This is a genomic window from Streptosporangium sp. NBC_01469 (assembly GCF_036227305.1).
GTDB lineage: Bacteria > Actinomycetota > Actinomycetes > Streptosporangiales > Streptosporangiaceae > Streptosporangium.
The window spans coordinates 9,709,128-9,938,401 of record NZ_CP109465.1; the positions used below are offsets into that span (position 1 = coordinate 9,709,128).

The window sequence follows — 229,274 nt, forward strand, 5'->3', positions numbered from 1 at the left end:
ACCTGCACAGGGTCGGCACCTCCACCGCGGAGGACGTCCTGATCTTCGGTGAGGGCCTGGAGAAGACCAACTACTACGGCGTGGCGGTCTCCCTCGACGGCCGCTGGCTGCAGATCTCCGCCTCCAGGGGTACGGCCCCGCGCAACGACCTGTGGGTGGCCGACCTCCAGGCGTCCTCGCCCTCCTCGCCCGACCTGGTCGTCGTCCAGGAGGGCGTCGACGCCCAGAGCGCCCTGCACTTCGGCCGCGACGGCCGCCTGTACGTCTTCACCGACCGGGAGGCCCCGCGCGCCCGCGTCTGCGTGACCGACCCGTCCGACCCGTGGTTCGAGAAGTGGCGCGACCTGATCCCGCAGGACCCCGAGGCCGTGCTGACCGACTTCGCGATCCTCGACGATCTCGACCGGCCGGTCATGCTCGTCGCCTGGACCCGTCACGCGATCAGCGAGATCTCGGTCCACGACCTGGTCACCGGCGAGCGTGTCGGCGAGGTGCCGACCCCGGGGCTGGGCACCATCGGCGGCATCAGCGAGCGCCCCGAGGGCGGCCACGAGGCCTGGTTCGGCTACACCGACAACACCATGCCGCCGAGCATCCAGCGCTACGACGCCCGCACCGGCGAGACCACGCTCTGGGCGGCCTCCCCCGGCGCCGTCGAGGTGCCCGCCGTCAACACCGAGCAGGTGACCTACCGCTCGGCCGACGGCAGCGAGGTCCACATGCTGGTGATCTCCCCTCCCGGCGTCGAGGGCCCGCGCCCCACCGTCCTGTACGGCTACGGCGGCTTCGGCATCTCGATGACCCCCGGCTACTCGGCGTCCATCCTGAGCTGGGTCGAGGCGGGCGGCACGTACGCCATCGCCCAGCTGCGCGGCGGCGGTGAGCAGGGCGAGGAGTGGCACAGGGCCGGGATGCTCTCCCACAAGCAGAACGTGTTCGACGACCTGCACGCGGCCGCCGAGCACCTGATCGCCACCGGTGTGACCACGTCCTCACAGTTGGCCATCTCCGGCGGTTCCAACGGCGGCCTGCTGGTCGGCGCGGGCCTGACCCAGCGCCCCGAGCTGTACGCCGCGGTGGTCTGCTCGGCCCCGCTGCTCGACATGATCCGCTACGAGTTGTTCGGCCTGGGCGCGACGTGGAACGTCGAGTACGGCTCCGCCGAGAAGCCCGACGAGTTCGCCTGGCTGCACTCCTACTCCCCGTACCACCGCGTGCGGGAGGGGGTGTCCTACCCGGCGACGCTGTTCACCGTCTTCCAGTCCGACACCCGGGTCCACCCGCTGCACGCATGGAAGATGTGCGCCGCCCTGCAGCACGCCCAGGCCTCGGAGCGGCCGATCCTGCTCCGCAACGAGGCGGAGGCCGGTCACGGGGCCCGCGCGGTGAGCAAGACCGTCGAGCTCGCCGCCGACCAGCTCACCTTCCTCGCCTACCACACCGGGCTGACCTCCTGAGGGTGCACGCTTAGGAGCCTTCGGTCGAAAGGGGCGCATCCGGGAGTCCGGGTGCGCCCTTGAGGGGTTCCGGCGCGGCGGCGTGCCGGTCCAGGGTCGCTCCAGGGCCGGTCAGGGGAAGGCCGAGGGTGTCGCGGGCCGCGGCCACGGCGGCCTGGCCGAAGCTGATGCCGCCGTCGTTCGGGGGGACGGCGCGGTGGGTCAGGACCCGCAGGCCGCGGAGCCGGAGGGCGATGGTGAGGCCGTCCAGCAGCAGCCGGTTCTGGAAGACCCCGCCTGACAGGGCGACCGTGCCGAGGCCGGTGTCCTCGCGCAGCCGCGCGCACACCCGGGCGGTGGCGACGGCGAGCCCGTTGTGGAAGCGGGCCGAGACGAGCGCCGGAACCGCCCCGGCGCGCGTGTCCTCGACGACCGCGCGGACCAGGTCCGCGGCCCGGATCGTCACGAGCGGCCCCTCCTCGACGATCCGGGCCTGGTAGGCGCCCTGCTCCGCCGGGTCGGCGCACTGCTCCAGGGCGATCGCGGCCTGCCCCTCGTATCCGGCGGTGTCGCGGAGCCCGAGAATCGCCGCCACCGCGTCGAACAGGCGTCCGACGCTGGAGGTGAGGGGGGAGTTCGTCCCGGCCCTGGCCACCGCGACCACCTCGTCCCAGCGGGGACCGTGGCGGACTCTGACCGGCAGATTCTCGGGGAGCGTGTCACCGTACGCCGCGTGCAGGTGCGCGGCCGCCATCCGCCAGGGCTGCCTGATCGCCGCGGTGCCACCGGGCATCGGCACCGGCGCCAGGCGCCCGGCACGGGTGAAGCCCACCAGGTCGGCCACCAGGAACTCGCCGCCCCAGATGGTGCCGTCGGTGCCGTAGCCGAGGCCGTCGAAGGCCACCCCGATGACAGGGCCGCTCTCCCGGTTGTCGGCCAGGCAGGAGGCGATGTGCGCGTGGTGGTGCTGGACCCCGGTCAGGTCCACCGATCCCGGCGCCTCCAGGCCTAGGGCGTACTTGGTGGACAGGTATTCGGGGTGGAGGTCGTGGGCGACGAGCCCCGGGGTGATGCCGAGCAGGCGCCGGAGATGCTCGATCCCCTCGGTGAAGGAGCGCAGCGTCTCGTAGTTCTCCAGGTCGCCGATGTGGGGGGAGACGAAGGCGTGCCCCTGCCTCGCGAGGCAGAACGTGCTCTTCAGCTCGGCGCCGCAGGCGAGCACGGCCCGCCTGGCGGGCGGTGAGAGCCGCAGGGGCTCCGGGGCGTACCCGCGTGATCTGCGCAGCGGCAACGCCCTCCCTCGTGCGGCGAGAAGCACGGAGTCGTCGGCGCGGACGTGGATCGGCCGGTCGTGGGTGAGGAAGGCGTCCGCGACCCCGGCGAGCCGGGCGAGCGCGTCGCCGTCGCGGTAGGCGATGGGCTCGTCGGAGAGGTTCCCGCTGGTGAGCACGTACGGGCGGGCGAGGTCGGCGGCGAGCAGGTGGTGGACCGGCGTGTACGGCAACATGAGGCCGAGTCGGCGGTCGCCCGGCGCGACGGCTCCGGCCACCTCGGCGCCGGGGCGGCGGGTCAGCAGCACGATCGGGCGCTGGGGACCGGTGAGCAGCCGCTCGGCCTCGGCGTCCAGCTCGCACAGCGCCCGCGCGGCACGCAGGTCGGGGACCATGACCGCGAACGGCCGCTCCTCGCGGCGCTTGCGGGAGCGCAGGGCGCGGGTGGCCTCCTCGTCGGTGGCGTCGACCGCCAGGTGATACCCGCCGAGCCCTTTGACGGCCAGGACGCCGCCCGCTCGCAGCACCTCCACCGCCGCCACGATCGGATCGGCGCCGCCGTCCGGACCGTCACCGGGACGGTCGGCACCCGGACCGTGGACATGCGAGCCCTCACCACGAAGACCACCGCCCGGACCGTCACCAGGGCGACCCGCACCCGGACCGCATGCGTACGAGCCATCGCCACGAAGACCGCCGCCGTCCGGACCGTCACCGGGACGACCGGCGCCCGGGTCCCGAGGATGCGAATCCTCGCCGTGAAGGCCGCCGTCCAGCAGGCGGAGGACCGGGCCGCACGCCGGGCAGCAGATCGGCTGGGCGTGGAACCTGCGGTCCAATGGGTCGAGGTACTCCCTCTCGCACTCCCCGCACATGGCGAACCCGGCCATCGTGGTGGCGGGCCGGTCGTAGGGGACGTCCCGGATGATGGTGAACCTCGGCCCGCAGTTGGTGCAGTTGACGAAGGGATGGCGGTGACGCCGGTCGGCGGGGTCGAACAGTTCGGCCAGGCAGTCATCACATGTCGCGACATCGGGTGAGACAAGGGTGACGCGGTGCTCTCCCCCTCGGCTGGCCGCGATGCGGAACCCCCGGTCCCCGCGTACCGGTATCGCGGTGGCCGTCACGCGGTGGATCGCCGCCAGTGGCGGGGCCTGGTCCCGCAGGCCCTCCCGGAAGCACGCGACGTCGCCGGGCTCCCCTTCGGCCTCGATGAACACGCCCCGGTCGTCGTTGCCCACCCACCCGGACAGCCTCAGGCGCCGGGCCAGGGAGTGGACGTGGGGGCGGAATCCCACCCCCTGCACGATCCCCTCGACCCTGATCCTGACCCGGATCCGTGCCGGCCCCCGTCTCGTGCCCATCCCGCCATCCTTCCCGCGCCCGGCGGGAATGCCTCGGGGGCCCGCATGATCTGGACGGGAAGGTTACGTCAATGATCAGAGCTTTGCCGTTGGTTGTCGAGCCGGGGGTGTCGGGCCTGAAACGGCCAATCGTAATGTGGCGCCTACCGTGAAAAATACGGAGCGTCGACATGCCAGGCACACCGAGTACGCAAACAGCGCCTCTCTCACCACCGGCCGTCATACCGGTCACGGAGGCGGCGGTCATCGCGGCCTTCGCGCGACGGGACCACGCCGGGCGTGCCCTGGCGGGTGACGTGGAACGTATCGCGGCTGCCGCTCGGGCCATGGCCGCCAGGTTTCACCTCGGCGGCAAGCTGATCGTGTTCGGCGACGCGGGCGCGGACGCCGCGCACGTCGCGGTCGAGTTCATGCACCCGGTCATCGTGGGCAAGCGGGCGCTCCCGGCGGTGGCGCTGAGCAACGACGCCACGACGGCCGGCGGGGTGAACGACGAGGACGGCGGCGGGGACGGCGGAGGTGGCGACGAGGTCTTCGCCCACCGGGTGCGCCACTGGGCGGACGCCGCCGACACGGCCCTGGGGATCTCCCGGGACGTCCGGTGCCCGAGCGTCCTGCGGGGGTTGGAGACCGCCGGGGAGCTGGGGTTGCTGACCATCGCCCTGACCGGCGCCGGGGGCCACGGGGCCGGGAGCGGTGAGGTGGTCGGCCCTCTCCCTGCCGGGCACACCACGACCGAGCACACCTTGCCCAAGCGCGCCACCGCCGGGCACACCTTGACCGGCCGCCTTCCGGCCGATCACGTCCTGGTCGCCGCGTCCGACGACCCCGCCGTGGTCAAGGAGGTCCACGTCACGGCCTACCACCTGCTGTGGGAACTGGTCCACGTGTTCCTCGACCGGCTCGGCCCGCCCGCGTGGGGGGCGGGGCGATGAACGGGCCCGAGGACTGCACCGACGGCGTCTGCGTCACCTGCTCCGACCAGGCGCTGCCGATGAGCGTGGTCAGGCTGCTGGAAGGAGAGCTGGCGATCGTCGACGCGGGCGGGGTCCTCGAAGAGGTGAGCGTGGCACTGGTCGACCCGGCGGTGGGCGACATCGTCCTCGTGCACGCCAGGGAGGCCATCGCCGTGGTCGGGCACGGGAACCGCAGGGGGAAGGACGGCGATGAGCGCGCTTGACGAAACGCCCGCGGAGGGCATACGCGGCCTGTACCCCTTCCTGTACGACCGCACCGAGCACGACGAGCACACCGGCCGGGACCGGCCCGGCTTCGGAACAGCGGAGCTGGAGGCGGAGGCCGTGCGGTCGTCCGTGGAGAAGACCGACGAGATCGTACGGCTGCGCGGGCGGATGGGTGAGGAGTCGGCGGCGGAGCTGGCGGCGTGCGCCGAGGAGATGGCCGCGCGGTTCGTCGCGGGCGGGCGGCTGTTCAGCTTCGGCAACGGCGGGAGCAGCACCGACGCCCAGGAGGTCGCCACCGCCTTCCTGCACCCCTGCCGCGGCCCGGCCCTGCCCGCCCTCTGCCTGACCGGCGATGTCGCCGTGGTCACCGCGCTCTCCAACGACGTCGGCTTCGAGGTGGTCTTCGCCAGGCAGCTCGCGGCGCTGGGCCGTCCGGGGGACATCGCCGTCGGCCTGTCCACGAGCGGCGGGTCGGCCAACGTCGTCCGGGCGTTCGAGGAGGCGGCCCACCGGGGCATGCTCACCGTCGGGCTGGCCGGGGGCGGGGGTGGCAGGCTGGCCGAACTGTCCGAACGGGGCGTCCTGGACCACCTGTTCGTCGTCCCCTCCTCCTCGGTGCACCGGATCCAGGAGGCGCAGACCACCCTCTACCACGTGCTCAGGGAACTCACCTGGCACGCACTCGGATCGGCACCGACACCGCGGGCGCACAGCCCTGGGTGAGGAGAACCCGCCACCCGCGCACTTCCTCCCCCTTCACGTTCCACAGACATCCACGAGGAGTGGGAGGCGTCATGGCAGCGCCGACGGACGCAGTGAGCAGCAGACCTCAGGAACGGGAAGAACCTGTCGTCCACATACTGTGGATCAACGCCGGGCTGAGCTGCGACGGCGACTCCGTCGCGCTCACCGCGGCGACCCAGCCGAGCATCGAGGACATCGTGCTCGGCGGGCTTCCCGGGCTTCCCAAGGTGGCCGTGCACTGGCCACTGATCGACTTCGAGTCCGGGCCGATGCAGGGCGCCGACGTCTTCATCGAGTGGTTCTTCAAGGCCAAGCGTGGCGAGCTGGACCCGTTCGTGCTGGTCGTCGAGGGCTCGATCCCGAACGAGACGATCAAGCAGGAGGGCTACTGGTGCGGGTTCGGCAACAACCCCGAGACCGGCCAGCCCATGACGACCAGCGAGTGGCTGGACCTGCTCGCGCCCAAGGCGACCGCGATCGTGTGCGCGGGCACCTGCTCGGCGTACGGCGGCATCCACGCCATGGCGGGAAACCCGACCGGGGCCATGGGCGTCGCCGACTATCTGGGCTGGGACTGGACGTCCAAGGCGGGGCTGCCGATCGTCAACGTGCCGGGCTGCCCGGTGCAGCCGGACAACCTCTCCGAGACACTCCTCTACCTGCTCTACCAGGTCGCCGGACAGGCGCCGATGATCCCGCTGGACGAGGCGCTGCGCCCGACGTGGCTGTTCACCCAGACCGTCCACGAGGGGTGCGACCGGGCGGGCTACTACGAGCAGGGCCAGTTCGCCACCGAGTACGGCTCCCCGAAGTGCCTGGTCAAGATCGGCTGCTGGGGGCCGGTCGTCCGGTGCAACGTCCCCAAGCGCGGCTGGATGAACGGGATCGGCGGCTGCCCGAACGTCGGGGGTATCTGCATCGCCTGCACGATGCCGGGTTTCCCCGACAAGTTCATGCCCTTCATGGACGAGCCACCCGGCGCCCGCGTCTCCTCGACGGTGAGCGGCACGTACGGGACCGTCATCCGCGCGCTGCGCGGCATCACCCTGCGGACCGTCGACAAGGAACCGAAGTGGCGCCACAAGGGGCGCGAGCTGCTGACCGGCTACAAGGCGCCCTGGAGCTGACATGACGACATCGGAGCAGAACCCCGACCTCGTGGAGATGGCCTGGGACCCCATCACCAGGATCGTCGGGAGTCTCGGCGTCTACTGCAAGATCGATTTCAAGAACCGGCGGGTCGCCGAGTGTCACAGCACCTCGTCGATCTTCCGCGGCTACAGCATCTTCATGAAGGGCAAGGACCCGCGCGACGCCCACTTCATCACCAGCCGCATCTGCGGGATCTGCGGCGACAACCACGCGACCTGCTCGGTCTACGCGCAGAACATGGCGTACGGGGTGCGGCCTCCGGCCCTGGGCGAGTGGATCCTCAACCTCGGCGAGGCCGCCGAGTACATGTTCGACCACAACCTCTACCAGGAGAACCTGGTGGGGGTCGACTACTGCGAGAAGATGGTCCGCGAGACCAATCCCGGGGTGCTGGCGATGGCCGAGCGCACCGAGGCGCCGCACGCGGGCGACCACGGCTACCGGACCATCGCCGACATCATGCGCTCGCTGAACCCGCTGGAGGGCGAGTTCTACCGCGAGGCGCTGGCGGTGAGCCGCCTCACCCGCGAGATGTTCTGCCTCATGGAGGGCAGGCACGTACACCCCTCGACGCTCTACCCGGGCGGGGTGGGCACGGTCGCGACGGTGCAGTTGTTCACCGACTACCTGACCCGGCTGATGCGCTACGTCGAGTTCATGAAGCGGGTCGTGCCCATGCACGACGACCTGTTCGACTTCTTCTACCAGGCACTGCCCGGCTACGAGGAGGTCGGCCGCAGGCGGGTGCTGCTCGGCTGCTGGGGAAGCTTCCAGAACCCCGAGCACTGCGACTTCACCTACCAGAACATGAGCCACTGGGGTCGCGAGATGTACGTCACGCCGGGGGTGATCGTCGACGGCAAACTGGTCACCAACGACCTGGTCGACATCAACCTCGGCATCCGGATCCTGCTGGGCAGCTCCTACTACGACGACTGGCAGGACCAGGAGCCGTTCGTCACCCGCGACCCGCTGGGCAACCCGGTCGACATCCGGCATCCGTGGAACCAGCACACCATCCCGCACCCGCAGAAACGCGACTTCAGCGACAAGTACAGCTGGGTCATGTCGCCCCGCTGGTTCGACGGGGAGGACGCGCTCGCGCTCGACACCGGCGGCGGGCCCATCGCCAGGCTCTGGTCGACGGCGCTGTCCGGCAGGGTCGACATCGGCTACGTCAGATCGACCGGCCACAGCGTGCAGATCAACCTGCCGCGGACGGCGCTGAGGCCGGAGAAGACGTTCGAGTGGAAGATCCCCGAGTTCAAGGGGCAGCCGCTGTCCAACGCCCTGGAGCGCAACCGGGCCCGCACCTACTTCCAGGCCTACGCGGCGGCGTGCGCGCTCTACTTCGTGGAGCGGGGCCTGGCCGAGGTGCGGGCGGGCCGGACCCAGACCTGGGAGCCGTTCACGGTTCCCGACGAGGCGATCAGCTGCGGATTCACCGAGGCCGTGCGGGGTGTGCTCTCCCACCACATGGTGATCAGGAACGGGAAGATCGCCAACTACCACCCGTACCCGCCGACGCCCTGGAACGCCAGCGTCCGCGACGTACACGGCACGCCTGGGCCTTACGAGGACGCGGTGCAGAACACGCCGATCTTCGAGGAGAACCCGCCCGCGGACTTCAAGGGCATCGACATCATGCGCACCGTGCGGAGCTTCGATCCGTGCCTGCCGTGCGGGGTGCACATGTACCTCGGCGGCGGCGAGGAGCTTCGCAGGGTGCACACCCCCCACGCCTTCGACACCCCGTGAGCCGACCGTTTCCCGGCACCGGAAAGGGGGGCCGGGCAGATGCCGCAAGTCCATGACGTCCGGGCGACCGGCGATCGCGTCGAGGCGCTCATCGCCGACCTCGGCGCGCTGAGCGACGCCGTGACGCGCGCCAAGGCCGAGGACCTCGTACGGGCCCTCGTCGAGCTGTACGGCGCCGGCCTGGAACGCGTCGTCGAGATCGTCACCGAGGCCGGGGCCGCCGAGGTGCTGGGCCGCATGGTCGGCGACCCGCTCGTGTCCGGGCTGCTGGTGCTGCACGACCTGCATCCGCTGAGCACGGCCGAACGCGTCCGCGACGCGCTGGACACCGTGCGCCCCCACCTGGGGTCGCACGAGGGCGGCGTGGAGCTGCTCGGCGTGGGCGAGGACGGGATCGTGCGGCTCCGCCTGGAGGGCACCTGCCACGGCTGCCCGTCCTCGCGGATCACCGTGACCGACGCCATCGAGCGGGCCATCGCCCAGGCGGCGCCCGAGGTGGCGGGGGTGGAGGTCGAGGGGGTGACCGGCGGGCGTTCGGAGCTGCTGCAGATCCAGCGCCTCGCACCCGGTCCATGCCCGGTGCCGGAACAGACGCCGGTGGCGAAGCCGGAACCGGAACCGGTTTCGGCGTCGGCGTCGGCGTCGAGACCGGGACCGGGACCTGGGCCGGGACCTGGGCCGGTCTCCAAGTCGGAACCGGCCCCGGGATCGGTACCGGAGCCGGAGCCGGAGCCGGTTTCGGAGGCGGCGCCGTGACGGCCACCGGGCTGCGCAGGTTCCGCGAGCCGCCCCGGGCGGACCGGCCCGCCGGGTCGCCAATGACGCCAATGACGCCGGTGACACCGACGACGCTGTGCGAGCTGTGCGCGGCACCCGCGGGCGAGGAGCACGGCCACGTCGTGAACGTCGAGAGCCGGGGCCTGCTGTGCGCCTGCCGGGCCTGCTACCTGCTGTTCACCCGCGACACGGGCGGCCGGGCACGTTACCGGGCCGTCCCGAGACGCTACCTTCACGCCCCGCGCTTCCTGCTGGACGCGACCGACTGGGACGAGATGCAGATCCCGGTCCGCACGGCCTTCTTCTTCCGCAACTCCGCGATGGACCGGACCGTGGCGTTCTACCCGAGCCCCGCGGGGGCCACCGAGTCGCTGCTGCCGCTGGAGACGTGGCGGCGCGTCCTAGCGGCCAACCCGGCGATGGCCGACGTCCAGCCCGACGTGGAGGCGCTCCTGGTGGACCGCCGTCCCGACGGCGGCTTCGCCTGCCACCTGGTGCCGATCGACGCCTGCTACGAGCTGGTCGGCCTGGTGCGGCTGCACTGGAAGGGCTTCGACGGCGGCCAGGAGGCGCGGGAGGCGATAGAGGGTTTCTTCGCCGACCTGCGCGAGCGCGGACACACCGTGCCGCCCGTCCGAGGCGGTGAGAACCGTGGATGAGCTCGCGTTCGACTGCGCGGGGGTGCGGGCGGAGGCGTACGCGGCCTTCCCGACGCTGGTCTTCCGGCTGCGCGTCACCGACCCCTCCCCCGACGGGGTGCACACCATCGCGCTGCGCTGCCAGATCCGGGTGGAGCCCCATCTGCGGCGCTACGGCGACGGTGAGGCGGAGCTGCTCGGCGACCTGTTCGGGGACCCGGCGCGATGGGGCGACACGCTGAAACCCCTGCAGTTCGCGAACGTCTCCGTCATGGTCCCGGCGTTCACCGGGAGCACCGAGATCGACGTACCGGTGCCGTGCGGCTACGACCTGGAGGTGTCGGCGGGCCGGTATTTCGCCGCCCTGGACGACGGCGAGATTCCAATGATCATGCTCTTCGGCGGCACGGTGTTCGCCAGGGCGCGGGACGGCTTCTCGGTGAGTCAGGTGCCGTGGCACCGCGAGGCCCGCTGCCGGCTGCCGGTGGCGGTGTGGCGGGAACTGATGGACCGCTACTTCCCCGACTCGGGGTGGCTGCGGCTGCGCCGCGACACGCTGCGGGAACTCAGCAGGTTCAAGTCCGGGCGCGCCCTGGCGACCTGGGACGAGACCCTGGAACTACTGCTCAAGGAGACGCGGCCATGAGCGTTCCGATGGACATCGCGCGGCGGGTGGCGGACGCGGTGCTGTACGAGGGCTACCTTCTCTACCCCTACCGCGCCTCGGCGGCCAAGAACAAGGTGCGCTGGCAGTTCGGGGTGCTCGTCCCGCCGGGGTTCACCGCGACCGCCGAGCATCCGGCCAGCGTGACCGAATGCCTCCTCGAAGGGGCCGTGTACGCCGTGGCGCACCTGAACCTGCGTTTCCTGCACGTCAGGACGCGCGGCGTCGAGCGCGCCGAGGACGACGGCTACTGGCCGGTCCAGCAGCTGCGGAACGGCCACCGGACCTACCTCGCCTTCGACGAGGCGACCGAGCGGGAGGCGGAGGTGACACTCCCCATCGCCGGCCTGCTCGACGCCCCCGAGCGGGTGATCGAGGTACGGATTCCCGGAGACCGGGTGGTCGAGCCGATCGTGGCGCCGTCCGGAGAGGTGATAGGGCGCCTCGTCTCCGAGCACCTGCCGCTGCACGCCGCGCTCAGGGTCTCCGCCGAGCGGGTGCCCGGACCGTACGAGCTGGTCAAGCTGCGCGCCCGGGTGGAGAACACCGACCGCTGGAAGCCGCTGGGCGCGCCGCGCGAGCAGGCGCTGCGGCACTCGCTGGTCTCGGCGCACCTGCTCATCGCGGTGAACGCCGGGGCCTTCGTCTCCCTGCTCGACCCGCCGGAATGGGCACGGCCCGCCGTGGAGACCTGCCGCAACGAGCACACCTGGCCGGTACTCGTGGGCGAGCCCGGCCATCGGGACGTGGTGCTGTCCTCGCCGATCATCCTCTACGACCACCCGGACATCGCGCCGGAGAGTCCCGGGGCCCTGTTCGACTCCACGGAGATCGACGAGATGCTCCATCTGCGCACGCTCACCCTCACCGACGAGGAGACGCGCGAGGCGCGGGAGACCGATCCCCGGGTGGCCGAGCTCATCGACATGGTCGGCAGCATGCCGCCCGAGCTGCTGGAACGGCTCCACGGCGCGATCCGCTCGGTGGAGGCGGCCACCGACCGCACCGACCGCACCGACCGCACCGACCGGCAGCCTCCCGCGTCCTCGAAGACGGGAGATCCCCCGAGCCGGGAGGAAACGCCCACCCCCTGGTGGGATCCGGCCGGCGACGCCGCGCTCTCCCCGGAGACCGACAGCGTGACGATCTCCGGGGTGGCCGTCTCCAGGGGCAGCAGGGTCAGGCTGGTTCCCGGCCGGCGGCGCGCCGACGCCCACGACATGTTCCTGGCCGGCAGGACCGCCCACGTCGAGGCCGTGCTCCTCGACCTCGACGGCGCCCACCACCTGGCCGTCACCCTCGACGAGGACCCGGGCGCCGACCTGCACCGATCGCACGGCCGCTTTCTCTACTTCGCCCCCGACGAGGTCGAGCCACTCACGGACGGCTCACCGGCGGGCGGTCCCGCCGCCGACGGGGAGGTGGGCGCGTGAGGATCCTGGTGGCCGGCGTGGGAAACGTCTTCCTCGGCGACGACGGCTTCGGGGTCGCGGTGGCCAGGCACCTGGCCCGCGCCGACCTGCCCGGCGAGGTCGAGGTCAGGGACTTCGGCATCCGGGGCATCCACCTGGCGTACGAGCTGACCGGCGGCGGGTACGACACCGCGATCCTGGTCGACGCGGTCTCCCGCGACGGTCCGCCCGGCACCCTGTACGTCCTCGAACCGTCGGCGGGCGACGTACCGGGATCCTTCGCCGACGCGCACTCGATGACGCCGGAGACCGTGCTCTCGCTGGTGGGCGTGCTCGGCGGCGAGGCCGGTCACGTCCTGCTCGTCGGCTGCCAGCCCACCGACACCTCGCCGGGCATGGAGCTCAGCGCGCCGGTCGCGGACGCCGTCGGCAGGGCGGCCGACCTGGTCGTCGAGCTCGCGGGGCAACAGATCGCGATGGCACTCGCCACCGCGGGCCACGAGGAGGAACGGACATGCTGAAACGCCTTCTGGCCGGGGCGGTGCTGGCGGGGGTGGCCGTGCTGGTCTACCGGTCGCTCCCCGACATCAAGCGCTACATGAGGATGCGGAACATGTAGCGGGCCCGCGCGCAGGGCGGACCACGGGACGAGCCGGGACGGGACACGACCCGGTGGCTCCGTACGACCCCCGGACCGCTCGGGCGGATCACGTCCGGTCACGGCACACCGAAACGACAAAACTCCTGAATGCGATGAGAAGGATCAACCAATGCATGAATTCGGGATCGCCGAGGCGATCCTCACCGCGGTGGAGAAACGGGCGGACGGCAGGCGGGTGCGGCGGGCGCGAGTCCACGCGGGCGCCCTGCTCCGCGTCACGGAGCCGGCGATCAACCAGGCGTTCTCCTCGATCGCCGGCGGGTCCGTGGCCGAGGGCGCCCACGTGGACCTGGTCATCGTCCCGGTGCGGATGACCTGCCGGTCCTGCGGAAACACGTCCACCACGGCCGACCCCTTCGCCGTCTGCGCGGGGTGCGACGGCACCGATCTCGACACCGAGGGCGGCGACGACCTCGTCCTCGAATCCATCCAGCTGGCGGAGGCCTCTCATGTGCCTGGGAATTCCCGGCGAGATCGTGGAAATCCTGTCGGACCGTCCTGATCTGGCCATGGTCGACGTCTGCGGCGTCAAACGCGCGATCAACATCGGCCTGCTCGAGGACGAGCGCGTCGTGCCCGGCGACTGGATCCTCATCCACGTCGGGTTCGCGCTGTCGAAGATCGACGAGGTGGAGGCCAGGGCCGCGCTCGACTTCCTCGAAAGCATCGGCCAGGCGTACGAGGACGAGATCGCGGCCCTCCGAGAATCCATGATCGAAGAGGGGTGAGGGCTGATGCGTTTCGTCGACGAGTACCGCGACGCCGAGAAGGCCCGGATGCTCGCCGCGCGGATCGCCGCGCTGTGCGAGCCCGGCCGCGACTACAAGTTCATGGAGGTGTGCGGCGGGCACACCCACACGATCTACAAGCACGGCCTGGAGGACTACCTGCCCGAGGCCGTCACCCTGGTGCACGGCCCCGGTTGCCCGGTCTGCGTCATCCCCATGGGACGAGTGGACGACGCCATCCACATCGCCGAGCAGCCGGACGTGATCATGACGTCGTTCGGCGACATGATGCGGGTGCCCGGCGGGAACGGCTCGTTCCTGGACGCCAAGGCGCGGGGGGCCGACATCCGGATGGTCTACTCCCCGCTGGACGCCCTGAAGATCGCCCGGCAGAACCCCGGCAGGCGCGTGGTCTTCATGGCCATCGGGTTCGAGACCACCGCGCCCTCGACGGCGATGACGGTCCTGCGCGCCGAGGCCGAGGGGATCGAGAACTTCTCGATCTTCTGCAACCACGTGACGATCATCCCCGCCATCAAGGCGATCCTGGACTCTCCCGACCTGCGCCTGGACGGGTTCATCGGGCCGGGCCACGTCTCCACCGTGATCGGCTGCCGGCCGTACGGATTCGTCGCGCGCGGCTACGGCAAGCCCATGGTGGTGGCCGGTTTCGAGCCGCTGGACGTGCTGCACACGGTCTACCGCATCCTCCTGCAGCTGTCCGAGGGCCGCTCGGAGGTGGAGAACCAGTACTCCCGGGTCGTCCCGTGGGACGGCAACCTCAAGGCCCTGCGCGTCATCGGCCAGGTGATGGAGCTGCGGCCGTACTTCGAATGGCGCGGGCTCGGCTTCATCTCGCAGTCGGCGCTCAGGGTCACGGAGCGGTACGCCGCCTTCGACGCCGAGCGGATCTTCCGGATTCCGGGCGGGCGGGTGGCCGATCCGAAGGCGTGCCAGTGCGGCGAGGTGCTCAAGGGAGTGCTCAAGCCCTGGGAGTGCAAGGTGTTCGGCACCGCGTGCACCCCGGAGACGCCGATCGGCACGTGCATGGTGTCGTCCGAGGGCGCCTGCGCGGCGTACTACAACTTCGGCCGCTTCTCGCGCGAGCGCGTCAAGGAGGCGACCCGGAGGTGAACGGCGGAACGGGCGGCACCGGACGGGCCGAGGAGCACGGCGTGCGGGAGATGGATCCGCCACGATCGCGCGGCGGGGAACGACAGGTGCCCGGCCTGAGGGAGGCGGCACACGGCCTCGAACACGTACCGGACCTGGAAGAAGAGGCACGCGGCTCCGGACACGTACCGGACCTGGGCGAGGCGGCACACGGCCATGAACACGTACCGGACCTGGAAGAAGAGACGCGCGGCCGGGAGCGGCAGGTGCTGGACCGGATCGAGCGGGTGCGGCGGCGCGGGGCGCGCGTGCGGGAGGACCGCATCACCCTGGCGCACGGCGCGGGCGGCAAGGCCACGCACACCCTGATCGAGGCGGTGTTCCTGGAGTCGTTCCGCAACCCGATGCTGGAGCCCCTGGAGGACGGCGCGGTCGCCGGCGGGCTCGCCTTCACCACCGACGCGTTCGTGGTCACGCCGCTGTTCTTCCCGGGCGGCGACATCGGCGATCTGGCGGTCAACGGCACCGTCAACGACCTGGCCATGTGCGGGGCCCGCCCCCGCTACCTGTCGGCCGGGTTCATCCTGGAAGAGGGCTTCCCCGTCGCCGACCTGCGGCGCGTCACCGCCTCGATGGCGGAGGCGGCACGGCTGGCGGGCGTGTGGATCGTCACCGGCGACACCAAGGTCGTGGAGAGGGGCAAGGCGGACGGCTGCTACGTCACCACCTCCGGCATCGGGACGCTCGACCGGCCCGTCCGGCTGAGCGCCGCCTCCGCGCGGCCGGGAGACGCGGTCATCGTGTCCGGGCCGATCGGCGAGCACGGGATCACCATCATGCTCGCCAGGGGAGAGCTCGACATCGAGGCCGACCTGTGCTCCGACACCGCTCCGCTCAACACCCTCGTCGACCTGCTGCTGGACGCCTGCGGCGGCGCTGAGGGCGGCGACGGCGGCTGCGCGGTGCGCTGCCTGCGCGACGCGACCCGGGGCGGGGTGGCGACGATCGTCAACGAGATAGCGGAGGCCTCGCGGGTCGCCGTCGTCCTCGACGAGGACGCGGTGCCGGTCCGTCCGGCCGTACGGGGGGCGTGCGAGCTGCTGGGGATCGACCCGCTCTACGTCGCCTGTGAGGGCCGGATGGTCGCGGTGGTGGCCGGGGACTCCGCCGAGGCGGCCCTGGCCGCCCTCCGTTCCCACCCGCTCGGCTCCGACGCGGCGATCATCGGGCGGATCAACGACGACCCGCCGGGACTGGTCCTGCTCAGGACCTCCTTCGGCGGCACCCGCATCGTCGACCTGCTGGTCGGCGACCCACTACCGAGAATCTGCTGACCACCGAGCGAATCAGAGGTGCTGGACATGAACGAAAAACACAAAACCGGAGAAAAGGGCCGGAGCGGCAAGGGCAAGCAGGGGGAGCACGGCCACTCCCGCGACGTTGGCCACGCCAGCGAGGAGGTCGTACGGTCGGGAAACCTGGCCTTCGGCCCCCCTCCGGACGACAAGGGGCCGCCTCGCGTGGTGTCCGGTGTGGAGCGCGGGGGCGTCCCCTCCACCGACACCGAGGCCCGGTCCCCCCTCGGCGTCGGCACCAGCGAGCACCGCGGCGCCGAGAAGACCGCCTCCCGGAAGAAGGAGGCGGGTCGCGAGAAGGTCGGCACCGACGAGAGGGGACGCCCCTACGGCGTCTCCCACCCCGAGGACGTCACCGGCATCAGCCCCCGGAAACCCGGCCGCGGACCGCGGTGACCAGGCGCGAGCCGCGATGACCGGCTACGGGCCGCAGTGACCGATCGCAGGCCACAGTTACCGGCTGCAGGCCACAGTGGCGGGCCGCGGGCCGCAGTGGTCGACCGATCGCGGGGCACACTTCACCGGGCGCGGACCGCGATGACCGGCCACAGGCCGCAGTGGCGGGCCGCGGTGACCCGATCGCGCGGGCCGCGGTGACCGGTCGCCGCGTCAGCGGGGGAAAACGATCGTCTTGTGACCGTCGAGCAGGACGCGCTGCTCGGTGTGCCAGCGGACGGCACGTGCCAGGGCCTGGCACTCGACGTCGCGGCCGATGGCGGCGAGGTCGTCCGCGGAGTGGGTGTGGTTGACCCGGGCGACCTCCTGCTCGATGATCGGGCCCTCGTCGAGGTCGGCGGTCACGTAGTGCGCGGTCGCGCCGATCAGCTTCACGCCGCGGGAGTGCGCCTGGTGGTAGGGCTTGGCACCCTTGAACGACGGCAGGAACGAGTGGTGGATGTTGATCACGTTACCCGCGAGCTTGACGCAGAGGTCCTCCGACAGCACCTGCATGTAGCGGGCGAGCACCACCAGGTCGGCCCGGTAGTGGTCGACCAGGGTCAGGATCTCCGCCTCCTGCCTGGGCTTGGTCTCGGGGGTGATCGGCAGGTGGTGATAGTCGATGCCGTACGACTGGGTCAGCGGCCGCAGGTCCGGGTGGTTGGAGACGACCGCGACGATCTCGATGTCGAGCAGGCCGGAGCGCATCCGGTAGAGGAGATCGTTCAGGCAGTGGCCGAACCTGCTGACCATCACCAGCACGCGCGGCTTGACGGAGATCTCGCGCAGCTTGAAATCCATGCCGAGCTCGGGAGCGAGCGCGGCGAAGGCCTCGCGCAGCTCCCCGTCGGGCAGCGGAGAGGCGAACTGCACCCGCATGAAGAACCGCCCGGCCACGGCGTCACCGAACTGCTGGCTCTCGATGATGTTGCATCCCCGCCCGGCCAGGAGACCGGAGACCGCGGCCACCACTCCCGGACGGTCCGGGCAGGACAGCGTCAACACAAACTCGGCCCTGGAACTCATGCCTTCACCCTTGAGCTTGAGAGGTCGGATCGCCTGGTGCTTCCACCTGACCTGGGCAGAGTACAGCGAATCCCACCGCCGTACCCGGCCGTCCGGCACGTGGCGGACCAGAAGCCACGAAGGCCCCGACGCCACCGGAACCGCCGGAGGCGCCCGGGGCACGGACCCGGCGGGTGGACGGCGCTGCTACTCTCCCTGCCCTATGGACGCCCCTCAGCCGAACGACCGGCCCGCGGCCCGGGTGATCTGTGTGGACGGATCGGGCCGGGTGCTTCTCATGCACTGGCGCGACCCCGTCGGCGGCCAGACCCTGTGGGAACCGCCGGGCGGCGGGATCGACCCGGGTGAGACCCCCCTCGACACCGCGCGGCGCGAACTCACGGAGGAGACGGGCCTGCCGGGCGAGGCGGTGCTGGACCGGTGGGTGCCGGTACGCCGGGAGTTCCACTGGCTCGGCGTCCACTACGCCAAGACCGAGCGGTTCTATCTGGCCAGGTTCGAGGGCACCCCCGAGGTGAGCGCCGGGGCGTTCACCACCGAGGAGGACATCACCCACCTCGGCTCCGGCTGGTTCTCACCGGCGGAGATGGCCGGCCTCCCCGGCTTCCTGGAGCCCCCGGACCTGCCGGAGGTCGTCTCCCGCGTCACCCGGCTGGGATGACCCGGCCGCCCGGCACGGACGACTGCGAACAGGGATGAATAGGCGGAGACGAAAAGTCCGCGCGGCCCTCGATCTCGCGGATCGAGGGCCGCGACCGTCAGAGGAGGATTCTTCCAGCGGCGAAGAATCTCATCCCTTGTGGATGGCGCTGGCAACGCCGCCGAGTCTCGACACGCCGACCTTGTGGACAATGATCTTTTTCATCGCACTCACCAGGGAATAGCGGTAGGTACGAAGAACAATTATTCGGATATCTCCGAAATAGGCAATACCAAGCAGTAAAATAACGCGAAGTAGAGATCACTTACTTAAGGAGGACATAGCGGCTATTAGGTCTTTTTCTCCGTAAATCACCACACACCCCCCTCGTTCTTCCCGGCGGATCTCGCGCCAGCCGAACTTGCGATAGAGCTCCATCGCCGCGAGCTGATTCAGGGTCGTGTCACCGCGAAGGCGTACATAACCGAGTTCTATCGCCCGCGCCTCCAGTGCGAGCACCATCTGGGCTCCGAATCCGCGACGCTGGAACTCCGGATGGACCCGCATGCGGCACATCTCGGCGGTCCGGTCGTCGACACGGCGGAGACCGCCCATCGTGACGACACGCCCGGCGGGCATCTCCCCCACGAGGAACTCACCGCGGTCGGCGAGGTAGATCTCGTGGATCTTCGGGAAGTCATCCTCGTAGTAGACGCCGTCCCCTGGCGCGAGACCGACCTGGGCGAGGCATATCTGGTGGAGCGCCCAGACGGACTCGAGGTCGGACCAGCGATAACGCCGAAGCCTCGGCTTCAACTGCCACTCCTGTCGGCCACTGGATCCTCCGTCGACGCGCCGCGGTTGCGCAGCGACTCCATGTAGGTCTTGAGCTTGGGATGGCCGGGAGCCTTCACCTCTACCTGCTTGCCCACCTCGTGGGCGCGCTGCATGAGGATGTCGGGCCGGCAGCCCTCGTCAAGGCCCGAGACCGTACGCTGGGCGATCTCCAGCGCCTCGTCCACGTCACCCTCAAGGATCTTGCACTGGGCCCGGTCGAACTTGATGAAGGTCGGGTCGAGCCAGTCGGTCGGGCCGTACTTGGTGAGCGCCTGTTCCAGGATGAGGTCGGCCTCCATCGCCTGCCCGAGCTTGACCAGCGCGTCTCCCTGGTGGAAGTAGAGCTGGCGCTCGGTGTAGCCGAAGGTCGAGTCGTCCTGGTCCGCGGCGGCCATCTGGGAGAAAGCGGCCCTGGCCCTCGACAGCGCCCGCTTCGCCTGGTCGACCACGTCCTTCTTGCCCGAGCCCGACATCATCGCCAGCGCGCGGGCCTCGACCACCGGGGCCATGGCCTGGGCCGCGCAGGGCGTCTGCCCGGCCAGGTCACGGCTCTTCTTGGCGAGGTTGAGAGCCTCGCGCGGATCGCCGTAGTAAAGGGGGACCAGGGCCTCCCTGGCGATGACCCACGCCCTCAGCGCCCGGTCGCCGGTCTCGTCCGCCGCGGTCCTGCCGGTCCTGAAGAAGGAGCGCGCAAGCCTGTGGTCACCGAGATTGACCATGATCATGCCGGTCAGACCGGCGAGCTGCGCCGCCATGCGGCACAACCGTTCTTGCAGGTCGACCGGCTGGCGCCGCTCCATGGCCTTGCGCACCGCGCCGAATTCGAGCATCACGTCGCACAGCAGCCTGAGCGGGGCGGTGTTCGCGTACTGGCGGCCGAGGCCGACCGTGGATTCCTCCCACTGATCGAGCATCGCGGGCGAGACGGTGGCCGAGACCAGCGTGTCGTCCATCCTCCTGCGCATGCTCTCCACCGATCCGAGCACCTGCCCGTCCAGCGCGATGCCGCCGCTGCCGGCCAGGAGCTGTAAGAGTGTCCTCCGTAGCACGTTCTCGTCCTCCTCACCCCCGTCCGCGGCAGAGTCGACGCCGATCGACTGGATCAGCAGCTCACGCGGACCAGGGGAAGTGTCGGGTTTTCCATCCTGGAGATCGCCTCGGACGACACCGGGCATCCTGTGGCCGTGGCCGCAGATGCACGGGCCGTCGTACCCGAGGGAGGGGGGTTCGACCCGGTAGGCGGAGCACAGGTAGTGCAGGTATTCGGGACCGGGCCGCTTCAGCCCGCTCTCGTACGCGGACAGGAGCGTCTCACCGATGCCGGGGGCCGACTTGCCATCGCGTTCGAACAGCGCCCGTATCTGCTCGATGACGTCCGCGAGAGCGACGCCATGCGCGAGGCGGTGACCTTTAATCCGAGTGGTCCCGAATTGCGAACTACACTTTTCATAGATTTCCCCGGCTATCTGCGCCGAGGACTTCCCGGCTGCCAGGCCACGGGCCCGGACCTGCCGTGCTAACTCTGTCTCCCTGTGCTGCCTGCCGGACATACCGGCCCCTCTCTCGTGGCCAGCTGGGCTGGCTGGCACACTGGTCCCGACCGGTCCTCTCTCCCTTGACTCAGCGTGATCTTTCAGTCGCGCTGCGCCTACCGAGAATGATGGACCACGTTTGACTCATCCGGAACACACTAATAAAGCCGCTGGCTAAGAATCGTCCTCCGAAGGACTGTTTCTTTCAACCTACTTGGCACATCGCCCACCCTGAACTGGGTTTTCCCCGAATTGACCCGCAGGGCCACCGTGAGTCATCTTTGGCGAGCAGCACCGGAAGCGTGATCGGACGAACACGATTCGGTGCCGGCAAGCCGAGACCACGAGGAGGGACGAGGTGGGTGAGGACGATTTCCGGCACCTTGAGCGGCTGGTGACGGAGCTTGACTGCCGCGGGCTGCACGCCCGTGTGGTGCGGACCCACTCGGGCCGTGCGTTCGTGCGCGTGATCAATCCGAAGGCGACCAGCCTGGCGGAGAACGTCACCTGCCGGGCACAGGCCGCCCCCAGCCATCGGGATTGGTACTACTGGTGGTCCTGGGGTGAACGGATGCACACGGTGGAGGATCCCGCCGGTGCCGCGACCAAGGTCGCACGCGTACTCGCCGCGGTAGGAGAGTGAGGTGAGCGGCACAACGGGCCTTCACCCGCCCGGTGTGCCGCGCCTGCCGCGGCTCGGCGGAGCCGGCGGAGTGCCCGGTGCGGAGCGTCCTCGGACGCTGGGCACCCCGCCGGCTCCGAATCGCCGGGCCCGCGCCCGCGGGCTCCCATCGGCGGAAACGACGGAAACGCGGAGGCTCTCGCGAGCCGAAGCCCACGAACTGCTGTGAAGCACAGGCTGCCGCCCGGTCTCTCGTCCGGGCGGTGATCGGATGGATCCCTCTCGGGAACGGAACGGGACACGCTTCCGGGTGCGTGCCCCGTTCCGGGCCGCCCCGTCACCGGGGCATCCGGGTCCGCCCCCGCGGCCCTAGACCAGGATGTCCCCGTCTTCCCCGGCGTAATGTGACGGGGGCCGGTTCGATCGGCAATATGGGTAGGTCGCATGACTCGCCCAGCCGGCCTGTCGATCCGTTCCGAGAGGGATCCACTCCGTGTTCTTGCTTTCCCCCACGCCCGCCCCCACCCCCAGCGCCACGACGACCTCCGGTCCGGGAGTCGTCGTCGAGAACCTTCTCGACATGAGCACGGGCCTGACACGGGGGTGCGGGAACGGTGGTGGGGTAATCTGCGACTTCGTGAAGATGCTCGTGCCCGCGGCCGTCGACTGGGTGGCCCCCGCGATCGCGGGCCTGATCGCCATCACGCTGGTCGTGGTCATCGCGCTGCTCCTGCGCAACGTGGCGCACCGGCTGATCGGCCGGGTGGTGCGCCGGGCGTCCACCGAGCGCGCGTCCCTGGCGGGACGGTTGCGCGGCAGGGAGACGGTCACCCCCGAGGGCCTCGACGCGATCGTGGCCGAACGGCGCAGGCAGCGGGCCGAGACCATCGGCTCGGTGCTCAGGCACATCGCCTCGATCATCATCCTGGGCACCGCGGTGCTGACCGTCCTCGAACGCCTCTCCGTCCCCATCGCCCCCCTGCTGACCAGCGTCGGCATCCTGGGCGTGGCGATCGGCTTCGGCGCCCAGGAGCTCGTCAAGGACTTCATCGCCGGCATGTTCATGCTCCTGGAGGACCAGTACGGCGTGGGTGACGTGATCGACGCGGGCGCCGCGATCGGCACCGTGGAGGCGGTCACCCTGCGCATCACCCGCCTGCGCGACGCCGACGGCCGGGTCTGGTACGTCCGCAACGGCACGATCACCCGGGTCGGCAACGAGTCGCAGGGCTGGTCGCGCGCCACGGTCGACGTGCCGGTGGCCTACGCCTCGGAGATCCCCGTGGTCCGCGACCTCCTCAAGGAGGTCGCCGACGAGATGTGGAACGAGCCCGCCTTCCGCGACTCCATCATCGTCGAGGAGCCGCAGGTCTGGGGCATCGAGCAGATCTCCGACACCGCCGTCATCTTCCGGGTCAGCGCCAAGACCATCCCCTCCCGGCAGGCGGAGGTCGCCCGCGAGCTCCGCCTGCGGATCAAGTTCGCCCTCGACCAGGCCGGCATCACGATCGCCGCCTGACGTCAATTAGGCTGGAGCACGTGTCCGCTACCCCCGAGGAATCCCAGTCCTTCTACGACGCCGTTGGCGGCGAGGAGGCCTTCAGGCGTCTGGTGCACCACTTCTACCAGGGGGTGGTGACCGACCCGATCCTCCTGCCGCTGTACCCCGAGGACGACCTCGAGGGCGCCGAGGAACGGCTCCGCCTGTTCCTCATCCAATACTGGGGCGGCCCCAACACCTACAGCGCGCAGCGGGGCCACCCCCGGCTGCGGATGCGGCACAACCCGTTCGTCATCCGCTCGGCCGAGCGCGACGCCTGGCTCCGGCACATGCACGACGCGGTGATCTCCCTGGCGCTCCCCGACGACCTGGAAAAACGCCTCTGGGACTATCTCGTGTACGCGGCGCACAGCATGGTCAACGCCCCCGAGGCATAAACCACCGTACGGTCGGGGGTCGCGACGCATAAACACCGCCGAGCGGGGGCAACCCATGCACATGGAAACCCCCTGGTGGCGTGACGCCGTCGTCTACGAGATCTACGTTCGCAGCTTCGCCGACGCCTCCGGAGACGGCGTCGGCGACCTGCCCGGCATCAGGCAGCGCCTGCCGTACCTCGCCGAACTCGGCGTGGACGCGATCTGGCTGACCCCCTTCTACCGCTCCCCCATGGCCGACGGCGGCTACGACGTGGCCGACTACCGCGACGTCGACCCGCTCTTCGGCACGCTCGCCGACTTCGACGAGCTCGTCTCCGAGGCGCACCGGCTCGGGCTGCGGGTGATCGTCGACATCGTCCCGAACCACAGCTCGTCGGCCCACGAGTGGTTCCAGGCCGCGCTGCGGGGCGAGGGACGCGACCGCTACGTCTTCCGCGACGGCGGGGAACTGCCGCCCAACAACTGGCAGTCGACCTTCAGCGGCCCGGCCTGGAGCAGAACGCCAGACGGGCAGTGGTATCTCCACCTCTTCGCCCCGGAGCAGCCCGACTTCAACTGGCGCAACCCCGAGGTGCACTCGGAGTTCCTCGACGTGCTGCGGTTCTGGCTGGAGCGGGGGGTGGACGGGTTCAGGATCGACGTGGCGATGGGCCTGTACAAGGCCGAGGGACTGCCGGACACCTCGCCGGAGGGCCAGGCCTTCAAGGCCGAGTCACCGATCTGGGGACGGCCGGAGGTGCACGAGGTCTACCGCGACTGGCGCAAGGTGATCGACTCCTACGAGGGCGAGCGAATGGCGATCGGCGAGGTCTGGACCGACTCCGCCGAGGATCTCGCGCTGTACGTCCGCCCCGACGAGCTGCATCAGAGCTTCAACTTCGCCTGGCTGGAGGCGCCCTGGTCCGGGCTCGCGTTCAAGAAGGTCATCGATGACACGCTGGCCGCCGTGACCGCCCCCACCTGGGTGCTTTCCAACCACGACGTGGTCCGCCACGTGACCCGGTACGGCGACGGCCTGGCCAACTCCACGACGGGCCTCGCCCGAGCCCGCGCGGCTCTGCTCGCCATGCTCGCCCTGCCGGGTTCGGCATATCTCTACCAGGGGGAGGAACTCGGCCTCCCCGAGGTGAAGAATCTTCCCCCGGAGGCCCGCCAGGATCCCATCTTCGCCCGCTCCGAGGGGAAGCTGCCCGGCCGCGACGGCTGCCGGGTCCCCATCCCCTGGTCCGGCGCGGCCGAGCCCTACGGCTTCTCTCCCGACGGAAAGCGGCCCTGGCTGCCCCAGCCGGTCGAGTGGGTCGTGCTCTCCGCCGAGCGCCAGTCGAACGATCCCGGCTCGACGCTGAGCTTCTACCAGGACGCCCTGCGCGTCCGCCGCGAGCTGCGCGGCACGCTGCCGGACGAGATCACCTGGCTGGACGCCCCCGAGAACGCCCTCGTCTTCAGCCGGGGTTCCCTGACCTGCGTCATCAACTGCGGTTCCGAGCCGGTGCGGCTGCCGCCGCACGACCGCGTCCTGATCGGCAGTGCCCCGGTGGACGGTCACCTGCTCCTGCCGGACACCGCGGCCTGGCTGTACACCCCCGAGGCCTGAGGTCTCCCGGTACGCGCCGTCCGCCACTGGCGGGCGGCGCGTACCGTACCGGCGGACACGCCACGGACGGGTGGTGCGCCCACGGGGACGGCGGGCGCTTCACCGGGGGCCGCTCGCTCCACGGCGGGCTCCAGGCGCTTCGCGGTGAAGAGCTGCGCGCCATGGGCGGGCGGCACACCGCGCGGCCTCAGGGCGTGGCGAACCTGCCCAGGTAGGCGAGCTCGTCCTGGTTCAACCGTCGAGGGGAGGCTTTCGCCACGTCGTAGGCAGCGAGCACCGAACGGGCCTTGACGAAGATCTCCTCGTCGTCGCGGATCTCGTACGCGAGGGTGAACCGCACCGGCCGGATCTCCGTCACCCATGACTCCACCCGGACCGGGTCGGGGCGGAAGGTGAGGGGACGCAGGTAGTCGATCTCGTGCCTGGCGATCACGAGCCCCTTGAACGGCTCGCCGCCCTCGCGATGGGGGTCGACATGGAACAGCGCCAGCCGCGCGTCCTCCAGGTAGTCGAGAAACCGCACGTTGTTGACGTGTCCCAGCGAGTCGACGTCGGCGAACCTGACGGCCCGGGGGAACACATGCCGGTGGCCACGGCCGAAGCCGTCCACGATGCTCTGTCCAAACACACCCAGAACCGTAGCGAGCCCCCGGCACCCGCCGTACGGCGGGGCATCGGGGGCTCGTCGGTCACCCCCGGCCGGAACCACGCCCGTCGCGGGCGGGCCCCCGCCGGGTGCGGTGGCCAGGACCGGAGACCGGACGGTCTCCGGGACCGGGGTCAGTCGCGGGTGAGCTTGCGGTAGGTGACGCGATGCGGCCGGGCCGCGTCGGCACCCAGACGCTCGACCTTGTTCTTCTCGTAGTCGGCGTAGTTGCCCTCGAACCAGAACCAGTTCGAGCCCTCTTCCCAGGCGAGGATGTGGGTGGCGATGCGGTCGAGGAACCACCGGTCGTGCGAGGTGATGACCGCGCAGCCGGGGAACTCCAGCAACGCGTTCTCCAGGCTGGAGAGCGTCTCGGTGTCGAGGTCGTTGGTGGGCTCGTCGAGCAGCAGCACGTTGCCGCCCTGCTTGAGGGTGAGCGCCAGGTTGAGCCGGTTGCGCTCTCCGCCGGACAGGATGCCGGCCTTCTTCTGCTGGTCCGGGCCCTTGAACCCGAACGCGGCGATGTAGGCGCGGGACGGCATCTCGACCTGGCCGACCTTGATGTAGTCGAGCCCGTCGGAGACGACCTCCCAGACGTTCTTCTTCGGATCGATCCCTCCCCGGCTCTGGTCGGCGTAGGAGAGCTTGATGGTGTCACCGAGGACGATCTCGCCGCTGTCGGGCGTCTCACTGCCGGTGACCATGCGGAACAGGGTGGTCTTTCCGACGCCGTTCGGGCCGATGATGCCGACGATGCCGTTGCGCGGCAGGTCGAAGGAGAGGCCGTCCATCAGGACGCGGTCGTCGAAGCCCTTGGTCAGCTTCTCGGCCCGGATGACCGTGGTGCCCAGACGCGGGCCCGGCGGGATCTGGATCTCCTCGAAGTCGAGCTTGCGGTGCTTGTCGGCCTCGGCGGCCATCTCCTCGTAGCGCTCCAGACGCGCCCGGCTCTTGGTCTGGCGAGCCCTGGCGTTGGAGCGGACCCACACCAGCTCCTCCTCCAGGCGCTTCTTGCGCTTGGCGTCTTTCTGGCCCTCAAGCTTGAGCCGCGCCGCCTTGGCCTCCAGGTAGGTGGAGTAGTTGCCCTCGTAGGGGTGGCAGCGGCCCCGGTCGAGCTCCAGGATCCAGTTGGCGACGTTGTCCAGGAAGTAGCGGTCGTGGGTGACGGCCAGGACGGTGCCCGGGTATTTCTCCAGGTGCGACTCGAGCCACTGGACACTCTCGGCGTCGAGGTGGTTGGTGGGCTCGTCGAGCAGCAACAGGTCGGGCTGCTCCAGGAGCAGCTTGCAGAGGGCGACCCGGCGGCGCTCGCCACCGGAGAGCTGGGTGACCTCGGACTCCGGCGGGGGACAGCGGAGGGCGTCCATCGCCTGCTCCAGCTGGCTGTCGAGATCCCAGCCGTTGCGGTGGTCGAGGGCGTCCTGGAGCTTGCCCATCTCGTTGAGCAGCTCGTCGCTGTAGTCGGTGGCCATCAGCTCGGCGATCTCGTTGAAGCGGTCGAGCATCGCCTTGGTCTCGGCGACACCCTCTTCGACGTTGCCGAGGACGGTCTTGGATTCGTTGAGGGGGGGCTCCTGCTGAAGCATGCCGACGGTGAAGCCGGGCATGAGCCGGGCGTCGCCGTTGGACGGCTGCTCCAGGCCCGCCATCATCTTCAGCAGCGTCGACTTTCCGGTGCCGTTGGGGCCCAGGACACCGATTTTGGCGCCCGGCAGGAACGACAGCGTTACGTCGTCAAGGACGACCTTGTCGCCGTGCGCCTTGCGCACGCGCTGCAGTGTGTAGATGTACTCCGGCATGCCTTTAGTTTAGGGCCTGGGGAGTTCAGCTAGGGGCGGCCTGGGACAGGGCCCGGGAGTTCAGCCGAAGGTGGTCCCGGACAGGGCCTGGTCCAGCCAGGGGGCGGCCCCGGTCAGGGCTTGGTTCAGCTGGGAGCGGGCTCGGATCCGGGCCTGCGGGCCGGGGGCACGACGGTGGCCGGCAGGCAGATCTGGTCGCGGCCGAGCTCCTTGGCCCGGTAAAGGGCGAGGTCGGCCGCTGCGAGCAGCTCGATCAGGTCGTCCCCGTGCACACTCATGATCGCGACACCGACCGAGATGGTCACAGTGATCATGTTGTCGTCGGCGGGGACCGCCATCCGCCCCACCCGTGAGCGCAGCCGTTCCGCGACCCTGCGCGCCTCGGTCACGTCGGCCCTGGGCAGCAGGACGACGAACTCCTCACCGCCGAACCGGCCCACCACGTCGTAGTCGCGCAGCTGGCTGCGGATGGTGTCGGCCACCCCGACCAGGACCTGATCGCCGATCAGGTGGCCGTAGGTGTCGTTGACCCTCTTGAAATGGTCGATGTCGACGATCAGCAACGCGAGCGTCTCCCCGGTGCGACGCGCCCTGACGATCTCGGTGTCGGCCTCCCGCTGCCAGGCCGCGGCGTTCAGCAGGCCGGTCTTGAGGTCGGTGCGGGCCGCCGCCTGGAGCTGGGCGTGCAGCAGGCTGCGCTGGAGCAGCACCACCGGGGGCAGTGCCAGGACCAGCAGGGCCAGGTTGAGCCCGCAGGTGATGGAGACGAGGACACCGAGGCAGAGCTCGACGACGTCGAGGAGCAGGTTCTCCCGGTTCCACAGGACCTCCCGCCAGCGGCTCTCGGGGTCGGCGGTGTGCGCGGCGACGGCGATCAGCGCGGTGTTGATCACTGTGAACAGGACCGCGCAGCCGATGGCCACGAGGATCGGCACCCCTTCCCCCCTGGCCAGCGCGTCCAGGTCGCCGACCACGGAGTGGAAGAGCAGGGAGGCCGCGCATCCGGCCAGGCCGATCGCCGCCGAGCTGACGACCCGCCGGTAGACCACCGTGGCGCGCACCCGCTTCTGCAGCAGGAACTGGAGCGGGATGGGCGCCAGAAGCGCGTAGAGCGGCGGGAGGAGCAGCGCGGCGGGCAACCACCAGGCGGAAAGCAGGTCGCGGTAGACACCCGCGGGCATGCCGAGTCTCCGGGTCGCCTCGATGCACACGGCTCCGCACATCATCAACGCGGTGAAAGTCAGCACATCTGACCAGCGAAAAACACCGGAAATCGAGAAAAAAACGATCGCGACAAGATCCAGCGCTACGATCCCGCAGAGGTAGCCGACCAGCGGGCGACGCTGCCCCAGCAAGGGCCACCGATCGACCAAGGGTGTCATGCCGTCGCGCGGTTTGACCGACGTGTGACTGGGAGCCGCCATGTCGTCCCCCTCTCCGACTAACGATGTGTAACACAATAGTTGCGGAGTGTGCGACGCGCGACGGTAACCGCTACCTTTGGCAGAGTGAGTCAGCCCACCGGTTGGCCCACGACTTGGAAACCGCTCGCTCGCGAGCGGGCCGTGTGGGAAAGGAGCAAGCCATGCTGCGGGGCGTGACCTGGACCTAACAGGTGTCTCGGCATCTGACACGGGCAAGACCATCGGCCGGCTATCTCGGCGTCACCGCGCCATCACGGCGAGACACCGACCGCGTCCGGCCGATGCCCCCTCACTCCGCCCGCACCCAGGCCCCCTCTCCGTGCGAGGCCCCTGCCCCGTCAGACGCCCTGCCCATACGAACCCCCATCCCCGGACCCCCATCCCCGCTTTCCCCGCCCCCGTCCTTCTGTGTCCTTCTGTCTCGCCTTCCCCATTTCTCCGTCTCGCTCTCCTCTGCTGTCCGGCTCCTCTGACGTGCCCTCCTCCAGCCTTCGGTGCGCCTTTCTCCGGCTCGCGGTCACCCGCCCGCGCTCCGCTCTCCGGCTCGCGCTCCGCCCCTTGAGCCCCCGCCCGGCTGGGAGGCCCGCGGCCCGGACCTCCCAGTGGGAAGCGGCTCAGGCCGCCACGGGCTCCCGGGTCGGCCAGGGCGTCTCATCGCTCGCTTCCGGGTGGATCTTCATCGCACCCGGCCCGCTCCCGGCCGTCTCCTCCCCCGCGCCCGAGCTTCTCGTCCCCCTCGCGTCCCGCCGCCTCGTCGTCGTGCTTCTCGCCGCCCTCGCCCTCCCGGCCACGGCCTCCCCCTTTGCCGCTCCCGCCCCGGCAGAACCGTGATTTCCCCCGGCGGACTCGTGATCCGCCCCGCTGGGCTCGCGATCCGCCGGGCGCGACGCGACCTCGGCGGCGTCCCAGGGATGGATGGTGCCCCCGGGATGGATGGTGTCCCCGGGATCGGTGGTGTCTTCGGGAACGGTGGTGGCCGGGCGATCGATGGTGTCTGCGGAAATCGCGCCGTCCTGAGCCGCCTCACCGCCCGACGTGATCCCCGCCTCGCGCGGCACGGACATCTCGTCGTCGAACCCGGTCTTCAGCGGGGGCAGGGTGCCGAGCGCCCCGGCCGCGACGGGAGCGCCACCGCTCATGGCCCAGTCGGAGGTCTCACGGTCAAGCTCGATCCGCTCCGCGCTGCCGAAAGCCGCGACCGGCCCGCTGCGCTGCGGCTTGCTGAACCTCCCGAGCCCCCAGCGCAGGTCGTGACCGAGCGAGTTGGCCTCCACCTCGGGCATGAAACGGCGCTCCCCCTCGTGGGTGAACTCGCGGATCCGCAACCGCCCCTGGACCACGACCGGCTGGCCGGACTGGACCGACTGTGCGACGTTGTCGGCGAGCCCGCGAAAGCAGCGGACGCCGAAGTAGGTCGTCTCGCCGTTGCGCCACTGCTGGTTCTCCCGATCGAAGTAACGGCTGGTCGAGGCGATCTTGAGTGAGGTCACCCGGGAGCCGTCGGGGAAGGTGTGCTGGCGCGGCGGGGCCGCGACGTTACCGGTCAGCGTGACGTAGATGTCGTTCATCGTGCCTCCCATGAGAGCCGGCTGAGTGCCGGCGGCATGAAAGACACGATGGCCCGGCCCACCCCCCGCACGGGTTACCGAATCACGCTCTGTGGAAAAGCCCGGGACACGTGAGAGAGCTGTGGATAACCCCGGCCTCACCACCCCGAGCAGCGCGCATCGGTTCCACTCCGCCAAGAGACAGGAGTCAAGGAGGCAGGGGGCGAGGAGGCAGGAGGCAGGGGCGAGGAGGATCGGGCCGGCGTTCCCGGACGCCTCAAAGGGGGTGCTGCCCCAAGAGCGACCGCCCCAAGACCAGGCCCCAAGACCAGAGGGGAGAAATCAGTCCCGCAGGCCCCGCATGGCCGAGTAGAACTCGTTATAACGGGTCAGCTCCCGCTCCACCGGCTCGATCACCATGCTCTCGGCGACCCCGGCGACCCTGCGGCGCATCTCGCGCTCCAGCGCGTCACGCTCGTTGCCCGCGCCGAGCACGACGAAGTTGCGGCTGGCCATCGCGGTGAGTACCCCGAGCCCCAGGACAGAGAAGATCATCAACCCGACCCACGGCAGCGAGGCGGCGTCGCCGAACACCTCCAGCCCCTCCGGCGGGTTCCCCGAACCGAACACGCCATAGGTGAGAGCCGTACCGACCCAGGCCAGGCCCGCGACGAAGAGCAGGACCAGAAGGTACTGCCAGACCAGAAGCAGCCGCCACCAGCCGGGAACCCTGTCCAGGCGCGGCGCGACCTCCGACAGCTCCTCGGAGAGCACCTCGGGCAGCTGCGAGGAGCGGGAACGCGCGGCGTCCCTGATCCCGTTCTGCCACGCCTCGTGCATGCCCGAGGTCAAGCCGTCGGCGAGTGCCTGGACGGCGGTGTCCACCTCGGCGGGCTGCGCGCTGACCGAGCCGCCGGTCAGGCCGTGGATCTCGTCTCGCAGGTCGCCCAGCCGCAGGCTGTTCAGCGGGTCGGGGCGGAGCTTGGTGGCCCAGCGGGTGTAGGGCCAGCCGACCCACTCGCCGGACCTCGCGGCGTACACGTTCTCCATCGCCTCACCGACCGCGGGGACGCCGACCGCGTCGCAGAGGGCGTCGGTGAGACCGATCCTGCGGGCGTCGTCGATGGAGGAGGGCGGGACGGAGGCGTTGTCGGCGGGCATGACCTTCGCGAGGCGGAGCGTCAGCCGGCCGAGGTCGGCCTCCAGTCGCTGGGTCGCGGCCCTGCGCTTGGAAACGGTCTCGGCGAGGACGGCCTTGAGGTTGTCGACGCCCCTGCCCGTGATCGCCGAGGTGGTGACGATCACGGGGTGCTCGACTCCCTCGCGGCGCAGCAGGTCGTCCAGGTCCGCGACGCACTCGGCCAGCTCCTCCTGGTCGAGCCGGTCGGCCTGGTTGAGCACGAAGATCGTCACAGCCTCGTGCCCGGCCAGATCGGTCACGTAGCGCCGGTGCGTGGAGGCGTCGGCGTACTTCTGCGGGTCGAGCACCCACACGACGAGGTCGGCGACCTGGATCAGCCGGTCGGCCTCGGTGTCGGTCAGTGCCCGGATGGAGTCGTGGTCGGGCAGGTCGAGCAGGATCAGCCCGTGGAGCTGGCTCTCACCCCGGTCCAGGGCACTGGCCCGCGCGAAGCGGTGCCGCCACTGGATCTGCAGCCAGTCGAGCAGCGGGCCCGCGCCGTCCAGGCCCCAGACGCAGGCGTGGGTACGGGCCGTGGTCGGGCGGCGTACCCCCGTCGGTGACAGTTCCAGGCCGGAGATCGAGTTGAAGAGCGTCGACTTTCCGCTGCCCGTACCCCCCGCGAGCGCGACCACGGTGTGGTCGGAGGAGAGCTTGAGCCTGTCACCTGCGCGCAGCAGCAGCTGCCCCGACTCGGTGAGGAGCTTGGGCTCGACCTTGCCCGGCCCCAGTTCCACGATCCGAGCCAGCGCGGCGAGCCGGCTGCCGAGACCCTGGCCTGACTGGGTGGTGCCAACACTCATCGGGCGACCTCAAGGTTGTACGTTGCCTGGTAAAGGCGGGTGGCGGCGGATTCGTCAGGTATGCCCGCACCGTCGAGAGCCTGGGCGTAACGCGCCATCTCGTCGTCGAAGAGCAGGCCGATCCGGGCTCGGAGATCGCTCCGGGCCTTCACGCCGATGTTGCGCAGCGACTCCGCGCCGAGCAGCGCGTGCACCAGCCGTTGCGGTAGTGCCCCGGTGCCGTTCTGCGCGTCCGAGGAGCCGTAACCGAGCAGCCCGATGGTCAGGATCAGCGAGAGGGACTCGACGTCGAACGAGATCACCCTGGCCACCGACCGCTTGGTCACCCCCTCGGTGCGTATCAGCTCGATGATGTGCTCCTGCCAGGCCGCGATGGTCCGGCTGGTCCTGCGCGAGAACTCGTCGGACGCGCGGCCGAGACCGGGCGCCTCGGCCAGGGCCTCCTGCGCGCCGGGGCGGTTCAGCCAGCGCGAGGCGGCCTCCTCCGCGGCCCGCTGCGCCGCCGAGACGACCACGGACTCCAGCCCCGCCCGCAGCGCGGACTTCAAGGCGCTGAGCCGCTCGGGCGCCTGCTGGCCCGCCTTGCCGCCGAAGCGGCTCGGCCTGCGCAGGTGGAGGGTACGCATGAGGTCGCCGGACCCGGCGAAGTCCTGCCAGCGCGCGAGCACCTCACCCCGGAGCAGCGAACCGTCGCCGGTGCTCTTGTCGATGTCGGCCAGCGCCCGCGCGTAGGCGCCGTCCACGTCGCCGCGGAGGTCCCTCCGGAAGGCGACCTGGATCTCCAGCTGCTTGGCCAGGGCGGGGACACGAGTGCGGAAACTGTTCAGCACCCCGTCCAGGGTCGCCCGTACGGCCTGCGCGCGGCGCCGGTCGTCGACCGACAGCTCCGTCAGCCACAGACGGAGCTCGCTCACCTCGTTGTCGGGGAGCATCCCGTCGGTGACCCTGCTCTCGTTGATGACGAAGCGGTCGACCTCGCCGAGACCGTACTCGGTGAGCATCCTGACGAAGTGCTTGGTGATCACCTCTCGGGACCTGGGCGGCACCCGGGAGAGCACGATGGCCAGCCGGGCTCCGCGCTCCTTGGCCAGGCGAAGCAGCCGCCAGGCCGGGGCGTCGGCGTACCGGGCGGCGGTGGTGACGAAGATCCACAGATCGGCCGCGTCGAGCATGCGGTGGGCGATCTCGTGGTGCTCCTCGACGACCGAGTCGATGTCGGGGGTGTCGAGCAGGGCCACGCCGGGAGGGAGGCGCTCGGTGGAGACGAGCACGAGGCCCCCGGAGGCGGCCTCGGGGTCGGGCTCGCTGAGCCGCCGGAGGCTGCCGAGCAGGTCGCCCTTGGCGAACCACTCGTGGTCGTCGGGGTGGCAGGCCAGGACGGGTGTGCCGGTCGTCGGACGGCGCACGCCGGTCGCGCTGACCTTGGCGTTGGCCAGGGTGTTGAGAAGTGTGGACTTGCCCGCGCCGGTGGAGCCCGCGACCACGACGAGCGCGGGCGCGGTGCTGGTGTGGACGCGAGGGATCACGTAGTCGTCGAGCTGGGCCAGGATCTCGCTCTGGACCCGCCTGGCCTCCTCCGCGCCGGGGAGATCCAGGCCGAAGCTGAGGTCGGTGACACCGGTGCGTACGGCGGTGAGCGCGCTGCTCAGCGCCTCGGACACGGCCTCGGGAAGCGGGGTCTCCCGCGTCCGGCCGCCCGGCGACCTCGCGCCGGCCTCGCCTCGGGTCTCCTCGTCCTCGTCTCGGGCTTCCTCGGCCTCCGCGTCGCCGTCGGCGGTTCCGGCCCCGTCCCGGACTCCGTCAACGGCCTCGTCCTCGTCCCGCGTCTCGTCAGCGGTCGCGGAGGACTCGGCGTCACTCACGGTTTCACCAACGGCGCCGCCGCCGGTGGTGGCGGTACCGGCATCGCGCCGAACCTCACCGCCGCTCTCGGCGGGTTCTGCGGCGCGCCGGGACCCCTCACCGGTCTCAACGGCCCGCGGGGCCCTGTCACCGGTCCCGGCGTCATCGGTCCCGGCGCCGAGGCGGGTCCTGTCATCGTCGTCGATCTCAGCGGGCTCGGCGGGTTCGTCCTCGTCCTGGAACGCGGGACCGTCTCGGCCGTCGCTCCGGGCACCGCCGGCGCTCTCGGCACCGGCCCGGGGAACATCACCGGCCGAGGGGGCGCCGGTCCTTCCGTCCGCTCGGGACCCACCGTCCTCGCCGCCGGTCAGGGGCTCGACGTCCTCGACGTGGCCGGTACCCGGCGTCCTGCCGCCACTCTCCGCGCCGTCCCCGGAGCCGTCGCGCCGCTCCTCCAGGGGGATGCCGAGGATGACGACCTCGTCCGGTTCCGTGTCCTTGCCGGATCGTTCCTGCTTCTCCCCGGTCCTGCTCGCGCGAAGGGGCGGAGCGCCTTCGGCGTTGGAGCGCCTGTCCTCACTGCCGGGGGGGCCGCTCTCGGGCCGGGGGGAAAGGTCTTCATCAGCCGTACGGGAGGCGTCGGCCCCCGCCCCCGGAACGGGATCCGGAGCTTCCCGGAGGGCGGGACCCCGAGTGCCGGGTGGGGGTGTGGCGGGGCCACCGGTGCGAGGGACGCTCGGCGGAACGGGGGCACCCGGACGAAAAAGCGCACCGGGAGCGGCGTCGGCACCGCCGGGAGCGCTCGGATGGACACTCGAGGGGACAGGGGCGCCCGGACGGAAGACCGCGCCGGGGGCCGGGGAGGCAGGAGCAGCGGAGGCACCGGGAGCACCGGAGGAAGGCCCGGCGGGGCCACCGGTGCGAGGGACGCTCGGCGGAACGGGGGCACCCGGACGGAAAACCGCGCCGAGAGCGGCGTCGGCACCGCCGGGGGCGCTCGGAGGAACAGGAGCACCCGGACGGAAGGCCGAACCGGGAGCGGCGTCGGCACCGCCGGGGGCGCTCGGATGGACACTCGGGGGGACTGGAGCACCCGGGCGGAAGACCGCGCCGGGAGAGCCGGTGGCGGCGCCCCCGCGAGAGGCGCCCGAGGGTGCGCCGGGAGCACCCTGCCCTCGGGGAACGCCCGGAGGAGCCGTGGGGGTGCCCCCACGGGGAGCCGGGGAGGCGGGAGCACCCGGCGAGGCGGGGCCACCGCGAGCGGGGGCCGCACCGGGCGAGACGGGAGCGCCCCCACGGGAGACACCGGGAGCGGGGCGAACACCCTGACCGGGGGCGGCGCCGGGCGAGGCGGGAGCGCCTCCGCGCGAGACACCCGGGGAGGCTGGACCGCCCTGGCCGGGAGCCGCACCGGGCGGAGCCCCGGCGGGGCCACCCCGTGAGGGGCTCGCCGGACGACCGCCCTGGGTGCCCGGGGAGGCGGGCTTGGGGGCCGCGTCGCGGGAGGTGGTGATGGCAGCGATCTTGGCCTGGGCGGCAGCGGCGGCGGCGTGGAAGGCCGCCATCGCCTCCTTGGAGGCGGGCGGGGCAGCGGGGTCGCTCGCCTCGGCCGGGGTCGCGGGGCCCGCCGTCCTGCCCGAGGGCGTGGCCGGACCGATCCCGCCGCCCGGCGTCCGGCCCCGAGGCGCTCCGGGAACGGCTGTCCCCGGAGGCTGGGCCCCGGGGGGCTGGGTGCGGGCGCGGATGGAGGCCGCGTCGTCGTCGGCGCGGATGGCGCCGAAGGTCACCGTCTGCTCGCCGGGGGATTCCTTGTCATCTGACGAGGTGTCGTCAGGTGGCTCCTGGGGGGTGCCGGCAAGGCGAGGGTCACGGCCACCACCCGAATGGGGGGGCCTGTTGGAAGCCGATTTCACGGTACTCGCTCCGCTCGAACCATCTCGACCTCCTGGCCGACCTTCACGACATCGCCAACGATCACGATCGCAGGTGGCCGAATCCCAGCCGCGCTCACGCGCTCCGCCACAGTGGATAGCGTGGCGTAAAGAGCGCGCTGGGTGGGAAGAGTACCGTCCTGTACCACCATTACGGGAGTTTCCGGCGAACGTCCGTCATGGATCAGCGTTTCGGCGATCACTCCGATCCGTTCGACCGCCATCATAAGCACCAGGGTGCCGCCGGATCTGGCCAAATTGGGCCAGTCGACGGTGGATCTCTCGTCGCCCGGCGGAACATGTACGGAGATCACGTGGAATTCCTGGCTCACGCCGCGATGCGTCACGGGCACGTTGGCGGCGGCGGGCACCGCGACCGGGCTGGTGATACCGGGAACCACGATGACCGGGATGCCCTCGCGGGCGCAGGCGAGCATCTCCTCGCCGCCGCGGCCGAAGACGAACGGGTCGCCTCCCTTGAGCCGGACCACGAACTTGCCCTGCCTGGCGTGCTCGATCAGCAGCTCGTTGATCCTCTCCTGGGCCATGTAGCGGCCGTAGGGGATCTTCGCGGCGTCGATCAGCTCGACGTCCGGGGAGAGCTCGTCGAGGAGGGCCTGCGGGGCGAGGCGGTCGGCGACGACCACGTCGGCCTGGGCCAGCAGCTGCCGGCCGCGGACCGTGATCAGGCCGGGGTCGCCGGGCCCGCCGCCGACCAGGGCGACGCCCACCGGCTTGGTGCGGTTGCGCCTGGCGTCGACCGTGCCGTCCCTGAGGGCTCCGACGACGGCGTCCCTGATCCCGGCGGCGCGGCGGGGGTCGCCTCCGGCGGTGATCGCCACGCTGATCTCGTCCACCTTGCCGCTGGCCGGTGTCCAGGCCGCCGAGGCGTCCTTGTCGTCGGCGCGTACGCACCAGATCCGCTTGGCCTCGGCCTCCGCGGCGACCGCGGCGTTCACCGTACGATCGTTCGTGCAGGCCTGCACCAGCCAGGCCCCGTCGACGTCGCCGACCTGGTAGCGCCTGGCCTCCCAGGTCACGCGGCCTGTGGCGATGAGGTCGTCGAGGGCGTGCGTGACGCTCGTCGAGACGATGGTGACCAGGGCTCCCGCGTCGAGCAGCGCCGGCACCCGCCGCTGGGCGACGCGTCCTCCACCCACGACGAGCACTCGCCGCCCGGAGAGGCGCAAGCCAAGCAGGTAGGGCGACATGACGACAGATCTCCCGTTCGCGAGGAATTGTGAAGCATGGCGTGCTAGGAGGTAAACCTACCGGCTAACGGCGCCCTCTTCGCTGCTCCCGTGTTAACAGCTGTCAAGGAAGGGCTGACCGCTGTCAACCCGGCGGCTTAAGACTTCCTTGAACTCCTCCCCGGCTTGAAGGCCGGAGATTCTCCCGTCGCGTCGTGGTTAGGCGGCGCGTGGGGGTTGACGCTTCGCAGACCGGGTGGTTCCGAGGTCTCCACGTCCTGACACCGCAGTTCCCGCGGCGTTGCGGATGTTGATCGCGGCGTTGGTGTCGGCGTGGCCGATCCACCCGCACGCGGCGTTGGCGCACGAGAACCGGGTGCCGGCACGGGAGGCCGGGTGGCGGTGCCCGCACCGGTGGCAGGTCTGTGACGTACCCGGGGCGGGGACCTTCACCACCAGCCCGCCGCGATCATGGGTTTTGTACTCCAGCAGGGTGAGCGTGCGGCCCCATGCCTCGCCGGTGATGGCGCGGTTCAGTCCTGCCTTCTGCCTCACGTTCCGGCCGGGTTGTTCGATCGTGCCCCTGGCGGAGCGGACCATGTTCGTGATCTTCAGATCCTCCACCACGACCACGCCGAAGGTGTCGGCGAGTTCGGTGGTGGTCTGGTGCTGCCAGTCGAGGGCTCGGCGCTTGGCTGTCGCGCGGAGCCTGGCTATCTGGTCATAGGTGCGGGTCAGCCGTTTGGACGTGGGCCGGCCGGGAGTGCGTGTGCGGCGCTGGCGGGCGGATTTCTTCTCCAGGCGGCGCAGGTGTTCACGCTCACCGCCGGTAAGCCACGGGCCGTGTTCACGCATGGTCTCGTCCGACAATGCCAGGGCGACGGTGATCCCCCGGTCGATCCCCACGGCCGGGCCGAGATGGGTGTCGGTGACCGCGGCGGTCATGGTCTCGGTGCGGAATACGATCTGCCAGCCGAAGGCGTCCTTGACCAGCCGGGCTCCGGTGATCCGCCCGGCCGGCCCGCCCTTGGTGACGCCGGGTAGGTCCTTGGTCCACCGAAACCGCACCCGCCCGACCTTGGGCAGGTTGACCGCACCCCAGCGCCGGTTGACCCGCTTGATCTGCAGGTCGCGGGCCTGGGGCACATCGACGGCCGGGCGCGATCGCAGCCGTGTCTTGAACGTCGGGCGTTGGGCGGGGTGATCGGGGTTGAAGAAGTTCGCCCACGCCTGCCGATACGTTTTCAGCACGGCCTGGGCCGCCTGGGCGGGCAGTTGGCCCATCCAGTCGATCTCACGACGAGCCGCCCGGATCGCCTCGTCGCACTCCTTCAACGTCGCGAACCGGCCCTGGCGGAAGGTGAAGTACTCGTGCAGCAGGTTCCACAGCGCGCGGGCGGTGTGCGCCTGGCCGTCCAGCACCGCCTCCTGGGCCGCGCTCAACTCCAGGCGGGCCACATGCGCCCGCGCCCGTGCCTGTTTCACCCTCTCCACCCTCTGACCGTATCATTTGGTTTATGTCACCGAGATGGGAACCGAACCCGGATGTGCGCACCGGACGGCACGTCGTCTACCACCTCCATGCACATTTGGTGTTCATCACCAAGTACCGGCGGGGGGCTTTCACCGACCCGATGCTGGTCCGATGCGAACAGATCATGCGGGAGGTCTGCGCCGACTTCGAGGTCGAGCTTCGCGAGTTCAACGGTGCGGACGACCACGTCCACCTGCTGGTCCACTATCCGCCCAAGGTCGCCCTGTCCAAGCTGGTCAACTCACTGAAGGGGGTCTCGGCTCGGATGCTGCGCAAGGAATTCGACACCCACGTCCGCAAACACCTGTGGAGTGAGCGTTTCTGGTCCGGCTCCTACTTCGCCGGATCGGTCGGCGGGGCCCCGCTGACCGTGGTCACGCAGTACATCGAGCAGCAGAACCGACCGGTCTGATCGGGATGGACACCGGTTCGCCTGACGGCGAACCGACTGTTCCTGCCCCGCTACGCGCGACAGTCCACTTCACCCCCGGCCTGAAAGCCGAAGCACTACGGACGAGACCGGTAGATCAGGCTTCCTTGTCCGTCACACCGGCGGAATCGAAGGTCGCGACCTCGTGCATCACCCTGACCGCGGCGCAGACGAGGGGATGGGCGAGCAGACCGCCGGTGCCCTCGCCGAGCCGGAGTTCCAGCTCGACCAGGGGCCGCAGCCCGAGGTGTTCCAGGGCCACGGCGTGGCCGGGCTCGGCCGAGCGGTGTCCCGCCACGCAGTGGTCGACGACATCGGGGGCCAGCGCCGCCGCCGCCAGCGCCGCCGCCCCGGCGATGACACCGTCCAGGATGACCGGTACGCGAAGAGCCGCCCCGGCGAGGACGAACCCGGCGAGCGCCGCGTGCTCCAGGCCACCGACCGCGGCCAGCGTCCCCAGGGCGGACACCCCCGAGGCGCCGCCCCGCTCGCGCTCCAGGCCGTTCGCCCGGAGGGCCTCGCGGACCACCTCGACCTTGCGCGCCAGGGTCTCGTCGTCGACACCGGTGCCCCTGCCGGTCACCGCGGCCGCGTCGTGCCCGGTGAACGCGCAGATCAGCGCGGCCGAGGCGGTGGTGTTGGCGATGCCCATGTCCCCGGTGATCAGGCAGCGGGCGCCCCCGTCGACGAGATCGCGGGCCACGGCCATCCCGGCCTCCAGGGCCGCGATCACCTGCTCGGGGGTCATCGCCGGCCCCCGGGACAGGTCGGCCGTGCCGTACGCGACCTTGCTGATCGTCAGGCCGGGCGCGGGGTCGAGGTCGGCGGCCACGCCGACGTCGACGACCGTCACCGAGGCGCCGACCTGGGCGGCGAAGGCGTTGGCCACGGCACCGCCCGCGAGGAAGTTGCCGACCATCTGCAGGGTGACCTCCCGTGGCCACGGGGTCACGCCCCTGGCGTGGACACCGTGGTCGGCGGCGAAGATTGCCAGAGCCGCGGGGACCGGGAGCGGCGGCGGGCTGATCGCCGCGGCCCCCGCCAGCCGTACCGCCACGTCCTCCAGGGCACCCAGCGCGCCGCGGGGCTTGGTCAGGCGGTCCTGGTGGGCTCGGGCCTCGGCGACGGCCGCCGGGTCCGCGGGACGGATCGCCGCGATGGTCTCCTCAAGGATGGTCATGTGATCAGTCTCCCTTGGATATGACTTTTCGGGAAAAGCACCGAGAAGCCGTACCGGGCCACCGGGGATCGCGGCGAGGCACCGTCGAGGCACCGAGGGCCCGGAGAACGCCGGAGATCACCAGGCGATGCCGCTGAGCGCCTCCTCGTAGCGCTCGATGACCACGTCGGCCAGGCCCTCGCAGTCGCCGATGACGTCGGCGCAGCGGACGTCCAGGTTCGGGTGGCCGGCGGCGTAGGCCATGGCCTGCGCCCAGACGCGGTCGAGCAGGCCACCGGCGAACAGCAGGTAGGGGACGACGATCACGCGCTTGGCACCGAGGCGGCGGCAGCGCTCGATGCCGCCGGGGACGCCGGGCGGGGTGAGGGAGACGAAGGCCGTCTCCACGGTCATGTACTCGTGGGCGTGGGTCTCCCAGAAGAGGCGGGAGACCCGGTGCACGTCGGCGTTCGTCTCGGGACTGGTGGAGCCGTCGCCGACCAGGACCACGGCGGTCTCGCCGATCTCGATGTGCTCGGGCTCGTCGTCGAACGCCCCGGCGGCGGCCGGGACCAGCCGGAGGCTGGCGACCTCGGCGGACGCGTCGGCCAGACGCTCGGCGAGCAGCGCGAGGATGCGGGGGTCGGAGCCGAGGGGGCGGCCGTAGTCGCAGGTCAGCATGGGATGCCTCTCCTGCTCGCGGGCCATCGCGGAGGGGATGTCCGCGCCGAGCCACACGTCGCCGGTGAGGCTCATCGGCTGGGCCACCATCCGGTGGTGCCCGCGCGCGACCAGCGAGGCGACGGAGTCGCTGAGGCGCGGTCTGGCCCTGGCGATGTAGCCGCCGGAGACGTCCGCCGCCGTCTGATCCAGACGGCAGCGGAGCCGATGGACAAACCTACCGAATTCAGCAGATCCATTGTCGTCGTGCGAGCCCTGCCCGATGAGCAGCAGCGGCGGTTTCATCAAATTTCTCCAGCATGGATACCCACGCCTTCAGGCGGGGGAGGAAACGCGGCACGGAGCCGCGCTTCTGAATGGAGGGTGTAGCCGTAGCCGTCCGCTCTCTGGAGCAGACGTACATGGCGGTGGCCGATGCCCTGCACGGTGCCGTGCCGGGTGGTGATGTTGAAATTGCCGGTGGAGCGGACCGCGACCCGGCCGGTGTGAACCCCGGCCTTCTTGCCGGTCGGGACGTTCGCCCGGACCAGGTCACCGGTCTGGAAGCCGCGCACGGTCTTGATCCGGGGAAGCCGCAGCCGGGGGAACCCGTACTTGTCGGTGCGGGTCCGGCGGTAGGTGCCACGCCCGGTCGCCTTGACCACGAGCACTGTGGACGGCCAGCCGGTGACGGCCTCCATCGCACCGACGTGCAGCGCGTCCAAGGTGTGCGACTTCGGGGCGCCACTTCGGCTACGGTTCCACTTCGTTCGACCACCCGAGCTGGTGGTCACGGGCAGACTGGTGGCGGTCAGCGCCCGCCATAACGCCCACCTGGTCGCGTTGACGGCCGCCGCATCCCGCAACGGCGCCTTCGTCCTCCCGAGAATCTTCGCCAGGAGCGCAGGCTTGGCCTTGAGGAACTCCTGGATCGGGGTGGCGTTCTTGATCTGGTTGCAGGGGACGCACGCCAGGGTGAGGTTGCTGACGCGGTCGGAGCCGCCCCGAGAGCGCGGGTGGATGTGGTCGATGTTGAGCGGCGCGTCCTGCTTGCCGCAGTACGCGCACGTGCGCTCCCACTTGGCCAGCAGATACTCGCGGACTTCGTATCCGGCGAGGGTTCCCTGCTGGTACTCCACTCCTTCGAGGGGCTCGCCCGCCGACATGGCGTGCGTGTCGAACGCGACGCGCTCGATGTGGACAGCTTGAACGGGCGCCCAGCGCCTCAGTCGCCCCACCCAGGACATCGTCGTGTCCACGCGGTGTCGCAGGGACGGTGCGAGCCACCCCTTCGGCTTGGTGCGGTTGGAGAAACGGGGCGCGCGGTAGCGCAGGTTACGGGAACGGCGCCCCCGGCGCAGCGCGGCCCGCGCGCTGAGCCTGTCACGGATCTGGCCGTCCCGGTGATCGAGTTGGATGCCGTACATGCCGGCACGGATCCCGTCGCGTTCGGTGAACACGGCGATGCCGGTGTGCTTGGAGCCGGGGTCGATGCCGACCTCGACACCCTGGATTGTGGAGTCGGTGACGGCACGCTCACGCAACCGGATGACGAATGGGGTATGCCGGTGGATCACGGCCCGACCGGACGCCAGCAGGCGGCGGGCGCGGGCCGGGTGACACGGATCCAGCGGTTGGCCGTGTGTGTCCAGGACGAACACGACCGGGTGAACTTCACGGTTCGCTCCCTCGGGCGCCGTGGCGCCCTCGGGGTGACGCCGGAGCAGACGGGTGCCGTCCGATCCGATCTCCCCTCGCCCATGTTCCACGCCGGTTACCGCGCTGAAGCGGTGTCCGCGTCCCGTTTCGTGCCCACCCTCGGGCGTGTCTGCTGACGCGGATTCCAGAGCAGCGGGCTGAGGAAGCACCCACTGGTGGGTCTGCTGGCCTACATGAAACGTAGTCAATCGAATGCACCTCCTAGGCGATCGACTCGGGCTGGTCAACGCGGGACTTCAAAGCGCATCGCTACGCCTCAAGCCCTCTCCTTAGGAGGGGGTCGTTGACGGAAACAGGACTCCAATGACCTTGACCTGGGGTTACGCAGTGACGACTCGCGACAATATCCGATAACGCCACTCCATGGACAGGTAACGGATCGGTAAATTATGTCTTTTCTCGCGTGGGTGTGACGGGCCGCGAGGATCGGGCCGCCGGCGGCGGTCGATGCTCCCTCACCGGCCGGACCATCTGGATCACACGCCATGGCACGGTAGCCGGGCACGCGGAAGACGTCCAGCACGGCCACGCCGGTGTCTCACGCCCTGCGCGCCTCGCGGCGTCCGCTCCCTCCCTTCGACTAGAGACGTCTTCCAGCGCGTCGCCCGTGACGCGAAAGTTCCGCGCGGATCAGGACAGATCAGTTCTGAGCATCCCGAACACCACGATGTCGCGCGGGCCGTCCTCCCCCAGTTCGGCGGCGCGCAGTACGCCCTCCCTGACGAAACCGGCCTTCTCCGCGACCCGGAGGGAGGCCCCGTTGTCCAGGTCCGCGCGGAGCTCGATCCTGCGCATCGCGGTGGTCTCGAACACCCAGCGCGCCACCCCGAGCACGGCCTCGGTGGCGTAGCCCCGGCCCCGGTGCAGCGGGTGCACCCCGTACCCGACCTCGGTGGTCCCGGCGCCCCAGAGGGTCCTGAAGAGGCTGATCGCGCCCACGACCAGCCCTTCGGCCTCCATGGCCAGATGTACGCCCTGGCCGGAGCGGTGCAGCTCGTGCGCGCCGTGGGAGAGCCACTGGGAGACGCCCGACGGATGGCCGGGCGAGCCGGGCGGCAGGAACCTGTCGCGCGCCTTGATCACCGAGCGGACGCGGGCGGCGTCGCCGGGGCGGAAGGGCCGGATCACGAGCCGTCCGGTCAGGATCGGCGGATCGGGTGCGAACGCGGTCACGCGCCCTCCTAGCCGGGGAATGTGTGGCCCCAACCTCATCCCAGCGGCCCCGCCCGCGCAAGCCCGGACCCCCGCCTCGTCCCGGGCGGGCACGGCCGCGCAAGCCCGGACCTCCGCCCCGTCCCGAGCGGCCCCGCCCGCGCAAGCCCGGACCTCCGCCTCATCCCGAGCGGTCCCGAGCGGGCACGGCCGGGAGACCGCGTCCGGCAAAGGCTCGCGGCGGGTTCTCCGCACCCGGTGGGGCGGGACCGCACCGCCGGGCTCAGCGGACGATGACGACCTCCAGCGTGCGCGGGCCGTGCACACCCTCCACCCGGTTCAGCTCGATGTCGCTGGTCGCGGAGGGGCCGCTGATCCAGGTCAGCGGCCTGGAGGGGTCGAGCCTGCCGAGGGCCTCCGGAACGCCGGCCACGATCTGCCCGGCCCGTACGACGCACAGGTGGTAGTCCGGGACCAGGGTCAGCGCCCGCCGCCCCTGGCCCGGCCCGGCGTCCAGCACGATGGTGCCGGTCTCCGCGATCGCGACCGCGCATCCGGTGACGACCCCGTCCACCCCGTCCAGCTCCACCGCGCTCAGCGGGGGGTCGTCGGTGACCGGGGTGTCCGGTGCCCACTCGGGCGGCAGGCCGTCCGGGACGACCAGCCGGGTGGCGCCCCGCCGGGCCAGCGCCGCCGCGATCGTCGCGGCCGCCTCGGCCTCGTCCACCACGTGCACGACGGCCCGGTAGTCGGCCACGCGCTCGGCGAGCAGTTCCACCACGCCTTCCCGGTCCGTCGAGTCCGCCGGGTCCGGTGACGTGCGGTAGGCGCGGGTGATCTCGACGTCGGGGGCTCCGGCGACGGCGGAGCGGATCCTCGACAGGATCCGTTCCCGGCTGCTCACACCGGAGACGCCCGCACCGGACGAGCGCCCGGGTCCGGGCGCGGGGGTGGCTGCTCCGGCGGTCATCGGGCGCCTCCGTCGGTACGGTTCCACCAGTCACGGAAGGACTCGGCGGGAATGTCGGGGATGTCACGGGTGTCGGTCCAGCCCGACAGCGGCCCCGGCAGGCGCCCGGGGACGAACCTGCGCAGGCGCCCGCCGAGCCGCTGGGCGCGTGCCAGCCGCGAGGGGCGGTTGAACACCCACCCGGCGGCACGCATCCCCATCCGCTCGACGCGGGCGTGGCGGACCTTACCGCGTAGGTGGACCAGGACCTCGGGGATGTCGATCGCGACCGGGCAGGCGTCGAAGCAGGCGCCGCAGAGGGTCGAGGCGTACGGCAGCGACGCGTCCAGCTCCGAGGCCGTCCCGCGCAGCTGCGGGGTGAGGATGGCGCCGATCGGTCCCGGATAGACCGAGCCGTACGCGTGCCCCCCGGCGCGCTCGTAGACCGGGCAGACGTTGAGGCAGGCGGAGCATCGGATGCAGCGCAGCGCCTGGCGGCCCACCTCGTCGGCGAGCACGTTCGTGCGGCCGTTGTCGAGCAGCACCAGGTGGAACTCCTGGCCCTCGACCGCGCCCGTCCAGGTGGACGTGTAGGGGTTCATCCGCTCGCCGGTGGAGCTCCTGGGCAGCAGCTGGAGGAAGACCTCCAGGTCCCGCCAGCTCGGCAGCAGCTTCTCGATGCCGACCACGCTGATCAGCGTCTCGGGCAGGGTGAGGCACATCCGCCCGTTGCCCTCGGACTCCAGCACCACCAGCGTGCCGGTCTCGGCGATCATGAAGTTGGCGCCGGAGATCGCGACCCTGGTCGACAGGAAGCGCTCGCGCAGGTGGAGCCTGGCGGCCTCGGCGAGGGCGCGGGGCTCGTCGGACAGGTTCTCGGGCGCCGCGCGGCCCCAGTCGGCCATCTTGTCCTGGAAGATCTCGCGGATCTCCGAGCGGTTGCGGTGGATCGCCGGGACCAGGATGTGCGAGGGCCAGTCGTCACCGAGTTGGACGATCAGCTCGGCCAGGTCGGTCTCGTACGCGGTGATGCCCTCCTCCAGGAGGGCCTCGTTGAGGCCGATCTCCTGGGTGGCCATCGACTTGACCTTGACCACGCTGGTCTCGCCGGTGGCCTTGACCAGGTCGGCGACGATCCTGTTGGCCTCCTCGGCGTCGGCCGCCCAGTGGACGTGGCCGCCCGCCGCGGTGACGGTCTCCTCCATGCGGAGGAGGTAGCGCTCCAGGTTGCGCAGGGTGTGGTCCTTGATCTCCTTGCCCGCCCGGCGGAGCTCGGCCCAGTCGGGCAGCTCGCCGACCACGGAGGCCCGCTTGCCGCGGATCGTGTGGGTGGCCTTGCGGAGGTTGTATCTGAGCTGCGAGTCCTGCACGGCGACCGCGGCGTTCGCCGGGAAGGCGGGCATGCCCAGGAACGTGCCGCTCACCGGCGGGCCATCCTCTCGTGAGTCCTCTCGCCGACAACCCTCGCGCCAACGGTCCGCCCGTCGACGGCCCTCTCTTCAGCGGCCCTCTCGTCGACGGCGGGGACGCTCATCGGGTGGCCTCCGTGGCGGCGAGGATCTCGGCGAGGTGCATGATCCGCACACCGGTGCGCTGGCGCCTCAGGGTGCCGCCGATGTGCATCAGGCAGGAGTTGTCGGCGGCGCACAGCACCTCGGCGCCGGTGGTCGCGACGTTGTGCACCTTGTCGGCGCACATGGCCGCGGAGATCGCCGGGTTCTTCACCGCGAAGGTGCCGCCGAAGCCGCAGCACTCGTCGGCCCCGGGGAGCGGGACCAGCTCCAGCCCCCTGACCTGCTCCAGCAGGCGGGTGGGCCGGTCGCCCACCCGGAGGATGCGCATCGAGTGGCAGGTCGGGTGGTAGGTCACCCGGTGCGGGAAGTAGGCGCCCACGTCGGTGACGCCGAGGACGTCGACGAGGAACTCGGAGAGGTCGTAGACCTTGGGCACCAGCTCGGCCACCTCGGCGGCGAAGGACCCGGACGTGCCCTCCTCGACGGTCCCGGGGACAAGCCCCCCGGAGCTCCCCGATCCGGTCATGGCGGGGGTGCGGGCGAGCCGCGGGTACTGCTCGCGGACCATCGCGGCGCACGATCCCGACGGCGCGACGACCGCGTCGTACCCGGCGAAGACGTCCACGAAGTGCCGGGCGAGCCGCCTGCCCTCCTCGGGGTATCCCGTGTTGACGTGCATCTGGCCGCAGCAGGTCTGCGCCCGCGGGAACTCGACGTCACATCCGAGGCGGCGCAGCAGCGTGACGACCGCCTGCCCGGTGCCGGGAAACAGTGTGTCGTTCACGCAGGTGATGAAGAGGGCGACGCGCACGGCACTCCTTCCTTTCAATGGTCCGACCACAGTATGGTCTGACCACATTTCCCCACAAGAGGAGGTCCTCTTGAGCGGTTGGCAACCGGTCCGGCGCACCCGGGCGTTCGAGGACGTGATCGCTCAGATCGAGCGGCGCATCGCGGATGACGGGCTCAGGGTCGGGGACCGCCTGCCCGGCGAGCGGCAACTCGCCGAGCAGCTGCGGGTGAGCCGGTCGTCGGTACGCGAGGCGATGCGGGTGCTGGAGACACTGGGAGTGGTGTCATCGCAGGTCGGACGGGGTCCGGACGCGGGGGCCTTCCTCATCTCCAGGCCCGCGGAGGCCCTGAGCGACCTGCTCAGGCTCCACCTCGGACTGTCGAACCTGTCGCTGGAGGAGGTCGTCGACGCCCGGCTGATGATCGAGAAGTGGTCGGCCTCGCACGCCGCCGTCCACGGGGCCGACCTGTCCGCCATGACCGCCGCGCTGGAGCGCATGGACGCCACGACGACGGCCGAGGAGTTCGTCGAGCACGACACGGCCTTCCACGTCGCCATCGCCGAGGCCTCGGGCAACAGGCTGACCACCGCCATGATGCTCTCCCTGCGCGACTCGCTCCGCCGCTACGCGGTCGAGGCGGTCGAGCGCCTGGGCGACACGGCCGGGCTCATGGCCGACCACCGCCGGATCCACCGGGCCATCGCCGCCGGGGACGCGGCGGAGGCGTCGGCCGCCGTCGAGGACCACCTGCGGCGGGCCTACCCCGGCATCTCACGTTCCCCACGGGCTGAGGACGACGAGGGGTCTGAAGGGCAGCAGGGGCGGTCTGACCGAGTCGGCCGAGCGGCAGGCGGCGCCCGAGCAGGAGACCAGGGCGTCGAGCTGCCGGTTGAACTCGGCGATCACGGGGAGCGGGGTCACCGCGGCTAGGTTGTGGAGCTGGTAGGGATCCCTGGCGAGGTCATAGAGCTGGTACTCGCCGGTGGAGTAGCGGACGAAGGTGCTCTGGGCGGTCCGCATCCCCTGGTAGGCCGGGACCGGGGTCTGGCGGGCCGAGCTCGGACTGGTCGGGCGGTAGAACTCCAGCAGCACGTTCTGGCGCCACGAGGGCGGCGTCTCACCCCGCAGGAGCGGCAGCAGGGAGCGCCCCTCGGCGAAGTCGGGAAGCGTGGCCCCGGCGAGCTGGGCGAACGTCGGGGCCAGGTCCACGCTCGCGGCCACGTCGCCGACGACGCGGCCCGCCTGCACACCCGGGCCCCTGACCAGCAGCGGCACCTTGACCGACTCGTCGAAGGGCGTGGTCTTGCCATGGGCGAGCCGGTGCTGCCCCAGGTGGAACCCGTTATCGGAGGAGAAAAAGATATACGTTTCATCCAGCTTGCCGGAGGCCCTGAGAGACTCGACGAGGGCGCCCACCATGTCGTCCACGCCGAGCATCGCCCGCAGCCGGTCCCGGTAGTGCCGGTCGATTCTGCGGATCTTCGCGGCGTCGAGCGGCGGGAGCGACCTGAGCCAGAGGGGCTCGGCGCTGACGTCCGCCTGGTTGAAGGACGGGGTGCGCGGGGCCACCACCCCGGCGAAGGCGGCCTCGTGCCGGGGGGCGTAGTTGGCCGGGTTGTGCGGGGCGACCGGGGCGAGGTAGAGGAAGAACGGATCCCGGCTGGGCCGGGAGACGAACGCCCCGGCCTTCGCGCTGAGCACGTCGGTCAGATAGTCCTGCGGCGCGAAGCCGTAGTTACGCAGCATGCCGTTCTCGTTGAGCGTGTAGCCGTACTCCTCGTACAGCCTGCGCACCGGTACGTCCCACTCGTCCCAGCCCGGAGGCACGTGGGTGGCGGAGGTGGCGCCGCCGGGATAGTGGTTGAGGTATTTGCCCATCAGCCCGGTGCGGTATCCGGCCGACTTCATCCAGGTGGCGATGTTGGAGCGTTCCAGACCGGACGTGTAGTACTTGGTGAAGCCTCCCTCGGGAGCGGTGTTGGTCAGCACGCCGTGGCTGTGCACGTACTGGCACCGCATGATCGACGCGCGTGAGGGGCAGCACCAGGAGTTCGGTACGAAGAACCTGTCGAAGCTGGTGCCGCCCTGGGCGAGCAGGCTCCAGATGTTGGGAAATTTCTGCAGATCACCCGCGTCCAGGTCGTCGACGAGGATCAGCACGACGTTGGGCCGTCCCGCAGCGTGCGCCACCGCCGGGATCGTTCCCATGGCGGCGAGGGCGAGGAGCGACATCAAGGAGAGGAGTTTGCGAGCGGCGTTGAGCACAAGTGCACGCTTCCCGGGAGACCGAATTTCGACACCTCACACTCGACCGACCAATATAGAACGTGTTCTAATTGCGGGGGCCTGTCCGGCGTTACGTCGCGAGGAGACCCCCGTGAGCACCGACCTGAAGCTCGGCCTGAACCTCGGCTACTGGCAGCGGACCGCCGACGACGCCACCGAACTCGTCCAGGCCGCGGAGCGGCTGGGGTACGAGTCCGTCTGGACCGCGGAAGCCTACGGTAGCGACGCCTTCACCCCCCTGGCCTGGTACGGCGCGCGGACGTCCCGCATCAAACTGGGCACATCCGTGGCGCAGATCTCCGCCAGGACCCCGGCGGCGACCGCGATGACCGCGATGACTCTCGATCATCTCACCGGCGGCCGGTTGCTGCTCGGCATCGGCGCGTCGGGGCCCCAGGTTGTCGAGGGCTGGTACGGAACGCCGTTCCCCAAGCCGCTCGCCCGCACCCGCGAGTACGTCGAGATCATGCGCAAGGCGTGGCGCCGCGAGGAGCCGGTGACCAGCGACGGCGAGCACTACCCCCTCCCCTACCCGGGAGGCGCGAACCTCGGCAAGCCGCTGAAGCTGATCACCCGCCCGCTGCGCGCCGAGATCCCCCTCTACCTCGGCGCGGAGGGCCCGAAGAACGTCGCGCTCGCCGCCGAGATCGCCGACGGCTGGCTGCCGCTGTTCGTGTTCCCCGAGAAGATCGAGCGGATGTACGGCCCCTCTCTCGCCGGCGCCGGACCCGGCTTCGACGTCGCCGCCATGGTCACGACCGTGATCACCGACGACGTCAGGGCGGCGCTGGACGGGGTGAAGATGATGCTGACCCTCTACATCGGCGGCATGGGGGCCAAGAGCCGCAACTTCCACGCCGACATCATCGGCAGGATGGGCTACGCCGAGACCGTCGAGGAGATCCAGGCCCTCTACCTGGCCGGACGCAGGGACGAGGCGTTCAACGCGATCCCCGACGAGCTGGCCGACGGCATCTCCCTGGTCGGCCCGGCGGATCGCGTCCGCGAGCGTCTGGAGCTGTGGCGCGAGAGCCCGGTGAGCAACCTCCTGGTCATGGGCCCCCGCGACGAGGCCTCCCTGAAGACCGTCAGGGACCTGGTCCTGGGCTGATCGCCGCCCCGCCGATCCCCGGAGTCGTCCGGCGCGCGGCGGCGGACCGGCCGATCGGCTCCCCGGTTCCGGGCGGGGCCGGCCGGAAGGACGGTCCGCCGTCGTTCGCCGGCACATCGGCCGGATGCCCGATCCGGGGCCGCCTCCCGGCTGGCACAATCCATCAGGTGACGATTCGGGTGCTCATCGCCGACGACCAGGAACTGGTACGGACCGGGTTCCAGATGATTCTGGACGCCCAGGAGGACATGGAGGTTCTGGCGACGGCCGCCAACGGGGCCGAGGCCGTCGAGCTGGCGCGGCGGCTGCGGCCGGACGTGTGCCTGCTCGACATCCGGATGCCCAAGCTGGACGGCCTGGAGGCCACCCGCATCCTCGCGGGGCCGGGGGTGCCCGACCCGATGAGGGTGGTCATCGTCACCACCTTCGACCTCGACGAGTACGTCTACGGGGCGCTGCGCGCCGGGGCGACCGGTTTCCTGCTCAAGGACAGCGGGCCGACACTGCTCATCGAGGCGATCCGGGCCGCGGCGGCCGGGGACGCGCTGGTGTCGCCGTCGGTGACCGTACGCCTGCTCGAACACCTGTCCCACCCTCGGACCGGTGGCGTCCGGCCGCCCAGCGAGCCCCTCACGGAGCGCGAGCTGGACGTCGTGCGCCTGGTGGCCAGGGGGCGGACCAACCAGGAGGTCGCCGCCGAGCTGTTCGTCTCGCTGTCGACCGTGAAGACGCACCTGGGGAGCATCCAGGCGAAGCTGGGCGCCAGGAACCGGGTGGAGATCGCCGCGTGGGCGTGGGAGTCCGGCATCGTCGGCTGAGCGGGACATCTAGGCTGATTAGCGGAAGAGCTGACGGGATAGAAAAAGGGCAGGTCCTCGGCGCATGGCGGGGGGAGATATACATGCGCTCTATCCCATCTCTACAGAAGTCGGCTTCGGCCGTCTATGTCACTCTCACCACATTGGTGATCGCGACCGCCGCCCTGGCGGTGTTCGAACAGGTCCGTGGCCGGCGCCTCGTCCTGGAGATAGCCGAGCTCGACGGCGACCCCCACGCCCCCGGCGCCGACGCGGTCTTCGGCGCGGTCACCGTCTTCGCCATCCTGATCATGTTCTTCGCCGCGGCCGCGATCGCCGCCGTCGCCGCGTACCTGAACTGGCTGCTCCGCGCCCGGCAGAACGCCGACCGGCCCGCGGTGGCACCGGTCCTGGTGAGCTGGTTCGTGCCGGTGGTCAACCTGGTCGCGCCCGCCGTGCTGGCCGACCGGCTGTGGTGGGCCTCCCGTCCGCCGCTGGACCGCCGTCTCCGCTGGGCGGCGCTGCTCACCGCCTGGTGGCTGAGCTGGCTGGTCGCGTTCGCCCTGGTGCTGGCACGGCTGTGGCCGGGGGCGTCCCAGGGGGGCACGAACCTGACCGGTTTCGGGCCGACCGAGCTGATCGCCGTCGCGGTCGCCGCCCTGCTGTGCGCGATGACCGTACGGCAGATCACCGGTATCCAGGTCGCGGGCTCCAGGCACCGGCGGCGGATCAAGGTGGAGCGCCACCTCCCGCCGCCCCCGGCGGAGCCGGTCCCGCACCTGCTCGCCGGGACCTCCCCGTCCCCCTCGCCCGTCGCCCCCGAGGCGCCCTCACCGGAGCCCTCCGGGCAGGAGCAGTCCCAGGAGGTCCACCCCGCCGGGCAGTGAGCGAAGGCCGCCCCGCCCGGTGTGAGGCACGCCGGAGCGGGGCGTCGGCCGCCCGTCTCCATCGGCGTCCATCGGCACCCATCCGGCCGTCCGCCGGCGGGGCGTCGACCTTCCGCCTCCGTGGGCATCCGTCGGCGGGGCATCGGCCGCCAAGCTCCGTCGGCACCCGTCGGCTGGGTGTCAGTCCCATGCCCTGATCAGCAGCCAGCCCTCGCCCGCGGTGTCGAACCTGAGCTCGTAGGTGCCGACCCGGCCGCCCGAGGCGGCCTCGGCCCGCCAGAACCGGCGCTCGCCGGGATCGCTGTCGGAGATCTTCCACCACTCGCGCGCGACGACCCAGTGGTCGAGGACCCGATGGACGGTGTAGAGGCGGTCACGCCAGACGAACTGGATGGGCTGCCCGTCGCGAATCCACACCTCGATGGGGTCACCGTAAAGTCTGCTCAAGACGCTTCTTCTCCCGCGGCTTTCGGATGAGCACCCGGGGGAAGACGGGCCTGGCGTATCGAACATACGTTCTCACGGGGCCGGGCGCAAGTCACCCATCTGCCGGACGAGCGGGTTGGCGTCCACCGAGTTGCGGATGCTGAAGGTCACGCTGCCCGCGCGGTAGCGGTCGTCGGACCACTCGACGGGCCGTCCCTCGTGGGTGGTGGTGACCCGGCGCTGGCGCAGCAGCGGGCTGCCCCTGCGCACGGCCAGCAGCCTGGAGTCCTGGACGCCCGCGGCCACCGCGTCGATGAGGTGCTCGCCGTAGGCGAAGACGAGGCCGACGCTCTCGTAGAGGGCCTGGGTGACCGACTCGCAGCCGGGTTCGATGCGCTCGACGGCCGGGGCGATCCATCCGGCGTAGACCGTGCGCTCCAGCATCACCGGCTCGCCCTCCAGGGAGCGCAGCCGCAGCACGGAGAGCACCGGCTCGCCCGGCTGGAGCGCGAGCCGTACGGCCTCGGTGGCCCCGGCGCCCCTGCGGCGCTGCTGCAGCACCTGCCCGCTGACGCGGTAGCCCATCGCCCGCGCCCACTGGGCGAAGCTGTGCAGCTCGGCGAAGCTCTGGCTGCGCTCGCGGCCGAGCACGATGCGCCTGGCCCCCTGCCGGGACCCGACCAGGCCCTCGGTGGCGAGTACGGCGACCGCCTGGCGGACCGTGCCGCGCGAGGCCGCGAAGCGGGCGGCCAGTTCGGCCTCGGAGGGCAGCTGGGCGCCCACGGGATACTCGCCTCGCATGATCGCGTCGCGCAGTTCCTCCGCGATGCCCATGTACCTGGCCGTCACCTCCGCGTCCCCTCCGGTGCGCCCGCGAACGCGAGAGCCCCTCCCCGCGTGCCCGTCCGCGTCCCTTCCGGACGCCCCACCCTCTCCGGACGACCCGCGAACACCCACGCCCTCCCCGAACAACCTGCGGACACCCGCGTCCCCGCGAACACCCGCATCCTCTCCGGACGACCCGCGAACGCCCGCGTCCCCGCGAACACCCGCGCCCTCTCCGGACGACCCGCGGACGCCCGCGTCCCCTCCGGTGCGCCCGCGAACCTCAGGGCCCTTTCCCACGCATCCGCGAACACCCGGTGACCGCGCAATCTCGCCTCGCCTCTCAAGCCGCTCTCTCGCGTCCGGGCCCGGCGCGCGTCAGCGGAATCCCTCGCTGCGCACACCTGGCGTCCGGCTCAGCCCCACCCTAAACAAGCATTAATGACGCACATAGCCCGGGTCCGCGCATTTCACCGCCGTACTCCACCCGTTCACCAAACAGCAACTGATTCACGACACAGGAGGTCTAGCTTGTTTGTACAAGTTCGTCTACTTTCGTGAAATATTGCGCGACACCCCCTTGGGAGACACAGTGATCGCATCCCGAGTTCGCTTTGCAGGCCTGGCCGCCTTCCTCCTGGTGGGCGCCACAGCGTGCGGAGCCGCCCCCACCACGGCGGCACCGTCGGCGGGCGCCTCCGACGGAGGCTCCGCGGCCGGAGTGGACGCCAGAACCGCCACCTCCGCGGCCGACTTCGGCGGGCTGGACAAGCTCGTCGAGGCCGCCAAGAAGGAGGGCAAGCTCCACGTCATCGCCCTCCCGCCCGACTGGGCCAACTACGGAAAGATCATCGAGGCCTTCAAGGCGAAGTACGGCATCGAGATCGAGAGCGAGACCCCCGACGCCGCCAGCGCCGACGAGATCAACGCGGTGAAGACCCGCAAGGGCCAGGACCGCGCCCCCGACGTGCTCGACCTCGGCCAGTCCTTCGCGATCAGCGGTGCCGCCGAGGGCCTGTTCGCGCCGTACAAGGTCGAGACCTGGGACAAGATCCCCGAGAACCAGAAGGAGGCGAGTGGCCTCTGGTTCAACGACTACGGCGGCTACGTCTCCATCGGCTGCGACGCCAAGAAGATCGCCAAGTGCCCGGAGACCTACGCCGACCTGCTCAAGCCCGAGTACAAGGGCAAGGTCGCGCTGAACGGCAACCCGACCAAGTCGGGCTCGGCGTTCGCGGGTGTGTACGCGGCGGCCCTCGCCAACGGCGGCTCCTTCGACGACATCCAGCCCGGCCTGGACTTCTTCAAGAAGCTGAAGGAGGCCGGAAACTTCAACCCCGTGGAGACCACCCCGGCCACCATCGAGAAGGGCGAGACCCAGATCAGCCTCGACTGGGACTACAACAACGCCGCCTACGCCCCCAAGATGGCGGAGAAGGGTCTCGACTGGAAGACCGTCATCCCCAGCGACGGCAAGTACTTCCAGCTCTACGCCCAGGCCATCAACAAGGACGCCCCGCACCCGGCCGCCGCGCGCCTGTGGCAGGAGTTCCTCTACAGCCCCGAGGGCCAGAACCTCTACCTCGGCGGCTTCGCCCGCCCGGTGCTGCTGCCCGCGATGAAGGCCGACGGCACGGTCGACGCGGCCGCGGAGGCCAACCTCCCGCCGGTCGAGGGTGAGCCCACCTTCCCGACGGAGGCGCAGGTCAACAAGGCCAAGGAGGTCCTGGCCGGAGGCTGGGGCGCCGCGGTCTCGGGATGACGGTCCCGGCTGTCACGGCCGCCGCCCCGCGCGGCGGCCGTCCTCGCTCCAAGAACTGGCTGGGAGCCCTGCCGCTGCTGGTCGTGACGGCGGTGGCCTTCGGGATCCCGGCGCTCACGCTGCTGGCCGGCGCGTTCACCGTCAAGGACCCGGCGACCAAGGTGTCCTCCTTCGGCACCGCCAACCTGGCCAGGAGCCTCCAGGGGCCCTACCTGAACGCCCTGCTCAGCAGCGTCCAGCTGTCGGCCGTGGTGGCGGTCGCCGCCGCGGTCGCCGGAACGTTCCTGGCCCAGGCCGTGATCACCTCCCGGTTCACGGCGCTGCGCGAGGCCGTGCTGACCTTCTCCGGCGTGCTGTCCAACTTCGGCGGCGTGCCGCTCGCCTTCATCTGGATCGCCACCCTGGGCAACTCGGGGGTGATCACCACCGCGCTGGGTCTCGGCCCGGGAGTGCTGTACAACTTCTGGGGCCTGGCCCTGGTCTACATGTACTTCTCGGTGCCGCTGATGGTGCTCGTCGTGACCCCGGCGCTGGACGGCCTGCGCCCGCAGTGGCGGGAGGCGGCGCAGAACAACGGCGCCACCACCTGGCAGTTCTGGCGCTACGTCGGCATCCCGGTGCTGACCCCGGCCCTGCTCGGCGGCCTCGTCCTGCTGTTCGGCGGCGCGTTCGCCGCCTATGCCACCGCCTACGCCATGGTCGGCAGCACGGTCCCGCTGGTCACCCTGCAGATCGCCGAGGCCCTCACCGGGGACGTCCTCATCGGGTACGAGAACGTCGCGCTCGCCCTGAGCCTCGACATGATCGTCATCGCGCTGCTGGTGATGGCGGTCTACCTGCCGCTGCAGAAGAGGAGCTCCCGATGGTTGCGGTAGCCACGCTGCCCGACGTCACCCCGGGCCCCGCCGCCACCGCCCGCCCCGGGCAGCGGCGGGCCTGGCGGGGGATCGTACTGGTCGTCGCGGCGCTCTACTTCGTCGTGCCGATGGCGGTGTCCTTCTGGTTCACCGTCTACTCGGAGGGCCAGGGCTTCTCGCTCGCCGCCTACGGGCGGATCCTGTCGGCGCCCGGCTTCCTGCCCAGCCTGCTGCTCTCCCTGGCGCTCGCCGCCGCGACCATCGTCGCGGTGCTGCTGCTCACCCTTCCGGCGATGCTGGCCGTACGGCTCGGCGCGCCCCGGCTGCGGCCGGTGCTGGAGCTGATCTCCACGCTCCCGCTGGTCGTACCGCCGATCACCTACGTGGTCGGCATCAGCACGGCGCTGCGCGACGGCGTCGACGCGCTGGCCGCCACCCCGTTCTGGGCGACGCTGATCGCCATCCAGGACGAGAGGTTCCCGTTCGTCCTGGTGCTCGCGTACGTGATGCTGACGCTGCCGTTCGCCTACCGGTCGCTGGACGCCGGGCTGCGCGCGATCGACGTGCGGACGCTGGTGGAGGCGGCCCGCAACCTGGGCGCCTCGTGGCCGTACGTGCTGTTCCGCGTGATCATCCCCAACATCCGCTCCTCCATCGCCAGCGCCTCGTTCCTCACCCTCGCGCTGGTGCTCGGCGAGTACACCGTCGCCGCTCTGCTCGGCTACGAGACGTTCCCGGTCTGGATCGTGACCATCTCCGGGAACGACGGGCAGCTCTCCGTCGCCCTGTCGATCATCAGCCTGCTCCTCATCTGGCTGCTGCTGCTCACCCTCTCGGGTGCGGGAAGGAAACGTCGATGACCGTCGAGTTCCGGGGGCTGCGCCGCGCGTTCGGCCGTACGGTGGCCCTGGACGGCCTGGACCTCACCGTCGAACAGGGCGAGCTGATGGCCCTGCTCGGCCCTTCCGGCTGCGGGAAGACCACGGCGCTGCGCTGCGTCGCCGGTTTCGAGCACCCCGACGCCGGAGCGGTGCTCGTGGACGGCAAGGACATCACCCGGGTCCCCGCCAACCGGCGCGACGCGGGCATGGTCTTCCAGTCCTACAGCCTGTTCCCCAACCTCAACGCCAGGGACAACGTGGCCTTCGGGCTGCGGGTGCGCAAGGTGCCGACCGCGAAGCGGCACGCGCGGGCGGACGAGTTGCTGGAGCTGGTCGGCCTGCCGACGCACGCCCAGCGCTACCCGCACGAGCTGTCCGGCGGCCAGCAGCAGCGCGTCGCCCTGGCCAGGGCGCTGGCGCTGGAGCCGCGCGTGCTGCTGCTCGACGAGCCGCTGTCCGCGCTGGACGCCAAGGTCCGCGTCTCGCTGCGCGAGGAGATCCGGCGGCTCCAGCTCGAACTGGGCATCACCACCATCTTCGTCACCCACGACCAGGAGGAGGCCCTGTCGGTCGCCGACAAGGTCGCGGTGCTGCGCGCCGGGCGGCTGGAGCAGTGCGGCCGGCCCGCCGAGGTCTACGACCGGCCCGCCACCCCGTTCGTGGCGGAGTTCGTCGGCGCGATGAACCACGTCCCCGGCCGCCTGTCCGGCCAGGAGGTCACCGTCATGGGGAAGCTCATGCCGGTGGACGGTCCCCTGCCGTCCTCGCCCGACGTCGACGTGCTGGTGCGCCCCGAGGCCGTGCTGGTCACGCCCTCCCCCGACGGGGGCGCCACGATCGTGGCGTCGTCCTTCCGCGGCTCCACCGCGCGGCTGCGGGTGCGGGTGGGCGAGCTGGAGGTTCTCAGCGACGTGCCGGGACACGACGCGGTACGCCTGGCGCCGGGCACGCGGGTGGACGTCGCCCTCGTGCAGCGGCCCGTGCTCGTCGCGGCGCGCACCGCCCCCGCTCCCGTTCTCACAGACCCCGCGAACTCCGCGACCCCCTCCGAGTCGGAGGACGTCGCGGGTGTCGGGTGAGCTCAGGGCCGTCCTGTTCGACATGGACGGCACGCTCGTCGACACCGAGGGAATGTGGTGGCAGGCGTGCGTGGCGGTCGCCGCCGAGCTGGGCCTGGAACTGACGGAGGCCGACGCCGGCCACGTCCTCGGCCGCCTGGTCGAGGACGCGGCCGGCTACCTCGCGCGGCGCGCGCCCGCCACAGCGGATGTGGAAGGGATCGGGGCGCGGCTCACCGAGGCCTTCGCCGGGCACGTCTCCGGCGGGGTGACACCGCTACCCGGTGCGATCCGGCTGCTGGACGACCTGGAGGCGGAGGGCGTGCCCACCGCGCTGGTCAGCGCCTCGCCGCGGCTCATCGTGGACATGGTGCTGCGCAGCGTCGGGGCGGAGCGGTTCGCCCTGGTGCTGGCCGCCGAGGACACCGCGCGCGGCAAGCCGCTGCCGGACCCGTACCTGCGGGCGGCCTCCGGGCTGGGCCTCGACCCCGCCGACTGCGTGGCCGTGGAGGACAGCCCGACCGGGCTCGCGGCGGCCCGCGCGGCGGGGTGCCGGGTGGTGTCGGTCTCCGGCGATCCGGTGGCGGAGGACGTGCTGACCGTGGACAGTCTGGAAAAAGTGGACGTGCCGCTGTTGCGATTGCTGGCGAGTGGCAAGAGATCGATAGGCTGAATCACTCATGTGACGGCGTATGCGGTTAGGTACAAAGGTGAGCAACCTCAGTCCCGACGAACCCCAGCAGATAGGCCGATACCGCGTGCTCAGTCAGCTGGGCCGCGGCGGGATGGGCACGGTCTATCTCGGCGAGTCCCCTGACGGGCAGCAGGTCGCCATCAAGGTCATCAATCCGGAGTACAGCCAGCACGAACGGTTCCGGATGCGCTTTCGCAGGGAGGCCGACGCGGCACAGCGGGTCCGCAGGTTCTGCACGGCCGCGGTCATCGAGGCGGCGCTCGACGACGGCCAGCTCTACGTCGTCACCGAGTACGTCACCGGCCCCAATCTCGAGGAGGCCGTCGACTCCGGCGGGCCGCTCCGCGGCTCCAGCCTCGACGCGCTGGCCGTCGGGGTGGCGACCGCGCTGACCGCCATCCACGGCGCCGGAGTGGTGCACCGCGACCTCAAGCCGTCCAACGTGCTGCTCTCCCCCATCGGCCCCCGCGTGATCGACTTCGGTATCGCCCGCGCGCTGGACACCCTCGGCGGGATGACCGGGACCGGCGAGATCCTCGGCACCCCCCGCTACATGGCGCCCGAGGTGCTGCGCGGCGAGCCGGTCTCGGCCGCCTGCGACGTGTTCTCGTGGGGCTGCCTGATGGCCTTCGCCTCCAGCGGGCGGGCGCCGTTCGGCGGCGAGGCGCTGCCCGCGGTGCTGTACCAGGTGCTCAACACCGAGCCCTCCCTGGAGGGCATGGAGCCCGCGCTGCGCGAGCTGGTCACCTACGCCCTGGCCAAGGACCCGCGGCACCGGCCCACCTCACAGCAGCTCCTCGACCACCTGGTGGGCCGGTCCGCCGCGCCGGAGCAGGCCGCCCACTCGGTCCAGGTCTCCTGGCAGGGACCTGGGGAAACGCCGGGCGGCGCCCCCTGGACCGGGACCGGCCCCTCGGGCCCTCCCGGTACGCCCTCCGATCCTGGCTGGAGCCATCCGGGACAGGATCCCGCCTCCGGCTGGGGTCACCCGGGACAGAGCGCCGATCCCGGCCGGGGTCACGCGGCCCACACCGTGCCGTCCGCGCAAGGTGGTCACCCGGTCTCCGGCGTCTCGTGGCCGGGTTCCGGCCATGCCGCGCCCGGCGCCGCGCACGACGGCCCCGGCCACACTCTCCCCGGTCCGCCGCGGGGCGACACCGGGCCCTCCTGGCTCGGCCGGGCGGCCGGGCGGCGGAGGCTGGCCGTCGGGGTGGCCGTGGCGGCCCTGCTGGTGGTGGCCGGAGGAATCGGGCTGCGCCTCGCGCTCGCTCCCGGCGGCCCGCCGGAGAACCTCACCCTGCTCTACCAGGACGACTTCACCCAGAGCGGCACCGGCTGGAGCGGCGGCACCTACAACCCGATGACCGGCACGTACGGCTACGCCCCCGAGGGGTACTACGCCGTCGACGTCAGCGGTTACTCCCCCGTCAGGCGGGAGCAGGCCCCGATCCCCTTCGTGTCCGCTCCCCCGGCCACCCCCGACCCCACGGCCAGCCCCATCCCGGTCACACCGGCCAGGATCCTGCTCGGCTCCGACATCACGATCCGTTCCGGCACCATCGGCATGGGCGAGTACGGGCTGTTCTGCCGCGGTGAGGACGACAACAAGGCGACGCGGTACGAGTTCCTGCTCGACACCTCGGGCAACGCCCGCATCCGCAAGACCGTCAAGAGCGCCGGGGGCGAGCTCACCAAGCCCGTCAAGGTCGACCTGCCCAAGGACGAGGCCATCCGGCTCGCGGCGGAGTGCACCGGCGTCGAGGGGGGCGTGCAGCTCACCATGTGGGTCAACGACGAGCAGACCCAGTCGTTCCTCGACACCAACCCGCTGCCCAACGGGCTGGTCGGCGTGATCGCCCGGGTGGGCGAGAACAGCGACGCCGTCCTCAGGGCCGCGTTCGACAACTTCACTCTGCACGGCCCCGCCTCCACCAAACAGCCCTGACGGCGAGTGATCCGCACGCCGCCGGGGACGGATCGGGGCACCTGACCGACCAAAGGAGTTCAGCACGATGCGCGCCATAGTCATCTCCGCCACCGGCGGGCCCGAGGCTCTGACCTACACCGACGATCACCCGGATCCCGAGGTGAATCCCGGCGACGTCCTGGTCGACGTCGCCGCCTCCGGGGTGAACTTCATCGACGTCTACCACCGGATGGGCCGCTACCCGCTCTCCCTGCCCTTCGTCCCCGGCGAGGAGGGCGCGGGCACCGTCGCCGCGGTCGGCGAGGACGTCCGCGGCGTCGCCGTCGGCGACACCGTGGCGTGGTCGAGCGTGCCGGGCAGCTACGCCTCCAGGACCGCGGTGCCCGCCTCCAAACTGCTCGCCGTACCCGAGGGGGTGACGGCCGAGGTCGCGGCGGCCGTCACACTCCAGGGACTGACCGCCCACTACCTGACGCACTCCACGTACGAGGTGAAGGCGGGCGACGACGTCCTGGTACACGCCGCCGCCGGGGGCATGGGCCTGCTGCTCACCCAGATCGCCAAGCTGCGCGGCGCCCGGGTGATCGGCACGGTCTCCACCGAGGAGAAGGAGATCCTGGCCCGCCAGGCGGGCGCCGACGAGGTGTTCCGCTACCAGGGCTTCGCCGACGCGGTCCGCGACCTGACCGGCTCCGGCGTGCACGTCGTCTACGACGGCGTGGGCGCGGCCACCTTCGACGAGAGCGTCGCCTCGCTGCGACCGCGCGGCATGATGGCGCTGTACGGCCAGGCCAGCGGCCCGGTCCCGCCGGTCGACCCGCAGATCCTCGCCAGGAACGGCTCCCTCTTCCTGACCCGTCCGACGCTGGGCTCCTACATCGCCACCCGCGACGAGCTCGTCTGGCGCGCCTCCGACCTCTACGGCTGGGTGGCCTCCGGGCAGCTGCGGGTGCACATCTCCGAGCGCTACCCGCTCGCCGAGGCCGCCCGCGCCCACGAGAACCTCGAGGCCCGCCGTACGACCGGCAAGGTGCTCCTGATCCCGTAACGGCACGGCGGTCGGCGCGGCGGACGGGCGGGCCGGCCGGGTCAGCGTGGTGGATGGCCGGGGCCGGGCCGGTCCGATCAGTGTCCGATCAGTGCAGCGGGTGGGCGGGCCAGTCCGTTCAGCGCGACGGGCGGGCGGACCGGTCAGTGTCCGATCAGTGCAGCGGGTGGGCGGGCCAGTCCGTTCAGCGCGACGGGCGGGCGGACCGGTCAGTGTCCGATCAGTGCAGCGGGTGGGCGGGCCAGTCCGTTCAGCGCGACGGGCGGGCGGACCGGTCAGTGTCCGATCAGTGCAGCGGGTGGGCGGGCCAGTCCGTTCAGCGCGACGGGCGGGCGGACCGGTCAGTGTCCGATCAGTGCAGCGGGTGGGCGGGCCAGTCCAGGAGGCGGGCGCCCAGGACCGCCGTCTCCAGGGTGAAACGCTGGGTGGAGTCGTCCGGCGAGAACCCGGTGAGACGGCGGATCCGCTCCAGTCGGTAGGTCACCGCCCGGGTGCTGACGCCGAGCCTGCGCGCGGCGGCGGTCTGGTTGCCCTGGGAGGCGAAGATGGCCTCCAGCGTGGCGAGCAGCGGCTCGGGACCGCCCCGCGCCTCCAGCAGCGGGCTGAGCACGCTCGTCACCAGGTCCTCGATGGCCGCGCGATCCCGCAGCAGCACCGGGAATACCAGCAGGTCGGCGGCCTTGAGCACGGGGGCGCGCAGTCCCAGCCGGTCGCCGAGCTCGATGGCGTTGGCGCCCTCCCGGTAGGAGGTGACCACCCCGCCGGGGCCCCGGTGCGCCCGGCCGAGCCCGACCCGCCAGCCGGGCGCGAACGCCTGGCGCACGTGGTGGGTGAACTCGCCGTTCGCGACGGTGAGACTGCCCGGCGCGACGCACACGAGCGTCCCGTCGCGGACCGCGACCAGCACGTTGTGCGAGCCGAACCTGGCGACCAGCGCGTCCTCGATCCGCCGGGCCGTCCCCTCGGCCTCCCCCGCGAGCTCGCCGTCCCCCGGGCCGGCGGCCGTGGCGGCTCCTCCAGCGGTTCCGGAGGTTCCGGGGGTTCCGGGGATTCCGGCCGGGCGGGCGGCTCCGGCGGGACGGGCGACGGCGACCACGTACGTCTCGGCCAGGCGGAGCCCGAAGTGCTCGGCCCGCTCGGCGAGCCTGTCGGCGCGGCCCTGGAGCAGGTCGTCGACGAACTCCCTGCGCGCCGACTCCTCCTGGCGCAGCGCCGACCGCTGGGCGTTCTCGTACCCCTCCATCAGGGCCGAGACCGTACGCCGCAGGGCCGGGAGCGGGACGGGGCTCACCGACTCGGCCATGGCCAGGGCGGTCTCCACCAGGGCCCGCACGGACGCGCCCCGCTCGGCGGCCAGCGCACCGGCGGCGCGGCAGTCGTCGAGCTCGGCCCGGCCGGGCAGCCTGCCGGTGGCGGCCGCCTCCCGTAACGTCCGGAGATGGCCGCCGAGCAGCTCGTCCATCAGACTCCCACGTCACGCCTGTCGAAGGCCGGCATCGCGACCAGGAGCAGCGCGACGGTCGCCCCGGCCAGCACGAGATAGTCCCATGCCGGGAAGCCCAGCTGGATCGGCCGCCCGTCGAGGTAGTAGTGGAACGGCGAGATCCAGCGCAGCCAGGACACCCCGGCCACATCCTTGCCCATGGTCTCGACCACGTATCCGGCCACCGCGACCACCCCGACCACCGCCAGGGCGACCCCCCTGCGTCCCGTCGCGGCGCCGACCGTCAGGCAGAGGGTGCCGAAGAAGAGAGCGAGCAGGAAGACGCCGACGTGACCGGCGAGGATCCTGCCGGCGGGGACGCCCAGGCCGACGGCCGCCGCCAGGCCCAGCACGACGAGGAAGGTGACCGCCGCCACGCCGAGCAGCGCGAGGGCCAGGGCGGCGAAGCGCTCCAGGACCAGCCGCCTGCGGTCGATCGGGAGGGTCAGGACCAGCTCCAGCGTGCCCGACTCCTCGGGCTGGGCGATCGCCCGGTTGCCGATCACCGCGGCGCACATGATGAAAAGCAGCGGCCCGAACAGCTGGTAGACCAGCGCCTGCAGGAAGCCGGAGCCGCTGGTGAAGCCGCCCTCCAGGCCGCCCATGAGGTCGCGCATGGCCCCGGGGAACTTGGCCAGCCCCGCGGCCCCGTAGATGTCGGGGTTGCTCGCGATATTCGGGTAGAACGACAGGTACAGCGCGAAGAACGCGCTGATCCCGACGGTCCAGCCGAGCAGCGGCCGCCGGTAGTCACGCAGGCTCTTCGACACCAGTGTGGGCATCGCGCGCCTCCCCTTCCTCGCTCTGGCTGTAGTAGGTGAGGAAGATCTCCTCCAGGTCGGGCTGGGCGCTGACCATGTGCACCACGGTGAACCTCGCCGCCGCCTTGATCAGCGCGTCCGGGCGGCCGTCGATGGTGCAGCGCAGCCCGGCCCCCTCCACCCGCAGGTCCCGGACGCCGGGCAGGTCCTCGAACGCCTCGCGGGGCACCGGGGCGTCGAAGTGGAACTCCACCCGGCGCACCGCCTTCTCCCTGAGCGCGGAGACGTCCTCCACCGCGACCAGCCTGCCGCCGCGCACGATGCCGACCCGGTCGGAGACGTCCTCGACCTCGGCCAGCACGTGGGAGGACATCAGCACGGTGCGGCCCGAGGCGCGGACCTCGCGGACCATCGCCAGGAACTCCTGCTGCACCAGCGGGTCCAGGCCGCTGGTCGGCTCGTCGAGGATCAGGAACTCCGGCTCGTGCATGAAGGCCTGGATGAGCCCGACCTTCTGCCTGTTGCCCTTGGAGAGCCTGCCCATGGGCACCGACAGGTCGGCCTCCAGCCGTTCGGCCAGCCCCTCGATCCGCCCCTTGGGCACGCCGCCGCGCACCGCGCCGAGGAAGGCGAGGAACTCCCCCGCCTTCTCCCTGCCCTCCAGGGCCAGTTCGCCGGGCAGGTAACCGATCCGGCTCCGCACACCCACCTCGCGGGGATCCCCGCCGAGGACCGTCCTGCGGCCCCTGGTGGGGCGGATGACGTCCAGAAGCAGCCTGATCGTCGTCGTCTTTCCCGCGCCGTTCGGGCCGAGATACCCGAACACCTCCCCGGCCCGGATCTCCAGGTCGAGATCCTCAAGTCCCCGGCGCCCGCCGTAGAACTTGGTGAGCCCCTCGGTCTCCACCACCGCTGTCATGCCTCAGATCGTGCCCTCTCGCCGCCGCCGGGGTCATGGCCGGACCCGGACAGCTGGCCGCCCCTTCGTTGCGCGGATCCGGAACCCACCCGGCCGCACCCCGAATCCGGTGCTCCGGCGCGGGGCTATGGTGAGCCCATGAGCCTGGACACTGCCTTCGTACTGGGTGGCGGGGGCCTCCTCGGCGCCCACGAGGTGGGCATGCTGCGGGCGCTCGACGAGGCGGGCATCAAGCCCGACGTGATCGTCGGCACGTCCGTGGGCGCGCTGAACGGCGTCGTGTTCGCCGCCTCCCCCGGTGACGCGGTCGCGCGCCTGACCACGCTGTGGAGTTCGGACATCGTCCGTACGGCGTTCGCGGGGTCCTGGGTGACCCGGCTGTCCACCCTCGCCAGGAGCGGCACCCACCTGCACCCCTCCGAACCGCTGCGCGACCTGCTGGCCCGGACGCTCCCGGTCTCCCGCATCGAGGATCTCTCCGTGCCGTTCCAGTGCGTGGCCGCCTCCGTCGAGCGCGCAGCCGCGCACTGGTTCACCGAGGGCCCCCTGGTCGAGGCGGTCCTCGCCTCCTGCGCCGTCCCCGGGCTGCTACCGCCCGTCCGCATCGGCGACGGCCACTACCTCGACGGCGGGCTGGTGCACAGCATCCCGGTCGGCCGGGCCGTCGCGCTCGGCGCCCGGCGGGTCTACGTGCTGCACGTGGGCAGGATCGAGCGTCCCCTGGTGGTGCCCCGGCGCCCGTGGGAGGTCGGCATGACCGCCTTCGAGATCGCCCGGCGGCACCGCTTCACCGAGGAGATGGCCACCCTGCCGGACGACATCGAGGTCCACGTCATGCCGTCCGGGGGCGAGGCCCGTCCGGGAATGGACCTCTCCCAGCTGCGCTATCGGGATATATCGCATATATCTGAATACATCGATCGCGCGTACCGGGCCTCGGCCGACTACCTGGCCCGGCACTCGCCCACCTGACCCACGCCATCCGCCCGCGTTGTACGTCCGCATTGGGGTACTTCACAGGGGTACGTCGATATCAGTACCCACCTGAGTCACACCGGCATCCACACACGCACCACACCGCGCATCCACACAGGCAGGAGCCACTCGTGCTGCCTCCTCGCATCGTCCGCCGCCTGGTCCTGGCCCCGCTCGTCATCGTGCTCACCGTCGTCGCGGTGCTCACGCTCCCGATCTGGCTGCTGGTGGTGACCGCGGCCTCGCTGCGCCTGCCGCCCCCGCAGCGGCGCGGCACCCGGCTGGTCTGGTTCGCGATGGCGTGGCTGACGCTGGAGTCGATGGCGCTGTGCGCCTGCCTGTGGCTGTGGGTGGCGAACGGCCTGGGCGGCCGGCTCAGCCGCGACGAGTACCAGGAGCGGCACTACGAGCTGATCCAGTGGTTGCTGTCCAAGATCTACGAGGCCGCGGTGCGGATCTTCCGCCTGAGCGTCGAGATCGACGAGCCGCCGCCGACCTCCGACGAGATCTCCCGGCGCCTCACCCGCCCCGTCATCGTCCTGTCCCGCCACGCGGGCCCCGGCGACTCGTTCCTGCTCGTCCACCACCTCCTCGCCCGGTACGGCAGGCGCCCGAGGATCGTGATGAAGGCCGCCCTGCAGTTCGACCCCTCGCTGGACGTGGTGATCAACCGCCTCCCCAACGCCTTCGTCCCCCGCAAGGTCGCCGAGAGCGGCGTCCTCGCCGAGATCCGCCGCCTGTCCTCCGACATGGACGCCGACGACGCACTGGTGATCTTTCCGGAGGGCGGCAACTTCACCCCCAAGCGCCGCTGGCGGGCCATCCTGCGGCTGGAGCAGAAGGGCCTGGCCGAGGAGGCCGCGCGGGCCCGCAAGCTGGAGCATCTGATGGCCCCCCGCCCCAACGGCGCCATCGCCGCCATCGAGGCCTGCCCCGAGGCGGACGTGGTCTTCGTCGCGCACACCGGCCTCGACGACCTGGTCACCTTCGGGGACATCTGGACCCGCCTCCCGCTCAGCGCCCGGATCAAGGCCAAGTGGTGGCGGATCCAGGCCGCCGACGTGCCGCGCGACCGCGAGGAGCAGATCCGCTGGCTCTTCGACCAGTGGGAGGAGATCGACGCCTGGATCACCGAGAACCAGCCGGCCCCCGCCTCCACGGCCTGACTACAGGCGATAGATCATCGCCGTCGGATCGAGCAGGTCGGCGTTGCGAAGCTCCTGCCCGTCGTCGCTTTTGACGACCAGGTCGCGCTTTCCCGCCAACGGCGCGACGTCGACGGCACCGGGCAACCCGATCAGGTTGACCCGCTTCAGTCTCCTCAGCGGCTTCAGGGGCGAGAGATCATGGATCTTCTCGCAGTACCTGATGCTGACCTTCCGAAGTTCTCGCAGCCCGGAGAGCGGTGTGAGATCGACGAGGTTGACGCAGTGGGAGAGCGTGACCTCCTCAAGGGCGAGCGACGCGAGCGGGGTGATGTCGTCGAGCGAGGGGATGTGGCGTAGCGCGATCCGCCGGAGGTTCGGGCAGTTGTCGACGAGCCCGGCGATCCCGTCGAGGGCCGGATAGGTGAGTTCGAGCTCCGTCAGGCGGAGAAGCCCGCCGAACACGGCCGGGTCGGAAAGGCGATGACAGTCGAAGAGGGACAGCACCCTCAGCTCGGTCAGCGATGCCAGCGGGGTGAAGTCGGCGATCTCGTCGAGCCGGTCGAGGCTGAGCTCCTCGACCATGTGGAAACGGTCGAGGAACCTGAGGTCGGGCGCTGGATCGTCACGGAACAGGTGAGCCTTCCGCAGGGAGGGCGGCATGGGGGGCCACCGCGAGTCGACCGGTTCCGCCCTGAGACTCACCCACAGTTCCTCCAGACCGGGCTGACGGCTCAGCACGTCGAGCGCCCCCGGCCCGGCGAGCCCGGGGACGTTCAGGCTCCGCAACGAACCCACGTCTCCGAGAAATTCGAGACTCTCACCGCGGGGGGCGATCCACAGGTCCTCCAGATTGCGCAGGTGCCGAAGGTGGGGGAAGAGCCTCGGGTTCTCCACGTTCGCGTGTCCGCCGGACCCCCTGTCGATGAGGGGGGAGTCGGCCATCACCCGCCGGGCGTACTCCTCCGGATCGAAGTAGTCCCACGCCGTGATCAGCTCGCGCTGCACGAAGAAGCTGGAGTCGCCGGAGTATCGGGCGAGCCGCTCCAGCGCCTCCGCGCCGTTGATCAGCCAGCAGGTCCGCACCGTGGCCGCCGCCTCCAGGGAGGACAACCCGGCGAGGTCGTCGGGAAGGCGCCGCAGAACCTCCTCCCCCGCCGAGGCGAGAGCTCCCGCCTCGCTCTCGTCGCGAGGCGGGATCACCGCCGCGAAGCACTCCTCGACGGCCCCGGAGAGGGCGCGCGGCAGCTCCTGGATCGTCTCCAGGCAGCCGATCACGAGCAGGCACAGCCGCCGCGCGTGCTCGTCGTCCGCCGCGACACGGCGGAGCAGCCCCCTCAGCAGTTCCTCGCGCAGCGGCGCGTTGGCGTGCCCGGCGGCCATCACCACGGTCTCGCGCCACTGGTCGAGATGTGCCCGCTCGATCAACGGCTCCACGTCGGCGCCGTCGGCCGCCTGCTTGGCGGCGAGATACTCCTGCACCGTGCGGTGCACGAAGTCGATCCGCCCGGGAACCGGTTCCCTGATGACACCGCTGCGCTGGAGGAGATGGTCCAGCAGGACCTCGGCGGTGCAGTCCACCCGGGGCATGGTCTGGATCTTCTCCTCGACCCGCTTCAACGCCGTCGCCCTGGACAGCTCGGACCGGCCCCACACCCCGAGCTGCCAGGCCAGGTCCTGCAGGACCCGCACCTTCTGCTCCGGCTCCAGGACGACCTCGGAGACGATCCCCCGCTCGGCGTCCCGGCGCTGGAGCAGGAGTTCGAGCGCCGCCGCGTACAGTCCCATCCGGTTGCGCGGCAGCTGCTTGCCCCGGTCGAGGTTCAGGGCACACAACATCGCCGCGAGCAGCGGCGTCGAGGCGAGCGTCTGGAGGTACGGGCTGCTCTCGAATCTGGCCAGCAGCGCGCCCTCGTACTCGTCGAGCTTCTCGGCCGCGAACGGCAGGTTCCCCGAACCCCGCATGGCGGTGTGCCACTGCCGTACGAGCTCCCGCAGGTGGACCGGGGTCATCGGCTCCATCGTCACCGACGAGAACCCCTCCTCCTCCAGCCACCGGGCGTCGGCCGCCGCCGGACGGGAGGTCACGATGACCCGGATCTCCGGGTAGGCCGCGAGAAGACCGTCCAGCCACCGCCTGACGGCCGGGCGGTGCCGCGGGCTCAGCTCGTCCACACCGTCCACCATCAGCAGTGCCCGTCCCGAACCGAGGACCCGGTGCGCCCAGCCCTCGGGCATCAGCCCGGCGACCGGCCGCGCGACGTCGGCGAGGAAGTTCTCGGGAGCGGGAAGGTTCCCCGCACCGTGGCTGCGAAGCTTGATCACGAACGGGACGGAGTCGTTCCACCCGGCCAGATCACCGGTGAGGCCGCCACGGGTAGCCGTCACCGCGAGCCAGCGCAGCAACGTGCTCTTGCCGGAACCCGCGCCTCCCCTGAGCAGCACGCGCCGGAAGCGGCCGAGCGCGCTCTCCACCCGTGACGTGACGGGCTCGTGGCGAACCTCCGCCTCGGTCAGCTCGGCGAAACGGGCGCGCGGAAGACCCCCGCCCCGGTCGAGTTCGTCGGGACACGCGTTGAGGCTGATGTAGGCGACGCTCAGCGTGGCTCGGGGGCGGTAGGTCTCCACCCGGACGCCGAACAGCTCGACCTCGTCGAGGGTCGTGCTGATGTGCCCGAGATAGCGGCGCAGGAACTCATCGTCGTCCCGGGTACCCGAGGGCGCGTCGAGGGAGCGGGCCGGGAGGCGGGCGAGCACCGAGGAGACCTGCTGGCCGAGGGTGGCGAGGCGGTCGTCGACGGCCGAGACGCGGCCGAGAAGCTCGGTTCCCGCCCGGGGCAGGTACTGCGGGAGTTGCTGGACGATCCGCACCAGGCAGTCGAGGCACTCGTCCAGCAGCATGTCGAAGAGGCGTGCCCCGGCCTCGCCCAGTTGCCTGGCCGGGTCGGGCAGACCGGCCCGGATGGCCTTGGCGAGCTTGATCGGGTCCATGTCCGCGGCCAGGAGCGCCCCGTCGGAGAGGTCGGCGGCCTGGACGGTCGCCACCACCTCGTGCAGGACGGCCGTCCGGTCGTTCTCGGCGAGCCCGCCGTACTCCCGCTCGACGAGCACCGCGAGCCGTCTCTCCACCCCGTCGGCGATCGCCTCCAGCTGCCGTTCGAGGCTGCGCCGCAGGAACCGGTCGGGAAACCCGCTCTGGATGAGGGTGGTGAGGTCGGCGCCCCGTTCCGCTCTGGCCGTCCGGGCGGCGAGCCCCTCCCGTACGGCGCGTTCCACCACGGCCTTGCCCGCGGCGGCGGCGATGGCTTCGAGTCCGGGCATCCTGCTCCTCGGCACGCTGTGGAGTTTCCCCCCAAGGATTACCGAGGATCACCGAAAAGGCAGTGATACGCCGACAAAATCCATCACTTCCCCGGAGATCGTCGGGAGCCGCGGACGGCTCGCGAGGTTACCAGTCCTGGGAGAGGCCCGACATGCGGCGGAGGTATTCGTCCTCGTCGATCTCACCGGCCGCGTAGCGGCGCTTGAGGATCTCGCGGGGATTGTCGGCGACGGACGCGCGAGCCGCGGACGCCCGTGCCGCGGACGCGCGGACCAGCAGGGTCACGCCGAGCACCACCACCGCGATCACGGCGATGACGAAGAACAACACCAGGATGCGGGACATCGTCGGCCTCCCATGCCCCCCATCGGATCCGGTGGGGGAATATCGAGTTTACCCGGCGGAGAAACTTTCTCTTTTTCGTCGGCTGGGGCGATTCGTCGGCCTTCGATCCCGGAAGGCGAGAAACCACTCCCCTCGACCGGCTCGACCGGCTCGACCGGCGGAGGGAACACCGATTCACCGATTCACCGGCCCACCGGCCCACTGGTCCGCTGGTCGAGCCGGTCCGCCGGTTCAACCGGTGGAGAAGTCCGGAGCCTCGCGCGAACCCCCGCCGGGCGGCAGCGACGGCAGCCCCCGGGGCGCCCCGTCCTCCAGCAGCCGGAGCAGGGCGCCGGTGTCGACGTTCCGCTCGATCAGGTCGCCGAGAGCGTCCAGCCTCTCCTCCCTCAGGGCGGCGAACGACACGTCCGGCGCCGGGGTGAAGTCACGGCCGGAGACGGCGGCCACGTCGGCGAGGAAGGCCCGGCGGAAACCGTCGTTCTCCAGGGCGCCGTGCCAGGTGGTACCCCACACCGAGCCGTCACGGCAGCCGTCCAGGAAGGGCTCGCCTCCGTCGGCCGTCACCACGCCGTGGTGGATCTCGTACGCGGAGACCCGGCAGCCGTACGCGGCGCCGACCGGGCGGCCCAGCGTCTTGTCCGCGGCGAACTCCACCGACGCGGGCAGCAGCCCCAGCCCCTCGACCAGGCCCGCCCCCGACTCGACGTCGTCGCGAATGGTCCTGGCAAGCATCTGGTAACCGCCGCAGATGCCCAGCACCGCCCGCCCCGGCAGGGCCGCGGCCAGGCCGGTGGCGCGGAGCCACGCCAGGTCGGAGACCGTGGCCCGGGAGCCGGGCAGCACCACCAGGTCGGCGTCGTCCAGCTCGCCGGGGGAGGTCACGAAGCGGACCGCCACCCCCGGCTCCGAGGCCAGCGCGTCCACGTCCGTGAAGTTGGAGATCCGCGGCAGCCGCACCACCGCCACCCGCAGGGTCTGCCTGCCGTACGGGGCGCGCGTCCCGATCGCGGGCCGGTTGTCCAGGGCCAGGGAGTCCTCGACGTCCAGCCAGAGGCCGTCCAGCCAGGGCAGCACCCCGTACACCTCGCGGCCGGTCAGCTCCCTGATCATGTCGAGCCCCGGTTCGAGGATCTCGGGCGCCCCCCGGAACTTGTTGATCACGAATCCGGCGATCAGCGCCTGGTCGGCGGGCTCCAGCAGCGCCACCGTCCCGTACAGCGCGGCGAAGACCCCGCCCCTGTCGATGTCGCCGACCACGATGACCGGCAGGTTCGCGGCACGGGCCAGGCCCATGTTGGCGATGTCGCCCCTGCGCAGGTTGATCTCCGCCGGACTGCCCGCCCCCTCGCAGACCACCACGTCGTACGCGCCCCGCAGCCGCTCCAACGCGTCCACCGCGACCTGGCGGAGCCGCTCCTTGACGTCCCAGTACTCCATCGCGTCGACCTCGGCCATCGGCCTGCCCATCACCACGACCTGACTGCGCCGGTCGCTGCCCGGCTTGAGCAGGATCGGGTTCATGTCCGCACTGGGTTCCAGCCCGCACGCGGCGGCCTGCATCGCCTGGGCCCGGCCGATCTCGGCGCCGTCGGCGGTGACGAAGGAGTTGAGCGACATGTTCTGCGCCTTGTACGGCGCGACCTTCACCCCCTGCCTGGCCAGCCAGCGGCAGATCCCGGCGGTGACGACGCTCTTGCCCGCGTCGGAGGTCGTCCCCGCGACCAGCAGCGCCCCCTTCACGCCTTCGCTCCGGCCCGGGGAGCGGTGAACCCGGCACAGCACGTGACATCAGGACAGATCAGAACCACAGCCGGTTCTCCGGGGGAATCAACCATCATGCCGACAGCATGCCGTTCCGGCGGCCACACCGCCCACCCGGACTCCCGAACGGCCTCAGCGCCAACCCACCCGGCCCCCTTGGCCCTTCCCGCATGCTCCTTCGCCCCTGACCTTTTGATCCCCTGGCATGCTCCTTTGCCCCTCCACCGGCTCTTTGATCTCCCCTGGTTGGTTCCCCCGGTACCCGGCGTCCGTCGCCCAGCCCTCCTGCCCTTGAGCCCTTCGCGCCCTTTTGGGACGGCCTACCGGCGCCGCAGGATCGCCAGGACCGCCAGGGCCGCGGCCCCGAAGCCCACCGCCCGCGCCAGCCGTACGGCCCGGCGGATGTCCGCGACCGAGGGCCCGGGGCCGTCGCCCATCTCCGGCCGGTGCTCCACTCGGGTGCCATACACGTTGACCCCGCCCAGCGTGAGGTCCAGCGCCCCCGCGAAGGCGGCCTCGCAACGGCCCGCGTTGGGGCTGGGGTGGCGGTGGCCGTCCCTGCGCAGCACCGCCGCCGCCCGCCGCGCCGAACCCCCGATCAGGGGGGCGCCGAGCGCGGTGAGCAGTCCGGTGATCCGGGCGGGCACGAAGTTGGCGACGTCGTCGAGGCGGGCCGCGGCCCACCCGAAGCGCTCGTAGCGCGCGTTCCGGTGGCCCACCATCGCGTCCAGCGTGTTGACGGCCCGGTACGCGAGCAGGCCGGGTACCCCGGCCACCGCCCCCCAGAACAGCGGCGCCACCACCGCGTCCGAAGTGTTCTCCGCGATCGACTCGACGGTGGCCCTGGCGAGCCCGGACTCCCCGAGCCCGGACGGGTCGCGCCCGCACAGGTGCGGCAGCCGCCCCCGCGCCCCCGCGAGATCGCCGTCCTCCAGGAATCCGGCCATGGCCGCGCCCTCGCGGCCCAGCGTCGTACCGCCGATGACCGCCCACGTCGCCGCCGCGCTCAGCACCGCCCGCACCACCGGGTTGCCCGGCCGGGTCGCGACGTGGCCGAGCAGCGCCACCGGAACGACACACAGGGCCACGTGGAGGACGCCCCGAGCCCGGTCGTCGCCGTACACCCGCTTCTCCACCCCGGCGGCGACGGTGCCGAACAGCGCGACCGGGTGCCCGCGCCGGGGATCGGCGAGCACGGCGTCGATCGCGACCCCGGCGAGCATCCCCACCCCCTCGGCCACCCCCGGCCGCCTTCCCCTGACCGTGGCCGCCAACCGCCTAAACGAGATGCTCATGAAGCTCATCCTGGTGGGTCTCCAGCCACACGCGGGCCCGCCGGATGCGCTCCCCCGCCCCACCGGCCCACATCCGGGCCCATCCGCCGCTCTCTCCCTGCCCCTCGGCCTTGACCCGCATCGCGTGGTACGAGCGGTCGAAGCGGAGCCGGGCGAGATCCAGCAGGCGGCGGCGGTCACGGGGCGCCAGACCGTACGCGTCACAGAACAGGCGGAGCCGGGGGCCGACGTCGAGGCGGCGCTGGCGCGGCTCCAGATCGACGGGATCGGCGATCGGCGCCCAGTGACGCAGCGTGGTCACCACGTCGAACAGCCGGGTCGTCGGCCGGGCCATGTCGAAGTCGATCAGCGCGGCGGGGAGCCCGTCACGAAAGATCACATTGTCGAGGTTGACGTCGCAGTGCCCGATCAGCCTCGGTGCCGCGTCGTCGTTGGACCCGGCCTCCCAGACGGCCCCCCGCGGCGGGACGAAACCCTCGGCCGCGTCGTGGAACCCGCGCAACAGCCGCGCCAGCGCGGCCAGGGACTCCCCGGTGAGCGCGTACGAGGGCAGCGGCCTGGCAGCGGACTCCCCCTCGACATAGCTCAGGATCTCCCTGCCCCGCTCGTCCACCCCCAGCGCCCGAGGGGCGCCCTCGAACCCGGAGTGCTCCAGGTGACGCAGGAGCGCGTGTACCGAACCCGTGGAGGCCCTGCTGGGCCGTCGGACGGTGTCCCCGACCCGCACCACCCCGTCGGTGACATCACCGCCCAGAAGGGGAATCTCCTCTTGGACCGTGGCGACGAACATGGCATACGAGCCTAGACCGCCCCGCTCCTCCAGGAGAACGATTCGGGCAGACCGCTCCCACCGGAAGGCCCATCCGGAAGCCCTCCTACCCCCTTCGAACACCCGGCCCCCGCCCCCGCCACGCCCGGCGGGAGAACGACCAGGTCAACCGGACGGAAGAATCCTCCACCGTCGCGGTTCCGCCACCCCGAAGGGCCACCACCCACCTGGACCGGAGCGGGTGAGCGTTCACTCCCTCCGAAGGACGGGGAATCCACAGAGTGATCCTCACGACACCAACCCAAAACCGATACGTGGGCACTCCCCGGATCATGCACAATTGAGCGGGAGCACCCTTAGCTCAGCTGGATAGAGCATCGGACTTCTAATCCGACGGTCGCAGGTTCGAATCCTGCAGGGTGCACAGCCGAGACCAGGTCATCCACGCGCTGACCTGGTCTTTTGCTTGTCCGTGACCCGACCCCCTCAGGCGGCAGAAAGCGGCCGTATGCCACCGGTCGCGGACCATACGCGGAATGGGTCCGGCCCCGTTTTCCCAGGTGAGACCGAGGATTCCGGAGTCCCGGGGAGCGATTCCGGGGCCGGAACGGCGAAGGACCCCGAGGTGTCCCGGGGTCCTTCCACGGCGCATGATCCGTGTCATGTGACGAGCGCGGCCAAGATTCTTTGGTTCGCCACCTCGCGCCGGCCGTCGATGCACTTGGCGTAGACCCTGAGCATCACCTCCACCCCGCGACCGGCCCACGTAGGTCACCGCGGTCAGCGGCTCACGGGCCTGAGCCGGGTTGACCGCCGAACGCCGGTCGATCTCACCGCCGGACTTCGCCCCGCGGAGCTTGATGTACCCCGGCGCGGTTCACTCAGGGCCGCGCGCCGCACCCAGCACCCGCCGTCCCCATGCGACCCGCCGCACCGAGCCACGCCGCCTGAACGACGTTGGCGACGCGAGGGATGCGGCGGCAGCCGCACAGACCGAGCGTCGCCGTGACCCGCTGGAGGTACGAGGAGAGGGAGTGTGCCCGATCGGTGAATCGAGGACTGCGGCGCGCCGCTCCATCACCCGGTCCTGTGGTTCTTCTTGCGTTCCTCGTTCTTGCGTTCCTCGACCAGCTTGATGAACTCGGATTCGGAGTCGGCGAACTTCGTGATGCCCTTCTCCGGATCGGTCGTCACGAAGTACAGCCAGGACCCGGCGGCCGGCTTCAGGGCGGCCTCGATGGCGTCGGCGCCCGGGTTGCAGATGGGACCGGGCGGCAGGCCGAGGCGCGCATAGGTGTTGTACCGCGACCGGCTCTTGAGATCCTCGTTCGAGGCCTTGATGCCGAACTTGTTCATGGCGTACATGGTCGGGCTGGCCACTTGCAGCCTCATCTCGGGCGTGTGGTTCAGCCGGTTGTAGATGACCCGCGCGATCTTGGGCATGTCGCGCCTGTTGGTCGACTCGGCCTGGACGATGCTGGCGATGGTCATGATCTCCAGTGGCGTACGGCCGACACGCCTGGCGCCGTCCACCAGGTTGCTGTTCTCGGCGACGCGATTGAAGCGTGTCACCATCGCGGCGAGGAGTTCGTCGGGGCTCGATGTGGGCGAGACCTCATAGGTCGCGGGGAAGGCGAATCCCTCCAGCGCCCCCTTGGCGTAGGCCGGAAGGCCGAGCGCCCTGCCGTCCTTGGCGGCCCGCTCGAACTCCACGAGCGGTCTGCCGGTGGCGGTCGACAACTGCTTCAAGATCTGCGCGAGCCGCAGTCCTTCTTTCACGGTCAGGGTGGTCTGTCTCTGCTCGGTCTTTGCAAGAGTCTCGCCGGAGCCCTGCCCGGTGAAGTCCTTGGGGGCCGTCGCCCGAGAGGACAGCCCCTGGACCACGAGTGTAGATCCGACCGCCATCACGGTTACGGCGGCCGCCGCCACCAGGGAGAGGCTGCGCCGACGGGATCGACCCCGGTTGACCTGGAAGAATCGGCCCGGTGGGGATGGCTGCTCCTCATGGGCCATGTCGGAAAGGGTTTCGCGCAGCAGATCCTCGATGTTCATCCGAACTCCCTCACGGTGCTCAGTTCAGGTGCGGCCTTCTTCAGACGCTCCAACGACCGGTAAATCTGGCTACGCACGGACCCCACCCTGACACCGAGCAGCCGCGCGATCTCGGTCTCGGACAGGTCTTCGAAGTAGCGCAGCACGAGCATGGTCCGCTGCCGGGGTGTCAGCCGGGCAAGAGCCGCCCGCATCACCAGACGAAGATCCACCATCTCGGCGTGCCCGTCGCCGATCTGTTCGGGCAGCCATCCGGTGGACACTTCCGCGACGCGGGAACGGCGCCGCCACCAGCTCACCTGCTCGTGGTACATGACACGGCGGACGTAACCCTCGATGGCCGCGGGGTCGTGCAGGCCGCGCCACTTCATCGCTGTCTTCGCCAACGCCGACTGCATCAAGTCCTCAGCGGCGTGCCGGTCACCGGTCAGCAAGTACGCGGTACGGAACAGCGCCCCTGATCGATCGATGACGAACTCCCTGAAGTCCGCCTCAAATCCTGGATCCACCTGTCCTCCTCGCGATGTCACCAAGCAAGGACGCGGACAGGGCGTCGATCTATGCCAGCGTGGCCGAACTGATCTGCATCAAGGGCTGCATGCCTTGGCCCGCATCATCTACCTTCGCCGGGACTGTAGAAAAACGGTGTAACTCATGATCAAGGAGGACACACCTGACGAGTACTGTGATTCAGGCATCCGCAGACATGGACCTGGAGGAGACCGCGGTGGCGCGGCGGGACAATCTACGGGTGGACCTTCCTTCGGGGAGTTAAACCGTCCGTGCTGCGTATGCTCAAACCGAGACCGCGTACATGGTGATCGTGCAGCTCGTTCGACGAGTCCGGCCATGTGGATATGCGTGGGATGATCTTCTGTCGGTCCTGAGGTTTACCGTCGGTTCTCCTATGGGCTTGCACTCGTCGGGAGGACGACCGGTGGCAGAGGTGCTGCGGAGGATCAACTATGAGGACGACGTCGAGTACGGACGCTTCCACGTGGGGGACTTTGAGCCGCATCTGGACGATTTCGCGATCTCCCATCCACACCTGAGGGTGTCGAACCACCTGGACATCGAATGCGACATCACTCACGGTAGAGCTGATGTACGCGTGGAGGTCTGGGATGCCGAACCACCGGCGGCCGACGCTCCTTGGGTGCTGACCGGGGAGAACGCCTACCTCACCGGTTCGGGAATCGTCAGTGTGGGAAGCGAGGCGTGGCCCGACCGGCTGCTGCTGGGGCCTTCGTACTTCCTGTACGGCCTGCGCACCTACCGGGTCCCGTCTGTCTGGGGCAAAGGCCACGAGTTCTATGAGGATCCGCAGACCGAGCATGTGCTGCTACGGTTCTGGCCGATCCGGGACGTCTTCGACCCCGTCCTGCATGCCCGGCCGGAGAAAATGACGGCGGCGCCCCGGCCGTCCGCATACGTTCCCGCCACAGACTGGCCGGCCCTGCGCCGCCAGCCCGACCTGCCGGCGCCCGACACGGCCGACGATCCCAGCAGCGAGGACAGGGCGGCTGTCCACGGCTGGCACTGATCGTTTGCGGCTGATCCTTTCCAGTGCCTTCCCACGGGATCAGGATCGATCACCGCTCCCCCGGCGCTCCAGCCCTACGTCTGAGGCGCCCGGCTCGCGGCCGAGGGACGGGGCGCCTGCCCAGTCCGGTAGCGGCTCGCATCGCCTTCTCCACTCCGCAGGCGGGCGGGCGCTCCCGGAGGCCGCGACGATGCCGCCGACGATCGCACAGGTGGTGTCGACGTCACCACCCGCTGCCGCGGTGGTCCACATGGCCGCTTCGAAGTCCCGGCGTTCGCAAGCGGCGACCCAGAGGGTGAAGGGCACCGTGTCGTGCGCGCTGACCTGCCGCCCGTTGCCCAGCATCGTGGCGGCGAGGGCGGGATCACTGATGGTGAGGAGTCTCCGGGCCTCGGCGATGCCGTCGCGGACCATGCTCGCGGGCACGTGCTCTGTGATCCTGTCCAGGAAACGCCCTGACGGGAGATCGGGCTCCGTGGCGGCCGTCGCCGCGGCCACGGCCACGGCTATCGCGCCGGCCACCGCTTCGGGGTGGGCGTGGGTGACCCGCGCCGACAGGGCGGCCTGGTGGACGACCTGCGCGAGATCATCGGCGAACCAGGCTCCGAGCGGCGCCACCCGCATCGCGGCGCCGTTGCCCCACGAGCCCTTGCCGTCGAACAGCTCGGTCGAGAGCGTCCGCCAGTCACCGCCTTCGCGGACGAGGCGGAGCATCCGGTTGGTGGCCGGGCCGTACCCGCGGTCGAAGTCGTGACGGGTGGCGAAGCCGGCGGCGAGCCGATCCTGGTCGATGACGCCGTGATCGGCCAGGACGCGGTAGACGGAACACGCCATCTCGGTGTCATCGGTCCACTGCCAGGGGGCGGGCGGAAGCAGGTGGTCGGACAGGGCGTGGCGGTTGGCCGGGACGAAGAACTGGGAACCGAAGGCGTCGCCCAAAGCAAGTCCGTGAAGAGATGCGGTGGCTCGCGCAAGAGGATCAGGGGACATCTCCTTCATTGTGGCGTACGCCGAACGTCCACCGTCATGACCGGAGAGACGGGAGAAGCGGGCCAAGCCCGCGTTCCCGATGTGTGGATCTTCGTCCCGCATCCCCGTCTACCGACTTGGTTGAGCAGGCGACAGAGACTGCAGAGCGTCAAATGGTGGTTCGTGATGAGGTTGCCTGACATCGGCCGGTACTTTCGCCGGCCTTGAGCGGAGACCGCCTGCCGTTGGTCTCGGGAAAAGCACTTTCAGAATCCGGAACGTGTGCGGATCGGCCTCTCCTTTCCAATCAAGAAGGCGGCACTCCGCGCCGTCGTATGGCCCATCCTCGCTCGCGTCGGACGTATGACGTGGGCACCGGTCCCGGCAGACGGCGTCTCGGGCCGCAGCCGCAACATGCACTCGCCGTACCCGGCCAACGCACCGCCCCGTAACCTTCCGCCACCTTGGTCTCGCATGTCAGAATTGTCCGGCACACTGACTGGCATGACGATCGCCCCCCAAGTTCCGGCAACACCGACTCTCGCCGCTAGGCGTTACCGTTTTGCGGCCTCCCTTATCGACGGCCTGATCTGTCTCATAGCGATCTCGCCGGTTTATTCACTGCTTGAAGATGTCGAGGTGTCTGAGGAATCGGCCCTCATCCGTTATCTCAACCCCTACGCGGGGAATCCCAACTGGCCGATCGAAGTCGCGGTCACCGCCCTCTTCACCGTCTACTTCTGGGTACAGCACGCGCTGTGGGGCCAGACGCTCGGCAAGCGACTCTTCCGCTTGAAGGTGGTGTCCAGCGCGACCGGAGAACCACCGAGCCTCCGTAATGCGGGAATCCGCGCTCTTGTCCACCCTGCCATGACGTCGGTGCCGTATATCGGGGTGCTGCTCAATCTGGTCGACATGATGTGGATATTCGGCGATTCGAACCGCCGATGCCTCCATGACGTGATTGCCAAAACCGTCGTGATCGACCTTGGCGGCCCCAACGCGAAAAGGCGCGGAGGGTCCGGCTTCCTGTTCGGCCTGGGCATCATCGTCGCCCTCTTCGCCGCTTTCGTGCTCATCTCCATGCTGCTGGCCTTGTAGTCGACCGTGTCGGCCCGGCAGGTATCGGACCCGCCTGGGTGACGCCCGGCGGAAAGATCTCGTGCATCGACCCACCTCCTCATCCGGACGCGCACAATCCACCGGCCGACGCCCGCTGGGGACGCGCGGTCTGGCTGAGCGCCAAAGCTCACGAGCGAACGTGGTCAGAGCAACGCGACCCTCGATCGAGCGCGGACAGCCGGAAGTCGTGGTGTCCCTCGCTCCCCTCGATTCCGGACGCGACACAGGCCACTCCGCTCCACGTCATGACGTTGGAATCCCTTGCTCACTCCGTGGAAAGACAACAGGTTCGGTCTGGAATCGGATAAGTCGGCGTGCTGAGGGAGTTCTCCCGCACCCGTGGTCAGGAAGGCTCTGATCGTGACCGGCACCGGGGACGGGTGTTCAACAACCATGGAAGCACGAGGCGCGCTGCCGAAGGCGGGCTCCCCGGTCAGCACGACGACCGCCTCAGCCAGGCTCTCCGGAAAGGCCCGCCATGCAGAAGCGACGTATCCCAGTGGTCGACCTGCCCATACTCAAGCAGCGCCTGGGCAAGGTCGGCGTGTGGCTCTCGCTCCTGGGCGGGGAATCGGCCGCCACGAGCCGCGGGGTCGCCGCGGCCATCGAGGATCTCGGTTACGGGGCCCTCTGGATCGCCGAGGTTCCCGGCGGCAAGGAGTCCCTGGTCAACTCCGCGATCCTGCTCTCCGGCACCCGGAAGCTCATGGTCGCCACCGGTATCGCCAACATCTACGGGCGGGACGCGGCCGCCGCGGTCGCCGGGGCGAACGCCCTGGCCGAGATGTCGTCGGGTCGCTTCGTCCTCGGCCTCGGCGTGAGCCACGCCCCGCTGGTCACCATCCGCGGACATGAGTACGGGCGACCTACCGAGACCATGCGCGCGTACCTCGACGCCATGGACCGGGCGCCCTACGACGCGCCCCTGCCCGAGCCGCCGGCCCGGGTACTCGCCGCGCTGCGGACGAAGATGCTGCGAATGGCCGCCGAGCGCTCTCACGGCGCGCACACCTACTTCGTCACCCCCGAGCACACCGCCATGGCCCGGGAGACCATCGGCCCCGACCTGTTGCTCGTTCCCGAGCAGGCGGTGGTCCTGGAGACCGACGCCGACCGGGCCCGGACGATCGCCCGGGACTACATGGCGTTCTACCTGAAGCTGCCCAACTATCTGAACCATCTGCGCACGCTCGGCTGGCCCGACGCCGATCTCGTCGACGGCGGCAGCGACGCTCTCGTCGACGCGATCGTCTGCTGGGGTGACCCCGAGACGATCTCCGAGCGGGTCCGCGCTCACCACGAGGCCGGAGCCGACCACGTGTGCGTCCAGCCTCTGGCCGACAGTGTGCAGGGGTGTCTGGACACCCTCCGGTCGCTCGCCCCGGTTCTCATCCGCTGACGAGCGGGCCGGCCGGACGCCGGTGCCGTGGAGAAGGGTCTCGCGCCTGGACCCCACGGGTCACTCGCGGTCAGACCTCACCGGTCACTCACGATCAGGCCCCACCGGTCATCCATGGTCAGAGCCCACCGGCCACTCACCGTCAGACGTCACCGGCCGCTCGCGATCAGACGTCGGCGCCGCCGGGTTTTCTGGCCGCGAACCGCTCGATGACTCCGAGCTTGAAGCGCTCGTGACGCTCGACGGTGAATCCCATCGCGCGCACCCGGCGCACCGGCCGGCGGCGGTAGTGCTCCCCGGACAGCGGTACGGTGACCGCGTCCACCAGCCCCTGCAGCACCCGGACCGGCCAGGCCGACGACGCCACGTGGTCGGCCAGGAGCAACAACCCGCCCGGCCGCAGGACCCGTGACATCTCGGCGAGCACCACCCGCTCGTCGGGGAACCCGCACATCGCGAACGTGCACACGACCGTGTCGAAACGCCCGTCGGCGAAGCTCAGCGCCCGCGCGTCGTCCTGCCGCAGATCGACCGTCCGGCCGAGGTCGCCGGCTCGACGCCGGGCCATCGCCAGCATCGAGGCGCTCCACTCCACACCGGTGAGCCGCACGTCGTCGGGGTAGTGGGCGAGGTTCAGACCGGTGCCGACCGCCACCTCCAGCACGTCGCCGACCGCCTGCCCACACAGCCAGGGACGGGTGTCGGCGAAGAAGCGGTGCTCGGCCAGCGCCATCCGCCGGTCGTAGGAGTCGGCCTGCCGGTCCCAGTAACGGCGCAACCGCGTGTCCCGCGGGGAAAAGTCCGACATCGGATCACCATAACCCCCCGGGGAACACGAACAGCGCCCGATCAGGAAGCACCCGGAAACGACGAGCCTCCGGGGTGATCACCCGTGCGATACCGGAGCCCACGAGTGACAGGGAGTCCATGAGTGACAGGAGGGGTCACGAATGACAGGAGAGGTCGTGCGGTCCGCGCGGAGTTCACCCGCCGTCAAGCGATCTCTGTCGACCGCCTGCACGCGCACGAGAGGCGGCGTCACATCTGAGGAAACCGGCCAGGATGTACGGTGCTGTGGAGGAGGACAGACGCCATATGGCAGATGAGCAGATTACGACAATCGGCAGATGCTACGTATGCAAGCGCACCTTCGGTTTCATCCCCGCGAGCGTCACGACGATCACGATCGACCCCGAGACCGCTCTTCCTCCCGGCATGACGGTGTTGGGCGGCCTCCGCGAGCCGACACCGGAGGCGACGGCCAGATCGGTTGAGGAACCCATCTGCCCCGACTGCGTGAACAGGGCGAAGCAGTTCCAGGAATCCGCGGATTCGCCCGCCCTCCAATTCGAGACGTGGCGGAGCGACCCTGACCAGCGCTGATACCCGGACCTGATCGAAGGCGCCTCGGGTCGCACCTCACCGCTGTACATGCCGTCCCAGGAGGACCTGAACGGGTGAGCGCCCGGCCTTCCTACGATCCGCCCGAGGACGACCGGCCACCCCGCGTGCCCGGCCGAGCATGGACAGAAGTCACGGTTCGTCAGATGCTTACGTCCACTTCCGGACCCGTACACAGCTGGACGTGACCATGTCGCACTCGTTGACCGGGGAGCCGTACGACTGTCCCCCGACGCTCGCCTTACCGGACAATCCAGAGCGAACCTTGCTGGATCTCACCGGCGCACCGGCCGTTGTCAGAGCCTGCGCCTACCACACGCACACGGGCATGGAGCAGGCCACGCTGGTGGGCTCCCGCGTGGTTTCCGGTCATGTCGCGCACATCCTCATAGCGGAGATCAGGAAAAGCGGGGCACCGAACGGGACCAGACGGTGCCCCGCGCCCACGTTCTGGGAACTCTGGCTCATCAGGCAGGAAGGCGTCGGCGAGATCCGTCTGCGTGCGGAACTGGGCGGATGCGACTCCATCACTGACGGGGTGAACCATCGGGCGATGCCGCCCAGCGCGAGGCTGGGATTTGTCCGCGTCATGACTCCCCCGCCGCCTCCGGAGCTTCTGGGCTGAGCGATCAGCCGTTCTGGAGCCGGGACGGCCCCCTACCCGCTGGGCCCGAAGGACTTTCATGCCGCCGGAATCAGGCGTTCCCCCAAGTATTTCCGTGATCCTGCAAAAGGCCCCCGCCCCGTACGCCCCGCCGAGGCGATCCGGGCTACTTCCGCGGCCACAGCCGGTACGCGAGGAACAGGCAACGCCCGCTCCGTCGGCGCTGAGTATCCGTACCGGGACAGGTCAGGTATTCGTCCCGAGGTCTCGATGGCGATCCTGGGGCAGAGTCAAAGTCATGGCATCAATTCGCAGTGTGTTCCGCCCGGTGTCCCGGTACAGGCGGGGCACCCTCGCCTTCGTCGTCAGCAGCCTCTACGTCCTGCTCGTCATCGCCGGCCTCGTCGTCGTCTTGGTCGGCATGCGCCGACCGGAGAACCAGGGCCTGTCGGCGGTCATGTTGATCCTGGTGACCCTGCCGCTCTCGTGGCTGGTGATGATGATCCCCGGGGAGGCCGTTCCCGACGGCACGCACCTGCTGCTGCTCACCGTCGCCGGGCTGGTCCAGGCCTCGCTCCTGTGGTTCCTGCTGCGCGGGCCGCGGAAGGACGTGTCCCCCACGCAGGAGAGATGACGTGCGCCGGCCCGGAGGACTCCGGGCCGGCGCACCGCGTTCCTGGAACGGGTCAGGTCAGGTCAGGGGTAGCTGACGACGTTGCTCGTCCCGTACGACCCGACGACGGGGGTGCCCACGTCGTTGATCGTCCGTTCGATGCCGCCGCTGCTGTCGAGGAAGACCGTCACCATGTTGTGGAACTTGGCCCCGGCGTCTTCGGGACCTCGATCCCGCGGTCCGCGCGGATGTCCACGCCCTGGTTGAAGTAGGAGTAGACGCCCATGCCCCACGCCTCGTGGTTCCGCACCCTGCGGTCGACCTTGTAGGAGGCCCAGCCCTTACCGGTCGGGCTGTTCCAGGCGGCCTGGCTCGGCGGGTCGTAGGGGATCTCGCTCTGGTAGAAGATCGTCCGGCCTCTCTCGCCGTTCCAGATCGTCTGGTACTTCTGGTAGTGCTCGACGAACAGGCCGTACGCCGTCACGTCGTCGCCGTTGACCACGACGCCCGTGTCGGCCGTGTTCTGCGTCCAGCCGATCCCGTTGCCGTGGTCCCCGCGCCATGCCCAGATGTTGTCGATGAGCGTGTCGTCGCTGTTGATCACGAGACTCGTCTTCGCCTTGCCCACCCAGGGTCCGCCGATGCGGAAGAAGACGTCCTGCAGCGAGATCGGGTTCCTGGAGTGGTCCCGGTGGCTGTGGCGGTCGCCGACCTCGACGAGCGTCTCGGACTCGCGGCGCCCGGCGTCGACGAGCACGCCCGCGATCCGGACGCCGTCGACGTCCTCGATCCGCAGTGCCGCGTCGCCGGTGTCGGGGGCCAGGCTCGGCATGCCCAGGCCGAGCACGACCGTGTTCTTGTGCTTGACGCGCAGCGCCCGGTCGAGGTGGTAGACGCCCGGGGTGAGCAGGAGGTGCTTGCCGCGCGACAGCTGCTGGTTGATCCTGGACGCGCTGTCGGTCGGCTTCGCGATGAAGAAGTCGCGGATCGGCAGCGACGATCCCTGCTGCTGCCGGCCGTCGGACCAGGTCGTGCCCGAGGTGTTGTGGCGCAGGGCCGGGACGAAGACCCGGTAGGCGCCCGCGTCGTCGATGTACAGGAAGGGCTTCTCCCGCGTCACGGGGCTGGTGGGCAGCGTCGTGTAGGGCGGGTTCGGGAAGCCCTGCGGAGGAGCGCCCACCACGCCGGAGAACACCTGGTTCCAGACATCGTTGGTCCAATGGAGGCGGCCAGCGCGAGGAGACGGGCTAAGGAGATGCCTCTGCGTGCGCGCGAGGTCGCGCGTACATCCTGGTCACGAGCTGTTCTCATCGACCTGCCTATCGAGAACGGGCGGCGTGACGTCACCGGGATGTCGAGAGAGCGCTCTCGCCGCCGGGCTTACGTCAAGCCTTAAACGAAGATGTGTCGTATTTCTATACTGTTAACCACACCTCGCGCTACGGCAGCGCGGCGCCTTTGTTGGCTCGTTCCGAATCCGGTCGGCGCCGCGAGCGCGACGACCTCCTCGGAGACCGTGGCGCGCGTCCCGCGCCGGAGCCCGCTCACGTGGCCCGCGGGAACACGCCGGGAGGGGCTGGACGGCTCACCGCCGCCCAGCCCCCGGTATCCCGCTTCCCGCGTTCCGTCAGCAGTCTCCGCAGGCGGTGTAGTCGGAGGAGCAGTCGGCGAAGATCCAGTGACGCTTGTACCAGCCGCCCCCGCAGTGGCTGCAGTAGGTCTGGGGAATGCAGATCGCCCCGGCGGTGGTGCTGGGCAGAAGGTGGGTGAGGAGCCGCTCTCCGGCCCGCTGCGCGAACTTGATCATTGCTGTTCTCCCTTTTCACTCACCGGCCGGCGAGGTGCCGGCTCGGAGACGGTGGCAGGTGGCGGACGACCACGCCGAGCAGTTGCCGGGCGTGTACGTAGCCGAACCTGCGCGAGTCGAGGCTGATCGCGAGGTTGTCACCGACGACGACGAGGCGATCGGCGGGTACGACGCGGTCACGGGTGGCGGACAGGGCCGGGACCTCCCGGTGCGGCACCGGGTCGCCGGGCACCGCGACCACCCGCTTGACCATCCAGTCCCGCCCCATCTCGGCGGGCGCGGCCATCACCGCGAGCGCTCCGGCGCGCACCGCGCGGATGCCCGCCCTGCGCACCAGGACGCGATCGCCGTCGCGCAGCGTGGGTTCCATGCTCCGGCCGCTGACGGTGACCGTGAGGAAGTGCCGCCGCAGCACCAGCAAAACCAGAACGAGCACGAGGAGGGCCGCCGCGCACACCCCCGGCACGAGCGCGGTCACCCGGCACCCCCAGGAAACGCGGCCACCGGACGCCCTCCGCCCGCACGGGTACGCCACGGCGGTCCCGCCGAGGAAGGCGCGGTCACCGAACGCCCTCCACCGTCACGGGTGCGGCCGGCGGGCGGTCCCGCCGAGGGAGGCGCGGTGACGGGGCGACCACCGTGGCGTACCCGCGCGCCTGGATCTCGAAGAGCTCCGCGTACCGGCCGCCCGCGCGTACCAGCTCGTCGTGGCCGCCGAGTTCCGCGATCCGCCCGTCGGCGAGGACGGCGATCACGTCCGCGTCGCGGACGGCGCTCAGCCGATGCGAGATCAGCAGTGTGGTCCGGCCGGTCCGGTGCTCGCGCAGGATGGTGTGCACCTCGTGCTCGGCGTGCGGGTCGAGCCCCGAGCTGGGCTCGTCGAGGATCATGAGGTCGCACCGGTCCCGCAGCAGGGCGCGGGCCAGGGCCACCCGCTGCCACTGCCCGCCGGACAGGGTCACCCCGGCCTGCTCCTCGTCGCCGGTGGAGCCGCGGAAGAACACCTTGGTCAGCAACGTGTCGTACCCGTGCGGCAGCCGGCGGATCATCGCGTCCGCACCCGCCCGGACGGCCGCCGCCTCGACACGCGGGCGGTCGCCGAGCGCGGAGAGGTCCCCGACGGCGATGTTCTCCGCGACGCTCAGGTCGTACTCGCCGAAGTCCTGGAACACGGCCCCGACGCGCTCGCGCAGCGCCGCCGGGTCCAGGTCACGCAGGTCGACGCCGTCCCACAGGATGGATCCCCGCTCGGGGTCGTGGAAGCGGCACAGGAGCTTGACCAGGGTGCTCTTGCCCGCCCCGTTGAGGCCGACGACCGCGAGCGACCGCCCGAACGGGATGGACAGGGTGACTCCACGCAGGATCCACGGCTGCTCGGGCCCGTAGCGGAACCAGACGTCCCGCAGCTCGACGCCGTGGCCGAGGGCGGAGGTGGCCATCGGGCGGGACGGCAGCGGCAGGTCCGGCTCGGCCCCGCGTACCGCCTCGTAGTGGTCGAACAGCAGCAGCGACTGGTGTGCCGCGGCGAGGCGCCGCACCCCGGCGGCCAGCGCGCCCTGCGTTCCGGCGACGGCCGCCACGAACACGGAGAGATCCCCCACCGTGGCCCGTCCCGCCACCGCCTCGCCGATGATCCACACCAGCCCGGCGCCCGCGATCGCCGCCGCCAGCAGGGCGAGCGTGCCCTGGCCGCGCAGCTGGCGCAGCCCGACGCGGCGCTGCTCGGCGCTGACCGCGCGCAGCTCCGCCAGCATGCGGTCGCGGAAGAAGTCACCGAGGCCGAAGAGACGCACCTCCTTGGCCGCGTGCGGCATGCTCAGCAGCCGGGCGAAGAACAGCTCGCGGCGCTGGCCGTGGCCGGTGCTCCAGAGCATGGCGGCCTGCTCCCGGCTCAGGTCGAGATGCACGCGGACGAGTGGCACCACGGCCAGCAGGACCAGGCCCGCGGCGACGGGGCTCACCGTCGTGAGGGTCGCGAGAAACCCGCCGATCACGATGCCCGCCTGCGCGAGACCGAGAGCGCTCGTCACCAGCCGCCCGGGACCCGACCGGCTCGCCTGCTCGGCGAGGTGCAGCCTGTCCTGGAAGCCCGGGTTCTCCAGCCGTACGAGGCCGGGCAGCCGGTTGACGGCCGTGTAGAGGCGGTCCCTGGCCACCAGGTTCACCCGGCGCTCCAGCTCCGCCTCGGCGTAGCCCGCCAGGTGCGGCACGGTTCCGGCCAGCGCCCCCAGCACCAGCAGGGCGACCGCGTACGGGAGCAGCGCGGAGACCGTGGCGCCGGGACCGGTCAGCCCGTCCAGGACGAGTTTGGTGAACCAGGCCGTCAGGACGGGCACCAGTCCCGCGGCGCAGGCGAGCACGACCTGCCCCACCACGTGCCCGCGACCGCTCGTCCAGGCCAGCGCCGCCGCCCGGCGCGCGTGCCCGAGTCCGGCGCGCACCCCCGGGGCCGGGTTGGTGCCCGCGCCCCCGCCGGCGCCCTGGACCGGGTTCCCGTCGCCCGGAGGCGGGCTCGGGGTTCCACCCGTGGACCGGCTCACGCCGATACTCCGAACCGGATCACCACCGCTGCCCGGAGCCGTGGCCGCCCCACTCCCCCGAGCCGGGTCCTGGGCCGCACTCACGCCGATACTCCGAACCGGATCACCACCGCTGCCCGGAGCCGTGGCCGCCCCGCTCCTCCGAACCGGGTCCTGGGCCGCGCTCACGCCGGTGTGACGACCGGGAAGCCGGTCAGGTCGGTGCCCGACGCGCGGACCGCGCCCCGGTCGTCCATCAGGTACATCGCGGGCAGGCCGTTCACCGCGAACGCCCGGTACACCGGGCCGTCGATCTCCTCGACGACGACGCGCGCCACCGGTCCGAGCCGGGCCGCGAGCTCGCTCGTCTCCTCAGGATCGCCGATCACCACCGCCAGCACGTCCTCGCGCCGGAACCCGCCGCGCTCGGCGTACTCGATCACCTGCGGCAGCCGCTCGTGGCAGAGCGAGCACTGGGGTGTGAAGAATCCGACCAGGCGGGCGCCTCGCCCGTCGACGGGCACCCCGTCGAGGGCGGTCGCCGTGAACTCCGCCGGTGTGGCGCCGGGCGGCAGCACCGGTGCGGGCGTCTCTCCGCGGCCGTGCCCGTGGCCGTGACTGTGCCCGTACCCGGGGGGCCGGGCCGCGCCGAGGAGGCGCAGCCGCGCGACGACCCCCAGCAGCACGACGAGATTGAGCACCGTCAGCGTCAAGCAGAGAACGACGGCGGCGACGAGGTACGTCATCGGAGCACGCTCCTGTCTGGAGGGCCGGCCGGAGAGCCGGGCGGCTGGAAGATGTGCACGAGATCGTCGAACCGGATGAGCAGGAGCGCCCCGGCCAGCCCCGCGAGGACGGCCACCGCGGCGCCCTCCACGCGGATCGCGGACGGAACCGCGGCCACGGTCACGGCCGCGTGACCGAGGACGGCGACGGCCGTCAGGAGCGCGTTGCGGACCAGGTGGGGCCACCCCATCGGACTCGACCGGGCGCCGAAGCACAGGCAGGACGCCCGCACCCGGCGCAGGAGGGTCGCCGCGACCCCGCCGGTGAGGACCGCGCAGAGCGCGGCGGCGACGGCGAAGCCGGGGGCCGCCGCGCCCGGTGTGGCGAGCAGCAGCACCGCCGACACCTCCGCGAGGATCACCCCGGTGGCGACGCCCGTACGCCATCGGGGTGCGACCAGCCGCGTCTCCACCAGGGAGCGGGCGAACGCGCGGAACGCCTCCGCGTCACGCGCCTTGCCCGCCACGGCGGCGACGAACACGACGGCCTGCACGACACCGCACGCGATCGCGACATACCCCACGGTTCTCTCCCGCCTGTGCGAGCCGCTGTCCTCGACGACGACGTTAGAGAGGGGCACCGTGTGCTTTACTGCAAAGATTCTTAACAAATCCGCGAGCCGACCGGCACCACGCCGAGCAGGCCGTACTCCGCCACCGGGCGGGCGGGCGAGGGTGGGCGAGCGGCAGAACCGGCAGGAACTCCGGCAGCAATACGCGTGATCGGCGGATGTGCGACGGGAGAGACGCGCAGTCATGCAGAGACGATCGGTACAGGTTTCGGCGGGAGAGGCGCTTCGGAGCCGGCGGGCCGCCGCCGGATGGAGTCAGCGTGACCTCGCGGTCCGGGCGGGGGTGAGCGTCCGCACGATCCGCGACATCGAGCGGGGCAGGGTCGCCCGCCCGCACCGCACCTCCCTGGAGCGTCTGGTCGCCGCCCTGCCGATCCGTGACGCCGAGCGGGCCGGGCTGCTGGCCGCCTTCGAGCTCGCCGATCGGGAACCGGCCGCCCGCGACCCACTGGACCGCGCGGGCGGCGGGAACGGCCCGGACGGCGGGAACGACCTGTGGATCGGCGTGCTGGGCGCGCTGTCGGTGCGGCGGGGCGGCGCCGCGCTGGAGGTCGGTTCGGCCATGCCCCGCGCGCTGCTCGGGCTCCTGGCGCTGCGGCCGGGGCAGCCCGTCTCGACCGGGGAGATCGTCGACGTGCTGTGGGAGCACAACCCGCCGCGGACGTGCGGCAACCTGATCCAGGTCTACGTCGGCCGGCTGCGGAGCTCGCTGGAGCCCTCGCGGGCGGCCGGGGAGGCGGCGCGGACGATCCTCCGCACGCCGGACGGGTACGTCCTCGACGTGGCCGACGGGCGACTCGACCTCGGCAGGTTCGACGCGCTGCGCGCCGAGGCCGAACGGGCGCGGGCCGCGGGAGACCGCGCCGGGGCGCGGGACCTGCTGGCCGAGGCGCTGGGATGCTGGCGCGGCCCCGTACTGGCCGGGTCGCCCGGCGCGCTCCGCGACCACCCCGCCGCGGTGGCGGCGTCCCGTCGCCGTGTCGAGGCGGCGCTCGGCTACGCCGACGCCGCGGACGGTGAGGCCGACCACCGGCGCGTCGCCGCGTCACTGTGGCCGCTCGTGAACGACGAACCCCTGCACGAGGGGCTCGCCGCCCGGCTCATGACGGCGCTCGCGGGCTGCGGCGAGCAGGTCGCGGCGCTGCGCCTGTTCGCCGACATCCGCGCCAGGCTCGCCGGTGAGCTGAACGTCGAGCCGGGCACCGAGTTGCGCGCGGCGCACCTGGACATCCTTCGCCGCCGCCAGTCGGCGCCCCTCGGCGTCCCGGCCGCCCCGCAGGCGGCACCGTCCTCGGGGGCGGTGGCGGTTCCCGCCCAGCTGCCCGCCGCGGTACCCGCGTTCGCGGGGCGCGTGGCACCGCTGCGGCAGCTGGACAGGCTGCTGGGGAGATCCGAGGAGAATCCGACGATCGCGGTGATCACGGGAACGGCGGGGGTCGGCAAGACCGCCCTCGCGGTGCACTGGGCACACCGCGTACGGCACCGGTTCGCCGACGGGCAGCTGCACGTGAACCTGCGCGGGTACGCGGCCGACGGCCCGTTGCGCCCGATCGACGTGCTGTCGCGGTTCCTGCACTCGCTGGGCGTGCCGCCCGACCAGGTACCCTCCGACCAGGAGGAGGCCGCCGCGCTCTACCGGACCCTGCTGTCGGGCAGGCGCGTGCTCGTCCTGCTGGACAACGCCGCAGGCCCCGACCAGGTCAGGCCGCTGCTGCCGGGAGACACCGGCTCGGTCGCCGTCATCACCAGCAGGGACGCCCTCGGCGGGCTCGTCGCGCGCGACGGGGCGCACCGGGTGGTCCTGGACGTGCTGACCGCCCGGGAGTCACACACCCTCCTGAACCGCCTGCTCGGTTCCGCCCGGCTGCGCGCCGAACCCTCGGCCGCGCTCGATCTCGCCACGCTCTGCGGGCACCTCCCGCTGGCCCTGCGGATCGCCGCCGCCAACCTCCTCGGCAGCCGGCACCGGACGCTGGCGGAGTACGGCAGGGAACTGCGCGAGGGCAACAGGCTCAGCGCCCTCCAGGTTCCCGGTGACCCCGAGTCGGCGGTCAGGGCCGCCTTCCAGCTGTCGTACGCCGTCCTGCCCGTCCCGGCGCGGCGGCTCTTCCGGCTGCTCGGGCTCGTCACCGGGCCCGACGCCACCGTGCCGGCGATGGCGGCGCTGCTGGACACCACACCGGCGGAGGCCGCCGGGCTGGTGGGCGTCCTGACGTCGGCGCATCTGGTGGACGAGCCGGCACCCGGCCGGTTCGCCCAGCACGACCTGCTGCGGCTGTGCGCGGCGGAGTACGCGGAGAGCGAGGAGACCGAGGACCTGCGCCGGGCGGCGCTCACCCGCCTGCACCGGCACTACCTGGCCACCTCGGATGTCGCCGCCCGGCTGCTGTACCCGCAGTTCATGCGCCTGGAGCTGCCGCCCGCCGAGGTCGCGCCGTCGCCCGGCGGCTTCGACGACCACGCGGCGGCGTCCGCCTGGCTGGACGGCGAGGTGGCCAACCTGGTGGCGGCCGTCACGTTCACCGCCGCGCACGGGCCGCACGAGCTGGCCTGGCTCATCGCGGACACGCTTCGCGGATACTTCTTCCTCCGCCACAGCGCCGTCGACTGGGCGACCGTGGTGGAGGCGGGGCTCGCCGCCGCCGAGAGCGCGGGGAATCTGAGGGCGCAGACCATGCTGCGGCTCAGCCTGGCCGGCCTGCACGGTTTCCAGGGACGGCAGCGCCAGGCCCTCCGGTACTACACGCTCGCCCTCGAGCTGGCCCGGCGCAGCGGCTGGCGCGAGGGCCAGATCGCCGTCCTCGGCAACCTGGGCGCCACCCACGCCGACCTCGGGATGCTGGCCCAGGCGAGCGACGACCTGCGGCTGTCGCTCGAACTCAACCGCGAGCTGGGACTCGAGGGCGGGCAGAACGTCAACCTCGGCAACCTGGGCTGCGTCTACCTCGAGATGGGCCGCCTGCGCGAGGCGGCCGACTGCCTTGAGGCGTCGCTGGCCATGAGCCGCCGCCTCGGGCACCGCGGCAGCGAGGCGAACAACCTCGCCGCGCTGGGCGAGGCGAAGCACGCCCTGGGACGGCTGGACGCCGCCCGCGAGGACCTCGTCGCGGCGCTCGCGCTGCACCGGCAGGTGGGCAACCGCGGGAACGAGGCCGACACCATGCGCAACCTCGCCGCGGTCCACCGCGACGCCGGACGGCTCGCGGAGGCGCTCGACCTCGCCGGGACGGCGCTGGACGCGTCGTGGCAGACCGGCCATCGGCGCCTGGTGGCGGACGCGCTCAACACGCTCGGCACCGTTCACCAGCACCTCGGCGACCTCGTGGCCGCCGGGCGGCATCAGGAGGAGGCGCTGCGGACGGCCCGCGCGGCGGGCACCAGATACCCCGAGATGAAGGCGCTGCTGGGGCTCGCGGCCCGCTCGACCTCTCTCGGCGAGCACGACGCGGCCCTGCGGCACGCCGACCTGGCGCTGGTCATCGCGCGCGGCGCCGGATACCGGATGCACGAGGGCCAGGCCCTGACCGCGCGGTCACGCGCCCACCACGGACGCCACGACACCGAGCGGGCCGGACGCGACGCCGAGCAGGCCCTCGCGGTGCACCGGGAGACCGGCCACGCGCCGGGCGAGGCCCGCGCCCTCGAGCTGCTGGCGAACATCGACGCCTCCCGGCGCCCGCGCGGCGCCGACGAGCGGCCGTGAAGGTGACCGCCGGTTCACGGACCTCGTATGGCCGTGAAGGTGACCGCCGGTTCATGGACCTCGTACGGCCGTCGAGGTGACCGGCGGTTCACGAGACCCCGTACGGCCGTAGAAGTGACCGCCGGTTCGCGAGGCCCCGCGCGATCAAGGGTCGTCGCCGTCGCCGCGTCCCTCCTCGCGCGGGCGAACCGTCCGTCAGTTCCCGGAGTACGACCATCCGGACCAGCGAGTCACCTCGATCAGGATCACCGGCCCCTCGGGAGCGCGCTCCCGGTACTGGGAATATCTCCCGGCGAGCGCCGTTATGGCCGCGGCCCGCACGGCACCGGTGTCCAGGACGGTCGCCTCGCCGTCGGCGCGCACCCACCACAGCCGGGTCCAGTCGTCGTCGTAGTGATCGGCGAGGACGCACACCCGGGCGTTCTCCCGGATGTCGCGCAGGCGTCGCAGGTCGGTCGTGGTCTTCGGCTTGTGGTCGATGGCGGTCATCACCCGGTCGCCGTCCACGGCGAACGTGACCGGCACCAGATGCGGTGTCCCGTCACCGCTCACCGTGGCCAGCCGTGCGACGCGTTCGCCCGCCATCCGCCGCCTGGCCTCGTCGTCCCTCACCGGAGCGTTCCTCGCCGGATCGCGTCGGACCGGGAGGAGAACCCACCCGCACGATCCCGCTTCCCGTCCGGTTCGCCCACGGCTCGCATGATCCCGCCCTCCTGTTCGGTCCATCCGCGACTCGCACGATCCGTTCCCACCCGGGCCGGATCGCGTCGGACCGGGAAGAGAACTCGCGGTCCCGTTTCCCGTCCCGTTCGCCCACGGTTCGCGGGAGGCCGGACGCGGGAGGGCGGGCACGACGACCCGTACCCGCTCTGTCCCCTTACCCGGCTACCCGGTGAACGTGCCGTTCAGCGCCCGCCGATGTGGGCGGCGAGGGTCCCCAGCCCGGTGGGGCCGCCGACCGGGCGGGTCCTCGCGGGCGGGTGGTGCAGCTCGGACTCGTCGTAGCGGCGGGTCCTCATGTGCCACAGCAGCACACCGGCCATCCAGTCCTGCAGCTCCGCCACGTATCCGTCGAGCGTCTTCCTGGCCTCCCCGTCGAGGTCGAACTCGTCGGCGAGGGCGGGGAGCTCGGTGGCGACGATGTGCTCGAACTGTCGCATCCTTGACGTCATCAGGTCGTTGACGATGTCGGCGGCCTGTCGTGGATCGCAGTTCAGGAAGTCCTGGACCACCAGGACGCAGTTGTGCAGCTCGCCCTCGAACTGGATCTCCTTCTGGTAGGAGCAGAGGTCGTTGACCAGGCAGGCGTAGTCGGCGGCCGAGTCGTCCAGCCCGCGCATCGTCCGGGTGCCGTAGATCTCGGGCGGCACCGACTCGCCGTGGGCCAGCCGCGACAGGCTCATCGTGAGGTCGGCGCCGAAGGTCCTGCGGCGCATCTCGATGTAGTCGACCGGGTCGGGGACCCGGTTCTGGATGTGGTTGGCCAGCTCCCACAGCCAGCTCTCCGTCATCTCCTCGACGGTCCGGCGGAACCTGGCGCGCGCGGCCTCCGACATGGGGGCCGCCGTACGGAACCACAGGTCGGCCAGGCCCCGCTCGATCGGGTTGGCCGGCGCCGGGGTGGCGGAGAGGTCGAGCGGCATGAACGCCGACAGCCGCTCGTTGAACACCTTCGCGCCGGCCATGTCGCGGCGGGACCCGAACACGACCGGGAAGTAGTCGTCCGCGTAGGTTCCCCAGGTGAGCCAGAACGTCGAGACGTCCAGCTCGGGGCCGGGGGCGTCCGGATTGATCGCCCCGGCGCAGACGGCGAAGTCGTAGGTGTCAAGTTTGTGCTCGGTCCAGACCGCCAGCCCGGGAAAGCCCGGCAGCTGCTCGAACATCCCCATCTCGCGCGCCCATGCCACCGCGTTGCGGCGGGAGCCGTCGAGGTTGGGATTCATCCTGACCGTGTACGGCATGTAGATCTCGGGCAGCGGCAGCGGCCCCACCTTCCTGAGGGGGACGTGGGTGTGGCTTCTCACGCCCCCCGGGCCCGTGACGCCGGGCGCCAGCCTGACGCGCGCCGCCGAGACGCCCAGGCCCGTGGGCCCGCCGAGAAGGGCCGGGGCGGCCGGGGCCGCCCGCGAGGCTCCGTTCATGTAGCGGCTGGAGCGCATGTGCCACTCGTGGCCGCCCGACTGCCAGTCCTGGAGCCCCTTGACGTACGCGAGGACGTCGAGGCGGGCCCTCAGGTCCAGGCCGTGCTCCTCGAAGAGCGGGGGCAGCTCGGTGAGGGCGGTGTTCTCGAACTGGTGCAGCCGGGAGGTGATCAGGTCGTTGACGGCGTCGGCGGCCCGCTGGGTGTCGTAGCCCAGGAAGCGCTCGAAGACCAGGACGCCGTTGCTGAGCTCGCCCTCGTCGCCGACCTCCCGCTCGTAGGAGAAGAGGTCGTTGCGCAGGTGCACCGCGTCGGAGAAGGTGTCTCTCAGCACGCGCATCGGCCTGCTCGCGGCGACGGCGGCCGGGACCTCGGCGCCCGCGGCGTGCTCGACCAGATTCGCCGACCAGGGGGCGCCGCCGACCTTGCGCCGCATCTCGACGTACTCGATCGGGTTGGCGACGCGTCCGGCGTTGATGTTGGCGAGCTCCCACAGGGACTCGTCGAGGAGGTTCTTCGTGCTCTCGACGAACCGGGCCCGCCAGTCGGCGGACATCGCCGGGATCGTCCGGGCCCACAGGTCGGCCAGGCCGCGCTCCACCGGGTTCTCCGGCTCGGGGGGAGGCCCCGTGGGGTGCACCGGCATGAAGGCCGCCAGCCTGTCGAGGTACTCCTTGGCCCCGGCCAGGTCGCCGCTGCGCTTGAAGGTCTCCAGGAAGTGGTCGTCGAAGAAGAACACCCACACGTACCAGTCGGTGACGAGGTCGAGCTCGGGGGCGGGGGCGTCGGGGTGGGTGTAGGCGCACAGCAGGCCGTAGTCCATGGCGTCGAGCTTGTGCTCGTCCCAGATGCCGAGCTCAGGGTCGAGGATGCCCATGTCGTACGCCCAGGCCCTGGTGTGCTCTCGCGCGGTGTCCACGTGGGGGTTCAGCCTGGCCGGATACGGCAGATAGAAGTCAGGGAGCTCGAAGGGTTGCATGTTCTGTCCTTCCATATCTGACTTCGACGCTTTCGAGAACGCCCTGGGCATCGGACGCCGGGACCGCGACGGAGTAGCGGGTGGGCGGATCGGCGGGGCGCCTGCCCTTCGGGCGCCTCGCCAGCCAGAACGTTACGCAATGACCACGGAGAGTGAAAGGGATTACCGCGAATACCCCACGGCCCCCTCCGGCCCCGCCCGGGTCAGGACATCCGATGCGCGCCGGCCGACGCTCCGGCCAGGACGGGACGTCGCGCTCCGGCCGCGAGGTCGCGGAGCACGTCGGCGAACGCGAGCGCCTGCTCCGGCGTCATGCGGGGCTCGGTGCCGACGTAGAAGACCACGATGTCGCCGCTCGGGGACGTCGTGGCCGCGAAGGGGAGGGAGGGGGTGATGACCATGATGGGACTCATCATCGCCTGCCCCACCGACAGTTCGCAGTTCCTTTACGCCCGACACGAGAGACACGCAACATCAACTAGAGCCTTCGCGGGAGTATGATGCGCGGAAATGAAGTGTCGGCGACGATCGCCCGACGCGGAGCGAAGTGTGAGCGGAGGCCACCGATGGGCGCGGAGTCGTCGTTGTCGCACCAGGAGTCGTTGTCGCACCAGGAGTCGTTGTCGCACCGGGAGGAGCCGGGCCGGGCGGGGGCGGACCGGGGGCCGGAGCAGGGGGCGGACCGGACCTCGGGCCAGGTGTCGGGCCAGGTGTCTGGCCGGGTGTCCGGCTGGGCGAGCGAGCGGTTCGGCGACCGCGCCGATGCCGTACGGCGGCAGCTGGCCGCGTCGCTGCTGGAGGCGATGGGCAACGCGCAGGACGCGCAGAGTTCCGGGCACAGCGACAAGCGATACACCTACGGCTTCACCATGATGGCCAGGCGCTACGAGGCGCTCGCCGAGGGGCTGCGCGACGAGCCGGGTTTCCAGCTGGTCAGGCCGCACGGCTCGCCGCACCACCTGGTGGTGCTGCGCGGCAACCTGCTGCTGCCCTTCCGCTACGCCGAGGACGACCGCACGCCGATCTCCGAGGCCCGCGTCGGCGACGGCCGCGTCTCCTCGCTGGTCCGCGAGCTGTTCGACCGGTTCGGCCCGGCGACCTCCTATCGCCAGGAGGAGCTGGACCTGGCGCTCGGGGAGGAGGCCGCCCAGGAGGAGCTGGACCTGTCCGCCGGGGCGGACGGACCGGCCACGGTGCGCCCCGCGCTCACCGGGCTGCCCGGCGACACCCGGCTGGTCCCCGTCGCCTACGCGGGCAACGCGCAGGCCGGCCTGCTGCGGCTCCACTGGGGCGAGGCGGAGCTCATCGACGAGTTCGGCAGGATCCGGTGGCTGCACCACGAGCCGATCCCGCTGCCCGCAGCCTCTCCCGGCGCCGTCCGTGACCCGTGGGCGGCGGAGCCCGGTGCCGCGTCACGCTTCGACGACGGCCTCGTACCGGCCCTCGCGTTGAGCACGAGGTCCCCGGCCGAGCGGAAGAATGGCAAGATCTTCCCCGTAAGCAGCGAGGCACCCGAGGAAACCATGGTCACCGGCGACAATGAGCAACCGTAACCAGACCCCTCTGTTCGGCGCTCCCGGCGTCTCCGGGAGCGGCGGGCCGAGCCCGCAGGCCGTCGCCGACGCGTTCGACCAGGGGCGGCTGACCCAGGCGCGGCAGCTGGCGGGGATGACGAAGAAGGACCTGGCCGAGCGGATCGGCGTCACTCCCGCGGCGGTGGGGCAGTACGAGACGGGCATGACCCGTCCCCGGCCCGACCTCGTCCCCCGGCTGGCCGACGCGCTCGGCGTGCCACCGGCGTTCTTCCTGCTGGGCCGCCCGCACGGCAAGCTGGACGGGTCCATGGCGCACTTCAGGAGCCTGCGCTCCACCCGCGCGCACCAGCGGGCCAAGGCCGCGGCCTTCGTCGAGCAGGTGTGGGAGCTGGCCCACGCCCTGGAGAGGCAGGTCAGACTGCCGCACGTCGCCCTCCCCGGCTTCTCCGGCGGCGAGGTCCACTCCGGCGTGGAGCTGCCCGGCGATCCCGCCCAGGCCGCCCGCGCCCTGCGGCGGCTCTGGGGGCTGGGCACCGGCCCGCTGTCGCACATCGTCCGGCACATGGAGGCCCACGGGATCGTCGTGGTCTTCCCGCCGCCCGACGAGGACGCCACCACGGTGGACGCCTTCTCCACCTCCCAGCTGCCCCGCCCGATCGTGGTGCTGACCGCCAACCGGTTCGACGACATCCACCGCTACCGGTTCACCGCGGCCCACGAGCTGGGTCACCTGGTGCTGCACGGCGACACCGCCTCGGGAGACACCCAGCAGGAGCGGGAGGCCGACGTCTTCGCCGCCGAGTTCCTCACCCCGCGCGACAGCATCCTGCCCGAGTTGCCCGGCCGCCTCGACCTGCGCAGGCTGGTCGAGCTCAAGCACACCTGGGGCGTGTCGGTCGACTCCCTGCTGTACCGCTGCCGCGAGGTCGGCCTGATCTCCGACTCGGCGGCGAGCCGCGCCTACCAGCGGCTCAAGACGCTGCGCGACCAGCCGGGCTTCGCCGCCGAGCCGATCAGCGGCTACCCCGGCGAACAGCCCGTGCTGCTGCGCCGGGCCTTCGACCTGGCCGTCTCCGAGACCGGCCTGACCATGGCACAGCTCGCCGCCCAGCTGGCCTGGCCCGTCTCCCGGGTGCGCGAGCTGCTCGACCTGCCCGACCATCGCCCGGCGCTGCGCCTGGTGCCCTGATCCCTCCCCCGGCAGAACCGGCCGCCGGTCCCGCCGGAGCGGGGCGGGCCGATCCCCGGGGGCCTGGGCCGACCCGGTCACCTGATCGGAGCTCTACCTCCGGACCGCCCTACTCGCCCTCGACACGCTCCCTGATCCACTCCAGGCCGTCCTGCCAGGAGGCGAAGGCCTGGAGATAGCGGCCGTCGCGGGCGTGGAAAGCGTGATACCGGAAATCTCCGTCGCTGCCCGTGCGAATCAGGTCGTAGAGATCGCCCTTGGAGCGATACCACACGCACTCGCCGTCAGCGGGACGCGAGGACGATGCGTAGGCGAACTCACGTGTGATGGACATGGGACGGATGCTACGGACCGACGAATCAGCAGGCAATGCCGTATCTATTTCATTCAGGGATAAAGTTCGCCCTCCCTGAGGTCCCGACCGGAAACGCGTGCGCGGAGTCACCGGCCATCGTCGGCGGGCGAGGAGGAACCCGAGGAACCAGGGCCGCTCGGCGAGACGGCGCGTCGTGACCGCCTCCCCCCTCGGCCTCGGCCGGCTCGCGGGCGACCGTCACGATCAGCCGATGGCGCCGCGCCCGCTCACGGCGCTCCCGGGTGGGCATCATGCTTGTTCTAGCGCCGCTATTAAGTCGATCTCCGCTATTAATAACGTAGCTCGCACATCTAGCAGCGCTACGGCAAGTGACAGTCCCGCGAAGGTCTCGCCCTCCCGGAAGGGAGGGCCTTCGGGCGGCACCGAGGCCCCGGCCCGCACCGGGCGCGCTCGCCCGGTGCGGGCCGGCCTCGCCCGTCACCCGGCGGGCGGCGCGGGGGTCGGGCTCACCCGGTGGTCGGTCAGGTGCAGGTCCCCGCCGAGCGTCACGCGCAACTCGTCCAGGACCTTCCTGGCGCCGAGCACGGTCCACAGCTCCCCGACCAGGTGGGGGTTGTACTCCGGTGCCTGGTCCATCCACTGGTCCTTGCCGGACTGGGTGACGAAGGTGCTGATGAAGAACTGGCCGACGGAGGTCTTGCAGGCTCCCGTCCGGATGTCGACCGCGTCGACCTGGATCTGGGGCTTGCAGTCGACCTTCTTGGCGAGTTGCTCGACGGTTGGAGGCGGACCCGCGGGGGCCGCGTTTCCGGCCGCGGCGGCGGGGGCGCTCGCGGGCTGTTCCGCGCTGCAGGCGAGGGAGAAGGACAGGGCGAGAATCACCGTGGCGACCACCCGGGCGTTCCTGGCGACACCGGTCTGGCGCGAATGTGTCAACATCCTTCAGATACGCTCACCGGCCCCGGCGGGTTCACCGTTCCCCGGCCCGGTGTCGGCCGAGGGTGCCCAAAGGGGTTCGGAGGTACCCGTAGAACTCGGGGAGCGGGACCGACCGTGATCTCGGCCCCGCTCCGTGGATCCCCGGACCTCGGGCATCCACGCGCTCCCCGGGATTCCCGTCCGCGCCCCCGGAGGAACGCGGACGGGACGCTCCTACAGAACCCGCCCGACGGCTCCGACGGTGATGGCACCGGCTCCCGGCGGGATGACGACGTCGCCGGAGTCGGGCCGCCAGTCGTAGACGGGCACCAGGCCGGGTTCGAGCATCTCCAGCCCGTCGAACAGGCCGCGGATCTGGGTGAGGGTACGGGGGAAGATGCCGCCCGCGGTGGTCGTGCCGTAGACACCGCGGCCCTGGCGGACTTGGTCCTCGGTGAGGTCGCCGGAGGTGACGTGGGAGATCACCACGTGGCTGCCGGGGACCAGCCGCTCCCCGAAGGAGGCGGCGATGCCCGAGACCTCCTTGTCGTCGCCGACGAAGTGCAGGATGGACACCATCAGGACGGCGACCGGCTGGTCGAAGTCGATGCGCTCGCGGACGTCCGGGTGGTCGAGGATCGCCCCCGGCTCCCGCAGGTCGCCGGGGATCACGATGGTCCGCGCGTTGTCGGCGAGGAGTGCGCGGGCGTGGACGAGCACGATGGGGTCGTTGTCGACGTACACGATCTGGGAGTCCGGCGCCTCGCGCAGGACGACCTGGTGCACGTTCTCCTGCGTCGGCAGACCCGTGCCGATGTCGATGAACTGGCGGATCCCCGCGGCGGCGAGATGCCGCACGGTACGCCCGAGGAAGGCGCGGTTGGAGCGCGCCACGTCCTTGACGTTGGGGACGAGTTCCACGATCTTCTCACCGGCGATCCGGTCGGAGGCGAAGTTGTCCTTACCCCCCAGGTAGTAGTCGTACATACGAGCCACACTCGGGATCGTAGGGTCGATTCCCGGCGGAGCCTGCTCGTGCTCAGTCATATCCTCGCCTTCACCACGTCTTTCCCGCATGGTAGACGAGCGATCGGCGCCTTCAGATCATGAACTGATATTTCGCCAGATAACTGGACAAGATGGCCTCAAGCCATCAGGCATCGCAATCCCCTTGAAAGCATGCCGAACCTAATCAGTCCGGGAGTTCCGCACGGAGGTCGCGCAGGAACCGCTTGCTCTCGGAGACGGAGTACGCCTGGATGCACAGACGGTCCATGACCTGCATGTAGTGGTCGGTCTCCTCGAGCTTGTCCACGTAGAGGGCGCTCGTGAGCTGCTCCATGTAGACCACGTCGGGCAGGTCCCGCTCGGGGAAGCGCAGGATGGAGAACGGGCCGCCGGCCGCGGCGTGGCCGCCCCGCTCGAACGGCATGATCTGCAGCTTGACGTTGGGCATCTCGACCGCTTCGAGCAGGTGGTCGATCTGGGCGCGCAGCACGTGGGGCCCGCCGATGGGCCGCCGCAGCACGGCCTCGTCCATCACGGCCCAGAGCGTCGGGGCGTCCGGCCTGGTCAGACGCTCCTGGCGGGCCATGCGGAGCGAGACGCGGCGGTCGACCTCGTCCGGGGAGGCGGCGCCGTGCACGAGCATGATGACGGCCCGCGCGTACTCGGGACTCTGCAGGAGGCCGGGGATGAACTGCACCTCGTAGGTCCGGACGATCGAGGCGGCCTCTTCGAGCCCGACGTAGACCTCGAACCAGTTGGGCAGCAGGTCTCCGTACTTGTGCCACCAGCCGGGGGCGTTGGCCTGGCGGGCCAGCGTGAGCAGCGGGGCCCTTTCCTGGGTATCGGTCACCCCGTACATCGTCAGCAGGTCCGCGACATCGCGTTCCTTGAAGCCGACCCTCCCGAGCTCCAGCCGGCTGATCTTGGCGTGGGAGGCGCGGATGGCGTAACCGGCCTGCTCGCGGGTGATGTCCTTGGCGACGCGCAGCCTCCGCAGCTGGGCGCCCAGCAGAATCCGCAGGATGGTGGGGCCGCCACCGCCCGCGTACGCGAGAACGCCGCCTTGCTCGCCGCTGTCTTCCGCGGTCTGTCTGGCCATGTGGGCTCCCTGTCGCACCTTCCTACGGTGCCACAGTTTCACACATACAGCGCGTTTCGCACAGCACCGCTGGACACGCACTTGCGTATGCACTTGCAACCGTAAGTGCAGATCGAGACAAATCTCCCTTTGCCGGGTGCTTTCCGCCCGGCGGACCGTGTCCGAAACCCCCGGCGCTACAGTCCCGACGCGAGGTCGTACGAGTCCTCGTAGGCGTCGTCGCGGAAGGTTCCCCGGCTCGCGGCGGTACGGCGCGACAGCATGCCGCGCACGATGTCGCACAGCTCGCTCGTCTCCCTCGGCGACAGCACCTGGCTGAGACGGCGCTCGACCACACCCCCGCTCAACGGTCCCGGCGCCCTCGTCACGTTGAGGTAGCCGGACAGGAACGCGATCCTGAACAGCTTCTCCTGCGAGGGCGACTCGGCGGGGACCCGGCCGGACGCCCTGGCCGGACCCGCCGGGTCCTCACCGTCGCGGGAGATCTCCAGCCCGGGAAGCAGCAGGTGCGCGGCGGCCCGCTGCAGGGCCAGCCCGTACGCGCGCATGGATCCGTCGGGGGAGAAGGCGACGATCGAGCGCCCGACGGCCTCGGCGGAGTCCGGTGACAGGTCGGCGATGCCGGTCTCCTCGCCGAGGCAGGTGTAGACGCGCACCACCCGCTCCCCCACGTACCCCGGCTGGACGTGCTGGGAGAGCGTGACGGTCACCGTGGACCCGTCGGGGTTGTGCAGCTCGGCGATGTCGGCCGCGTGGGTGACGTACGTGGTGGAGTGCTCGCGCTCGCACCACGAGGGGCACGAGTCCTCGGAGCGGGGGCGAAGAGTCCCGACGGCGGCCGTGATGTCGTCCATCCCAATCCTTCCAGCCTTCCAGCGTGGAGATCCGCGTCATCGAGGGCGTGCGGACACGACGGCGGCTCGCGCCCGGCCACGAGCCGGGACCACAACTCCGGTCCGGGCTCGCGCCGTCGATTTCGAGGTCGCTTTCACTGGCAGGTACGCAGGACCGGCACGCCGGGTTCAGCCGGCGTCACCCGCCCCCTCCCTCCGCCCTCGCGCCGCGTCCCCGGGTGAGGGGTCCGGGAACGCTCCGGGGACGCTCCGGGGACGCTCCGGGGACGCTCCGGGGACGCGGAGACACGGGGACGCGACCGGCGGGACGGGATCAGAAGGTGACCAGCGGATCACCGATGAAGTCGGCGATGAAATTGACGAAGAAGAACCCGAAGAACAGGAAGTTCAGCACCAGGATCACGTAGTGCCACCAGCGGGGACGTGCCGGGCGGGGCAACCTGGCGTTGAGGTACATGAGCATGAACGGATAGATGAGCGCGCCCAGGTTGGACATGTTGGCCGACCACTGCACCAGGCTTATCGGGAGCGCCAGGTGCAGCACGACGGCGATGACCACCAGCAGGCCGAACATGAACGGGTAGTAGAACCTGCGGGGATCGCCCTCGATGAGCACCCGCAGCCGGGGGCTGGTGGCGTGGGCGGCGTCGGTCACCACCCGGACCATCGCCTCGAAGATGCCGAGCTGGGTGGAGAAGAGGATGAGCACCCCCAGGATCAGCGCGCCGACGAACATGGCCTGGCCGTATTCGTCGCCCAGGGCACTCGCCACGAACGTCGGGACGTTCTCCTGGGTCGGCCGCTCGCCGGACAGCTCGACCGCCCTGGCCATCAGGATGGTGGGCAGCAGCATCCCCAGGACGGCCCCGACGAAGAAGACGCCCCACATGTCGACCATCAGGAGGCGGTACCAGCGGCGCCAGCGGCCCGCGTTGGCGACGTCGTCGGGGAAGGTCACGCCACTGGCCAGCAGCTCGCTCCTCGGCCCGCGCATCCCGGCGATGAACCCGGTCCGGTAGCCCATGCCGTAGCCCTTGTCGCGGTAGTGGCCCATGACGTACCAGTTCAGCCCGGAGGCGAGCGCGGTGAACCCGGCCAGCGCGCCGAGCTGGGTGGCGGTGATCCCCGCCGGTGGCGCCGCGGGAGTGACGAAGCCGCGGATCGCGTCCCACCAGATCTCGAACGGCACCACGAACAGGTCGATGACCAGCAGCGCGATCAGGATCGTGCTGATCATGCCCCAGTTGGCGAGTTCCAGTGCCCGGCTGATCCTGCGGGCGGCGGCGGTGATGAGGAAGACGAGCAGGAGCAGGCCGATCGCCCACAGCCGGGGCTCCTCGGCCCCGGCGGGCGCGACCTCCCCGTGGACGAGCGCGTAGACGCCCTGCCCGGCGGAGGCGGCCCAGCCTCCGGCGATGAACGCGAAGATCACGACGAAGACCGAGAGCGGAACCCAGAGCATGAAGCCGGGCGGTACCCGCCCCCAGCCGACCACCGGCGCCTCACCGGTGGCCATGACGTAACGGGAGCACTCGACGTTGTAGAAGGTCTGCAGGATGGCCGAGACCAGGATGACCCAGCCCACGCCGACGAACCCGTACTGGCCGACGGCCTGCGGCCCCAGCAGCCACTCGCCGCTGCCGATGGAGATGCCGAGCGCGATGAGGCTGGGACCGACGGCGTACTTGAACAGCTCCTTCTTTCCGAGCCGGGAGACTCCGAAGACCTCCTCGGGCTCGGGCAGGTCCGCGACGGCGAGATCCGGGCGGCTGACTCCGAGCGGATGGGACCGGGTGACTTCAGTCATGGCGATCCTCCAGGGTTGCGGATCCCCCCTGCTCCGACAGTGATCCTCGGACCGCACTTCGACAAGACCCCATTCGTGATACTCCGGCTCCCCGCTCCCGCGCGATCCCCGGCGACCGGACCGGGACGGCGGGGCGGAACCGGACTCCGAACCCGCTCGACGGCCTTAACCTGCCTTTAGGGTTGCCGCAGCGTGCCGCTAACGGGGATCCCGGCAAGCTTTGGGACATGCGAAACACGACGAAACTCACCATCGCCGCCGCCGGGCTCCTCGCCGTTGTCTCCGGAGGTGGCGCAGTAGCCTTCGCCGGAACCGCGACGCCCACCCCGGCCCCCAGCGGTACGGCGACGACTCCCGCGCCGGTCAACGAGACGCCCGGGACCGGCACCGCCCCCGCGACCCCCGCGCCCGGAGAGGCCAAGGTCAAGCGGGACGCGGCCATCAAGATCGCTCAGGACAAGGTGCCCGGCGCCAAGCTCGTCAAGGCCGAGTTCGACGGCGACGACACTCCCACCAGCTGGGAGGTCGAGCTCCTCCAGGGTGACGTCGAGCACGAGTTCGACATCGACGCCACCACCGGCGCGATCCTGGAGCAGGACCAGGAGACCGAGACCGCCGCCGAACGGGCGGCCGACGCCGCCGATGACGCCAACGACACCGACGACACCGACGACGACCGGGACGACCAGGACGACGACTGACGGGAAGGAGCCCGTGACACCTCGGGTGTCACGGGCTCCGTGCCCGCACCGGCCGGATACGACGGCGGTGCCCGGACACGGGAGCGGGTCACTGACGCGGGGTGTCAGTGACCCGCCCCTAGCATGCGGGCACCACTGAGCAGTTCCGGGAAGGACCGACCACGGTGACGAACGACGCCCTTCACAGGCAGGCGGAGGACATCTGCTGCCCGATCCTCGAACTGAGGCGGTACACGCTGTACCCCGGCAGGAGGGACGACCTGATCACCCTGTTCGACAGGGAGTTCGTCGAGTCCCAGGAGGCCGAGGGCATGCGCGTCGTCGGCCAGTTCCGCGACATGGACGACCCTGGAAGGTTCGTCTGGCTGCGCGGGTTCCGCGACATGGAGTCGCGGGCCGGAGCGCTGGCGGCCTTCTACGGGGGACCGGTGTGGAAGGCCCACCGCGACGAGGCCAACGGGACGATGATCGACTCCGACGACGTCCTGCTGCTCCGCCCGGCGGCCCCGGGAGCGGGCTTCGACCTCTCGGGCGCCGTCCGCCCCGCGGCGGACGGTGAGGCGACGGCCCGTTCCGCGACGAACGGCCAGACCACGGCCGGGTCCGCGACATACGGCGAGACGACGACCCGCCCGACGACGGACGGCGAGACAGCGACAGGCAGTGAGACGGCGACAGGCAGTGAGACGGCGACGGACGGCGAGGCGACAGCCCCTCCCGCGACGGACGACGCGACGACGGCCTGGTCCGTCGCGGACGACGGGCCGAGCCCGTCGTTGTTCACCGCGACCATCTGCCACCCGGACATACCCGGCGACGAGTTCGCCGGGTTCTTCGACGACCGGGTGGCACCGCTACTGGCGGAGACGGGCGCCGCCCCGCTGGCCCGCCTGCGAACCGAACACGCGGAGAACACCTATCCGGCCCTGCCGGTGCGAACCGGCGAGGACGTCTTCGTGTGGTTCTCCGCCTTCGCGGGCCAGGAGCGGTACGACGAGCACGCCGAGCGGCTCGCACACTCGGCGAGGTGGGTGGAGGACGTGCTTCCCGAACTGTCGGCACGCCTGGCCTCTCCCCCCGAGCGGCTGTACCTGACGCCGACGGCGAGATCCCTGCTGCGCTGACCCTGGCCGTGGGCGAGCCGCTCCCCCGGCCCCGCCCCGGCGGTCAGCGTCGCCGTACCCGGTAGGCGAGGGCGGCGAGCGCGGCGACCCCCAGGAGCGCCGTCACCACGTACGAGGGCCGCCACCAGGATCGCTGCTCCACGATCGCGACGGTGGTCGTCTCCCCGGGCGAGCCTCCGGCGAGCGCCGCCGCCGGGGTGGCGACGGGTGTGGGGGTGGCGGCCCTGGAGGGAGGGACGCCGGGGGTGACGTCACCGAGGGGAACGCTCGGCGGCCGGATCACGCCCCAGTGCTCCTGCGGCGACTGGTTGGCGATCATCTGCCTGAACTCCCTGGGAGCCGGGGCGACCCTCAGCTGTCCCGGCACGGTCAGGGTGCCGATCCGGTAGGGCTCGAACCAGCCCTGGATCCCCTTCACCTCCCACGTGCCCTTGGGCAGGGAGACCGCGGCGGCGTAGTGGGCCGGCTCCTTCAGCGCCACGCCGGGGAACCGGAGACTCCTCTTGCCGTCGGTGAACTCCAGCGCGACCTCACCCAGGTCGCTGCCCTCGTAGGGGTGGGTGCCGTGCTGGAGCAGCCAGAAACCGAGGGTGTACGTCGTGTCCGGGCTCGTCGCCGGGACCGGGTCCATCACGGTGAGCGCCCAGCCTCCCGCCCGCGCCGGGGCACCGAGGGCCAGCAGGGGGACGATGAACGCGAGGAGGAAAAGGATTCGTCTCATGCGGGAGGTACACCGGCCGGGCCGATCGGGTTCCCGTCACCGCACGGGGCTCTTCCCGGTCACCGGGGTCGCGGGACCGGGGCACGACGGCCGGGGCCGTGGAGTCGAGGCCGCGAGCAGGGGTATGGGCAGTGGATGAGTCTTCAGGAAGAACTGCGGCAGGTCGAAGAGGATCTGGAGAGACTGCGTGCCGAGGTCGCCGAGTTGCGCGTGCAGGTGGGGGAGGTCGGCCCCACCGACGCCATCGAGCGGGCGATGCTGATCAATCAGGCCGACGAGCAGGAGAACCTTGTCGGCGAGCTCGAAGCCAGGCGTGAGGACCTTCTCAAACGCCTGAGCGAGGGTGGCGAGCGGAACCACGCGGGGCCGCGCGAGACGCCCCAGGGCGACGGGACCCGCATGCCTTGAGGAGCTCCCATCTGCGGTTTGTCGCCTTCGGTTATCCATTGTTTCCCGGGGTAACCATAAGAACGAACCGTCATCAGGGGGATGAAATGATCAGTATGCTTCACAAGATGGGCGTGAGTTCCGGCATGATGTACGGCGCCGGGGTCGCCTCGGTCGGCCTGTCGTTCGTGGCATGGCTGGCATCGCAGTCGGCGGAGAAGGCGGGCGTCGACCGGGCGGACCGCTGGGGGATCTTCATCGGCGAGTGGGCGCCGACCTTCTTCGCGATGGGGATCGCGCTGCGCATGGAGGAGACCCGCGAGGAGACGCGCCCCTCCTCGGATCAGGAGTCGCTCCGCGGTTCGTACTCCGAGGGCAGGATGCCCTCGCGCGCGGGCGTGTAGCGCCGCCGTCGGAGGATCGAAAGCAGGGCGTGTCCCAAGGGGGCACGCCCCGCTCCCGCGTCCGGCTCCGGTCCCAGGCCCGTTCGGTCTTACACGTCCGGCCCCGGGCTCGTCCCGGCTCCAAGGTCCGGCTCCGGAATCCGGCTCCGGGCTCGTCCTGGCTTCCGGTTCGGCTGCGGCCCCGCTCGTCCCGGCTCCGAGTCCGGCTCCGCCCGCTTTCACGTTCCCTCTGCCGGGAGACGGCTCATGACGGTGTGACCAGGGCCGGATGTCTCGGGTCGTCGACGCGGACGACCACGTCGGCGACCCGCGCCGGGGCGACCTCCTCCTCGTAGCGCGCGTAGGCGGCCAGCGTCCAGTGCCGCTCGTCCGGGGTGCGCCGGGCGAGCGCGCCCGGCGAGAGCCTCAGGTGCACGGTCAGCTCGAACGGCAGTCCCCGGCCCAGCAGCAGGGGTCCGGCCAGCAGCAGCACACCCCCCGGGGGAACCGTGACGTACGGCGCGCGGGTGGCCCTGTCGATGGCGCTGTCCCACAGCGTGGGCAGCACCTTCCCCGACCGGCCGGGGTCGAGCGGCCCCAGGACCTCTCTGACCAGCCCTCCGTAGTCGAACCAGTCGGTGTAGAAGGAGTCCGGGTCGGTCCTGCCGTACTCGAAGCGGAGCGAGGCCGGGCGCAGGAAGTCGGCGGTGGAGACGCGGAGCACCTCCCTGCCGCGCAGCCGGAGCGGGTCGGCCAGCGCGTCGGCGAGCTCCTCCGGCCGTGCCGCCGGAGCCCCGTCCAGCGCGACGCGCACCCAAGAGTCGCGGGGCTCGGCGGCCACCCGGTCAGCGAGTTCCTCCACCAGCGACGACGGGGAGATAGGCCGTATGTCCACCCCACCATCCTGGCCGACGCGCGCCCGCCTCCGGCCAGGGGCGGGTCAACCATCACGACCGGGTCAAGGTCGGACGTGATGCCGATCAAATATCGGTCTGTCCGGGTTGTCCCGCCGCTACGGGCGGTAACGATCCATATGGATCGACGGCTCGGCCGTGACTGGGCGTCGGCCTCCCGGTCGCGTCACGTCCATGTCGGCGCGATCCGGCAGGTGGCGTGATCTTCACGTCTTTCCGCAACCAAGATCACGGCACGTTACGCACGGAGACAGTGATGTCAGGAGGATTTCAGTGATCAAGCGCGGTAAGCCGACCAAGAACGGCCAGGTCAAGCTGACTTTCACCATAGCGGAGAGCCCGACCGTCGGAGGGGTCTCGCTGGTCGGCGACTTCAACGACTGGGACCCCTACGCCCATCCCATGCAACGCAGGGACGACGGTACCTACCAGGTGAGCCTGATGGTTCCCGCGCGGCATCCCATCCGTTTCCGCTACCTCGCGAACGGCGGCGTGTGGTTCGACGACGCGGACGCGGACCACCACGACGAGCACGGCGGCCGGATCAATCCCGCGGACGTCCAGGAGGCGCCGGAAGGCCCCGGCGCGACGCGTACCGTCGGCAAGCCGATGCGGCAGACGCTCTCGGCCGGGCAGCCGGTCACGGCCTCGGTGGCCGCCTCCTAGCGCCTCGGTGACCGCTCGTAGGACGGGATGTCCTTCGTGGGACAGACCGTTCCACCGTCTCCGCGATCACCGTGGCGGCCCGCGCCTTCCCGTCCCGGCCCACCGCGGCAGAGACACGGAAGGCGCGGGCCGCCCCGCGAGGGATCGGGGGCGGACCCACCGGATTTCAGGGCGACGAAGACCGTTCCCCCGCGAAATCCCGTGCGTGCCATACGCGCCGCATGCCGTGCGTGCCGTACATGCCGTCAGGCTTCGCGGCGAAAACCGTTGGGCGGCGCCCCGATCCCACGCGTGCCGTACATGCCGTGCGTGCCGTGCATGCCGTGCGTGCCGTGCGTGCCGTCAGGCTTCGCGGCGGAGACCGTTGGGCGGTGCCCCGATCCCGCGACGGATCCTCACGGGTGCCGGCCGAGCGCGCCGAGGGTCTCCCGGGCGAGTTGCAGTTCCTCTCTGGGCCGGACCACCAGCACGGGCACGGCCGCGCCGGGCGCGCTGACCGTCCCGTCGGCGTCGAGGTCGGTACGGGCGGGCGGCCCGACACCGAGCAGCGAGAGCCTGCGGCAGACGCCCTCGCGGACCTCCGGCTGGTCCCAGCCGATCTCCCCGGTGAACACGAGCGCGTCGAGCCGGTCCAGGCTCGTCGCGGCGGCGGCGATCTCCCGGCTCACCCGGTGCTCGAACACCTCCAGGGCCAGCACGGCGGCGGGATCCCCGGAGGCGACCAGTTCCCGGGTGTCGCCCGACTTCCCGTCCGAGAGCCCGAGCAGCCCCGACCGGCGTTCCAGGCCGTCGCGCAGCTCGTCGAGCGTGAGCCGGGAATCGGACAGCAGCCACAGCAGCATGCCGGGATCGACGCTCCCCGACCGCCTGCTCATCGGGACCCCCTCCAGCGGGGTGAACCCCATCGAGGTGTCCACGCTGCGGCCCTCGCGGACGGCGCACACCGAGGAGCCTCCGCCGAGGTGGGTCAGAACGACCTGGAGGGTGCGCGCGGGCCTGTCGAGCATCTCCGCGGCCCGCTCCAGCGCCCAGGCGTACGACAGACCGTGGAAGCCGTAGCGGCGCAGGCCGTAGCGGCTCCTCCACTCCGCGGGCAGCGCGTAGGTGGCGGCGCTGTCGGGGAGTCCGGCGTGGAAGGCGGTGTCGGGGCAGAGCACGTGCGGAATACCGGGCAACCTGCGCCGGGCGGCCTTGACGAGCGCGAGCGCGGGTGGCACGTGCAGCGGGGCGAGGTCGGCGTACTCCCCCACCGCCTCCAGCACGCCGTCGTCGACGACCGCCGGCCGCCGTACGGCCTCTCCTCCGTGTACGAGGCGGTGGCCGACCGCGGCGAGGCCGGTGTCGGGGGCGGCGTCCAGGAAGTCCGCGATCGCCCGCTCGGCCGCCCCGGGGTCGGGGCTCCGCTCGCTGTGCTCGGTGCGCAGGACCTGACCGTCCCGGACGAGGTGGAGTTGGAGGCTCGACGATCCCGCGTTGACGGTGAGCACCGCCGGATCAGTGGTTCCCATCCTCCTGGCGTGCCCGGGGACGGATGGGGCAAACGGCACCCGCGGCGTGCCCGCCGTCCGTCACTCCGCGTGAGCGTCCGCGGTGAGGACGCCGAGGCCCTTCTCACCGCGACGACCTGGGACGGTGATGTCCCGGAACGGGTCGCGGCGGCCGGCCGCCGGACCTCCTGACCGCCGACGGTTCGCAATCACTTGTTGAACTGTCATGAGCGACGGGCGTACGGTGGGACCAATGGCACCCGTCCTTCGTACGGCTCCCGACAGGGCGCTGTCTCCAACTGCCGTAGACAGCGGGGCGATATGACTCGACTTTCCGTAACCGTGGACACACACCCGCACTTCTCCGTGGTGACCCTGATCGGCGATCTGGACAAGTCCTCGGCACCGCTGCTCGAGGAGAGACTCGCGGATTTCATGAGGCGCGGTCACATCTGCCTGGTCGTCGATACGACGGGGCTGGGATTCTGCGACTCCACGGGCATCTGGGTGCTGCTGACGAGCCTGCGGCGCGCCTACGAGCAGAAAGGCTGGCTGCGCCTCGTCGGCGTGCACGGATTCCTCGGCCGCCTGCTCGACCTGACCAGGCTGCGAGAGGCGTTCCCCATCGACTCCACCGTCGAGGAGTCACTGCGCGAGGTCTCCGACGGGCACGTCCCCGTCCCGCGCTGACCCCTGCCCGTCCCGTTCCGCCGATGGCTCCGGCCGGACCCGCGGCGACGCCGAGCGGGGTGGGCGAGACCTTCCGGAAAAGGACACGGCACCCGCTCCCGGGCGGGACCACCGGTTCCCGCTCCCGGAAGGGACCGCCGGTTCCGCGAGCGGACAGGGCCGGCCGGTTCCGGGAGCGGGGGGCGGATCAGTCGCGGGAGACCAGACGGACGAACTCCTCGAACGAGAAGCGGCCGTCGCCGTCGGAGTCGCCGCTCTGGTTCAGCGACCCGATGGCGTCGGCGGGCAGGGCGGGAAAGTGCTCACCGAACTCCCGCTCCGTGATGAACCCGTCGCCATCGGTGTCGATGGCCGCGAACGCCTGCCTGAGCTCCGTCAGCCGCTCCCCGTTGGGCTCTGTCGACATGGTGACCCGCCTCTCTCAACGACCCGCACTTCGATCAGCAGACAACTTACGGGAGGAGTCCCCCGTGCGGCCATTCGACCCTACATAGCCCGTTTTATCACCAAAAATCCGGTTTATTGGCCCGACCAGCCCGGTCCGGCCATGACCCGCGCCTAGACTTCGGGCATGATTCGCCCCGCAACGCCGGATGACGTCCCGGCGATCATCGACATGATCCGTGAACTCGCGGAGTACGAGAAAGCGCTGGACGAGGTCGAGAACACCGCCGACCTGCTCCACGAGACGCTCTTCGGCCCCTCCCCCAGCGTGTTCTGCCACATCGCCGTCGACGGGGAGAGGATCGCGGGGTTCGCGATCTGGTTCGTCTCCTACTCGACCTGGCTCGGCACCCACGGGATCTATCTCGAAGACCTCTTCGTCCATCCGGACCACCGGGGCGGCGGGTACGGCAAGAAGCTGCTCGCCGAACTGGCGGGCATCTGCGTGGAGCGCGGCTACGGCCGCTTCGAGTGGTCGGTGCTCGACTGGAACACCCCGGCCATCGACTTCTACCGGGCGATCGGCGCGGAACCGCTCGGCGAATGGGACAGGTACCGGCTCTCGGGACCCGCGCTGGAGAAGGCCGCGGCGGGAAGAACACGGTAGCCCCACCGGCAAGGAGAAAGCCGTGACGGGAAGAACGCGGCAACCCTGCCAGTAAGGAGAAAGCCGCAGCGGGAAGAACACGACAGCCCCACCGGGAAAGGGATTTCATCCCGGACCCGCCCTCGCGGCGAAGGCCGGCCGGAACCCCCTTCCGGCCGGTCTTCCGTTTTCCCGCACGGCGTTCTCCCGCGCCGTGGAGACCCTCGCGCGAAAGCTCACCGCGACGTGCTCCGACTGTGAACCTTTCATCCGGCGAAACCACCTCGCATCCTCCCTGAGCTGGTACGACGAGCCGTTACCGCACCGCGGGAAAGGCGCTCCGTTTACACCCCGGGACCGGCCGCCTAGAGTCCGTCTCGCGTGAGCGCCTCACCGCCATTGATCAGCGACTCGTCACCCTTCGAAAGGGAAGGTAATTCTGTGCGTAAATGGCGAAGTATGGCTGTCGCCGGTGTGGTCACGTTCATGACCGCGCTGCTCGCCGTCGTCCTCATTCCCCAGCCGGCCTCGGCGCACGGCGCCATGATGACGCCCGGCAGCCGGACCTTTTTCTGCTGGCAGGACGGTCTCTCCCCGCAGGGGAACATCGTGCCCATCAACCCGGCGTGCTCGGCGGCGGTGGCCCAGAGCGGGGCCAACTCGCTGTACAACTGGTTCAGCCTGCTGCGATCCGACGGGGCCGGGCGAACGCGCGGGTTCATCCCCGACGGCCAGGTGTGCAGCGGCGGCAACCCCGGCTACAGCGGGTTCGACCTCCCGAGTGCCGACTGGCCGGTGACGCATCTGACCTCGGGCGCGTCCATCCAGTTCAAGTACAACAAGTGGGCCGCACACCCCGGCTGGTTCTACCTCTACATCACCAGGGACGGCTGGAACCCCAACCGGGCACTGACCTGGGACGATCTGGAGAGCGAGCCCTTCCATACGGCCGACCACCCGCAGAGCGTCGGCTCTCCGGGCACCAACGACGCCCACTACTACTGGAACGCCACGCTCCCGTCGGGCAAGTCGGGCCGCCACATCATCTACTCGGTGTGGAAGCGCTCCGACAGCGCGGAGACCTTCTACAACTGCTCCGACGTCGTCTTCGACGGCGGCAACGGCCAGGTGACCGGCGTCGGCCGGCCGGGCTCCACGCCCAACCCGACCGTGACCCCGACCCCGAACCCGACCCCCACTCCCACTCCCACCCCGAGCGTGACGCCGACGCCGGGACCCGGCGGGGCGTGCACCGCCTCCTACCGGACCGTCAGCTCCTGGTCGGGCGGCTTCCAGGCCGAGGTGACCGTGAGGAACCCGGGCTCGGCCGCCCTCAACGGCTGGACGGCGAGGTGGACGCTCGGCAGCGGTAGCACCGTGAACAGCCTGTGGAACGCCACGCACACCACGTCAGGGTCCACCGTCACAGCAAAGAACGTCGACTGGAACCGATCGATACCGGGCGGTGGCTCGACCACCTTCGGATTCACCGGCACGGGCACCGGCGGCTCCCCCTCCGTCACCTGCTCCAGCCCCTAGCGGGACGCGGTCCCCGCCGGTGCCACACCGGCGGGGACCGGCCCGCGCCCGTCTCCGTCCCGCCCGTTCCATTCCGTCCCGACAGACCGACAGACCGACAGACCGACAGACCGACAGACCGACAGACCGACAGACGAGCGAATCAGCAGACGAGCGAACCGGCAGGCCGCCTGGCCGTCACATCCGCGCCGGATCACCGCCTCCCCACGGCCGCCGCGCCCTCGTGAAAGGGCGGAAGGGAGTCCCGTGCCGCCCACCACGAAGATCGCACCACTGCTGGGCCTCGTCTCTCTCGGAGCGGCGGCGGCCCTGGTCATGGCGGCCTGCGCCGGCGGAACGCCGGAGGGCGGGCACGCCGTGGCGCACCCGCCCTCGCAGCCCTCTCCGCAGGCCACCCCGGTGTCCCCGTCTGTCCACGGGAACACCCCGGAGTCCTCGCCTCCCCCTCCCGTCCACGAAACCGCCGGCCGGAAAACCCCGGCCGCGACCACCCCGAGGTGCCGGGCGACGGTCACCCTGGTGGAGTCGTGGCCGGGCGGCTACCGGGGGGCCGCGACGATCAGCAACAACACCGACCGGCCGATACACGGCTGGTACATCCAGTGGATGCAGCCGCGCGAGGCGACCTTCACCCAGTCGTGGAACGGCACCCACATGCAGAGCGGTCCCGTCGCGATGATCCACGCTCCACCCGAGAAATCGTCGCTGCCGCCGGGGGCGACCGTCTCCGACATCGGTTTCGTGGGGGCCGCCGCCACTCCCCCGGCCTTCACCGAGATCACCTGCGGCTGACGAGGGCGACGACCGGCGCGGCCCCGTACACGGTGCTCACAGCAGTGCTCACAGTGGCGCGGTGTGCCGCGCGGGGTGCGGGCACGAGACACGGTCACCGAAGACCGGCGCGGCCCCGGCCGGGGGCCGGGGCCGGTCCGGCGTCAGCCCTTCCCGTAGCGCTGCTTGAAGCGCTCCACGCGCCCTGCCGTGTCGACGACCCGGCTGCGCCCGGTGTAGAAGGGGTGGCTCGCCGAGGAGACGTCGACGTCGACCAGCGGGTAGACGTTGCCGTCCTCCCACTCGACGGTCTTGCGACTGGTGACGGTCGAACGGGTCAGGAAGGCGAAACCGGCACTCGGATCGCGGAAGACGACCGGGCGGTAGTCGGGGTGGATGCCCTTCTTCATGACTATCTGTCCTCTCGGAACGGGACGTGCTGGCGGACGATCGGGTCGTACTTGACGAGGGTGAGCCGGTCGGGGTCGTTACGCCGGTTCTTGCGGGTCACGTAGGTGAAACCGGTGCCCGCCGTGGACCTCAGCTTGATCACTGAGCGCACCTCGTTCCTGGCCACGGTCGGCTCCTCTCCGGGTGGTGGATTGCACGATGCCGATGATAACGGTTTTCATTCACCCGACATTCCCACCCGGACACCCCGATCCATCGCGTCTTTCCACCCCTGACTCCCTCCCGTCGCAAGCCGCCCTGACAATTGCCAGAGCTCGTAACGGCGGGACGACGGCCGTGTGGGCGTCACTCCCCGGTAACCTCCCGTCCATCCGCCCCCTGTTCGCTGTGATCCATGCCCTGGCCGGAAACCGAGATCGTCGGATCGGACGTCAGCCCTCCCGTCACCGTGTACGGCAAGGTCGACAGGAGTCCCGACGGGGAGCTCGCCCACGAGGGCAACAGGGTTCCCGACATCGTCGCCCTGGACCACCGCCGGCTGGTGGTCGCCTGGCGGGCCGGGGTCAGGGACGCGCGGGACCCGTCGCCGACCGACCAGGGATCCGTCATGTACGCCCGCTCGGAGGACGGCGGCCTGACGTGGACGGTGGGAACGCTGGCCGCCGCCACCGCCACGACCCGCTACCACTACGTGATCTTCCTCAACGACGCGGGCACGCTGTACGCGCTGCTCGGCCTGATCTCCGTCGAGCGCGACCGCGACCGGGAGGGCGACGTCGACGGCTTCCCCACCTCGCTGGTCGTCAGGAAAAGCACCGACGGCGGCCGTACGTGGACCGCCTTCCCCGTCACCGTCGACGTGCCGGACAACGGCAGGGGCGTGGTCGTCGCGGGCAAGCCGCTGCGGCTCGACGGCGTGTGGCTGGTTCCGTACTGGCGGCACTCCGGCGGTACGAACAAGGCGGGCGTGTTGCGCTCGGCCGACCTGACGACCTGGACCTCCGGCGGGATCGCGGAGAACCCGCCGGGGGTCGCGATCGAGGAGCCGCAGATCGCGCTCTCCCAGGACGACCCCGGGACGCTCGTGATGGTGACCCGCGCCCTGGACCTGAGGAGCGGCACCTCGGCGGCGGCGCGCGACGCCCGCTACCGCTCGGGCGCGGCCCACAGCGCCACGGCGACCAGCACCGACGGCGGGCTGACCTGGTCGCCGCTCAGGCTGGACGCGAACCTGCCCAACTACTACGTCAAGACGTTCTTCACGCGTGACTCCGCGGGGCGCCACCTGGCCATCTTCAACACGCTGGCCGGGCCGTTCACCGGCTCCTCCGCGAGTAAGCCCGACCAGTATCGCGAGGTGCTCTACTACAAGGTCAGGCGGCCCGGCGAGCCCTGGGAGCCGGCGCGGCTCTTCGCCGACGGCCCCCGGCTGACGAGCGGGGCGGCCCGGGGATGGGACGTCTACCCCAGCGCCGACGAGTACGAGCCCGGCCGGTTCTTCGTCGTCTGGGAGCACAACCAGACCAACATCAAGGTCGCCAGGCTCGACATCTCCCGTCCCGTCTCCGGCGCGCCCCTCGCCGCGGGCGACTGGACCACCGGCGCGGGCAACGCGAGGGGGTGGACGCTGGGCGGCGGCGCGCGGGTCGCCGGTGGCGGGCTCCGGCTCGCGAGCACCGGCACCTCGGCGTGCCGGGCGTCCTTCCCCCTCGACGCCTCCAAGGGATGCGACTTCACCCTGGAGTTCCGCGGCAGGGTGGACGACGACAGCGCGCTCGACCCGCGTACCGGCAACGGTGTATGCCTCGGCGCGAAGGTGGCCAACGGCGCCAGGCGGCTCATGCTGACCGTGCAGAGGAGCGGGGTCTGGACGATGCGCAAGGGGTCCGCCGTCTGGGAGAAGGTCTACTCGCTGGACACCGCCGGCCGGGCGGCGACCTGGAGGGTACGGGTGGACAGCGCCGGGACGGCCCGCCTGTTCAGGGACGGCGCCGACACCGGGGCGACCTGGGTGATCCAGGACAGCAGGGAGAACCCCCAGCTCACGCACTGGGTGACCGGCACCCCCGGCGGCAACGCGGCCGGGGCCACCGTCGAGTGGACCCGGCTGACCCCTACCTTCGAGGTGCTGCCCTAACTCGCCCCGCTCCCGACACGGCCCCGCGCTTCTTTTCCTGCTCTCCTGTGATTCGTCCCTCCGGCTCCCCGGCCCGCCAGGGGGGCGAGGCGGTAGCTTGGGACTGCCATCACAGAGGAAGAGAGATCGTGACCACGTCTATTCATCAGCGGATCGCCGAAGAGCTGGGTGTGCGCGAGCGACAGGTGAGTGCGGCGGTGGACCTGCTCGACGGCGGGGCCACCGTGCCGTTCATCGCCCGCTACCGCAAGGAAGCCACCGAGATGCTCGACGACACGCAGCTGCGCACGCTGGAGGAGCGGCTGCGTTACCTGCGGGAGCTGGAGGAGCGACGCGCCGCGATCCTGGAGTCGATCCAGGGCCAGGGCAAGCTCGACGACGCCCTGCGGGCGCAGATCCTGGCGGCCGACTCCAAGGCCCGCCTGGAGGACATCTACCTTCCGTACAAGCCCAAGCGGCGGACCAAGGCGCAGATCGCCAGGGAGGCGGGGCTCGAACCGCTCGCCGACGGCCTGCTGGCCGACCCGTCGGTCGATCCGCGGGCCGCGGCGGAGGCGTTCGTCGGCGAGGGGGTGGCCGACGCGGCCGCCGCGCTGGACGGTGCCCGCGCGATCCTGGTCGAACGGTTCGGCGAGGACGCCGACCTGGTCGGCGAGCTGCGCGAGCGAATGTGGACGAAGGGCCGCCTGATCGCGGCGGTCCGCGAGGGCAAGGAGGAGGAGGGCGCCAAGTTCTCCGACTACTTCGACTTCGCCGAGCCGTTCACCAAGCTGCCCTCGCACCGGATCCTGGCGATGTTCCGCGGCGAGAAGGAGGAGATCCTCACCCTCACCCTGGAGCCGGAGCAGGAACCCACCGGCACCTACGAGGGCCGCATCGCGCACCGTTTCGGCATCTCCGACCAGGGGCGACCCGCCGACGCGTGGCTGGCCGACACGGTCCGCTGGGCCTGGCGCACCCGTGTCCTCGTTCACCTCGGCATCGACCTGCGGATGCGCATGTGGCAGGCCGCCGAGGAGGAGGCGGTGCGCGTGTTCGCCGCGAACCTGCGCGACCTGCTGCTCGCCGCGCCCGCCGGGAGCCGCGCGACCATGGGGCTGGACCCCGGGCTGCGCACCGGCGTGAAGGTCGCGGTGGTCGACGCGACCGGCAAGGTGCTGGGCACCGACACGATCTACCCCCACGAGCCGCGCCGCCAGTGGGACCAGTCGCTGGCCACCCTCGCCGCGCTGGCCAAGAAGCACGATGTGGAGCTCGTCTCGATCGGCAACGGCACCGCCTCGCGCGAGACCGACAAGCTGGCGGGCGAGCTGGTGAAGCTGGTCCCCGGCCTGACCAAGATCGTGGTGTCGGAGGCCGGGGCCTCGGTCTACTCCGCCTCCGCGTTCGCCTCCCAGGAGCTGCCCGGCATGGATGTGTCGCTGCGCGGCGCCGTGTCGATCGCGAGGCGGCTCCAGGACCCGCTGGCCGAGCTGGTCAAGATCGATCCCAAGTCGATCGGCGTCGGCCAGTACCAGCACGACCTCGCCGAGACCAAGCTCTCCCGCTCGCTCGACGCCGTGGTGGAAGACTGTGTGAACGCGGTCGGCGTCGACGTCAACACCGCTTCCGCGCCGCTGCTCACCCGGGTCTCCGGCATCGGCGCCGGGCTCGCGGAGAACATCGTCCAGCACCGCGACGCCAACGGCCCGTTCCGCTCCCGCAAGGCGCTGAAGGAGGTGCCCAGGCTCGGCCCGAAGGCCTTCGAGCAGTGCGCGGGCTTCCTGCGCATCCGCGACGGCGACGACCCGCTCGACACCTCCAGCGTGCACCCGGAGTCGTACCCGGTGGTGCGGCGCATCCTGAAGAGCACCGGCGGCGACCTCTCGTCCCTGATCGGCAACGGCACGGCGCTGCGGGCCCTGCGCCCGCAGGAGTTCGTGGACGACACCTTCGGCCTGCCGACCGTCACCGACATCCTCTCCGAGCTGGAGAAGCCGGGCCGCGACCCGCGACCCGCCTTCAAGACCGCGACCTTCAAGGAGGGCGTGGAGAAGCTCTCCGACCTCAAGCCCGGCATGCTGCTGGAGGGCGTGGTCACCAACGTCGCCGCCTTCGGCGCGTTCGTCGACGTCGGCGTGCACCAGGACGGCCTGGTCCACGTGTCGGCGCTGTCGCACACCTTCGTCAAGGACCCGCGCGAGGTGGTCAAGCCCGGTGACATCGTCCGGGTGAAGGTGCTCGACGTCGACATCCCGCGCAAGCGCATCTCACTCACCCTCCGGCTGGAGGACGACGTCAAACCCCCGGGCCCCCGAGAACCGCGCGACCAGCGCGGCCAGCAGGGCGGCGGGCGAGGCGAGGGCGGTGGCGGTCCGCGCCAGGGCGACGGCGGCGGCAGGCGCGGCGGCGGACAGGGCGGACAGGGACGCGGCGGGCAGAGCGGACAGGCCGGGCAGGGGCGCGGCGACCGGCAGCGCAACGCGCCGAGCGGCGCGATGGCCGACGCCCTGCGCCGCGCGGGACTCGACGGCTCCGGCGGCAAACGCTAGGCACCCGCACGGGACACACCGCCGTCCCCGTACGCGGGTGGCAGATGTCGCGACGACCGCCGGACCCTGAGCGGCCTCGGGACCGGTACGGCCACCGCCTTCACGTGGCGGTGGCCGTACCGTTAACCTGAGGGCGAGATAACGTCGTCGATGGTCCGGACGCACCGCTGAAGCGTTCATCACCATGATTCCTGCCACCCGCGCGGAGGTCTTCCGCGAGCAGGCGTGAACGGCCCCGCCATCCGGGTCCGCACCCGCAAGGACCTGCGAGCGACACGTCGCCCGCGCCCGTCCCGCTGTCTCGGCCACCTGTACGTCGCCCCGCTGTGGCCGCTGCACGGACTCAACCTCGGCACCCTGCTGCGAACCTGTGACGCGGTCGGCGCGTGCATGGCCGTGCCCCGCCTGTCCTGGGTCCCCGAGGCCCTGGAGCGGGGCAACACACTGCGTCGACCGGCCTGCGTGCACTGGGTACGCGACCCGTTGACCTGGCTCGCCGACCAGCGCTCCGCCGGACATCACGTCCTCGGCGTGGAACTGGCGGAGGAGGCCGTCCGGCTCGCGGACCTGCCCATGGCCCGCCGCCCCACGGTCGCCGTCCTCGGTCACGAGCGTGACGGCATCCCGCCGGAGGCCCTCGACCTGCTCGAAACCGCGGTGGAGATCCCGATGATCGGCACGGGAGCCAGCCTCAACGTGGCCGTCGCCGGATCGCTGGTCCTCTACAAACTGGCCGGGTTCGTCTGAACCGGTCACGCGTGCGAACGTGACGCGCACGGTGCCGCCGTGTTTTCCGCGCGAGGACGGCGGCCCCGCTCACCGGGGGCGGCGACCCCGGCGGAGGGCGGAGACGGCGAGGACGAGGCCGGCGGCGAGGGTGGCCAGGCCGATCCAGAACCACTCCCGCGCGCCGCTCATGGAGCTGCCGCCCACGTAGCCGAGGCCCTGGAGCGCCCAGAGGCCGCCCGCCAGGACGAGCAGGACGCCGAGGCCGATCGGAAGCCAGGTCTTCATCCCGCTCACAGATCCTTCGTGGTGCGCAGGTCATGGAACTCGGAGGCGAGGAGGCCGAACAGCGCCTCGTCGACGAAGGCCCCGGCCACCCAGGCGTGCCCGCGGAGCGTGCCCTCGCGCCGGAAGCCGGTCTTCTCGGCGGCGGCGATCATCGCGCCGTTGGTGGCGAGCGTCTCCAGGCCCAGCCGGTTCAGGCCGCGGATGCGGAAGGCGTAGTCGCACAGCAGCCTCAGCACGTCGGGGGCGTAGCCGTGGCCGCGCGCCTCGGGGAGCAGCGAGATGCCCAGGTGCCCGTTGCGGCTGAGGGTGTCGATCCCCCAGACGGAGCCGGTCCCGAGCAGGTCCCCGGAGAGGGACTGGATGGCGAACTCGACGTTGTCGGGGTCGGGCTTGCGCTGCTCGTAGTGGGCGACCACCTGGTCGATCGTCCTGGGGAGCCAGGGCGTCGTGGTCGCCCCGGCCGCCGTCTCTACCTCGTCGTTCAACCGGTGGAGCGGGACCAGGTCCTCCTTGGTGATGGCCCTGAGCAAGACCCTGTCTCCACGAAGCATGAACGGAACCCCACTCTCGATCGCCGGGCGGCGCGCGAGAGGACTCGCCACCTACCGGACATCACACCATACGAAAAGTCGGAAAGGACAATGAATAACGCCACACCACAGATGATCTACACGGCACCCCGCCGCAGGGCGCCGAACCACACACGCGGCACCGGACCGTACGATGCCACGGCCGGCACCCCGCCGCCCCGGGCCTCGCACGCCTCCTCCGCCGCCGTTCCGCAGCGCCCTGAGCAGCGCCCTGAGCAGCGCCCTGACAGGAAATCCTGACAGCGTCGCCCTCTGGAACGTTCCCCCCAGGGCTTCCTCCATGAACACGAGCCCCCTTACCTCTCCAGCTCACAGCGTTTCGCACGAATGGGAAAGCAGAATTGTGAGGCTTTTTTTACTGCTTGTATTGACTTGAGAATGAAGCCTGCCTTAGGGTCCCGGGCAAGCGAGACCTTGCCGTGAAGGGACCCCCACGACTCGCTTTCCCTGACGTCGCGTGGCGGCGGGCGCGATGGCCGCGCTCACCCCACCGCCCTGACCACACCCCGTCGCGGGTGTGAGGCGCACTGGCCGCCTCCCGTCCGCGAAGGTTCCCGTTCTCCCTGCCGTATCCGTCGCGGCAGGGCCCAGGACGCGCCGAGCAGCGCGTGCCGCCGGATGGCGGGCCCATCACGGGCCACCGTACGGCCGCCCGCGGAAGGCACGCTCGCCGCGTCCGGCACCACCCGCATGTCACCCCCCTGATACGGGTCGTGACGTCACGCGCGCGCGTCGCGTCCCCACCGGGACGTGGCCGTCACCCGTACGTCACTCCCAAGACGGAAGGAAAATCCGCGCATGGACACCGGACAGCCGCCTCCCCGGCGCCGCCGCATCTCGCTCCCGACCACTCTCGGCGGCATGTTCACCGTCGTCGTCCTCGCCCTCGCCGGCGTGACGACCGCGTCGCCGGCCGCCGCCGCCACCGGGCAGATCACCGGCATCGGCGGCAAGTGCGTCGACGTCGCCGCGGCCAGCAGCGCCAACGGCACCCCCATCCAGCTGTACGACTGCAACGGCAGCGGCGCCCAGCAGTGGACCCGCAACGGTGACGGCACCGTACGCGCCCTGGGCAAGTGCCTGGACGTCACCGCCGCCTCCACCGCCAACGGAGCACAGATCCAGCTGTACGACTGCAACGGCAGCTCGGCGCAGCAGTGGACCTACAGCGCCGCGAACGACCTGGTGAACCCGGCGGCCAACAAGTGCCTGGACGCCACCGGCCAGTCCAGCGCCAACGGCACCCGCCTGCAGATCTGGACCTGCACCGGCACCGCCAACCAGAAGTGGAACGCCCCGAGCGACGGCGGCGGCAACCCGCCCACGAACCCCCCGGCGGGCAAGATGGCCGGAGCCCCGTACCTCTACATGGGCTGGGGCAACCCGCCGAGCCCGGCGACGATCATGAGCACCACCGGCGTGAAGTCCTTCACCATGGCGTTCATCCTGTCCGGCGGCGGCTGCACCCCGCGCTGGGACGGCTCCAGGCCGCTGACCGGCGGCACCGACCAGGCCGCGATCAACCAGATCAAGGCCGCGGGCGGCAGCGTCCAGGTCTCCTTCGGCGGCTGGTCCGGCAACAAGCTCGGCCCGAACTGCTCCACCCCGGCCGCCTACGCCGGCGCGGTGCAGCAGGTCATCAACGCGGTCGGCCCCGCGGTCGTCGACTTCGACATCGAGAACACGGACGAGTTCGAGAACTTCACCGTCCAGGACCGCATCCTCAACGGCCTGAAGATCGTCAAGCAGAACAACCCGAACATCAAGATCGCCGTCACCTTCGGCACCGGGATCAACGGCCCGAGCTCGACCGGCGTCCGCCTGATCAACCGGGCCAGGGAACTCAGCGTGCCGATCGACAACTACACGATCATGCCGTTCAACTTCGGCGCCTCGAACATCTACAACGCCACCGTCAGCTCCTCCGAGGGCCTGAAGAACGCGCTCAAGGCCGCGAACGGCTGGACCGACGCGCAGGCGTACGCCCGGATGGGCATCTCCGGCATGAACGGCCTGTCCGACCAGCAGGAGCTCACCACGGTGGCGGCCTGGACCCAGATCCGAGACTGGGCCAAGTCCAAGGGCCTCACCCGCCTGGCCTACTGGGCGGTCAACCGCGACCGTCCCTGCCCCGGTGGCGACGCGGGCTCCGAGTGCAGCGGCATCTCCCAGCCCAACTGGGAGTTCACCCGCATCACGGCCGGCTTCTAGACCGTGACACCCCCCTTCCAGCGGACACCGGCCAGAAAGGAACAGCCGATGATCTCCACCAGCCCGGCCGCCCCTCCCGGTCCTCGCCCCTCACGGACGCGGCTCGCACGGATCGGCGGCCTCCTCGCCGCGACGCTCCTCGCCCTCGGCTCCGCCACGCTCGTCCCCTCCCAGGCGGGCGCCCAGGCCACCGCCGCCAAGCCCGCCGCCAAGGCTGCCCTGGCCGCCCCCGCCCCCGGCCCCCTCGTGTGGTCGGACGAGTTCAACGCCGCCTCCGGCGCCGGCCCCGACACCACCAAGTGGCGCCGGGACGTCGGCGGCGGCGGCTGGGGGAACAACGAGCGGCAGTACTACACGGCCGGCAACGAGAACATCGCCCACGACGGCGCCGGCAACCTGGTCATCACCGCGCGCAGGGGCAACCCCGCGGGGCTCGGCTGCTGGTACGGCTCGTGCGAGTACACCTCGGGCAAGCTGACCACCGCCGCGACCTTCACCCGCGCCTACGGCCGCTTCGAGGCGCGGATGAAGATCCCCCGGGGCAAGGGCATCTGGCCCGCGTTCTGGATGCTGGGCACCGGAGGGGCCGGCTGGCCCGCGAACGGTGAGATCGACATCATGGAGAACATCGGCAGCGTCCCCGGACAGGTGCTCGGCAGCCTCCACGGCCCCGGCTACTCGGGGGGCAGCCCGCTGAGCGGCAGCTACAACCTGCCCGCGGGCCAGGCCTTCGCCGACGCCTTCCACACCTTCGCCGTCGACTGGGAGCCCGGCGCGGTGACCTGGTACGTCGACGGCATCCAGTACTCCAGGAAGACCCCCGCCGACACGCGGGGCAACCCCTGGGTCTACGACCACCCGTTCTTCATGATCCTCAACCTGGCCGTCGGCGGGAACTGGCCAGGCTCGCCCGACGGCTCGACCACCTTCCCCCAGCAGCTCACCGTCGACTACGTCCGCGTCTACGCCCCGCCCAGCGGCGGCGGTGGCCGTACGGGACAGATCACCGGTATCGGCGGCAAGTGCGTCGACGTCGCCGCGGCCAGCAGCGCCAACGGCACTCCCATCCAGCTGTACGACTGCAACGGCAGCGGCGCCCAGCAGTGGACCCTGGGCACCGACGGCACCGTGCGCGCCCTGGGCAAGTGCCTGGACGTCACCGCCGCCTCCACCGCCAACGGAGCACAGATCCAGCTGTACGACTGCAACGGCACCGCGGCCCAGCGGTGGACCTACAACGCCGCGACCCGCGATCTCGTGAACCCGGCGGCCAACAAGTGCCTGGACGCCACCGGCCAGTCCAGCGCCAACGGCACCCGCCTGCAGATCTGGACCTGCACCGGCACCGCCAACCAGAAGTGGAACGCCCCGGCCTGACCCACTCCGTCGCGGGCCGGAACCCTCACCCTCGGTTCCGGCCCGCGACGGGCTTTTTCCGGTCACCACCCGGTCCGCTTGGGACGCCTCGGGAAGACGTGCTCGATATCCGACGAGATCTCATCGGTTCAGCGAGCGCCCAGCCGGGAGGGATCAGAGCAGGCGCTTGATGTCTCCGTACGCGCGGTAGAAACCTCCCCGCTCGGAGAAGCGGACGCCCTCGACGAGATAGCGGGCCCCGGCCTCGCGGACTCCCTTGGGGAACTGCACGTTCCGCCGCACGTCGTAGCCCTCGCTGAGGACCCGCACCCGGAGCCGATCGCCCTCGCGGAAGCACTCCAGCACCACGCCGTCGCCGGTGTCCGGGACGGTGTCGAACACCACGGTCTCCAGCACGGCGGTGGGCTCCACCACCGCCAGCCCGGCGGACGCCTTGACGTCGACCGCCTCGGGGAGGGTGCCCTCCTGGGCCGCCCTGATCGCCTCCTCGGTGGCGTCGATGCAGGCCAGGGTGCCGTCGGTGGTCACGATGTAGAGGCGGTCGTCGAGATACTGCATGGAGAAGGCGGAGCCGCAGCCGGTGGCCAGCTTCCACAGACGCTCGCCGCTCTGGTCGAAGCAGTAGATCGAGGAGTGGTTGTCTCCGGCGAAGACGTACCGGCCGCCGGGGGCGGTGGCGCAGGAGAAGACGGTGGCGTCGCAGCGGTAGACCGCCTGGGAGGCGCCGTCCGACTTGCGCAGGCGGTGCACGGTGGAGCGCGAGGTTCCGGCGTAGACCGAGTCGGCCTCCTGCCAGCCGAACAGCACCGCGCCGTTGACGGGCGTCTCCCAGACCGGCGCGCCGTCGGCGGCGTCGTAGCGGGCCACCCCGGTGGAGTGACCGTGGTAGACGGCCTCGTCGTCGCAGCGGACCATCCAGGCCGAGTCACCCCTGCCCTTGCGCGCCCACTGGAACTCGTCCTCGTGGTCGATCGTGGTGATCCGCCCCGCTCGGTCGGAGACGCCCAGCACGCCCTCGTGGATGTCCAGCCAGTAGATGTCGACGTCCTCGGCGATCTCGTACGCGACCCTCGGCACCTTGCCGCCGAGGTCGTAGACCTTGCCGTCGTCGGCGCCCGCGTAGATCCAGAAGTCGTCGCCGACGATGCACTTGACCCCGTCGGGCAGCTTGAAGCGGCCGGTGACGGTGCCGCCGTGGGTGACGGTGTAGACGTCGCCGCGCTGGTTGCCGACCCAGCAGCGCTCGGAGTCGACGAAGATGCCGAACGCCGCCGCGCCGCTGGCGAAGCGCCAGAGCACCGGCGCCTGGGTGGCCGTGGAGCGGGCACTCTCCACGCTGCGCCGGGTGACCGTGCGGCGCTGGCGCACCCCCTGGACCGCGGGGGCGTAACCCCTGCGGACCTTCTCGTTGATCTTCTTCGCGGCGGCCGCCTCGGCCTTCGCCGCGCTGGCGAACGCCGACGCCTTGGACTGGCCCGACTCGCCGATGCGGCCGTACCTGATCGTCACCTCGGTCCCGTCGACCACGACCTCGTAGAACTTGTGCGAGCTCCCGCCGTCCTCGGACAGTTCCAGGTAAGTGCTCCGCGCGGCCATGCTCCACCTTCTCGGTCGATCGACTTTCCGGGAGCGTATGGCAGTCGTACGACAAATAACGAAAAGTCAGGAAAAGTAGCGGCGAGGGTTGTCGATCAGCATCTGGTCCACCTGCCCGTCGCTCACCCCGGCCTCGCGCAGGGCGGGGAGCACGTCGTCGTGGATGTGGTCGAAACGCCAGTTCGGCGCGGCCAGCGGGATGCCCTCGTCCCAGGCGTCGCCGAAGTAGTCCATGAAGCACGCGCTGTCGTGGCTGAGCACCATCCGGTCGGCGTAGCCCCGCTCGCAGAGCGCGGCGACGGTGGCGACCCGCGACGCCGTGGAGTTGTAGGCGTCCAGCCCGAAGCGGTCCATGCCGAGGGTGGCCCCGGTGTCGGCCAGCCGCATCAGGTGGTCGAGGTCGTTGGAGTCGCCCGAGTGCCCGAGCACGACCTTGGCCGGGTCGACCCCCTCCTTCAGGAACAGGTCCAGGACGAGCAGCCCGCTCCCGGTGGAGGGGTGGGTGTGCACCGAGATCGGCACGCCGGTCCGCAGGTGGGTCTGGGCGACCGCCCGGCAGATCCGCTCGACGCCGGGGGTGAGCCCCTTCCTCTCGATCGCGCACTTGAGGAACGCGGCCTTGACACCGGTGTCGGCGATGCCCTCGACGATGTCGCGGGAGAAGTCCTCGACCATCGGCTCGGGCACGTCCATCATCAGGCCGGGACCCCGGTGCTCGTACTGGTGCGGGATCTCGTCGAAGGAGTAGATCCCCGAGGCGACGACGATGTTCAGCTCCGGCACCTGGTCCGCCACCCGCCGCACGCGCGGGATGTAGCGGCCCAGCCCCCACACGGTCGGGTCGACGATGGTCCGCACGCCCTTGGCCGCCACGGCCCTGAGCTTGGCGACGGCGTCGGCCACCCGGTACTCCTCGTCCCACCACGCGCCCCTGCCGTAGTTGTCGACGTGCTCGGGGGAGAGGACGAAGACGTGCTCGTGCATGAGGGTCTGCCCCAGGTCGGCGACGTCGACGGGGCCTCGGACGGTGTTCACGACCGGCATGCGCGTCCTTCCGGGGGTGGTCCGACCGGACGGCGGTGACACGTACCGGGCGGTCGCTTCCTGCGAAGGTAGGCCGGGGCACCGGGACCGTCAACCTGCCACGCCACACGGTTCCACGACCGGCCCGCGCGAGGCGGAACCGACGCGGGAGGCCCGCGCGGGGCGGGCCGACGAGGAAGGCCAGGTGCCCGGCGCGGACCGGGCGGGGAGATCGAGCGGAAACCGGCCACGCGGGACCGGCCAGGCACAGGCGACCACGCGGGACCGGTCAGGCGCGGGCGGTCGTCGGGAGCGGGCGGCGGACACGGCCGCGCCTGGCCATGCTGGGGCCGGCCACCAGCCCCAGCATCGCCAGCACCGCCACCTCGAAGCCCACCACCAGCCGCTGGGTCACCCCCGCGGGGATGTCGTCGTTGGTCAGGTCCACGCCGAACGTCCGCACCACGTACGGGAGGACCACCAGGACCAGCACCCCCAGGGCGGCCAGGCTGAGCAGCCGGACGGGGCGGGCGTACGGGCTGGTCGCGTACCGCCTGGCCAGGAGCAGCCCGGCGATCGGCATCGTCAGGAAGGCCACGAACGCCGCGTACCTGTGGATGCCGCCGGACATCGACAGCGGCACGCCGGGCTCGTCGGTGGGGAAGGCTCCGATCAGCAGCATGCACAGGCCCCAGGTCCCGACCAGCAGGGCCACCGCGCGGTCCTCCCCGCACCGGGCCAGCATCGCCCCGATGATCGTCGCCGCGGCGGCGAAGAGCGTGAGCGACAGGGGCAGCAGCCAGCCGGCCGCCTCGAACGCGTACTCGCTGATCACGGTGTGTACCGGGTCGAGACCGGTGACCACGTGCAGCCCGATCATCGCGACGGCTCCGGCGCCGATCGCCGCGTAGCCGCCGAAGATCATCCCGTGTCGCGTGAACGTCTGGCTTCCCATGCCTCAACCATGGCGACGAACAAGATCCTGGAGTATCGGAGACAGCCCCCGGCCGCCCCTGAACGGCCCCGGATGACCCCCGGGGCGAGGTGGTGCCCACCCCCGGGGGCTCCCCTGCCGCGCTACGCCCCTGAGCTGCACAAAAGCCGCCGATAGTAGGGCATTCCCCCTCAGGGTTCCGCCCTGGGGATGGGCCCCTGCGGGGCAATTCATCCGGGATGCTCAAATCCGCCGGAAATTTCCCTGTGACCTTTCGCGGCCCCGCCTCGTCCCTGAAGGTATGAACGACCATCTCCCCGGAGGCGACCATCAGTGCGAGCATCGAACAGCTTTATCGTGATCACTGGGCCCTGGTGTGCGGATACCTCCTTCGGCGTACCCGTGATCCCCACCTCGCCGAGGATCTCGCGCAGGAGACTTTTCTCAAGGCGACCAGGGCCCTGCTCGGCTGGCGAGGCGAGTCGCCGGCCGGCTGGCTGCTCAGCGTCGCCCACAGCGTGCTCGTCGACCACGCGCGGCGGCGCCGTACCGTCCTGCCCCTGCCCTCGGTGGAGGAGCTGGGCGTCGAGGACTCCGAGCCGGACAGGCTCGCGGTCCGCGACGTGCTCTCCCGGCTCGCCGACCCTTACCGGCGGGTGCTCACCTGGGTGTATCTCGACGGATTCAGTCTCGCCGAGGTGGCCGCGATGACCGGCCGCACCCCCGGCTCGGTCAAAACCACGCTGTGGCGGGCCCGCGCCGCCTTCGCCGAATCCTATGGAGACAGCCGATGATGACGAAGACGATGACCGCCACCGACGACAGCCTGCCCCCGATCCCCGACTTCGACCCGCGCAGGACACGGCGCGCGGTGCGGCGGGGCCTGTTCCGTACCGCGCTCAGGTCGGCGGCGCTCCTGCTCGGCGCGGCGCTGCTGCTCAACGCGGGCACGGCGCTGCTCCAGACGAGGGGCGACCGGGACCAGCGCATGGAACGGGTGCTCGGCAGCGCCTTCCTGGTCGCCCATCCCGACTACACCTCCGGCATGAGCGCGCTGGATTTCGGCCTCACCTCGATGACCCTCACCGTCGACGCCGACCCGGTCGAGCCGGTGCCCGCACCGGACGAGGTCACCCGCAGGCCGGGCACCGCCGCCTTCGAGATCACCCAGAACCTGCTGGGGCAGGTCACCGATGGGGTGTACGGTCTCCAGACGCGCCTCAGCGGGCCGCTCGGCCTGACGGGAGAACGTACGGGCACCCGTGAGGAGGCGCGCGGCCAGGCGGAGAAGGTGTTCGGGCGCCTCCCGGCGTCGCTGCTCGCGACGGCGGTGGTGGAGTTCGAGCGGCCCCTGACGGGCGAGGAGTTCGCGGTCTTCCACTGGGACCGCTACGAACAGGACGACCCGACGGCACCCGCCCACACCTTCCTGCTCTCCCGGGCGAGCGGCGGCTCCACCTACGGAGTGCCATTCGGCTGGCAGTCCCATCGCTTCGGCTCACCGGCCACCGGGAAGGAGGAGGACTACGATCCCGCCGCCGAGGGCGCGAAGGCGGTCGGAGACTTCCGCCGCTGGGTCGGCGAGCTTCGCGACCATGACGCCGAGAACCTGCTGAAGCTCGGCGTGCCCCTGAAAAACCTACGCGCCGCCGCCACCGAGGGCCGGATCCACGGGTACGTGGCCGCCGGTGAAACGGTCGAGGGCCTTCGCGAGATCCTCGACGATCCCAGGGTCCGGACGGTCCGCCTCGGCGACGTCGCCTTCGACCTCTCCTGAACGTGCGGTCTCTCGTCAGCCTTCACCGCTCCCCGCCTAGCTCGGCGGGGACACGGGAAGAATCCGGACGCGGATCGGTGGAGGCACGGAAGGCCGGGGCCGGCCGACGGGAGTCACGGACGGGTCCCGGTCTCGAAGGGCAGTCCGACGTAGTTCTCCGCGAGCGTGGTCGCGGCGGCCTCGGAGGAGGTCACGTAGTCGAGGTGGGAGGTCTGCAGGCGCCGCCCGTAGGGGTCGTCGGCGTCGAAGGTGTGCAGCAACGTGGTCATCCACCAGGAGAAGTGCTGTGCGCGCCAGACCCGCTTCAGGCAGCTGGCGGAGTACGTGTCCAGCAGCCCGGTGGAGCCCGTCTCGTAGAACTCGGCCAGGGCCGCGGTCAGCAGCCGTACGTCCGCGACCGCCAGGTTGAGCCCCTTGGCACCGGTGGGCGGCACGATGTGGGCGGCGTCCCCGGCGAGGTAGAGGTTGCCGTGCCGCATGGGCTCGGCGACGAACGAGCGCATCGCCGACACGTCCCTGGAGATGATCGGCCCCTCGGCCAGCGCGAACCCCGGGACCGTCTCCAGGCGGGCCCGCAGCTCGGCCCAGATCCGCTCGTCCGGCCAGTCGTCGAGCGAGGCGTCCGGGGGGACCTGGAGATAGAAGCGGCTGATCTCCGGGGAGCGCATGCTGTGCAGCGCGAAGCCCCGCTCGTTGCGGGAGTAGATCAGCTCCTCGGACGACGGCGGGACCCGCGCGAGGACGCCGAGCCAGGCGAACGGGTAGTCACGCTGGAAGACCGACAGGACCCTCTCGGGGATCGACGGCCGCGAGACGCCGTGGAAGCCGTCGCACCCGGCGATGACGTCGCAGTCGAGGCGCTCGCCCCGGAAGGTGAGATAGGGATCCTTCTCCAGTGAGTGCAGGGCGACGTCGGGGACGTCGAAGAGGATCTCTCCCCCGTCGGCCAGCCGCCGGGCGATGAGGTCCTTGACGACCTCCTGCTGGCCGTAGACGGTGATGGCCCGGCCGGGGACCAGCTTCTCGAAGGCGATGCGATGCCCGGCCCCGCCGTAGCGCAGCTCGATGCCGTGGTGCGGCAACCCCTCGGCGCGCATCCGGTCGCCGACGCCCGCCTCGTTGAGCACGTCCACCGTGCCCTGTTCCAGCACCCCTGCCCGCACGCGCCGCTCGACGTACTCCCTGCTCCGCGCCTCCAGGACCACCGAGTCGATGCCCCGCAGGTGCAGCAGATGGGAGAGGAGCAGTCCGGCGGGTCCCGCGCCGACGATCCCGACCTGAGTTCGCATGCACCGAGCATTCCGCACCGTCCACCCCCGCACACGGCGCCCTTCCGCTCAGCGGAAAACCCCACCCGGCGAAAGCCTGGAGGCGACGGAGAACACCCGGCCGAAAGTCCGCTCCCCCGGAGCGGGAGGCGGGAAACCGGAGGTTCGCTCACCGCGAGCCGGAAGCGAGAAGCGTGGAGGCGCGGAAGCCGGAGGTTCGCTCACCGGAAGCCGGAAGCGGAAGCGGAAGCGGAAGCCGGAGGTTCGCTCACCGGAAGCGGGAAGTGACCGTGAACGCTCAGCGGAGAGCCGCGACGAGGTCGCGGGAGAGGGCGGCGGCCGCGGCCAGCACGGCCGGTGCCAGCCGTCGCGGATCGGCGGTGTGCCGCCAGGCCACCAGTGACAGCGCCGCCACCACCCGGCCGCCCGCCCCCCGTACCGGCGCCGCGACCGAGCAGGTGCCCACCGACATCTCCTCCTGCGTGCAGGCGATCCCGGTCCTGCGGACCTCCTCCAGCTCGGTACGGAGCCGTGCCGAGTCCACCACCGTGTTCGGCGCGTGCGGGGTGAGCTCCCCGGCGAGCACCCGCTCCACCGTCTCCGGATCCGCGAAGGCCAGCAGGACCTTGCCGACCCCGGTCGCGTGCAGCGGCAGCTCCCCCGCCACCCGCGAGACGACCGGCACGGAGGTGGGCCCGCGCAGTCGCTCGACGTACAGCGCCCGGTCGTCGCGGAGCACCGCGAGCTGCACGTTCTCGCGGGTGGCGGCGTAGAGGTCCTCCATGTACGGCAGGGCGAGCTCGCGCAGCTCCCTCGGCTCCGCGGCCTGGGCGCCGATCTGCCACAGGAGCATCCCGACCCGGTAGGAGCCGTCGGGGAGCCGCTCCACGAAACCGCCCTCCGCCAGCTCCTTGACCAGCCGGTGGCCGGTGGCGGGAGGCAGCTCGGCGCGGCGGCAGATCTCGGTGAGCGTCAGCCGCACGTCACCCGGCAGGAACGCGCCGAGGATGGCCATGACCTTCCCGGTGACCGTGGGCGCCCTCACGCGTCCCACCCTAGGTCCTGGCCCGCCGATCCCGCCGCGACGACCGCGACGACCGCGACGACCGCGACGACCGCGACGACCGCGACGACCGCGACGACCGCGACGACGAAGCCTAGGAGACGGACTCCAGGCGGGAGGCCAAAACCCCGGCGCGGGCGAGCTGCACCTCGCGGGCCTTCTTCGCGGCGTAGCCCAGCAGCGGCCTGACCCAGGCGTGCACCACGAGGATGTCCTCGACCTCGGTGCCCCCGTCCTTCTCGTTGAGGGTGAACCGGTAGTCCAGGCGCACCCCGCCGGGACTGTCGACCTCGCCCTCGACGGTCCGTGGCGTGCTCCGCAACGTCACCTTAATCATGTTGTCGTACTTGACGAGACCGAAGAACCTGAACCGCTCCACCGAGGTGTAACGGGTCTCGGACTCGCCCCGCTCGACGTCCTTGACCGCGACCACCATCGGCGAGAGCCCCACGTAGCTCTGCGGCTGGCTCAGGTGGGCGCGGAGCGCCTCCGGAGTGTTCCGGACATGGAAGGTGTTACGCAGTGTGACCTTTGGCATGCTATGCCCCCGTTTGAAGATCCTTACTGCGAGACACTAACGGGTTCGGCCATGTACCAGCGGGCATGTTGCTCACCTCGGGTGAGGGAATTCAGCCTGCGGGGAAGCTCGCGCCGGGAGAACGGGTCGGCGGCGGCGTTGCGGATGTGGATGCCCACCGCGTAGATGTCCCTGACCTCCATGAGGGTGGAATATCCCGGCCAGGAACGCAGGTCGCTGCCGTACGCGTCGGCGAAGGCGTCCACGTCGGCGGCGGTCAGGCCGAAGCGCCGCTGGCCGTGGTAGGTGTGGACCAGGTCCCACTCGCGGGGGCCGACCGCGACGCCGTCCCAGTCACAGAGCACCACGTGACCGTCCGTGCAGCGCAGCAGGTTGTCGATCCACGCGTCGCCGTGCAGCAGCACCGGCGAGTCCTCCAGGCCGAGGTCCGACCAGCGCTCCGTCAGCTCCGCGATGCGGTCGCGCAGCCAGGCCCGCTGGCAGGGGGTGAGCTCTTCGGAGCGGTCCACCGCGCGACGCACCTCGCACAGCGGATCGACGAAACGCCGCAACGCCACCGGCGGCACCGGCAGCAGGTGCAGGCTGCGCAGGATCTCGCCCAGCTCCGTGGTGGTGGGACGGCCGCTGGCCGGAACGTAGTGCCAGAAGGTGACGACCCTGCCCTCGTGCACCACGGGCTGCTCGGAGATCTCGTCGGCCGGGCGCACCGCGGGGAACCCCTGCTCGGCGAGCCAGCGAGCCACCGCGAGGACCAGCGGCAGCCGGGTCAGCGCGTTGGGAGCGGTGGCGATCCTGACCACGATCTCGCTGCGCAGCTTGAAGACGGCGTTGCTGCGCACCCTCAGCAGCTCCGCGTCCCTGTGGTCGATGCCGAGGTTCTCGCAGACCTCCCGCAGGACGGTGAACGCCTCCTCGGCGAGCGAGTTCATCAGCTGACCGGCGCCGCGCCGGTGACCAGGTCGTTCAGGCGTCGCACCGCCGCCGCCCTGTGTCTGGTCTGCGGCACCTCCGACAGCAGCGCCCGCGCGCGGTTGAGCACGATGGAGGTGCGGTGTTCCGGCGGAACCTGGAGCAGGGCCTTCTCCGCCAGGTGGCAGGCGTCGTCGACCTTGCCGTCGCGGACCAGGTGCGCGGCCTGGTCGAGCAGGAGGAGGACCGGGTCGATGGCGTACGGCATCGAGGGCCCGGCGGGCCCCGGCTTCCAGTCGACGTCCTCGCCCAGCTCGATCAGCGTGCCGATCCGGTAGAACTGCAGCCGCCGCTCGGAGAAGCGGAACGCCAGGTGGTCGTGGCCCTCGGGGGGCATCCTGGCGAAGATCCGCTCCGCCTCGGCCAGCGCGACCCTGGCGGCCTTGTGCTCGCCCATCCGGGCCAGCGCCCGCGCCTCCGCCGCCGCGCCGAGCGCCGCCGGGGAGCTGGGCGCGCTGCCCGCGAGCATCCTCGCCTCACGGGCCAGCCGCACGGTCTCGGCCAGGTCGCCGTAGTAGTAGGGGAGCATCGCCTGCTGCGCCCGGACGAGGGCGCGCAGCCGCACGTCGCCCATGTCGTCGGAGGCGTTGCGCGCGGTGCCGTACCAGGCGTGGGCCTGGCGGGTGTCGCCGAGCTTCATCAGCGCGTCGGCCGACAGCAGCGCCAGCATGACGGTGGCGTTGAGCAGGCGACGCTGGGCCATCGCGGGCTGGCGGGCCAGCGAGAGCGTCCGGACGTCCGACAGCTCCAGCATGAGCCGGTAGAGCATCGGCACCGGCGCGCTGCTGATGTACTCGCGCCGGTAGCGCAGCACCTGCTCGTCGAGCCGGTCGAGCTGCTCCTCGGAGACGGTGGCGACGGCGAGCGTACGGTCCAGGTCCTGGCGGGTCCGCTCGACCTCGGCCAGCAGCCGGCCGGTCATCACCGACCGCGAGCCGAGCAGGGCGTGGTGGAACAGCGCCCGCCGCTCGATGTCGTCCTCGGACCGTTCCCGCTCCTCCGTCTGGTACGGCGTGCGGGTCTCTCCGCCGGAGACGACCACGACCTTGGCGCCCCCGCCGTCCTCGCAGTAATCTCCGGCCAGGCCTAGCCTGACGGCGTTCGCGCGGTACAGTCGAGCCAGCAGATCGATGGTCTGCGGGCGCGGTCGTGCCCGGTTGTTCTCCCAGGCGTTGAGCAGGTCGATGCTGGCCCGAGCCTCGCCCAGGTCCTGGCGCTCACAGAGCTCCTCCAGTTCCTGTACGGACTGCCTGGCCGACCACCCCCTGGCCAGCCGGTGTGCCTTGAGCAGGCTCACCGCGCAGCAGCCGTGAATGGCCTGCGCGGTTTGCCAGTGGGTCCACTGCCTGGACGTCGCCTGCTCGCGCCAGCGCCGCGCACATGCGGGGGAATGCTCACCTCGGGCCACGGCGCCCCTCCCAGTCGCTGTTTACACAACATTAACAAGCCCGCACCCCAGCGTAAACGCAGCTGTGCGTGGCATTCCGTTTATTCGTGGTTTCCCCACGGAACATCAACGACTTTCCGGTCTATTCCACTGTTCCCGCGGGGGTTTGAGGGGGGACCGATTGCCTCAAGTGCCGCAAAACCGCACTCTGCAGAGAGGCAAGTCACGAGTGTCCGCCAGGAGTGATCCCGATGATGACAGAGCACGGCGAGGGCATCGACCACCTGCGTCGGTTGGCCGCCCAGTTGGAGGCGCACGCCTTCCAGGTGCGTCTGAGGTCGGCCGCAGGGCTTTATCCACGGTTGCATGTGATCAACCCCATGGCCCCCGCCAGGACCGAGGACGTACTCGCCGCCCACGAGGAGGACGGCGAGTGGTGGTTCTGGCTGTCCTGGGCGGGGCGCATCGGCCACGCGGAGGACGTCGCGACGGCCGCGGAGCGTGTGGCCAGTGTTCTTCATGTGATACGGAGATAGGTGATTCTTGGGCCTGGCATGGGTAACACCCGGTGATCAAGCCCAGAATGGAGCGGCACCGTGAAAAGGATCCTGGTCGTGCAACGTCCGCGTCCGCCCCGTGAGCCGGTGCCGCTCGATCTGCGCAGCCCCTCGGGTCGTACGCTCCCCTTCTGACGGTCCCTGACGATCCACATCGGGTCGCTCCTCCCCTTGGAGCAGTCGGCGAAGAGACCTTCCCGCTGCCCCCGAGGGGAGGTCAAGAGGCACGATCCTCCGTCGCATACGAGCTTGCAAGAGGCTTTCAAGTGTTCTGCAGGTGGTTCGTTAGACATTGTGACCATGAACAGCGCCCCTTTCGCTTTCAGTGTCAGCGTGATCGTCCCTGCCATGAACGAGGCGGAGAACCTCCCCCACGTCTTCGCGACCCTGCCGTCCTGGATCGACGAAGTGATCCTGGTCGACGGCAACTCCACCGACGACACCGTCGCCGTGGCCAAGGCACTCCGCCCGGGACTGCGCGTCGTCACGCAGACCCGCAAGGGCAAGGGCAACGCTCTCACCGAGGGCTTCGCCGCCGCGACCGGTGACATCATCGTCATGATCGACGCCGACGGTTCCACCGACGGCCGGGAGATCCACGCCTTCGTGACCACGCTGGTCGAGGGCGCCGACTTCGCCAAGGGGTCCCGCTGTGCCCCCGGCGGAGGCTCGGACGACATCAGCCCGATCCGCTCGCTCGGCAACACGATGCTGACCAAGATGACCAACATGCTGTACGGCACTCGCTACACCGACCTGTGCTACGGCTACAACGCCTTCTGGGCCCGCCACCTGGACGCGCTCGACCTCGACTGCGACGGCTTCGAGATCGAGACCCTGATGAACATCCGCGCCGCCCAGGCCGGCCTCGTCATCCGCGAGGTCCCCAGCCACGAGCGCAGCCGCATCCACGGCACCAGCAACCTGCACGCCGTCCGCGACGGCCTGCGGGTGCTCCGCACCATCCTCCGAGAGCGCGAGGGACGCGTCGGCGTCCGGCTGCACCAGGAGCACGCCACCCACGCCACCGCCTGACCCACGAAGACTCCCCGGACGTCGACCTCGGGCGTTCCTGAAGGACCTCGTCCACGTAGATGTTCTCGTCGTAAAAGAAGATCAGCCCGGCGATGCGGACCCTCTCCTCAGGGGGTCCGGTACGACCGGGCCCGGTCGCCCGGCCGTTGACCGACCAGTGTCCTGCCCCCTTGGAGGACAGCGGGTGATGGTGTCGGTGAGCGGGTCCGGACGGCTCCGGGCGGCTTCGCGTCGTACAGCACCCCGTCACCGCGGGCCGGGAGAGTGGCTCTTGGACTTGAGGCCTCAGGCCACCTCGAGCGCGTCGGCCACGGAGGGGAGCACCTCGAACACCTGAATCAGGCCGGCGAGGTTCAGCCGCCGGGCCAGATTGCCCTGGACGCCGGTGAGGATGACCCTCACCCCCTTGTTCAGACCCTGGTGGCGCACCTGGAGCAGCTCGCCGATCCCGGAGGAGTCGCAGAACGTCAGGGCCGACAGGTCGAGGATGAGCCTCGGCGAGGGCAGGGAACCCCACGCCCTCCCCATCTCCTCACGCAGCACCGACGTGTGGTAATGATCAAGCTCTCCACTCGCCCGCACGACGAGCGTCGTACCGTGCAGCCCGGATGTGGCGGTGAAAACCGACTCCGGCTCGTCTCCCACGAACATGACCAACCCTCTGACCGACCCTTTGCCCAAGCAACAATAACTGTCTCATACGGCGTGGATCGCCCTGCCGCGGAGAAGCACACCTGTTCACGTCGCCTTGGGAAACGCCTCCATCGCCTCTTCGACCGTACGCCGGGTGTCGAACAGATCGGCCACCCCGAGACGCTTCAGCCGTTGCCTCATCACGGTGGAGGGGCCGACCAGGACGAGCGAGCCCGCCACCCGGCGGACGCGGGTGAGGGCGTACATGAGCACGCCGTATCCGGTGGAGTCGCAGAAGGTGACCTCGGTGAGATCGATCACCAGGCGCGGGTGGTCCGTCGCTCCCAGGGCGGCGTCGGCCTGCTCCTTCAGTAGTGGGGAGGAGCCGTAGTCCAGCGCCCCCACCGCGTGCAGGGCGGTGAAATGGCTGTGCTTGTCGGCTCGGACGCGGAATCTCTCGTCCTCTTCGGCCTTTGACATCGGCATCCTCTCCCGCCTACGTCCCCGGTGCCCCAGCCAGGGGGTTCTAATCATGGCGGGCACGGCCGGACTGAGGAGGCATGCGGAACAATGGTGGCATGTCGAAAGCGCGGCCGGTGGCGGTCATGGTCGTCGGAGCGCTTTTGATCGCCGCGTGCGGCGCGGCCCCGGCGGCGCCGGAACCCACCGCGGCACCGGCCGGTACGGCCTCGCGGACCCCCGCCTCCCCCGCCTCCACCTCCCCGAGCCCCGTGGCGACCGGGGCGGTCGCCGCGTCCGCCGAATGGACGGCCGTGGGGGGCGCGAGACTGTCGGGCGGCACGGCGCTGCTCGACGTGGCGGCGACCGGGCCCCGCGACGCCTGGGCCGTCGGATACCAGGACAGCGCGGAGGACCGGGAGGGCACCCCCGCCGTCCTCCGCTGGAACGGGAGCCGCTGGCGGGAGATCCCCCTGGGACAGGAGGCCGGCGCGCACCACCTGGAGGCGGTCGGCGCGGCCGGGCCCGACGACGTGTGGGTGGCGGGCAACGGCCCGAGCGCGTTCGCCGCGCACTGGAACGGGCGGGCGTGGGCTCCGCACCGGCCCTTCGGGGTGGCCGAGGACTACCGGCTGGCGGACGTCTCGACGGGCGGCGGCGACACGTGGTTCGCCGCGAACGGCCCCTCGGGCGCGGTCGTCCTGGAATGGGCGGGCGGCGAGTTCCGCAACGTGCTGACCACCGGGGGCACGTTCGAGGCGATCACCTCCGGGGAGGGGCACGTCTGGGCGGTGGGGACGAGCGAGACCCGGACCCCGCTGGTCTGGCACGGCACGGCCGGATCGTGGGAGAGCCTGGAGACGCCCCCGATCCCGGGCGGCCGTCTCAGCGGGGTCTGGCAGGTCTCGCCGTCGGAGGTGTGGGCGGTCGGGCAGGTCTCGGCCACCCCGGAGGCCCGGCCGGACGCCCGGGCCGGCGGCGAGGGGGCGCGGCCGCTCGTCGTGCGCTGGGACGGGACCCGCTGGACGCGGGTCGAGGTGCCGGTCTCCCGGGGGAGTCTGCACGGGGTCACCGCCTCCGGTCCCGGCGACCTGTGGATCAGCGGCGTCGACGCCGACCACGCCGGACAGGTGCTCATCCTCCACTTCGACGGCACCACCTGGTCACGCGAGTACGGCCCGCTGTTCCGCGCCTACACCACCACCCAGCAGTACGACGAGACCGACGACGTCGGCGGCACCGTCCTGACCCGGGTGCCGGGCAGCGGCGCGCTGTGGGCGGTGGGCTCGGTCGGCGTGGGCGACGACGAGAAGGCCTTCGTGCTCCGCCGCTGAGGCTCCTGAGGCCACGAAGACCCTGAGCCCGCCGAGGCCCCGCAGGCCCTGCCCGCCGAGCCCGCTGAAGCCCCCGGCCCGCCGAAGATCCTGAACCCCGCCGACGCCGTCGACATCGCCGCTGACGCCGAACGCCCCCACCCCCGAGGTCACGGCCGACGTCGCCTCCCGGCCGGCCCTCCCATGCGGCCTTCCCGTCCGGCGCCGAGGTCTCGGGCTTGGAACAAACGGTGACCCTGCCGGAAACATAGGCCTCTTACTCTGCGGACATGGCGGACTATTTCTCCCAAACGCCACGGCAGAGCCCTCGACGCCACAGCCGGGACACCGGAGGTCAGACCTCCCTCCCCGATGTCGCCCACCCCCGCGCGATCACGCGGCCCCGGCACACCCGCACCCCGCCCGGCCAGCGCGGATCAACACACGCTTGGTAAAAAATTCGTGAAAAAGTCGGTCAGTTGACGTAGTCTCTCTCAAACTCCAACAAAGAGGGAGTATCACATGAAAAAGGTTCTTATCCTCCAAAAGCCCCGGCCGCCACGGAAACCCATCGCTCTGGACCTCCGCACCCCCTCAGGACGGGCTCTGCCCTTCTGACAGGAACAGCCGGTTGACGAACCAGAGGACCACCCCGATCACGAGCAGGACCGCCGCGCGGAGATAGACGTCCGCCCCCCTGCCGGTGACCGGTAGCGCCAGGACGAAGCAGACCACCGCCCCCAGGACCGGCATCCAGCTCGGCGCCCGGAAGTGATCGTGGTCCACCCGGTCCTTGCGGAGGACCAGCACGGCCACGTTGACCAGCGTGAAGACACACAGCAACAGCAGCACCGTGGTGTCGGCCAGGTCGCCCACGTCGCCGGTGGCGACCAGCACCGCCGCGACGCCCACGGTGAAGACGATGGCCACCCACGGGGTGGACCGCGTCGGATGGACCGCCGCGAAGACCCGCGGCACGATTCCCTCACGCGCCATGCCGTAGACCAGGCGCGAGGCCATGAGCATGTTGATCAGTGCGGTGTTGCCCACCGCGAGCAGCGCGATCAGGGCGAACAGCTTGGGCGGGAACGTCAGCCCGGCGACCTTGACGACCTCGAGCAACGGACCGGACGAGTCGGTCAGCGTCTTGGTGTCGACCAGCATGGTCGCCGTGAACGCGACCCCCAGGTAGATGATCGCCGCGATGCCCAGGCCGCCGAAGAGCGCGCGGGGGAAGTCCCGCTGCGGCTCCTTGGCCTCCTCCGCGAGGTTGACCGAGTCCTCGAAACCGAGCAGCGCGTAGAAGGCGAGGGCCGTACCTCCCAGGACGCCGAGGAAGGCGCCGTTGGCCGGGTGGAACTCCAGGGCCCGCCCCGGGTCGCCGTCACCGGACAGCAGGGCGAAGATCCCGATCGCGATGATCACCAGCAGGCCGAACGCCTCGATGATCGTCAGCACCACGTTGACCTTGATGGACTCGGAGATCCCGGCGAAGTTCACCAGCGCGATCAGGCCGAGGAAGACGAACGCGCCGACGACGACCGGCAGCGTGACGAACTCCCCGAGGTAGTCGCCACCGAAGGCCCGCGCGGCGGCACTCGCCGAGGTGATCCCGCTCATCAACACCGCGAATGCCACGATAAATGTGACAAAAGGAATGTTGAACGCTTTGTTCGCATATAACGCGGCACCGGCTGCCTGAGGATATTTGCCGACAAGTTCGGCGTAAGCGGTCGCCGTCAGCGCCGCCAGCACGAAGGCCACGAGAAAGGGCACCCACAGCGCCCCGCCGACGTGTCCGGCGACCTTCCCGACCAGGGCGTAGATCCCCGCGCCGAGGATGTCTCCCACCACGAACACGAGCAGGACCCTGCGCCCGATGACCCGCTTGAGCGAGTGCTGACCGGAACCAGGATCGACGATCGCCTCAGCCATGCCCCGCTCTTACCCACCGCGGGGACGGAATCACATCGAGTCACACAGGCCCCTGCTGTAAGCGTTATGAAAGTGACCCGCAAGGAACTCTGCCTACAGTTCCAACTGTCACGAAATGCAATGAAAGGCAGAAATGTTCCGCGCTCTCTCTTCCCGCCGCCTCGCCGTCGCCGCAGCGGGAATCGCTCTCATGTCGATGACCGCCGCCTGCGGCGCGTCGTCCCCCAACAGCGCGGTCTGCACCGAGGCCTCGTGGTCGAAGCCCTTCGCGGACTTCAACACCGCCGCCACGGCGAGCGCCGGTGATCTCACCAAGTTCAACGACGCCACCGCCAAGCTCGCCGCCGACCTCAAGGCACTGGCGGGCACGGCCGACGGCGAGGTGGCCACCGCCCTCACCGACCTCGCCACGTCGTTCGAGTCGATCAAGATCGACGCGAACGACCCGGCCGCGGCCGCCGGGGTCGCCGGTTCACTGGCGACGAAGGTCCAGGAGGCGAGCACCAAGCTCGTCGCCGCCTGCGCCTAGGACAACCCAGACCCGTGCCTCCTGGTGACAGGAGGCACTCCGGGTACGGTCGCCGTTCCGCCTGCGGGGGGCAGTGCGGGGCGGCGGCCGTACCGACTATCTCCACCGATCTCCATCGGGCCCCCGCCACCGCACGGCGGGGGCCTCACACGTTTCCCCCACCCCACCGGACCCGTCAGGTCCGGCCGGCGCGGGCCTGCTCGTAGCAGCGTTCGAAGCCTTCGAGCACCGCGGGCCAGGAGCTGCGGACGGGCTCGGTCTCCCGGTTGTTCGCCGCGATCGACTCGCGCAACTCGCGGTCGCGGACCAGCCTGGCCACCGACGCGACCAGGTCGTCGAAAGTCCTCCCGAGGAGTCCCTCCTTGCCCGGCCGTACGAAGTCGGCCACCCCGCTCTGCGCGCGCGCCACCACCGGCACCCCCGCCGCCCTGGCCTCCAGCGCCGCCAGCCCGAAGGACTCGCGGGGCGCGGGGGCGACGAACACGTCCGTCGAGGCGAGCAGCTCGCGGATCTGGTCGCGGCTGTAGCGGCCGGGGAGCGAGACCCAGCCGGTCATGCCGTTGGCCCTCAGGTAGCGCTCCATCTGCGACCGGGCCGGGCCGTCCCCGACGACGGTCGCCCGCATCGGCGTCTCGTCGGGCACCTGGGCGCGGGCCTCCCGCAGGAGCCTCAGCAGCCGGACCGGCTGCTTGCGGGGCGCGAGCCGCCCCACCGCGACGACGTGCACCGGCTCGGGCCGTACGGGATCCCCGCCCGGCTCGGGGCGTACGGCATCGGCGGGGAGCGGCGCGGGAGCCGGGGGAGGGAACGCGGAGCGCCAGCCGGAGACGTCCAGGCCGTTGGAGACCACGTGCACCGGCACGCCGGGCCCGGCCACCGCGCGGATCGGCACGGCCGCGGCCTCGCTCACCGCGGTGCCCACCAGCCCCCAGCGATGCCACCCGAACAGCAGCCGCAGTCCCCGGTAGACCGCCCGCGTGACCGGATCCCACATGCTGTGCACGGTGACGACCACGGGCAGGCCCGCGCGGGTCGCCGCCCGCACGCCCATCCAGGCGAACGGGGAGACCGCGCCCGTGTGCACGTGCACCACATCGGGGCGCCGCGCTCCCATCAGGCGGAGCAGGTGTCCCGTCCCGAACGGGTGGACCGGCAGGTCGAAGGGGAGTCTCGCGACGATCCTGTGCACCCCGGGAAGGCTCTCCCCCGGGGTGGCGGTCGCCACCTCGACGTGGTGGCCCGCCTCGCGCTGCGTCCGGATCAGATCGGCGACCTGCACCTCAATCCCGCCGAGGCGCGGCAGGTAACAGTCACTGATGTGGAGGATCCTCACCGTGCCAGCGTAGACCCGCGTGAGATCATGCCTGCGTGCCCCGCGAGGGCGCGTCCGAGTCGCGCGAACGGAGTGAGCCTGATCAGCAGCATCAAGACAGCAGTGTTCTTTCATGCCCATCCCGACGACGAGGCCCTGCTCACCGCGGGCACCATGGCGATGCTCGCCGCCGAGGGCCACCGGGTGGTGCTCGTGGTGGCGACCTCCGGAGAGCGGGGCCAGGCCGACCTCGAACCCGGTGAGGCGCTGGGCGCCGCCCGGATGGCCGAGCTGTACAAATCGGCCGCGGCACTCGGCTGCGCCCGCGTGGTGAACCTCGGCTACGGCGACTCCGGGCTCGCACCCGGCGGCGGGGTCGCCGACGACCGGCCCGACGACGCCTTCATCGACGCCGACGCCGAGGAGGCCGCCCGGCGGCTGGCCGCGATCCTCACCGAGGAGAAGGCCGAACTGCTGACGACCTACGACCCGGCGGGCGGCTACGGCCACCCCGACCACGTCCAGGTGCACCGGGTCGGCGGCCGGGCGGCCGAGATCGCGAAGACCCCGATCGTGCTGGAGGCCACCGTCAACCGCGACCCCCTGCTGCGGGGGCTGCGGCTCGCGAGGAGGTTCTACCCTCAGCTCGACATCCGGGCCTTCGAACGGGCGTACTCCCCCGGCGACGTGATCACCCACCGGATCGCAGTGCGGCGCTTCGCCCGCCAGAAGCGGGCGAGCATGGCCGCCCACGCCTCCCAGGCCACCGGCGCCGACACCCGCACGCTCGGGGTGATGCTCAAGATCCCCCAGCCTCTTTACCGCCTCGTCTTCGGCACCGAGTGGTACGTCCGCCGGGACGCCCCCCTGGGCTCCCGGCTGAGGCACCCCTTCGAAGTTCCTCCGAAAGGATGAGTTCGGGACCGGCAGACTTGGTCGGGGGTGCCGGATGACGAGCGGGCGTGTCGCATGAAGAGCAGGTTGTTCCAGGTCGGGCTGTCGGTCGTGTCGCTGGCACTCGCCGCCACGCTCGTGTTCTTCATGCCCCAGGTCGTGGCGGCGCTGACGGGCAAGCACGTCTCCTGGGCGCAGATCGGCGCGCAGTTCGCCGCGCTGGGCCCGCGGGAGGTCGCGCTGATGGCCGCCGCCTGGCTGCTCAGCCTCATCGCCTACACGTTCGTGCTGACCGCCTCCCTCCCCGGACTGACCCACCCGCAGGCCCTGATGCTGAACGCGGGCGGCAGCGCGGTGAGCAACCTGCTCCCCTTCGGAGGCGCGGCCGGGGTGGCGATGACGTTCGCGATGACCAGGGGCTGGGGTTTCCCCGCGCGGGCGGTCGTGGTCTCCACGCTGACCACCGGCATCTGGAACACCCTGTTCCGCTTCCTGCTGCCCGCTGCGGGCATCGTGGCCCTGCTGTTCAGCGGGCAGCCGCTCAGCCCCTCGGTGACGAGGGCGGGCTGGGCGGGCGCGCTGTCCATCCTGGTCCTGGTCGCCCTGGTGACCGTCGCCCTCTACTGGGACCGCGCCGCGAACCTCCTGGGCCGCGGCCTCGACGCCCTGACCCGCCTGCTCCCCCGCCGGATCCGTCCCGGCGGGCACGCCGCCTCCGAGGCACTGACCAAGTTGCGGACCGACACCTCCGAGATCGTGCGGAACCGCTGGGCCGGGCTGACGCTGGGCATGGTCTTCTTCCTCGGTTTCCAGTGGCTGATCCTCGTCGTCTGCCTGCACGCGACCGGCGCCTACCCCGGCCTGGCGCAGTCGATCGCCGCCTTCGCCCTGTCCAGGGTGTTGACCACGGCTTTGGTGACTCCCAGCGGTACGGGGATAATGGAGGCCGGAACCATCGGCGCACTGGTCTTCTTCGGCGCTCCCCTGGACTCCGCCACCGCCGCCGCCCTCCTTTTCGGGTTCTGGACCTACACTGTCGAAATCCCCTTCGGCGGGCTGGCGCTGGGAGCGTGGACTTTCCTGCGCAGGCGGGAGAACGCCGCAACGGCCCCTGAAAAGGAGTCGATCAGCCGCTAGATTGGGAAATACGAAATACCTTGTATGCGATTGGAAGGCCCGCGTAGCGTGGCGGCTGACATGGTGGCGTTCCGAGTTCTCGGCCCGGTCGAGGCGCATTCCGGTGAGGACGAGCTCGACCTGGGCGGGCTTCGTCAACGTGCGGTCCTGGCACGCCTGCTCGTCGCGCGCGGACAGGTCGTTCCCGTCGACTCCCTGCTGTACGACCTGTGGGACGACGACGCGGCCAAGGGCGCCCAGTCAGGCCTTCAGGTCTACATCTCCCGGCTGCGCAGGGTGCTGGAGCCCGGACGTCCGCGCGGGGGTCCCAACCGGCTGCTGGTGACCGTGGCATCGGGCTACGCGCTGCGCGCCGCCCCCGACCAGGTCGACGCGCTGCGTTTCGAGACGCTGGTCCGCACCGCGGGAGAGCACCTGGAGGGCGACGAGCCCGCCTCCGCGCGGGCCCGCCTGGAGAAGGCCCTGGGCCTGTGGCGCGGCACCCCGTACTCCGACTTCGCCGACCAGCCGTGGGCCGAGGCCGAGGTCAACCGGCTCACCGAGCTGCGCCTGGTGGCCCGCGAGCGGCACGCCGACAGCGGCCTGCGGATGGGCCTGCCCGCCGAGTCGGTGCCCGACCTGGAGGCGCTGACCACCGAGCACCCGCTCCGCGAGGAGGGCTGGCGGCTGCTCGCCCTGGGCCTGTACCGCTGCGGACGGCAGGGCGACGCGCTGGCGGCGCTGCGCCGGGCGCGCACGATCCTCTCCGACGAGCTGGGCATCGACCCGGGCCCTGCGCTGCGCAAGCTGGAGTCCGACATCCTGTCCCAGGATCCCGGACTGCAGCTCGCCGCCCCGCCGCCGTCCAGGCAGCGCCAGCAGGTGGCCGCGGAGACCTGGCCGCCCAGGCCCACGGTGGCCCAGGTGGAGCTTCCCCCGCTGGAGCCGGAGCCGTTCGTCGGCCGCGACGCCGAGCTGGGCAGGCTCACCACCGCCGCGGCCAGGACCGGCAGGTTCACCGTCGCGATCATCAGCGGCGACGCGGGCGCGGGCAAGACCACCCTGGTCCGCCAGCTCATCAGGCGGCTGTCCGACGACGGGTGGGGCATCTCCTCCGGCGCCTGCCCCGACAGCAGCGCCACGCCTCCCGGCTGGGCCTGGGTGGAGATCCTGCGCACCCTGGTGAACGCGGCCGGGCCCGGCGAGTACGCCTCGCTGCTGGCCCCGCTCCTCGACGACGCGGCCCCCGAGCCCGACGACGACCAGGCCTCCGGCGGGTTCCGGCTGCACCGGGCGGTGGGCGGCTACCTCGCCGCCGTCGCCAAGGAGACGCCGATCCTGCTCACCCTGGAGGACCTGCACTGGGCCGACGACCAGACGCTGGCGCTGCTTCGCGCGTTGCCGAGCCTGCTGGCCACCAGCCGGGTGCTGCTCGTGGTGACCTGCCGCGACAGCGAGCTGAGCGACCAGCAGGCCGACGTGCTGGCCGCACTGGCCAGGCTCGGTCCCGTCCGGGTCGGCCTCACGGGACTCGACACCAAGGCGGTGGCCGAGCTGGTCAGGGCGACCTGCGTGCGCGAGGTCGACGAGGACGCGGTCAACAGCATCGTCGAGCGCACCGGCGGCAATCCCTTCTTCGTCCGCGAGACGGTGCGCCTGCTCGACGCCGAGGCGGTGAGCGACCGCGCGACGGCCGCCGAGGTCATCTCCGGCGTGCCCTCCGGTGTCCGCGACGTGCTGCGCAGGCGCATCTCCCGGCTGCCCACGATCGCCCAGCAGATCCTGCTGCAGGCCGCGGTGATCGGCCGCGACGTCGACGTGGACGTGCTGGTCGACGTCTCGGGCGACGAGGAGGCCGTGGTCGACGCGGTGGAGGCGGCGCTGCTCGCCGGCCTGGTCACCGAGCCGGGCCCCGGCATGCTGCGCTTCGACCACGACCTGGTCCGCGACACCCTGTACTCCGACGCCTCCCGGCTGCGCCGCTCCCGGCTGCACGCCGCGGTGGCCTCGGTGATCGAGCGCAGGAAACCCGGCGACGTGGCCGCGCTGGCCCACCACTACGACTCGGCGGGCACCAGCGAGACCGCCGGCAAGACGGTGCACTACGCGGGGCTCGCCGCCGAGCAGGCCGAGCGGCGCTTCGCCCACCGCGAGGCGGCCACCCTGTGGGAGCAGGCCATCATCGCCTTCGACAGGTCGGGCGTCACCCACACGCCCGACAGCACCAGGGAGCGGCTGCTGCTGACCCTGCGGCTGATCAAGGCGCTGGCGCTCTGCGGCGACATGGCCGCGGCCCGCAGGCGGCGGCGCGAGGCGATGGACGCGGCGCTGCCCCTGGGCAACCTGGAGCTCACCGCCCGGGTGGCCGCCTCGCTGGCGGTGCCGCACAAGGGCATGGCCCGCGACTTCACCCGTACCGCCTGGGAGATCGTCGACGTCGCCGAGCAGGCGCTGGTCGAGCTGCCCGCCGGTGAGCAGTCGCTGCGGGCGAGCCTGCTGGCCACGCTCGCCCTGGAGCTGGAGGGGTCGGCGACCCCCCGGGGCGAGCAGGCCTCGCTGGAGGCCGAGGAGCTGGCCCGTCGCTCCGGTGACCCCGCCCTGCTCGCGACCGCGCTGAGCGGGCGGCTGCGCCAGTCGTACGGCATCACCCCGGTGGGCGAGCGTGAGGTCATCGGCAGGGAGCTGCTGGAGGTCGGCAAGGCGACCGGGCAGATCTCGGTGCAGGCCCTGGCCCACCTGGTGCTGATGGAGTGCGCGGCCGCCTCGGGCGCGTTCGCCGAGGCCGACGCGCACGTGGCCGCCGCCGAGAAGATGGCCAGGCAGTACGGCCTGTCCGCGCCGGCCGCCGTGGTCGCCTGGTACGCCGGGCAGCGCCTGATGATCGCCGGTGACTTCGCCGGGGCGGAGCGCGCCTACCGCGACGCCGCCCGGCTGACCGCCAAGGCCGGGATGCTGGAGGGCCGCCAGGACCTGCCGCTGATCACCACGTTCTGCCTGCACCTGGTGAACGGGCGGGCCGCCGAGATGGTCGAGCCGCTGGCCGAGGCGCACCAGCGCGGGGCCAAGTGGACCCTCGACGCCTACGCGGTGGCCCTCGCCTCGGCGGGCCACCACCGCGACGCGCGGGCCGTCATCGCGGTGAAGACGCCGGTGCGCCCCGACTTCCTCTACGAGCTGGCGATGATCTGGCGGGCCCTGGCGGGCATGCTGCTGGACGACCGGGAGCGGATGATCGAGGCGTACGACACGCTGAAGCCGTTCGCCGACCGGATCGCGGGCGCCGGGACCGGGGTGGTGGCGCTCTGGCCGGTCGCCCTCACCCTGGGTGACCTGGCGCTGCGGCTGGGCTTCACCGACGCGGTGAAGCCGCACTACGAGAACGCCCTCGCGGTGGCCGAGCGGGTCGGCGTGGGCCGGTGGGTGGAGGCGGCGCAGCGCTCCCTCGGTGGCTGACACGTCCCGGTGACCGGTCTTCGCGGAGGTCGGATCTTCCCGGGGCCGGGCTCCTCCCGGAGGTCGCCCCTTCCCGGGATCCGGCTCTTTGCGGGGGCCGCCCCTTCCCGGGATCCGGCTCTTTGCGAGGGCCGGCTCTTTGCGAGGGCCGGCTCCCGGAAGGATCAGCAGCTGACGAGGAACCTCTCACTGCGCAGCGGGGCGTCGCCGGAGACCGACAGCACGACGCGGTACCAGCCGGGGTTGTTGACGACCCTGGGCTGCCACTCGACGGTCTGGCTCTCACCGCTGAAGCCGGACCCGATGCCCAGGTAGGTCTGCCAGCGGCGGGTGCCGGGGCTCCAGCGCTCCAGGCGCCAGCCGTAGGAGACCGTGGCCCGGGGGTCGTTGTTCTCGACGAGGCTCCGAGCCTGGTACGGCCTGTCGCAGGGACCGAGCGCGTCGACCGCGCTGACGGTGACCGTACCGGGGGCCGGGACCTGGGCCGTGGCCGGCATCGATCGCGATGACAGCTCCACCGTCCGCGCCTGCGCCGCCGCACCGGCCGGCTGGGCCGGGATGCCGTACGTGGCCTCCACTCCCAGGTAGGCTCCGGCAAAGGCGAGGGTGGCGATGAGCAGCTTGACGGCGCTCACGGTTCCACTCGCCACCACCGGCGCCACACTGCTACGCGGACTCATGACAAACACCTTCCTTCGTTACTCCAAGGTGTACGCCACGGTTCTTGCTCCGGAGTTGACGTCCGCTTGCAGGCGGGGCACCCAAAGGGGGTCCGCCATGCCGATCCAGGTAAGCCTGCCCTAATATCGAGTCAAGGCAGGTGGGACGACCGTGGTGGTGATGTTCAGAATGCGACCTGTTGTGGCGGGCATCCCCGACCCGACCTCCGCGTCCTTCCTGGGCATGCCCCTGTGGCTCTGGGTGATCGTCGGCGGCGTGGCCCTGTTCGGCGCGTTCCAGGCCTACTACTGGATCGGCCACGTCCTGGGTTCCAGGCTCTACACCTCGCGCCTGGGCGTCAGGATCGGCCAGGAGAACATCACCCGGGTCGAGAACGTCGTCAGGAAGTGGGGCGCGCTCGCCGTCTACGCCTGCTTCTGGGTGCCGGGGCTGCGCCACACGCTGCCCTGGGTGGCCGGGGTGCTGCGGATCTCCTACCCCTGGTACGTCGTGGCCAGCGCGCTCGGCTGCCTGACCTGGGTGCCGGTGACCTCCTTCGGCCTGTACTCGGTGATCTGGGGCTGGCTGGGGCTGGCCGCGCGGTCGCCGCTCCTGGCAGGTCTGGCCGCGCTGCTGGCGATCGCGGTGGTCGTCGGGTTCGTCCGCTGGCGCCGCCATCGGGCCGCCCGCCGCGAGGCGGAGAAACACCCGCCGCAGATGTCAACTTTTCAATAGCCAAACCGACAACTTCCGTATATCAACGGCGTCCTCTGCCAGCATGGCTCGCATGCATCACGGGGGAACACGTCTTATAGCCCGCGCCGCGCTGGTCACCGCGGTCACCCTGGCCACCGCGTCTCCGGCGCCCGCCCTGGCCTGGGGAACCTCGGCACCCGCGCCGGCCTGGGGAACCTCGGCACCCGCGCTGACCGGCGGCTCTCCGGCGCACGCCCTCGCCGCCGGGTCCACGGCATCCGTCCCGCTCGCCGCACCCCGCGCATCCGCCCTCACCGCCGCACCCGGCGCGCTCACCTTCACCGCCGCGCCCGCCGGAGAGCGGCGCGCCTCCGTACCCTCGGTACCCGGACGGGCCGCGTACCTGTACGACGCGGACACGGGAACGGTCCACCTGAACAAGCAGGCGGGGAAGCGGATGCCGGTGGCCAGCCTGACCAAGGTCATGACGGCGTACGTCATCCTCAGGGAGGCGAAGCTGGACGACACCGTCACGATCCAGGCGGCGGACGTACGGCACGCGGCGACGAACGGCGCGACGCACGCCTCCCTGCGCGCCGGGGAGCGGCTCACCGTCAGGGACCTGCTCTACGCGGTCATGCTCCCCTCGGGGGCGGACGCCTCCCACGCCCTGGCCCGCGTCTACGGTCCGGGCAACACGAAGTTCGTGGCGAAGATGAACGCCACGGCCCGCTCCATGGGACTGGTCGACACCCGTTACGCCAGCGCCGACGGCCTGCCGAAACCGGCTCCCGGCCACTCCACCGCCCTGGACCAGGCGAAGCTGGCCGACCTCGCGCTGCGCGACCCGGTGCTGCGGATCATCGCGTCCACCAGGCGCCACGTCGTGGCGAAGTCCAAGGTGCACCGGGCGCACGTCTGGACCAACTCCAACAAGCTGCTCGGCAAGACGCCGGGGGTCATGGGTCTGAAGACCGGCTACACCGGCGCCGCCGGATACTGCCTGTCCTTCGCCGCCGACCGCGACGGCCACCGGCTCGTCGGCGTCATCCTCGGCGAGTCCAACGCCGACCGACGCTTCCAGACCGCGACGCGGCTCCTCGACTGGGCGAGCGAGCAGACTCCGCCCGAGCTGTGATGACCACGGGAGTGCCGTACCAGCGAACTGCGAGAAGTGCGGGAGTGGCATGCCCCGAATCGTGAGGACGACGAGAGCGGCGTACCACCGAACTGCGAGAAGTGCGGAAGTGGCGCGCCCCGAATCGTGAGGACGACGAGAGCGGCGTACCACCGAGTTGTGAGGGCGGCGAAAGTGGCGTGCTCCCGACCGGCTCCCGACCGGCTCGCGCCCGGAACACCCGGCCGCGCCGCCATCCCGCGCGTGGGAACTCCGCCGTTCTCTGAGAGAGTTTGTTCCACACGTCGAGAGGAGTTGGACGGGTGGAACCCGATGGGGAGCTGAAACACCCCAGCCTGGTCGAGCTTTCGATGCGGCGGCTCCGTCACGAGATCCTCTCCGGTGCCCTCGCGCCGGGCGAGCGGCTGATCGAGGAGCAGCTCACCCAGCGGTTCGGCATCAGCCGGGCGCCGCTGCGCGAGGCACTGCGGTCGCTCGGGCAGCAGGGGCTGGTGGAGCACCTGCCCCGGCGGGGGGCCCGCGTCACCGAGCTGACCAGGGACGACGTGGACGAGCTGTTCGGGCTGCGCGACGTCCTCGAACGCTACGCGGTCGAGACCGCGCTGCCGCTGTCCGGCGCGCACGACATGACCGCGCTGGGCGAGGCGCTCGAGGGCATGGCGTCGGCGGTACGGCTGGACAACCCGCTCGGCGAGAACGAGGCACACCGGCGCTTCCACGTCGCGCTGGTCGCGCTGGCGGGCCACCGCCAGCTGCTGATGGCGTACGAGCCCGTCATCCTGAAACTGCAGCTCTACATGGCCGCGAACCTGCGCAGGGAGGCCGAGCAGCGGGCCCCGTCCGAGGGGGTGGAGCGGCACAGGCGGCTCTTCGAGGCCATCGCCTCCGGCGACCCGGCCACCGTGCTCGACGCCCTGTCCCGGCACGGAGCGCGCACCTACATCGGCTGAACGCCCGGCCACGGAGAAACGCACGCCGGGCGGCGCGATCACGCTCCGATCCGGCTCGCTAACAGAAGCGTAACCGGGCGGGAAACCCGCCGACATAATTCTGTCGACAATCGACAAAAGGAGGATCCGAGGAACGGAGTCAACGTGTCCGATCCGCTTCTCGTCGAGGCCGAGCCGTACGCATACGGATTCGATCCGCGACACACAGCGCTGCTGCTCATCGACATGCAACGGGACTTCGTCGAGCCCGGGGGTTTCGGGGAGACCCTGGGCAACGACGTGTCCATGCTGCGGCGGGTCATCCCGCCGCTCCAGGAGGTGCTGGCCGCCACCCGCGCGGCGGGGATGACCGTCATCCACACCCGCGAGGGGCACCTGCCCGACCTGTCCGACTGCCCGCCCGCCAAGCTCAACCGCGGCGCGCCGTCGCTGCGCATCGGGGATCCCGGTCCCAAGGGACGGATCCTGATCCGCGGCGAGTACGGCCACGACATCATCGACGAACTGGCCCCCGCCGAGGGCGAACTCGTCGTCGACAAACCCGGCAAGGGCTCATTCCACGCCACCGACCTGGACCGGACCCTGCGGGCGGCGGACATCCGCAGCCTGATCATCACCGGCGTCACGACCGAGGTGTGCGTGCACACCACCGTCCGCGAGGCGAACGACCGGGGTTACGAGTGCCTGGTCCTGTCCGACTGCGTGGGCTCGTACTTCGCCGAGTTCCAGCGGTACGGGCTCGAAATGATCGCCGCCCAGGGCGGCATCTTCGGCTGGGTCGCCCTCTCCGGCGGCTATCTCAAGGCACTCGAAACACGGAGCTGACCGATGACCACGACAACCGACCCCGTCAAGCTCAAACTCCCCTGGTGGGTCAGCGGGGACACCAACGCCTTCTTCGGCCTCGGCTTCAACGTGATGGTCAACGTGCTGGTGCTGAGCGGCCTCTGCCTCGGGGTCGTCCACCTGCCCGGCTCCGACGTGTTCGGCGTCATCCTCCCGGCGATGGGCATCCAGCTCCTGATCGGCAACGTGTACTACACCTACCTCGCCCGGCGACTGGCCCGCCGCGAGAACCGCACCGACGTGTGCGCGATGCCGTACGGTCCCAGCGTCCCGCACATGTTCATCGTCGTGTTCGTGATCATGCTGCCGACCTACCTGGCCACCAAGAACCCCCTGCAGGCCTGGGTCGCGGGGCTGGCCTGGTGCTTCATCATCGGCGTCATCGTGCTGATCGGCGCCTTCGTGGGTCCGTACATCCGCCGCTTCACCCCCAGGGCGGCGATGCTCGGCACCCTGGCGGGCATCTCGATCGCCTTCATCTCGATGCGGCCCGCCGCGCAGATGTGGGAGGCGGCCTGGATCGCGCTGCCGGTGCTGGTAATCATCATGGTCGGCTTCTTCACCGACCTGAGGCTGCCGGGCAACATCCCCGTCGGGCTCGCCGCGCTGCTGGCCGGTACCGCGATCGCCTGGATCGGCGGTTACATGAACCCCGCCGACGTGGGCGCCGCCGCCGAGAACATCGCGGTGAGCCTGCCGTCGCTGAACATCGACCGCCTCCTCGAAGGACTCGGCCAGGTCTCGCCGCTGCTGGCCACCGCCATCCCCCTGGGCATCTACAACTTCACCGAGGGCATGAGCAACGTGGAGAGCGCCGCCGCCGCGGGCGACTCGTACAACCTGCGTTCGGTGCTCCTGGCCGACGGCGCGGGCGCGGTGGTCGGCTCGATGCTGGGCTCGCCGTTCCCGCCCGCCGTCTACATCGGCCACCCGGGGTGGAAGTCCGCGGGCGGCCGTACGAGCTACTCGATGGCGAGCGGCGTCGTGATCGCGCTGTTCTGCTTCCTCGGCATGTTCGCGCTGCTCGGCGCGGTGCTTCCGGCGCCCGCGATCGTGCCGATCCTGCTCTACATCGGCCTGCTCATCGGCGCCCAGGCCTTCCAGTCGGTGCCGAAGGCGCACGCGGTGGCCGTGGTGATCGCGATCATCCCCAACATCGCCTCCTGGGCGCAGGGCTACATGGACAACGCGCTCGCCGCCGCGGGCACCAGCGCGCGGGAGGTGGGGTACGACACGATCGCGCAGAGCGGGACGGTCTACGAGGGAACGGCCCTGCTCGGCGGCGGCGCCGTGCTCGCCGGTCTGGTGCTCGGCTCGATCACGGCCTTCATCATCGACCGGTCGTTCCTGTGGGCCGCCGGGTACGCCTTCGTCGGCGCGGCCCTGGCCTTCATCGGCCTGATCCACGGCGAGCGGGTCGAGTGGAACGCCAACGGCCAGGTCTCCCTGGGCTACCTCTTCGCGGGGCTGATCCTGCTCGCCTTCGTCTTCCTCAAGCCCAAGCCGTCGGACGAGACGCCGGACGCCGCCGGCGAACCCGAGCGGACCCCCGCGAGACCCGTCTCCGCGGAGGCCCCCGCCACCTCGTGAACGGCACCCCGCGAACCGGCTGGCACCGGCTCGCGGGACACGCCGTACGCCGACAACCCTCGCGAACTGATCCGCCCCCACGCTCCCGCACCCTCGCACCCTCGCGCCCCGCGTCCCCTCGCCCACTCTCGCCCCGCGTTCCGCACCCTCGCCCCGCGTTCCGCGCCCTCGCCCCGCGTTCCGCGCCTTCGCGCCTTCGCGCCTTCGCGCCGAGCAGCACGTAACACCGGGAACCACGTACACACAGGAAAGGCACATGCACCCTCCGCCTGATCCGGACAGCATGCCCCACCCCACCCTGGAGAACACGGCCGGCCCGCTTCGCCTGGACCTGGAGAGCCTCTCCTGCCTCTACCGCTCCGGGGCGGTCCGCCCCGCCGACGTCGCCGGGGAGGTGCTCGCGCGGATCGCGGCGCGGGGTGACGACCACGTGTGGATCACCCTGCGCCCGGCGGCGGACCTGCTCGGCGACGCGGCCGAGCTGGTCCGCCGCTGGCCGGATCCGGAGACCCGGCCGCCGCTCTACGGTGTCCCGTTCGCGGTCAAGGACAACGTGGACGTGGCCGGGCTGCCCACCACCGCGGCCTGCCCTGCCTACTCCTACGTCCCGGAACGCGGCGCGCCGCTGGTGGAACGGCTGCTCGCGGCGGGCGCCCTCCTCGTCGGCAAGACCAACCTGGACCAGTTCGCCACCGGCCTGTCGGGCACCCGCAGCCCGTACGGCGCGTGCGAGTCGCCACTGCTGCCGGGCCTCATCTCCGGCGGGTCCAGCTCGGGCTCCGCGGTGGCGGTGGCCGCGGACCTGGTCTCGTTCGCCGTCGGCACCGACACGGCCGGGTCGGGCCGGGTGCCCGCCGCGCTCACCGGCACCGTCGGGGTCAAGCCGAGCCGGGGCCTGGTCAGCACGCTCGGCGTGGTGCCCGCGTGCGCGTCACTGGACTGCCCGAGCGTCTTCGCCCGCTCGGCCGCCGACGGCCTGGCCGTCCTGTCCGTCATCGCCGCTTTCGAACCCGCCGATCCCTGGTCACGCGCACTCCCCGTCCCCGGCCCCGTGCCACCTTCCGCGTACTCCCTGCGAATCGGGGTGCCGCGCGAACCGGAGTTCTTCGGCGACACCGCCGCCGAGGCGGCCTTCGCGGAGGCGGCGGAACGGCTCACCGGCCTCGGCCACCGGCTCGTCCCCGTAGATCTCGACCCGTTCCTGGCCGCGGGACGGCTGCTGTACGAGGGGCCGTGGCTCGCCGAACGGCTCGCCGCGGTCGGCGACTTCGTCGCCCGCAACCCCGGCGAGGTCCACCCGGTCACCCTGAAGGTGCTGTCCGGCGGCGGCGCGCTCAGCGCCGTGGACGCCTTCGAGGGGCTCTACCGCCTGCGCGCGCTGGACGCGGAGACCCGGAAGGCATGGGCCTCGATGGACGTCCTCGCGGTCCCGACCGTGCCCACGACCTTCACCATCGCGGAGATGCTCGAGAGCCCGATCGAGCGCAACGCGATCCTCGGCCACTACACGACCTTCACCAACCTCCTCGACCTGGCCGGAATCTCCGTACCCGCCGGAACGACGACCACCGGCCGCCCGCACGGCGTCACCTTCCTGGGACCGGCGGGCTCCGACGAGCTCCTCGCCGGCCTCGGCGCCACCTTCCACACCCTGACCGGCGGCCCCGCGATCCCGGTCCGGAACACGCGACCGACGGCCACCCCCGTCCCGGACGCTCGACCGGCAGCCGTCCACACACCCGAAGCGCGAGCGGTGCTCGCCGTGGTCGGCGTGCACCGCTCCGGCCAGCCGTTGCACGGCCGGCTCACCTCCCTGGGAGCCACCGGCCTGGGCACCGCCCTGACGGCTCCCCTCTACCGCCTCTACGTCCTGAACGACGGCGACATGCCACGCCCGGGACTGGTCCGCTCGACCTCCGGTGGGGTCCCGGTGGAGGTCGAGCTGTACGACCTGAGCCCCTCGGCGCTCGGCACCCTGCTGACCCAGACCACCCCGCCCCTCGGCCTCGGCACGATCGAACTCGCCGACGGCCGCGCGGTGCACGGCTTCCTCTGCGAGCCGTACGCCACCGAGCAGGCCCCCGACATCAGCCACCACGGCAACTGGCCGGACTATCTCCTCTCCCTGCCACGGTCCTGACGATCCGGCGACGGCCACTCCACGGTCGTTCCGGACCCGCGCCTCAGCGGTCGCGGGCTCGGAACGACCGTGCGCGAACCGGGCCGGGAACACGCCACCGCTGATTGCTACCGAAAAGCGAGCCGACGCCCCGGCCTTCAGGCCGGGGGGTGAAGGCCCGCGCGGGAGTGCTCGCTAGGGCGCGAGCGTGCCCTGACCTTCCAGTTCTTGCCGCTCAGCCCACCATGCGTAGGGCACCAGGACGGCGCGGGGCTCCCCGTGTCGCTCCACGATGGTGGGCTCGCCGGTGAAGTGGGCGACGTCGATACGGCGGCCCAACCAGTCTCGGAGTTGTCGAACACTCATACGCTCAGTCATGGAATTCACGGTACCTTTGGTACCGTGCAGCTTCGTTACAACTACCGGGTCTATCCGGACGCCGACCAGCGTGCCGCGCTGGCCCAGGCGTTCGGGTGCGCCCGCGTGGTGTTCAACGACGGGCTGCGCGCACGCCAGGACGCCCGAGAGCAGGGCCTGCCCTACGTCTGCGACGGGGAGCTGTCCAAGCGGGTCATCACGCAGGCGAAGCTCACTGTGGAGCGCGCGTGGCTGGGTGAGGTCTCAGCAGTGGTTCTTCAGCAGGCACTTGCCGACCTCAACACCGCGTACCGCAACTTCTTCGCCTCCCTGTCCGGGAAGCGCAAGGGTCGCAAGGTGGCCCCGCCCCGGTTCCGGTCCCGCAAGGACAACCGGCAGGCGATCAGGTTCACCAAGAACGCCCGGTTCGCCGTCACACCGGGCGGGAAGCTGCGCCTGCCGAAGATCGGGGACGTGTCCATCCGCTGGTCGCGCGACCTGCCGTCGGAGCCGTCGTCGGTGACGGTGGTCAAGGACGCGGCGGGCCGCTATTTCGCGTCGTTCGTGGTCGAGGCGGCCGATGCACCCCTGCCGGGTGTCGCGGGCGAGGTCGGCATCGACCTGGGACTCACGCACTTCGCGGTGCTGTCCAACGGCCGGAAGATCAGCAACCCGCGCATTCTGCGGCGGGCGGCCAAGAAGCTCCGCAGGGCGCACAAAGCGCTGAGCCGCACGCAGAAGGGCTCAGCGAACCGCAAGAAGGCCAAACTGAAGGTCGCCAAGGCGTACGCCAAGGTGACCGACACGCGCCGGGACTGGGCACATAAACTCTCCACCGCATTCATCCGCGACAACCAAGCGGTGTATGTGGAGAACCTGGCGGTGTCCGGTCTGGCGCGTACGAAGCTGGCCAAGAGCGTGCACGACGCGGGCTGGTCGCAGTTCGTCGCCATGCTGGAGTACAAGGCCGCCAAGTATGGGCGAACCTTCGCGAAGATCGACCGGTGGTTTCCGTCGTCGAAGCTGTGCTCGGCGTGCGGAACCATCGCCGAGTCGATGCCGCTCAACGTCCGATCGTGGATCTGCGCCTGTGGCGCGGCCCACGACCGGGACGTCAACGCGGCGATCAACATTCTGGCCGCCGGGCGGGCGGACAGGTTAAACGCTTGTGGAGGTGACGTAAGACCACCGCTCGCGGTGGCAGACGCCGATGAAGCAGGAAGCCTTCGGGGTGCCGCATGAGCGGCACCTGCGAGAATCCCCAGCCTTCAGGCCGGGGAGCGCGTCAAGACTACGCGACCATGACGATCTCCGAGGACGTGGTAAAGCAGGCCGAGCAGTGCCTGCGCAACATCGAGGCGGCGCCGACCGAGGCGGGCTGCCCCTTCGCCGATGTCGTCCGGGTGCGCTACATGCTGCCCGACCGCGAGGACTTCGAGCCCTGCTGGCCGATCCTGCGCCGCCACTTCGGCGAAGTCCGCCCGGCCGCGACGATGCTCGTGTGCGGCCTCGCCGACCCCCGCATGAGAATCGAGATCGAGGTGGACGCGCGACGCCCCGCGACATCGGAGCTCGCACCTGTCGTTGACTGACCGCTGAGAACAGGGATCGCATGCTCGTCAGTGGTCCCTGCTCCGCGATGGTGGAGCATGCCTCGACCGTCCCGGCGAGAGGTGTTCTCTTAGCTGAGGCTGTTCTTGGCACGTCCCCTCAGGAGAGGAATCGCGGCTATCTTCTCGGTGGGCATGCTGGACCAGATCAGACCATCGGGTCGGCGATGAGGCGGACAGGCGATGACGTCCTTCTCCGTGACGATGAGATCCACCCTGAAGTCGTGCTCCCCCTCGGGGAGAGGTTCATCGACCATCTGAAGCGAGTGGACGGTGGTCACGATCACTGTCCGGTCGCTCACCAGGCCCGCCTCGATGAGTAGTCCCACCTCGATGTCGGAGTAACCCGCCCCCTTGCCGAGCCGGACACCCTCTCGGTTGACCGCGACGGTTCCGCAGACCACCAGGTCGATCGGGCGCATCTCCTCGATCCCCACCCTGGGGCTGGCGTCTGACGCGACCTTGCTCGATGCCGCCTGAGCCGGAGGCAGCGCGGAGCGCGCCGGGTCGATGAGGTAGAAGGGTTCGATCGTGGCGAGTTTCGGAACCGCCATGTAGAGGATCTTGCCGTCGGCGAGCGCCCGCGCCCGGACGGGAAGCTGGGCGGTGTCCGGGTTGGCCTTCACCGTTCGCGCCTTCCGCCACGGAGGAGTCGCGGCGAGTAATTCAGCGGCCTTGTCGGAACCCACGAAGTCGGGGATGTACCCACGAGCGTCGGGAGTGGAGATCTCCCCTTCAATCAGGGCCGACCACACACGCTCTCGGACGGCCTGCTTGTCCTCGTCAAGACTCATGTCTCCCAATCCCTTACGCCGCCATGAGCGCGAAGAGACGGTCGCTGATTTCCCGCACCCACGGCTCGTGCCGCCAGGGAGACAGTTCACGCCCGGCGGTGAAGGCGATGTTCAGCCCGCCGCCGCCTCGCGTCTCCTCCACGAGGTCGATCGCCTCGTGGAGCGTGCCGCAGGCTTCTTCCGGCTTTCCCTGACGAATGTGAGCCAGCGTGAGATTTCCCAGCACGATGGACCGGGACTTCTTCCACTGGACGAGCCCACGCGCGGTCCTGGCGAGGATCTCCTCAGCTCTGTTGTGCACCCCGAGAAACAGATAGCAGGACCCTGCCATACGGTCGAACTGCGAGAACGAGAACATGTGCATGGCCTCATCGTCATCGCGGATCCGGGCGAAGGCATCCTCCGCCGCTCCCAGTGCCTTCTCGCAGTCGCGGCGTTCGCCGAGCATGGCGTACGCCTCACCGACATGCAGGAACCCCAGGCCCACGAGCACATGGCTCGCCGGTTCACCGACGATCGCCGTCTCGTGGCAGAGTCTCAGCCCTTCCTTGAGATCCTTGCTCCCGTACAACGCCACGAATCCTTTGCGCAGGTGGGCGTGGGCTTCCAGAACGGGGTCCCCGACCTCTCTGGCGGCGCTCACCGCCTGATCGAAATAGCGCCCCGAAACAGCGTGGTCGCGTCTCTGTGAGGCATCCCAGATGAGTTGTCCCATCAGCGTCGCCGATTCGGCTATCGAGACGCACAGCTCGCGCCGAATCCGCCGGTTCGGCGCGTGGTTCCGCAGCAAGGACAGGTGACTATGGCACTGACCTGCGGCGGCGAGCAGCGAGGCGGAGGGCGCGGTGTCGTATTCGGCGGTGAGGCGCTGAACCTCTTGTGCCAGATGGGCGACCGCCACGAGGTCGACGGCTACGGGATTTCGCAGTACGAATTCGAGTCGATCCAGCCCCGGTACGTCCTTCGCGTAGCCAGCGAGGATACCTTCGAGTTCTTCCAGGGAGACTTTGAGGATCACCGCGAGCTTGGGACGTTGCCATGGGCGCGGCTCGGTCTCACCGAGTTCCCAGCGCACGACGGTCGAGCGCTCGACCCCAACGGCGTGTGCGAAGCTCTCCTGCGAGAAACCCAGCGATTTGCGCCGTTGTGTAAGTCGTTGTCGTCTGGTCGGCACGCTCCGCTTCTCCCATGGGACTGTCAGGAGTTCCTCCTGAAGTATTCCTCTCCTTCGCGCAGCTCATCAGGCTCAATGCGACATTGATGCGTCGTTTCCGCACCGTTGTGCTGTGGAATGAGAGGGCATGAGGGTGTCTCCTGCTGAGCTATGACCAGTCGCCACCCTACGTACACAAGCGATGACCTGTCGCGGATATTCACCCTGTCCCCGGTTCCGGCGTCGGCCCCCATGGCACGCATGTTGGTACGACAGACGCTCATCCAATGGGAGATCACGCACTTCCAGGAGCAGGCCGACCTTCTTGTCACGGAGCTGACGGCTAACGCGGTCAGGCACGCCCGCGTAGGTGACGCGTCCGTGAAGGTCCTGCTGACGTACGCAGCCGGAACGCTCAGGATCGAGGTCCGCGACCGTGACAGGACCACCCTGCCGATATGGCGGGAACCGGGTTCCGAGGAGGAGACGGGACGAGGACTTCTGATCGTTGACGCCTGCGCCGATCGCTGGGGAGTCCGGCTGGCGGAGTCCGGCAAGACGGTCTGGTGCGAGCTCGCCACCCCTTCGTCCGATAGGTAGAACAACCACGGACGACCTCGGGAAGCACCCGTTCGGTTCACCCGTCGATGCGAGCACGCACAGATTCGCGAGTGGTCGGCCCCGCCGTAGGGCTCAGCTCGCGCGCATGAGGCCGTGGCAGGCGATGGCGGCGGCGGCCACCACGTTGAGGGAGTCGACGCCCATGCCCATCGCGGCCGGGCTCATCGGGATGCAGACCGCCTCGTCGGCCTCGCGCAGCCAGCGAGAGGAGAGCCCGTCCCCCTCCGAGCCGAGGAGGAGGGCCACCCGGTCGGCCATGGTGACCTTGTCCATGGGGGTGGCGGACTGGTCCGGGGTGAGGGCCAGTGTCTGGAAGCCCGCCGCGCGCAGTTCGGCCAGGCCCGCGTACCAGTCGGTCATCCGCGCGTACGGGATCGCGAAGACCGCGCCCATGGAGACCTTCACCGAGCGCCGGTAGAGGGGATCGGCGCAGCGCGGTGAGAGGATCACCGCCTCCACGCCGAGGGCGGCGGCGCAGCGGAAGATGGCGCCGACGTTGCCGTGGTCGACGAGGTCCTCCAGGATCAGGATGCGCCGGGGCGCCACGTGCTCGGCGGGGGTGCTTCGCCCGACGGGGTGGCCCGATCCGGGTTCGCCGCCCGACCGCGCCTCGTGCTCGGCGGGAGCCCTTCGGGCCTCGCGCCCGGACAGGAGATCCTCCACCCTGGGAAGGGGGAGGCGTTCCATGGCGGCGAGGGCGCCTCGGTGGACCTGGAATCCGGTGACCGCCTCCATGACGGCGTCGTCCACGACGTGGACCCGGTCGCCGAGCGGGCCGAGGAGGTCGGCGAGGGGTCCGGCCCAGCGGGAGGTGAGAAGGACGGAGCGCACGGGGTGGCCCGCCGCGACGGCGCGGCGGATGACCTTCTCTCCCTCGGCGATGAAGAGGCCGTGCTCGGCCTCCATGCTCTTGCGCAGCTCGACGTCACGCAGGTTGGCGTAGTCGGCCAGGTGGGGGTCGATGGCTTCAGGCACCCTCGAATACTGCCATGACCCGCCTGAGCTGCCATATCAGCGCGTAGACGAGCAGCATCACGGAGCAGCCGACGACCACCCCCGCGCCCAGCCTCGTCACGAGCTCGGCCCTGTTGCCCGGAGGGAAGGCCACCGACCAGGCGACCGCGCCCAGCGGGATCGACACGGCGGTGGCCAGGAGCACGGCCACGCGCCCGCCCGCGGGCAGGAGCAGCCGCTCGGGCACCGGCCGCGGCTCCATCCGGGCCAGTCCGCGCCAGGCCCACCAGAGGACGACCGCCAGGCCGACCACGGTGGAGGTGTACTGCAGCAGGCGGAACAGGGGGATCACTCCCGCCACCCGGACGTCCAGCCAGCTCCAGCCCCACAGGGCCGAGCTGTACGAGTGGGTGAAGGAGTCCCAGAGCTTGTGGGTGAGGGCGCCCACGACACCTCCGGCGATCACGGCGGGCAGCCGCCGCAGCCCGTACATGCCCGGGGTCAGTGAGGCGGCGCGCCCGGCGAGGGTGGGGGGCAGGAGCGCGGTCAGCGGGTCGCGGAGCACCAGGTGGAAGACGGCGAGCAGCACCACGACGGCGAACGGGTCGATCGTGAGGACGCCCCTGAGGGAGTGCCAGATCATGTAGTCGGGCAGGAAAGGGAAGAAGATCGGCAGGTCGGGCACCATGGCGCCCAGGGCGAGGGCCCAGGGGTCGAGGAACCGGCGCGTCCGCTCCGAGGAGATCAGCGGCAGCACGGCTGCGACATGGCTGGGCGTGAACGGCACGGACTTCCCTCCGACGATCTGCTGGACAGGTCCATCTTCCGGCATGACCGCCTCGCGACAGTGGGCTTTCGCCTGCCCGTGAGGCCCCACCGCTCTCCTGCGGCGACCGCCGCGTAAGAGCACACCGCCGCGCGCGCGAGCACACCGCCGCCACCGTGAGGAGTTTTGCCACTTCCCCGCCTTTCGACCCTCTGTGACGTATAGATTACCCAGCGTCGTCGAACGGGTACCCGGAGACCGTCGTGCCTGATCAAATCGTGCTGGCGCCGCCGAGCGCCGAGTGGTTGCGTGACGCCCGCAGGGCTCGCACTCTCTCCCTGGCGACCCTGGTCTGGCTGGGCGCCGAGAGCGTGCTCGGCATCGCCGCCGGCCTGGGGGCGCACTCGGTCGCCCTCATCGGCTGGGGCGTGTCGGCCCTGGTGGAGGCGACGGCCAGCCTGATCGTGGTCTGGCGGTTCACCGGGGCGAGGACCGGTTCCGCGCACGCCGAGGAGCGGGCCCGCAAGGCCGTGGCGATCAGCTTCTGGATCCTCGCCCCCTACCTGGTGCTGCACGTGGCGCACGATCTGGACGCCGGCCACCGGGCTGTGCCGAGCGTGCTCGGGATCGTGGTGACGGCGGCCAGCGTGGTCGGCATGCCGTTCCTGGGGATGGCCAAGCGGCGACTGGGCGTCCGGCTGCACTCGGCGGCGACCGCGGGCGAGGGGACACAGAACCTCATGTGCGCCCTGCTCGCGGCGGGGGTTCTGGCCGGGCTCGCACTGAACTCCGTCGGGTGGTGGTGGATCGATCCCACCATGGCGGTTCTGCTGGCGGCGGTGGCGGCACGCGAGGGCCTCAGGGCGTGGCGCGGGCACTCCTGCTGCCACTGATCACCCCTTTACCGCCGGCTCCCCCGACCACCGATCGCCTGTTTCCCGTCGTCGTTCATCCGTTCCCCTCGGCCATTGATCATCTGTTTCCCCGGCGCCGATCTTCCATTGTTTGCGCCACCTGACCAGGCGATCTTCATCGCCGCCGACCGTCGGCCACCTTCACGGACACAGGGTTTCATGATCAACACATACGGTAACAGCAGTACCGAAATGTGTTTTTTGCCCCAGTAATCAGTCCAAGTACAGTTCCGTGAATGTTGCGGACGACCTCCCGATAGGGTGACCCGCTAGCTCCATGACATCGACACCGAAGAGGACATCGTGGGCGGACGTCACCGGACGGATGAACTCGAGGACGGCTACACCCCGTACAAGGAACCGCAGCCCAGACGCAGGCGCGGAGGGCGCGGCAAGGTGCTGGTTCCGCTGGCCGGGTCCGTCGCCCTCGCGGTGCTGCTCGGCGTCGCCGCGTTCGTGGTCATCAACCGCGACCGCGACGGCGGGTGCGCGGGCGAGGCGCTCCCGCTGCGGATCACCGCCTCCCCGGACATCCAGCCCGCCCTGTCCCAGATCGCCGAGCGTTTCAACAAGGCGGCTCACGACGTCGAGGGCAGGTGCGCCGCGGTCACGGTGGCCAAGGGCATCTCGGCGACCGTGGCCTCCTCCTTCAGCGGTGGCAAGGCCACCGCGATGGACGTGTGGGTCCCCGACTCGAAGCTGTGGGTGACGAACCTGCGGGCGAGGAACCAGGAGGTGCCCGAGGCGGGCGCGTCCATCGCCCACTCCCCCATCGTCATGGTGGCCTCGGGCTCGGTGGTGCCGAACCTGAAGAAGAGCTTCGGCGAGGCCAGCTGGGGCGGCATGATCAACGCCGCCAACGTGGCCAACGTGGACGGCCCCGGCCGCAAGGTGCGCGTGCTCGTGCTGGACCCCTCGCTCAACGCCGCCGGGCTCGGCGCGCTCCTGGCCGCCGCCGGGGTGGCCACGGCCTCGGGGGCGGGCGAGGAGCAGCTGGTCGGCGCGCTCAAGAGCCTGTCGGGCTCGACGTCGACGGTCCGCGACCAGGACGCGCTGCTGTCCAGTCTCGGCGTCCAGGGCAGCAAGGCCCCGCTGGGCATCTCCTCGGAGCAGGGGGTCTGGGCGTTCAACAAGGGCAAGAAGCCCGAGGTTCCGGCCGTGCCGCTCTATCCGGCCGAGGGGACCATCAACCTCGACTACCCGGTGGTGGTCACCGCCAAGGACGCCGCCGTCCGCAAGGCCGCCGAGGCGTTCCAGAAGGAGCTCGGCAGCGAGGCGTCCAAGAAGACGCTGCAGGACCAGGGGTTCCGCACCCCGGACGGCAAGAGCGGCAAGGCGATCTCCGCCTCCGCCGGCTTCCAGGCCAAGGCCCCGCAGGCGATCGAGCCGCCCGACGGCAAGACCGTCGCGAGGATGTCCCAGACCTGGTCCCGGATCAAGCTCGGTTCGAGGCTTCTCACCCTGCTGGACGTCTCGGGGACCATGGCCCTTCCCGTGCCGGGCACCGGCCTGACCCGGATGCAGGCGATCACCAGAATCGCCGTCGAGGGCATGAAGCTCTTCCCCGTCAAGAGCGAGCTGGGGCTGTGGGAGTTCTCCACCCATCTCAACGGCCGGGGTGTCGACTACCGCGAGACGGTTCCGGTGGGGCCGCTCACCCAGGACATCAACGGCGCCCTGCGCAGGGACGTGCTCAACCGGAGGCTGATCGCGACCCGGGCCAGGTCGACCGGCGACACCGGGCTCAACGACACCCTCGCCGCCGCCTACAAGCAGATGACCGACGAGTACCAGAGCGACAAGATCAACACGGTGCTGATCCTCACCGACGGGGCCGGCAACGACGATCCTGACGGCGGGATCAGCAACCGGCAGATCCTGAAGCGGCTCAAGGACCAGTTCGACCCGGAGAAGCCGGTGAGCGTCCTGATCATCGCCTTCGGCCCCGACGCCCCCAAGGGCAAGCGCCAGATGGACGCCCTGGCCAAGGCGACCGCCGGTGACGCGTACATCGCCAAGGACGTCCTGGAGGTCAGGAAGTTCTTCCTGGAGGGCATGTCGCGCCGGCTTTGCGCCCCCAACTGCTGACCCTCCCGCATCACTCTCATCCTGTACGGCTGGTGCCACATTGGTACCAGCCGTATCAGTTTTCCCAGGTCATACCGTGTCGGCATGATATCGACCCCTTTGGTCAACCAGTTGCGGGGAGGTGACGTCCTACGCGTGTGGGCTGGAACGGGTGAGTGACGAAACCCGTGAACGAGCCCGTCTCGCGGGGGAGGAATGTCCGTGCCCGGATGGCCGACCGTCGGCCGAACCGACGATCAACAACTCGTTGAGGCGCTGCGGCGTGCCGACACAACGGCGCCCGCGAGCCTCTACGACTCCTATGCCGAACGTCTCAACGACTACGCCCACTCGCTGCTGGGCGACCGTGAGACCGCCGCCGGCGCCGTACACGACGCCCTGGTCACGGCCCAGGGCAGCGTGGACCGCCTGCGCGAGCCCGGCCGCCTGCGCGCGTGGCTGTACGCGCTCGTACGGATCCGGTGCGCGGACGGGGCGCGCGGCGGCCCACAGGGATCGCCGCCGCCCGACATCCACGACGACCCGGGCGAGCGGGAGCTCGCGGCCCTGGTCCACGAGGCGATGGCGGAGCTGAGCGGGCAGGAGCGCGAGGTGCTCGAACTCTCGCTCCGCCACGACCTCGGCAGCGGTGAGGTCGGCGCGGTGCTGGGGCTGACCTCCCGCCAGGTCACCGCGAAGCTCGGCCGGGCCCGCGACCACCTGGAGAACGCGGCCGCCGCCGTGGTGCTCGCCAAGGTCGGCCGGGCGCACTGTCCCGACCTGTCGGCGATGGTGGACTCGTGGGAGGGCCCCCTCACCACGATGCTGCGCAGGCGGCTGTCGGCCCACATCGGCCGCTGCGAGGTCTGCGTCGAGCGCAGGGACCGGCACGTCTCGGCCGGACGGCTGCTGGACCTGGTCCCCCTGGCCTACCCGCCGCTCTCCCTGCGCCGCCGGGTGATCGAGACCTGCCTGAACCCGGAGTCGCGCGAGGACCGCGCCGCCATCGTGGCCGAGAACGGCTTCGACAAGGCCGGTTTCCCCACGGCCGCCGAACGGCGGTCGGGGGGCCGCCGGTGGGGCGGGAAGAGGTCCGCGGGCGGCAGGCGGGCGCGCGACGAGGGAACCTCCAGGGGCGGAGGGTCCACACCCCCCTCGGGCACCCGCTCCCGGCACGCGGCGCCCCCCGCGGATGCGGGAACGCCGGCCGCGGACGCGAGGGCGTGGCCGGCCGGGACGGAGGCGCGGTACGACGACAAGCGGGCGGGGTACGCGGAGACCGGGACACGCTCCCCGGAGGGCGGGACGGCGCCGCGGTACGTGATGGCGTCGCCCACGGACGGCGAGCCCGAGCGCGCGGCACCGTGGACGGACGCCGGGACCCGGCGCGCGTCACGGCCGGCGGACGGCGAGGTGCGGCACACACCGCCACCCGTGGACGTCGACGCCTGGCCGGCACCGGCGGCGAGCGCCGAGGCGTGGCCGACGCCGACCGCGAACGCCGAGGCCTGGCCGGCGCCCCCCGCGGACGGTGAGGCATGGCGCACGACCCCACCGGCGGACACCGGGATCTGGCCGACACCGCCCACGGGCGGCGAGGCGTGGCGCGCGGCACCATCCCCGGACGGCGAGCCGTGGCGCACGACGCCGCCGGTGGACGACCGGGCGTGGGACGCGACACCGCCCCCGGACGGCGAGGCCTGGCGCGCGGCACCGCCCGTGGCCGACCGGTCCTGGCAGGCGGCGCCTTCCCCGGACGACCAGGCGTGGCACGCAGCACCGTCCGCGGACGACCAGGCGTGGCACGCGTCGCGGCCGGCGGATGACGAGTCCCGGCACACCCCGCCGGCCGGTGGCACCAAGGTCTGGCACGTTCCACCCGCGGAGACTCCCGAGGCGCGGCGCACGCCGCCGGCGGGAAGCCCCGAGGCGCGGCGCACGTCGTCGGCGAAGGACGGCGAGGCCCGGCGTACACCGCCGCTCCCGGGCGATGGGAAGCGGGGTACGGAGGCGCTGCCCGCGCAGCGGCGGAGACGGCGCGGCCGCAGGGGGCCGGTGCTGCTCGCGGCGGTGTGCGTGCTGGCCGCCACCGGGGCGGTGGTCGTGGTGGGTGGGCAGGACCTGGCCGGAGGGGCGTTGAGGGACCCTCGGACCGCGCCGGGGACGGAACCCGCGCTGATCACGCTGGAGCCCGGCCCAGAGCCGGAGCCCGACCCCCTGCTGGAGGACCCGGAGGCCGCGCCGACACCCACACCGAGGAGAAGCCGGAGGAGCGAGACTCCCGTTCCCGCCGCCCCCACCGCCACCGCGGCGCGACCGGCACCGAGCCGCGCCCCCACGGCGGGACGGCCCCGCCCCACCCGTACCGCCACCACGCCGCCCGTGGCCGGGCGGCTGAGCGTCTCGTGCCCGGGAGACATCGGGGAGGGCGCCGGGCAGATCCGGCTCGCGGCCCGCAACGCCACGATCTCGTGGTCGGCGACCACCTCCGGCGGGCTCGACGTGCACCCCGCCCGGGGACAGTTGAAGGCGGGCGCGAGAAGCGTGATTTGGGTCACTGCCAAGGATCCGTCGGAGAGCGGCGCGGGACGGGTCGCGTTCAAGTCCGCCGGGGGCAACGCCGGATGCGCGATTTCCTGGGAAAGCCCTGAACCCGACGCCTCCGCACCCCCCGATGACCCGGCTCCCGAGCCGACTCCGACCCCCTCCGCCGGGGCGAGCTCCGAGGGGGCGACGGGCTGATTCCCGCATCTCGTTTTACCTAACACCGAGACTTCTCTCAGAGATCCGGTAAACCATGGACTGGTGCCGAGCGTCGGCATTGACGTCCATGCTGAGTGATTGGTCACATGAAGGGTGCGATCAGTCACATCATTACCAACAGGAGCTCGGAGATGTCGATCAACCGCAGGGTGCTCAAATGGGCACTCACCCTCGCATGCGTCGCGGGGGCCGTGATCGCCTTGGCCGACATCGACACTCCGTTACGCTTGATCCTTACGCCCCTGTTCCTGTTGGTTGTCCCGGGCGCCGCGGTGGTAGGACTGTTGCGTGATCGTGACCCGCTTGCGGCACTATCAGTGGGTGCGGCGGCGAGCCTGGTTGTGAACGTTCTCTTGGCCGCTGCCATGCTTACCTTTGACGCATGGTCGCCCCGTGCCGGAGTTGCGACCATCGCGGTGCTCGGCGGCTTCATATACGTACTACGCGTGTTGTATCGGGGGAGCGGGAGCTTGCAGACCGAACAGGGGGCCAGGTCAAGGTGAACATCGTCATCGTTCGCCCCGGAGACCTCGGGGAGCCCGAGATCTCTCGATGGCGGGAGTTGCAGGTGGCGGATCCGTCGCTGGACAACCCCTTCCTCTCCGTGGAGTTCACCCTCGCCATGGGGCGGCTGCGTGACTACGTTCGTGTCGCGGTCATCCAGGACGGCGGCAAGATCGTGGGGTTCTTCCCCTACGAGCGCCACAGCTTCGGGATCGGCAAGCCTCTCGGCGGTTTCCTGACCACCTGCCACGGACTGATCGCGGTCTCCGGCCTCAAGCTGGACGTCCGGACCCTGCTGCGCGCCTGCAAGCTCTCCGTCTTCGACTTCGACCACCTGGTTCCCGGCCAGCCGACGTTCGCGCCGTACGAGTCGGACGTGCGACCGGCTCCGGTGATGGACCTCAGCGTAGGGTTCGAGACCTACATCGAGCAGGTGAAGGCCAACTCGCCGAAGAACCTCAAGACGGTCCGCTACAAGGAGCGCAAGCTCGGCCGCGAGCAGGGCGAGATCCGCTTCGAGTGGGACTCGGCCGACGCGGGCACGCTCCGCACGCTCACCAACTGGAAGTCCGACCAGTACCGCAGGACGGGCCGGGTCGACCGCTTCGCCCAGCCGTGGATCGTCCAGTTGCTCGACGAGATGCACGCGGAGAAGTCCGAGAGTTTCGCGGGCGTCCTGACCATGGTCTACGCCGGAGACAGGCCCGTCGCCGGTCACTTCGGCCTCCGGACGGCGACGACCCTGGTGGGCTGGTTCCCGGCCTACGACACCGAGTTCGCGCGCTACTCCCCCGGCATCATGCACCACCTGCACATGGCCGAGCACGCCGCGAACTCCGGGCTGCGGCAGGTGGACATGGGCAAGGGCGGGCGCGAGTACAAGAGCTGGTTGAAAAGCGGTGACCTCTTCGTCGCGGAAGGTCGCGTGTCGCGTCCCTCCCCGGCCGCCGCCGTCCACTGGATCGGCCGCACCCCGGTCAACAAGGCACGAACGATCGTCACAGATCGCCCGAATTTGTACAGGCTTGCTGATCGTGTGCTGAAGGGTTTCGGCCGTATGCGCTCCCCCGCGCAGAACCAATCAGGCACTCCGGTCGTCAAGGAACCATGGGGAGTGGGCTAGCCCGCTCCCACTTTCATCACCACACCACCCGCCAGGACCCTCGCATGCATCCCTCATCGCATTCGCCGTTTCCGCCGGTCGTCCCGATCGGCCATGGCCCCGGGTCCGTCCGCCAGTCGCCCCTGACGACCGACCGCCCGGAAGGACATCCGTCACAATGAGCCCCGAGATCACCAAGCACTACAACAACAAGCCACCGCTGAGGGCGGTTCCACCCATCGAGCGGTTCACTCCCATCACCCCCAACATGGCGATCTCCCCGACCGTCAGCGTCGTCGTACCGGCCATGAACGAGGCGGAGAACCTTCCGCACGTCTTCGCGACGCTGCCGCAGTGGATCGACGAGATCGTCCTGGTCGACGGCAACTCGAAGGACGACACCGTGGCCGTGGCGAGGAAGCTGCGCCCCAACGTCCGCGTGGTCCACCAGACGGGCAAGGGCAAGGGCGACGCGCTGACGGCCGGATTCGCCGCCTGCACCGGCGACATCATCGTGATGATCGACGCCGACGGCTCCACGGACGGCCGCGAGATCATCCAGTTCGTGGGCGCGCTGGTCACCGGGGCCGACTTCGTCAAGGGCTCGCGCTACGCGTCCGGCGGCGGCAGCGACGACCTGACGTTCATCCGCAAGTTCGGCAACAAGTCACTGACCGCGCTGGTCAACAGGATGTACGGCACCAGCTACAGCGACCTGTGCTACGGCTACAACGCCTTCTGGGCCCGCCACCTGGACGTCCTCAACCTCGACTGCGACGGCTTCGAGATCGAGACCCTGATGAACGTCCGCGCCGCCAAGGCCGGGCTCAAGGTCCACGAGGTTCCCAGCCACGAGCGCTGCCGCATCCACGGCGAGAGCAACCTGCACGCCGTCCGCGACGGCATCCGGGTGCTGAAGACCATCATCCGCGAGTGGCGGAGCAACCCGGCTCCCGTCGTTCACGAGCCGGCAGCCGCCACCCCGGCCGCCGACCAGGGCGCCGCGTAGCCATGAGAAGCAGTGTCGTCATCTGCGTCTACACCGAGGACCGCTGGGAGGACATCCGAGCAGCCGTCGAATCGGTCCAGAACCAGACACACGAGCCGCACGAGATCATCCTGGTCGTCGACTACAACCCGGATCTCCACCTGAGGCTCAAGAAGGAGTATCCCGGCGCGATCGTGGTGGAGAACGCTCAGGAGAAGGGGCTGTCCGGTGGCAAGAACACCGGCGCGGCGACCGCCTCCGGCGACATCGTGGCGTATCTGGACGACGACGCCGTCGCGGAGCCTGGCTGGCTGGAAGCACTGGAGGAGGGCTTCCAGGACCCGACCATCGTGGGGGTGGGCGGGCAGACCAGGCCGCTGTGGGGCATCGGGCACCGGCCCGGCTGGTATCCCCACGAGTTCGACTGGACCGTGGGGTGCAGCTATCTGGGCATGCCCACGGAACGTGCGCGGATCCGCAACGTCATGGGCGGCAACGCGGCCTTCCGCCGGGAGGTCATCGGCGGTGTCGGCGGGTTCCACACCGGCATCGGGCGCAGCGTGCAGGGGCGCAAGCCCCGCCCGCTGGGCTGTGAGGAGACCGAGTTCTGCATCCGGCTCTCGCAGCGGATGCCGGGGTCGGGAATGCTGTTCGAGCCGGCGGCGGTGATCGGCCACAAGGTGCCGCCCGTACGCTCGACGTTCGCCTATTTCCGCTCGCGCTGTTTCGCCGAGGGCCTGTCCAAGGCACTGGTCGCCCAGAGCGTGGGAGCGGGCGACGGATTGTCGAGCGAGCGGGCTCACGCGCTGAAGGCGCTGCCGCTGGGCGCGCTGCGCGGGGTCGGCGAGGCCCTGCGGGGCGACCTGCCCGGCCTCGGCAGGGCCGGGGCGATCGTCGTCGGCCTCGCCTGGACGACCTGGGGTTACGTTGTCGGTTCCCTTCGACTGAAGCTGAAGCGGGTGCGTCCGTCATGATCCGCGTACCGATCCTGATGTACCACTCGGTCTCCGACCGGCCCAACGCCGAGACGAAGCCGCTGGCGGTACGGCCCTCGGCCTTCGCCGAGCAGCTGGCCTACCTGAAGGAGAACGGTTTCACACCGTTGACGGTGGCCGACCTGGTCGCCTCGCTGCACAACAACAACGGCCGCTCCATCCCCGAGCGGCCGGTCGTGGTGACCTTCGACGACGGGTACGCCGACTTCCACAGCGAGGCGCTGCCCCTGCTCGAACGCTACGACTTCCCCGCGACGGTCTTCCTGACCAGCGGGTGGGTCAGCGACGCGGGCAAGGACGCGGCGGGCAGGCCCCTCGACACGATGCTGTCGTGGAGCCAGGCCCGCGAGGCCGCCTCGTGCGGCATGGAGATCGGCGGGCACAGCCACAGCCACCCCCAGCTCGACCAGCTGCCCGAGGACGAGCTCCGCCAGGAGCTGCGGCGCAACAAGGCCCTGCTCGAGGACAAGATCGGCTCCCTGGTCTCGACGATGGCCTACCCGTACGGCTACTCCAGCGTGCGCGTGCGGCGCGAGGTCAGGAAGGCCGGATACTGGGCCGCCTGCGCGGTGAACAACGCCATCGCCGCCGACCGGCACGACGTGCTCGCGCTGCCGCGCCTGACCGTCGCCGAGGGCACGTCGATGAAGATGTTCAGCCGTGCGGTCGAAGGAAACCAGGTCCCGCTGATCTACATGCGGGAACGAATGCTGACGAAGGGGTACGCCGTCGTCAGGCGCACGAGATACGGTCTGCGCCGGGTACGCGGCCAGGCGTGAACGACCGGGTACGCCCCGGAGCAGCGCGATCCGCGGGGCGGGTCGCGCTCCGGTGGGCGACCCGGTGAGATCGGTGGTCCCCGTTCTGTCCGGTGCCTCCCCTCCTTCGGAAGCGGAGGCCCCGAGAGGGGACCACCTGGCTGGAACAAGGCCGCGGTAACGCTTTTTCTTCGGTCTACGCGAAGCACCCGGACATGACGGATATCCGTGGTGGCCCGTCACACCCCGGTCCGCGTAGCCGCCATGATGTTAGACGTGAGGCAACGGGCAGGTAATGACGTGACGACGACGGGGGCGGCGGAGACTGCCGAGGTCGGGGAGATCGATCCCACCCACCCCGCGCCTTCGGACGGGCCCCGGGCCGGGTCCGACGGCGAGCCCACCGGCACGGCGCTCTCCGAAGCGCCCGGCGACGAGGCTCCCGACGAGGTCCCGGGCGAGATCCCCGACGAGATCCCCGACGGGGAGGCTCCGGGCGGGGAGACGTCCGGCGGGAGTCCGTACGGCAGGAGTCCGTACGGCGAGACTCCCGGCCGCGAGACTCCCGGCGAGACGTCCGGCGGCGAGGAGACTCCGGGGGGTGACCCTCGTGGCGACGACGCGCCGGTTGACGACGCGGCCGATGACGACACTCCGCCGGACTCCGCGGACGACGCCGACATCGCCACGCCGCCAGGCTCCGTGGATGACACCGACGCCGACGCCGACGCCGCCACGCCACCGGACTCCACGGATGACGTCGGCGACGACACCCCGGGCGAGGCGGACGGCGCTCCGGAGGAGAGCGCCTATGACGACGACCCCGAGGTCACCGCCATCATCCGGCTTCCCCTCCGCCCGATGTCCCCGCCCCGCGTCGACGCTCCCGAAACCGGGACGGCCGGAGCCCCGCCCGCGCGCGCCGGGGACCCCGAGGACCCCGAGGACCCCGAGGACGAGGACAGGGCCGACACCACGACGGAGCTTCGCCTGCCCGGCCGGGCCGCGTCCCCTCCCACGGCGCCCCCCGCCCCCTCGAAGCCCTCTAAGCCCTCGGAGTCCCCGAGCCTTCCGGGGGAGGAGCCATGGGAAAGGTCCTCCGGGGCGCCCAGGCAGCCCCTGGAAGTCTCGGAGCCCCTCCCCGAGGTCACAGAAACCCCGGCAGCCCATCAGTCCCCACAGGGCACGCAGAGGAGCTCGGGGACCGGTTCCGGGACGGGAAAGGGAGCGGGGAAGGCGGTACCGGCGACCAGCGCCATGCCTCCGTCCATGCCTCCGTCCGCGGTGGCCGCCCCCGGACCGCCGGCCGCGACGCCCACCGCCGGGCCCTCGCGCCTGCAGACCGTGATGCGGTCGGCCATGGTGTGGCTGCCGCCGTTGCTCACCGTCGAGGGCCTGATCATGTACGTGCTGGCCCTGCGCGTGGCGCCGGGCCCGCTGCGGGGCGTCGACCTGACCGAGATCGACGGTGTGGGCCTGATCTCGGCGATGCCGCTGACCGCGTTCGCCGCGATCCTGCTGATGCTCGTCGCGTTCTTCGTCACGATCGCGCAGAACACCGACCGCAAGTTCCTGCTGCTCTTCCAGATCGCGGCGATCACCTTCGCCCTGCACGGGGCGGCGGCCCTGATCGAGGACGAGGCCAGGTTCCACACGGCCTACGTCCACGCGGGCTTCGTGGAGTACATCAACCGCACCGGTGAGGCCTCCGCCATCCTCGACGCCCGTCTGGCGTGGCCGGGGTTCTTCGCGCTGGTGGGGTTCATCACCAAGGCCGCCGGGGTCACCGACCTGACGACGATCATGCGGTGGACTCCGCTGCTGTCGAACCTGCTGTACCTCCTGCCGTTCGTGCTGATCCTGCGCCAGGTCGTCGCCACCACCAGGGCCCGCTGGTTCGCCGCGCTGCTGTTCGTCATCGTGCAGTGGATCGGCCAGGACTACTTCTCCTCCCAGGGCTTCACGTACGCGATCTACCTGGCCTTCGTGGCGATCGTGCTGCGCTGGTTCGGCAAGGTGGAGCCGCGCGACAAACCGATGCCGGCCAAGGGGCCGATCCGGCGGCTGCTCGCCCGCCTGGACGGGCTGACACCGGGTGAGCTGCCCCACTCCACCGGCGTCTACGACCGGGCCATCATGCTGATCGTGCTGATCGGCCTGTTCGCGACCGCGACCGCCTCGCACCAGATCACCCCGTTCATGATGCTCGGCGCGCTGACCGGCCTGATCCTGCTCCGGCGCTCCTCGCTCAGCTGGGGGCTGCCCTTCTTCCTGGGCCTGATGGTGCTGGCCTGGATCAGCTACCAGACGGTCACCTTCTGGAGCGGGCACATCGACCAGCTCTTCGGCGGTCTGGGCCGGATCCTGGAGAACCTCCAGAGCAACACCGGCGACCGGATCGACGGCAGCGACCCCAAGCACGCGCTCGTCCTGATGGCCCGCCTGGGCATCTGCGGCGTCATCCTGACGCTGGCCGCCGCCGGACTGTTCCGCCGCCTGCGGCGCGGCGTCGGCGACCGCGCGGCCCTGCTGCTGCTGTGTGTTCCCGTGCTCGCACTCGGCCTGCAGAACTACGGCGGCGAGATCGGCCTGCGCATCTACCTGTTCGCGCTGCCCGGCGCCTGCATCCTGGCCGCGTACGCCTTCTTCCCGAACCTCCCGGCGGGCACCGAGGACGCGCCGGAGGAGACGGTGCCGATCCGCAGGCGCAACATCCGGTTCAACCCGGAGCTGACCCGGCGGATCTCGCTGCTGCTGGCCGCGGGGTGCGCCATGGTGCTGGCGATGGTCTTCCTGGTCGCGCGTTACGGCAACGAGCAGTTCGAGCGGGTCTCCGCCAGCGAGGTCGCGGCGATGCACTACGTCTACGAACACGACAAGCCGAGCGCCCGCGTCCTCTACCTGGTCCCGCTGCTCGGCGAGGAGGTCACGCCGAGCATCCCGTGGGGCGAACGCGACTTCGACAAGATCTCCTACCAGCAGGTGCTGGTGGACAAGAACCCGGCCCAGCTCTCCTCGGTGATCGACAAGCTCCGGGTGTCGCCGCCCAACACCTATCTGGTGGCCACCCGCGGGCAGGCCGGATACCTGCAGCTCAACCACGGCTTCCCGCCGGACTGGGCACCGCGGTTCCGCGCCGCGCTCGACGCCAGCAAGGAGCTCAAGCGGGTCTTCAACGGCGAGGACGCGGCCGTCTACACGCTGAGGTCCTACCCCGAGGGCGCCGAGATCCCCGAGCCGGGGGTGCCGCTCGGCGGCAGCGACCCGACCTCGCCCTGGACGCCGGTCGGCCTGGCCGCGCTGGGCGTGACGTGGATCGCGCTGTTCGGCTACGAGGTGGTCCGCCTGCGTGGCCACGACCAGGCGACCAGGCGGAGGAGGAGGCGCATCCTGTTCGTCGCGGTGCCCGCGTTCGTGCTGGCCGTGGCGGTGATCGCGGAGCGGTTCATCGTCATCGGGTACCAGCTTCAATAAGGAACAAAGTCTCTCGGCGGGCGGCCGGGCCGCGCCATACTGGGCACCGTTCGCCGGGGGGACGCACTTCCCGAAGCTGCTCGAAGGACGGTCAGATGCTCGCAGGGGAGCCCCGCGGCCGGGCGGGGACCTCCACCGGGGCCACAGGGCGGCGGATCGCGGCGGTCGACGCGCTACGCGGTTTCGCGCTGTTCGGCATCGTGGTGGTCAACATCACCTATCTCGCCTCGGGATACCGGATGGCGGGGCTGGCGGCGCCGTCGTTCTCCGCGCCGCTCGACTGGGAGGTGCGCTGGGTCGTCTCGGTGCTCTTCGAGAACAAGTTCTATCTGCTGTTCGCCTTCCTGTTCGGCTACAGCTTCACCCTCCAGATCGACTCGGCCCGCAGGTCGGCGGCGGCGTTCGCGCCCAGGTTCCTGCGCCGCCTGGGCGGGCTGTTCCTGCTCGGCCTGGCCCACGGGATCCTCCTGTTCCCCGGTGACATCCTGGCGACGTACGCGATCGTGGGGCTGGTCCTGCTGGCGGTGCGGCGGATCACCCCGCGCACCGCGGTGATCGCCGCGCTCGCGCTGACGGTGGCGCTGGCCGTGGGGGTGCTGCTGCTGGCCGTGCTCGCGGTGCTGGGCACCGACGCCTCGGAGGCCGTGTCGGAGAACGCGGCGCAGGCCGCCCTGTCGGACCAGGCCCTGCACGGCTCCGCATCCATGATCATCAATGAGCACCTGCACAGGCTCGCCAAGATCTTCGTGCTGCGGGTCTTCTTCCAGGGGCCAACGGTGCTCGCCGCCTGCCTGGTCGGGCTCGCCGTGGGCAAGCTGCGGCTGCTGACCGACCTGTCCGGGCACACGGCCACGCTGCGGCGGCTGCAGTGGGCGGGGTTCACCGCCGGGCTTGCCGGGGCGCTGGTCTACGCGCACTCGACCTGGTCGGGCGGCGGGCACGCGTACCACATGGTCGGCCAGGCGGTGAACCTGGTCACCGCGCCGCTGCTGGCCGCGGCCTACGCCGCGACGCTGCTGCGCCTGCTCCCGGTGGTGCCGCGCCTGGCCGAGGCGTTCGCGGCGCCCGGCAGGCTGGCGCTGACGAACTATCTGGGGCAGTCGCTGATCAGCTCACTGATCTTCACCGGTTACGGGCTGAGCCTGGTCGACCAGCTCAGCCCGTTCTGTGTCGTGTCGATCGGCGTCGGCATCTTCGCCGCGCAGGCCGTCTGGAGCCTGTGGTGGCTGCGCCGTCACCGCTACGGGCCCGTGGAGTGGCTGCTGCGCTGGTTCACCAACTGGCGCAGGCCCTCCGGCGCCCCGGGGGTCGCCCGGTAGGACTTTGTCAGTTCAAGACATTATTCGCGAGCGGTGCTGGAGCTGCGCTCACAGGGCCGGGAGGTGGGTGCGATCCAGGGAAATTCGATGGCGGGCGAAGACAAAGGCGTGGGTTGGGCGCGTCGGCCCAGTTCGGGGTGTTGGTAAGAACCAAGGCCACGCCGCAGGTGCCCGCGATCCGGTACTCAAGGTGTCCACACTTCGGGGAGGGCCCCACGAACTCCACCCTGTTCAGGCCTGCGCCGTCCACCGGTGGCGCGGGGTACCGGCTCGTCGTCAAGCGCGCCCGAGCCGGGTGCTCGTCAAGGTGGACAGCAGCACGGGATCCTGAAGGGATTCGATCCGCGAGACGCCCGGCCTGGTGATGGTGAGCACGTCGAGGGAGTAGGGCCGGTACACGCCATCGTCGCCCCGGACGTACGTGGCGAACGCCGGTCTCCCCTTGTAGGAGGTGCGGACCAGCTTGCAGGCGCCGAACGCGGGACATTCGGTGGCGAGGTAGCGGATGATGGCGTCGCGGCCCGCCAACGTGTCGGGGTCGGGCGGCAGCTCGCACACGACATCGGTGGTGAGCAACCGTGTCAAGGCGGCGAGGTCGCCCTTCTCGAAGGCCGCGACATAGCGGTCGAGCACGTCCCGTTCACACCCGCTACCGGGCTCACCGATGTGGTCGGGCGTGAGAGCCGCCGCGGAGAGCCGCGCCCGCGCCCGCTGCAACACGCTGTTGACCGCGACGCTCGACGTCTCGAGCATTTCGGCCACCTCGACCGCACGAAAGTCCAGCACCTCGCGCAGAATCAGCACTGCTCGCTGCCGTGGTGACAGATGGCGCAAGGCTGCCGCCAGGGCGAGCCGTACCGAGGCCCGGGACTGGACCATCGCGGCCGGGTTGACGGGCTCCACACCGAACACGACCGTGCCCATCGGCTCCGGCCACGCCGATTCCTCAGCTGGTGTCCGTGGGGACCGCGTGACGGCGGGCTGACCGTCCAGGCCGGTTGGCAGGGGCCGACGCCCTCGCGCGTCCAGGGCGGTGAGGCAGACGTTGGTGGCGATGCGGTACAGCCAGGTACGCACCGACGAGCGACCTTCGAAATCGCGGTAGGACCGCCACGCGCGTAGATACGTCTCCTGGACGAGGTCCTCCGCCTCCTCTGCCGAGCCGAGCATGCGGGCACAGTGGACCAGTAGTTCCCGCCGGTAGGTGTCGGTCATGCGGGCGAAGTCGCGGTCCGGCATCGCGATGATGGTCATCGAGCCGGCCTCCCGGCCCAGGTATACGTCGTGCACGCCATGGTCGCCCCCTGGTCCCGACAGCTCCTTTTTCAAGGTAGACCGGCGCGGTGGCCCAAATTCATCGCCCGGGAACCGGTGAATCGCCCGAGTTCGGATGGTCATAACGGTACGGCCGTCAGCACGGAAGGCTGAAGCCTTTTGGGGTGCGGAAACGTCGACACCGACGGAGGAGACGTGTCCGCACCGGGCGTCCGTTACGGCCATCACGGGCCATGAGCGAAAATGCGGGAGAATACATGTCGAATGCGGACCACGCAGGTGTGCGGATCACAGTGATCGGGCTGAACGCGAGGGGCGCGGCCCTGGCCTCGGCACTCGCGGCGGCGGGCAACACCGTGACGGTTTGGGACGAGGCCGGCCAGTCTGACAAGGAGCATGTCGCGGCCGACGCGTCACGAGCCGGTTCCCTGGAGGTGGCGTTCGCGGCCGCGGCGCTGATCATCCTCTGCGTCGAGGACTACGAAGCGGCGCGGCGCATCCTCGAACGTGCCGACCGACATGCGGTCCATGACGTGGTCAACCTCACATCCGGAACGAGCGCGCAGGCCCGCGAGACCGCCACCTGGCTGGTGAACGGCGGCGGCTGTTACCTGGACGGCGCACTGATGGCTCATCCCGAGCACGTCGGCAAGCACGACACAGTGCTCGTCTACAGCGGTTCCGAGGAGGTGTTCAATCGTCACGCAGCAGTACTCGGGCAGTTGGGTGGCGCGACCTACCTCGGGCCGGACGCCGGCACCGCCGCACTCTATGACCTGGCGATGCTCAACTTCGCCTGGGCGACGCTGACCGGCTTCCTGCACACTGTCGCATTGCTGGGAACGGCCCAGGTTCAGGCCAGGACAGTGGCTCCTCTCCTGCAGCACTGGCTGTCGACGACCATCACGGAGGTCATCACTGACTATGCCTGGCAGGTTGACGCGCGTGAGTATCCCGGGGACGAGGAGTGGCTCGAACTGGACGCACCGTTGATGGACCACCTCGTGCACGCCAGCGAGGAACACGGTCTGGACACGGCCCTGCCGCAACTCGTCAGAGCGCTGACATCCAAGGGCATCGCTGCGGGACACGGCAAGGACAGCTATGCCAGCCTGATCGAGATCATGCGCAACTGAAGCTCGTCAGCGTGGCTCTTGATACCGATGGCGCGATCATCTCGTCAGCGGTCGGCGTGGACATCGGCTGCGGAATGGTGGGCCACCGAGACCGCCCTCACCGCCGACGACCTGCCCGGCACGCCGGCCACGCTGATGCCGCCGGTGGAGAAGCGGATTCCGGCCGGTCGGGGATTCCCAAGGGGAGGGCCGCCCGGCACGGTGACGTCGTGGTCAGCCCGGTTACGGCTCATGGCCGCCCGGCGGGCAGGACGGGTTGCACAGCACGTCGACCCAGACATCAGCGACCGGCGCGGTGATCCGCTCGACGGCCTCGGCCGGAAGTACGTCGTCCGTAATGTCGGCCCAGATCATACGTACGGCGGCGGCCAGCGTGACGATACAGGCGCCGCACCGCACGCAGACGCGCACGTCGCCGGGCATGTTCGGAAAAGGCTACGGCCACCTCCGCGCATCCGCGCTGAGCGCGGACGCATCAGTGACGTACATTGAAAATCTGGCCAAAAACCTTAAATGAGGGAGAAAGTCATGGGCCATACTCAGCCCGATCTCACCTGGCGCAAAGCCTCCCTCAGCTCGGCAGAGGGGCAGAACTGCGTCGAGGTCGCGGCACTACCCGGCGGAGAGCAGGCCGTACGGGACTCCAAGAACCCCAGCGGCCCCGTCCTGAGATTCACCCCGGGTCAATGGAACAGCTTCATCAGAGGTGTCAAGGACGGCGAGTTCGACTAGGCTCCCGCGCGCTCGCTCCACCTGACCTCGTACGGCTTGAGCTGGAACTGCCTGCCGTCCACGACGGTGGTGGCGGCGGCGTCGGTGGTGTTGACCATCACGAGCTGGCGCTCCTGGGCCAGGACCCGCACCCGCGCGTTGGAGGAGGCGACCGTCTCCAGCGTGACCCCGAGGGGGAACCACTTGGTGAAGCCGCTCAGGATGCCCGCCATGGGCATCTCGACGCCGGTGTTCGGGTGCCACAGGCAGCCGGGGCAGACCTGGTCGTCACCGGTGGACTTGCGCTGGGGGTTCCAGAAGAGCGAGGTGGTGACGCCGCTGGTGGCGAACTCCATCATCGCGGCGGTGTGGACGGCTGTGCGACGGTCCTCGGCCCAGTCGCCGTTGGTGGGCTCGACGTACCACTCGGCCCACCAGACCGGCAGGTTGCCGCTCTTCTCCTGGAGCCACCTGGTGAGAGCGCCGAACTTGCCCAGGGCGGTGAACTCGTCGGGGAAGGCCCCGGCCTCCTTGGTGACCGAGGCGCCGTCGACGACGATGAAGTCGGCGCCCTTCTTGTTCTCGATCCAGTACCGGACCGCGTCCAGGTCGCGCTGGACGATGCTCCCCCACGGCCCCTGGATCTCCGCTCCCCGCTCGGGGACGGTGGTGCTGCCGACCGACACGTAGGGGCCGCCGACCTTGATGTCCTTGTCGACGGCCTTCAGGGCGTCGTAGACCTTGTTGTACAGCTCGGTGTAGCCCTCGATGTCCCAGCGGTTCTGGGGCGTGTTCCAGAAACCCTTCAGCTCGTTCCAGACCATGAAGTGCTTGACGGTGGGGTAGCGCCTGGCGACGGTCGCCGCGAGCTTGGCGTAGTCGTCGAAGTGCTCGCGCCGGGGCGCGGTCTCCAGCTGCGTCCAGTCGGTCCTGCCCGAGCTGCCGCCCTTCATCCAGTCCGGCGAGCAGCACAGCGTGATGATCGGGAGGGCCTGGGAACCGGACATGAACCTGATCCGGCGGTCGAGGTCGCGGAAGTCGTTCCTGCCCGGCGCCGGTTCGGGGTTGCCCGCGCCCCAGCCCATGATGTGCTGGTTCTGCAGCATCGGGACCCGGCTCAGCATGTGGGAGGCGGCCTCGGTGACCTCACCGCCCTCGTTGTCGGCGCTGAACTCCGTGTGGGTGATGCCCCAGCGCGGCCACTCCTGGAGGGCGGGGGGCGCCTCCAGCACGGGTGCCGCCTGCGTCGGGGCCATCGTCATGCTCTGTCCGCGGGGAACGTCCGGCTTCGCGGCGTAGGCGATGATGCCGACCACGAGTGCCGCCGTCACGATCATCGCCCCCAGTGCGACCGGCCAGGCCGGGCGCCGTCGCTGGTGCCGTCCGTTAGTCGGTATCACCGATTCCTCGATCCTCGCAGGTCAACGAATGTAGCGTTCCACAGCGGCACTGAACGTGACGGTGCCCCCACATGGTTCACAGGCAAGCGTTACCAGCCGCGCCGCCAGCGTATCCGTGGCGGCTTGCATGACGCTTGAAACTTCTACCGCGATTCCCGTCCGGCCTCCAACCGCCGGGGGCCGGATTCAGCCTCCCAGGACCCTCAGTGCCCGGTCGACGAGCGTGGGGACGGCGGCGCCGATGTGCTCGAAGCCCTCGCCGACGGTCTTGCCCTGCCTGAACCTGGCGTGGATGCCCTCCACGATGACGGCGAGCTTGTAGTTGCCGAAGGCCACGTAGAAGTCCAGGTCGGACAGGTCCGCGCCGGAGACCTTGGCGTAGTGGGCGGCGAACTCGCGGGCGGTGAGGAAGCCGGGGGCCACGGTGACGCCCGCCGCGACCGGGACCGAGGCGCGCTCCTCGTCCCCGGGGTCCTGCCAGTAGGTGAGGGTGAGGCCGAGATCGGCCAGGGGGTCGCCGAGCGTGGACATCTCCCAGTCGACGACGGCGAGGATGTCGGGATCCGGGGAGAGCCGCACGAGCGTGTTGTCGAGCCGGTAGTCACCGTGGACCAGCGTCGAGGCGGACCGCGCGGGCAGGCGCTCGCGCAGGCGGGTCACCAGGCGGTCGTACGCGGGCAGCTCTGCGGTCTTCGACCGCTCCCACTGCTGTCCCCAGCGCTCCAGCTGGCGGGCCATGTATCCCTCGGGACGCCCGAAGTCCCCCAGCCCCGCCTCCTCGTAGTCGATCGCGTGGATCTCGGCGAGCACCTCGGCCAGCCGCTCCGACAGCCGCCGGGTCTGGCCGGGGGTGAGCCCCTGGGCGTCCTCCCTGGTCCGCACGGCCGCGCCGTCCACATGCCCCATGAGATAGAAGGGCGCCCCGATCACGTCCAGGTCGTCGCAGAAGGCGACCGGCTCGGGCACCGGGACCGAGGTCGGCGCGAGCGCCGAGATCACCCGCCACTCGCGCCTCATGTCGTGGGCGGTCGGCAGTACGTGCCCGAGCGGCGGGCGGCGCAGCACCAGGCGGCGCCCGGGGGTCTCGACGACGTACGTCAGGTTGGATCTGCCGCCCGCGATCAGGGAGACCCCGGTAGGCTCACCCGCGTCGGGGACATTGGCCGCGATCCATCCGACAAGGTGTGGCCAGTCGATGCCAGGGGTGCTCATAGCCACCAATTAGAACGTCACTCGGGTCAGCGGCGCCAGCCGGGGTCGCCCAATGAGATCCCGAAACGTTGTGATGAGTGCCACCCGCCCTCACTTCCGTCCTTTATCGTTACATTACGTCCCTACCAGCATTCTTGAGCTTTACGGCATCCTTCACAGGATGCCGTAGGGGACCCCGCACACCCCAGTAGGAGCTCATGCGCGTCTCAATTGTTCAGCCCCGTGACCTCGGCCCGGCCGACATCGACCGATGGAGAACCCTCCAGAGCGCCGACCCCGCCTTCGACACCCCGTTCCTGTCGCCGGAGTTCACCGTCACCGTCGGCGCACTCCAGGAACGCGTCCGGGTGGCCGTGCTGCACGACGGGGCGGACGTGGTGGGATTCTTCCCCTTCGAGCGCCATCCGATGGGCATCGGCATGCCCGTCGCCGCGGGCCTGACCGACGCGCAGGGGCTGGTGCACGCCAAGGACGTGGAGATCGACGCGCAGCGGCTGATCAGGGCATGCGGCCTGGCCGTCTACGAGTTCGACCACCTGGTCTCCGGGCAGCCGCTGCTCCAGCCGGGGCACAGCAGGCACCCCTCGCCGATCATCGATCTGCGCGACGGCTTCGAGCCGTACATCGAGACGATCAAGGTGACCTCCGGCAAGACCTACCGCTCGACGGCGTACAAGAGCCGCAAGCTCCAGCGCGACGTCGGGCCGCTCCGGCACGACTACGCCACCACCGACCTGGCGCCGCTGCGCACGCTGCTCGGCTGGAAGACCGAGCAGTACCGCCGCACCGGCCGCACCGACCGGTTCGCCCGGCCGTGGATCGTGGAGCTGGTCGAACGCTTCCTCGCCACCGACACCGAGCACTTCGGCGGGGTCCTCGACATGCTGTACGCGGACGGGCGGCCGGTCGCCGGGCACTTCGGGCTGCGCACCGGCACCACCCTCGCGGGCTGGTTCCCCGCCTACGACACCTCCTTCGCGAAGTACTCCCCCGGCCTGATCCACCACCTGGCCATGGCCGAGAAGGCCGCCGACGCCGGGATCGAGGTCATCGACATGGGCCGCGGCGAGAAGGAGTACAAGGAGAAGCTCAAGAACGGCGAGTACGAGGTCGCGGAGGGCCGGGTCGCCCGGCTGAGCCCCGGTGCCGGGGTCCACTGGATGCTGCGGGTGCCGGTGCGCAAGGCGCGTGGCACGGTCCTGGCCAACCCGCTCCTGCGTACCACCGCCGACCGCGCGCTCAAGACGTTCGGCCGCCTGCGAACATCCCTGCAAGCGTGATCCGATCCGCCGCGGCGTGGGAACGGTCCTTCCACGCCGCGGCGGATCCGGTGACAGGCCGGCGGGGCCGATAACAGGAGGGTCCGGCGGGCTTTGGGGGCCGATGCCGTGATTCGCCCGGCGCCTGGATGCCCGCGGGCGCGCGGAGACCGTTCCCACGATCCGCCCGGCGGGCTTCGACGGCCGTTCTCGTGATCCGCCCGGCGGGCTCGGACGACCGGTCAGCCGATCAGCCGATCAGTTCGGCGACCACCGAGACACCCCGCCTGACGTCGGCCCGCGACGCGGAGCCGTAGCCGATCACCAGGCCGTGCCGCAGCCTCGGCCCGTGGTAGTGGCGGGCCATCGAGTCGAGCAGCACGCCCCGGGCGCGGGCGGCCTCGACCAGGGGCGCGACCGCGTGCTCCGGCAGCTCCACCATGACGTGCAGGCCCGCGGTGTCGCCCGTGACCCTGGATCCGAGGATGTCGACCACCACGGCGCGGCGGCGCGCGTACTCCAGGCGCATCCGTCGCAGGTGCCGGTCCAGGTCCCCCTTCTCCAGGAGCACCGCCACCGCCTGCTGGGCCGGGCCGCCCGTACGGTCGGCCAGGGCGTCCCTGGTCACGGCGAGGGCTTCGACGAAGCTCGGGCGGGCGACCAGCCAGCCGACGCCGATGTCGGGCGTCAGGGCCTTGCTCAGACTGCCCAGCAGCACCACCTGCCCGGGGTCGAGGCCGTGGAGGGCGGGCAGCGGGGCGACGTCGTAGCGGAACTCGGCGTCGTAGTCGTCCTCCACGACGATCGCGCCGGTGCGGCGGGCCCAGGCCAGGAGGCGCTCCCTGCGCGGGATGGGCAGGCGCCCGCCGAGGGGGTACTGGTGGGCGGGGGTGGTGTACAGGACGCGCAGGTCGTCGGGGAGGCCGTCCACGACGACGCCGTCCTCGTCGACCGGGCAGGGCACGATCTCGGCGCCCCGCCCGGCGAAGACGTTCCTGGCGACGCGGTAGCCGGGTTCCTCGACACCCGCCCGGTCACCGGGCCGCAGGAGGGTGGCGGCGACCAGGTCGAGCCCGTTTCCGGTCCCCCGGGTGACCATGACGTTCTCCGGCCCGACGGGGATCGCCCTGGTCCTGCGGAGGTGGTCGGCCAGCGCGGCTCGCAGCCTCGGCAGGCCGCGGGGGTCGGGGTCGCTCGCCGGCGGCAGGTCGGCCGCTCCCCGCCAGGCCCTGCGCCAGGCCGCCCTGTCGTAGTCGTGGACCCACGGCTGCCCCGGGCGCAGGTCGATCACGCCCGGCCCGTGCCCGTTCCCGTATCCGTTCACGGGCACCGTGAGCGGGACGGGGACGGACGCGGGTTCCCGCCGGCCCTTCTCCCCCTCGGGGGGAAGCGCCATGTCGGCCACGTAGGTGCCCGAGCCGTGACGTCCTTCGAGCCAGCCCTCCGCGTACAGCTGCTGGTAGGCCTCGGTGACGACGGTGCGGCTGACCGCGAGCCGGCGGGCGAGGGCGCGGGTGGAGGGCAGGCGCTCCCCGGAGGTGAGGGTGCCGCCGCGCATGGCGTCCCTGAGACGGTCGCCGAGCTGGACGGCGAGCGCCGTACCGGCCCCGCGGTCCACCGATACGGGCAGGTCGACGAAGGAGCGCGGCAAAGTGGTCTCCTGTAAGAGCATGGGAGTGGACGTGTTCCCGATATCCACTTCTCCCTAGATTAGTGCCATGCTCTCTACGACTCCCCGTACCACCCTCAAGCGCGCGAAGGACAGGGGCAGAACCTCCCGCGAGGATCTGTACGCGGTGCTGGACGCCGGGCTGGTCTGCCACCTGGGCATCGTGACCGGCGGCTCCCCCATGGTCGTCCCCACCGGCTATGGCCGGATCGGCGACACCCTCTACCTGCACGGTTCCACCGGCGCGGCCTCCCTGCGCGACGCGGAGGAGGTCTGCGTCACGGTGACCCACGTGGACGGCGTCGTGCTGGCCCGCTCGTCCTTCCACCACTCGCTCAACTACCGCTCCGCCATGGTCTACGGCCGCCCCCGCCGGGTGGAGGACGCCGAGGAGCGCCTGGCCGGGCTGCGGGCGATCACCGAGCAGCTCGCCCCCGGCCAGTGGGACGCCACCCGCAGGCCCACCGGCAAGGAGCTCGCCGCGACCATGGTGCTCGCCCTCTCCCTCGACGAGGCGTCGGTGAAGGTGCGCCAGGGCCCGCCGGTCGACGACGAGGAGGACTACGGGCGGCCGATCTGGGCCGGGGTCCTGCCGCTCCACCAGGTCTGGGGAACCCCCGAGCCCGACCCCGCGCTGACCTGGGACCTGGCCGTGCCCGAGCACATCGCGTCGCGAACCATGCCCGCTGCCGGGATCGGGCCGCTTATAGCGGATAACCGCTGATCAGCTCCACCCTGTGAGACTGATTCACGGTTAATGAGCGGAATGCGGTTATCTATCGCTAGGCTACGCTCCGTCTGTTATGGGTGGGGGCCCTGACAACTGAGGAGACCGTTATGTACGGCACGCCGTCGGCCTGGCGAGTCCCCGGATACACCGAGATCCGCGAGTTGGGCGCCGGTGCGGCCGGGCGTGTGGTGATGGCTCGGCACGACGCCGACGACATCGTGGTGGCGATCAAGTATCTGTCCGACGAGCTCAGGAGCGACGTCGGGTTCGTGGCGCGCTTCCGGCACGAGGCGAGGGTGCTCAACACCCTGAACAGCCCGCACTCCGTCCGGCTGTACGACTACGTCGAGACCGGCGACGGCGCGGCCATCGTCATGGAGCTGGTCAACGGCGTCGCCCTGCGGACGTTGCTGCGCTCGGAGGGGCCGACCGGCCCCGAGGCGGCGCTGCTCGTGCTCAAGGGCTCGCTCCTGGGGCTCGCCGCCGCGCACTCGGCGGGCGTGGTGCACCGCGACTTCAAGCCCGAGAACGTGATGGTGGGGGCCGACGGGAGGAGCAAGCTCGTCGACTTCGGCATCGCGGTCCGCTCCGGCGACGGCGACACCCCGGCGGGCACGCCGCCCTACATGGCTCCCGAGCAGTGGGTGGGCGGACCCGCGGGGCCCGCCACCGACGTCTACGCCGCCACCATCGTGTTCTTCGAGTGCCTGACCGGCACCCGTCCCTTCCGGGCCACGAACATCGCCGCACTGGCCCGCCAGCACCAGGTCATGCCACCGCCGATCGAGGAGGTGCCCTCCGCTCTGCAGGGGCTGGTCGAGCGCGGCCTGGCCAAGCACCCGGCCGACCGGCCGCCGACCGCCAGCGCGTTCCTCACCGAGCTCGAGGCGGTGGCCGCCGACGCCTACGGCCCCGACTGGCAGGAGCGCGGCCGGCGCCGCCTGGCCGGGATCGCCGGGCTGCTGGCCGCGATGTTCCCGATGGACACGCCCGTCCCCGGAGCCGACACCTCGCTGGCCATGACCGAGCTCGACGGCGACGACGGCGGGGGGAGGACCTCCTCGGTCAGCAGGCTGAGCGTCAAGATCCTCGTCGGCGTCGGCTGCATCGCGGTGATCGGCGGGCTGACCGCGGTGCTGGTCGGCTCCGGCGACCCCACGGAGATCCAGTCGCAGAGTTCCGTCACCTCGCAGAGCCCGACCCCCTCGGACCCGCTGGAGACGCTCGTCCCCGAGGACGAGACCGACGAGATCGACGAGCCGGTGGAGGAGTCGCCGTCCGCGGGCACGCCCACCCCGACGCCGACCCCGAGCACCACCGCCAGCTCGGGCCTCCCGCCCGTGGCGCCCACCGCGACGTCGGCGGCCGCGACGCCCACACCGTCGGCGAGGCCCACCAGAAGGCCCACCACCCGGCCGACGAGGACACCGACGCAGAAGCCGCCGTCCACGACCCCCACCGCGGAGGAGAGCACCACCCTGGACGACAGCCCCCGCGACCCCGGCCGTCCCACGACCAGGCCGCCGTCGACCGCCCCGACCCAGCCCACGACCGCCCCGACGTCCTCTCCCACCCAGCCGACGGAGCCGTCTCCCAGCTCGGAGCCCACTCCCACCGAGACGGGTCCCTCCTCACCGGGTACCGAGACTCCCAAGCTCACCGCCTCGCCCCTGCCGCCCGTCGAGGCGACCCCCGCGGCGTTCCTCGCCCTGGGCCTGGTGACCAGTGGTGCCGTACCGTTCACACTGGCCGTCAAGCGCGGCCTGACGGGACGGCACCGGAAACGCCGGTAGACAGGGGAACGATCGCGATCATGAACACCGACCCATGAGCACCGATCGCGGAGGCGTCGCCGGGTTCCGGCTGACCGGCCGTACCTGGGCGGACGATCTGGGGATCTGGTCGTCGGCCGTCGCGGCCGACGGACGGCCGGGGAGCGCCCTCAGGTTCGATCCGCGGCTGGTCGCCGATCCCGCGGCGCGCGAGCGACTGGTCGCGGCCGTGCTCGCCGACCGCAGGCTCGCGCAGAGCGGCATGACCGGGCTGATCCCGGTCGCCGACCTCATCACGGCCCGGGACGAGGTCTGGCTGATCACCTCGGAGCCGACCGGCCCGACGGTGGGCGACCTGCTCTCGCCCGGATCGCCCGGGTCGCCCCGGCCCGACGCGGGCAGCGCGGCCACCGTCCTGGTGGAGACCGCGCAGGCGCTGCTCGCCGTGCACGCCTCCGGGCTCGCCCACGGGGAGCTCCACCCGGGCACCGTGGTGATCGCCCCGGACGGGTCGGCACTGCTCGCGGAGCGGGGGCTCGCCGACGCCCTGCTCGGCCGCCCTCCCGCGCCGGAACGTGACGTGGCGGCCTGGGCGTCGCTCGCCCGGGGGCTGGCGGCGACCTGGGCCTCGGGCGACCGCGGGGCCGCCGGGCTGCTGGAGAGGGCGGCGGCGACGGCCTCCATCAGAGGGCTCGCTCCCGCGCGCGACGCGCTGCTCGCCGGGCGCGACGTCCTGCCGCCCGGATTCACCACCCGCGACAGGCTCGTGGAGACCCTGCACCGGTGGCCGGCGCACGACGCGCCCGCCCCGGGCGGGCATCCGGCCCCCGCGCGGTCCGCCCCCGACGAGGGGGAGATCGTCACCCTGCTGCACGTCCCGAGGGCCGGTGATCCGCACGCACCGGGGACCGGCGACCGGCGCGGGTCCGAGGATGTGATCATGCGGTTCGGTCCCGGGGTGCCCTCGGAGACCACGGCCGCCCAGCTCTGGCGGGCCGGCCGGGACCAGCAGCGGACCGAGATGTCCTCCGGCGGACTCGGCGCAGGTGCGGCCCCTCGCGCGCGTCGCAGGCGCGGCCGTACGATCCTCGCCTCGGCGATCCTCGCGCTGATGATCGTGGGCGCGCTGGCGCTCTGGCTGTTCCGGGGCCCGGCGACGCCCCTGGAGGTGACGAAGGTGGACATCAGCGCCCCGAAGAAGGCGCAGGGGTGCGACACGACGGTCAAGATCACCGGCGTGCTGTCCACCAACGGCGCGGGCGGGGAGGTCCGCTACCAGTGGAAGCGGAGCGACCGCGAGCAGCCGATCACGCAGACCGACCACATCCCGTCCGGGACGGCCTCGCACGAGGTGAGCCTGGAGTGGACGGTCAAGGGCGAGGGAAATTTCAAGGGAACCGCCACCCTGATGCTGCTCTCCCCGCTCCCCGACGGGGAGAAGCTCCAGGACAGAGCCACCTTCACCTATAAATGTTCATGAGTGATCACCAAGGTCCACAATGCGGCACAAAGCCGTTCTTACTACTCTGGCGGCCATGACCACGCAGACCCCTCCCGGCTGGTATCCCGACCCCTACGGCTCGCCGCTGCTGCGGTGGTGGGACGGCACTCAGTGGACCGACGCCACCCATCAGACGGACGCTCCCGCCGGACAGGGCACGGAACGGGGGCCGCAGACCGGCCCCTCCCCCCAGCCGCACCTCGCGGGATCGGGCCCTCAGCAGATGGGATCGCCCCCCGCACCCGAAGGACCCCACGGGGTGGGTCCCACCGGCCGGTGGGCCCAGCAGGGCGCGCACCAGCAGGGCCCGCCGGGACCGGCGGGCACGGGACAGCCGCAGTGGGGCGGGCCGCCGAACGGCAACACGGCGCAGATGCCCCTCCCGCCCTACGACGGCTACCCGTCCGGGCCGCCACCGCGCAAGAGCGGCCCCCTCCCGTGGATCCTGGGTGGCGGCGGTGTGCTGATCCTGATCGTGGTGATCGTGGTCGCCGCGATGTACCTGGTCAATCCCGATCGCACGAACACCGCGGGCGAGTCCACCGCGCCCCGGACGCCACCTCCCACGGCGAGCCTGGAGCCCAGCCAGGAGCCGACTCCCGAGACGACCCCCGCGCCCTCGGGGAGCGCGCCGCCCCAGGCGGTGGACGGGCGCGTCACGGACCCGGTGACCGGCCTGTCGTACGAGATGCCCGAAGGCCCCTGGAAGGTGCCCCCCAGCGTCGGCGGCGGGCTCGGGTTCGTCTGGAGCAGCGCGGCCGTCGCCGTCGCCCAGGAGAACTTCGACGGCAGGGGCGGCGACTGGCTCGGCAACGTGCTGACCGGCGAGCTTCCCGACCAGTACGGCTACCAGGGCGTCGGCAGCCTGCGTTCGGCCGCCGCGACGCTGCTGCAGGTCGTGGAACCCGCCTTCTACAGCCCCCCGCACACCCGGAAGATCGTCGAGGACAAGGCCGTCAAGGTCGGCGGCAAGGACGCCTGGCTGCTCGTCTTCGACCTGGACTTCTCCGAGCAGGCCAAGGCCAACGGCTGGAAGTGGAAGCGGGAGCGGGCCGCGTTCGTGATCGTCGACCGTGGTGAGAACACCCGTCCGGCGCTGGCCTACGTCTCCGTACCGGACAATCTCGACATATCTATAGCAGACAAGGTGATCAAGTCATTCAAGCTCCCATGAAGTGAGTACTACCCTGAGGGCTATGAGTGACCTGCTGGTCTGGATCGACTGTGAGATGACCGGGCTCGACCTTGGCCGTGACGCGCTTGTCGAGGTGGCCTGCGTGGTCACCGACGGCGAGCTGAATCAGCTTGACGAGGGTGTGGACGTGGTCATCAAGCCCCCGCCCGAGTCCCTTGAGCAGATGTCGGAGGTGGTGCGGGAGATGCACACCGCCTCCGGCCTGCTGGACGCGCTGGAGGGCGGTGTCACGCTGGCCGAGGCCGAGTCCATGGTGCTCGAATACATCAGGAGTCACGTCCGGGAGCCGAAGAAGGCCCCGCTGTGCGGCAACTCCATCTCCACGGACCGGTCGTTCATCTCCCGTGACATGCCCGCCGTGGACGGGTTCCTGCACTACCGGATGATCGACGTCTCCTCGGTGAAGGAGCTGGCCCGCCGCTGGTACCCCCGGGTCTACTTCGCCTCGCCCGAGAAGCAGGGCGGCCACCGGGCGCTGGCCGACATCGTCGAGAGCATCCGGGAGCTGCGCTACTACCGCGCGGCGGTCTTCGTGCCCCAGCCGGGCCCCGATTCCGCCACCGCCAGGGAGTTGGCCGAGGGCGTGTCCACGCACAGGTCTTGAGCGTTTCACGAGAAACCCGGTACGAAACGACTCCCAAAGACCGCTACACTTTTCATGTGCTGCTACGGCGGCGATGGTGGGTGTAGCTCAGTTGGCAGAGCGCTAGGTTGTGGTCCTAGATGCCGGGGGTTCAAGTCCCCTCACTCACCCCACGAGAACGGCCGGTCCCCAGGGACCGGCCGTTCTGCATTTCCAGCCCCACTACCCACCAAAAGTGGATATTGCAGGTTATGCTCGCTGCTATCGCTACGCCGTTAGGATCGGGGGTTTCGGCGACCTGACCGTGTTGCAGCCACGGAGGCCGGATGAGAGTCGACGATGCCCCGTTCGACGCAGAGCCCAGAGTCGTGACGGGTCTGAGCAGGCGTGAGACCGAGGTCATGGAACTGATCGCGACGGGTCGCTCCAACGGGCAGATCGCCCAGCACCTGTTCCTGAGTGAGAAGACCGTGAAGAACCATGTGAACCGGATATACGCCAAACTCGGCGTCGACTCACGGGTCACCGCGATCGACCTGTGGCTGGAACGGGCCGCGCGCGAGGAACCTCGGCACTACTAGCGCCCCCGGCACCTCGCGTGCCGAGGGTCAGTGGACGGAGAGGCCGCCGTGACCTCGGCACCACTGGCGCCCCGGCACCGCTAGGCGGAGAGCCGCAGGCAGCGGGAGGCCTCCAGGGCGCGGACAATGGCGGACGTGCCCTCCTCCAGCTCCTCCGAGGTGATCGAGAGCGCCGGGCGCAACCGTACCGACCGCTCGCCGCAGGGCAGGACCAGCACGCCCTCCTCCTCCCTGAGCCGGGCCACCAGGAGATCGCGCTCCACGGCGTCCGGCAGGTCGAAGGCGCACATCAAACCGCGCCCGCGCGCGTTCTCCGCCAGGTCGGGGAAGCGCTCCTGGATCTCCAGCAGGGCCGCGAGGAGCTCGGCGCCGAGCCTGCCCGCGCGCGGGATCAGGCCGTCGCGCTCCACGATCTCCAGTATCCGGCGGGACCGGACCATGTCGACCAGCCCGCCGCCCCAGGTGGAGTTGATCCTGCCGCTGACCTGGAAGACGTTGCCTGGCACCGTGTCGACCCTGCGGCCCGCCATGATCCCGCCCACCTGGACCTTCTTGGCGAAGGCCACGATGTCGGGACGCAGGCCCAGCTGCTGGTGCGCCCAGGGGGTTCCGGTGGTCCCCGCGCCGGTCTGCACCTCGTCCATGATGAGGAGGGCGTCGTGCTCGTGGCAGAGCCGTTCCATCGCGAGCAGGAACTCCGCCCGCATGTGGTTGTCGCCGCCCTCGCCCTGGATGGGCTCGGCGATGAAGCAGGCGATGTCGTGGGGGTGGCGCTCGAAGGCCGCCCGCGCCGCGGCCAGGGAGCGCTCCTCGGCCGCCTCGACGTCGCCGAGGTGGATCGCGGGCACCTCGATCCTGGGCCAGTCGAACTTCGGGAAGCGGTCGGTCTTGATCGGATCGGTGTTCGTCAGCGAGAGCGTGTAGCCGCTGCGCCCGTGGAAGGCGCGGGTGAGGTGGAGGACCTTGGTACCGAGCTCCGGGGAGTGCCCCCGCGAGGTGTTGAGGCCGCTCTTCCAGTCGAAGGCGCACTTGAGCGCGTTCTCCACGGCGAGGGCGCCGCCTTCCACGAAGAACAGGTGCGGCAGCTCGGGGTCGCCGAGCACCCGGGCGAACGTCTCGGCGAAGTCGGCGAGGTGGACGGTGTAGAGATCGGAGTTGGCGGGCTTGTTCGCGGCGACCCTGCCGAGCAGCGCCAGGAACTCCGGATCGTCGTCGAACGGGTTCACCCCGAGGGGCGCCGAGGCGAAGAAGGTGTAGAAGTCCAGGTAACTCCGGCCGGTACGGGCGTCGACGAGCCGGGAACCCCGGCTCCGTTCCAGGTCCAGCACGAGCCGATAGCCGTCGACGAGCAGATGACGGGCGAGACGGCCATGAACGTCCATGTCCCCTCCACGGTGATCCGAGAAGATGATCCCCCGTCATTGACACATCTACACGGAGACATTACGCCTTGAGACCGATTCTTGTGAAGATTTTCTTGCGCACCCGTGGCCCGAGCGTGAATATCCGGACCGTGCGGCCCGGCCTTCCGGTATGACCGTTCACCTTCCCGGGGATCACCCCCACCGAGACCACAAGCCGGTCAAATCGGCCTATCGTGCGGTAAGGCAGTATGACCGCCAGGAGGAAGCCCGATGTCCCTTCGCGAATCCGCAGCCGACATGCGCGACGAGCTGGTCCGTCTCCGCCACGCCCTGCACCGGGAGCCCGAACTGGGCCTCGACCTGCCACGCACGCAGGAGAAGGTGCTGACCGCGCTGTCGGGCCTGCCCCTGGAGGTACGGCTCGGCACGGGACTGAGCTCGATCACCGCCGTGCTGCGCGGTTCCCTGCCTGGCCCGACCGTGCTGCTCAGGGGGGACATGGACGCCCTGCCGGTCTCCGAGCGCGGCGACGCGGCGATCACCTCGCGGACGGCCGGACTGATGCACGCCTGCGGTCACGACCTGCACACCACCATGCTGGCGGGCGCGGCGCACCTGCTGTCCGCCGGGCGCGACCGGCTCGCGGGGAACGTGGTCTTCATGTTCCAGCCCGGCGAGGAGGGCCCCGGCGGCGCGAAGATCATGATCGACGAGGGCGTGCTGGACGTGACGGGCGAGCGCCCGGTCGCGGCCTACGCCCTGCACGTGATCAGCTCGATGCTCCCCCAGGGCGTCTTCGTGACCAGGGGCGGCCCGATCATGGCCGCCGCGGACAGGTTCACGGTGACCGTGCGCGGCGCCGGGGGCCACGGAGCCTCGCCGCACCGCGCCAGGGACCCGATCCCCGCGGCGTGCGAGATGGTGACCGCGCTGCAGACCATGGTGACGCGCGGTTTCGACGTGTTCGACCCCGTGGTCGTCACCGTCGGCAGCTTCCACGCGGGCAGCGCCGACAACGTGATCCCCGAGGAGGCCCGCTTCGAGGCCACGATCCGGTCGTTCTCGTCCGCCGCGCACGCACGAGTCCAGGAACGGGCGGTGACCCTGGTGAAGGGCATCGCGGCGGCGCACGGGCTGGAGGTGGACGCCGACTACGAGGTGAGCTACCCGGTCACGGTCAACGACGGCGCCGAGGCCGGCTTCGTGGGCTCGGCCATCCGCGAGGTCTACGGCGAGCGGCGCTTCTTCGAGGCCCCCCAGCCGTTCACCGGCTCCGAGGACTTCTCGTTCGTCTGCGACCAGGTGCCGTCGGCCTTCGTGGCACTCGGCGCCTGCCCGGCGGACGTCGATCCGGGCCGGGCCGCCTACAACCACGCCCCCGAGGCCAGGTTCGACGACGCGGTGCTGCCCGACGGGGCCGCGCTCTACGCCGAGCTCGCCACCCGGCGCCTCGCCCTCGCCGCGAGCTGAGCGGGCCGGGCAAGCGGGACGGGGCGGCACAGGCGGCCGGTCCGTGCGCTACGGAGCCCGCCGGGGTGTCACACCGCCGCGTGGACCACCAGCGAGACCGCCACGTACTGCGCCAGGTAGGCGGCGACGGTGAAGGCGTGGAAGACCTCGTGGAAGCCGAACCATCGGGGGGAGGGGTCGGGCCTGCGCATGCCGTACACGACCCCTCCCGCCGTGTAGAGCACCCCGCCGAGGAAGAGCAGGGCCACCGCGGCCACCCCCGCGCCCGCCACGAGCTGGGGCAGCACGAAGACGGCCGTCCAGCCGAGGCCGATGTAGAGCGCGGTCGAGAGCCACCGGGGAGCGCCGATCCACAGCACCCGGAAGAGGACCCCGGCGATCGCGCCGGTCCAGATCACACCGAGCACCACCGCACTGGCCGCCCCGTCCAGGGCGAGCAGCGCGAACGGGGTGTAGGTGCCCGCGATGATCAGGTAGATGTTGGCGTGGTCGAGGCGCCGGAGCACCTCCTCCAGGCGCGGGGAGAGCGTCCCCCGGTGGTAGGTGGCCGAGATGCCGAAGAGCAGGCCGGAGGTGATCGCGTAGATCGCGGCGGCGACCCTCGCCTCCACGGTGGGCCCCAGCGTGACCAGGACGAACCCCGCGACGAGCGCCACGGGCAGCGCCCCGGCGTGCAACCAGCCGCGAAGGCGGGGCTTGACGGACTCTGCGCGCGTTTCGGCGAGGATCGGGGCCATGAACCTACGGTAGCGTAAGTTACGCGGCCGTAGGTTGTGATCTGCCCTACACGGACGCGAACCGGTCGCGACTGCGCATATGGTTTCCCCCTCGGGTTCACATCGTGCGGAACCTCGGGTTCACATCATGGAGAAGAGGACCGAACCGATGGGCAGGCGGGAAGCGCGGGAGCCGATGCCGGGACGGTATCCGGTGACCTTCGGCGAGGTCGATCTCCTGCAGGACCTCGACCGGCCCTCCGGCTGGGTGGTCTCCAAGGACGGCGTGCCACAGTCGTACGTCGACCTCGACGACGCCACCTACCTCGACTTCGAGTACGTCCGGCTGATGGCCGACGTCATCGACCTCCTCGGCGAGGGCCCGCTGGACGCCGTGCACGTGGGCGGCTGCGCCTGCACCCTGCCCCGCTACGTCGCGGCGACCCGTCCCGGGTCCCGGCAGATCGTCGCCGAGCCGGACGAGGGGCTCGTCCAGCTCGTCAGGGACCAGCTCCGGCTGAAGTCGGTACCCCGGCTCAAGGTCAGGATCCTCGACGGCCGCACCGCCACCGCCGGACTCGGCGACGCCTCGGCCGACCTGCTCGTGCTGGACGCCTTCAGCGGCGCCACGATGCCGATCGAGCTGGCCACCTCCGAGTACATGGGGGACGTCGCCCGCGTCCTGCGCGCGGACGGCACCGTGCTGATCAACGTCGCCGACGGCAAGGGGCTGGCCTTCACCCGCCGGGTGCTCGCCACCGTCCGCGGCACCTTCCCCCGGGTGGTGCTGCTCGCCGAACCCGGCGTCATGCGGGGACGCCGCTTCGGCAACCTCATCGTCGCCGCCTCCCGCCTGCCCCTGCCCGTCTCCGACCTGACCCGGAGGGCCGCGGGCGGTCTCACACAGGCCCGCTGCGTGTACGGCGAGGACATCGTCAACTTCATCGCCGGAGCCCGTCCCCTGAACGACGGCGACGCCGTGGTCATCCCCGTCCCCCCGCCCGCGGTCTTCGGCTGACCCGCCGGCCCGTCAGTCCGGCCCATCGGTCCGGCCCATCGGTCCGGCCCGTCAGCCCGGCGCGGGAACCCAGGCGCTGACCAGGGTGCCCTCGCCGGGCGTCGAGGAGACGTCGAGGCCGCCGCCGAGCGCGGCCATCCGGTCGGCCAGCGCGCCCAGGCTCCCGCGGCCGGGCGCACCCCGCTCGAAGCCCACTCCGTCGTCGGAGACCGCGACCCGCAGGCGCCCGTCCGACCAGGCCAGCCGTACCTCGATCCTGGAGGCCTCGGCGTGCTTGAGCGCGTTGGCGACGGCCTCGCTGACCGTGAAGTACAGGGCTCCCTCGATCTCGTCGGGGAAGCGCCGCGAGCGGAGCGCCGGATCGGCCGTCACGGTCGTGGCCACCGGCAGCCGCGAGCAGCGCTCCTCGACCGCCTCCGCCAGGCCGCCCTGGCTGAGCACGGACGGGTGGATGCCCGCCGCCAGCTCCCGCAGGTCGGTGAGGGTCTGACGGGCCTGCTCGCGCAGGAGCGCCAGGCTGCCGGAGCCGCCGCCGGTGGCGCGGGCCAGCTCCAGCCCCGCGATCAGCGCGACGAGCTGCTGCTGCGCCCCGTCGTGGATGTTGCGCTCGATCCGCCGCCGCTCGGCCTCCTGCGCGTTGACCAGGCGTGCCGCCAGCCCCGCGCTCTGGATCGCCAGCCCGATCGGCACCGCGAGCGAGCCGAGCAGCCTGCGGTCCTCGGCGTTGAAGCGCCCCGCGACCTTGGGGCCGCAGGCGATGTGCCCCAGCCCCGCCGGGACGGTGAGCACCGCCTCGCCGTCCTCCCTGCCCGCCACCACCCGCGTGCCGTCCGCGAGCGTCACGGCGGCCCAACGCGTCTCCAGGCCCGCCCGTACGGCCCCCGCCAGCCTTCCCAGCTGCTCCACAGGCTCCGCCTCCTCCAGCCTCGGCCCGAGCTCTGTCAGGAGCTCGTCCACCGTCGGCCTGAGGTCGAAGATCAGGAAGAGCCTGGAGCCCCTGATCCCCACCCGGATGTCGAGCAGGTTGTGGCGGAACACGACGGTGGCGATCACCGCGGGCAGCGCGGCCACCGCCGTCACGACGCCGATCCAGCTCACCGCCTGACCCGCCTGCCCGAAGATCGGCACCACCACGGAGCTGCCCAGGGTGGTCATCGCCCCGACGATCATCCAGCGGAGGCGGCGGCGCTCGACGAGGGGGCCGCGCCGCCCGCGCTGTACGAGGGAGACCAGCACCGACAGCGCCACGAGGAAGACCGTCAGCTGCCCGAGCCCGCCCACGAACGCGGCGAGCAGCCCGGCCGCGCCTTCGAGCCCCAGCGGGTTGCCGTGTGGGAAGGCCGAGGCGTACACCTCGTCGGGGCTCAGCAGAACACCCAGCCAGTGAAGGAAAACCGCCACCCCGGCGATCCAGACGACCGGGCGCCAGCGCGGCGAGGGCAACCTGCCGTCCGGGAAGATCAGCGGGACGAACACCCAGTTCAGACCGTAGAAAACGGTGAACAGCGAGATCAGTGCCGCGGCGGCCACGGCGAGCGGGCCGTGAGAGTCCCCGTACCTCACCATGACGCCCACGCCGAGGCAGCCGAGGCCGAGGCAGACGGCACTGACCAGCAACAGCCAGCCGTAGGAGTTGTCGGGGCGCCTGACCGCGATGAGCAGGCCGACCGACGGCAGGATCACGCAGGCCGAGATGAACAGCCACTGGCTGAACGGCACGGGCATGCCGACCTCCAGCAGGCCGCCCGCGACGATCCCGGCCACCGACACCGCGGCCATGGAGGCGGCCAGGGCGCGGAACGGGGCGGTCGACGTCGGCGAGCCCGGCGGTGACGCGGGTGCCGGAGCGGTTCGGGAGGCCGTGGACGTCATGGGACGTAGGGTGACCTGCCGCGGGCTCCCCCGTCCAGGGGGTTGTCCACACATCGTGTGCGGTTCGCCGCACCCGCAAGGGGGAGGACCGCCGGGTGTCGCGAGGCTGGAGCGCCTTCTAGTTTCGGATGAGGGCCATCGGGGAGGTGGCCGCAACGCCCGGAGAACATCCGAAGGAGCATTTCTATGCGGTTGCCGTTCCGATCGAAGCACCTGCTGGCCCTCGCCGTCGCCGTCACGGCGGTTCCGGCGACGATCCTGCCACTGGCCGTCCCCGCGTCGGCGGTCACGGCCGGGGCGGCCGGGGTGGTCGCCACGGGAGCGGTCACAGCCGGGACGGCCGGGGCCGAGGCGGTCACCACGGGAGCGGTCACCACGGGGGCGACCACGGCCGGGAGACCTCTCGCCGAGCCGGAGATCCCGGACAGCCCCGCCGGCCGGCAGCTGCGCTGGTTCCTCGGCGCGCCGGACCGGGCACCGCTGGCGGAGAGCGAGCTCGGGGAGCGTTTCAACTCCGGCTACCTCTCGTCGCTGACGGCCAACGGCCTCAACGCCTTCCTTGCGTCGGCGAAGGGATTCCGACTGGAGAAGCTGACCAGGGAGACGCCGTCCTCGCTGGCCGGGATCGGGGCGATCGGCGAGCAGGCGTTCGTCCTGCAGCTCGGCGTGGACGGTGACGGGAAGATCAACCTGCTCGGCCTGACGCCCCCCGCGCCCCCCGTACCCGCCGCTCCCAAGAGCTGGAAGCAGCTCGACACCCGACTCCGCGAGGTCGCCCCCAGGGTGGGCTTCCTGGCCGCCGAGATCGACTCGCGGGGCAGGTGCGACGTCGCGCACGCCGTGGCGCCGGACACGGTCCGTCCGATCGGCTCGATCTTCAAGCTGTACGTGCTGGGCGCCGTGGCCGAGAAGATCCGCGACGGCGGGCTGCGCTGGAACACCAAGCTCACGATCAAGCCCGAGTGGAAGAGCGTGGGCGAGGACGGGCTGACGAGCCGCCCCGACGGCAGCACCACCACGGTCAGGGAGGCCGCCAAGCTGATGATCTCGATCAGCGACAACACCGCCACCGACATCCTGATCCACACGGTCGGCCGCAAGGCCGTGGAGGCCAAGGTACGGCGGTGGTCGAGCCATCCCGAGCGGAACATCCCCCTCCTCACCACGCGCGAGATCTTCCTGCTCAAGGGCGTGAACCACCCCACCCAGGCCCGCGCCTACCTGGCGCTCGACACCGCCGGCAAGCGCGCCTACCTGAAGGACACGGTCGCCAAGCAGTCGCTGTCGGACATCGTGCTCTGGACCAAGCCCAGGGAGATCGACACCGTGGAGTGGTTCGGCTCGCCCCGCGACGTCTGCCGCGCCTACGCCGGGCTCCTGAAGCTGGGTGGCAAGGAGGTGAGCGCGGTGATGTCGGCCAACGACCTCGGGCTCGGGCTCGACAGGAAGAAGTGGCCGGTGGTCTGGGCCAAGGGCGGCTCCGAGATGGGGGTCTTCGACCTGTCGTACCTGGCCCGCTCCGCCGGGGGGAGGACCTACGTCGTGACCGCGCTGACCAGCGACCCCGCCGGCGCCCTGGACGAGCGGGTCATGACTCCCGAGCTGATCTCACTGAGCCGGGGCGGCTTCGCGCTGGCCGGCCGGAAGTAGTCCGGCCGATCGGGTTCGCCGTCGAGGCCGTGGCACTTCGTTGCCACGGCCTCGCCTGTCATGGAATAGTTGAAACATCAACTGAGTTATCACCGGCGAACATCGCAGGAAGGAATCCAAGATGCCCGCCGTGACCGTAGAGAACCCGCTGACCCTGCCTCGCCTGCCGCAGCCGCTGAACGCGACCCGCGAGCGCCAGGTGCTGGCCGTCACCACCGCGCCGAGCGGATTCGAGGGAGAGGGCTTCCCGGTCCGCAAGGCACTCGCGACGATCAAGTCCCAGTATCTCGACCCGTTCATCATGATGGACCAGATGGGCGAGGTCGACTACGCGCCGGGCGAGCCCAAGGGCACTCCCTGGCACCCGCACCGGGGCTTCGAGACCGTCACCTACATGATCGACGGCGTGATGGACCACGCCGACTCGCACGGCGGCGGCGGCACGATCTCCGACGGCGACACCCAATGGATGACGGCCGGCGGCGGCATCCTGCACAAGGAGGCTCCCCCGGAGTGGCTGGTCGCCAAGGGCGGCCTGTTCCACGGGATCCAGCTCTGGGTCAACCTGCCGGGCAGCGAGAAGATGGTCGCGCCGAAGTATCAGGACATCGGCAGGACCAACGTCGTCCTGCTCAGCAGCCACGACGGCGGCGCGCTGGTCCGCCTCATCGCGGGCGAGGTCGGCGGGTTCACCGGACCCGGTTCCACCCGGACGCCGATCACCCTGCTGCACGCCTCCCTCAGCCCCGGTTCCCAGCTGACGCTCCCCTGGCGCAAGGACTTCAACGCGCTCGCGTACGTCCTGTCGGGACGCGGCACCGCCGGCGGCGACCGGCAGCCGATCGAGTCGGGCCAGCTGGCCGTCTTCGACGGCTTCGGCAGCCTTCCCGGGCTGGGCACCGACGGCGAGACCATCACGCTCTCGGCGGCCGGCACGCAGGAGAGCCGCAGCCCCAACCTGGAGGTCATCGTGCTCGGCGGTCGCCCGATCGGCGAGCCGGTCGCGCACTACGGGCCGTTCGTGATGAACACCCAGGCGGAGCTGGCCAAGGCGTTCGAGGACTACCAGGCGGGCCGTCTCGGCACCATCCCCGCCGGCCACGCCTGATCGCGAACCCCACGATCCGGTGCCGGGATCCGGCGTCCGACCCCGAGCGGAGACGTCGGGGCCGGGGACGCCGTGGCCCCGGCCACCCCTGATCGCGAGGCACGCGGCCTGACACCGGCGTCGGCGCGGCGGAGACGTCGCGGCCGGGAACGCCGTGGACCCGGCCGCGGGCCCGCTGCCGGGGCTAGCGCTCGGTGAGGGTGACGCAGGCGACGCGGGGACCGGCGACGCCGGCCTCGGCACCGGCGGTGCGGGTGGGCTCGGCGTGGATCACGAGCGACCGGGGCAGCCGCCCGGGGACGAGCGCCCAGTCCTGGGTGGCGGTCGCGGTGGCGTCGCCCCGGGCGTCGGTGGTGAAGTCGAGCCAGACCTCGTTCTCGGCGTTCGCGTGGGTGTGGGAGTGCTGGTAGTGCGGCCCGGCGTCCTCCGGTTTGAAACCGCACGCGTTGACGTGCAGGTGCGCCCCGTACGTGCGCCCGGGGAGCATACCCTTGACGCTTACCGTGGCGGTGGCGAGCACCGCCCCCGACTCCACGGTGACCCGCGCCGAGGCTCTGGGCGGCACCAGCACGGTGTCGTAGACGATGGCGGAGGCGCGTGGCGCGGGGCGGGTGAACGTGCCGCCCCCGGCGAGGCGGATCTCGCGGGCGCCCGGGGTGGTGATCGACCCGGCGCTCGGATCGTGCCCGGCCGGATGGGGTGCGGCGACCTGCTCACCACAGCCCGCGCAGAGCAGGGCGACGGCGGCGAGAACTCCCAGAATGCGCATCCACGATCTCCTTGACCGGGCCGGAGAAGAGCAGCGCCCACCATATCGAGTAATTGTACGACCACGCTCGGTATTGACCACTCCCGGCCACGCCACCCCGGAGATCCGCGACAGGGAGGCCGGGAGGCGTCCGCGCCGCGCGCGGAAAGGTCAGAAGCACGGACAGGGCCGGGAAGGCCCATCGGTATCGGCCTTCGCGGGGCGGGAGGCCGGAAGCGCGGCGAAGGCGGGCGGAGAAGGCGGGACCGTCCCCATCGGACCGGTCACGACAGGGCCACCTTCATCGGGCCCGTCACGACGGCGACGACCGTGGTGTCCCCGGGGAAGACCCCGCGTTCCACCAGGGTGAAGACTCCCCACATCATCTTCGCCACGTAGACCCGGTCGAGCGACATCCCGTGCCGGTGGGCGAAGTCGTCGGCGAACGCGTCCAGTTCGGGGCCGCGCCTGGCGTAGCCCCCGGCGTGGAAATCGCACTCGACCGTCCAGTTGGCCGACACCTCGCCGTAGGTGGCGACCTGGAGCCCGGCGACGACGTCGGCCAGGAACCGCCCTCCCCGCAGGACGGAGAAGCCCAGTGCCCGTTGACCGGTGGCCAGCCCGGCGGCGATGCCCGCGAGCGTGCCTCCGGTGCCGACGGGGCAGCAGACGACGTCGAACGGTACGCCGATCTCCCCGGGGAGTTCGGCGCAGCCGCGGACGGCCTGCTCGTTGCTGCCGCCCTCGGGCAGCAGGTAGAACCGGCCGAACTCCCGGCGGAGCTCCTCGACGACGGGCGCGGTGTCCTTGACGCGGTAGGTGGCGCGGTCCAGGTAGACCAGCCGCATCCCCGCGCCCGCGGCGAAGGCCAGGACCTCGTTGAGCGGCAGGTGCTCCTCGCCCCGGATGACGCCGACGGTCCGGAACCCGAAGCGGGCCCCGGCCGCGGCGACGGCCCGCACGTGGTTGGAGTAGGCGCCGCCGAAGGTCAGCAGGGTCTCGTGGCCCAGCTCGGCGGCCCGCGCCAGGTTGTACTTGAGCTTGCGCCACTTGTTGCCCGGCAGGAGGGGGTGGATCAGGTCGTCGCGCTTCAGGATCACGCGTACGCCCGCGCGGGCGAGCCGGGGGTCGTCGAGCTCCACGAGGGGCGAGGACGGCGTCCGGTCGAACTCCCGCCGTATGTGTCCGGGGTCACCCATGATCGGCGGAGGCGCGGTTCAGGCGTTGGCCGAGGCTATCTCGTCGATGCGGGCGGCCAGGGTGAAGTCGAGCTCCGTCAGGCCGCCCGCGCTGTGCGTGCTGAGCGCCAGGTGGAGAGTGCGCCAGCGGATGTCGATGTCGGGGTGGTGGGCGAGCTTCTCGGCCTCCACCGCGATCTTGTCCACGACGCGGATCGCGGCCGGGAAGTCGGTGGCGGTGATCGTGCGGCGGATCTCGTCGCCCTCGCGCCGCCACTCGGGCAGGCCGGTCAGCCGCTCGTCCACCGCGGAGTCGTCAAGCAGTTTCATCCTCCCAGGAGATCATGTCTCCGGCGAAGACGCCAAGCCTGGGCAGGCTTCCGGCGCGCCGGGCCATGGCCATGACGCCCTGGGCCATCGCGGTGGCGTGGCTGGCCTGGTCGAGGAGGGGCTCCAGCTCGGGCAGGAGGCCGGGCAGCCGGGCGAGGCTCCACTCGTGCCAGCCCGACAGGCGGGTGCCGCCGCTGTCGGGGTCTTCGGCGCGGTAGGCGGCCAGGATCGGGCACTCCCGGTGGATGCGGAGCAGCCATCTCTCGATGTCGGCGTTGAGCGCGGCGATCCTGGAGGGGGCGGCGTACAGCCAGCCGTCGTCGCCGATGCGGTCGGACTCGCCGTCGGCGGCCGGGTAGGAGCGGACCACCGTGCCGTGCAGGAACAGACCGCTGGCCACCATCAGCTGGCGCCCCTCGCACCAGTCGAGCGCGCCGCGCAGGGGCGCCGGGACGGTGTCGACGATGACCGCGCGCTGGGAGGTGCTGGGCTGCCGGGCGAAGCGCACGTGCACCTCGGCCCACATGTAGTAACTCGCCTCCCCCGCGCCGAAGAAGGGGAAGGGGAAATCCTGGTCGAGGTGGGCCATGTGTCGGGTTCTCCGCGGAGAGGGGACAGGAGTCGTTCCGAATATGAACGACTCCTGACGACGCTCCTGGGATTACTCGCCGGAACTCTTCGTTTGACCGGATCCGGTCATTTGACGGCGCCGGAGGTCAGGCCCGACTGGATCTGCCGCTGGAAGATGATGTAGACGATCATGACCGGGATGATGGCCATGCTCAGCGCGGCGAACAGGCCCGGCCAGTCGGCCTCGTACCCGGCGCTGGTGGAGATGTTGGCGACGCCCTGGGTGATCACCCATTTGTCCTCGACGTTGCCGGTGAGCAGCACGATCGGCAGGAGATACTGGTTCCACTGGCCCAGGATGTTGAAGATCGTGATGCTGATCAGGCCCGGCCTGGCCATCGGCACCATGATCTGGAAGAACGTCCGGGTGTGCGAGCAGCCGTCCATCATCGCCGCCTCGGCCACCGAGGTGGGCAGCGTCTTGAAGAACGCCGACAGGAAGAAGACGGTGAACGGCAGCGAGTAGGCGATGTAGACCAGGATCAGGCCGAGGTGGGTGTCGAGCAGGCCGAGGTTCTTCACCACGAAGAACAGCGGGACCAGCGCGAGGAAGACCGGGAACGTCATGCCCGACACGAACAGGAAGTAGATCACCCTGTTGCCGGGGAAGGTGTAGCGCGCCAGCACGTACGCGGCCATCGAGCCCAGCAGCATGGTGCCCGCCGTGCTGCACGCCACCACGAAGATGGTGTTCAGCATGTACTGGCCGATGTGGGCCTTCTCCCAGGCCCGGCCCCAGGCGTCCCCGCCGAACGAGGCCGGCAGCGTGATGGCGTCCCCGAAGATCTCGGCGTTGGTCTTGAAGGCGGCCAGGAACGTCCAGACGATCGGGCCGATGATCAGGAGAGCCCAGACCAGCAGCGCGACGTGGGACAGCGCGCCGAAGGCCCCGAGCGGGTTCCTCTCCCGGCGCCTGACGCGCGCGGGGGCGGAGGGACGGGAGTCGGGCTTGCGAGCCGTGTCCGTGACCATCAGTACTCGATCCTCTCGCGCCGGGTCACCCGCAGGGTGAGGGCGGCGAACGTGATGGCCATGAAGAACAGCGCCACGCCCATCGCCGACGCGTAGCCGAACTTGGAGAAGTTGAACGCCGTGCGCCAGATCTCCAGCGGCAGCACCGTCGTGGAGTTGTCGGGCCCGCCCCGGTCGACCGAGAGGACCTGGACCAGGGCGAAGGCGTCGAAGGCGGCGATGCCGAGGTAGACCCAGGCGACCTGCATGGTGTCCCACAGCATCGGGAGGGTGATCCTGAAGAACAGGGTGAACCGGCCCGCGCCGTCCAGCGCGGCGGCCTCGAACACGTCCTTGGGGATGGAGGACATGCCGGCCGAGAACAGGACCACGTAGAAGCCGACGGCCTGCCAGACCATCACGCCGATGATCGACAGCAGCGCGATGTCCGGGTCGATGAGCCAGCCGACCGGGTCGATGCCGATCTTGCCCAGCAGGCTGTTGATCACACCGGTCTCGTCCGAGCGGTAGATCGTCTGGAAGAGCACGCCGACGATGGCCACGGCCAGGACCTGGGGCAGGAAGAAGATCACACGGTAGACCTTCGAGCCCCAGAGCCCGGTCATCTGGCCGCCCCGCTGCCCGCCGCTCAGGTTGAGCAGGAAGGCGAAGAACAGGGCGATCACGATCGTGACCAGCGGCATGACAAGTAGCAGAACACCGTGGTGACGCACCGCGGCCCAGAAGACCTCGTCGTCGAAGAGCCTCGTGAAGTTCTCCAGACCGATGAACCGGGGGGCCGCGGAGATGCCCTTCCAGTCGGTCAGCGAGATGTAGAAAGCCTGGATGTACGGGCTGATCACGAAGACCACGTAGAGGAGGACGGGCGCGGCGAGAAAGCCGACGATGAACGGATACTTGCCCTGCCGCATCGGGAACTACACCGTCCGGTTCTGCTTGGTGATGGAGGAGTCGGCCTTGGTCTTGTCGGCCGCCTTCTGCACCTTCTCGCAGAACTCGTCGGCGGAGATGCGGCCGAACAGGAGCGCGTTGGTCTGCCTGCGCAGCTCGGTCTCGAACTCCTTGTACCAGTTCTCGAAGTTGCTGAAGGTGACGATGTTCTGGCCGGCGGCGGTCTGCGCGGCGCTGAGGCTCGCGTTGCCGGGCGTCAACTCCAGGCCGTCGGCGGCACCGGTCACGACGGTGATGTTGCCCGACTTCTCGGTGAAGCCGCGCGCGCCCTCCTTGGAGAGCATGATGCGCAGGTACTCCAGGCCGCCCTTGGGGTTCTTGCCCTTGGCGGGGACGATGTAGGCCTCGCCGGCGGCGGCGCGGATGGCCTCGAACGGCATCTTGTCAGCCGCGGTGACGCTGGGGGTGGGCGTCAGCGCGTACTTGAAGGTCTCCGGGGTCTGGGCCTTCTGCTCGTTCTCCAACCAGGAGCCGGAGGGGTACAGGGCGACCTTGCCCTGGTTCTGCTGGAGCTGCACCTGGGTGTGCTCCTTGTCCTCGAAGGACTTGTCCATGTACTTGGCGATCTCGGCCCAGGCCGCGGCCGACTGCTTCATGGAGTCGCGCTGCCAGACACCGTCGACGAGGTTGTCGACGTCGATCAGGATCTGGTTGCCCTCGATCTTCGCGGCGGAGATGAGGATCATCCAGTACGCGTAGTAGGCGGCGTTCTTGCCCGCGTACGCGAACGGGGTGACGCCGGCCGCCTTGGCCTTCTCGGCGAAGGCCTTGAACTCGTCGAAGGTCTTCGGCGGGGTCCAGCCGTTCTTCTCGAACAGCGCGGAGTCGTACCAGAGGCCGTACGCGGAGAAGACGTAGTTCATCAGGTAGGGCTTGCCGTCGATGAGGCCGGACTCGACGGTGCCCGGCGCGACCATGTCGCGCACCTTCTTACTCGGGTCGTCGATCGAGGGGGCGTCCCACAGCTCGGTGAGCTCCAGGAGCTGACCCTCCTGCTGCAGGGCTCCGTTGTCCATCAGGTCGGTGCCGGAGTTGGCGATCATGTCGGGGACGTCGCCGCCGATGAACCTCGGCTGCAGGGTCTGCGCGATCTTCTGGGTGGCGACGTGCTTGACCTGGGCCTGCGGGAACGCCTTCTTGTACAGCGGCTCGTGGACCTCGGTCGCGTAGCTGTCGCCCAGACCACCCTTGAAGATGACGACCTCGAGCGGCGCGTCGGCGGCGACGCCGAACGGGTTCGCCGCGGAGACCGCGCCGCTCGCGGAGGGGGCCGCGGAGGCCGGGGCCGCGGGGGTCGTGCCACCGGTGGCGCAGGCGGTGAGCAGCCCGGCGCCGGGGCCGGCGATCAGAGCGGTCATGCCGATCCGGCGGAGCATCTGCCGCCGAGTGATATCTCCGGGCGTACCAGCCGATTTGGACATGTAACCCTCCTGAACGGGGGATCAATTAGGAAAGTTTCCTAAACGTTTGCCCGAAGGTACGTACCCCCGGAGTCCACCGTCAAGAGCCCGTATCCGGTCTAGACCGAGCCGTGATGTCCTCGCGACATATCTGGTAGAAACCAAACGCCAGGGAAGTGCAATCCAATGACAGAACGGCACATAGTAGCCGATATTTCCCTGCAAACCATTGACTGACGGTCCACAAAGAGGTAAAGGAACCATGCTCGCCGGCCATCAATGAGCAACAACCGGTCTAGACCAGATAATGAGGGTTTGCCGCCCGGTACCGCAACCCCCTACTTTTGAGGACATGTTGCTGGCCGAGCAGCGCCGCCTGCTGTGTGAGTACGGCCACCGGGCCGCCACGACCGGACTGGTCGTCGGGACCGCGGGAAATCTCAGCGTGCGCGCGGGCGATCTGGTCGCCGTGACGCCCGGCGGCGTCGCCCTGGACCGGCTGGAGCCGGAGGCCTGCCCGGTCGTCGACATCGAGGGACACCTCGTCGAGGGCGACCTGCGACCCTCGTCGGAGACCCCCATGCACCTGGCGGTCTATACGACCACCGGCGCCGGCGCCGTCGTGCACACCCACTCCGTCTTCGGCACCGTGGTCGCCACGACGATGAGCGAGCTGCCGCCGATCCACTACAACGTCCTGCTGCTCGGCGGGACCGTCAGGGTCGCCGAGTACGCCACCTACGGCACCCCCGAGCTCGCCGCCTCCGTCAGGGCCGCGCTCAAGGACAGGCGTGCCGCGCTGCTGGCCAACCACGGCGGGGTCACGATCGGCGACGACCTGGACGGGGCCTTCGAGGCGACCCGGCTGCTGGAGTGGCTCTGCGAGGTCTACGTCCGGGCCAGGAGCGTCGGCGAGCCCCGGGTGCTCACCGAGGAGCAGCTCGCCGCGGTGGTCCGGCGCGCCCTCGACCCGCCCGCCTTCCCCCATCGCGAGGACTGACCCCCGATCACCGATGATCTCCGGCACCGCCTCGCCGTGAGAACCGACCCCGCGAACGTCCACCCGCCCTGACCTTTCCCACCCCCGACCGCCTCGCCGCGGGAACCGGCCGCGGCGCGACCATCCGCCCGTCCGGCACACCACCGGACTCCCCGTCGCGAGGACTTGACCCCATGCCCCTCCAGCTCACCGGCACGCCGAGCGATCCGGACCTCATCCGCCTGCCCTGGGACGTCCCGCTGGAGCAGTGGCCCGAGCACCGCCTGGTCTCCCTGCCCCGCGGCATCTCCCGGCACGTGGTGCGCTTCGCCCGCCTGTCGGGCAAGGTGTACGCGATCAAGGAGATCAGCGAGTACTACGCCAAGCGCGAGTATCGCCTGCTGTGGGACCTGAGCCGGATGGACACCCCGTCCGTCGAGCCGGTGGCCGTGGTCACCGGGCGGACCGGCGCGGACGGCGAGCCGCTCGACTCGGCGCTCATCACCCAGCACCTGCAGTTCTCCCTGCCCTACCGCGCGGTCATGTCGGGGACGGTCCGGCCCGAGACGCTCAACCGGCTGCTCGACGCCCTGGCCGTGCTGCTCGTACGGCTGCACCTCAGCGGCTTCTACTGGGGCGACTGCTCGCTGTCGAACGTCCTGTTCCGCCGGGACGCGGGCTCCTTCGCCGCCTACCTCGTCGACGCCGAGACCGGCGAGCTGCACCCCATGATCAGCGAGGGCCAGCGGCTGTACGACATCGAGGTGGCACACACCAACATCTTCGGCGAGATGCTCGACCTGGAGGCGGGCGGGCTGCTGCACGCCTCCATCGACCCCGAGCAGGTCGCCGACTCGGTCTGCCGGCGCTACCACCGGCTCTGGAGCGAACTCACCTCCGACGACATCATCGACGAGGTCGACTGGCACATGATCGACCAGCGGATCCGCCGGCTGAACTCCCTGGGGTTCGACGTCGCCGAGATGATGGTCCGCCGCAAGGCGGGCACCGGGCGGCTCATCGTCCGGCCCAAGGTCGTGGACGCCGGGCACCACCAGCGCAGGCTGCTGCGGCTGACCGGCCTGGACGTGGAGGAGAACCAGGCCAGGCGGCTCCTCAACGACCTCGACTCCTTCCGCGTGTCGCACGGCCTCCGCCACGAGGACGAGGCGATCGTGGCCCACCGCTGGCTGGCCGAGGTCTTCCAGCCCACGGTGCAGGCCGTGCCCCCGGAGATGCGCGGCAAGCTGGAGCCCGCCCAGTTCTTCCACGAGGTGCTCGACCACCGCTGGTACATGTCGGAGGAGGCCGGGAACGACGTCGGCCTGCCCGCCGCGGTGAATTCCTACGTGAAGAACATTCTTATTTTCAAGCCGGACGAAAAGGCACTCATCACCGATGACCTAACCGGTTGATTTCCACTCGGGATGGATAACTTCCCACCCGGATGGTGAATCCTATGTCTTCTCCTATCAAATCCCTAGCCAGGGACGGTGGTCTCCGGGGAATTTCCCTACGCTGACCGGGCGACGCTCGAAGTCGCCGGCGAGGGAGAGTACGTGCTCGGAATCGAAGACTGCCTCACCGAGGTGATGTCCATCCCCGGCGCCCTGGACGCGATCCTCATCGATCAGACCAGCGGAACCGCCGTGGCCACCGGTGGCGCGAGCCGCCACGCCGACGTGGAGAGGTCGGCCGCGGGGCTGAGCGAGACCCTGCGCGCGACGCTCGACGGGCTCGCCGCCACCTCGCCCGGCGGTACGGTCCGGATCAACGACATGATCATAACCACGGACGGCGGACACCATTTACTGAGGCCGCTGGAAACGCTTTTCGACGGCCCACTGGTCATTTACGTCAGGCTCGATCTCGAACGCTCGAACCTGGCGCTGGCCCGCCACCGTCTCCAGGCCCTTTCCGGCCGTCTGATATCAACGTGAAATCATGCCGAGCGTCGAGAACATCCTCAGCGGGCTCGCCGGCGACCACGCCACCGGCTCCCTGCGGCTCGGCAGGGCGGGGGTCATCTACCTCACCGACGGCCGCGTGACCTACGCCGAGAGCGCGTCCGCCCCCCGGCTGGAGGATCTTCTGGGCGCCTGCCGCGGGATATCCGCCCACGCCGTACGGCGGACCAGGCAGGCCGCCACCCGCCGGCGGCCGGACCCGGGGACCCCACAGCCGACGGGTGGCGAGCGGCTGATCGCCCAGGGCCTGCTCACCAGGGGCGAGCTGGAGTTCTGCGTGCTGAGCACGGTGCTCGACGCCGCGTACTTCCTGCTGCAGGCCACCGGGCACCGGCCCAGGTTCCGGCGGGGAGAGCGGCACTGGCTCGGACCGCAGTGGTACTTCGACGCGACCGGCCTGCTCCGGGAGTGCGAGCGGAGGAAGGCACAGTTGGAACAGACCTGGCCGTCCGCGGAGCTGGACACGCTCCCGGTCGTTCCGCTGGGGCGCATCAGCGCCCAGCGGGTGGTGCTGAGCGCGCTCCAGTGGGAGGTGCTGGTCGGCGCCGACTCCACGGCGACCCCGGCCGACCTGGCGCGCAAGCTGGGCCGTCCCGCGTACTCGGTGCTGCTCGCCGTACGACAGCTCGCCTCGTCCGGGCTGCTCCGTCTCCCGGAGCACGGTCCGGCCGACGCTCCCGAGGCCCCCGCCGCGCCGGACCCGCTGCCCAGGCGGACGAGGGGGGCCACGGAGATCCCGGCGGCCGGGACGGGCTCTCCGGAGACGTCGGAGTGGCTCCCCAGGGCGAACGGGGACCCGGCCGACGTCAACCTGCTCATCCGGCTCAGGAACGCATTGGAGGCAATGACTTGAGCCCGGTCACATGCCGATAAGGCTGCGGACGCTGAAGCTGATCGGAAGGAGGATGCCGGTGGAACTGCGTGAGGAGATACGCCGCGAGATGGCGGTGCTGCGAGAACGCGTACCCGACGTGAACGGGAGCATCGCGTGCAGCGTCGACGGTCTGACGATAGCGAGCGACCTGGAGAGCGACACCGAGCAGACCGGCGCGCTGTCCTCCGCGGTGCTGGCCCTGAGCCGCCGGATGACGAGCATGGCCGGCAAGGGCACCTTCGAGGAGACGCTGATCTCCGGCACCAACGGCTACGCGGCGTTCTACGCCGCCGGACCCAAGATCGTTCTCACAGTCCTGGCGCGCCCGGGGACCAACCTCGGGCTGCTCCGGCTGGAGGGCCGCAAGACGGCGGCCAGGCTGGCCGCCGTCAGCTCGCGCACATCGATATCCCAGTGATCGGAGACAGTAATGGGCAACATGGACATCTCGCTCAAGGAGATGATGACGATCGACGGTGCCATCGGCGCGGTCGTCGTCGACTACAACAGCGGGATGGCGCTGGGCGCGCTCGGCGGGTCCAAGGACCTCGACCTCCAGATCGCGGCCGCGGGTAACACCGAGGTCGTCAAGGCCAAGATGCGGACCATGGAGTCGCTCGGCCTCAAGGACGGCATCGAGGACATCCTCATCACGCTCGGCACGCAGTACCACGTGATCCGCCCGATCTCGGGCCGGAGCGGCAAAGGGCTCTTCCTCTACCTGGCTCTCGACCGGAACCGGGCCAACCTCGCGCTCGCGCGGCACACCCTGCGCGGCATCGAGGAGAAGCTCGAAGTCTGATCCTCCGGTGCGGCCCGCGCCCCGGGAGGCGCGGACCGCACCGGGGCCCACCCGAGGAGACCGGTGACGGGCGTACCGGAGCCCACCGTGCGGAGCGGTGGGGGCGTACCTGAGCCCACCGCCCTGACGAGACGGTGACGAACGTGCCGGACACCGTACGGAGAAAGCCGGTGACGGGCGTGCCGGAGGTCACCGTCCCGAGTCCGCGAAGGTGGTGAGTTCGTCGATCGCGTCGACGAAGGAGGGCCAGAGCTCGGCGGGCAGGTCGTGGCCCATGCCGGGGAAGGTGATCAGCCGGGCGCCGGGGATCGCGTCGGCCGTGGCGATTCCGGCGGGCAGCGGGACGAGCGGGTCGTCCTCCCCGTGCAGCACGAGAGCCGGAATCGCGAGCTCCTTGAGCCGGGGCGCACGGTCACCGGAGGCCATGATCGCGGCCACCTGCCTGGCCGTGCCCGCCGGGTCGTACGACCGGTCGTAGCCCAGCCCGGCGATCTCGGCGTTCCACTCCCGGTCGAACGGGTAGCCGGGCGAGCCGACGACGGCGCAGTTGTCGAGGGCCCGCCGGATCGCGCTCTCGCGGTCGGGCGTGAAGGCCGGCATGAGCACGTCCGGGTCGGTCAGCAGGGCGGCCTGCGGGCTCGGCGTGGACATGATCGAGGTGAGACTGCGCATCCGGTGCGGGTGGCGGATCGCGAGTGACTGCGCGATCATCCCGCCCATCGAGAGGCCGACCACGTGGGCCGTGTCCCAGCCGAGCGCGTCGAGCAGCCCGGCGGCGTCGTCGGCCATGTCGTCCAGCAGGTAGGGGACCTCCCCGCTCCCGTCCAGGGCGGGCGTCCCCGCCTCGGCGAGGTGGGTGCTCTCGCCGCTGTCGCGGTTGTCGAAGCGCACCGCGTGGTAGCCGCGGTCCGCGAGCAGCTCGCAGAACCTGTCGTCCCACTGGATCATCTGGCAGCCGAGGCCCGTGATCAGCAGGAGGGGGCGAGCCTCCGGAGAGCCGAAGGTCTCGTAGGCGATCTCGATGCCGTTCGCCGGGGCTCGCAGAGTCATGGCACTCCTACCGTCCGTACTGGTTGTGCGGGACAGAATGCCATTCGGGGGGAAACGCGACACCGGCGGGGTGGTCCCCACCGGTGTCCCAGGATCGCCCCCGCGCGAGCGGGCCGCGGCCCCCCGTCAGGCCCCGCCCCGGCCTTCGCGAGCGCGCGTGAGCGGATCGGTCGTTTCTCGGACGGCCCCCGCGCGAGCCGGTCCTTCCGGATCGGCCCGCTCGCGTGAACGGGGTCGGCATCCGCCCGCTCGCGTGAACGGGGTCGGCATCGGCCCGGTTCTCGCGCGAGCGGGGTCAGTTCTTCCCGACGCCGGGCCCGGCGGCCGTGCCGGTCGGGACGTGCGCGGAGACGGGCTCGACCATGACCTTGGGCTTGCCGATCCACGGCCGCGCCTCGGCGCTCACCAGCTGGGTCTTCAGGCCTATCCCCAGTTGCCTCGCCATGGCGAAGACGGTCGCCGGCGGCCTGGCCGGGCTGGTGTCCTTGCGGCCCCAGGCACCGGTGGAGAACGCCACGGGGTGGTTCTTGATCCCCGTGCCGTCGCCCCACTTGGTGACCACGTACTGGATGTCGATGTGGCCCATGCCACCGTTGCCGTCCACGCCGAGCGTGCCGGCGTTGAACGTGCCGCCGGTCAGGTCGGCGAAGGTCTTGGCGTCGATGTCGACCATGATGCCCTGGTTCGAGGGGTTACCCGGGCCGCGGTCGCCGACGAAGAACCTGGCCTTCTTGCCCTTGTAGAGGATGTAGCCCTCGGTGAGCAGGGGCCAGCTCGGGCTGGCGATCATGCCCTTCTGCATCGGCCTGCCACTGGCGGGCAGTCCGGTGTCACCGGCCCGGCCGGAGGAGTCGTCCCAGAAGTAGGAGGCCGTGGTCGCACCCTGGAGGAGGACGGCCTCGGCACCGGCCGGCGCACCGACCGCGGGGTCGGCGGCGAGGCGGGTGGGGGCCGCCAAGGCGTGGGCCGGAAGCGCCGAGGCGACGCCGACGGAGGCGAGGACGCTCGCACCGACGAGGGTGGCGGCGGCGAAGCCGCGCTTGAGGGGGGCGTTGTTACGCGGGAGGTACTTGCTCAGGCTTTTCTTGTGCAGACCAAAGAAGGGGTGCATGGAGAAGTGGCTCTTTCGCGAGGGAACGGGGCGGCCAGGTGCGAACACCGAAGGGGTGCACCGGCGGGGACGCGCTCGTCGGAAAAGGGGGCGTAGCCGGATCAACCAATCGCTACGCGGAGCACGGTCCTGAAGATGCCGCGATCAGACGCGGCGGCGAGGTCGGGGGGACGGGGGTGGGGGTGAAAGTTCAGGTGGTCGGCGCGGACAGGGGGTGCACCGACGTGGTGACGCGGTGATCCATGAGGGGATCTCCTCTCCATCTCGTCTACCGGGTTAGCTGACGGGTTCGGGCGGTGGAGTTGCCCTACCGCTGCGCGCTCGCGGCGGATTCACCCCGGAAAACTGGTTCCCCGGCTCCGGAGCCCAGTGGGCCCTCGGGATTCGACGTCGGCCGGCCGCTCCCTCTTGTGAAGGGCAGGTCGCCAACCGATAACAGTGGACACTACCTCCCAAAACGGACAAAGCAAAGCAAACGCCATGAAAACCCCAGAAGATCTACCTGCAAGCTTCAAGAAAGCCTCATCGATCACCCCGCCAGGCCAACACCCGCCCTACCAGCACGAATGTCGCCCCGATCGTGGAATCCACCCCGGGGCACCCATGCCCGGAGACCCACGCGAGGGAGTCCGCACCCCGCGGGTCAACCCGGGCCGGTCAGTCCCACCAGAACGACCAGGCGTTCCTGCCCTTGATCTGCTCGGCGTAGTCGATGAGGCTCCCCGCCCCCTGGATGATGCTGTCGGGGCAGAACGTCCAGTGCTCGGCGGCGACGTGCAAGGCGTGCTCGGAGGTCGTCGGGGGCGCGGCGACGCTGAGGTCGAGGGTGTTGAAGCCCATGCCGACCACCCGCACCCCGAACCTGTCCTCCCAGCTCCGCACGACGGCCGCGAGCGGGACCATCCACTCGTTGTGGTTCAGGGCGCCCTGCCAGCCCATGACGGCGAGCGCGTCGGCCCCGCGCTCGACCGCGACGAGCCCGAGCGGGGTCCTGCGCTCGGCCACCAGCCCGGCGTACCAGTCGGCGACCACGCCGGGATCGGCGGCGAGCCTTCCCGACGGGGCCGGGCCGGGACACTCGGGCCCGAAGGGGTCGAGCAGTTCGAGCTGGTCGAGATTGGCCTTGGCGATCCAGTCGGACCACACCTCGGCCATGAACGCGGCGGCGTGGTAGTTGTCGATCTGGCTCGCGGTGTCCGGGGCGATCTGGCCGGCCGACCAGGGCTGGACGGAGTCCTCCAGCAGGACCGGCCACAGGCCCGACTGCCCGTGCTGGGCCCTCAACCGGGCCCAGTACTCGCCGGAGACCGCCACCTCGCTGAGCCAGAACGCCGGACGGCGACGGACCGCGAGCTGAGCGTAACCGGGGTCGGGCCAGACCACGTCCCCCGGTGGCAGCTCCACCGAGAGCCTCCGGCCCTCACCTCCGCCGGCCCCCTCGCTCCCGTCGGCTCCATCGGCTCCGTCGGCGAACAGCTGACCCAGAACTGGCGGAAGTTGCCCACGCTCGCAATCGCTCATCTCTACCGATCCGATCCTGACCACGGACCAATTTTGGCCTGTCAACCATCCCGAGGGACAGTTCTGCCCTGGTCCAGGCAAAAATTATCGGTACAGGGAGGAACGGAGCCGGGCGGGTGTCAGTCCTTCACCGCCCCGCCCAGGCCGGCGACCAGCCTGCGCTGGACGGCCACGAAGAAGATCAGCACGGGAACGGTCATCAGCGTCGAGGCCGCCATGATGCCGCCCCAGTCGTTCTCGTCGGGCTTGAAGAAGACCAGCAGGGCCGCGGGCAGCGTCTGGTTGTCCCTGGCCGAGATGATGAAGGTCCTGGCGAAGATGAAGTCGTTCCAGGCGGTGATGAACGAGAAGACGCTCGTGGCGACCAGTCCCGACGCGACGAGGGGGAAGATGATCCGCCACAGGATCACCGGCCGGCTCGCACCGTCGATCATCGCGGCCTCCTCCAGCGTCTCGGGCACCGCGGCCACGAACCCCCTCATCATCCAGATGGCGAACGGCAGCGAGAACGCCAGATGAACCAAGACGAGCGAGCCCAGGGTGTTGAGCCCCACCCCGGGAACCACCGCGCCGAGGTCGCGGACGAGGAAGAACAGCGGGATGGTGAGCGCCTCCACCGGCACCATCTGCGCCGCCAGGAACATGATCAGCACGGTCGTACGGAACCGGAAGTGGAACCGGGTCACCGCGACCGCGGCGAGGAAGGCCACCAGCGCGGACAGGACGACGACCGTCAGGGCGACGCCCAGGCTGTTGAGGAGGTAGCGGCCGAAGTTCTCGCCGCCGAGCACCCGCTGGAAATGGCCGAGGGTCGGCGCCAGGGTCCACGGGCGCACCTCCAGCGACTGGATCTCCCCGGTGGGCTTGAGCGCCGAGAGCACCATCCAGTAGATCGGGAAGAGGGTGACGAACGCGGCGACCAGCGCCACGACGTTGGCGGCCAGGCGGGATCTGCTCACAACCTCTCCCCCGTACGGTAGAGGGCGCGGATGTAGAAGAGGGTGACCGCGAGCAGGATCAGGGTCATCACGACGCCGATCGCCGCGCCGAGCCCGTACTCCGAGGAGCCGAACGCCGTCTGGTACGCGTAGACGTTGAGCACCGAGTTCTGCCCCGCTATCCCGCCGCCGTTGGTCATCACGTAGATCTGCGTGAAGATCTTGAAGTCCCAGATGATCGACTGGATGACCACGATCGTGATCAGCGGCCGCAGCATCGGCACGATGATCCGCCAGAACGAGCTCCACGCGGAGGCGCCGTCCAGGGAGGCCGCCTCCAGGACGGAGACCGGGACGGCCTGGATCCCGGCGTAGAGGGTCACCATGACGAACGGGAAGGAGTGCCAGACCACCGTGGCGCCGACGATCCCGAAGGTCACCCATTTGTCGTAGAACCAGTTGTAGCCCTCGATGCCGAGGACCTGGTTGACCAGGCCCAGGTCGGCGTCGAAGAGGAACATCCAGACCGTCGAGCCGGTCATGGCGGGCGCGGCCCAGGCGGCCATCGCCGCCAGCGACAGCAGCAGCCGGGGCACCCGGCCCGCCCTGGTGAGCACGACGGCCAGGGTCGCGCCGACGGCCAGGGTCGCGACCACCAGGGCCGCGGCGAACACCACGGTCTGCGCCAGCACCGACCAGAAGCGCTGGTCGCCCAGGAGCGTCGCGTAGTTCTCGAAGCCGATGAACCTCGTCGGCTCTCCCCCGCTGACCTGGGCCTGGCGGTAGTCGAACACCGACAGCAGGCCGAGCATGTAGATCGGGTAGCCGAAGAGCGGCAGCAGCACGGCCGCGGAGGGCAGCAGATAGAGCCACGGCCTGAGCCCGCGCCCCGGGCGCGGCGCCGCCCGGCGGGCCCCGGCCTCGGGGCCCGCCGCCGTGCCGGCGGTAGCGGTGGTGGTCATGACCGCGTCTCCGGGCCCGGCGGGATCACCACGTTGGTGATCATGTTTCCGGGCCCGCCGGGACCGTGGCGGCGCCCGTCATGACCATAACCATGGCGGTCTCGGTCATGACCGGGACCGTGGCGGCGCCGGTCATAGCCAGAACCATGGCGGCGCCGGTCACGACCGGGACCGTGGTGGCACTGCTCATGACCGGCCGAACGCCGCCTTCACCGCCGTGGCGGCCTCCTCGGTCGCCTGCTCGACGGTGGACTGCCCGGTGGCGATCTTCTGCAGCATGGTCGGGATGACCTTCTGGTTGTCGATCTTCACCCAGGCCGGGTCGATCGGCACGAAGCGGGTGCCCGCCGCGACGGTCTCCAGGAACGGCTTGATGAAGGGGTCCGAGGCCGCGATCTCGTCCCGCGCGGAGGTCAGCGTGGGCAGGTTGCCCATGGCCTCGTACATCTTGGTCTGGTACGCCTTGCCGCCCAGCAGCTGCAGGAACTTGAACGCCAGCGAGCGGTGCCCGCTGTTCTTCATGACGCCGAGGTTGTTGCCGCCGGAGAAGGCCGGGGCGATCGAGCCCTCCTCGGTGCCCGGCAGCGGTACGACGGCGTACTTGCCCGCGGCGGCCCCCGCGTCCACCGCGGACCTGCTGAAGTTGCCCAGGATGCCCATCGCGGCCTTGCCACTGGCGAACAGCTCGACGGTCTTGCCACCGGTGAGGCTCGCGCACGCCTGCGGCGGGCAGTTGTCGTCGGCGAGCAGGTCGGTGTAGGCCTTCACTCCCTTGCGGGAGGCCGCGCTGTCGAGGCTCTCGACGTCACCCCCGGCGTCCCAGACGAAGGGGAGCGCGCCGAAGGTGTACTCGCCGCCGACGGCGACGCCGTACAGGTCGGGCTTCTCCTTGCGGATCGCGCGAGCGGCCTCGGTCAGGGCCTTGACCGTCGTGGGCGGCTTGAGGTCGAGTTCCTCGAAGACGTCGGTGCGGTAGTAGAGGGCCCGGATGCCGATGTACCACGGCAGGCCGTAGACCTTGCCGTCCACGGTCGCGGACCCGAGCAGGTCGGTGCCGACGTCCTTGGCGTCCGGCCAGCTCGCGAAGTCGGCGCTCAGGTCGGCGAAACCGCCCGCGGCGGCGTACTCGGCCAGGTCGGTGTTGCCGTACTCGGCGACGTCGGGAGCGCTGGCCGGGTCGTTGAAGGCGCCCTTGAATCTCTCGTGTCTCGCGGGTGTCGTCGGGATGTAGGTGACCTCGACCTTCACCCCCGCGTTGGCCGCGGTGAACTCCTTGATCGCCTCCCCCACGACCTTCTCCTTGGGAGCGCGGTTGGGCTCGTCGAAGAGCCAGACCCTCAGGGTCCCGGACTTCTCGTCGCCACCACCCGTGGCCGGGGCGGTGGACGGCGCGCACGCGGCGAGGGCCAGCAGGGCCACACCCGCCACGGCCACGTTCAGGATCTTCAAAAGCGTCTCCTCCCGTTGGCGGCAGACCTTAGGAAGCCTCGCCCGCCACGGGAAGTAGGGCGCCGATTTGTTGTGCAGTGCAGAACGTTGTGCTGCAAAGTGGCCGTAGGGCGGTGTACTCGCCTACCTTGACCAGGTATTCGATTGCCGGATCACAATGGGAAGCCGCGATGAGTGAGCCCGCTCCGGAACGCAACCAGTCGGCCTCGCTCCGGCGTGCCCTCGCCGTCCTCGCGCACGTACGCGACCACGCGGGCGCGGGCCACGGCCTGTCGCTCACCCGGCTCGCCGAGGCGCTCGGCCTGTCCAAGAGCACGGTGCTCCGGCTGGCCGCCCCGCTCATCGAGGCCAGGCTCCTGGAGCGCGACCGCAGGAGCGGCGCCTACCGGCTGGGCAGCGGCGCCCTCCACCTCGGGCAGGCCTACCTGGCCACACTCGACCTGCGGACGGTGGCCGCCGAGGAGTCGCACCGGCTGATGACAGAGGCCAGGGAGACCGTCCACCTCGTGGTCTACGACCCGCCCGACGTGGTCTACATCGACAAGGTCGAGAACGAGACCAACGTGCGCATGGCCTCGCGCATCGGCAGCCGCACCCCCGTCTACCGCACCGCCGTGGGCAAGGCGATCCTCGCCTGGCAGCCGGAGGAGGCCGTCGAGGAGATCGTGGCCGCCGGGATGCCGCACGTCACCCGGTACACCATCACCGACGCCGCGCGCCTGCGCGCCGAGCTGGGCCGGATCCGGCAGCGGGGCTACTCGGTCGACGACCGGGAGAACGAGCCCGAGGTGCGCTGCGTCGCGGCGCCGATCTTCAACCACAACGACGTCGCCACCTCGGCGATCTCCATCTCCGGCCTCACCTCCCGGATCACCGCCACGCGGGTACGAGACCTGGGCCCCCTGGTGGCCGAGACGGCCCTGCGCATCTCCAGGAAGCTCGGGTCGACCCGATGACCGAAGAGGCCGGGCACATCCGGCGGCTCCGCGAGCCCGTCACGACACCCGGCGAAACCAGGCACGCCCCGCCCTCCCTGACTCCCAAAGGAACCGTTCTCCATGACTGATCTGGTAACGCTCGGTGAGAGCATGGCGCTGTTCACCGCGCGGCGCACCGGCCCGCTCAGGCACGCCCGCGACTTCGGGCTCGGCGTGGGCGGTGCGGAGTCGAACGTGGCCATCGGCGTCTCCCGCCTCGGCGGGCGCGCGGCCTGGATCGGCAGGGTGGGCGCCGACGAGTTCGGGGAGCTGCTGCGCTCGACGCTGGCCGGTGAGGGCGTCGACGTGCGGGGGATGCGGGTCGACCCCGAGGCGCCCACCGGTCTGATGATCAAGAGCAGGCGCACGGCCGAGATGGTCGACGTGCGCTACTACCGCTCGGCGAGCGCCGGATCCCGGCTGCGCCCCTCCGACCTGGACGTCTCGCTGATCCGCTCGGCACGCGTGCTGCACGTCACGGGCATCACGCTCGCGCTGTCGGCGTCCGCCGCCGAGGCGGTGCGGGTCGCGATCGCCGAGGCCCGCGCCGCGGGCGTGACCGTCTCGATGGACATCAACTACCGCCGCGCCCTGTGGACGCCCGCCGAGGCGTCCGCCGCGCTGCGGGAGACCGTCGCCTCGGTGGACGTCCTGTTCGCGACCGAGGCCGAGGCCCGGCTGGTCGTCCAGGGCGACGACCCGCTCACCCTGGCCGGAGCCCTGTCGGCCCTCGGCCCGCGCCACGTCCTCATCAAGCGCGGCGCCCTCGGCGCGATCGAGCTCTCCGACGGCGCCGTACGGCACGCGGAGCCGTACCGGGTCGTCGAGCTCGACCCGGTGGGCGCCGGGGACGCCTTCGCCGCGGGCTGGATCGCCGAGACCCTCGCGGGGGCGACCTCCGAGCGGCGCCTCGCCACGGCCTGCGCCGCCGGCGCCTTCGCCGTCACCGCCGACGGCGACTGGGAGAGCCTGCCCCGCCGCGCCGACCTCGACCTCCTGCGCCCGGCCAACGCGATCGACACGGTCGACGCGGTCAGCCGCTGACCCCGGCGAGCCGTCCGGAGCCGCACGAACGGTTCGGGTGTGATGGACAGCGGGGGCCGATCCCGTCCGGGCGCTCCGCCGCGGAAGAGCTCCGACCGTTGCTGAAACCCTCGACAAGAAGTCAGGAGAAAACGCAGCTCAGCACCGATGGTAGCTTTTCACCACGCACAGTTTGAAGTCCGGTATGCCGGGCAGCGAGCGGACATGGTGCGATCGGGAGCGGGCGTGACGAAGCGTTGAACCAGCTGTCTTTTTCCTCGGAGGCACAGCACGACCGGGCGGTGGTGTGCGCGGTGACCTTCCACGAGGACAGGCTCCTGTTCCTGCGCCGGAGCTTGTCCGAGAAGTTCCTTCCGGGCAACTGGACACTGCCGGCGGGAAAGGTCGAGCACGGCGAGAAGCTGGAGACGGCGGTGCTCCGCGAGTTGTACGAGGAGACCGGTATCCAGGGGCGGCTGCACGGGATGATCGGCGAAAGCCGGTTCGCCAGCTCCTACAAGGGCAGCGACCACCGGTGGAGGCAGTTCAACTATCTGGTCACCACCGACGACGCGACCGTGCGCCTGCTCGACGGCTCCAACATCGACCATCTCTGGGTCCGGATGGACGACCTTGAGCACCCTCCGGTCATCGTCGACGACTTCATCCGCAGGGTGATCGACCAGGCCGTCATCGCCGGGCGGGAATGGCTCGGAACGGAACGCCGAGAACTCGTCAGGTGAGGGCGTACGAAAAAGGGCGGGAAGCCGGGGTGCCCGGTGTGGGTTCCTATCCGTGGATCAGGGCCTCCTGACCGGTCACGTACAGGGAGCAGTCGGCGACGGATGGACGCCTCCGCTCGAACGCGTCGATGGTGGCGAGAAGCTCATGGGCGAGGGCCTCGCTGTGCGCGGCGACGAAGGAGACCGGCCGCTCGTGCATGGACCGCCGCACCTGTAACGGGTTGCCGTTGAGGTCGAGCACCTGGCCTCCCGCCTCCCGTACCAGGAACATCCCACCACACACGTCCAGGAACGCGGCGTCCCTGCAGACCATGGCGTCGAGGCTGCCGGAGGAGACCAGCGCGAGGTCGAGTGCCGGCGCCCACAGGTTGACCATCCGCTTGCAGCGGGGGGCCATCCACTGCGCGAACTCACCGCCCCACTCCCTGCCGGGCTCCGCGTAGCCGGTCACCAGCGACAGGGTCGCGCGGGACAGCGGGGTGTGCCGGGAGACAGGCCGGGGTGCCCCCTCACCGTTCCTGACCTTGAAGAACCAGCGCCCGACGATCGGGTCGTAGACCAGCGCGAGCACCACGGACTCCGCCTCGAACAGGGTGATCGCCAGCGCGCAGTGCGCGACCCCGTAGCCGAAGTTGTTGGTGCCGTCGAGCGGATCCACCGCCCACAGGAAACGGCGGCCGCCCCAGCGGCCCAGCTCGCCCTCCTCCGCGACGATCCCGTGATCGGGGTACGCCGAGCGCAGCATGTCGACGATGATCTTCTGTGCCGCGATGTCCGCACTCAGCTGAACGTCATGTTGCCCTTTGTATGCATTTATGAGTCTATGACCGAATTGATCGTTGATGACGTTCGCGGCGGCGAGCGCGGCCTTACAGGCTAGATCGGATCTGGCATCGCCGGTGACAGGGATTTTCTGGGCAATGTTCATTCCTTCTCCAATTGCCGGTTTTTGGACTGACTTCGTCTGATCCGGTATTCCTCGGCGGCGATGGTCGGCGCCAGGGCGCCCACCGAGGTGACCACGAAGGCCGCCAGTGCCGCGCCGACTTGGCTGAGCCCTGAGCTCGACTGCAGTTTCTCCAGAATTCCCAGCTGCTCCAGCCCGATGAGCGCCACCGCCACCGTCAGCAGCGACAGCCACAGCGTGGAGATCCAGTTTCGATGCTGCCTGGGCGGGCCACCCGATGACTCGCCCCCGCTCAGGTCCTGACCAAGCAATGAAACGGCCAGTTCCGTCATGGTCCGCCGCTCGGCGGCGACGTACCGGTCACGGATGAGCGGCGCCGGGTTGCGCGTGCTGGAATCGATCACGGCCCGCAGGGCGTGGACGGCGTCGTGAACGGCCCAGACGGTCGGAGGGTCGGGGTCCGGATGACCACAGGGCCACGTACCGGCGGGTTGCTTCTGCAGGCGGAGCAGCTGCCGGGTGGCGGCCAGCACGACCGGATGGCTGAGATCGTGACCCGCCACGCACAGGGCGGCGAGCGCCCAGGGCGTGGCGAAGTGGCGGAACACCATTCGCGCGTGGTTCTCGGTGTCGACCAGCGAGTTGGACGACGTCGCCTCCCACGGATCGGGGCGTTCGGAGCTGAACGTCCTGATGAGATAGGCGCATCCCTCCTTGACCGCGTCGTCGTCGGCGGCCACCCCGGCGCTCGACAGCGCGAGAACGGCCGCGGCGGTGAAGGCGGGCGACGAGGTGACGTTCTCGGCGACGGCGCCCCACCCGCCGTCGTTGCGCTGCGCCCCCCGTAGCCACGCGATGCCCTGGTCGACGATCTCCGACCGTTTGAACAGGGCGAGCACGCGCACGGCCGACGCCGTCGGGAAGACGAGGGACCCCACGTCGGCGTCCGACGACGACCAGCCGCCGTCGGGCCGCTGGGTCCGCTCCAACCAGACGATGCCCTCGCGCACCGCGGGCTCGTTCTCCGGCCGCAGTCCCGCCTTGTGGAAGGCCCACAGGCAGGCGCAGGTGCACTCCGTGATCGGGATGTCGCTCGTCCCGACGAGCGAGCGCCTGATTCCCCAGCCTCCCGCCGGGGTCTGCAGTCCGCGCAGCGCCTCAAGAGGCTTTTCGATCAGTTCGTAACCGGCTCCGGCGTGCAGGGCGGCCAGGATCCCATCGGCCGTGGAAAGGGTTCCGATGGAGTTGGCGCGGAAGTACTGTTCCCACCCCTGACGGTCGCCTTCCGTCGAACGCCGGTGCGAGAGCAGATTCAGCGCGCTGTCGAACGAACGGCCCACGTCGTGGATCAGCTCCACCGCGGAACGTTCGGCCTCGTACCACCGGTGAGCGGTCTCGAAAAGCTCCCGATGCCGCAGGCCCATGCTCCGGGCCTTGACCTCGGAGAGGTTCAACGACTTGAACCGGGAGCCGGGGGGCGCGGTCTGGACCGAGGCCACCACGGTCATCGAGAGCGAGGGCCAGATGCCCTCGAACGTGAGCAGCCCGAGGTAGCCGACCTCCAGGTCGAGCTGATTCCTCACCTCCCGGCTCACGATGCCGGGAAGCTCGTCGGTGCCGGCGATCTTCTCAAGCCGCACCTTGGGAAGGACCGGGTGACCGTGCTCGTCCAGCTCGACCAGGAAGCACTCGCCGTCCTCGTCCTTGATCGGAAGCATCAGCTCCGCGTACGTGTGCCGCTCCGCCTTGGGAACGCCGGTGTGGCGTTCCTCCCGCCGCGCCGGAAGCGTACTCATCGCACACCGGCCGGGTCGGCGGCGTCGAACAAGGCGTCGCCGTAAAGGCCGCCACGAGCCAAGAACTTCTCCCTGCTGATGACGATCTGGGAAATGGCCGCGGCCACCCCGACCTGGAGAATGGAGTCGCTGTAGGTATAGCCGTGCGGATCGACCGCGTCGAAGAAGCGCCCCGCCGGGTCGACCATGGCGTAACTACCGGTCATCGCGTCATTGTTCTCGGGGACGACATGGACGCCGTGAAGCTCCACGCGGAGATTTCTGGCGACGAACGCCTCGAACTGCTCCGGTGCGACAAGAAGGGGGCCGACCTTCGCGGAGTTCTGCCCCTGGACGGGCAGGACCTGGAATATCTTCCATCTTTCCGGACGTGACTCAATAATGAATTCGGACATGTCCTCTCGCCAGTTCACCGAGGTCACAACCGTATTCACCTTGAGCCGAAATCCGGACGTTTTCACATTGTGGCAAAGCATACGATAACCATGCCCGTCGATCACCCTGCCCGCCGTCCGGCGGCCGAGAACCTGCAGCACCGGGGGTTTGAGGCTGTCGATGCTGATGGTGACCCAGTCGAGTGTCCCCCGGAGACGGTCGATGACCCCGTCGTCGAGGAGGCTGCCGTTGGTGACCAGCGACGTGGCCAGGCCCATCTCGCTGGCAAGCCGGACCAGGTCGGCGATCCAGGGACAGAGCAGCGGTTCGCCGCCCGCGAAGGTGATCTTCCTGAACCCCGCCTCCGCCAGCTTGACCACGACACTCTCGGCGTCGGCACGGGAAAGGTGCCCCTCGGGAAGGACCGTCCGCCTGACGTCCCGGAAGGCGGCGAAACAAAACCCGCAGCTCATATTGCAGGGCTGCCAGAGATGAAAATTGACCGTCTCGACCGGAACCGACGACTTATCCAAGATCACAGCGAGATCTCCGTCTCCGGGAGGCCCGGCCAGCAGATGACTGCGTGTCATCATAGTAAACGCTTTGGCGGGAATTACAGACGTTCGGATAGTTATTTTCTTCTCACCGGGAAGGGCGCATTCCTTCCGCCGTTATACTCACCGTAACTTCCGACATATCCCTCTTACGAGGACATGCTGCTATCGGTCGGCAGACCCGGCCGGAATCACTCTCCGCCATTCATAAGGTGAGACACCCCCGGATGTCCGCCGGAAGACGGACCTCCGGCAACGGCGACGCCACCCGTTACTCGAACCGGTATGCGATTGGCAGCCGTGACCAGCGATGCCTTTGGCGCGAATGACCTGTCCGGTGGACGGACAACGGCCCGCGAAGGCGGAGACCTACGGTTCGAAAAGCACGAGCCGATGCCGCCGCGCCATTTCCAGCACCACGCGGCACACCTCTCCGGCACGGGGGAAGACCACGTTCATCAGCACGAAGTCCTCACTCACGGTCAGCGGCTCGGACCATGGCGAGGCACCGTAGTTGTCGGCGGTGAGGTCGGGGAAGACCACCGTCAGCTCCTCGTAGAAGGCCACCACCTCCGGGCGCGGCTCACCGGGCACGGCGTCGCCCTCGCCCCAGGCGAGATACCGGCGAAGGGCCTCCTGCGCGGTGATCGGTTCGGTCCCGAGCCAGGCTCCGATTTCAAAGCTCACGTCACATCCTGGCACTAGCCCCGGTTATCCGCCGTTGGATACTACGGCCCCTGTGGACGCGCGGCATCTCCACTCTCCCGATCACCGGCGCCGGCCGCTCGCCGCCGGAGCGGACCTGGTCATGCCCCTTGCCGCCATGCGGCTCGCCGGGCCGGCGGTGCGGCCCGCGGTCACCTCGATCGGGTACCGCGTCGGGGATTCCTCCCGGTACTTTCCGCCGACACCGCTGCGAGGGTTCATTTACGTGCGATACGGGCGATTCGCGTCCGCGCTCTGTCGATGAGAAGGGAATCCTGCATGCGGGTAAATTTGCTGTGCATGTTCACCGGTAACAGCGCCACAGACGACGCGCAGATCTACCGGAACGAACTTAAGCTTGCGCTCGACGCCGAGGCGATGGGATTCGACCGGGTCATGGCGGTCGAACATCACTTCAATGACTATGCGTTCTGTCCGGACAACGCCCAGTTCCTTAGCTATGTGGCAGCGCGGACGAGCCGGATCGAGCTGTTCCCCTCGGCGTTCATCCTCCCGTGGAACGACCCCGTCCGGGTGGCCGAGAAGATCACGATGCTGGATTACCTCAGCGACGGCCGGGCGGTTCTGGGAATCGGCCGAGGGCTCGCACGCAAGGAGTTCGCGGCGTTCCGGACGAGCATGTCCGAGTCCCGGGACCGCTTCGACGAGGCCGCGACGATGGTGCTGGGTGCGCTGGATACGGGCTTCATCGAAGGTGAGGGCCCGCACTACCCCCAGCCCCGGGTGGAGATCCGGCCGCGGCCGTTCAAGAGCTTCGTCGGCCGCTCGTACATGGTCGGCACATCTCCGGCGTCGGTCGACGTCGCCGCGCGGCTGGGTCTCGGCGCGATGAAGTTCGCGGCGGCGCCGTGGGAGACCGCGGTCGACGAGGTCAACCGTTATCGCGAGAGCTTCGCCTCGCACCACGGCACCGCCGCGCCTCCGCTCGTGACCGGTGACGTGATGGTCTGCCACCGCAACGACAAGCGTGGCGAGGAGCTTGTCCGGAATCATGCGCGCAACTACTACGTGTCCGTTCTGAGCCACTACGAGCTCTTGAGCGATCACT

The 229,274-nt window shown here is 70.6% G+C and carries 210 protein-coding genes, 2 tRNA genes, 1 pseudogene and 1 riboswitch (2 of these 214 cut by a window edge); of the genes and pseudogenes, 112 read left to right on the forward strand and 101 right to left on the reverse strand.

Annotation, left to right across the window (positions count from 1 at the left end):
* Positions 1-1,457, forward strand: the 3' portion of a protein-coding gene (locus OG587_RS42335; RefSeq protein ID WP_329084485.1) for a prolyl oligopeptidase family serine peptidase. It extends 616 nt beyond the left edge of the window; only the last 1,457 of its 2,073 coding nucleotides appear in the window; its start codon lies beyond the left edge, outside the window; it ends in the stop codon at positions 1,455-1,457.
* Positions 1,458-1,467: 10 nt separating this feature from the next.
* Here the strand turns inward: OG587_RS42335 and hypF are convergent, their stop codons facing one another.
* The gene (hypF, locus tag OG587_RS42340) at positions 1,468-4,071 is read right to left on the reverse strand and encodes a carbamoyltransferase HypF (protein ID WP_329084486.1); all 2,604 of its coding nucleotides are present in this window, start codon (positions 4,069-4,071) and stop codon (positions 1,468-1,470) included.
* 170 nt (positions 4,072-4,241) lie between these two features.
* Between hypF and OG587_RS42345 the strand changes: the two genes are divergently transcribed.
* The 16 genes from OG587_RS42345 to OG587_RS42415 all read left to right on the forward strand — a co-directional run bounded on the left by OG587_RS42345 (position 4,242) and on the right by OG587_RS42415 (position 16,653).
* Complete coding sequence (locus tag OG587_RS42345) at positions 4,242-5,006, forward strand: SIS domain-containing protein (RefSeq protein WP_443075350.1); 765 nt, start codon at positions 4,242-4,244, stop codon at positions 5,004-5,006.
* Positions 5,003-5,251 (forward strand): HypC/HybG/HupF family hydrogenase formation chaperone, encoded by a 249-nt coding sequence (locus OG587_RS42350; RefSeq protein ID WP_329084487.1) that lies wholly within the window; start codon positions 5,003-5,005, stop codon positions 5,249-5,251. Before OG587_RS42345 ends, OG587_RS42350 begins: the two co-directional genes overlap by 4 nt.
* On the forward strand, positions 5,238-5,978 hold the full coding sequence (locus OG587_RS42355) for a D-sedoheptulose-7-phosphate isomerase (RefSeq protein ID WP_329084488.1): 741 nt from the start codon (positions 5,238-5,240) through the stop codon (positions 5,976-5,978). The genes OG587_RS42350 and OG587_RS42355 overlap by 14 nt, the downstream gene beginning before the upstream one ends.
* Before the next feature lie 71 nt (positions 5,979-6,049).
* Positions 6,050-7,126, forward strand: a complete 1,077-nt coding sequence (locus OG587_RS42360) for a hydrogenase expression protein HypE (RefSeq protein ID WP_329084489.1) — start codon at positions 6,050-6,052, stop codon at positions 7,124-7,126.
* Between the two features lies 1 nt (position 7,127).
* A complete protein-coding gene (locus OG587_RS42365) occupies positions 7,128-8,909 on the forward strand; it encodes a nickel-dependent hydrogenase large subunit (protein WP_329084491.1) in 1,782 nt (593 codons plus the stop codon).
* Between the two features lie 39 nt (positions 8,910-8,948).
* Entirely contained in the window at positions 8,949-9,665 is a 717-nt protein-coding gene (locus OG587_RS42370) for a NifU family protein (protein WP_329084493.1), read from the forward strand.
* 71 nt (positions 9,666-9,736) lie between these two features.
* Positions 9,737-10,345 (forward strand): DUF5947 family protein, encoded by a 609-nt coding sequence (locus OG587_RS42375; protein ID WP_443075351.1) that lies wholly within the window; start codon positions 9,737-9,739, stop codon positions 10,343-10,345.
* Positions 10,338-10,970, forward strand: a complete 633-nt coding sequence (locus OG587_RS42380; protein WP_329084496.1) for a DUF6084 family protein — start codon at positions 10,338-10,340, stop codon at positions 10,968-10,970. Before OG587_RS42375 ends, OG587_RS42380 begins: the two co-directional genes overlap by 8 nt.
* A complete protein-coding gene (locus tag OG587_RS42385) occupies positions 10,967-12,421 on the forward strand; it encodes a hypothetical protein (RefSeq protein WP_329084497.1) in 1,455 nt (484 codons plus the stop codon). The genes OG587_RS42380 and OG587_RS42385 overlap by 4 nt, the downstream gene beginning before the upstream one ends.
* Positions 12,418-12,921, forward strand: coding sequence for a hydrogenase maturation protease (locus tag OG587_RS42390; protein WP_329084498.1), 504 nt, complete (start codon positions 12,418-12,420; stop codon positions 12,919-12,921). Before OG587_RS42385 ends, OG587_RS42390 begins: the two co-directional genes overlap by 4 nt.
* Complete coding sequence (locus OG587_RS47430; protein ID WP_386267386.1) at positions 12,915-13,019, forward strand: DUF6893 family small protein; 105 nt, start codon at positions 12,915-12,917, stop codon at positions 13,017-13,019. Before OG587_RS42390 ends, OG587_RS47430 begins: the two co-directional genes overlap by 7 nt.
* A 151-nt stretch (positions 13,020-13,170) precedes the next feature.
* Positions 13,171-13,563 (forward strand): hydrogenase maturation nickel metallochaperone HypA/HybF, encoded by a 393-nt coding sequence (locus OG587_RS42395; protein WP_329084499.1) that lies wholly within the window; start codon positions 13,171-13,173, stop codon positions 13,561-13,563.
* Positions 13,538-13,789, forward strand: coding sequence for a HypC/HybG/HupF family hydrogenase formation chaperone (locus OG587_RS42400; RefSeq protein WP_329084500.1), 252 nt, complete (start codon positions 13,538-13,540; stop codon positions 13,787-13,789). Before OG587_RS42395 ends, OG587_RS42400 begins: the two co-directional genes overlap by 26 nt.
* A 6-nt stretch (positions 13,790-13,795) precedes the next feature.
* Positions 13,796-14,923, forward strand: coding sequence for a hydrogenase formation protein HypD (gene hypD, locus OG587_RS42405; RefSeq protein ID WP_329084501.1), 1,128 nt, complete (start codon positions 13,796-13,798; stop codon positions 14,921-14,923).
* Positions 14,920-16,236, forward strand: coding sequence for a hydrogenase expression/formation protein HypE (hypE, locus tag OG587_RS42410; RefSeq protein ID WP_329084502.1), 1,317 nt, complete (start codon positions 14,920-14,922; stop codon positions 16,234-16,236). The genes hypD and hypE overlap by 4 nt, the downstream gene beginning before the upstream one ends.
* Before the next feature lie 27 nt (positions 16,237-16,263).
* Positions 16,264-16,653, forward strand: coding sequence for a hypothetical protein (locus OG587_RS42415; RefSeq protein WP_329084503.1), 390 nt, complete (start codon positions 16,264-16,266; stop codon positions 16,651-16,653).
* Between the two features lie 213 nt (positions 16,654-16,866).
* Here OG587_RS42415 and purU read toward each other — a convergent pair whose 3' ends face one another.
* Positions 16,867-17,721, reverse strand: coding sequence for a formyltetrahydrofolate deformylase (gene purU, locus OG587_RS42420; protein WP_329084504.1), 855 nt, complete (start codon positions 17,719-17,721; stop codon positions 16,867-16,869).
* Positions 17,722-17,923: 202 nt separating this feature from the next.
* On the opposite strand from purU, the gene OG587_RS42425 reads away from it, so the two are divergent.
* Complete coding sequence (locus tag OG587_RS42425; RefSeq protein ID WP_329084505.1) at positions 17,924-18,382, forward strand: NUDIX hydrolase; 459 nt, start codon at positions 17,924-17,926, stop codon at positions 18,380-18,382.
* A gap of 300 nt (positions 18,383-18,682) precedes the next feature.
* Here OG587_RS42425 and OG587_RS42430 read toward each other — a convergent pair whose 3' ends face one another.
* Both OG587_RS42430 and OG587_RS42435 read right to left on the reverse strand, forming a co-directional pair.
* Entirely contained in the window at positions 18,683-19,177 is a 495-nt protein-coding gene (locus tag OG587_RS42430; protein WP_329084506.1) for a GNAT family N-acetyltransferase, read from the reverse strand.
* A complete protein-coding gene (locus OG587_RS42435; RefSeq protein ID WP_329084507.1) occupies positions 19,174-20,748 on the reverse strand; it encodes an XRE family transcriptional regulator in 1,575 nt (524 codons plus the stop codon). Before OG587_RS42435 ends, OG587_RS42430 begins: the two co-directional genes overlap by 4 nt.
* Before the next feature lie 340 nt (positions 20,749-21,088).
* Between OG587_RS42435 and OG587_RS42440 the strand changes: the two genes are divergently transcribed.
* From OG587_RS42440 to OG587_RS42455, 4 genes are all read left to right on the forward strand, one after another.
* Positions 21,089-21,373: a hypothetical protein gene (locus OG587_RS42440; protein WP_326643182.1), complete on the forward strand. Its 285-nt coding sequence runs from the start codon at positions 21,089-21,091 to the stop codon at positions 21,371-21,373.
* 472 nt (positions 21,374-21,845) lie between these two features.
* Entirely contained in the window at positions 21,846-22,871 is a 1,026-nt protein-coding gene (locus tag OG587_RS42445) for a mechanosensitive ion channel family protein (protein WP_329084508.1), read from the forward strand.
* A gap of 20 nt (positions 22,872-22,891) precedes the next feature.
* Positions 22,892-23,290 (forward strand): globin, encoded by a 399-nt coding sequence (locus OG587_RS42450; RefSeq protein WP_329084509.1) that lies wholly within the window; start codon positions 22,892-22,894, stop codon positions 23,288-23,290.
* Between the two features lie 55 nt (positions 23,291-23,345).
* Positions 23,346-24,887: a glycoside hydrolase family 13 protein gene (locus tag OG587_RS42455; RefSeq protein ID WP_329084510.1), complete on the forward strand. Its 1,542-nt coding sequence runs from the start codon at positions 23,346-23,348 to the stop codon at positions 24,885-24,887.
* 187 nt (positions 24,888-25,074) lie between these two features.
* On the opposite strand, the gene OG587_RS42460 is transcribed toward OG587_RS42455, so the two are convergent.
* The 8 genes from OG587_RS42460 to OG587_RS42495 all read right to left on the reverse strand — a co-directional run bounded on the left by OG587_RS42460 (position 25,075) and on the right by OG587_RS42495 (position 38,743).
* Positions 25,075-25,515, reverse strand: coding sequence for an acyl-CoA thioesterase (locus OG587_RS42460; RefSeq protein WP_329084511.1), 441 nt, complete (start codon positions 25,513-25,515; stop codon positions 25,075-25,077).
* Between the two features lie 152 nt (positions 25,516-25,667).
* Positions 25,668-27,332, reverse strand: a complete 1,665-nt coding sequence (gene ettA / locus OG587_RS42465; RefSeq protein WP_329084512.1) for an energy-dependent translational throttle protein EttA — start codon at positions 27,330-27,332, stop codon at positions 25,668-25,670.
* A gap of 125 nt (positions 27,333-27,457) precedes the next feature.
* The gene (locus tag OG587_RS42470) at positions 27,458-28,579 is read right to left on the reverse strand and encodes a GGDEF domain-containing protein (protein ID WP_329084513.1); all 1,122 of its coding nucleotides are present in this window, start codon (positions 28,577-28,579) and stop codon (positions 27,458-27,460) included.
* Positions 28,580-29,370: 791 nt separating this feature from the next.
* On the reverse strand, positions 29,371-30,324 hold the full coding sequence (locus tag OG587_RS42475; protein WP_329084514.1) for a single-stranded DNA-binding protein: 954 nt from the start codon (positions 30,322-30,324) through the stop codon (positions 29,371-29,373).
* Between the two features lie 321 nt (positions 30,325-30,645).
* Positions 30,646-32,286, reverse strand: coding sequence for a GTP-binding protein (locus tag OG587_RS42480; RefSeq protein WP_329084515.1), 1,641 nt, complete (start codon positions 32,284-32,286; stop codon positions 30,646-30,648).
* Positions 32,283-34,148, reverse strand: coding sequence for a dynamin family protein (locus OG587_RS42485; protein WP_329084516.1), 1,866 nt, complete (start codon positions 34,146-34,148; stop codon positions 32,283-32,285). Before OG587_RS42485 ends, OG587_RS42480 begins: the two co-directional genes overlap by 4 nt.
* Positions 34,149-36,037: 1,889 nt before the next feature.
* Complete coding sequence (gene cobA, locus OG587_RS42490) at positions 36,038-37,270, reverse strand: uroporphyrinogen-III C-methyltransferase (RefSeq protein WP_329084517.1); 1,233 nt, start codon at positions 37,268-37,270, stop codon at positions 36,038-36,040.
* Between the two features lie 198 nt (positions 37,271-37,468).
* Positions 37,469-38,743, reverse strand: a complete 1,275-nt coding sequence (locus OG587_RS42495) for an RNA-guided endonuclease InsQ/TnpB family protein (RefSeq protein ID WP_329084518.1) — start codon at positions 38,741-38,743, stop codon at positions 37,469-37,471.
* Between the two features lie 23 nt (positions 38,744-38,766).
* Here OG587_RS42495 and tnpA point away from each other — a divergent pair, with 23 nt between their 5' ends.
* Complete coding sequence (tnpA, locus tag OG587_RS42500) at positions 38,767-39,195, forward strand: IS200/IS605 family transposase (protein WP_329084519.1); 429 nt, start codon at positions 38,767-38,769, stop codon at positions 39,193-39,195.
* A 115-nt stretch (positions 39,196-39,310) separates the two neighbouring features.
* Here tnpA and cobT read toward each other — a convergent pair whose 3' ends face one another.
* From cobT to OG587_RS42535, 7 genes are all read right to left on the reverse strand, one after another.
* Entirely contained in the window at positions 39,311-40,393 is a 1,083-nt protein-coding gene (gene cobT, locus OG587_RS42505) for a nicotinate-nucleotide--dimethylbenzimidazole phosphoribosyltransferase (protein ID WP_329084520.1), read from the reverse strand.
* 117 nt (positions 40,394-40,510) lie between these two features.
* Positions 40,511-41,338 carry a sirohydrochlorin chelatase gene (locus OG587_RS42510; RefSeq protein ID WP_329084521.1) on the reverse strand — a complete coding sequence of 276 codons (828 nt, stop codon included), beginning with the start codon at positions 41,336-41,338 and terminating at the stop codon, positions 40,511-40,513.
* Positions 41,338-42,693, reverse strand: a complete 1,356-nt coding sequence (iscB, locus tag OG587_RS42515) for an RNA-guided endonuclease IscB (RefSeq protein WP_329094179.1) — start codon at positions 42,691-42,693, stop codon at positions 41,338-41,340. Before iscB ends, OG587_RS42510 begins: the two co-directional genes overlap by 1 nt.
* A 688-nt stretch (positions 42,694-43,381) precedes the next feature.
* Positions 43,382-43,924: a GNAT family N-acetyltransferase gene (locus OG587_RS42520; RefSeq protein WP_329084522.1), complete on the reverse strand. Its 543-nt coding sequence runs from the start codon at positions 43,922-43,924 to the stop codon at positions 43,382-43,384.
* A 262-nt stretch (positions 43,925-44,186) separates the two neighbouring features.
* Entirely contained in the window at positions 44,187-44,807 is a 621-nt protein-coding gene (locus OG587_RS42525) for a LutC/YkgG family protein (RefSeq protein ID WP_329094181.1), read from the reverse strand.
* A gap of 62 nt (positions 44,808-44,869) precedes the next feature.
* On the reverse strand, positions 44,870-46,276 hold the full coding sequence (locus OG587_RS42530) for a lactate utilization protein B (protein WP_329084523.1): 1,407 nt from the start codon (positions 46,274-46,276) through the stop codon (positions 44,870-44,872).
* A 106-nt stretch (positions 46,277-46,382) separates the two neighbouring features.
* The gene (locus tag OG587_RS42535; protein WP_329084524.1) at positions 46,383-47,177 is read right to left on the reverse strand and encodes a (Fe-S)-binding protein; all 795 of its coding nucleotides are present in this window, start codon (positions 47,175-47,177) and stop codon (positions 46,383-46,385) included.
* Between OG587_RS42535 and OG587_RS42540 the strand changes: the two are divergent.
* Positions 47,158-47,901 (forward strand): annotated as a pseudogene (locus tag OG587_RS42540) (FadR/GntR family transcriptional regulator); the annotation flags it as partial. The gene OG587_RS42535 and the pseudogene OG587_RS42540 sit on opposite strands and share 20 nt — an antisense overlap.
* Positions 47,902-47,931: 30 nt before the next feature.
* On the opposite strand, the gene OG587_RS42545 reads toward OG587_RS42540, so the two are convergent.
* Positions 47,932-49,392 (reverse strand): sulfatase family protein, encoded by a 1,461-nt coding sequence (locus OG587_RS42545; protein WP_329094183.1) that lies wholly within the window; start codon positions 49,390-49,392, stop codon positions 47,932-47,934.
* A 145-nt stretch (positions 49,393-49,537) separates the two neighbouring features.
* Between OG587_RS42545 and OG587_RS42550 the strand changes: the two genes are divergently transcribed.
* The 3 genes from OG587_RS42550 to OG587_RS42560 all read left to right on the forward strand — a co-directional run bounded on the left by OG587_RS42550 (position 49,538) and on the right by OG587_RS42560 (position 52,241).
* Positions 49,538-50,557, forward strand: coding sequence for an LLM class F420-dependent oxidoreductase (locus OG587_RS42550; RefSeq protein WP_329084525.1), 1,020 nt, complete (start codon positions 49,538-49,540; stop codon positions 50,555-50,557).
* Positions 50,558-50,724: 167 nt separating this feature from the next.
* Positions 50,725-51,375, forward strand: a complete 651-nt coding sequence (locus OG587_RS42555; protein ID WP_329084526.1) for a response regulator transcription factor — start codon at positions 50,725-50,727, stop codon at positions 51,373-51,375.
* Positions 51,376-51,521: 146 nt separating this feature from the next.
* Positions 51,522-52,241, forward strand: coding sequence for a DUF4328 domain-containing protein (locus OG587_RS42560; protein ID WP_329094184.1), 720 nt, complete (start codon positions 51,522-51,524; stop codon positions 52,239-52,241).
* Between the two features lie 180 nt (positions 52,242-52,421).
* Here OG587_RS42560 and OG587_RS42565 read toward each other — a convergent pair whose 3' ends face one another.
* Positions 52,422-52,688 (reverse strand): DUF6504 family protein, encoded by a 267-nt coding sequence (locus OG587_RS42565; RefSeq protein ID WP_329084527.1) that lies wholly within the window; start codon positions 52,686-52,688, stop codon positions 52,422-52,424.
* A 72-nt stretch (positions 52,689-52,760) separates the two neighbouring features.
* Positions 52,761-53,516, reverse strand: coding sequence for a GntR family transcriptional regulator (locus tag OG587_RS42570; protein ID WP_329084528.1), 756 nt, complete (start codon positions 53,514-53,516; stop codon positions 52,761-52,763).
* Between the two features lie 568 nt (positions 53,517-54,084).
* Here OG587_RS42570 and OG587_RS42575 point away from each other — a divergent pair.
* The 7 genes from OG587_RS42575 to OG587_RS42605 all read left to right on the forward strand — a co-directional run bounded on the left by OG587_RS42575 (position 54,085) and on the right by OG587_RS42605 (position 61,719).
* Complete coding sequence (locus tag OG587_RS42575) at positions 54,085-55,254, forward strand: ABC transporter substrate-binding protein (RefSeq protein ID WP_329084529.1); 1,170 nt, start codon at positions 54,085-54,087, stop codon at positions 55,252-55,254.
* Positions 55,251-56,129, forward strand: coding sequence for an ABC transporter permease (locus OG587_RS42580; protein WP_329084530.1), 879 nt, complete (start codon positions 55,251-55,253; stop codon positions 56,127-56,129). Before OG587_RS42575 ends, OG587_RS42580 begins: the two co-directional genes overlap by 4 nt.
* Positions 56,117-56,971: an ABC transporter permease gene (locus OG587_RS42585; protein ID WP_329084531.1), complete on the forward strand. Its 855-nt coding sequence runs from the start codon at positions 56,117-56,119 to the stop codon at positions 56,969-56,971. Before OG587_RS42580 ends, OG587_RS42585 begins: the two co-directional genes overlap by 13 nt.
* Positions 56,968-58,071, forward strand: coding sequence for an ABC transporter ATP-binding protein (locus OG587_RS42590; RefSeq protein ID WP_329084532.1), 1,104 nt, complete (start codon positions 56,968-56,970; stop codon positions 58,069-58,071). Before OG587_RS42585 ends, OG587_RS42590 begins: the two co-directional genes overlap by 4 nt.
* On the forward strand, positions 58,061-58,723 hold the full coding sequence (locus tag OG587_RS42595; RefSeq protein WP_329084533.1) for an HAD family hydrolase: 663 nt from the start codon (positions 58,061-58,063) through the stop codon (positions 58,721-58,723). Before OG587_RS42590 ends, OG587_RS42595 begins: the two co-directional genes overlap by 11 nt.
* Before the next feature lie 37 nt (positions 58,724-58,760).
* Positions 58,761-60,689: a serine/threonine protein kinase gene (locus OG587_RS42600; protein ID WP_329084534.1), complete on the forward strand. Its 1,929-nt coding sequence runs from the start codon at positions 58,761-58,763 to the stop codon at positions 60,687-60,689.
* A gap of 67 nt (positions 60,690-60,756) precedes the next feature.
* A complete protein-coding gene (locus tag OG587_RS42605; protein ID WP_329084535.1) occupies positions 60,757-61,719 on the forward strand; it encodes a quinone oxidoreductase family protein in 963 nt (320 codons plus the stop codon).
* 352 nt (positions 61,720-62,071) lie between these two features.
* Here the strand turns inward: OG587_RS42605 and OG587_RS42610 are convergent, their stop codons facing one another.
* From OG587_RS42610 to OG587_RS42620, 3 genes are read right to left on the reverse strand one after another with little or no spacing between them, the layout of a single operon-like run.
* Positions 62,072-63,181: a PucR family transcriptional regulator gene (locus tag OG587_RS42610; protein WP_329084536.1), complete on the reverse strand. Its 1,110-nt coding sequence runs from the start codon at positions 63,179-63,181 to the stop codon at positions 62,072-62,074.
* Positions 63,181-63,984, reverse strand: coding sequence for an ABC transporter permease subunit (locus OG587_RS42615; RefSeq protein ID WP_329084537.1), 804 nt, complete (start codon positions 63,982-63,984; stop codon positions 63,181-63,183). Before OG587_RS42615 ends, OG587_RS42610 begins: the two co-directional genes overlap by 1 nt.
* A complete protein-coding gene (locus OG587_RS42620) occupies positions 63,953-64,882 on the reverse strand; it encodes an ABC transporter ATP-binding protein (protein WP_329084538.1) in 930 nt (309 codons plus the stop codon). Before OG587_RS42620 ends, OG587_RS42615 begins: the two co-directional genes overlap by 32 nt.
* A 138-nt stretch (positions 64,883-65,020) precedes the next feature.
* On the opposite strand from OG587_RS42620, the gene OG587_RS42625 reads away from it, so the two are divergent.
* Both OG587_RS42625 and OG587_RS42630 read left to right on the forward strand, forming a co-directional pair.
* Positions 65,021-65,854 (forward strand): patatin-like phospholipase family protein, encoded by an 834-nt coding sequence (locus OG587_RS42625; protein WP_329084539.1) that lies wholly within the window; start codon positions 65,021-65,023, stop codon positions 65,852-65,854.
* Between the two features lie 134 nt (positions 65,855-65,988).
* Positions 65,989-67,023: a 1-acyl-sn-glycerol-3-phosphate acyltransferase gene (locus OG587_RS42630; RefSeq protein ID WP_329084540.1), complete on the forward strand. Its 1,035-nt coding sequence runs from the start codon at positions 65,989-65,991 to the stop codon at positions 67,021-67,023.
* On the opposite strand, the gene OG587_RS42635 is transcribed toward OG587_RS42630, so the two are convergent.
* From OG587_RS42635 to OG587_RS42655, 5 genes are all read right to left on the reverse strand, one after another.
* Positions 67,024-70,323, reverse strand: a complete 3,300-nt coding sequence (locus OG587_RS42635) for an NACHT domain-containing protein (RefSeq protein WP_329084541.1) — start codon at positions 70,321-70,323, stop codon at positions 67,024-67,026. It abuts the gene before it with no gap.
* Between the two features lie 127 nt (positions 70,324-70,450).
* Positions 70,451-70,669, reverse strand: coding sequence for an SHOCT domain-containing protein (locus OG587_RS42640; RefSeq protein ID WP_329084542.1), 219 nt, complete (start codon positions 70,667-70,669; stop codon positions 70,451-70,453).
* 231 nt (positions 70,670-70,900) lie between these two features.
* Positions 70,901-72,409: a cobyric acid synthase gene (locus OG587_RS42645; RefSeq protein ID WP_329084543.1), complete on the reverse strand. Its 1,509-nt coding sequence runs from the start codon at positions 72,407-72,409 to the stop codon at positions 70,901-70,903.
* A 341-nt stretch (positions 72,410-72,750) separates the two neighbouring features.
* Complete coding sequence (locus tag OG587_RS42650) at positions 72,751-73,653, reverse strand: cobalamin biosynthesis protein (protein ID WP_443075649.1); 903 nt, start codon at positions 73,651-73,653, stop codon at positions 72,751-72,753.
* A 55-nt stretch (positions 73,654-73,708) separates the two neighbouring features.
* Positions 73,709-74,515: an aminoglycoside phosphotransferase family protein gene (locus OG587_RS42655; RefSeq protein ID WP_329084544.1), complete on the reverse strand. Its 807-nt coding sequence runs from the start codon at positions 74,513-74,515 to the stop codon at positions 73,709-73,711.
* A 329-nt stretch (positions 74,516-74,844) separates the two neighbouring features.
* Between OG587_RS42655 and OG587_RS42660 the strand changes: the two genes are divergently transcribed.
* Positions 74,845-74,918, forward strand: a tRNA-Arg gene (locus OG587_RS42660).
* A 653-nt stretch (positions 74,919-75,571) separates the two neighbouring features.
* On the opposite strand, the gene mltG is transcribed toward OG587_RS42660, so the two are convergent.
* Together mltG and OG587_RS42670 are read right to left on the reverse strand one after the other, a co-directional pair.
* Positions 75,572-76,546 carry an endolytic transglycosylase MltG gene (gene mltG / locus OG587_RS42665; protein WP_329084545.1) on the reverse strand — a complete coding sequence of 325 codons (975 nt, stop codon included), beginning with the start codon at positions 76,544-76,546 and terminating at the stop codon, positions 75,572-75,574.
* Entirely contained in the window at positions 76,543-77,055 is a 513-nt protein-coding gene (locus OG587_RS42670; protein ID WP_329084546.1) for a SigE family RNA polymerase sigma factor, read from the reverse strand. Before OG587_RS42670 ends, mltG begins: the two co-directional genes overlap by 4 nt.
* A 428-nt stretch (positions 77,056-77,483) precedes the next feature.
* Here OG587_RS42670 and OG587_RS42675 point away from each other — a divergent pair, with 428 nt between their 5' ends.
* Complete coding sequence (locus OG587_RS42675) at positions 77,484-78,089, forward strand: hypothetical protein (RefSeq protein ID WP_329084547.1); 606 nt, start codon at positions 77,484-77,486, stop codon at positions 78,087-78,089.
* Positions 78,090-78,128: 39 nt separating this feature from the next.
* On the opposite strand, the gene OG587_RS42680 is transcribed toward OG587_RS42675, so the two are convergent.
* Complete coding sequence (locus tag OG587_RS42680; RefSeq protein WP_443075353.1) at positions 78,129-79,079, reverse strand: ADP-ribosylglycohydrolase family protein; 951 nt, start codon at positions 79,077-79,079, stop codon at positions 78,129-78,131.
* 483 nt (positions 79,080-79,562) lie between these two features.
* Between OG587_RS42680 and OG587_RS42685 the strand changes: the two genes are divergently transcribed.
* On the forward strand, positions 79,563-80,159 hold the full coding sequence (locus OG587_RS42685; protein ID WP_329084549.1) for an RDD family protein: 597 nt from the start codon (positions 79,563-79,565) through the stop codon (positions 80,157-80,159).
* A 499-nt stretch (positions 80,160-80,658) separates the two neighbouring features.
* Positions 80,659-81,579, forward strand: a complete 921-nt coding sequence (locus tag OG587_RS42690) for a TIGR03620 family F420-dependent LLM class oxidoreductase (protein ID WP_329084550.1) — start codon at positions 80,659-80,661, stop codon at positions 81,577-81,579.
* A gap of 166 nt (positions 81,580-81,745) precedes the next feature.
* Here the strand turns inward: OG587_RS42690 and OG587_RS42695 are convergent, their stop codons facing one another.
* A complete protein-coding gene (locus OG587_RS42695) occupies positions 81,746-82,387 on the reverse strand; it encodes a class I SAM-dependent methyltransferase (RefSeq protein ID WP_329084551.1) in 642 nt (213 codons plus the stop codon).
* A gap of 287 nt (positions 82,388-82,674) precedes the next feature.
* On the opposite strand from OG587_RS42695, the gene OG587_RS42700 reads away from it, so the two are divergent.
* The 3 genes from OG587_RS42700 (at position 82,675) to OG587_RS42710 (ending at position 84,218) form a co-directional block, all read left to right on the forward strand.
* Complete coding sequence (locus OG587_RS42700; protein WP_329084552.1) at positions 82,675-82,962, forward strand: hypothetical protein; 288 nt, start codon at positions 82,675-82,677, stop codon at positions 82,960-82,962.
* A gap of 202 nt (positions 82,963-83,164) precedes the next feature.
* Positions 83,165-83,605: a hypothetical protein gene (locus tag OG587_RS42705; RefSeq protein WP_329084553.1), complete on the forward strand. Its 441-nt coding sequence runs from the start codon at positions 83,165-83,167 to the stop codon at positions 83,603-83,605.
* A gap of 277 nt (positions 83,606-83,882) precedes the next feature.
* Positions 83,883-84,218: an SCO4225 family membrane protein gene (locus OG587_RS42710; protein WP_329084554.1), complete on the forward strand. Its 336-nt coding sequence runs from the start codon at positions 83,883-83,885 to the stop codon at positions 84,216-84,218.
* 166 nt (positions 84,219-84,384) lie between these two features.
* On the opposite strand, the gene OG587_RS42715 is transcribed toward OG587_RS42710, so the two are convergent.
* The 6 genes from OG587_RS42715 to OG587_RS42740 all read right to left on the reverse strand — a co-directional run bounded on the left by OG587_RS42715 (position 84,385) and on the right by OG587_RS42740 (position 89,889).
* A complete protein-coding gene (locus OG587_RS42715; RefSeq protein ID WP_329084555.1) occupies positions 84,385-85,380 on the reverse strand; it encodes a hypothetical protein in 996 nt (331 codons plus the stop codon).
* A gap of 444 nt (positions 85,381-85,824) precedes the next feature.
* Entirely contained in the window at positions 85,825-86,004 is a 180-nt protein-coding gene (locus tag OG587_RS42720; RefSeq protein ID WP_329084556.1) for a hypothetical protein, read from the reverse strand.
* A gap of 19 nt (positions 86,005-86,023) precedes the next feature.
* Positions 86,024-86,482: a signal peptidase I gene (gene lepB / locus OG587_RS42725; protein ID WP_329084557.1), complete on the reverse strand. Its 459-nt coding sequence runs from the start codon at positions 86,480-86,482 to the stop codon at positions 86,024-86,026.
* A gap of 82 nt (positions 86,483-86,564) precedes the next feature.
* Positions 86,565-88,544 carry an ABC transporter ATP-binding protein gene (locus OG587_RS42730; RefSeq protein WP_329084558.1) on the reverse strand — a complete coding sequence of 660 codons (1,980 nt, stop codon included), beginning with the start codon at positions 88,542-88,544 and terminating at the stop codon, positions 86,565-86,567.
* A 164-nt stretch (positions 88,545-88,708) separates the two neighbouring features.
* Positions 88,709-89,269: a hypothetical protein gene (locus OG587_RS42735; protein ID WP_329084559.1), complete on the reverse strand. Its 561-nt coding sequence runs from the start codon at positions 89,267-89,269 to the stop codon at positions 88,709-88,711.
* On the reverse strand, positions 89,266-89,889 hold the full coding sequence (locus OG587_RS42740; protein ID WP_329084560.1) for a MauE/DoxX family redox-associated membrane protein: 624 nt from the start codon (positions 89,887-89,889) through the stop codon (positions 89,266-89,268). The genes OG587_RS42735 and OG587_RS42740 overlap by 4 nt, the downstream gene beginning before the upstream one ends.
* A 175-nt stretch (positions 89,890-90,064) precedes the next feature.
* On the opposite strand from OG587_RS42740, the gene OG587_RS42745 reads away from it, so the two are divergent.
* Positions 90,065-93,583, forward strand: coding sequence for a BTAD domain-containing putative transcriptional regulator (locus OG587_RS42745; protein WP_329084561.1), 3,519 nt, complete (start codon positions 90,065-90,067; stop codon positions 93,581-93,583).
* Between the two features lie 195 nt (positions 93,584-93,778).
* Here OG587_RS42745 and OG587_RS42750 read toward each other — a convergent pair whose 3' ends face one another.
* From OG587_RS42750 to OG587_RS42760, 3 genes are all read right to left on the reverse strand, one after another.
* Positions 93,779-94,195: a TIGR03668 family PPOX class F420-dependent oxidoreductase gene (locus tag OG587_RS42750; RefSeq protein ID WP_329084562.1), complete on the reverse strand. Its 417-nt coding sequence runs from the start codon at positions 94,193-94,195 to the stop codon at positions 93,779-93,781.
* A gap of 293 nt (positions 94,196-94,488) precedes the next feature.
* On the reverse strand, positions 94,489-96,702 hold the full coding sequence (locus OG587_RS42755; protein WP_329084563.1) for a family 2 encapsulin nanocompartment cargo protein terpene cyclase: 2,214 nt from the start codon (positions 96,700-96,702) through the stop codon (positions 94,489-94,491).
* Between the two features lie 203 nt (positions 96,703-96,905).
* Entirely contained in the window at positions 96,906-97,118 is a 213-nt protein-coding gene (locus OG587_RS42760; RefSeq protein ID WP_329084564.1) for a hypothetical protein, read from the reverse strand.
* Between the two features lie 150 nt (positions 97,119-97,268).
* Between OG587_RS42760 and OG587_RS42765 the strand changes: the two genes are divergently transcribed.
* Entirely contained in the window at positions 97,269-98,255 is a 987-nt protein-coding gene (locus OG587_RS42765) for a hypothetical protein (protein ID WP_329084565.1), read from the forward strand.
* Complete coding sequence (locus OG587_RS42770) at positions 98,242-99,426, forward strand: helix-turn-helix domain-containing protein (protein WP_329084566.1); 1,185 nt, start codon at positions 98,242-98,244, stop codon at positions 99,424-99,426. Before OG587_RS42765 ends, OG587_RS42770 begins: the two co-directional genes overlap by 14 nt.
* Positions 99,427-99,535: 109 nt before the next feature.
* Here OG587_RS42770 and OG587_RS42775 read toward each other — a convergent pair whose 3' ends face one another.
* The 6 genes from OG587_RS42775 to OG587_RS42800 form a co-directional block, all read right to left on the reverse strand.
* Entirely contained in the window at positions 99,536-99,760 is a 225-nt protein-coding gene (locus tag OG587_RS42775; RefSeq protein WP_329084567.1) for a hypothetical protein, read from the reverse strand.
* A gap of 459 nt (positions 99,761-100,219) precedes the next feature.
* Entirely contained in the window at positions 100,220-100,681 is a 462-nt protein-coding gene (locus tag OG587_RS42780; protein WP_329084568.1) for a hypothetical protein, read from the reverse strand.
* 213 nt (positions 100,682-100,894) lie between these two features.
* Complete coding sequence (locus tag OG587_RS42785) at positions 100,895-101,737, reverse strand: SAM-dependent methyltransferase (RefSeq protein ID WP_329084569.1); 843 nt, start codon at positions 101,735-101,737, stop codon at positions 100,895-100,897.
* A gap of 115 nt (positions 101,738-101,852) precedes the next feature.
* The gene (locus OG587_RS42790) at positions 101,853-102,767 is read right to left on the reverse strand and encodes a helix-turn-helix domain-containing protein (RefSeq protein ID WP_329084570.1); all 915 of its coding nucleotides are present in this window, start codon (positions 102,765-102,767) and stop codon (positions 101,853-101,855) included.
* Between the two features lie 176 nt (positions 102,768-102,943).
* Positions 102,944-103,621 carry a hypothetical protein gene (locus tag OG587_RS42795; RefSeq protein WP_329084571.1) on the reverse strand — a complete coding sequence of 226 codons (678 nt, stop codon included), beginning with the start codon at positions 103,619-103,621 and terminating at the stop codon, positions 102,944-102,946.
* A 313-nt stretch (positions 103,622-103,934) separates the two neighbouring features.
* Positions 103,935-105,428 carry an Nramp family divalent metal transporter gene (locus OG587_RS42800; RefSeq protein WP_329084572.1) on the reverse strand — a complete coding sequence of 498 codons (1,494 nt, stop codon included), beginning with the start codon at positions 105,426-105,428 and terminating at the stop codon, positions 103,935-103,937.
* A 227-nt stretch (positions 105,429-105,655) separates the two neighbouring features.
* On the opposite strand from OG587_RS42800, the gene OG587_RS42805 reads away from it, so the two are divergent.
* Both OG587_RS42805 and OG587_RS42810 read left to right on the forward strand, forming a co-directional pair.
* Entirely contained in the window at positions 105,656-106,129 is a 474-nt protein-coding gene (locus OG587_RS42805) for a PepSY domain-containing protein (protein WP_329084573.1), read from the forward strand.
* Between the two features lie 164 nt (positions 106,130-106,293).
* Positions 106,294-107,253, forward strand: a complete 960-nt coding sequence (locus OG587_RS42810; protein ID WP_329084574.1) for an NIPSNAP family protein — start codon at positions 106,294-106,296, stop codon at positions 107,251-107,253.
* 43 nt (positions 107,254-107,296) lie between these two features.
* On the opposite strand, the gene OG587_RS42815 is transcribed toward OG587_RS42810, so the two are convergent.
* A complete protein-coding gene (locus tag OG587_RS42815) occupies positions 107,297-107,974 on the reverse strand; it encodes a hypothetical protein (protein WP_329084575.1) in 678 nt (225 codons plus the stop codon).
* A gap of 135 nt (positions 107,975-108,109) precedes the next feature.
* Between OG587_RS42815 and OG587_RS42820 the strand changes: the two genes are divergently transcribed.
* Entirely contained in the window at positions 108,110-108,382 is a 273-nt protein-coding gene (locus OG587_RS42820) for a hypothetical protein (protein ID WP_329084576.1), read from the forward strand.
* A gap of 107 nt (positions 108,383-108,489) precedes the next feature.
* The gene (locus tag OG587_RS42825) at positions 108,490-108,765 is read left to right on the forward strand and encodes a hypothetical protein (protein ID WP_329084577.1); all 276 of its coding nucleotides are present in this window, start codon (positions 108,490-108,492) and stop codon (positions 108,763-108,765) included.
* A 244-nt stretch (positions 108,766-109,009) separates the two neighbouring features.
* On the opposite strand, the gene OG587_RS42830 is transcribed toward OG587_RS42825, so the two are convergent.
* The gene (locus OG587_RS42830; protein ID WP_329084578.1) at positions 109,010-109,639 is read right to left on the reverse strand and encodes a uridine kinase; all 630 of its coding nucleotides are present in this window, start codon (positions 109,637-109,639) and stop codon (positions 109,010-109,012) included.
* 292 nt (positions 109,640-109,931) lie between these two features.
* Here OG587_RS42830 and OG587_RS42835 point away from each other — a divergent pair, with 292 nt between their 5' ends.
* Positions 109,932-110,324 carry an isoamylase early set domain-containing protein gene (locus tag OG587_RS42835; RefSeq protein ID WP_329084579.1) on the forward strand — a complete coding sequence of 131 codons (393 nt, stop codon included), beginning with the start codon at positions 109,932-109,934 and terminating at the stop codon, positions 110,322-110,324.
* A 395-nt stretch (positions 110,325-110,719) separates the two neighbouring features.
* Here the strand turns inward: OG587_RS42835 and OG587_RS42840 are convergent, their stop codons facing one another.
* On the reverse strand, positions 110,720-111,832 hold the full coding sequence (locus OG587_RS42840; RefSeq protein ID WP_329084580.1) for an acetate/propionate family kinase: 1,113 nt from the start codon (positions 111,830-111,832) through the stop codon (positions 110,720-110,722).
* A 321-nt stretch (positions 111,833-112,153) separates the two neighbouring features.
* On the opposite strand from OG587_RS42840, the gene OG587_RS42845 reads away from it, so the two are divergent.
* Positions 112,154-112,501 (forward strand): STAS domain-containing protein, encoded by a 348-nt coding sequence (locus OG587_RS42845; protein ID WP_329084581.1) that lies wholly within the window; start codon positions 112,154-112,156, stop codon positions 112,499-112,501.
* Between the two features lie 187 nt (positions 112,502-112,688).
* Here the strand turns inward: OG587_RS42845 and OG587_RS42850 are convergent, their stop codons facing one another.
* Complete coding sequence (locus OG587_RS42850; RefSeq protein WP_329084582.1) at positions 112,689-112,907, reverse strand: EF-hand domain-containing protein; 219 nt, start codon at positions 112,905-112,907, stop codon at positions 112,689-112,691.
* A gap of 165 nt (positions 112,908-113,072) precedes the next feature.
* Between OG587_RS42850 and OG587_RS42855 the strand changes: the two genes are divergently transcribed.
* From OG587_RS42855 to OG587_RS42865, 3 genes are all read left to right on the forward strand, one after another.
* Positions 113,073-113,552 carry a GNAT family N-acetyltransferase gene (locus OG587_RS42855; RefSeq protein WP_329084583.1) on the forward strand — a complete coding sequence of 160 codons (480 nt, stop codon included), beginning with the start codon at positions 113,073-113,075 and terminating at the stop codon, positions 113,550-113,552.
* Between the two features lie 438 nt (positions 113,553-113,990).
* Positions 113,991-115,070 (forward strand): lytic polysaccharide monooxygenase auxiliary activity family 9 protein, encoded by a 1,080-nt coding sequence (locus OG587_RS42860; protein ID WP_329084584.1) that lies wholly within the window; start codon positions 113,991-113,993, stop codon positions 115,068-115,070.
* Positions 115,071-115,316: 246 nt separating this feature from the next.
* Positions 115,317-115,862: a cellulose binding domain-containing protein gene (locus OG587_RS42865; RefSeq protein WP_329084585.1), complete on the forward strand. Its 546-nt coding sequence runs from the start codon at positions 115,317-115,319 to the stop codon at positions 115,860-115,862.
* A gap of 143 nt (positions 115,863-116,005) precedes the next feature.
* Here OG587_RS42865 and OG587_RS42870 read toward each other — a convergent pair whose 3' ends face one another.
* Positions 116,006-116,251 (reverse strand): type B 50S ribosomal protein L31, encoded by a 246-nt coding sequence (locus OG587_RS42870; RefSeq protein WP_329084586.1) that lies wholly within the window; start codon positions 116,249-116,251, stop codon positions 116,006-116,008.
* 2 nt (positions 116,252-116,253) lie between these two features.
* Complete coding sequence (gene rpmG, locus OG587_RS42875) at positions 116,254-116,418, reverse strand: 50S ribosomal protein L33 (protein WP_329084587.1); 165 nt, start codon at positions 116,416-116,418, stop codon at positions 116,254-116,256.
* 228 nt (positions 116,419-116,646) lie between these two features.
* Between rpmG and OG587_RS42880 the strand changes: the two genes are divergently transcribed.
* The 3 genes from OG587_RS42880 (at position 116,647) to OG587_RS42890 (ending at position 121,667) form a co-directional block, all read left to right on the forward strand.
* Entirely contained in the window at positions 116,647-118,389 is a 1,743-nt protein-coding gene (locus tag OG587_RS42880) for a sialidase family protein (protein WP_329084588.1), read from the forward strand.
* 128 nt (positions 118,390-118,517) lie between these two features.
* Entirely contained in the window at positions 118,518-120,920 is a 2,403-nt protein-coding gene (locus OG587_RS42885) for a Tex family protein (RefSeq protein ID WP_329084589.1), read from the forward strand.
* A gap of 225 nt (positions 120,921-121,145) precedes the next feature.
* Entirely contained in the window at positions 121,146-121,667 is a 522-nt protein-coding gene (locus OG587_RS42890) for a TrmH family RNA methyltransferase (RefSeq protein WP_329084590.1), read from the forward strand.
* Between the two features lie 69 nt (positions 121,668-121,736).
* Here the strand turns inward: OG587_RS42890 and OG587_RS42895 are convergent, their stop codons facing one another.
* Together OG587_RS42895 and OG587_RS42900 are read right to left on the reverse strand one after the other, a co-directional pair.
* Entirely contained in the window at positions 121,737-121,934 is a 198-nt protein-coding gene (locus OG587_RS42895; protein WP_329084591.1) for a hypothetical protein, read from the reverse strand.
* A 5-nt stretch (positions 121,935-121,939) separates the two neighbouring features.
* Positions 121,940-122,464, reverse strand: a complete 525-nt coding sequence (locus OG587_RS42900; protein ID WP_329084592.1) for a GNAT family N-acetyltransferase — start codon at positions 122,462-122,464, stop codon at positions 121,940-121,942.
* Positions 122,465-123,322: 858 nt separating this feature from the next.
* Between OG587_RS42900 and OG587_RS42905 the strand changes: the two genes are divergently transcribed.
* Both OG587_RS42905 and OG587_RS42910 read left to right on the forward strand, forming a co-directional pair.
* A complete protein-coding gene (locus OG587_RS42905; protein ID WP_329084593.1) occupies positions 123,323-124,735 on the forward strand; it encodes a ricin-type beta-trefoil lectin domain protein in 1,413 nt (470 codons plus the stop codon).
* A gap of 48 nt (positions 124,736-124,783) precedes the next feature.
* Positions 124,784-126,112: a ricin-type beta-trefoil lectin domain protein gene (locus OG587_RS42910; RefSeq protein ID WP_329084594.1), complete on the forward strand. Its 1,329-nt coding sequence runs from the start codon at positions 124,784-124,786 to the stop codon at positions 126,110-126,112.
* A 153-nt stretch (positions 126,113-126,265) separates the two neighbouring features.
* Here OG587_RS42910 and OG587_RS42915 read toward each other — a convergent pair whose 3' ends face one another.
* The 3 genes from OG587_RS42915 to OG587_RS42925 form a co-directional block, all read right to left on the reverse strand.
* On the reverse strand, positions 126,266-127,708 hold the full coding sequence (locus tag OG587_RS42915) for a WGR domain-containing protein (protein WP_329084595.1): 1,443 nt from the start codon (positions 127,706-127,708) through the stop codon (positions 126,266-126,268).
* 66 nt (positions 127,709-127,774) lie between these two features.
* Positions 127,775-128,752, reverse strand: a complete 978-nt coding sequence (locus OG587_RS42920) for a phosphotriesterase family protein (protein ID WP_329084596.1) — start codon at positions 128,750-128,752, stop codon at positions 127,775-127,777.
* Between the two features lie 268 nt (positions 128,753-129,020).
* On the reverse strand, positions 129,021-129,686 hold the full coding sequence (locus OG587_RS42925) for a DUF998 domain-containing protein (protein WP_329084597.1): 666 nt from the start codon (positions 129,684-129,686) through the stop codon (positions 129,021-129,023).
* Positions 129,687-130,006: 320 nt separating this feature from the next.
* Between OG587_RS42925 and OG587_RS42930 the strand changes: the two genes are divergently transcribed.
* Together OG587_RS42930 and OG587_RS42935 are read left to right on the forward strand one after the other, a co-directional pair.
* Positions 130,007-130,459 (forward strand): RNA polymerase sigma factor, encoded by a 453-nt coding sequence (locus OG587_RS42930; protein ID WP_329094187.1) that lies wholly within the window; start codon positions 130,007-130,009, stop codon positions 130,457-130,459.
* The gene (locus OG587_RS42935) at positions 130,456-131,442 is read left to right on the forward strand and encodes a hypothetical protein (protein ID WP_329084598.1); all 987 of its coding nucleotides are present in this window, start codon (positions 130,456-130,458) and stop codon (positions 131,440-131,442) included. Before OG587_RS42930 ends, OG587_RS42935 begins: the two co-directional genes overlap by 4 nt.
* A 113-nt stretch (positions 131,443-131,555) precedes the next feature.
* Here the strand turns inward: OG587_RS42935 and OG587_RS42940 are convergent, their stop codons facing one another.
* The 5 genes from OG587_RS42940 to OG587_RS42960 form a co-directional block, all read right to left on the reverse strand.
* On the reverse strand, positions 131,556-132,731 hold the full coding sequence (locus OG587_RS42940; RefSeq protein ID WP_329084599.1) for a 4-hydroxybenzoate 3-monooxygenase: 1,176 nt from the start codon (positions 132,729-132,731) through the stop codon (positions 131,556-131,558).
* 277 nt (positions 132,732-133,008) lie between these two features.
* On the reverse strand, positions 133,009-133,755 hold the full coding sequence (locus OG587_RS42945; RefSeq protein WP_329084600.1) for an IclR family transcriptional regulator: 747 nt from the start codon (positions 133,753-133,755) through the stop codon (positions 133,009-133,011).
* Positions 133,756-133,867: 112 nt separating this feature from the next.
* A complete protein-coding gene (locus tag OG587_RS42950) occupies positions 133,868-134,311 on the reverse strand; it encodes an SRPBCC family protein (RefSeq protein WP_329084601.1) in 444 nt (147 codons plus the stop codon).
* A gap of 23 nt (positions 134,312-134,334) precedes the next feature.
* Positions 134,335-135,240 (reverse strand): phosphotransferase enzyme family protein, encoded by a 906-nt coding sequence (locus OG587_RS42955; RefSeq protein ID WP_329084602.1) that lies wholly within the window; start codon positions 135,238-135,240, stop codon positions 134,335-134,337.
* Positions 135,240-136,688, reverse strand: a complete 1,449-nt coding sequence (locus OG587_RS42960) for a helix-turn-helix domain-containing protein (protein WP_329084603.1) — start codon at positions 136,686-136,688, stop codon at positions 135,240-135,242. The genes OG587_RS42955 and OG587_RS42960 overlap by 1 nt, the downstream gene beginning before the upstream one ends.
* 230 nt (positions 136,689-136,918) lie before the next feature.
* Between OG587_RS42960 and OG587_RS42965 the strand changes: the two genes are divergently transcribed.
* Entirely contained in the window at positions 136,919-137,203 is a 285-nt protein-coding gene (locus OG587_RS42965) for a hypothetical protein (RefSeq protein ID WP_329084604.1), read from the forward strand.
* Between the two features lie 321 nt (positions 137,204-137,524).
* On the forward strand, positions 137,525-138,259 hold the full coding sequence (locus OG587_RS42970) for a glycosyltransferase family 2 protein (RefSeq protein ID WP_329084605.1): 735 nt from the start codon (positions 137,525-137,527) through the stop codon (positions 138,257-138,259).
* Between the two features lie 285 nt (positions 138,260-138,544).
* Here OG587_RS42970 and OG587_RS42975 read toward each other — a convergent pair whose 3' ends face one another.
* Together OG587_RS42975 and OG587_RS42980 are read right to left on the reverse strand one after the other, a co-directional pair.
* Positions 138,545-138,910 carry an STAS domain-containing protein gene (locus OG587_RS42975; protein WP_329084606.1) on the reverse strand — a complete coding sequence of 122 codons (366 nt, stop codon included), beginning with the start codon at positions 138,908-138,910 and terminating at the stop codon, positions 138,545-138,547.
* Positions 138,911-138,997: 87 nt separating this feature from the next.
* Positions 138,998-139,372 carry an STAS domain-containing protein gene (locus OG587_RS42980; protein ID WP_329084607.1) on the reverse strand — a complete coding sequence of 125 codons (375 nt, stop codon included), beginning with the start codon at positions 139,370-139,372 and terminating at the stop codon, positions 138,998-139,000.
* 98 nt (positions 139,373-139,470) lie between these two features.
* On the opposite strand from OG587_RS42980, the gene OG587_RS42985 reads away from it, so the two are divergent.
* Entirely contained in the window at positions 139,471-140,685 is a 1,215-nt protein-coding gene (locus tag OG587_RS42985) for a hypothetical protein (RefSeq protein ID WP_329084608.1), read from the forward strand.
* Positions 140,686-141,258: 573 nt separating this feature from the next.
* Here the strand turns inward: OG587_RS42985 and OG587_RS42990 are convergent.
* On the reverse strand, positions 141,259-142,599 hold the full coding sequence (locus OG587_RS42990; RefSeq protein ID WP_329084609.1) for an APC family permease: 1,341 nt from the start codon (positions 142,597-142,599) through the stop codon (positions 141,259-141,261).
* 190 nt (positions 142,600-142,789) lie between these two features.
* On the opposite strand from OG587_RS42990, the gene OG587_RS42995 reads away from it, so the two are divergent.
* Complete coding sequence (locus OG587_RS42995; protein WP_329084610.1) at positions 142,790-143,128, forward strand: hypothetical protein; 339 nt, start codon at positions 142,790-142,792, stop codon at positions 143,126-143,128.
* A gap of 175 nt (positions 143,129-143,303) precedes the next feature.
* Here OG587_RS42995 and OG587_RS43000 read toward each other — a convergent pair whose 3' ends face one another.
* Entirely contained in the window at positions 143,304-144,461 is a 1,158-nt protein-coding gene (locus OG587_RS43000) for a glycosyltransferase family 4 protein (RefSeq protein WP_329084611.1), read from the reverse strand.
* Positions 144,462-144,563: 102 nt separating this feature from the next.
* Between OG587_RS43000 and OG587_RS43005 the strand changes: the two genes are divergently transcribed.
* Genes OG587_RS43005 through OG587_RS43015 form a run of 3 tightly spaced genes read left to right on the forward strand, consistent with a single transcriptional unit; the run spans position 144,564 to position 149,903 of the window.
* Complete coding sequence (locus tag OG587_RS43005) at positions 144,564-145,355, forward strand: PIG-L deacetylase family protein (protein WP_329084612.1); 792 nt, start codon at positions 144,564-144,566, stop codon at positions 145,353-145,355.
* A 54-nt stretch (positions 145,356-145,409) separates the two neighbouring features.
* Positions 145,410-146,471: a lysylphosphatidylglycerol synthase transmembrane domain-containing protein gene (locus tag OG587_RS43010; RefSeq protein WP_329084613.1), complete on the forward strand. Its 1,062-nt coding sequence runs from the start codon at positions 145,410-145,412 to the stop codon at positions 146,469-146,471.
* 60 nt (positions 146,472-146,531) lie between these two features.
* Positions 146,532-149,903, forward strand: coding sequence for a BTAD domain-containing putative transcriptional regulator (locus OG587_RS43015; protein WP_329084614.1), 3,372 nt, complete (start codon positions 146,532-146,534; stop codon positions 149,901-149,903).
* Between the two features lie 164 nt (positions 149,904-150,067).
* Here the strand turns inward: OG587_RS43015 and OG587_RS43020 are convergent, their stop codons facing one another.
* Positions 150,068-150,583 (reverse strand): hypothetical protein, encoded by a 516-nt coding sequence (locus OG587_RS43020; protein ID WP_329084615.1) that lies wholly within the window; start codon positions 150,581-150,583, stop codon positions 150,068-150,070.
* Positions 150,584-150,743: 160 nt separating this feature from the next.
* On the opposite strand from OG587_RS43020, the gene OG587_RS43025 reads away from it, so the two are divergent.
* The 6 genes from OG587_RS43025 (at position 150,744) to atzF (ending at position 157,923) form a co-directional block, all read left to right on the forward strand.
* A complete protein-coding gene (locus OG587_RS43025; protein ID WP_329084616.1) occupies positions 150,744-151,298 on the forward strand; it encodes a DedA family protein in 555 nt (184 codons plus the stop codon).
* Positions 151,299-151,341: 43 nt separating this feature from the next.
* A complete protein-coding gene (locus tag OG587_RS43030) occupies positions 151,342-152,397 on the forward strand; it encodes a D-alanyl-D-alanine carboxypeptidase family protein (RefSeq protein WP_329084617.1) in 1,056 nt (351 codons plus the stop codon).
* A gap of 302 nt (positions 152,398-152,699) precedes the next feature.
* Positions 152,700-153,347: a GntR family transcriptional regulator gene (locus OG587_RS43035; protein ID WP_329084618.1), complete on the forward strand. Its 648-nt coding sequence runs from the start codon at positions 152,700-152,702 to the stop codon at positions 153,345-153,347.
* Positions 153,348-153,491: 144 nt separating this feature from the next.
* Positions 153,492-154,172 (forward strand): cysteine hydrolase family protein, encoded by a 681-nt coding sequence (locus OG587_RS43040; protein WP_329084619.1) that lies wholly within the window; start codon positions 153,492-153,494, stop codon positions 154,170-154,172.
* Between the two features lie 3 nt (positions 154,173-154,175).
* Positions 154,176-155,783, forward strand: a complete 1,608-nt coding sequence (locus OG587_RS43045) for a hypothetical protein (protein ID WP_329084620.1) — start codon at positions 154,176-154,178, stop codon at positions 155,781-155,783.
* A 283-nt stretch (positions 155,784-156,066) separates the two neighbouring features.
* Positions 156,067-157,923 (forward strand): allophanate hydrolase, encoded by a 1,857-nt coding sequence (gene atzF, locus OG587_RS43050; protein ID WP_329084621.1) that lies wholly within the window; start codon positions 156,067-156,069, stop codon positions 157,921-157,923.
* Positions 157,924-158,097: 174 nt separating this feature from the next.
* On the opposite strand, the gene OG587_RS43055 is transcribed toward atzF, so the two are convergent.
* A complete protein-coding gene (locus OG587_RS43055) occupies positions 158,098-158,280 on the reverse strand; it encodes a type II toxin-antitoxin system Phd/YefM family antitoxin (protein ID WP_329084622.1) in 183 nt (60 codons plus the stop codon).
* Positions 158,281-158,304: 24 nt separating this feature from the next.
* Between OG587_RS43055 and OG587_RS43060 the strand changes: the two genes are divergently transcribed.
* Positions 158,305-159,501, forward strand: a complete 1,197-nt coding sequence (locus tag OG587_RS43060) for an RNA-guided endonuclease InsQ/TnpB family protein (RefSeq protein ID WP_329084623.1) — start codon at positions 158,305-158,307, stop codon at positions 159,499-159,501.
* Complete coding sequence (locus OG587_RS43065; RefSeq protein ID WP_329084624.1) at positions 159,498-159,851, forward strand: Rid family hydrolase; 354 nt, start codon at positions 159,498-159,500, stop codon at positions 159,849-159,851. The genes OG587_RS43060 and OG587_RS43065 overlap by 4 nt, the downstream gene beginning before the upstream one ends.
* Positions 159,852-159,940: 89 nt before the next feature.
* Here OG587_RS43065 and OG587_RS43070 read toward each other — a convergent pair whose 3' ends face one another.
* Complete coding sequence (locus OG587_RS43070) at positions 159,941-160,663, reverse strand: 5-formyltetrahydrofolate cyclo-ligase (RefSeq protein ID WP_329084625.1); 723 nt, start codon at positions 160,661-160,663, stop codon at positions 159,941-159,943.
* A gap of 13 nt (positions 160,664-160,676) precedes the next feature.
* Positions 160,677-161,837, reverse strand: a complete 1,161-nt coding sequence (locus OG587_RS43075) for a helix-turn-helix transcriptional regulator (protein WP_329084626.1) — start codon at positions 161,835-161,837, stop codon at positions 160,677-160,679.
* Between the two features lie 240 nt (positions 161,838-162,077).
* Between OG587_RS43075 and OG587_RS43080 the strand changes: the two genes are divergently transcribed.
* Complete coding sequence (locus OG587_RS43080; RefSeq protein WP_443075354.1) at positions 162,078-162,416, forward strand: ATP-binding protein; 339 nt, start codon at positions 162,078-162,080, stop codon at positions 162,414-162,416.
* A gap of 93 nt (positions 162,417-162,509) precedes the next feature.
* Here the strand turns inward: OG587_RS43080 and OG587_RS43085 are convergent, their stop codons facing one another.
* Together OG587_RS43085 and OG587_RS43090 are read right to left on the reverse strand one after the other, a co-directional pair.
* A complete protein-coding gene (locus OG587_RS43085; RefSeq protein WP_329084628.1) occupies positions 162,510-163,412 on the reverse strand; it encodes a TrmH family RNA methyltransferase in 903 nt (300 codons plus the stop codon).
* Positions 163,405-164,223: a DUF4184 family protein gene (locus OG587_RS43090; RefSeq protein WP_329084629.1), complete on the reverse strand. Its 819-nt coding sequence runs from the start codon at positions 164,221-164,223 to the stop codon at positions 163,405-163,407. Before OG587_RS43090 ends, OG587_RS43085 begins: the two co-directional genes overlap by 8 nt.
* Positions 164,224-164,420: 197 nt before the next feature.
* Between OG587_RS43090 and OG587_RS43095 the strand changes: the two genes are divergently transcribed.
* The 10 genes from OG587_RS43095 (at position 164,421) to OG587_RS43140 (ending at position 179,041) form a co-directional block, all read left to right on the forward strand.
* Positions 164,421-165,050, forward strand: a complete 630-nt coding sequence (locus OG587_RS43095; protein WP_329084630.1) for a hypothetical protein — start codon at positions 164,421-164,423, stop codon at positions 165,048-165,050.
* Positions 165,051-165,374: 324 nt separating this feature from the next.
* Positions 165,375-167,159 carry a substrate-binding and VWA domain-containing protein gene (locus tag OG587_RS43100; protein WP_329084631.1) on the forward strand — a complete coding sequence of 595 codons (1,785 nt, stop codon included), beginning with the start codon at positions 165,375-165,377 and terminating at the stop codon, positions 167,157-167,159.
* Between the two features lie 201 nt (positions 167,160-167,360).
* Positions 167,361-169,880 carry a sigma factor gene (locus tag OG587_RS43105; protein WP_329084632.1) on the forward strand — a complete coding sequence of 840 codons (2,520 nt, stop codon included), beginning with the start codon at positions 167,361-167,363 and terminating at the stop codon, positions 169,878-169,880.
* Between the two features lie 152 nt (positions 169,881-170,032).
* Positions 170,033-170,404 carry a hypothetical protein gene (locus tag OG587_RS43110; RefSeq protein WP_329084633.1) on the forward strand — a complete coding sequence of 124 codons (372 nt, stop codon included), beginning with the start codon at positions 170,033-170,035 and terminating at the stop codon, positions 170,402-170,404.
* Complete coding sequence (locus OG587_RS43115) at positions 170,401-171,528, forward strand: GNAT family N-acetyltransferase (protein ID WP_329084634.1); 1,128 nt, start codon at positions 170,401-170,403, stop codon at positions 171,526-171,528. The genes OG587_RS43110 and OG587_RS43115 overlap by 4 nt, the downstream gene beginning before the upstream one ends.
* Positions 171,529-171,685: 157 nt before the next feature.
* Complete coding sequence (locus OG587_RS43120) at positions 171,686-172,516, forward strand: glycosyltransferase family 2 protein (protein WP_329084635.1); 831 nt, start codon at positions 171,686-171,688, stop codon at positions 172,514-172,516.
* A 2-nt stretch (positions 172,517-172,518) separates the two neighbouring features.
* Positions 172,519-173,469 carry a glycosyltransferase family 2 protein gene (locus OG587_RS43125; RefSeq protein WP_329084636.1) on the forward strand — a complete coding sequence of 317 codons (951 nt, stop codon included), beginning with the start codon at positions 172,519-172,521 and terminating at the stop codon, positions 173,467-173,469.
* The gene (locus OG587_RS43130; protein ID WP_329084637.1) at positions 173,466-174,269 is read left to right on the forward strand and encodes a polysaccharide deacetylase family protein; all 804 of its coding nucleotides are present in this window, start codon (positions 173,466-173,468) and stop codon (positions 174,267-174,269) included. Before OG587_RS43125 ends, OG587_RS43130 begins: the two co-directional genes overlap by 4 nt.
* Positions 174,270-174,548: 279 nt before the next feature.
* Positions 174,549-177,722, forward strand: a complete 3,174-nt coding sequence (locus OG587_RS43135) for a hypothetical protein (protein WP_329084638.1) — start codon at positions 174,549-174,551, stop codon at positions 177,720-177,722.
* A 95-nt stretch (positions 177,723-177,817) separates the two neighbouring features.
* The gene (locus OG587_RS43140) at positions 177,818-179,041 is read left to right on the forward strand and encodes a DUF418 domain-containing protein (RefSeq protein WP_329084639.1); all 1,224 of its coding nucleotides are present in this window, start codon (positions 177,818-177,820) and stop codon (positions 179,039-179,041) included.
* Between the two features lie 276 nt (positions 179,042-179,317).
* On the opposite strand, the gene OG587_RS43145 is transcribed toward OG587_RS43140, so the two are convergent.
* The gene (locus tag OG587_RS43145; RefSeq protein ID WP_329084640.1) at positions 179,318-180,331 is read right to left on the reverse strand and encodes an RNA polymerase subunit sigma-70; all 1,014 of its coding nucleotides are present in this window, start codon (positions 180,329-180,331) and stop codon (positions 179,318-179,320) included.
* Positions 180,332-180,573: 242 nt separating this feature from the next.
* Here OG587_RS43145 and OG587_RS43150 point away from each other — a divergent pair, with 242 nt between their 5' ends.
* A complete protein-coding gene (locus tag OG587_RS43150) occupies positions 180,574-181,452 on the forward strand; it encodes an imine reductase family protein (RefSeq protein ID WP_329084641.1) in 879 nt (292 codons plus the stop codon).
* Between the two features lie 222 nt (positions 181,453-181,674).
* Here the strand turns inward: OG587_RS43150 and OG587_RS43155 are convergent, their stop codons facing one another.
* Positions 181,675-181,875, reverse strand: a complete 201-nt coding sequence (locus OG587_RS43155) for a hypothetical protein (protein WP_329084642.1) — start codon at positions 181,873-181,875, stop codon at positions 181,675-181,677.
* Positions 181,876-181,980: 105 nt separating this feature from the next.
* Here OG587_RS43155 and OG587_RS43160 point away from each other — a divergent pair, with 105 nt between their 5' ends.
* On the forward strand, positions 181,981-182,184 hold the full coding sequence (locus OG587_RS43160) for a DUF397 domain-containing protein (RefSeq protein WP_329084643.1): 204 nt from the start codon (positions 181,981-181,983) through the stop codon (positions 182,182-182,184).
* Here OG587_RS43160 and OG587_RS43165 read toward each other — a convergent pair.
* Together OG587_RS43165 and OG587_RS43170 are read right to left on the reverse strand one after the other, a co-directional pair.
* On the reverse strand, positions 182,181-183,563 hold the full coding sequence (locus OG587_RS43165; RefSeq protein ID WP_329084644.1) for a GH39 family glycosyl hydrolase: 1,383 nt from the start codon (positions 183,561-183,563) through the stop codon (positions 182,181-182,183). The genes OG587_RS43160 and OG587_RS43165 overlap by 4 nt on opposite strands.
* 186 nt (positions 183,564-183,749) lie before the next feature.
* On the reverse strand, positions 183,750-184,775 hold the full coding sequence (locus OG587_RS43170; RefSeq protein WP_329084645.1) for a phosphotransferase family protein: 1,026 nt from the start codon (positions 184,773-184,775) through the stop codon (positions 183,750-183,752).
* 197 nt (positions 184,776-184,972) lie between these two features.
* On the opposite strand from OG587_RS43170, the gene OG587_RS43175 reads away from it, so the two are divergent.
* The gene (locus tag OG587_RS43175; RefSeq protein WP_329084646.1) at positions 184,973-186,055 is read left to right on the forward strand and encodes a GNAT family N-acetyltransferase; all 1,083 of its coding nucleotides are present in this window, start codon (positions 184,973-184,975) and stop codon (positions 186,053-186,055) included.
* Positions 186,056-186,284: 229 nt separating this feature from the next.
* On the opposite strand, the gene pdxR is transcribed toward OG587_RS43175, so the two are convergent.
* Entirely contained in the window at positions 186,285-187,685 is a 1,401-nt protein-coding gene (gene pdxR / locus OG587_RS43180) for a MocR-like pyridoxine biosynthesis transcription factor PdxR (protein ID WP_329084647.1), read from the reverse strand.
* 67 nt (positions 187,686-187,752) lie between these two features.
* On the opposite strand from pdxR, the gene OG587_RS43185 reads away from it, so the two are divergent.
* The 7 genes from OG587_RS43185 (at position 187,753) to OG587_RS43215 (ending at position 194,065) form a co-directional block, all read left to right on the forward strand.
* Positions 187,753-188,427, forward strand: coding sequence for a pyridoxamine 5'-phosphate oxidase family protein (locus tag OG587_RS43185; RefSeq protein ID WP_329084648.1), 675 nt, complete (start codon positions 187,753-187,755; stop codon positions 188,425-188,427).
* Between the two features lie 113 nt (positions 188,428-188,540).
* Positions 188,541-190,226, forward strand: a complete 1,686-nt coding sequence (locus OG587_RS43190) for a serine/threonine protein kinase (protein ID WP_329084649.1) — start codon at positions 188,541-188,543, stop codon at positions 190,224-190,226.
* Between the two features lie 34 nt (positions 190,227-190,260).
* Complete coding sequence (locus OG587_RS43195; RefSeq protein WP_329084650.1) at positions 190,261-191,685, forward strand: hypothetical protein; 1,425 nt, start codon at positions 190,261-190,263, stop codon at positions 191,683-191,685.
* 55 nt (positions 191,686-191,740) lie between these two features.
* Complete coding sequence (locus OG587_RS43200) at positions 191,741-192,880, forward strand: DUF2510 domain-containing protein (protein ID WP_329084651.1); 1,140 nt, start codon at positions 191,741-191,743, stop codon at positions 192,878-192,880.
* A gap of 22 nt (positions 192,881-192,902) precedes the next feature.
* Positions 192,903-193,505, forward strand: coding sequence for an oligoribonuclease (gene orn / locus OG587_RS43205; RefSeq protein ID WP_329084652.1), 603 nt, complete (start codon positions 192,903-192,905; stop codon positions 193,503-193,505).
* A 76-nt stretch (positions 193,506-193,581) separates the two neighbouring features.
* Positions 193,582-193,657 (forward strand) — tRNA-His (locus tag OG587_RS43210).
* A gap of 153 nt (positions 193,658-193,810) precedes the next feature.
* On the forward strand, positions 193,811-194,065 hold the full coding sequence (locus OG587_RS43215; protein ID WP_329084653.1) for a helix-turn-helix domain-containing protein: 255 nt from the start codon (positions 193,811-193,813) through the stop codon (positions 194,063-194,065).
* An 80-nt stretch (positions 194,066-194,145) separates the two neighbouring features.
* On the opposite strand, the gene lat is transcribed toward OG587_RS43215, so the two are convergent.
* Complete coding sequence (gene lat / locus OG587_RS43220; protein WP_329084654.1) at positions 194,146-195,447, reverse strand: L-lysine 6-transaminase; 1,302 nt, start codon at positions 195,445-195,447, stop codon at positions 194,146-194,148.
* Positions 195,448-195,699: 252 nt separating this feature from the next.
* Between lat and OG587_RS43225 the strand changes: the two genes are divergently transcribed.
* Entirely contained in the window at positions 195,700-196,899 is a 1,200-nt protein-coding gene (locus tag OG587_RS43225) for a M20 metallopeptidase family protein (RefSeq protein ID WP_329084655.1), read from the forward strand.
* 68 nt (positions 196,900-196,967) lie between these two features.
* On the opposite strand, the gene trhA is transcribed toward OG587_RS43225, so the two are convergent.
* Complete coding sequence (gene trhA / locus OG587_RS43230) at positions 196,968-197,636, reverse strand: PAQR family membrane homeostasis protein TrhA (RefSeq protein WP_329084656.1); 669 nt, start codon at positions 197,634-197,636, stop codon at positions 196,968-196,970.
* A 127-nt stretch (positions 197,637-197,763) separates the two neighbouring features.
* On the opposite strand from trhA, the gene OG587_RS43235 reads away from it, so the two are divergent.
* On the forward strand, positions 197,764-198,633 hold the full coding sequence (locus tag OG587_RS43235) for a spermidine synthase (RefSeq protein ID WP_329084657.1): 870 nt from the start codon (positions 197,764-197,766) through the stop codon (positions 198,631-198,633).
* A gap of 51 nt (positions 198,634-198,684) precedes the next feature.
* Here OG587_RS43235 and OG587_RS43240 read toward each other — a convergent pair whose 3' ends face one another.
* Positions 198,685-200,505, reverse strand: a complete 1,821-nt coding sequence (locus OG587_RS43240) for an ATP-binding protein (RefSeq protein WP_329084658.1) — start codon at positions 200,503-200,505, stop codon at positions 198,685-198,687.
* A gap of 186 nt (positions 200,506-200,691) precedes the next feature.
* Between OG587_RS43240 and OG587_RS43245 the strand changes: the two genes are divergently transcribed.
* On the forward strand, positions 200,692-202,155 hold the full coding sequence (locus tag OG587_RS43245) for a serine hydrolase (RefSeq protein WP_329084659.1): 1,464 nt from the start codon (positions 200,692-200,694) through the stop codon (positions 202,153-202,155).
* A gap of 121 nt (positions 202,156-202,276) precedes the next feature.
* Positions 202,277-203,263, forward strand: a complete 987-nt coding sequence (locus tag OG587_RS43250) for a pirin family protein (RefSeq protein ID WP_329084660.1) — start codon at positions 202,277-202,279, stop codon at positions 203,261-203,263.
* Positions 203,264-203,447: 184 nt separating this feature from the next.
* Here the strand turns inward: OG587_RS43250 and OG587_RS43255 are convergent, their stop codons facing one another.
* From OG587_RS43255 to ngcE, 7 genes are all read right to left on the reverse strand, one after another.
* On the reverse strand, positions 203,448-204,032 hold the full coding sequence (locus OG587_RS43255; RefSeq protein WP_329084661.1) for a superoxide dismutase family protein: 585 nt from the start codon (positions 204,030-204,032) through the stop codon (positions 203,448-203,450).
* A 263-nt stretch (positions 204,033-204,295) separates the two neighbouring features.
* Entirely contained in the window at positions 204,296-205,210 is a 915-nt protein-coding gene (locus OG587_RS43260; RefSeq protein WP_329084662.1) for a 1-aminocyclopropane-1-carboxylate deaminase/D-cysteine desulfhydrase, read from the reverse strand.
* Between the two features lie 18 nt (positions 205,211-205,228).
* Positions 205,229-205,519: a 4a-hydroxytetrahydrobiopterin dehydratase gene (locus OG587_RS43265; RefSeq protein ID WP_329084663.1), complete on the reverse strand. Its 291-nt coding sequence runs from the start codon at positions 205,517-205,519 to the stop codon at positions 205,229-205,231.
* A complete protein-coding gene (locus OG587_RS43270) occupies positions 205,506-206,108 on the reverse strand; it encodes a hypothetical protein (protein ID WP_329084664.1) in 603 nt (200 codons plus the stop codon). Before OG587_RS43270 ends, OG587_RS43265 begins: the two co-directional genes overlap by 14 nt.
* Positions 206,109-206,215: 107 nt before the next feature.
* On the reverse strand, positions 206,216-207,121 hold the full coding sequence (locus OG587_RS43275; RefSeq protein WP_329084665.1) for a carbohydrate ABC transporter permease: 906 nt from the start codon (positions 207,119-207,121) through the stop codon (positions 206,216-206,218).
* On the reverse strand, positions 207,121-208,032 hold the full coding sequence (locus OG587_RS43280) for a carbohydrate ABC transporter permease (RefSeq protein WP_329084666.1): 912 nt from the start codon (positions 208,030-208,032) through the stop codon (positions 207,121-207,123). Before OG587_RS43280 ends, OG587_RS43275 begins: the two co-directional genes overlap by 1 nt.
* Positions 208,033-208,038: 6 nt before the next feature.
* Positions 208,039-209,493: an N-acetylglucosamine/diacetylchitobiose ABC transporter substrate-binding protein gene (gene ngcE / locus OG587_RS43285; RefSeq protein ID WP_329084667.1), complete on the reverse strand. Its 1,455-nt coding sequence runs from the start codon at positions 209,491-209,493 to the stop codon at positions 208,039-208,041.
* Positions 209,494-209,824: 331 nt separating this feature from the next.
* On the opposite strand from ngcE, the gene OG587_RS43290 reads away from it, so the two are divergent.
* The 6 genes from OG587_RS43290 (at position 209,825) to OG587_RS43315 (ending at position 214,094) form a co-directional block, all read left to right on the forward strand.
* Positions 209,825-210,472 carry a class II aldolase/adducin family protein gene (locus OG587_RS43290; protein ID WP_329084668.1) on the forward strand — a complete coding sequence of 216 codons (648 nt, stop codon included), beginning with the start codon at positions 209,825-209,827 and terminating at the stop codon, positions 210,470-210,472.
* Between the two features lie 173 nt (positions 210,473-210,645).
* Positions 210,646-211,866 carry a DUF4032 domain-containing protein gene (locus OG587_RS43295; RefSeq protein ID WP_329084669.1) on the forward strand — a complete coding sequence of 407 codons (1,221 nt, stop codon included), beginning with the start codon at positions 210,646-210,648 and terminating at the stop codon, positions 211,864-211,866.
* 144 nt (positions 211,867-212,010) lie between these two features.
* Complete coding sequence (locus OG587_RS43300) at positions 212,011-212,391, forward strand: roadblock/LC7 domain-containing protein (protein ID WP_329084670.1); 381 nt, start codon at positions 212,011-212,013, stop codon at positions 212,389-212,391.
* 4 nt (positions 212,392-212,395) lie between these two features.
* Complete coding sequence (locus OG587_RS43305) at positions 212,396-213,271, forward strand: hypothetical protein (RefSeq protein WP_329084671.1); 876 nt, start codon at positions 212,396-212,398, stop codon at positions 213,269-213,271.
* A 52-nt stretch (positions 213,272-213,323) separates the two neighbouring features.
* Positions 213,324-213,710 (forward strand): roadblock/LC7 domain-containing protein, encoded by a 387-nt coding sequence (locus OG587_RS43310; protein WP_329084672.1) that lies wholly within the window; start codon positions 213,324-213,326, stop codon positions 213,708-213,710.
* 12 nt (positions 213,711-213,722) lie between these two features.
* Positions 213,723-214,094 carry a hypothetical protein gene (locus OG587_RS43315; RefSeq protein ID WP_329084673.1) on the forward strand — a complete coding sequence of 124 codons (372 nt, stop codon included), beginning with the start codon at positions 213,723-213,725 and terminating at the stop codon, positions 214,092-214,094.
* Positions 214,095-214,283: 189 nt separating this feature from the next.
* Here OG587_RS43315 and OG587_RS43320 read toward each other — a convergent pair whose 3' ends face one another.
* From OG587_RS43320 to OG587_RS43350, 7 genes are all read right to left on the reverse strand, one after another.
* Positions 214,284-215,144 (reverse strand): alpha/beta fold hydrolase, encoded by an 861-nt coding sequence (locus OG587_RS43320; protein ID WP_329084674.1) that lies wholly within the window; start codon positions 215,142-215,144, stop codon positions 214,284-214,286.
* A gap of 295 nt (positions 215,145-215,439) precedes the next feature.
* A complete protein-coding gene (locus tag OG587_RS43325) occupies positions 215,440-216,255 on the reverse strand; it encodes a hypothetical protein (RefSeq protein WP_329084675.1) in 816 nt (271 codons plus the stop codon).
* Positions 216,256-216,505: 250 nt separating this feature from the next.
* Positions 216,506-216,652, reverse strand: a riboswitch (cyclic di-AMP (ydaO/yuaA leader).
* A 260-nt stretch (positions 216,653-216,912) separates the two neighbouring features.
* Positions 216,913-217,659, reverse strand: coding sequence for a DUF4253 domain-containing protein (locus tag OG587_RS43330; protein ID WP_329084676.1), 747 nt, complete (start codon positions 217,657-217,659; stop codon positions 216,913-216,915).
* Positions 217,660-217,895: 236 nt separating this feature from the next.
* Positions 217,896-218,735, reverse strand: coding sequence for a carbohydrate ABC transporter permease (locus OG587_RS43335; RefSeq protein WP_329084677.1), 840 nt, complete (start codon positions 218,733-218,735; stop codon positions 217,896-217,898).
* Positions 218,732-219,676 (reverse strand): carbohydrate ABC transporter permease, encoded by a 945-nt coding sequence (locus OG587_RS43340; RefSeq protein WP_329084678.1) that lies wholly within the window; start codon positions 219,674-219,676, stop codon positions 218,732-218,734. The genes OG587_RS43335 and OG587_RS43340 overlap by 4 nt, the downstream gene beginning before the upstream one ends.
* Positions 219,677-219,716: 40 nt before the next feature.
* The gene (locus OG587_RS43345; RefSeq protein WP_329084679.1) at positions 219,717-219,866 is read right to left on the reverse strand and encodes a hypothetical protein; all 150 of its coding nucleotides are present in this window, start codon (positions 219,864-219,866) and stop codon (positions 219,717-219,719) included.
* Positions 219,863-221,125 carry an extracellular solute-binding protein gene (locus tag OG587_RS43350; RefSeq protein ID WP_329084680.1) on the reverse strand — a complete coding sequence of 421 codons (1,263 nt, stop codon included), beginning with the start codon at positions 221,123-221,125 and terminating at the stop codon, positions 219,863-219,865. Before OG587_RS43350 ends, OG587_RS43345 begins: the two co-directional genes overlap by 4 nt.
* A gap of 170 nt (positions 221,126-221,295) precedes the next feature.
* On the opposite strand from OG587_RS43350, the gene OG587_RS43355 reads away from it, so the two are divergent.
* From OG587_RS43355 to OG587_RS43365, 3 genes are all read left to right on the forward strand, one after another.
* Positions 221,296-222,081, forward strand: a complete 786-nt coding sequence (locus tag OG587_RS43355; protein ID WP_329084681.1) for an IclR family transcriptional regulator — start codon at positions 221,296-221,298, stop codon at positions 222,079-222,081.
* 102 nt (positions 222,082-222,183) lie between these two features.
* Positions 222,184-223,146 carry a sugar kinase gene (locus tag OG587_RS43360; protein WP_329084682.1) on the forward strand — a complete coding sequence of 321 codons (963 nt, stop codon included), beginning with the start codon at positions 222,184-222,186 and terminating at the stop codon, positions 223,144-223,146.
* 236 nt (positions 223,147-223,382) lie between these two features.
* A complete protein-coding gene (locus OG587_RS43365; RefSeq protein ID WP_329084683.1) occupies positions 223,383-223,868 on the forward strand; it encodes an NUDIX hydrolase in 486 nt (161 codons plus the stop codon).
* Between the two features lie 46 nt (positions 223,869-223,914).
* On the opposite strand, the gene OG587_RS43370 is transcribed toward OG587_RS43365, so the two are convergent.
* The 4 genes from OG587_RS43370 to OG587_RS43385 all read right to left on the reverse strand — a co-directional run bounded on the left by OG587_RS43370 (position 223,915) and on the right by OG587_RS43385 (position 228,187).
* A complete protein-coding gene (locus tag OG587_RS43370; RefSeq protein ID WP_329084684.1) occupies positions 223,915-224,796 on the reverse strand; it encodes an inositol monophosphatase family protein in 882 nt (293 codons plus the stop codon).
* Positions 224,793-226,571 (reverse strand): prenyltransferase/squalene oxidase repeat-containing protein, encoded by a 1,779-nt coding sequence (locus tag OG587_RS43375; RefSeq protein WP_329084685.1) that lies wholly within the window; start codon positions 226,569-226,571, stop codon positions 224,793-224,795. Before OG587_RS43375 ends, OG587_RS43370 begins: the two co-directional genes overlap by 4 nt.
* Entirely contained in the window at positions 226,568-227,485 is a 918-nt protein-coding gene (locus OG587_RS43380) for a viperin family antiviral radical SAM protein (protein ID WP_329084686.1), read from the reverse strand. The genes OG587_RS43375 and OG587_RS43380 overlap by 4 nt, the downstream gene beginning before the upstream one ends.
* A 384-nt stretch (positions 227,486-227,869) precedes the next feature.
* Complete coding sequence (locus OG587_RS43385; protein ID WP_329084687.1) at positions 227,870-228,187, reverse strand: hypothetical protein; 318 nt, start codon at positions 228,185-228,187, stop codon at positions 227,870-227,872.
* A 297-nt stretch (positions 228,188-228,484) separates the two neighbouring features.
* Between OG587_RS43385 and OG587_RS43390 the strand changes: the two genes are divergently transcribed.
* Positions 228,485-229,274 carry the 5' portion of an LLM class flavin-dependent oxidoreductase gene (locus OG587_RS43390; RefSeq protein ID WP_329084688.1) on the forward strand. 314 nt of this gene lie beyond the right edge of the window, so only the first 790 of its 1,104 coding nucleotides appear in the window; its start codon is at positions 228,485-228,487; its stop codon lies beyond the right edge, outside the window.

Excerpts from the sequence above, each read along its gene's own strand:
- OG587_RS42370 (WP_329084493.1), top strand. The coding sequence starts at position 8,949 with ATGCCGCAAGTCCATGACGTCCGGGCGACCGGCGATCGCGTCGAGGCG.
- OG587_RS42860 (WP_329084584.1), top strand. The coding sequence starts at position 113,991 with ATGGCTGTCGCCGGTGTGGTCACGTTCATGACCGCGCTGCTCGCCGTC.
- OG587_RS42825 (WP_329084577.1), top strand. The coding sequence starts at position 108,490 with ATGGGCGTGAGTTCCGGCATGATGTACGGCGCCGGGGTCGCCTCGGTC.
- OG587_RS42590 (WP_329084532.1), top strand. The coding sequence starts at position 56,968 with ATGACCGTCGAGTTCCGGGGGCTGCGCCGCGCGTTCGGCCGTACGGTG.
- hypD (WP_329084501.1), top strand. The coding sequence starts at position 13,796 with ATGCGTTTCGTCGACGAGTACCGCGACGCCGAGAAGGCCCGGATGCTC.
- OG587_RS43310 (WP_329084672.1), top strand. The coding sequence starts at position 213,324 with ATGCCGGTGGAACTGCGTGAGGAGATACGCCGCGAGATGGCGGTGCTG.
- OG587_RS42745 (WP_329084561.1), top strand. The coding sequence starts at position 90,065 with ATGCAGAGACGATCGGTACAGGTTTCGGCGGGAGAGGCGCTTCGGAGC.
- OG587_RS43140 (WP_329084639.1), top strand. The coding sequence starts at position 177,818 with ATGCTCGCAGGGGAGCCCCGCGGCCGGGCGGGGACCTCCACCGGGGCC.
- OG587_RS42775 (WP_329084567.1), bottom strand. The coding sequence starts at position 99,760 with ATGTCCATCACACGTGAGTTCGCCTACGCATCGTCCTCGCGTCCCGCT.
- OG587_RS43010 (WP_329084613.1), top strand. The coding sequence starts at position 145,410 with ATGAAGAGCAGGTTGTTCCAGGTCGGGCTGTCGGTCGTGTCGCTGGCA.
- OG587_RS42345 (WP_443075350.1), top strand. The coding sequence starts at position 4,242 with ATGCCAGGCACACCGAGTACGCAAACAGCGCCTCTCTCACCACCGGCC.
- OG587_RS43045 (WP_329084620.1), top strand. The coding sequence starts at position 154,176 with ATGACCACGACAACCGACCCCGTCAAGCTCAAACTCCCCTGGTGGGTC.
- trhA (WP_329084656.1), bottom strand. The coding sequence starts at position 197,636 with ATGGCCCCGATCCTCGCCGAAACGCGCGCAGAGTCCGTCAAGCCCCGC.
- OG587_RS43225 (WP_329084655.1), top strand. The coding sequence starts at position 195,700 with ATGTCCCTTCGCGAATCCGCAGCCGACATGCGCGACGAGCTGGTCCGT.
- OG587_RS43065 (WP_329084624.1), top strand. The coding sequence starts at position 159,498 with ATGAGCGGCACCTGCGAGAATCCCCAGCCTTCAGGCCGGGGAGCGCGT.
- OG587_RS42480 (WP_329084515.1), bottom strand. The coding sequence starts at position 32,286 with ATGAGTGTTGGCACCACCCAGTCAGGCCAGGGTCTCGGCAGCCGGCTC.
- OG587_RS42790 (WP_329084570.1), bottom strand. The coding sequence starts at position 102,767 with ATGGCCAGACAGACCGCGGAAGACAGCGGCGAGCAAGGCGGCGTTCTC.
- OG587_RS42425 (WP_329084505.1), top strand. The coding sequence starts at position 17,924 with ATGGACGCCCCTCAGCCGAACGACCGGCCCGCGGCCCGGGTGATCTGT.
- cobA (WP_329084517.1), bottom strand. The coding sequence starts at position 37,270 with ATGTCGCCCTACCTGCTTGGCTTGCGCCTCTCCGGGCGGCGAGTGCTC.
- OG587_RS43120 (WP_329084635.1), top strand. The coding sequence starts at position 171,686 with ATGAGCCCCGAGATCACCAAGCACTACAACAACAAGCCACCGCTGAGG.
- OG587_RS42855 (WP_329084583.1), top strand. The coding sequence starts at position 113,073 with ATGATTCGCCCCGCAACGCCGGATGACGTCCCGGCGATCATCGACATG.
- OG587_RS42935 (WP_329084598.1), top strand. The coding sequence starts at position 130,456 with ATGATGACGAAGACGATGACCGCCACCGACGACAGCCTGCCCCCGATC.
- OG587_RS43015 (WP_329084614.1), top strand. The coding sequence starts at position 146,532 with ATGGTGGCGTTCCGAGTTCTCGGCCCGGTCGAGGCGCATTCCGGTGAG.
- OG587_RS42710 (WP_329084554.1), top strand. The coding sequence starts at position 83,883 with ATGGCATCAATTCGCAGTGTGTTCCGCCCGGTGTCCCGGTACAGGCGG.
- OG587_RS43030 (WP_329084617.1), top strand. The coding sequence starts at position 151,342 with ATGGCTCGCATGCATCACGGGGGAACACGTCTTATAGCCCGCGCCGCG.
- OG587_RS42355 (WP_329084488.1), top strand. The coding sequence starts at position 5,238 with ATGAGCGCGCTTGACGAAACGCCCGCGGAGGGCATACGCGGCCTGTAC.
- OG587_RS43155 (WP_329084642.1), bottom strand. The coding sequence starts at position 181,875 with ATGCCCGGCGACGTGCGCGTCTGCGTGCGGTGCGGCGCCTGTATCGTC.
- OG587_RS47430 (WP_386267386.1), top strand. The coding sequence starts at position 12,915 with ATGCTGAAACGCCTTCTGGCCGGGGCGGTGCTGGCGGGGGTGGCCGTG.
- OG587_RS43345 (WP_329084679.1), bottom strand. The coding sequence starts at position 219,866 with ATGAGCAGTGCCACCACGGTCCCGGTCGTGACCGGCGCCGCCATGGTT.
- OG587_RS43265 (WP_329084663.1), bottom strand. The coding sequence starts at position 205,519 with ATGAAACTGCTTGACGACTCCGCGGTGGACGAGCGGCTGACCGGCCTG.
- cobT (WP_329084520.1), bottom strand. The coding sequence starts at position 40,393 with ATGACCATCCTTGAGGAGACCATCGCGGCGATCCGTCCCGCGGACCCG.
- OG587_RS42820 (WP_329084576.1), top strand. The coding sequence starts at position 108,110 with ATGAGTCTTCAGGAAGAACTGCGGCAGGTCGAAGAGGATCTGGAGAGA.
- OG587_RS42870 (WP_329084586.1), bottom strand. The coding sequence starts at position 116,251 with ATGAAGAAGGGCATCCACCCCGACTACCGCCCGGTCGTCTTCCGCGAT.
- OG587_RS42980 (WP_329084607.1), bottom strand. The coding sequence starts at position 139,372 with ATGTCAAAGGCCGAAGAGGACGAGAGATTCCGCGTCCGAGCCGACAAG.
- OG587_RS43110 (WP_329084633.1), top strand. The coding sequence starts at position 170,033 with ATGTCGATCAACCGCAGGGTGCTCAAATGGGCACTCACCCTCGCATGC.
- OG587_RS42785 (WP_329084569.1), bottom strand. The coding sequence starts at position 101,737 with ATGCGGGAAAGACGTGGTGAAGGCGAGGATATGACTGAGCACGAGCAG.
- OG587_RS43255 (WP_329084661.1), bottom strand. The coding sequence starts at position 204,032 with ATGCGCATTCTGGGAGTTCTCGCCGCCGTCGCCCTGCTCTGCGCGGGC.
- OG587_RS43055 (WP_329084622.1), bottom strand. The coding sequence starts at position 158,280 with ATGACTGAGCGTATGAGTGTTCGACAACTCCGAGACTGGTTGGGCCGC.
- OG587_RS42765 (WP_329084565.1), top strand. The coding sequence starts at position 97,269 with ATGGGCGCGGAGTCGTCGTTGTCGCACCAGGAGTCGTTGTCGCACCAG.
- hypF (WP_329084486.1), bottom strand. The coding sequence starts at position 4,071 with ATGGGCACGAGACGGGGGCCGGCACGGATCCGGGTCAGGATCAGGGTC.
- OG587_RS42640 (WP_329084542.1), bottom strand. The coding sequence starts at position 70,669 with ATGTCCCGCATCCTGGTGTTGTTCTTCGTCATCGCCGTGATCGCGGTG.
- OG587_RS42680 (WP_443075353.1), bottom strand. The coding sequence starts at position 79,079 with ATGTCCCCTGATCCTCTTGCGCGAGCCACCGCATCTCTTCACGGACTT.
- OG587_RS42385 (WP_329084497.1), top strand. The coding sequence starts at position 10,967 with ATGAGCGTTCCGATGGACATCGCGCGGCGGGTGGCGGACGCGGTGCTG.
- OG587_RS43025 (WP_329084616.1), top strand. The coding sequence starts at position 150,744 with ATGTTCAGAATGCGACCTGTTGTGGCGGGCATCCCCGACCCGACCTCC.
- OG587_RS43090 (WP_329084629.1), bottom strand. The coding sequence starts at position 164,223 with ATGCCGGAAGATGGACCTGTCCAGCAGATCGTCGGAGGGAAGTCCGTG.
- orn (WP_329084652.1), top strand. The coding sequence starts at position 192,903 with ATGAGTGACCTGCTGGTCTGGATCGACTGTGAGATGACCGGGCTCGAC.
- OG587_RS42805 (WP_329084573.1), top strand. The coding sequence starts at position 105,656 with ATGCGAAACACGACGAAACTCACCATCGCCGCCGCCGGGCTCCTCGCC.
- OG587_RS43125 (WP_329084636.1), top strand. The coding sequence starts at position 172,519 with ATGAGAAGCAGTGTCGTCATCTGCGTCTACACCGAGGACCGCTGGGAG.
- OG587_RS42690 (WP_329084550.1), top strand. The coding sequence starts at position 80,659 with ATGCAGAAGCGACGTATCCCAGTGGTCGACCTGCCCATACTCAAGCAG.
- OG587_RS42995 (WP_329084610.1), top strand. The coding sequence starts at position 142,790 with ATGTCGATGACCGCCGCCTGCGGCGCGTCGTCCCCCAACAGCGCGGTC.
- OG587_RS43195 (WP_329084650.1), top strand. The coding sequence starts at position 190,261 with ATGAGCACCGATCGCGGAGGCGTCGCCGGGTTCCGGCTGACCGGCCGT.
- OG587_RS43280 (WP_329084666.1), bottom strand. The coding sequence starts at position 208,032 with ATGCGGCAGGGCAAGTATCCGTTCATCGTCGGCTTTCTCGCCGCGCCC.
- OG587_RS43275 (WP_329084665.1), bottom strand. The coding sequence starts at position 207,121 with ATGGTCACGGACACGGCTCGCAAGCCCGACTCCCGTCCCTCCGCCCCC.
- OG587_RS43290 (WP_329084668.1), top strand. The coding sequence starts at position 209,825 with ATGTTGCTGGCCGAGCAGCGCCGCCTGCTGTGTGAGTACGGCCACCGG.
- OG587_RS43130 (WP_329084637.1), top strand. The coding sequence starts at position 173,466 with ATGATCCGCGTACCGATCCTGATGTACCACTCGGTCTCCGACCGGCCC.
- lat (WP_329084654.1), bottom strand. The coding sequence starts at position 195,447 with ATGGACGTTCATGGCCGTCTCGCCCGTCATCTGCTCGTCGACGGCTAT.
- ngcE (WP_329084667.1), bottom strand. The coding sequence starts at position 209,493 with ATGTCCAAATCGGCTGGTACGCCCGGAGATATCACTCGGCGGCAGATG.
- mltG (WP_329084545.1), bottom strand. The coding sequence starts at position 76,546 with ATGAACATCGAGGATCTGCTGCGCGAAACCCTTTCCGACATGGCCCAT.
- OG587_RS42615 (WP_329084537.1), bottom strand. The coding sequence starts at position 63,984 with ATGCCCACACTGGTGTCGAAGAGCCTGCGTGACTACCGGCGGCCGCTG.
- OG587_RS43325 (WP_329084675.1), bottom strand. The coding sequence starts at position 216,255 with ATGCACCCCTTCTTTGGTCTGCACAAGAAAAGCCTGAGCAAGTACCTC.
- OG587_RS43200 (WP_329084651.1), top strand. The coding sequence starts at position 191,741 with ATGACCACGCAGACCCCTCCCGGCTGGTATCCCGACCCCTACGGCTCG.
- OG587_RS42655 (WP_329084544.1), bottom strand. The coding sequence starts at position 74,515 with ATGTTCGTCGCCACGGTCCAAGAGGAGATTCCCCTTCTGGGCGGTGAT.
- OG587_RS42940 (WP_329084599.1), bottom strand. The coding sequence starts at position 132,731 with ATGCGAACTCAGGTCGGGATCGTCGGCGCGGGACCCGCCGGACTGCTC.
- OG587_RS42840 (WP_329084580.1), bottom strand. The coding sequence starts at position 111,832 with ATGGGAACCACTGATCCGGCGGTGCTCACCGTCAACGCGGGATCGTCG.
- OG587_RS42545 (WP_329094183.1), bottom strand. The coding sequence starts at position 49,392 with ATGTCGCTCCTCGCCCTCGCCGCCATGGGAACGATCCCGGCGGTGGCG.
- OG587_RS43340 (WP_329084678.1), bottom strand. The coding sequence starts at position 219,676 with ATGACCACCACCGCTACCGCCGGCACGGCGGCGGGCCCCGAGGCCGGG.
- OG587_RS42415 (WP_329084503.1), top strand. The coding sequence starts at position 16,264 with ATGAACGAAAAACACAAAACCGGAGAAAAGGGCCGGAGCGGCAAGGGC.
- OG587_RS42650 (WP_443075649.1), bottom strand. The coding sequence starts at position 73,653 with ATGCTCGCCGGGGTCGCGATCGACGCCGTGCTCGCCGATCCCCGGCGC.
- OG587_RS42850 (WP_329084582.1), bottom strand. The coding sequence starts at position 112,907 with ATGTCGACAGAGCCCAACGGGGAGCGGCTGACGGAGCTCAGGCAGGCG.
- OG587_RS43185 (WP_329084648.1), top strand. The coding sequence starts at position 187,753 with ATGCTCTCTACGACTCCCCGTACCACCCTCAAGCGCGCGAAGGACAGG.
- OG587_RS43245 (WP_329084659.1), top strand. The coding sequence starts at position 200,692 with ATGCGGTTGCCGTTCCGATCGAAGCACCTGCTGGCCCTCGCCGTCGCC.
- OG587_RS43315 (WP_329084673.1), top strand. The coding sequence starts at position 213,723 with ATGGGCAACATGGACATCTCGCTCAAGGAGATGATGACGATCGACGGT.
- OG587_RS43215 (WP_329084653.1), top strand. The coding sequence starts at position 193,811 with ATGAGAGTCGACGATGCCCCGTTCGACGCAGAGCCCAGAGTCGTGACG.
- OG587_RS42585 (WP_329084531.1), top strand. The coding sequence starts at position 56,117 with ATGGTTGCGGTAGCCACGCTGCCCGACGTCACCCCGGGCCCCGCCGCC.
- OG587_RS42760 (WP_329084564.1), bottom strand. The coding sequence starts at position 97,118 with ATGATGAGTCCCATCATGGTCATCACCCCCTCCCTCCCCTTCGCGGCC.
- OG587_RS42475 (WP_329084514.1), bottom strand. The coding sequence starts at position 30,324 with ATGAACGACATCTACGTCACGCTGACCGGTAACGTCGCGGCCCCGCCG.
- OG587_RS43190 (WP_329084649.1), top strand. The coding sequence starts at position 188,541 with ATGTACGGCACGCCGTCGGCCTGGCGAGTCCCCGGATACACCGAGATC.
- OG587_RS42625 (WP_329084539.1), top strand. The coding sequence starts at position 65,021 with ATGAGCCTGGACACTGCCTTCGTACTGGGTGGCGGGGGCCTCCTCGGC.
- OG587_RS42735 (WP_329084559.1), bottom strand. The coding sequence starts at position 89,269 with ATGACGTACCTCGTCGCCGCCGTCGTTCTCTGCTTGACGCTGACGGTG.
- OG587_RS43260 (WP_329084662.1), bottom strand. The coding sequence starts at position 205,210 with ATGGGTGACCCCGGACACATACGGCGGGAGTTCGACCGGACGCCGTCC.
- OG587_RS43175 (WP_329084646.1), top strand. The coding sequence starts at position 184,973 with ATGCGCGTCTCAATTGTTCAGCCCCGTGACCTCGGCCCGGCCGACATC.
- OG587_RS43160 (WP_329084643.1), top strand. The coding sequence starts at position 181,981 with ATGGGCCATACTCAGCCCGATCTCACCTGGCGCAAAGCCTCCCTCAGC.
- OG587_RS42610 (WP_329084536.1), bottom strand. The coding sequence starts at position 63,181 with ATGGACGAGCTGCTCGGCGGCCATCTCCGGACGTTACGGGAGGCGGCC.
- OG587_RS42950 (WP_329084601.1), bottom strand. The coding sequence starts at position 134,311 with ATGCCAAAGGTCACACTGCGTAACACCTTCCATGTCCGGAACACTCCG.
- OG587_RS42395 (WP_329084499.1), top strand. The coding sequence starts at position 13,171 with ATGCATGAATTCGGGATCGCCGAGGCGATCCTCACCGCGGTGGAGAAA.
- ettA (WP_329084512.1), bottom strand. The coding sequence starts at position 27,332 with ATGCCGGAGTACATCTACACACTGCAGCGCGTGCGCAAGGCGCACGGC.
- purU (WP_329084504.1), bottom strand. The coding sequence starts at position 17,721 with ATGAGTTCCAGGGCCGAGTTTGTGTTGACGCTGTCCTGCCCGGACCGT.
- OG587_RS43240 (WP_329084658.1), bottom strand. The coding sequence starts at position 200,505 with ATGACGTCCACGGCCTCCCGAACCGCTCCGGCACCCGCGTCACCGCCG.
- OG587_RS42770 (WP_329084566.1), top strand. The coding sequence starts at position 98,242 with ATGAGCAACCGTAACCAGACCCCTCTGTTCGGCGCTCCCGGCGTCTCC.
- OG587_RS42510 (WP_329084521.1), bottom strand. The coding sequence starts at position 41,338 with ATGAAACCGCCGCTGCTGCTCATCGGGCAGGGCTCGCACGACGACAAT.
- OG587_RS43080 (WP_443075354.1), top strand. The coding sequence starts at position 162,078 with ATGTTGGTACGACAGACGCTCATCCAATGGGAGATCACGCACTTCCAG.
- OG587_RS42905 (WP_329084593.1), top strand. The coding sequence starts at position 123,323 with ATGGACACCGGACAGCCGCCTCCCCGGCGCCGCCGCATCTCGCTCCCG.
- OG587_RS42375 (WP_443075351.1), top strand. The coding sequence starts at position 9,737 with ATGACGCCGGTGACACCGACGACGCTGTGCGAGCTGTGCGCGGCACCC.
- OG587_RS42990 (WP_329084609.1), bottom strand. The coding sequence starts at position 142,599 with ATGGCTGAGGCGATCGTCGATCCTGGTTCCGGTCAGCACTCGCTCAAG.
- OG587_RS43295 (WP_329084669.1), top strand. The coding sequence starts at position 210,646 with ATGCCCCTCCAGCTCACCGGCACGCCGAGCGATCCGGACCTCATCCGC.
- OG587_RS42975 (WP_329084606.1), bottom strand. The coding sequence starts at position 138,910 with ATGTTCGTGGGAGACGAGCCGGAGTCGGTTTTCACCGCCACATCCGGG.
- OG587_RS42620 (WP_329084538.1), bottom strand. The coding sequence starts at position 64,882 with ATGACAGCGGTGGTGGAGACCGAGGGGCTCACCAAGTTCTACGGCGGG.
- OG587_RS42970 (WP_329084605.1), top strand. The coding sequence starts at position 137,525 with ATGAACAGCGCCCCTTTCGCTTTCAGTGTCAGCGTGATCGTCCCTGCC.
- OG587_RS42920 (WP_329084596.1), bottom strand. The coding sequence starts at position 128,752 with ATGCCGGTCGTGAACACCGTCCGAGGCCCCGTCGACGTCGCCGACCTG.
- OG587_RS43150 (WP_329084641.1), top strand. The coding sequence starts at position 180,574 with ATGTCGAATGCGGACCACGCAGGTGTGCGGATCACAGTGATCGGGCTG.
- OG587_RS42755 (WP_329084563.1), bottom strand. The coding sequence starts at position 96,702 with ATGCAACCCTTCGAGCTCCCTGACTTCTATCTGCCGTATCCGGCCAGG.
- OG587_RS42685 (WP_329084549.1), top strand. The coding sequence starts at position 79,563 with ATGACGATCGCCCCCCAAGTTCCGGCAACACCGACTCTCGCCGCTAGG.
- OG587_RS43370 (WP_329084684.1), bottom strand. The coding sequence starts at position 224,796 with ATGAACATTGCCCAGAAAATCCCTGTCACCGGCGATGCCAGATCCGAT.
- OG587_RS43375 (WP_329084685.1), bottom strand. The coding sequence starts at position 226,571 with ATGAGTACGCTTCCGGCGCGGCGGGAGGAACGCCACACCGGCGTTCCC.
- OG587_RS43360 (WP_329084682.1), top strand. The coding sequence starts at position 222,184 with ATGACTGATCTGGTAACGCTCGGTGAGAGCATGGCGCTGTTCACCGCG.
- OG587_RS43020 (WP_329084615.1), bottom strand. The coding sequence starts at position 150,583 with ATGAGTCCGCGTAGCAGTGTGGCGCCGGTGGTGGCGAGTGGAACCGTG.
- OG587_RS42365 (WP_329084491.1), top strand. The coding sequence starts at position 7,128 with ATGACGACATCGGAGCAGAACCCCGACCTCGTGGAGATGGCCTGGGAC.
- OG587_RS42800 (WP_329084572.1), bottom strand. The coding sequence starts at position 105,428 with ATGACTGAAGTCACCCGGTCCCATCCGCTCGGAGTCAGCCGCCCGGAT.
- OG587_RS42455 (WP_329084510.1), top strand. The coding sequence starts at position 23,346 with ATGCACATGGAAACCCCCTGGTGGCGTGACGCCGTCGTCTACGAGATC.
- OG587_RS42895 (WP_329084591.1), bottom strand. The coding sequence starts at position 121,934 with ATGAAGACCTGGCTTCCGATCGGCCTCGGCGTCCTGCTCGTCCTGGCG.
- OG587_RS42965 (WP_329084604.1), top strand. The coding sequence starts at position 136,919 with ATGATGACAGAGCACGGCGAGGGCATCGACCACCTGCGTCGGTTGGCC.
- OG587_RS43170 (WP_329084645.1), bottom strand. The coding sequence starts at position 184,775 with ATGAGCACCCCTGGCATCGACTGGCCACACCTTGTCGGATGGATCGCG.
- OG587_RS42910 (WP_329084594.1), top strand. The coding sequence starts at position 124,784 with ATGATCTCCACCAGCCCGGCCGCCCCTCCCGGTCCTCGCCCCTCACGG.
- OG587_RS42700 (WP_329084552.1), top strand. The coding sequence starts at position 82,675 with ATGGCAGATGAGCAGATTACGACAATCGGCAGATGCTACGTATGCAAG.
- OG587_RS42605 (WP_329084535.1), top strand. The coding sequence starts at position 60,757 with ATGCGCGCCATAGTCATCTCCGCCACCGGCGGGCCCGAGGCTCTGACC.
- OG587_RS42635 (WP_329084541.1), bottom strand. The coding sequence starts at position 70,323 with ATGCCCGGACTCGAAGCCATCGCCGCCGCCGCGGGCAAGGCCGTGGTG.
- OG587_RS42695 (WP_329084551.1), bottom strand. The coding sequence starts at position 82,387 with ATGTCGGACTTTTCCCCGCGGGACACGCGGTTGCGCCGTTACTGGGAC.
- OG587_RS42435 (WP_329084507.1), bottom strand. The coding sequence starts at position 20,748 with ATGTCCGGCAGGCAGCACAGGGAGACAGAGTTAGCACGGCAGGTCCGG.
- tnpA (WP_329084519.1), top strand. The coding sequence starts at position 38,767 with ATGTCACCGAGATGGGAACCGAACCCGGATGTGCGCACCGGACGGCAC.
- OG587_RS42985 (WP_329084608.1), top strand. The coding sequence starts at position 139,471 with ATGTCGAAAGCGCGGCCGGTGGCGGTCATGGTCGTCGGAGCGCTTTTG.
- OG587_RS43070 (WP_329084625.1), bottom strand. The coding sequence starts at position 160,663 with ATGAGTCTTGACGAGGACAAGCAGGCCGTCCGAGAGCGTGTGTGGTCG.
- OG587_RS42720 (WP_329084556.1), bottom strand. The coding sequence starts at position 86,004 with ATGATCAAGTTCGCGCAGCGGGCCGGAGAGCGGCTCCTCACCCACCTT.
- OG587_RS43305 (WP_329084671.1), top strand. The coding sequence starts at position 212,396 with ATGCCGAGCGTCGAGAACATCCTCAGCGGGCTCGCCGGCGACCACGCC.
- OG587_RS42815 (WP_329084575.1), bottom strand. The coding sequence starts at position 107,974 with ATGAGACGAATCCTTTTCCTCCTCGCGTTCATCGTCCCCCTGCTGGCC.
- OG587_RS42880 (WP_329084588.1), top strand. The coding sequence starts at position 116,647 with ATGCCCTGGCCGGAAACCGAGATCGTCGGATCGGACGTCAGCCCTCCC.
- OG587_RS42925 (WP_329084597.1), bottom strand. The coding sequence starts at position 129,686 with ATGGGAAGCCAGACGTTCACGCGACACGGGATGATCTTCGGCGGCTAC.
- OG587_RS42795 (WP_329084571.1), bottom strand. The coding sequence starts at position 103,621 with ATGGACGACATCACGGCCGCCGTCGGGACTCTTCGCCCCCGCTCCGAG.
- OG587_RS42780 (WP_329084568.1), bottom strand. The coding sequence starts at position 100,681 with ATGTTGACACATTCGCGCCAGACCGGTGTCGCCAGGAACGCCCGGGTG.
- OG587_RS43320 (WP_329084674.1), bottom strand. The coding sequence starts at position 215,144 with ATGACTCTGCGAGCCCCGGCGAACGGCATCGAGATCGCCTACGAGACC.
- OG587_RS43270 (WP_329084664.1), bottom strand. The coding sequence starts at position 206,108 with ATGGCCCACCTCGACCAGGATTTCCCCTTCCCCTTCTTCGGCGCGGGG.
- OG587_RS42350 (WP_329084487.1), top strand. The coding sequence starts at position 5,003 with ATGAACGGGCCCGAGGACTGCACCGACGGCGTCTGCGTCACCTGCTCC.
- atzF (WP_329084621.1), top strand. The coding sequence starts at position 156,067 with ATGCCCCACCCCACCCTGGAGAACACGGCCGGCCCGCTTCGCCTGGAC.
- OG587_RS43355 (WP_329084681.1), top strand. The coding sequence starts at position 221,296 with ATGAGTGAGCCCGCTCCGGAACGCAACCAGTCGGCCTCGCTCCGGCGT.
- OG587_RS42580 (WP_329084530.1), top strand. The coding sequence starts at position 55,251 with ATGACGGTCCCGGCTGTCACGGCCGCCGCCCCGCGCGGCGGCCGTCCT.
- OG587_RS42955 (WP_329084602.1), bottom strand. The coding sequence starts at position 135,240 with ATGAACTCGCTCGCCGAGGAGGCGTTCACCGTCCTGCGGGAGGTCTGC.
- OG587_RS43250 (WP_329084660.1), top strand. The coding sequence starts at position 202,277 with ATGCCCGCCGTGACCGTAGAGAACCCGCTGACCCTGCCTCGCCTGCCG.
- OG587_RS42915 (WP_329084595.1), bottom strand. The coding sequence starts at position 127,708 with ATGGCCGCGCGGAGCACTTACCTGGAACTGTCCGAGGACGGCGGGAGC.
- OG587_RS43235 (WP_329084657.1), top strand. The coding sequence starts at position 197,764 with ATGGAGAAGAGGACCGAACCGATGGGCAGGCGGGAAGCGCGGGAGCCG.
- OG587_RS42360 (WP_329084489.1), top strand. The coding sequence starts at position 6,050 with ATGGCAGCGCCGACGGACGCAGTGAGCAGCAGACCTCAGGAACGGGAA.